At 38.5% G+C, this 230,686-nt stretch carries 209 protein-coding genes and 3 tRNA genes (1 of these 212 cut by a window edge); 72 read left to right on the top strand and 140 right to left on the bottom strand.

From position 1 onward, the window contains the following. The 9 genes from J0M37_10280 to J0M37_10240 form a co-directional block, all read right to left on the bottom strand. Window positions 1-332, bottom strand: partial view of a T9SS type A sorting domain-containing protein gene (locus tag J0M37_10280; GenBank protein MBN8585473.1) — the start only. Its footprint begins 2,527 nt before the window's first position; only the first 332 of its 2,859 coding nucleotides appear in the window; it begins with the start codon at window positions 330-332; the stop codon falls past the left edge of the window. Between the two features lie 11 nt (window positions 333-343). Next, entirely contained in the window at window positions 344-664 is a 321-nt protein-coding gene (locus J0M37_10275) for a hypothetical protein (GenBank protein ID MBN8585472.1), read from the bottom strand. A gap of 558 nt (window positions 665-1,222) precedes the next feature. Further along, complete coding sequence (locus J0M37_10270) at window positions 1,223-2,515, bottom strand: GWxTD domain-containing protein (protein MBN8585471.1); 1,293 nt, start codon at window positions 2,513-2,515, stop codon at window positions 1,223-1,225. 209 nt (window positions 2,516-2,724) lie between these two features. Next, window positions 2,725-3,837, bottom strand: a complete 1,113-nt coding sequence (ychF, locus tag J0M37_10265) for a redox-regulated ATPase YchF (protein ID MBN8585470.1) — start codon at window positions 3,835-3,837, stop codon at window positions 2,725-2,727. 224 nt (window positions 3,838-4,061) lie between these two features. After that, window positions 4,062-4,718 (bottom strand): hypothetical protein, encoded by a 657-nt coding sequence (locus J0M37_10260; protein ID MBN8585469.1) that lies wholly within the window; start codon window positions 4,716-4,718, stop codon window positions 4,062-4,064. 245 nt (window positions 4,719-4,963) lie between these two features. After that, window positions 4,964-7,012 carry an ATP-dependent zinc metalloprotease FtsH gene (gene ftsH / locus J0M37_10255; protein MBN8585468.1) on the bottom strand — a complete coding sequence of 683 codons (2,049 nt, stop codon included), beginning with the start codon at window positions 7,010-7,012 and terminating at the stop codon, window positions 4,964-4,966. A 125-nt stretch (window positions 7,013-7,137) separates the two neighbouring features. After that, window positions 7,138-7,731, bottom strand: a complete 594-nt coding sequence (hpt, locus tag J0M37_10250) for a hypoxanthine phosphoribosyltransferase (GenBank protein MBN8585467.1) — start codon at window positions 7,729-7,731, stop codon at window positions 7,138-7,140. A gap of 201 nt (window positions 7,732-7,932) precedes the next feature. Further along, window positions 7,933-8,133 (bottom strand): 30S ribosomal protein S21, encoded by a 201-nt coding sequence (gene rpsU, locus J0M37_10245; GenBank protein ID MBN8585466.1) that lies wholly within the window; start codon window positions 8,131-8,133, stop codon window positions 7,933-7,935. A 597-nt stretch (window positions 8,134-8,730) separates the two neighbouring features. After that, the gene (locus J0M37_10240; GenBank protein ID MBN8585465.1) at window positions 8,731-10,140 is read right to left on the bottom strand and encodes a hypothetical protein; all 1,410 of its coding nucleotides are present in this window, start codon (window positions 10,138-10,140) and stop codon (window positions 8,731-8,733) included. Window positions 10,141-11,381: 1,241 nt separating this feature from the next. Between J0M37_10240 and J0M37_10235 the strand changes: the two genes are divergently transcribed. From J0M37_10235 to J0M37_10220, 4 genes are all read left to right on the top strand, one after another. Continuing rightward, a complete protein-coding gene (locus J0M37_10235; GenBank protein MBN8585464.1) occupies window positions 11,382-13,130 on the top strand; it encodes a peptidylprolyl isomerase in 1,749 nt (582 codons plus the stop codon). 106 nt (window positions 13,131-13,236) lie between these two features. Further along, window positions 13,237-14,517, top strand: a complete 1,281-nt coding sequence (locus J0M37_10230; protein MBN8585463.1) for a peptidylprolyl isomerase — start codon at window positions 13,237-13,239, stop codon at window positions 14,515-14,517. 71 nt (window positions 14,518-14,588) lie between these two features. Next, window positions 14,589-16,688: a hypothetical protein gene (locus J0M37_10225; GenBank protein MBN8585462.1), complete on the top strand. Its 2,100-nt coding sequence runs from the start codon at window positions 14,589-14,591 to the stop codon at window positions 16,686-16,688. 164 nt (window positions 16,689-16,852) lie between these two features. Continuing rightward, the gene (locus tag J0M37_10220) at window positions 16,853-17,209 is read left to right on the top strand and encodes a ferredoxin family protein (protein MBN8585461.1); all 357 of its coding nucleotides are present in this window, start codon (window positions 16,853-16,855) and stop codon (window positions 17,207-17,209) included. A gap of 66 nt (window positions 17,210-17,275) precedes the next feature. On the opposite strand, the gene J0M37_10215 is transcribed toward J0M37_10220, so the two are convergent. The 11 genes from J0M37_10215 to J0M37_10165 all read right to left on the bottom strand — a co-directional run bounded on the left by J0M37_10215 (window position 17,276) and on the right by J0M37_10165 (window position 30,423). After that, entirely contained in the window at window positions 17,276-18,457 is a 1,182-nt protein-coding gene (locus tag J0M37_10215; protein ID MBN8585460.1) for an acetylornithine/succinylornithine family transaminase, read from the bottom strand. Between the two features lie 10 nt (window positions 18,458-18,467). Further along, complete coding sequence (locus J0M37_10210; GenBank protein MBN8585459.1) at window positions 18,468-19,070, bottom strand: dephospho-CoA kinase; 603 nt, start codon at window positions 19,068-19,070, stop codon at window positions 18,468-18,470. A 5-nt stretch (window positions 19,071-19,075) separates the two neighbouring features. After that, window positions 19,076-20,644 (bottom strand): ribonuclease Y, encoded by a 1,569-nt coding sequence (rny, locus tag J0M37_10205; protein ID MBN8585458.1) that lies wholly within the window; start codon window positions 20,642-20,644, stop codon window positions 19,076-19,078. Between the two features lie 402 nt (window positions 20,645-21,046). Then, a complete protein-coding gene (locus J0M37_10200; GenBank protein MBN8585457.1) occupies window positions 21,047-21,346 on the bottom strand; it encodes a cell division protein ZapA in 300 nt (99 codons plus the stop codon). A 117-nt stretch (window positions 21,347-21,463) separates the two neighbouring features. Continuing rightward, the gene (locus tag J0M37_10195) at window positions 21,464-21,823 is read right to left on the bottom strand and encodes a hypothetical protein (protein ID MBN8585456.1); all 360 of its coding nucleotides are present in this window, start codon (window positions 21,821-21,823) and stop codon (window positions 21,464-21,466) included. Between the two features lie 41 nt (window positions 21,824-21,864). Further along, window positions 21,865-22,215, bottom strand: coding sequence for a hypothetical protein (locus J0M37_10190; GenBank protein ID MBN8585455.1), 351 nt, complete (start codon window positions 22,213-22,215; stop codon window positions 21,865-21,867). Next, window positions 22,197-24,260, bottom strand: coding sequence for a phenylalanine--tRNA ligase subunit beta (locus J0M37_10185; protein MBN8585454.1), 2,064 nt, complete (start codon window positions 24,258-24,260; stop codon window positions 22,197-22,199). Before J0M37_10185 ends, J0M37_10190 begins: the two co-directional genes overlap by 19 nt. 133 nt (window positions 24,261-24,393) lie before the next feature. After that, a complete protein-coding gene (locus tag J0M37_10180; GenBank protein ID MBN8585453.1) occupies window positions 24,394-24,867 on the bottom strand; it encodes a DUF2569 domain-containing protein in 474 nt (157 codons plus the stop codon). A 145-nt stretch (window positions 24,868-25,012) separates the two neighbouring features. Further along, a complete protein-coding gene (locus tag J0M37_10175; GenBank protein MBN8585452.1) occupies window positions 25,013-26,278 on the bottom strand; it encodes a T9SS type A sorting domain-containing protein in 1,266 nt (421 codons plus the stop codon). A 542-nt stretch (window positions 26,279-26,820) separates the two neighbouring features. Next, window positions 26,821-29,799, bottom strand: a complete 2,979-nt coding sequence (locus tag J0M37_10170; protein ID MBN8585451.1) for a choice-of-anchor D domain-containing protein — start codon at window positions 29,797-29,799, stop codon at window positions 26,821-26,823. A 150-nt stretch (window positions 29,800-29,949) separates the two neighbouring features. Beyond that, entirely contained in the window at window positions 29,950-30,423 is a 474-nt protein-coding gene (locus tag J0M37_10165; GenBank protein ID MBN8585450.1) for a hypothetical protein, read from the bottom strand. Between the two features lie 121 nt (window positions 30,424-30,544). Here J0M37_10165 and mnmA point away from each other — a divergent pair, with 121 nt between their 5' ends. From mnmA to J0M37_10145, 4 genes are all read left to right on the top strand, one after another. After that, window positions 30,545-31,645, top strand: coding sequence for a tRNA 2-thiouridine(34) synthase MnmA (gene mnmA, locus J0M37_10160; protein MBN8585449.1), 1,101 nt, complete (start codon window positions 30,545-30,547; stop codon window positions 31,643-31,645). Window positions 31,646-31,675: 30 nt separating this feature from the next. Then, the gene (pta, locus tag J0M37_10155; protein ID MBN8585448.1) at window positions 31,676-32,641 is read left to right on the top strand and encodes a phosphate acetyltransferase; all 966 of its coding nucleotides are present in this window, start codon (window positions 31,676-31,678) and stop codon (window positions 32,639-32,641) included. Between the two features lie 128 nt (window positions 32,642-32,769). Further along, the gene (locus J0M37_10150; protein ID MBN8585447.1) at window positions 32,770-33,222 is read left to right on the top strand and encodes a GNAT family N-acetyltransferase; all 453 of its coding nucleotides are present in this window, start codon (window positions 32,770-32,772) and stop codon (window positions 33,220-33,222) included. 53 nt (window positions 33,223-33,275) lie between these two features. Further along, on the top strand, window positions 33,276-34,235 hold the full coding sequence (locus tag J0M37_10145; GenBank protein ID MBN8585446.1) for a J domain-containing protein: 960 nt from the start codon (window positions 33,276-33,278) through the stop codon (window positions 34,233-34,235). A gap of 369 nt (window positions 34,236-34,604) precedes the next feature. On the opposite strand, the gene J0M37_10140 is transcribed toward J0M37_10145, so the two are convergent. The 5 genes from J0M37_10140 to J0M37_10120 form a co-directional block, all read right to left on the bottom strand. Beyond that, window positions 34,605-35,336, bottom strand: coding sequence for a hypothetical protein (locus J0M37_10140; GenBank protein ID MBN8585445.1), 732 nt, complete (start codon window positions 35,334-35,336; stop codon window positions 34,605-34,607). A gap of 12 nt (window positions 35,337-35,348) precedes the next feature. Further along, complete coding sequence (locus tag J0M37_10135) at window positions 35,349-36,203, bottom strand: hypothetical protein (protein ID MBN8585444.1); 855 nt, start codon at window positions 36,201-36,203, stop codon at window positions 35,349-35,351. Window positions 36,204-36,374: 171 nt separating this feature from the next. After that, window positions 36,375-36,782, bottom strand: coding sequence for a hypothetical protein (locus tag J0M37_10130; protein ID MBN8585443.1), 408 nt, complete (start codon window positions 36,780-36,782; stop codon window positions 36,375-36,377). A gap of 303 nt (window positions 36,783-37,085) precedes the next feature. Then, window positions 37,086-37,445 (bottom strand): GIY-YIG nuclease family protein, encoded by a 360-nt coding sequence (locus J0M37_10125; GenBank protein ID MBN8585442.1) that lies wholly within the window; start codon window positions 37,443-37,445, stop codon window positions 37,086-37,088. 223 nt (window positions 37,446-37,668) lie between these two features. Then, entirely contained in the window at window positions 37,669-39,090 is a 1,422-nt protein-coding gene (locus J0M37_10120) for an amino acid permease (GenBank protein ID MBN8585441.1), read from the bottom strand. Between the two features lie 264 nt (window positions 39,091-39,354). Between J0M37_10120 and J0M37_10115 the strand changes: the two genes are divergently transcribed. The 9 genes from J0M37_10115 to J0M37_10075 all read left to right on the top strand — a co-directional run bounded on the left by J0M37_10115 (window position 39,355) and on the right by J0M37_10075 (window position 45,979). Continuing rightward, window positions 39,355-40,362 (top strand): SPFH domain-containing protein, encoded by a 1,008-nt coding sequence (locus tag J0M37_10115; protein MBN8585440.1) that lies wholly within the window; start codon window positions 39,355-39,357, stop codon window positions 40,360-40,362. Between the two features lie 225 nt (window positions 40,363-40,587). After that, on the top strand, window positions 40,588-41,388 hold the full coding sequence (locus J0M37_10110) for a hypothetical protein (protein MBN8585439.1): 801 nt from the start codon (window positions 40,588-40,590) through the stop codon (window positions 41,386-41,388). 43 nt (window positions 41,389-41,431) lie between these two features. Continuing rightward, on the top strand, window positions 41,432-42,517 hold the full coding sequence (locus J0M37_10105) for a phage holin family protein (GenBank protein ID MBN8585438.1): 1,086 nt from the start codon (window positions 41,432-41,434) through the stop codon (window positions 42,515-42,517). A 179-nt stretch (window positions 42,518-42,696) separates the two neighbouring features. After that, a complete protein-coding gene (locus tag J0M37_10100; protein MBN8585437.1) occupies window positions 42,697-43,305 on the top strand; it encodes a hypothetical protein in 609 nt (202 codons plus the stop codon). A 333-nt stretch (window positions 43,306-43,638) separates the two neighbouring features. Continuing rightward, window positions 43,639-44,043, top strand: coding sequence for a hypothetical protein (locus tag J0M37_10095; protein ID MBN8585436.1), 405 nt, complete (start codon window positions 43,639-43,641; stop codon window positions 44,041-44,043). A 70-nt stretch (window positions 44,044-44,113) separates the two neighbouring features. Continuing rightward, window positions 44,114-44,455, top strand: coding sequence for a type II toxin-antitoxin system RelE/ParE family toxin (locus tag J0M37_10090; GenBank protein MBN8585435.1), 342 nt, complete (start codon window positions 44,114-44,116; stop codon window positions 44,453-44,455). Continuing rightward, window positions 44,439-44,741: a helix-turn-helix transcriptional regulator gene (locus J0M37_10085; protein MBN8585434.1), complete on the top strand. Its 303-nt coding sequence runs from the start codon at window positions 44,439-44,441 to the stop codon at window positions 44,739-44,741. Before J0M37_10090 ends, J0M37_10085 begins: the two co-directional genes overlap by 17 nt. Before the next feature lie 20 nt (window positions 44,742-44,761). After that, on the top strand, window positions 44,762-45,358 hold the full coding sequence (locus J0M37_10080; GenBank protein ID MBN8585433.1) for a DUF1211 domain-containing protein: 597 nt from the start codon (window positions 44,762-44,764) through the stop codon (window positions 45,356-45,358). Between the two features lie 72 nt (window positions 45,359-45,430). Beyond that, window positions 45,431-45,979, top strand: coding sequence for a rhodanese-like domain-containing protein (locus tag J0M37_10075; GenBank protein ID MBN8585432.1), 549 nt, complete (start codon window positions 45,431-45,433; stop codon window positions 45,977-45,979). Between the two features lie 173 nt (window positions 45,980-46,152). Here J0M37_10075 and J0M37_10070 read toward each other — a convergent pair whose 3' ends face one another. From J0M37_10070 to J0M37_09995, 16 genes are all read right to left on the bottom strand, one after another. Next, window positions 46,153-46,533 (bottom strand): protease inhibitor I42 family protein, encoded by a 381-nt coding sequence (locus J0M37_10070; GenBank protein ID MBN8585431.1) that lies wholly within the window; start codon window positions 46,531-46,533, stop codon window positions 46,153-46,155. 44 nt (window positions 46,534-46,577) lie between these two features. Continuing rightward, complete coding sequence (locus J0M37_10065) at window positions 46,578-47,399, bottom strand: succinylglutamate desuccinylase/aspartoacylase family protein (GenBank protein MBN8585430.1); 822 nt, start codon at window positions 47,397-47,399, stop codon at window positions 46,578-46,580. A gap of 4 nt (window positions 47,400-47,403) precedes the next feature. Further along, entirely contained in the window at window positions 47,404-47,775 is a 372-nt protein-coding gene (locus tag J0M37_10060) for a hypothetical protein (protein ID MBN8585429.1), read from the bottom strand. Between the two features lie 14 nt (window positions 47,776-47,789). Then, window positions 47,790-48,149, bottom strand: a complete 360-nt coding sequence (locus J0M37_10055) for a hypothetical protein (GenBank protein ID MBN8585428.1) — start codon at window positions 48,147-48,149, stop codon at window positions 47,790-47,792. A 92-nt stretch (window positions 48,150-48,241) separates the two neighbouring features. After that, window positions 48,242-49,996, bottom strand: a complete 1,755-nt coding sequence (gene ggt / locus J0M37_10050) for a gamma-glutamyltransferase (protein MBN8585427.1) — start codon at window positions 49,994-49,996, stop codon at window positions 48,242-48,244. A gap of 66 nt (window positions 49,997-50,062) precedes the next feature. Beyond that, window positions 50,063-50,977, bottom strand: coding sequence for an MCE family protein (locus J0M37_10045; protein MBN8585426.1), 915 nt, complete (start codon window positions 50,975-50,977; stop codon window positions 50,063-50,065). A gap of 17 nt (window positions 50,978-50,994) precedes the next feature. Then, entirely contained in the window at window positions 50,995-51,480 is a 486-nt protein-coding gene (gene greA, locus J0M37_10040; GenBank protein MBN8585425.1) for a transcription elongation factor GreA, read from the bottom strand. Between the two features lie 6 nt (window positions 51,481-51,486). Further along, window positions 51,487-52,743 carry a bifunctional 3,4-dihydroxy-2-butanone-4-phosphate synthase/GTP cyclohydrolase II gene (locus J0M37_10035; protein ID MBN8585424.1) on the bottom strand — a complete coding sequence of 419 codons (1,257 nt, stop codon included), beginning with the start codon at window positions 52,741-52,743 and terminating at the stop codon, window positions 51,487-51,489. A 66-nt stretch (window positions 52,744-52,809) separates the two neighbouring features. After that, complete coding sequence (yajC, locus tag J0M37_10030) at window positions 52,810-53,118, bottom strand: preprotein translocase subunit YajC (GenBank protein ID MBN8585423.1); 309 nt, start codon at window positions 53,116-53,118, stop codon at window positions 52,810-52,812. A 58-nt stretch (window positions 53,119-53,176) separates the two neighbouring features. Further along, a complete protein-coding gene (gene tgt / locus J0M37_10025) occupies window positions 53,177-54,313 on the bottom strand; it encodes a tRNA guanosine(34) transglycosylase Tgt (GenBank protein MBN8585422.1) in 1,137 nt (378 codons plus the stop codon). Window positions 54,314-54,380: 67 nt separating this feature from the next. Then, window positions 54,381-54,752, bottom strand: a complete 372-nt coding sequence (locus J0M37_10020; GenBank protein MBN8585421.1) for a VOC family protein — start codon at window positions 54,750-54,752, stop codon at window positions 54,381-54,383. Further along, on the bottom strand, window positions 54,753-55,103 hold the full coding sequence (locus J0M37_10015; GenBank protein ID MBN8585420.1) for a VanZ family protein: 351 nt from the start codon (window positions 55,101-55,103) through the stop codon (window positions 54,753-54,755). Window positions 55,104-55,360: 257 nt separating this feature from the next. Further along, window positions 55,361-56,950, bottom strand: a complete 1,590-nt coding sequence (locus J0M37_10010) for an NAD(P)H-hydrate dehydratase (protein ID MBN8585419.1) — start codon at window positions 56,948-56,950, stop codon at window positions 55,361-55,363. 13 nt (window positions 56,951-56,963) lie between these two features. Then, the gene (locus J0M37_10005; GenBank protein MBN8585418.1) at window positions 56,964-57,617 is read right to left on the bottom strand and encodes a ribulose-phosphate 3-epimerase; all 654 of its coding nucleotides are present in this window, start codon (window positions 57,615-57,617) and stop codon (window positions 56,964-56,966) included. 24 nt (window positions 57,618-57,641) lie between these two features. Then, window positions 57,642-58,646 (bottom strand): PASTA domain-containing protein, encoded by a 1,005-nt coding sequence (locus J0M37_10000; protein MBN8585417.1) that lies wholly within the window; start codon window positions 58,644-58,646, stop codon window positions 57,642-57,644. Window positions 58,647-58,658: 12 nt separating this feature from the next. Continuing rightward, window positions 58,659-61,037 carry a GAF domain-containing protein gene (locus J0M37_09995; protein ID MBN8585416.1) on the bottom strand — a complete coding sequence of 793 codons (2,379 nt, stop codon included), beginning with the start codon at window positions 61,035-61,037 and terminating at the stop codon, window positions 58,659-58,661. 448 nt (window positions 61,038-61,485) lie between these two features. Between J0M37_09995 and J0M37_09990 the strand changes: the two genes are divergently transcribed. The 4 genes from J0M37_09990 to J0M37_09975 all read left to right on the top strand — a co-directional run bounded on the left by J0M37_09990 (window position 61,486) and on the right by J0M37_09975 (window position 64,387). Beyond that, window positions 61,486-61,959, top strand: coding sequence for a nucleoside deaminase (locus J0M37_09990; protein ID MBN8585415.1), 474 nt, complete (start codon window positions 61,486-61,488; stop codon window positions 61,957-61,959). 252 nt (window positions 61,960-62,211) lie between these two features. Then, window positions 62,212-62,931, top strand: a complete 720-nt coding sequence (locus J0M37_09985; protein ID MBN8585414.1) for a T9SS type A sorting domain-containing protein — start codon at window positions 62,212-62,214, stop codon at window positions 62,929-62,931. A 227-nt stretch (window positions 62,932-63,158) separates the two neighbouring features. Then, window positions 63,159-63,662 (top strand): NADH-quinone oxidoreductase subunit NuoI, encoded by a 504-nt coding sequence (gene nuoI / locus J0M37_09980; GenBank protein MBN8585413.1) that lies wholly within the window; start codon window positions 63,159-63,161, stop codon window positions 63,660-63,662. Next, window positions 63,659-64,387: a T9SS type A sorting domain-containing protein gene (locus tag J0M37_09975; GenBank protein ID MBN8585412.1), complete on the top strand. Its 729-nt coding sequence runs from the start codon at window positions 63,659-63,661 to the stop codon at window positions 64,385-64,387. Before nuoI ends, J0M37_09975 begins: the two co-directional genes overlap by 4 nt. Before the next feature lie 22 nt (window positions 64,388-64,409). On the opposite strand, the gene J0M37_09970 is transcribed toward J0M37_09975, so the two are convergent. The 28 genes from J0M37_09970 to J0M37_09835 form a co-directional block, all read right to left on the bottom strand. Next, window positions 64,410-64,592: a hypothetical protein gene (locus J0M37_09970; GenBank protein ID MBN8585411.1), complete on the bottom strand. Its 183-nt coding sequence runs from the start codon at window positions 64,590-64,592 to the stop codon at window positions 64,410-64,412. Window positions 64,593-64,669: 77 nt separating this feature from the next. Beyond that, entirely contained in the window at window positions 64,670-65,830 is a 1,161-nt protein-coding gene (locus J0M37_09965) for a trypsin-like peptidase domain-containing protein (GenBank protein ID MBN8585410.1), read from the bottom strand. A gap of 223 nt (window positions 65,831-66,053) precedes the next feature. After that, window positions 66,054-67,049, bottom strand: coding sequence for a transketolase family protein (locus tag J0M37_09960; GenBank protein MBN8585409.1), 996 nt, complete (start codon window positions 67,047-67,049; stop codon window positions 66,054-66,056). Between the two features lie 6 nt (window positions 67,050-67,055). Then, the gene (locus tag J0M37_09955) at window positions 67,056-67,532 is read right to left on the bottom strand and encodes a protease complex subunit PrcB family protein (GenBank protein ID MBN8585408.1); all 477 of its coding nucleotides are present in this window, start codon (window positions 67,530-67,532) and stop codon (window positions 67,056-67,058) included. Between the two features lie 12 nt (window positions 67,533-67,544). After that, entirely contained in the window at window positions 67,545-68,435 is an 891-nt protein-coding gene (locus J0M37_09950; protein ID MBN8585407.1) for a transketolase, read from the bottom strand. A gap of 27 nt (window positions 68,436-68,462) precedes the next feature. Continuing rightward, entirely contained in the window at window positions 68,463-69,089 is a 627-nt protein-coding gene (locus J0M37_09945; protein ID MBN8585406.1) for a glycerol-3-phosphate acyltransferase, read from the bottom strand. Window position 69,090: 1 nt separating this feature from the next. Beyond that, on the bottom strand, window positions 69,091-70,110 hold the full coding sequence (pheS, locus tag J0M37_09940) for a phenylalanine--tRNA ligase subunit alpha (protein MBN8585405.1): 1,020 nt from the start codon (window positions 70,108-70,110) through the stop codon (window positions 69,091-69,093). Window positions 70,111-70,224: 114 nt separating this feature from the next. Continuing rightward, complete coding sequence (gene rplT / locus J0M37_09935) at window positions 70,225-70,572, bottom strand: 50S ribosomal protein L20 (protein ID MBN8585404.1); 348 nt, start codon at window positions 70,570-70,572, stop codon at window positions 70,225-70,227. Between the two features lie 45 nt (window positions 70,573-70,617). Then, the gene (gene rpmI, locus J0M37_09930) at window positions 70,618-70,812 is read right to left on the bottom strand and encodes a 50S ribosomal protein L35 (GenBank protein MBN8585403.1); all 195 of its coding nucleotides are present in this window, start codon (window positions 70,810-70,812) and stop codon (window positions 70,618-70,620) included. A gap of 46 nt (window positions 70,813-70,858) precedes the next feature. Beyond that, window positions 70,859-71,455, bottom strand: a complete 597-nt coding sequence (gene infC / locus J0M37_09925) for a translation initiation factor IF-3 (protein MBN8585402.1) — start codon at window positions 71,453-71,455, stop codon at window positions 70,859-70,861. 33 nt (window positions 71,456-71,488) lie between these two features. After that, on the bottom strand, window positions 71,489-73,459 hold the full coding sequence (gene thrS, locus J0M37_09920) for a threonine--tRNA ligase (protein MBN8585401.1): 1,971 nt from the start codon (window positions 73,457-73,459) through the stop codon (window positions 71,489-71,491). 149 nt (window positions 73,460-73,608) lie between these two features. Next, window positions 73,609-74,784: a hypothetical protein gene (locus J0M37_09915; protein ID MBN8585400.1), complete on the bottom strand. Its 1,176-nt coding sequence runs from the start codon at window positions 74,782-74,784 to the stop codon at window positions 73,609-73,611. Window positions 74,785-74,935: 151 nt separating this feature from the next. After that, a tRNA-Val gene (locus J0M37_09910) sits at window positions 74,936-75,009 on the bottom strand. 349 nt (window positions 75,010-75,358) lie between these two features. After that, on the bottom strand, window positions 75,359-76,654 hold the full coding sequence (locus J0M37_09905; GenBank protein ID MBN8585399.1) for an adenylosuccinate lyase: 1,296 nt from the start codon (window positions 76,652-76,654) through the stop codon (window positions 75,359-75,361). 228 nt (window positions 76,655-76,882) lie between these two features. Further along, a complete protein-coding gene (locus J0M37_09900; GenBank protein MBN8585398.1) occupies window positions 76,883-77,392 on the bottom strand; it encodes a hypothetical protein in 510 nt (169 codons plus the stop codon). Window positions 77,393-77,441: 49 nt separating this feature from the next. Beyond that, window positions 77,442-77,528: transfer RNA gene (locus J0M37_09895), tRNA-Ser, on the bottom strand. An 88-nt stretch (window positions 77,529-77,616) separates the two neighbouring features. Beyond that, window positions 77,617-79,083, bottom strand: a complete 1,467-nt coding sequence (locus J0M37_09890; GenBank protein MBN8585397.1) for an oligosaccharide flippase family protein — start codon at window positions 79,081-79,083, stop codon at window positions 77,617-77,619. Between the two features lie 91 nt (window positions 79,084-79,174). After that, window positions 79,175-80,287, bottom strand: a complete 1,113-nt coding sequence (locus J0M37_09885) for a glycosyltransferase (GenBank protein MBN8585396.1) — start codon at window positions 80,285-80,287, stop codon at window positions 79,175-79,177. A 104-nt stretch (window positions 80,288-80,391) separates the two neighbouring features. Further along, complete coding sequence (gene asnB / locus J0M37_09880) at window positions 80,392-82,218, bottom strand: asparagine synthase (glutamine-hydrolyzing) (GenBank protein MBN8585395.1); 1,827 nt, start codon at window positions 82,216-82,218, stop codon at window positions 80,392-80,394. Next, window positions 82,218-83,180: a hypothetical protein gene (locus tag J0M37_09875; protein ID MBN8585394.1), complete on the bottom strand. Its 963-nt coding sequence runs from the start codon at window positions 83,178-83,180 to the stop codon at window positions 82,218-82,220. Before J0M37_09875 ends, asnB begins: the two co-directional genes overlap by 1 nt. A gap of 16 nt (window positions 83,181-83,196) precedes the next feature. Beyond that, window positions 83,197-84,165, bottom strand: a complete 969-nt coding sequence (locus J0M37_09870) for a peptidoglycan bridge formation glycyltransferase FemA/FemB family protein (GenBank protein MBN8585393.1) — start codon at window positions 84,163-84,165, stop codon at window positions 83,197-83,199. Window positions 84,166-84,190: 25 nt separating this feature from the next. Next, a complete protein-coding gene (locus J0M37_09865) occupies window positions 84,191-85,096 on the bottom strand; it encodes a PorV/PorQ family protein (protein ID MBN8585392.1) in 906 nt (301 codons plus the stop codon). A 36-nt stretch (window positions 85,097-85,132) separates the two neighbouring features. Beyond that, window positions 85,133-86,107, bottom strand: coding sequence for a hypothetical protein (locus J0M37_09860; protein ID MBN8585391.1), 975 nt, complete (start codon window positions 86,105-86,107; stop codon window positions 85,133-85,135). A gap of 3 nt (window positions 86,108-86,110) precedes the next feature. Next, the gene (locus J0M37_09855) at window positions 86,111-86,497 is read right to left on the bottom strand and encodes a hypothetical protein (GenBank protein ID MBN8585390.1); all 387 of its coding nucleotides are present in this window, start codon (window positions 86,495-86,497) and stop codon (window positions 86,111-86,113) included. Between the two features lie 19 nt (window positions 86,498-86,516). Next, entirely contained in the window at window positions 86,517-87,200 is a 684-nt protein-coding gene (locus tag J0M37_09850) for a hypothetical protein (GenBank protein ID MBN8585389.1), read from the bottom strand. Window positions 87,201-87,278: 78 nt separating this feature from the next. Beyond that, on the bottom strand, window positions 87,279-88,928 hold the full coding sequence (locus J0M37_09845) for a hypothetical protein (GenBank protein ID MBN8585388.1): 1,650 nt from the start codon (window positions 88,926-88,928) through the stop codon (window positions 87,279-87,281). 10 nt (window positions 88,929-88,938) lie between these two features. After that, complete coding sequence (locus J0M37_09840; GenBank protein ID MBN8585387.1) at window positions 88,939-89,745, bottom strand: hypothetical protein; 807 nt, start codon at window positions 89,743-89,745, stop codon at window positions 88,939-88,941. Between the two features lie 178 nt (window positions 89,746-89,923). Further along, window positions 89,924-90,670 (bottom strand): DUF481 domain-containing protein, encoded by a 747-nt coding sequence (locus J0M37_09835; GenBank protein MBN8585386.1) that lies wholly within the window; start codon window positions 90,668-90,670, stop codon window positions 89,924-89,926. A gap of 359 nt (window positions 90,671-91,029) precedes the next feature. Here J0M37_09835 and J0M37_09830 point away from each other — a divergent pair, with 359 nt between their 5' ends. From J0M37_09830 to J0M37_09800, 7 genes are all read left to right on the top strand, one after another. Further along, window positions 91,030-92,826 carry a long-chain fatty acid--CoA ligase gene (locus J0M37_09830; protein ID MBN8585385.1) on the top strand — a complete coding sequence of 599 codons (1,797 nt, stop codon included), beginning with the start codon at window positions 91,030-91,032 and terminating at the stop codon, window positions 92,824-92,826. Window positions 92,827-93,131: 305 nt separating this feature from the next. Then, window positions 93,132-94,139 carry a T9SS type A sorting domain-containing protein gene (locus J0M37_09825; protein MBN8585384.1) on the top strand — a complete coding sequence of 336 codons (1,008 nt, stop codon included), beginning with the start codon at window positions 93,132-93,134 and terminating at the stop codon, window positions 94,137-94,139. Window positions 94,140-94,147: 8 nt separating this feature from the next. After that, window positions 94,148-94,921: a DUF695 domain-containing protein gene (locus J0M37_09820; protein MBN8585383.1), complete on the top strand. Its 774-nt coding sequence runs from the start codon at window positions 94,148-94,150 to the stop codon at window positions 94,919-94,921. Continuing rightward, window positions 94,918-95,505, top strand: coding sequence for a hypothetical protein (locus tag J0M37_09815; GenBank protein ID MBN8585382.1), 588 nt, complete (start codon window positions 94,918-94,920; stop codon window positions 95,503-95,505). Before J0M37_09820 ends, J0M37_09815 begins: the two co-directional genes overlap by 4 nt. Window positions 95,506-95,618: 113 nt before the next feature. Further along, window positions 95,619-95,987 carry an NADH-quinone oxidoreductase subunit A gene (gene ndhC, locus J0M37_09810; protein MBN8585381.1) on the top strand — a complete coding sequence of 123 codons (369 nt, stop codon included), beginning with the start codon at window positions 95,619-95,621 and terminating at the stop codon, window positions 95,985-95,987. A 13-nt stretch (window positions 95,988-96,000) separates the two neighbouring features. Next, on the top strand, window positions 96,001-96,510 hold the full coding sequence (locus tag J0M37_09805; protein MBN8585380.1) for an NADH-quinone oxidoreductase subunit B: 510 nt from the start codon (window positions 96,001-96,003) through the stop codon (window positions 96,508-96,510). A gap of 127 nt (window positions 96,511-96,637) precedes the next feature. Next, the gene (locus J0M37_09800) at window positions 96,638-97,282 is read left to right on the top strand and encodes an NAD(P)H-binding protein (GenBank protein ID MBN8585379.1); all 645 of its coding nucleotides are present in this window, start codon (window positions 96,638-96,640) and stop codon (window positions 97,280-97,282) included. 44 nt (window positions 97,283-97,326) lie between these two features. Here the strand turns inward: J0M37_09800 and J0M37_09795 are convergent, their stop codons facing one another. From J0M37_09795 to J0M37_09770, 6 genes are all read right to left on the bottom strand, one after another. Continuing rightward, complete coding sequence (locus tag J0M37_09795; GenBank protein MBN8585378.1) at window positions 97,327-97,875, bottom strand: DUF4199 domain-containing protein; 549 nt, start codon at window positions 97,873-97,875, stop codon at window positions 97,327-97,329. A 110-nt stretch (window positions 97,876-97,985) separates the two neighbouring features. Beyond that, window positions 97,986-98,465 carry a DNA-binding response regulator gene (locus J0M37_09790; GenBank protein MBN8585377.1) on the bottom strand — a complete coding sequence of 160 codons (480 nt, stop codon included), beginning with the start codon at window positions 98,463-98,465 and terminating at the stop codon, window positions 97,986-97,988. A 49-nt stretch (window positions 98,466-98,514) separates the two neighbouring features. Further along, the gene (locus J0M37_09785) at window positions 98,515-98,985 is read right to left on the bottom strand and encodes an NUDIX domain-containing protein (GenBank protein ID MBN8585376.1); all 471 of its coding nucleotides are present in this window, start codon (window positions 98,983-98,985) and stop codon (window positions 98,515-98,517) included. Next, window positions 98,982-99,305 carry a hypothetical protein gene (locus tag J0M37_09780; protein ID MBN8585375.1) on the bottom strand — a complete coding sequence of 108 codons (324 nt, stop codon included), beginning with the start codon at window positions 99,303-99,305 and terminating at the stop codon, window positions 98,982-98,984. The genes J0M37_09785 and J0M37_09780 overlap by 4 nt, the downstream gene beginning before the upstream one ends. 3 nt (window positions 99,306-99,308) lie before the next feature. Then, on the bottom strand, window positions 99,309-100,787 hold the full coding sequence (locus J0M37_09775) for an ABC transporter permease subunit (GenBank protein MBN8585374.1): 1,479 nt from the start codon (window positions 100,785-100,787) through the stop codon (window positions 99,309-99,311). Further along, on the bottom strand, window positions 100,784-101,512 hold the full coding sequence (locus tag J0M37_09770) for an ATP-binding cassette domain-containing protein (protein MBN8585373.1): 729 nt from the start codon (window positions 101,510-101,512) through the stop codon (window positions 100,784-100,786). Before J0M37_09770 ends, J0M37_09775 begins: the two co-directional genes overlap by 4 nt. Window positions 101,513-101,739: 227 nt before the next feature. Between J0M37_09770 and egtB the strand changes: the two genes are divergently transcribed. Next, on the top strand, window positions 101,740-103,032 hold the full coding sequence (gene egtB / locus J0M37_09765; protein ID MBN8585372.1) for an ergothioneine biosynthesis protein EgtB: 1,293 nt from the start codon (window positions 101,740-101,742) through the stop codon (window positions 103,030-103,032). Between the two features lie 60 nt (window positions 103,033-103,092). On the opposite strand, the gene egtD is transcribed toward egtB, so the two are convergent. From egtD to J0M37_09740, 5 genes are all read right to left on the bottom strand, one after another. After that, window positions 103,093-104,091: an L-histidine N(alpha)-methyltransferase gene (egtD, locus tag J0M37_09760; GenBank protein ID MBN8585371.1), complete on the bottom strand. Its 999-nt coding sequence runs from the start codon at window positions 104,089-104,091 to the stop codon at window positions 103,093-103,095. Window positions 104,092-104,188: 97 nt separating this feature from the next. Further along, window positions 104,189-104,896, bottom strand: coding sequence for a DUF2071 domain-containing protein (locus tag J0M37_09755; GenBank protein MBN8585370.1), 708 nt, complete (start codon window positions 104,894-104,896; stop codon window positions 104,189-104,191). A 31-nt stretch (window positions 104,897-104,927) separates the two neighbouring features. Continuing rightward, window positions 104,928-105,605 (bottom strand): phosphatase PAP2 family protein, encoded by a 678-nt coding sequence (locus J0M37_09750; protein MBN8585369.1) that lies wholly within the window; start codon window positions 105,603-105,605, stop codon window positions 104,928-104,930. 264 nt (window positions 105,606-105,869) lie between these two features. Continuing rightward, complete coding sequence (locus J0M37_09745) at window positions 105,870-106,613, bottom strand: hypothetical protein (protein ID MBN8585368.1); 744 nt, start codon at window positions 106,611-106,613, stop codon at window positions 105,870-105,872. A 21-nt stretch (window positions 106,614-106,634) separates the two neighbouring features. Next, complete coding sequence (locus J0M37_09740; GenBank protein ID MBN8585367.1) at window positions 106,635-107,168, bottom strand: NUDIX hydrolase; 534 nt, start codon at window positions 107,166-107,168, stop codon at window positions 106,635-106,637. Window positions 107,169-107,248: 80 nt separating this feature from the next. On the opposite strand from J0M37_09740, the gene J0M37_09735 reads away from it, so the two are divergent. Continuing rightward, a complete protein-coding gene (locus tag J0M37_09735) occupies window positions 107,249-107,926 on the top strand; it encodes a sterol desaturase family protein (GenBank protein MBN8585366.1) in 678 nt (225 codons plus the stop codon). 54 nt (window positions 107,927-107,980) lie between these two features. Here J0M37_09735 and J0M37_09730 read toward each other — a convergent pair whose 3' ends face one another. The 7 genes from J0M37_09730 to J0M37_09700 form a co-directional block, all read right to left on the bottom strand. Then, on the bottom strand, window positions 107,981-108,334 hold the full coding sequence (locus J0M37_09730; GenBank protein MBN8585365.1) for a DUF1622 domain-containing protein: 354 nt from the start codon (window positions 108,332-108,334) through the stop codon (window positions 107,981-107,983). A gap of 119 nt (window positions 108,335-108,453) precedes the next feature. Beyond that, window positions 108,454-110,340: a T9SS type A sorting domain-containing protein gene (locus J0M37_09725; protein ID MBN8585364.1), complete on the bottom strand. Its 1,887-nt coding sequence runs from the start codon at window positions 110,338-110,340 to the stop codon at window positions 108,454-108,456. A gap of 88 nt (window positions 110,341-110,428) precedes the next feature. Continuing rightward, window positions 110,429-110,851 carry a YjbQ family protein gene (locus J0M37_09720; GenBank protein MBN8585363.1) on the bottom strand — a complete coding sequence of 141 codons (423 nt, stop codon included), beginning with the start codon at window positions 110,849-110,851 and terminating at the stop codon, window positions 110,429-110,431. Continuing rightward, on the bottom strand, window positions 110,848-111,003 hold the full coding sequence (locus J0M37_09715) for a hypothetical protein (protein MBN8585362.1): 156 nt from the start codon (window positions 111,001-111,003) through the stop codon (window positions 110,848-110,850). Before J0M37_09715 ends, J0M37_09720 begins: the two co-directional genes overlap by 4 nt. 99 nt (window positions 111,004-111,102) lie before the next feature. Further along, the gene (locus J0M37_09710) at window positions 111,103-111,630 is read right to left on the bottom strand and encodes a hypothetical protein (GenBank protein ID MBN8585361.1); all 528 of its coding nucleotides are present in this window, start codon (window positions 111,628-111,630) and stop codon (window positions 111,103-111,105) included. Window positions 111,631-111,679: 49 nt separating this feature from the next. Next, window positions 111,680-112,123, bottom strand: a complete 444-nt coding sequence (locus tag J0M37_09705) for a DUF3592 domain-containing protein (GenBank protein MBN8585360.1) — start codon at window positions 112,121-112,123, stop codon at window positions 111,680-111,682. Next, window positions 112,120-112,551, bottom strand: coding sequence for a DUF1801 domain-containing protein (locus tag J0M37_09700; GenBank protein ID MBN8585359.1), 432 nt, complete (start codon window positions 112,549-112,551; stop codon window positions 112,120-112,122). Before J0M37_09700 ends, J0M37_09705 begins: the two co-directional genes overlap by 4 nt. Before the next feature lie 163 nt (window positions 112,552-112,714). On the opposite strand from J0M37_09700, the gene J0M37_09695 reads away from it, so the two are divergent. After that, a complete protein-coding gene (locus J0M37_09695; GenBank protein MBN8585358.1) occupies window positions 112,715-114,037 on the top strand; it encodes a serine hydrolase in 1,323 nt (440 codons plus the stop codon). A 42-nt stretch (window positions 114,038-114,079) separates the two neighbouring features. Here J0M37_09695 and J0M37_09690 read toward each other — a convergent pair whose 3' ends face one another. The 4 genes from J0M37_09690 to acs form a co-directional block, all read right to left on the bottom strand. Then, window positions 114,080-114,607 (bottom strand): PH domain-containing protein, encoded by a 528-nt coding sequence (locus J0M37_09690; protein ID MBN8585357.1) that lies wholly within the window; start codon window positions 114,605-114,607, stop codon window positions 114,080-114,082. Between the two features lie 34 nt (window positions 114,608-114,641). Next, window positions 114,642-114,914 (bottom strand): hypothetical protein, encoded by a 273-nt coding sequence (locus tag J0M37_09685; protein MBN8585356.1) that lies wholly within the window; start codon window positions 114,912-114,914, stop codon window positions 114,642-114,644. A gap of 108 nt (window positions 114,915-115,022) precedes the next feature. Further along, on the bottom strand, window positions 115,023-115,424 hold the full coding sequence (locus J0M37_09680; protein ID MBN8585355.1) for a hypothetical protein: 402 nt from the start codon (window positions 115,422-115,424) through the stop codon (window positions 115,023-115,025). 236 nt (window positions 115,425-115,660) lie between these two features. Further along, window positions 115,661-117,610 (bottom strand): acetate--CoA ligase, encoded by a 1,950-nt coding sequence (acs, locus tag J0M37_09675; GenBank protein MBN8585354.1) that lies wholly within the window; start codon window positions 117,608-117,610, stop codon window positions 115,661-115,663. 303 nt (window positions 117,611-117,913) lie between these two features. Between acs and J0M37_09670 the strand changes: the two genes are divergently transcribed. The 4 genes from J0M37_09670 (at window position 117,914) to J0M37_09655 (ending at window position 122,367) form a co-directional block, all read left to right on the top strand. Then, on the top strand, window positions 117,914-120,052 hold the full coding sequence (locus tag J0M37_09670) for a BatA domain-containing protein (GenBank protein ID MBN8585353.1): 2,139 nt from the start codon (window positions 117,914-117,916) through the stop codon (window positions 120,050-120,052). A 99-nt stretch (window positions 120,053-120,151) separates the two neighbouring features. Beyond that, window positions 120,152-121,021, top strand: a complete 870-nt coding sequence (locus J0M37_09665) for a hypothetical protein (GenBank protein MBN8585352.1) — start codon at window positions 120,152-120,154, stop codon at window positions 121,019-121,021. A gap of 13 nt (window positions 121,022-121,034) precedes the next feature. Continuing rightward, the gene (sppA, locus tag J0M37_09660; GenBank protein MBN8585351.1) at window positions 121,035-122,006 is read left to right on the top strand and encodes a signal peptide peptidase SppA; all 972 of its coding nucleotides are present in this window, start codon (window positions 121,035-121,037) and stop codon (window positions 122,004-122,006) included. Window positions 122,007-122,064: 58 nt separating this feature from the next. Then, complete coding sequence (locus J0M37_09655) at window positions 122,065-122,367, top strand: integration host factor subunit beta (protein MBN8585350.1); 303 nt, start codon at window positions 122,065-122,067, stop codon at window positions 122,365-122,367. A gap of 428 nt (window positions 122,368-122,795) precedes the next feature. Here the strand turns inward: J0M37_09655 and guaB are convergent, their stop codons facing one another. The 3 genes from guaB to J0M37_09640 form a co-directional block, all read right to left on the bottom strand. After that, window positions 122,796-124,265, bottom strand: coding sequence for an IMP dehydrogenase (gene guaB, locus J0M37_09650; GenBank protein MBN8585349.1), 1,470 nt, complete (start codon window positions 124,263-124,265; stop codon window positions 122,796-122,798). A 158-nt stretch (window positions 124,266-124,423) separates the two neighbouring features. After that, on the bottom strand, window positions 124,424-127,522 hold the full coding sequence (locus tag J0M37_09645; protein ID MBN8585348.1) for an efflux RND transporter permease subunit: 3,099 nt from the start codon (window positions 127,520-127,522) through the stop codon (window positions 124,424-124,426). 3 nt (window positions 127,523-127,525) lie between these two features. Further along, entirely contained in the window at window positions 127,526-128,596 is a 1,071-nt protein-coding gene (locus tag J0M37_09640) for an efflux RND transporter periplasmic adaptor subunit (protein ID MBN8585347.1), read from the bottom strand. Between the two features lie 205 nt (window positions 128,597-128,801). Here J0M37_09640 and fabG point away from each other — a divergent pair, with 205 nt between their 5' ends. Beyond that, a complete protein-coding gene (gene fabG / locus J0M37_09635) occupies window positions 128,802-129,533 on the top strand; it encodes a 3-oxoacyl-ACP reductase FabG (protein ID MBN8585346.1) in 732 nt (243 codons plus the stop codon). A 179-nt stretch (window positions 129,534-129,712) separates the two neighbouring features. Here fabG and J0M37_09630 read toward each other — a convergent pair whose 3' ends face one another. Then, complete coding sequence (locus J0M37_09630) at window positions 129,713-131,041, bottom strand: T9SS type A sorting domain-containing protein (GenBank protein MBN8585345.1); 1,329 nt, start codon at window positions 131,039-131,041, stop codon at window positions 129,713-129,715. A 148-nt stretch (window positions 131,042-131,189) separates the two neighbouring features. Between J0M37_09630 and J0M37_09625 the strand changes: the two genes are divergently transcribed. After that, complete coding sequence (locus tag J0M37_09625; GenBank protein ID MBN8585344.1) at window positions 131,190-131,639, top strand: YhcH/YjgK/YiaL family protein; 450 nt, start codon at window positions 131,190-131,192, stop codon at window positions 131,637-131,639. Between the two features lie 76 nt (window positions 131,640-131,715). Here the strand turns inward: J0M37_09625 and J0M37_09620 are convergent, their stop codons facing one another. The 8 genes from J0M37_09620 to J0M37_09585 form a co-directional block, all read right to left on the bottom strand. Beyond that, window positions 131,716-133,458 (bottom strand): multicopper oxidase domain-containing protein, encoded by a 1,743-nt coding sequence (locus J0M37_09620; GenBank protein MBN8585343.1) that lies wholly within the window; start codon window positions 133,456-133,458, stop codon window positions 131,716-131,718. A 351-nt stretch (window positions 133,459-133,809) separates the two neighbouring features. Next, on the bottom strand, window positions 133,810-135,324 hold the full coding sequence (locus tag J0M37_09615) for a potassium/proton antiporter (protein ID MBN8585342.1): 1,515 nt from the start codon (window positions 135,322-135,324) through the stop codon (window positions 133,810-133,812). A gap of 290 nt (window positions 135,325-135,614) precedes the next feature. Beyond that, window positions 135,615-138,692: a preprotein translocase subunit SecA gene (gene secA, locus J0M37_09610; protein ID MBN8585341.1), complete on the bottom strand. Its 3,078-nt coding sequence runs from the start codon at window positions 138,690-138,692 to the stop codon at window positions 135,615-135,617. 158 nt (window positions 138,693-138,850) lie between these two features. Continuing rightward, window positions 138,851-139,402, bottom strand: a complete 552-nt coding sequence (locus J0M37_09605; protein MBN8585340.1) for a thioredoxin family protein — start codon at window positions 139,400-139,402, stop codon at window positions 138,851-138,853. A 54-nt stretch (window positions 139,403-139,456) separates the two neighbouring features. Next, window positions 139,457-140,065, bottom strand: coding sequence for an HAD family phosphatase (locus tag J0M37_09600; protein MBN8585339.1), 609 nt, complete (start codon window positions 140,063-140,065; stop codon window positions 139,457-139,459). A gap of 26 nt (window positions 140,066-140,091) precedes the next feature. Next, the gene (locus J0M37_09595) at window positions 140,092-140,592 is read right to left on the bottom strand and encodes a methylated-DNA--[protein]-cysteine S-methyltransferase (GenBank protein MBN8585338.1); all 501 of its coding nucleotides are present in this window, start codon (window positions 140,590-140,592) and stop codon (window positions 140,092-140,094) included. A gap of 144 nt (window positions 140,593-140,736) precedes the next feature. Further along, window positions 140,737-141,534, bottom strand: coding sequence for a T9SS type A sorting domain-containing protein (locus J0M37_09590; GenBank protein MBN8585337.1), 798 nt, complete (start codon window positions 141,532-141,534; stop codon window positions 140,737-140,739). Window positions 141,535-142,662: 1,128 nt separating this feature from the next. Beyond that, window positions 142,663-144,300: a T9SS type A sorting domain-containing protein gene (locus tag J0M37_09585; protein MBN8585336.1), complete on the bottom strand. Its 1,638-nt coding sequence runs from the start codon at window positions 144,298-144,300 to the stop codon at window positions 142,663-142,665. Between the two features lie 191 nt (window positions 144,301-144,491). On the opposite strand from J0M37_09585, the gene J0M37_09580 reads away from it, so the two are divergent. The 3 genes from J0M37_09580 (at window position 144,492) to J0M37_09570 (ending at window position 147,663) form a co-directional block, all read left to right on the top strand. Then, window positions 144,492-146,255 carry a glycoside hydrolase family 3 C-terminal domain-containing protein gene (locus J0M37_09580; protein MBN8585335.1) on the top strand — a complete coding sequence of 588 codons (1,764 nt, stop codon included), beginning with the start codon at window positions 144,492-144,494 and terminating at the stop codon, window positions 146,253-146,255. 92 nt (window positions 146,256-146,347) lie between these two features. Continuing rightward, the gene (locus J0M37_09575) at window positions 146,348-147,019 is read left to right on the top strand and encodes a hypothetical protein (protein ID MBN8585334.1); all 672 of its coding nucleotides are present in this window, start codon (window positions 146,348-146,350) and stop codon (window positions 147,017-147,019) included. Between the two features lie 68 nt (window positions 147,020-147,087). Further along, complete coding sequence (locus J0M37_09570) at window positions 147,088-147,663, top strand: DUF1579 domain-containing protein (GenBank protein MBN8585333.1); 576 nt, start codon at window positions 147,088-147,090, stop codon at window positions 147,661-147,663. A 52-nt stretch (window positions 147,664-147,715) separates the two neighbouring features. On the opposite strand, the gene J0M37_09565 is transcribed toward J0M37_09570, so the two are convergent. After that, window positions 147,716-148,813 carry a PAS domain-containing protein gene (locus J0M37_09565; protein MBN8585332.1) on the bottom strand — a complete coding sequence of 366 codons (1,098 nt, stop codon included), beginning with the start codon at window positions 148,811-148,813 and terminating at the stop codon, window positions 147,716-147,718. 176 nt (window positions 148,814-148,989) lie between these two features. Between J0M37_09565 and J0M37_09560 the strand changes: the two genes are divergently transcribed. The 11 genes from J0M37_09560 (at window position 148,990) to J0M37_09510 (ending at window position 160,592) form a co-directional block, all read left to right on the top strand. Beyond that, window positions 148,990-150,234: a beta-lactamase family protein gene (locus J0M37_09560; protein MBN8585331.1), complete on the top strand. Its 1,245-nt coding sequence runs from the start codon at window positions 148,990-148,992 to the stop codon at window positions 150,232-150,234. 47 nt (window positions 150,235-150,281) lie between these two features. Next, window positions 150,282-151,835 (top strand): L-glutamate gamma-semialdehyde dehydrogenase, encoded by a 1,554-nt coding sequence (gene pruA, locus J0M37_09555; protein ID MBN8585330.1) that lies wholly within the window; start codon window positions 150,282-150,284, stop codon window positions 151,833-151,835. A 6-nt stretch (window positions 151,836-151,841) separates the two neighbouring features. Further along, window positions 151,842-153,041, top strand: a complete 1,200-nt coding sequence (gene lhgO / locus J0M37_09550; protein ID MBN8585329.1) for an L-2-hydroxyglutarate oxidase — start codon at window positions 151,842-151,844, stop codon at window positions 153,039-153,041. A gap of 4 nt (window positions 153,042-153,045) precedes the next feature. Further along, complete coding sequence (locus J0M37_09545; protein ID MBN8585328.1) at window positions 153,046-153,300, top strand: hypothetical protein; 255 nt, start codon at window positions 153,046-153,048, stop codon at window positions 153,298-153,300. 16 nt (window positions 153,301-153,316) lie between these two features. Further along, window positions 153,317-153,595: a hypothetical protein gene (locus tag J0M37_09540; protein MBN8585327.1), complete on the top strand. Its 279-nt coding sequence runs from the start codon at window positions 153,317-153,319 to the stop codon at window positions 153,593-153,595. Window positions 153,596-153,635: 40 nt separating this feature from the next. Continuing rightward, window positions 153,636-154,850, top strand: a complete 1,215-nt coding sequence (sucC, locus tag J0M37_09535) for an ADP-forming succinate--CoA ligase subunit beta (GenBank protein MBN8585326.1) — start codon at window positions 153,636-153,638, stop codon at window positions 154,848-154,850. A gap of 122 nt (window positions 154,851-154,972) precedes the next feature. Next, entirely contained in the window at window positions 154,973-156,433 is a 1,461-nt protein-coding gene (gatB, locus tag J0M37_09530) for an Asp-tRNA(Asn)/Glu-tRNA(Gln) amidotransferase subunit GatB (GenBank protein ID MBN8585325.1), read from the top strand. Between the two features lie 37 nt (window positions 156,434-156,470). Further along, window positions 156,471-157,250 carry a triose-phosphate isomerase gene (locus tag J0M37_09525; GenBank protein ID MBN8585324.1) on the top strand — a complete coding sequence of 260 codons (780 nt, stop codon included), beginning with the start codon at window positions 156,471-156,473 and terminating at the stop codon, window positions 157,248-157,250. 33 nt (window positions 157,251-157,283) lie between these two features. Next, the gene (locus J0M37_09520) at window positions 157,284-158,462 is read left to right on the top strand and encodes an acetyl-CoA C-acetyltransferase (protein ID MBN8585323.1); all 1,179 of its coding nucleotides are present in this window, start codon (window positions 157,284-157,286) and stop codon (window positions 158,460-158,462) included. Window positions 158,463-158,567: 105 nt separating this feature from the next. Next, window positions 158,568-159,425 (top strand): 3-hydroxybutyryl-CoA dehydrogenase, encoded by an 858-nt coding sequence (locus tag J0M37_09515; protein ID MBN8585322.1) that lies wholly within the window; start codon window positions 158,568-158,570, stop codon window positions 159,423-159,425. A 24-nt stretch (window positions 159,426-159,449) separates the two neighbouring features. Beyond that, on the top strand, window positions 159,450-160,592 hold the full coding sequence (locus J0M37_09510) for an acyl-CoA dehydrogenase (protein ID MBN8585321.1): 1,143 nt from the start codon (window positions 159,450-159,452) through the stop codon (window positions 160,590-160,592). 78 nt (window positions 160,593-160,670) lie between these two features. On the opposite strand, the gene J0M37_09505 is transcribed toward J0M37_09510, so the two are convergent. From J0M37_09505 to J0M37_09470, 8 genes are all read right to left on the bottom strand, one after another. After that, the gene (locus J0M37_09505; protein ID MBN8585320.1) at window positions 160,671-162,110 is read right to left on the bottom strand and encodes a T9SS type A sorting domain-containing protein; all 1,440 of its coding nucleotides are present in this window, start codon (window positions 162,108-162,110) and stop codon (window positions 160,671-160,673) included. 170 nt (window positions 162,111-162,280) lie between these two features. Then, window positions 162,281-163,123 (bottom strand): hypothetical protein, encoded by an 843-nt coding sequence (locus J0M37_09500; protein ID MBN8585319.1) that lies wholly within the window; start codon window positions 163,121-163,123, stop codon window positions 162,281-162,283. Between the two features lie 56 nt (window positions 163,124-163,179). Continuing rightward, the gene (gene hslU, locus J0M37_09495) at window positions 163,180-164,721 is read right to left on the bottom strand and encodes an ATP-dependent protease ATPase subunit HslU (protein MBN8585318.1); all 1,542 of its coding nucleotides are present in this window, start codon (window positions 164,719-164,721) and stop codon (window positions 163,180-163,182) included. Window positions 164,722-164,779: 58 nt separating this feature from the next. After that, window positions 164,780-165,316, bottom strand: a complete 537-nt coding sequence (gene hslV, locus J0M37_09490; protein MBN8585317.1) for an ATP-dependent protease subunit HslV — start codon at window positions 165,314-165,316, stop codon at window positions 164,780-164,782. Between the two features lie 104 nt (window positions 165,317-165,420). After that, entirely contained in the window at window positions 165,421-166,812 is a 1,392-nt protein-coding gene (rpoN, locus tag J0M37_09485; GenBank protein ID MBN8585316.1) for an RNA polymerase factor sigma-54, read from the bottom strand. 10 nt (window positions 166,813-166,822) lie between these two features. Then, window positions 166,823-167,965, bottom strand: coding sequence for a DNA-processing protein DprA (dprA, locus tag J0M37_09480; GenBank protein MBN8585315.1), 1,143 nt, complete (start codon window positions 167,963-167,965; stop codon window positions 166,823-166,825). Window positions 167,966-168,026: 61 nt separating this feature from the next. Then, entirely contained in the window at window positions 168,027-169,112 is a 1,086-nt protein-coding gene (locus J0M37_09475) for an ABC transporter permease (GenBank protein ID MBN8585314.1), read from the bottom strand. A 405-nt stretch (window positions 169,113-169,517) separates the two neighbouring features. Next, the gene (locus J0M37_09470) at window positions 169,518-170,291 is read right to left on the bottom strand and encodes an alpha/beta hydrolase (GenBank protein ID MBN8585313.1); all 774 of its coding nucleotides are present in this window, start codon (window positions 170,289-170,291) and stop codon (window positions 169,518-169,520) included. 161 nt (window positions 170,292-170,452) lie between these two features. Here J0M37_09470 and J0M37_09465 point away from each other — a divergent pair, with 161 nt between their 5' ends. The 4 genes from J0M37_09465 to J0M37_09450 all read left to right on the top strand — a co-directional run bounded on the left by J0M37_09465 (window position 170,453) and on the right by J0M37_09450 (window position 175,170). Then, window positions 170,453-171,115: an SOS response-associated peptidase family protein gene (locus J0M37_09465; protein MBN8585312.1), complete on the top strand. Its 663-nt coding sequence runs from the start codon at window positions 170,453-170,455 to the stop codon at window positions 171,113-171,115. A 97-nt stretch (window positions 171,116-171,212) separates the two neighbouring features. Continuing rightward, window positions 171,213-172,082, top strand: coding sequence for a glucose-1-phosphate thymidylyltransferase RfbA (rfbA, locus tag J0M37_09460; GenBank protein MBN8585311.1), 870 nt, complete (start codon window positions 171,213-171,215; stop codon window positions 172,080-172,082). A gap of 13 nt (window positions 172,083-172,095) precedes the next feature. Then, complete coding sequence (rfbC, locus tag J0M37_09455; protein MBN8585310.1) at window positions 172,096-172,644, top strand: dTDP-4-dehydrorhamnose 3,5-epimerase; 549 nt, start codon at window positions 172,096-172,098, stop codon at window positions 172,642-172,644. Window positions 172,645-172,692: 48 nt separating this feature from the next. Next, window positions 172,693-175,170 carry a glycogen/starch/alpha-glucan phosphorylase gene (locus J0M37_09450; GenBank protein MBN8585309.1) on the top strand — a complete coding sequence of 826 codons (2,478 nt, stop codon included), beginning with the start codon at window positions 172,693-172,695 and terminating at the stop codon, window positions 175,168-175,170. Between the two features lie 11 nt (window positions 175,171-175,181). On the opposite strand, the gene J0M37_09445 is transcribed toward J0M37_09450, so the two are convergent. Both J0M37_09445 and J0M37_09440 read right to left on the bottom strand, forming a co-directional pair. Then, window positions 175,182-175,343 carry a hypothetical protein gene (locus J0M37_09445; protein ID MBN8585308.1) on the bottom strand — a complete coding sequence of 54 codons (162 nt, stop codon included), beginning with the start codon at window positions 175,341-175,343 and terminating at the stop codon, window positions 175,182-175,184. 79 nt (window positions 175,344-175,422) lie between these two features. Beyond that, complete coding sequence (locus J0M37_09440) at window positions 175,423-175,755, bottom strand: 4Fe-4S dicluster domain-containing protein (protein MBN8585307.1); 333 nt, start codon at window positions 175,753-175,755, stop codon at window positions 175,423-175,425. Between the two features lie 240 nt (window positions 175,756-175,995). On the opposite strand from J0M37_09440, the gene gnd reads away from it, so the two are divergent. From gnd to pgl, 3 genes are read left to right on the top strand one after another with little or no spacing between them, the layout of a single operon-like run. Beyond that, window positions 175,996-176,895: a decarboxylating 6-phosphogluconate dehydrogenase gene (gene gnd, locus J0M37_09435; GenBank protein MBN8585306.1), complete on the top strand. Its 900-nt coding sequence runs from the start codon at window positions 175,996-175,998 to the stop codon at window positions 176,893-176,895. Window positions 176,896-176,908: 13 nt separating this feature from the next. Continuing rightward, window positions 176,909-178,429, top strand: a complete 1,521-nt coding sequence (zwf, locus tag J0M37_09430) for a glucose-6-phosphate dehydrogenase (GenBank protein MBN8585305.1) — start codon at window positions 176,909-176,911, stop codon at window positions 178,427-178,429. Between the two features lie 16 nt (window positions 178,430-178,445). Then, entirely contained in the window at window positions 178,446-179,189 is a 744-nt protein-coding gene (gene pgl / locus J0M37_09425) for a 6-phosphogluconolactonase (protein ID MBN8585304.1), read from the top strand. A 41-nt stretch (window positions 179,190-179,230) separates the two neighbouring features. Here the strand turns inward: pgl and J0M37_09420 are convergent. Continuing rightward, a tRNA-Arg gene (locus tag J0M37_09420) sits at window positions 179,231-179,304 on the bottom strand. A gap of 142 nt (window positions 179,305-179,446) precedes the next feature. On the opposite strand from J0M37_09420, the gene J0M37_09415 reads away from it, so the two are divergent. Then, a complete protein-coding gene (locus J0M37_09415; GenBank protein MBN8585303.1) occupies window positions 179,447-179,911 on the top strand; it encodes a hypothetical protein in 465 nt (154 codons plus the stop codon). Between the two features lie 108 nt (window positions 179,912-180,019). Here J0M37_09415 and J0M37_09410 read toward each other — a convergent pair whose 3' ends face one another. The 6 genes from J0M37_09410 to J0M37_09385 form a co-directional block, all read right to left on the bottom strand. Then, complete coding sequence (locus J0M37_09410; GenBank protein ID MBN8585302.1) at window positions 180,020-180,580, bottom strand: hypothetical protein; 561 nt, start codon at window positions 180,578-180,580, stop codon at window positions 180,020-180,022. 30 nt (window positions 180,581-180,610) lie between these two features. Next, window positions 180,611-181,753: an acyl-CoA dehydrogenase family protein gene (locus J0M37_09405; GenBank protein ID MBN8585301.1), complete on the bottom strand. Its 1,143-nt coding sequence runs from the start codon at window positions 181,751-181,753 to the stop codon at window positions 180,611-180,613. Window positions 181,754-181,797: 44 nt separating this feature from the next. Beyond that, the gene (locus tag J0M37_09400) at window positions 181,798-182,619 is read right to left on the bottom strand and encodes an SDR family oxidoreductase (protein ID MBN8585300.1); all 822 of its coding nucleotides are present in this window, start codon (window positions 182,617-182,619) and stop codon (window positions 181,798-181,800) included. Window positions 182,620-182,754: 135 nt separating this feature from the next. After that, on the bottom strand, window positions 182,755-184,575 hold the full coding sequence (locus J0M37_09395; GenBank protein ID MBN8585299.1) for a T9SS type A sorting domain-containing protein: 1,821 nt from the start codon (window positions 184,573-184,575) through the stop codon (window positions 182,755-182,757). A 156-nt stretch (window positions 184,576-184,731) separates the two neighbouring features. After that, window positions 184,732-185,445: a nucleotidyltransferase family protein gene (locus tag J0M37_09390; GenBank protein MBN8585298.1), complete on the bottom strand. Its 714-nt coding sequence runs from the start codon at window positions 185,443-185,445 to the stop codon at window positions 184,732-184,734. Beyond that, window positions 185,442-186,944, bottom strand: a complete 1,503-nt coding sequence (locus J0M37_09385; GenBank protein MBN8585297.1) for a hypothetical protein — start codon at window positions 186,942-186,944, stop codon at window positions 185,442-185,444. Before J0M37_09385 ends, J0M37_09390 begins: the two co-directional genes overlap by 4 nt. 151 nt (window positions 186,945-187,095) lie before the next feature. On the opposite strand from J0M37_09385, the gene J0M37_09380 reads away from it, so the two are divergent. Together J0M37_09380 and J0M37_09375 are read left to right on the top strand one after the other, a co-directional pair. Further along, entirely contained in the window at window positions 187,096-188,349 is a 1,254-nt protein-coding gene (locus J0M37_09380; GenBank protein ID MBN8585296.1) for an MFS transporter, read from the top strand. 40 nt (window positions 188,350-188,389) lie between these two features. Beyond that, window positions 188,390-189,109: a M23 family metallopeptidase gene (locus J0M37_09375; GenBank protein MBN8585295.1), complete on the top strand. Its 720-nt coding sequence runs from the start codon at window positions 188,390-188,392 to the stop codon at window positions 189,107-189,109. Window positions 189,110-189,196: 87 nt separating this feature from the next. Here J0M37_09375 and J0M37_09370 read toward each other — a convergent pair whose 3' ends face one another. From J0M37_09370 to J0M37_09290, 17 genes are all read right to left on the bottom strand, one after another. Further along, the gene (locus tag J0M37_09370; protein MBN8585294.1) at window positions 189,197-190,459 is read right to left on the bottom strand and encodes a GAF domain-containing protein; all 1,263 of its coding nucleotides are present in this window, start codon (window positions 190,457-190,459) and stop codon (window positions 189,197-189,199) included. Between the two features lie 211 nt (window positions 190,460-190,670). Beyond that, complete coding sequence (locus tag J0M37_09365) at window positions 190,671-192,071, bottom strand: bifunctional UDP-3-O-[3-hydroxymyristoyl] N-acetylglucosamine deacetylase/3-hydroxyacyl-ACP dehydratase (protein ID MBN8585293.1); 1,401 nt, start codon at window positions 192,069-192,071, stop codon at window positions 190,671-190,673. A gap of 1,270 nt (window positions 192,072-193,341) precedes the next feature. Further along, window positions 193,342-193,647: a hypothetical protein gene (locus J0M37_09360; GenBank protein ID MBN8585292.1), complete on the bottom strand. Its 306-nt coding sequence runs from the start codon at window positions 193,645-193,647 to the stop codon at window positions 193,342-193,344. Window positions 193,648-194,477: 830 nt separating this feature from the next. Further along, entirely contained in the window at window positions 194,478-195,485 is a 1,008-nt protein-coding gene (lpxD, locus tag J0M37_09355) for a UDP-3-O-(3-hydroxymyristoyl)glucosamine N-acyltransferase (GenBank protein MBN8585291.1), read from the bottom strand. A 155-nt stretch (window positions 195,486-195,640) separates the two neighbouring features. Continuing rightward, on the bottom strand, window positions 195,641-196,156 hold the full coding sequence (locus J0M37_09350) for an OmpH family outer membrane protein (GenBank protein MBN8585290.1): 516 nt from the start codon (window positions 196,154-196,156) through the stop codon (window positions 195,641-195,643). Between the two features lie 463 nt (window positions 196,157-196,619). Then, window positions 196,620-197,165 (bottom strand): OmpH family outer membrane protein, encoded by a 546-nt coding sequence (locus J0M37_09345; protein ID MBN8585289.1) that lies wholly within the window; start codon window positions 197,163-197,165, stop codon window positions 196,620-196,622. Between the two features lie 97 nt (window positions 197,166-197,262). Then, window positions 197,263-199,620 carry an outer membrane protein assembly factor BamA gene (gene bamA, locus J0M37_09340; GenBank protein ID MBN8585288.1) on the bottom strand — a complete coding sequence of 786 codons (2,358 nt, stop codon included), beginning with the start codon at window positions 199,618-199,620 and terminating at the stop codon, window positions 197,263-197,265. Beyond that, on the bottom strand, window positions 199,620-200,408 hold the full coding sequence (locus J0M37_09335; GenBank protein MBN8585287.1) for an isoprenyl transferase: 789 nt from the start codon (window positions 200,406-200,408) through the stop codon (window positions 199,620-199,622). Before J0M37_09335 ends, bamA begins: the two co-directional genes overlap by 1 nt. A gap of 823 nt (window positions 200,409-201,231) precedes the next feature. Beyond that, complete coding sequence (locus J0M37_09330) at window positions 201,232-203,490, bottom strand: TonB-dependent receptor (GenBank protein ID MBN8585286.1); 2,259 nt, start codon at window positions 203,488-203,490, stop codon at window positions 201,232-201,234. Beyond that, entirely contained in the window at window positions 203,491-204,339 is an 849-nt protein-coding gene (locus J0M37_09325; protein ID MBN8585285.1) for a hypothetical protein, read from the bottom strand. 627 nt (window positions 204,340-204,966) lie between these two features. Beyond that, window positions 204,967-206,241, bottom strand: coding sequence for a T9SS type A sorting domain-containing protein (locus J0M37_09320; GenBank protein MBN8585284.1), 1,275 nt, complete (start codon window positions 206,239-206,241; stop codon window positions 204,967-204,969). A gap of 5 nt (window positions 206,242-206,246) precedes the next feature. Further along, window positions 206,247-207,482 (bottom strand): T9SS type A sorting domain-containing protein, encoded by a 1,236-nt coding sequence (locus J0M37_09315; GenBank protein MBN8585283.1) that lies wholly within the window; start codon window positions 207,480-207,482, stop codon window positions 206,247-206,249. A 97-nt stretch (window positions 207,483-207,579) separates the two neighbouring features. Then, the gene (locus tag J0M37_09310; protein MBN8585282.1) at window positions 207,580-208,068 is read right to left on the bottom strand and encodes a YHS domain-containing protein; all 489 of its coding nucleotides are present in this window, start codon (window positions 208,066-208,068) and stop codon (window positions 207,580-207,582) included. Between the two features lie 68 nt (window positions 208,069-208,136). After that, window positions 208,137-208,541, bottom strand: coding sequence for a hypothetical protein (locus J0M37_09305; protein MBN8585281.1), 405 nt, complete (start codon window positions 208,539-208,541; stop codon window positions 208,137-208,139). Between the two features lie 563 nt (window positions 208,542-209,104). Beyond that, window positions 209,105-209,566 carry an IS200/IS605 family transposase gene (gene tnpA / locus J0M37_09300; GenBank protein MBN8585280.1) on the bottom strand — a complete coding sequence of 154 codons (462 nt, stop codon included), beginning with the start codon at window positions 209,564-209,566 and terminating at the stop codon, window positions 209,105-209,107. A gap of 151 nt (window positions 209,567-209,717) precedes the next feature. Next, window positions 209,718-210,962 carry a T9SS type A sorting domain-containing protein gene (locus J0M37_09295; GenBank protein MBN8585279.1) on the bottom strand — a complete coding sequence of 415 codons (1,245 nt, stop codon included), beginning with the start codon at window positions 210,960-210,962 and terminating at the stop codon, window positions 209,718-209,720. Between the two features lie 70 nt (window positions 210,963-211,032). Further along, entirely contained in the window at window positions 211,033-211,506 is a 474-nt protein-coding gene (locus J0M37_09290) for a hypothetical protein (GenBank protein MBN8585278.1), read from the bottom strand. 140 nt (window positions 211,507-211,646) lie between these two features. Between J0M37_09290 and J0M37_09285 the strand changes: the two genes are divergently transcribed. The 7 genes from J0M37_09285 to J0M37_09255 all read left to right on the top strand — a co-directional run bounded on the left by J0M37_09285 (window position 211,647) and on the right by J0M37_09255 (window position 222,718). Continuing rightward, window positions 211,647-212,174, top strand: coding sequence for a hypothetical protein (locus tag J0M37_09285; protein MBN8585277.1), 528 nt, complete (start codon window positions 211,647-211,649; stop codon window positions 212,172-212,174). Window positions 212,175-212,382: 208 nt separating this feature from the next. Then, the gene (locus J0M37_09280; protein MBN8585276.1) at window positions 212,383-212,721 is read left to right on the top strand and encodes a hypothetical protein; all 339 of its coding nucleotides are present in this window, start codon (window positions 212,383-212,385) and stop codon (window positions 212,719-212,721) included. A gap of 301 nt (window positions 212,722-213,022) precedes the next feature. Further along, window positions 213,023-215,173 carry a TonB-dependent receptor gene (locus J0M37_09275; GenBank protein MBN8585275.1) on the top strand — a complete coding sequence of 717 codons (2,151 nt, stop codon included), beginning with the start codon at window positions 213,023-213,025 and terminating at the stop codon, window positions 215,171-215,173. Window positions 215,174-215,269: 96 nt separating this feature from the next. Further along, the gene (locus J0M37_09270; protein ID MBN8585274.1) at window positions 215,270-215,863 is read left to right on the top strand and encodes a PepSY domain-containing protein; all 594 of its coding nucleotides are present in this window, start codon (window positions 215,270-215,272) and stop codon (window positions 215,861-215,863) included. Between the two features lie 73 nt (window positions 215,864-215,936). Then, entirely contained in the window at window positions 215,937-217,559 is a 1,623-nt protein-coding gene (locus J0M37_09265) for a T9SS type A sorting domain-containing protein (protein MBN8585273.1), read from the top strand. Between the two features lie 519 nt (window positions 217,560-218,078). Beyond that, a complete protein-coding gene (locus J0M37_09260; GenBank protein MBN8585272.1) occupies window positions 218,079-219,524 on the top strand; it encodes a T9SS type A sorting domain-containing protein in 1,446 nt (481 codons plus the stop codon). Window positions 219,525-219,778: 254 nt separating this feature from the next. Continuing rightward, complete coding sequence (locus J0M37_09255; protein ID MBN8585271.1) at window positions 219,779-222,718, top strand: T9SS type A sorting domain-containing protein; 2,940 nt, start codon at window positions 219,779-219,781, stop codon at window positions 222,716-222,718. 401 nt (window positions 222,719-223,119) lie between these two features. Here J0M37_09255 and J0M37_09250 read toward each other — a convergent pair whose 3' ends face one another. Both J0M37_09250 and J0M37_09245 read right to left on the bottom strand, forming a co-directional pair. Then, window positions 223,120-224,424: a T9SS type A sorting domain-containing protein gene (locus J0M37_09250; GenBank protein ID MBN8585270.1), complete on the bottom strand. Its 1,305-nt coding sequence runs from the start codon at window positions 224,422-224,424 to the stop codon at window positions 223,120-223,122. A 19-nt stretch (window positions 224,425-224,443) separates the two neighbouring features. Beyond that, window positions 224,444-225,736, bottom strand: a complete 1,293-nt coding sequence (locus tag J0M37_09245; GenBank protein ID MBN8585269.1) for a T9SS type A sorting domain-containing protein — start codon at window positions 225,734-225,736, stop codon at window positions 224,444-224,446. A 414-nt stretch (window positions 225,737-226,150) separates the two neighbouring features. Between J0M37_09245 and J0M37_09240 the strand changes: the two genes are divergently transcribed. The 4 genes from J0M37_09240 to J0M37_09225 all read left to right on the top strand — a co-directional run. After that, a complete protein-coding gene (locus J0M37_09240; GenBank protein ID MBN8585268.1) occupies window positions 226,151-227,506 on the top strand; it encodes an aminotransferase class V-fold PLP-dependent enzyme in 1,356 nt (451 codons plus the stop codon). A 342-nt stretch (window positions 227,507-227,848) separates the two neighbouring features. Continuing rightward, window positions 227,849-229,306 carry a T9SS type A sorting domain-containing protein gene (locus J0M37_09235; protein ID MBN8585267.1) on the top strand — a complete coding sequence of 486 codons (1,458 nt, stop codon included), beginning with the start codon at window positions 227,849-227,851 and terminating at the stop codon, window positions 229,304-229,306. A gap of 17 nt (window positions 229,307-229,323) precedes the next feature. Further along, entirely contained in the window at window positions 229,324-229,941 is a 618-nt protein-coding gene (locus J0M37_09230; GenBank protein MBN8585266.1) for a hypothetical protein, read from the top strand. Window positions 229,942-230,025: 84 nt separating this feature from the next. Then, window positions 230,026-230,686 (top strand): hypothetical protein (locus J0M37_09225; GenBank protein ID MBN8585265.1); only part of this gene is annotated, 661 nt, incomplete at its 3' end.

Genomic DNA, 230,686 nt, shown 5'->3' with positions numbered 1-230,686 from the left:
TTTGGATTGTCTGGAGTACGTACTTTCCAAAAATGTGTACTAGACGCTACATTCCAACAAGTATAATTATAAATTAGGTCTTCATCATCTTCTCTGTAAGCACCTGCTAGAATTCGCCCTTTATCATACATATACCAAGGTCCATTATTTCCATTATCAATCATCCATGTTTTCATTTCAAAATAATCAATTACTGGGTAACTCACTTTTAATAAATTCCATGCTTCCTTAACAACATGTTTGTGTGCATCTTGGACATGATCAAACTGTGTAAATAAATTTGGGGTGTAAGTTAAAATGAAAGTAATAAGTAAAGTTTTTAAGAGATTCATTATTCCTCCTTTTAATTTGTTAAAAATTGAAAACCTGCTGTTATCAAAGTATTGCGAAAGCCGCCAAACGGATATCGTAAACTGAACGATATTCCAAAATATTCAGTTGTTGAATACATGTAGTTCAATGCAACGAAGCCGGATAAACCCCCTCCAATACCGCCGGAACCGGACGAATTCCACACGCCAAATACTGCTGAATGTAATGCTAAACTGCTATGCTTTGTCTTCAAGAATTTATATCTCAAACCTGCTGAAGAATAAGAAGTATTAGTTTTTAATTTACTTTCAAAGAACTGGCCGTACTCTATCAATAAAAATAGCTTCTTCAATGATAAATTAATACTGAAGTTCCCGATCACTCCTGATGTCATAATTTTCTGTTTCAGATCATAGTTCAGAGCAAAAGCAATCCCAAATCCAAACGGAAAATTCCGTAGGTTGTTCTCTGAATTTGTATAATGTGATTTAAGTTTTAATACAATACTTGATTTATTATTTGTAAGGGTATTAATATTATTAGTTACTTGGCAAAAGGTTTCTACTGCATTTAAGGTAGAAATGGTTAGTAATATAACAGCAAAATAATTTAGGGTTTTAAGGTTCAAGTTTCTATAAAGTTTTCATAACGTTTAGGTAATTTAAACAAAGATAACATAGTATTTTTGTTTTGTCAATAGTTAAGAATAGTTTGCATTAAAAAATCAGAAATATTTTATAATTTAAGTATAATTATTAATCATGGTTTCCAAATTATTATGTACTTTGTGACGTTTCGACAATACTGCAGTAGTAAACAGTAACTTACAAATATGTGAAATCAAATGTAAATTAACAAACAAAAAGCCGCATTAAATGCGGCTTTTAATTTTATATAAATAATTTTTTAGTTACCTGTAATTTTCATACCTGAAAGTATCCCAAATCGGCGAGACCAGCCTGTAGTCACCAAACCCCGTATTATCCACAAATACAAACTGCTTGTTATCCTGGTAGTATTCCCATATCTCGTACGGTTTGGAATCCATATCATACGGATGTCTTTCTATATTATTAGGCTCACCGAATATCACATAAACCATTCCCATATCAGTTCTCCACCCCTGCGTATAAACATTCCCGAAGAATTTATTTGCAGCCGTTATCCTTCTGTAGTATTCCTGCATTACTTCATTACGCTTGGTGTTGGGGCTGGGATCCTTCTTCTTCCAGAAATCAAGGAATCTTTTTTGCTTTTCAACATCTGTTTTGCCGTCGCGGATAAAATCCATTTCATCGCCTTTTGCAATATACTGAAGCTGCTCAACAAGTATATCTATATCCTTCATCGGCAGCGGAAAGTCAAGGCTCAGGTTCTCAAACCATGAATCAGTTGTAGAGTTGTAATTATTGCTGGCTGCGGTTATTTCAATTGTATATTTCCCGTAACCGAATTCCGCTGTTGGCACAGCCATAAATACCTGGTTCTGGAAAGATATTCCGCTGGTTACATCAAGCACTTCCTTTTTATTGTAAACTTCCTTCTTTTCCGGGTCAAGTATCCTGCAGTTCAGTTCTATTTTTTCATCATCGTTATTTTTATAAACATAATAGAACAGGTAAAATGTATCAATTGCGGCAACGTTTCTGCCGACATCAGGTGTTATTATCTTTTTACCGTCATTTGAAGAAAGCCTGGATACTATCATAACATCACTAATGCTAAGCGGCGGTGTTGAATAATCTTCAACCGTAACTTCCCGCTTTTTTTCGGTCTTGTTCTTTGTGCTCTGCTCATAAACAGAAACGAACACTTCATAATCACCCGGCGGAAGGAACATATTGCGGGTTAATATCTGCGCATTTTGTGAAAGGTACTCCTGTCCTGTTTCCTGTGTGCTTACTTCTTCTTTGGAAACATTGTTGTAAATAACATTACCGGCTTTATCTTTAACATCTATATTCAGGTCAAACTTCGAAATATATGTATTCTTGATTGTTTTGGATTTTTTGAATTCCATGTTCTTAAGCGGAATTTCAACGTATATATCCACGCGTGAACGCGTACCTTCGGTGGAATAAAAATTCAGTATATCCAGGTTAAACAGCTCAGGCTTCGGATGAAATTCCTGTGAAGCTGCAGGACTTATGAATAAACTGAGAAAGAGGGCTATCTGCAGTATTATAGTATATAATATTCTCATTTTGGTATGATTTTATGAGATTTTTTGAATTTTTCTTAAATTAATATAATTAAAGTGAAAATTCAAATGAAAAACCGGAAATTATTAATTCTAACATTACAAACAAAATTTCCGTTTTGCGGGTTCTGTTAGTTTGACTATTTTAAACACAAGCTGTGACAACAAAAAAGGCGCATAAAAATGCGCCCTTTTATTAACTCCTTTAAGCATTACACATTAAACCTGAAGTACACAACGTCACCATCTTTCACTTCGTATTCCTTGCCTTCAACACGCATAAGACCTTTTTCCTTAACTGCATGCTCGCTGCCAAGCTTTACAAGGTCGTCATAGCTCATAATTTCAGCGCGTATGAAACCGTGCTCAAAATCTGTGTGAATAATACCCGCCGCCTGCGGCGCCTTTGTGCCCTGCACAAAGGTCCATGCATGTACTTCCTTTTCGCCTGCTGTGAAAAATGTTTTAAGTCCCAGTAAATGATATGCTGTATGTATCAGCTTATCAAGTCCTGCTTCTTCAATACCAAGCTCTTTTAAGAACTCAGTCTTCTCATCAGGCTCAAGCTGTGATATTTCAGATTCAATACCTACCGAAAGAACTATAGCTTCTTCACCTTCCTTTTGCGCTATTTCCTGTACTATCTTAGAGTACTCATTGCCTCCTATATTTTTATCATCAACGTTGGCAACATACAGCACATGTTTATCGGTTAACAGGTTCAGCTCATGCAGATGTTTGTAGTCATCAGGCGAATGCGTTTTTTTGTATTCATTGATGTAATACTTTGCAAGCCTGCCTGATTCAAGATGTTTTTTCAGCTCAATGTAGCTTGCATATTCATCCTTTATCTTCTTATCGCCGGTCTTAAGCCCTTTTTCAGTCTTCTGTATCTTTGCCTCAATTGTTTCAATATCCTTTAAGATAAGCTCTGTCTCTATTATCTCAATATCAGCCTTAGGGTCAACCTTGTTGTTAACGTGAATGACATTTTCATTTTCGAAGCAGCGCACAATGTGAACAATTGCGTCAACTTCACGGATGTGCGAAAGGAATTTGTTGCCAAGCCCCTCGCCTTTTGATGCGCCTGCAACGAGTCCCGCTATATCAACGAACTCAATTACCGTTTTTACAATTTTTTTGGAGTTGTACAGCTTTACCAGCTCATCAACACGCTTATCAGGTACGGTTACAACACCGATGTTAGGTTCTATTGTGCAGAACGGATAATTGGCAGCTTCTGCCTGCTGGGATGAAGTTAAGCAATTGAACAGGGTTGATTTACCTACGTTCGGTAATCCTACGATACCGCATTTTAAGCCCATTAGTTTCCTTTATTTGGTTTCTTTTATACTTGGTGGAAACCGTTAAAACGGTTTCAAAATAACTTGAATCAATTTGTCCCACGACTAAAGTCGTGGGCTAAATGAAATCTTTGTTTCAACAAAAATTAATCCAACATAGCCCACGGATTTATCCGTGGGTTAAAGATATTGATCTTTTTCAAAAACCGTTTTAACGGTTTAAAATTGAAAATCTATTTTGTAAATTAAAACACTATCCCCGGATAAAAAATAACATACAGCAGGTACATTACACTGCAGCATGTCACGGGGATTGTAAAATTATCATCAACCGGCAGGCTAAGACCGTCTGCCACTGTTGTTACAATTACTGCAATAAGTACAATTGTATATTCAGTAACCGTATAAAAATATTTCGGCGCAAGGAACATTATAAACAGCCCAACAACAAAAAATGTAATTGTACCAACGTATGACCTGTTAGGTGCATACTGTTTCTTCCCGAAAAGCCTGCCTGCCAGAGCAGAGGTGCTGTCAGCGAATGAAAGCATCAGCAGACCCGTTACAGCAATCAGCTTCGGGAATAGTATTATGCAGAATATCGCGGCAAATATCACCCACGATGCGCCGTTTATGCGGAAGCGGTTCCTGTCATACTCATGCTCGCGGAGCATATGTTTAAAATTCTTCAGGTAAAGGTCATAAATAAAATTGCTTTTATATTTTACCAGCTCAACAATAAACATTAACACAAGCAGTATAGCAAGCACCAGCAGCACGATCTCTTTTTCAATGAACAAATAGCCAATAGATATCGATGCTGAAGAGTAATGTATCAGCTTGCGGTATATTTCGCCGTGAAACGGCGTTGTGGAATTTGTATTTATGTATTCTTTCTGCAATCTATAAAATTAAACATTAGTGCCGTTAATTTTTCATATTTTATTACGGTTGAAAGTTAAGCCAAATTCTAAAATGTTCTCTCCCCTCTCCCTTTGGGAGAGGGGTTAGGGGGTGAGGGTCATTTATGAATTCCCGATTTAAACTAGTACACTATTTGCATGTGAATCTCTCAATCCCAAAAATAAAGCCTGCCTGTAATTAAATTGCCAGGCAGGCATTTTGTAAAAATTATTTAATTGTAATTTTAATCTTTTTTATCTGTTGATTTATCATCATCAGCTTTGATCTCAGATCCGGTATTTTCAGTTTTACCGTTCACACCGTTCAGTGCGGCCGTATCGCCGTTCACCTTTATCTTCTCATACGGCGGCAGCGCTTCACCGCGCATGATCTTATCAATTTCCTCATTATCAAGTATTTCACGCTCCAATAATGCCAAGGAAAGTTTATGCAGCATATCAACATTATCACTCAGAATTTTTTCAGCTCTTTCCATTTGCGTCTTAATGATCTTCATAACTTCTTCATCAATAGTAATTGCGGTATGTTCACTATAATCCCTGTGCTGCGCAATTTCTCTACCTAAAAATATTTCCTCTTCCTTTTTACCATAGTTTACCGGTCCTAACTTATCACTCATTCCCCAGTCACAAACCATCATTCTGGCTAACTTACTGGCTCGTTCAATATCGTTACTCGCGCCTGTAGTAAGCTGATTAAAAATTATCTTTTCGGCTGCCCTGCCGCCGAACATCATAGCGATTCTGCCTTCAATATACTCTCTTGAATGAGTATGCTTTTCATCAATAGGAAGATATGCTGTAACACCCAAAGCTCTTCCTCTCGGAATAATTGTTACTTTATGTATTGGGTCGGTTCCGGGGATCATTTTAGCTACAAGTACATGTCCTATCTCATGATAAGCCGTAGTCTTTTTCTCATCTTCAGATATCAGCATGCTTTTTCTTTCAAGCCCCATCAGAACTTTATCTTTGGCTTCTTCAAAATCAGCCATGGTCACAACATTCTGGTTCTTGCGTGCAGCAAGTAGTGCAGCTTCATTTACTAGATTTGCTATATCCGCTCCGGATAGCCCAGGTGTGCCTCTTGCAAGAATATCCAGCTTAACACCTTTATCAAGAGGAATATTTCTTGCGTGAACTTTAAATATTCCTTCACGGCCTTTTACATCGGGTCTGTCAACAACAACCTGTCTGTCAAACCTGCCGGGCCTTAAAAGAGCCGGGTCAAGTACATCAGGCCTGTTTGTTGCGGCTATAATTATTACACCCGCATTCTGTTCAAAGCCATCCATTTCAACAAGTAACTGGTTCAAGGTCTGCTCACGTTCATCATGTCCGCCGCCGAGACCCGCACCGCGGTGCCTGCCGACAGCATCAATTTCATCAATAAAAATTATACACGGCGCGTTCTTCTTGCCTTTTTCAAAAAGGTCACGTACTCTTGATGCCCCAACACCAACGAACATCTCAACAAAATCAGCTCCTGAAATACTGAAAAACGGCACGCCGGCTTCGCCTGCAACTGCTCTTGCAAGGAGTGTCTTGCCTGTTCCCGGAGGTCCAAGCAGTAAAACGCCTCTTGGAATCTTGCCGCCAAGCCTCTGGAACTTTGAAGGCTCTCTTAAAAACTCAATAATTTCTTCAAGCTCATACTTTGCTTCATCAGCGCCGGCAACATCTTTAAATGTAACGCGAAGCTGATTTTCGGTTAGCATCTTGGCTTTGGATTTACCGAAGGAGAATATTCCCTTGGTTCCGCCGCCCTGCCCCTGCATCCTGCGCATTATAATAATCCAGAATACGATAATAAGTATCCACGGCAATGCGCCTATCAATGGACCTATCCAGCTTGTATCTTCCTTTTCTATGCGGAATGCTATCTGCTTATCGTTCCATGTTTTGATAACTGCGTCATCAATATTGGTGTATGGCAAAAGCACTGTGAACTTATCTGCTGATACCTGGCGGCTGCCAACATTCAAAGGCTCAGCCTGTTTTAATACGCCGTGAAATGTGAATGTGTTATCAAGCTTTTTTACGACAGCTTCTTTTATCTTGTCTTCGGCAAGGAGCTTCTGGTACTGGTCAAAGCCTATTTCTACTTCTCCGCCATCACCTGATTTTGACCATATCATAATCAGGAAAAAGCCGAAAAGTATCGCGCTCCACCCAAGAACCACTTTAAATACCCTGTTCCAGTTGAACTCTTCGTTCCGCCTTTTTTTAGGAGGCTTCTGGTTTGAACCGTTATTTGAAAAATCTTCTGACATCTATTATTTTTTCTTTAAACTAAATTTTTGTTAATCTGTTGATCTGTTAATCTTAAATCAAGCTAATCCTTTAATCATGGTAATCAAGGTTATCATGGTAATCAAGGTTATCATGGTAATCAAGGTTATGAATCTAATATACATATCTCTTTCAAATTCCTGTACTTCTGCGCGTAATCGAGTCCGTAGCCAACTACAAATTTATTTTCAATTTCAAATCCCGTGTATTTTATTTCAAATGATAAGTTGCTCAGGCCTTTTTTTATCAGCAGGGCGCAGAACTCGAGTGAATTCGGGTTGTGCGAAAGCACAAGGTCGCGAATATATTTTATCGAAAGTCCCGAATCAATGATATCTTCAACGATTATTATATCCCTTCCTTCTATCTGGCAGTTAAGGTCTTTAAGCAGCTTAACTTCACCTGAAGATATTTTGCTGTCGCCGTAGCTTGAAAGCTTCAGGAAGTCAATTTCAACATCAAGTGTTACTTCCCTTACAAGATCGCTGATAAAAATAAAAGAACCGTTAAGCACACCAATGAACACAGGGATCCTGCCTTGATAATCACTGCTTATTTTTCCGGCAAGCTCTTTTAAACGCTTCTGTATCTCTTCAGACGAAATGAACGGCTTTAAATTGCCTGCTGATGTACTTTCTGAAGTTTGGGAATTGTTTTGTGAACTGTTTGCCTCCCCTGTACTTTTTTGCTGTAATTTCAAATGTTAGAACAACAATTAATGATTAGCAGTTTCAAAAGTGAAGATAATAAAAACCCGTCTTTTTGCTGTTATCTTTCATGATAGCAGTTGTTGGTGTTTTCACCAACAACAATTTTCAGCCGGATAACCTAAAACTATAATAAAAAACCCATCCTTTATTGCTGTTATGGATGGGAAAATCTATTAGCTTTAAAACCGGTATTAAGCCGCAGTTTCTTCCGCCAGAGTTCTTTTATTTCTTCTTATTGCTTTAGCCTTTTTCATGCGTTTTTTTATTGAAGGCTTTACAAAAAAGCCTCTTTTACGTACTTCTTTTAAAACGCCGGCTTTTTCATACTTCTTTTTGAATCTTTTTAAGACTTTATCTATAGATTCGTTTTCCTGAAGTGTTACTTTGATCAAATTTTTTTCACCCCTTTATTATGGATTTTAGCTTACAAATATAACAATTTTAAAATTTAAAATCTATATAAGCGCTAATATGTAATTTTTGATCAAAGAATGATTTAAACGCAAAAGCCTAACCACTAATTTCGCGAATTTAGCGAATTTCACGAATTTCATTATTTTCACGCCTGCCATAATGTGCGAGGCACGGAAAGGATTAAATTGATTCAAGCCCTGAAAGCCTATGGACTGGCTTAGACAGTGGCTCGACTACAAAAAGCAAAACCTGCCAGGTCTTCAAAATAAACCGTAGCCGAACCCTTTTAGGGTTTGTAATTATGATTAACATAAAATTAATAACGAGCCCTGAAAGCCTATGGACTGGCTTTGATAGTGGCTCGACTATAAAAAATAGATGTCGCCTTAGAGGAGTCGAAGGGCTGAAATCCATGTGCTTCGACTCCGCTCAGCACGACAAGATTTTGGGAAAGAGAGTAGTGCCACAAAAGCAAAACCTGCCGGGTCTCCAAGAGCCTGCAGGGTTATAAACGATTCTAAACTTCATTTTCAGGAAAATGCTTTTGGCAATTTCGCAGATCCGCCCTGGCGGGATCATTTTATCAAAACCATCTTCTTGGTTTCAAAGTATCCTCGTCCTGAGCCTGTCGAAGGACTTGCTTCAAGGCTATAAAAATAAAGCCCGCTCGCCAAATTACTTCCGTCAAACATCATCTCATAACTTCCGGCTTGTTTGTATTCGCTAACACTGAATACCTCTCTGCAAAGCAGATCATATATCTTTATTGATATAAACACACCCCGTCCTTCGGACACCCCTCTCCAGAGGGGAATATCATAACGTATAGTTGTAGTAGGATTGAAAGGATTTGGATAGTTTTGGTGAAGTTGAAACTTTTTGGGGATTTCAGTTCCAGTATGCTGTATTCCAATAGGATCTGCTTTGGTAGTCTTTAAAACATAAAGAAATTGCGCATCCAGTTCAAGTGGCGGGAAATTAAAAGCGTCTCCACTGACAATATAGGAACTATCATTGCATAAGTCTACAGATGATCCTGAAATTTCAAGTGTATCTAGCGGGTAGGTTTTTTCCCAAACTTTATTGCCTAAAGGGTCTATTGCCAATAAAAACGCTTCAGTGGATTTAACTCCTGTAATGACATAAGTGTTATTATATTCTACCCTAACAGCACAATCCGATGACCTCAAATTAAAATATGTATTTGTATCGCCATAAATTTTTGACCATTGTAAATTTCCGGAACTATCTGTTTTTGTGTAATACAACTTAATGTACTGATTGTTGTACCAAATTGTGCCAATTATTAAGAAACCATAATCCGGCGTTTGAAAAACGGAATTACTGTGATCATTAAATGTACTTCCATATGATTTAGACCATAAAGTATCTCCATTAATGTTTGTTCTAACCAATAGTTGCTGTACATTATTGATTATCGTAATTCCACCTGCTAGTATGAAACCTCCATCGGCAACTTGTTTTAGATGATAAATTGTACTTTGAGTATTTCCCGGTCTAATTATTTTTGACCACAATTTATTTCCATTAGTATCAATTTTTACCATATATCCTGATCTTACAGTGGGGCTGCCGGTTTCACATTTACCAACTGCAATGATTTTCATATCATTCGTTTCAATCAAGTGATAGAAATACAAGCTATATCCGGTTTCTGGTATATTCTTCATCCAGATTATGCTGCCATCTGGCCTCAATTTTACAACCAATCGGTTGTCTCCCACTGCAACAAAATCACCAGTTGAAGTTTCAATTACAGAAGTCATCCCTATAGTTGCAGGTAAATATCTTACCCACAGAGTATCACCTGTATTATTTAATTTTGCCACGAAACCCCAGTACCCGCTTCCCCCTCTTCTCCCGGCAATTACGTAATTTCCATCACTCGTTTGTTTAATGGAATTTCCTGTTGTCCAATTAGAATAGAGATCAGTCTTCTGCCAAACTACTTCTTGACCTAACACAATTTGGCTAAAAAAGATTAACACCACAGCTAAGCTAATTGCTTTTGGCTTTAATAATATAGTTCGTTTTTCAGTTTTATTGTTCATTATACTAAAAATCGATTTGTATCAGTTTGGCCGGTTTCATTTTTGCACTGTAAGCTCAAAGGATTCGGGTTTTATTAACAATTATCTGATTTAAATTAATATATAATATCGCATTATTCAAGCGTAAAATTGATTTGATCCGAACTAAAAATTACCATTACCCTTGCATTTGCCATACGCATATATTATATTACAATATATGCATTTTGCATATAATGAACCAATCCCTTTAATCATGAAATACTTAAATAATTGCGCATCCTTAGGCAGAGAAAATCTACCGGTAAACCGAATTATTAGAAACCCTAAAAATTACACAGAACCGAAGCATTCTAACTTTCCAGCGAATAGATATAAATACCCCATCGGCTGGAATAACGCCAAATCCGTTACGGATTTGGCATTCTAATCGGTCAATCATTCATTTTTATCCAATTTCTGGAATTCTAATCGTTCAATTTTCTTAATGCAGAAAGGCTAACCTGGAATGATTAATAGCCCTAACACCAAGCTCCGTAGGAGCGAAATGTTTGTAGATTGGTAAAACCCGATTGTTGAGCTCCGTAGGAGCGATATGTTTGTAGATTGGTAAAACCCGATTGTTGAGCTCCGTAGGAGCGATATGTTTGTAGAATGGAATAAACCCCAATGATGAGCTCCGTAGGAGCGAAATGTTTAAAATTACATAACAAGCTATGGTAAATAAACAAATTCAACAACAGTTTTCAAAACAAATTATTCCCAAAATGAATTATTCATAATGAGAAAATCTAAAGCCTTGAAATTTCAACACAGTTGCAAAATGAATATTCATAATGAAACTTGTTTCAAAATGAATAAATTCATTTTGAGAAAGTTTCACTTTCAAATAATAAGCTGTTTTCGCCAAAACTGCTCCCAAAACCCGTAAAAAAAAATTTTATTTTTTCATTGTGAGAAAATTCAAATTCAGAAACCATTATAAAAATTAACTGTTTAACTATTTAACCATCCAATAATTCCATAGAATTACCATTTAATCAAACAAACTATAAACTATAAATTATCAGCTGTAAACTAACATAAACTGCCTTGAAACTCTTGTTAATAATAGCTAAAATTGAGATTAAATCTAACGAAAATCAATAAAAAATATATCATATTTAATGAATAAAATGAATAAATTCAAAATGTACGGAATTCTATTAGTAATTGCCATGCTGGCTTTTTCAGCTTCTAACTGCAATAAAGCCAACAAAACCCTTGTTGATATAGGCGATGATAAAATAACACTGGGTGAGTTCGAAAAACAATACCTCAAAACTGTCGGGAATATCGATACTGCCAGGAACAAATCGATCGATGAAAAAAAGCAGTTCCTTAATCTTTACATAAACTTCCGCCTGAAGGTAAAAGATGCCCGCGAACGCGGATTGCTTAACAACCCCGATATTCAGAAGGATGTAGAAGAATATAAAAGGAACTTTGCCCCTACATACCTTGTGGATAAGGAAATAGTTAAAGAAAAAGTTGAAGACCTGTACGAAAAAAGGAAAGATGAAGTAAGGGCTTCGCATATCCTCATCAACCTGCCTGAAAACGCCTCACCGCAGGATTCAATTATGGCATACCAGAGAGCTGATTCTGTTATAGCAAGGCTTGAAAAAGGCGAAGATTTCGGAACAGTTGCAGAAATGTACTCGATGGACCGCACTGTTAAATCAAACCGCGGCGATCTTTATTACTTCACCGCCGGTATGACAGTACCTGAATTTGAAGACGCTGTTTACGCCTTAAAGGTCGGTGATATATCCAAAAAACCGGTAAGAACAATGTTCGGGCTGCATATTATAAAGCTGACTGACCGCAAGCCGAGAATTGAATCAGTTAAGATATCACACATACTTATCCAGGATAAACGCGACAGCATTGGTAATGTTATTGATTCAGTTGGCACTTACCAGAGAGCGCTTGATGTTTACAACAAAGCTAAAGGCGGCGAGAGCTTTGAATCACTGGTGCAGCAGTTCTCAGAAGATGCAGGCTCAAAAGTGCAGAACGGTGATCTTGGCAATGTTGAAAGAAGAAGGCTTGCGCAGCCGCTTGATTCAACAGCATTTACAATGTCAGTTAACGATGTTGCGGGTCCGATAAGAACACCATACGGATGGCATATTGTTAAAAAATTCGCAGAGAAAAAAGTCGGCTCGCTTGAAAAGGAATTTGAGACAATTAAGAACGAATTCAAAAAATCCAAAGCTTATAAAGATGAATACGCAAAATTTGTTGAAACATTAAAGGGAAAATTCAGTTATAAAATAGAAGCGGGTGGCCTGAACTTCCTGAAATCGAAGTTTGATTCCGTTAAAAGCGTATCAGACTATAACATGGATAGCCTCTTCACTGCAGGCGATAAGGAAATGGTAATTGCTTCATATGACGGCGGACAGGTAAAGATCATAGACCTGATAAACCACCTGAACGTAAACCGTGATTTCGCAAGAATGCCGCTGAATGACCAGACACTGCAGGCAATGATAAATTCAGCCAGCGAGAGTCCGCTGCTTAACAAAAAAGCTAAGGACTCAAACATAGAAAAAGATGATGAGTTCATAGCCAACATTACAGATTATGAGAACGGACTGCTCGTTTTCAGGGTTGACCAGGATGAGCTGTGGAGCAAGGTTAAGATAAACGACGGCGATATCACAACATTCTATGAAACCAATAAGACAAAGTATGTAAAAACAGATTCAACCGGCAAACAGGTGCCAAAATCAATTGAAGAAGCTAAACCTGAAATTTCTAACGAGCTTCAGCAGTTAAAGTATAAGGATTCAGAAAAAGCTTACCTGGATGCCCTGAGGCAGAAATACCCGGTAACAATTCATGATGATATACTTGCAGAAGCATACAAAGATTAATGGTTGCAGGTTGCAGGTTTCAAGTTGCAGGTTACAGGTAACAGGTAACAGGTTGCAGGTTGCAGGTTAAAGTTTAAATTAATTATTAAAGACTTAAAACTAAATATTGAATAAAATAAAAATAATACTGGCAGCTCTCTTCCTTATGTTATCGTTCAACACCTTTTCACAGGGTGAAGGCGATAAGATCATTGCAATTGTAGGCAATGATGTTGTTCTGCAGAGTGATCTTAACTTTTCGCTTTACAGCTATATGCAGCAGAACAATATTCAGCAGATATCAAACGAGCTTGTTCAGCAGGTTTTCCAGAACCTGGTATCAGAAAAGCTGATGCTAGCAAAGGCTGAGCAGGATAGCATATTTGTTTCAGCCGATGAAGTGAACAAGCAGGTTGAAGGCAGAATAAGGGATATGGTCACACAGTTCGGCTCTGAAAAGAACGTGGAAGATGCTTACGGGCTTACTATCCCTAAGATAAAGAACCTGCTTAAGGACCAGACAGAAAAGAACATGAAATTGACCCGCGTTAAGCAGGCAAAGTTCGGCTACGGCATAACGGTCACAAAGCCTGAGGTCACCAAGTTCTACAATGATTACAAAGACTCCCTGCCAATGGTACCCGAAACTTATGAGCTTGCGCAGATAATAAGGATACCCAAGGTAACCGAAGATGCCAAGTTCATGGCAAAGGAAAAGATAGAAAAGCTCTTAGACAGCGTTAAGCTGGGAATGGATTTTTCTGAGCTTGCAAAAAAATATTCTGATGATTCGCTTTCCGCGCTTCAGGGCGGAGCTTTGGGTAAATCCAAAAAAGGCTCGTTCGTAAAAGAGTTCGAAGATGCCGCATTCCTGTTAAAGCCCGGTGAAACATCAGGCATAGTTGAAACTGAGTTCGGATATCATATCATAAAGCTGAATGATAAATCAGGTGATTTCATCACCGCGCAGCATATACTGGTAAAATTCCCCAGGCTGGAAGCGGCTGATTTCACAGAAATAAATTTCTTAAAAGACCTGCGCGATAAGATAAACTCCGGGCAGATTACGTTTACCAAAGCCGCCGCTGAATATTCACAGGATCCCAAAGTAACTACAGACAGCGGTTATATAGGCAAGCTTAGCGTGAATAATTTAGACCAGCTTGAAGTTGCTGCGCTTACACCGCTTGCTATCGGGGAAATATCTGATCCTGTAAAAGTTGGTGATGAAAGATATTACGGCTATTATATGTATAAGGTTATGAACAAGTTCCCCGAGCATGCCGCTACGCTTGAAAGCGACTACATGCTGCTTGAGCAGTATGCCCAGAAGTACAAAGAGCAGAAGCTGCTTGGCGAGTGGCTTGAGGAGCTCAAGAAAACGATTTACCTCGAAATAAAACTGTGATTTTAATGCGGCAGTATTTTTTAAAATGCTGCCGCTTAATTTACTTAACTGCTTAACTTACTTAACACTAAATGCCGGGATTCACTTCAAGTTACTCTCCCCTGTTCCTAGTCCTCTTTGCTGTGATTGCCCTGGCAGTTTCATATTACTTTTACCGTAACACCGCTTTAGAAAAAAACAAAAAGACCCTTTTGATAATACTTAAAAGTACTGCAATATTTATTTTACTTGCGCTCTTTATAGAGCCCGTGCTTTCTTATTTAACAGGGAATGTTAATAACAGGAAGGATATCGTGCTGATAGATGCTACAAGAAGCAATGATTATTCCGGCAAAGATCAGCAGGTGATAAATATCTTAAAGGAAACCGGTATCTTCAGCGGCGGAAGCAGTGTATTTACATTCAGTAACGGCATCAAAGAAGTGAAGGATCCCGATTCAGTTCATTTCAGCGGGTATAGCACAGATCTCAGTGCATCCCTTAGAGCTATAGAAGAAAGCTTCCCCGACGGTTCTTATAATTCCGTCACAATAATTTCAGACGGGATATTTAATGAAGGCTCCGGTCCGCTTTATGAAGCCAGAAAGTTCTCAGCACCGTTCATAACAATACCGGTGGGAGATACCGTAACCAAAAAAGATATTACAGTAAAAAGTGTTGTACGCAATGAAAAAGCCTTTACAGGCACTGCCGTTAAGATAAGGGTTTACATTGCAGTTAATAAGGCAGGTACAGGCAGCACGGTTGTGAAGCTGCTCCGCGAAGGCAGTGAAGTAAGGTCACAAATGCTTAACTATGACGCTGCACGAAGCAGCTATGAGCTTGAATTTGATATCACAGAAAGCGCAGCCGGCAAGATAAAATATTCAGTTGCCGCAGAAAATATACCCGATGAGCTGACCTATAAGAATAACCGTTCAGATTTTTACATAACGTTTTTGGATAACAAGGTTAACATACTGGTATTATCAGGGGGACCCGGTTATGATAATGAATTCACTGGCTCGGTTTTAAAACGTATCGGCAACTATAATATCACTTATAAGACACAAAAATCTGCAGGTGAGTTTTACGAGGGTCCGGTTGACCCGCGTTCATTCGGCGAACTCTCAGCCTTGTTCCTGCTGAATTTCCCGGTAAGTGTAACAAGCCCTGCGCTGGTGAGTGATATATCATCTGCTGTTAAGCAGTATAACATACCCGTTGTTTTCTTTGCGGGCAAAAACACCGATTACCAGAAGCTGAGTGCGCTTGATGAGCAGATCCCGTTTTCGCTCACCCGTGTTAACCAGGGCGAAAGCTTATTCAGGCTTTTGCCTGTTTCATCAGCAGAAAATAATCTCACAAAAATTCCTTCTCTTGGCTCAACCCCCGAGATATTTAAAAATACGGGCGGCATAATGCCAAAGCCCGGTTCAGTCACGCTTGCAACCGATAAGGCATCAGGTGAACCGGTAATAATTAACAGGATAAACGGCAACACGCGCTCAACAGCGTTCTTAGGTTACGGGCTTTGGCGCTGGAAGCTGAACCCATCTTCGAATGCAGAAAAAACCCTTGAGGCAATGCTGCTTGAGCTGATAAATATTACTTTGGATAAGGAAAAAAGAACAAGGTTTAAAATATATCCTTCAAAAGATATTTTTGATTACACTGAACATGTAAAAATATTTGCTGAAGTGTATGATGAAAATTATATATTAACCCGCAACGCAAAGGTAACAGGAAGAATCCTCCGCGAAGACGGTTCAAATGCAGGTGAGCTTAAGTTCACACAGGAGGAAAATAAATTTTCAGCGGTTGTGCCTGCGCTGCCTTACGGTAATTATACCATCGAAGGTGACGCCGAATACAGCGGCAGCTACCTCGCAAGGGATGTGAACCGTTTTACAAGCGATACGGTAAATACTGAATACATCGATACAAAAAGCAACCCTGAGCTGCTGCGGGAGCTTGCCTCCCTAACAGGCGGCAGTTTGCTTGAGCCCGGGAATTTAAGCGGGTACAGCGATCTGCTGAAACAATACAAAGAGCAGCCGCGCAGCAACTATGAAACTGCCGCCGGAAAATATCTCCGGTTTGACCTGTGGGGAAATAAATATTACCTCATACTTGTTATCCTGCTCTTTTCAATCGAATGGGTTCTTAGAAAAAGAAATAATATTCCCTGATTTTCCGGGAATATGATACGGGTTATATTTTTAAGTATGATTTATTGATTTAAGTCATAAATTCATGTGGATAAATATCATATACCATAAAAGTCCACTTTTTAATTTAACGATTCTTTTTATATTTGTGTAAGAAGTTTTTTAATTTAAGGAGATAATAAACTATGCCTTGGGTAATTACAAAATTATGTCTTGACTGCAAAGATACAGAATGTGCAGAAGTCTGCCCGGTAGATTGTATTTATGAGCTGCAGGCTGATGACGATAACTTTTCAAAGAACATGCTTTACATTCACCCTGCCGAATGTATCGATTGCGCTGCATGCGAACCCGCTTGTCCCTGGCAGGCTATTTATGAAGACTCACAGGTTCCCGCTTTATTCAAAGATGATATTGAGCTTAACGCAAAGGTATTTGAAGTTCATCCTCCGGATGACTTTACAACTGAACCAACACCCATCAGGAAGAATCCGACACCTGAAGATATTGCTCAGAATAAAGCTAAATGGGGTTTCGCATAAATTTGGGAATGTAATAACAAAAAAAGCCGCCTGTTTGAGCAGGCGGCTTTTAATTTTTCAGAATACTTAAAAATCTTTCAGAACCTTTTCAAAATTATCACAGAACAGATCAATTTCTATTTCACCTATTATGTATGGAGGGAGCAGCCTTATGACATTTTCATTCGTACAGTTCACAAGCACGTTATGTTTCATTAATTCATTAACAACCTTTTCACCGGGGAAGTACAATTCCGCGCCTGTCATTAATCCCATACCGCGGATATCTTTAATCTTACCGGGATATTTATTTTTTATTGTATTCAGCTTATTCAAAAGAAGCTCACCCATGGTTTTATTGCTCTGCATTAATCCGCCCTCAAGCTCTTCCATTACCACGAGTCCGGATGCTGCAGCAACAGGGTTGCCGCCAAATGTTGAGCCGTGTTCACCGTATGTAAATACTTCTGCTACTCGCCTGTTTCCTGCAATTGCGCCAAGCGGCAGCCCGCCGCCGATGCCTTTTGCCATTATTATAATATCTGCATCAAGCCCGAATTGTGTGAAGGCGTTAAATGTACCGGTTCTGCCAACACCTGATTGTATCTCATCGGCGGCAATGAGGAACCTGTATCTTTCCTTAAGCTCATTCAGCTTATTTATGAATTCCGGTTGTGCGGGATTTACACCGCCTTCGCCCTGCAGGCATTCAATGAATACTGCCGCCGTATTCTCATCAATTCCGCTCTCAAGCTCAGATACCGAATTATACTCAAGATGCTTTACACCCGGCAGCAGCGGCAGGAATTGCTCGCGGTATTTTTTGCGGGCGGTTAGCGAAAGCGCTCCCATTGTTCTGCCGTGGAATGAGCCGGTGAATGAAACCAGCGTGGTTTTATCTTGGCCCAGGAAATACTTGCGCACAAGTTTTATGGCAGCTTCCGCTGCCTCGGTGCCGCTGTTGCAGAAGAATACTTTTTCGGCACCTGAGAGTTGTTTTATCTTCTCTGCAAGCGCTATTTGTTTTTCCTGGTAAAATAAGTTTGAAATATGAATATATTTATCGACCTGTTCTTTAATAGCATTGTTCATTTTTTTATGGCCGTAGCCCAACACATTCACGGCAAGGCCGCCGAACATATCCAGTATCTTTTCACCGGAAGAAGAGTAAAGGTAACACCCTTCTCCCCTTTCAATAACAATGCCAAGCCGCTTATAGGTATGGAAAAAATCTTTTTCTTCCTGTTTGCTCAGGTCGTTGATATTCATATTTAAATAATTACAGTAACTTTATTATCCTGTTAAATGCTTTTATTTTTTTCTTCAGCTCTGCTGCGGTGGAGTTATTCTTGATCACAAAATCTGCCCTTTTAAGCTTTTCGCGTTCATCAAGCTGCAGCTTCATCAGCTTCAGCACATCACGGCGTTTTACGTCGTCCCGGTTGATGATACGTTTGATCCTTGTTTCTTTATCAGCATAGATAAGAACGACATAATTCATCCTTTTATAGCTGCCTGATTCAAACATAATTGCAGCTTCAAAAAAAATGATCCTGTCCTTTATAGCGGCAACTATCCTGTCCATTTCCCGGAATACAAAAGGGTGAACTATAGAGTTCACCCTTTTAATATTTTTCTTATTTGAAAAAATTGCTTTCCTGGCGTTTATACGGTTTAATGTACCATCACTGTTAAGGATACTTTTCCCGAATTCTCCGGCAAGTTTTTTCAAGAGAGCTTTATTTGATGCATAAAGCTCTTTAGCTATTTTATCAGCATAAATTACTTTATAACCTAGTTCTTCAAGGTACCTGCAGGCAAGGCTTTTGCCTGAACCTATACCGCCTGTGATACCTATCTTTAGCCTGCTCTTTTGGGGCATACTTTTTATTTTGCGTACGCAACGGAACGCCGTTCACGGATCACAGTTACTTTGATCTGTCCGGGGTATTCCATTTCTTCCTGTATCCTTGTAGCAATATCAACTGAAAGCTGGTCTGCCAGAGCATCGCTTACCTTATCGTGCTCAACTATTACCCTTACTTCCCTGCCGGCCTGGATAGCGTAGGTTCTGCCAACACCTTCAAAAGATTTTGCGACTTCTTCCAGCTTCTGCAGGCGTTTTACATACCCTTCAACCGATTCGCGCCTTGCGCCGGGGCGTGCCCCGCTGATGGCATCGCATGCCTGAACAATAACTGCTATCGGTGTTTCCATTTCCATATCTTCATGATGAGCGCCAATAGCATTACATACAACCGGGTGCTCTTTATACTTCTTGGCAAGCTCATATCCAAGTATGGCGTGCGGTCCTTCAACTTCGCGGTCAATCACTTTGCCGATATCATGCAGCAATCCCGCGCGTTTAGCCATTACCGGGTCTAAGCCAAGCTCAACAGCCATAATGCCGCATAAATGCGCTACTTCAATGCTGTGCTGCAGCAGGTTCTGACCGTAGCTTGTGCGGTATTTCATTCTGCCTACATACCTTATCATTTCAGGATGCAGACCGTGTAAGCCGCATTCAATTATGGAATTCTCGCCGACACGGATAATTTCCTCTTCAAGCTCTTTACGGACCTTTTCAACTACTTCCTCAATCCTTGTAGGATGAATACGGCCGTCAGCAATCAAACGCTCCATGGAGATCTTGGCAACTTCACGCCTGAACGGATCGAAGCCTGAAATTGTTATTGCTTCCGGTGTATCATCAACAATAATATCCACGCCCGTAGCCGCTTCAAATGCACGGACATTTCTGCCTTCCTTGCCGATGATCCTTCCTTTGAGCTCATCGCTCTGGATATTCAGCACACTTACCGTGGTTTCAACTGAATGATCAGCAGCGCTCCGCTGAATAGCCTGTACAATCAGGTTACGCGCAAGCTTTTTGGCTTCGAGCTTCATTTCATCGCGGATCTCTTTCAGCCTGGTTGCAGTCTGCATTTTAGTTTCTTCGATGAGATTATTCATCAAAATGGTCTTGGCTTCTTCAGCGGTAAGACCAGAAATATTCTCAAGCCTGTTGTTCTGTTCCTGTATCAGGCTTTCAAGCTTTGTTTCTTTATCATTTAAGGAATTGATCTTGTTATTGAAGTCATTTTCGAGCTTATTTATCGATTTTTCCTTTTTGGCATATTCATCGATCCTTTTGCTGATAACTTCTTCTTTATCCTGAAGCTGTTTTTCGAATGATTTAAGCTTGTTCTTTTTGGACTGGTAGTCAGCATCAAATTCCTGTTTCTTTTTGTACCATTCGTCCCTTACTTCCAGCAGCTTTTCTTTTTTGATATTTAAAGCTGCCTTTTCGCCATCGGCGATAATACGTTTTGACTGTTCCTCTGCGCTGTTTATCTTGCCTTTTGTTACCTTGTTCTGCATGAACCATCCAAGATAAAATGTCGCCGCACAGAGTATGACGATCAATGGCACTAATACATAAATTTCCTGAAGCATATTTTATTTCTCCGTAATTCTAACATATGATTTTGGGTTGAAACGATTTAAAACAGTTAATTGAGTACTTTTTTATAAATAAAAAACCGCACGCGAACTAAAACCATAGCGAAAGAGTTATAGATCCCTCTTTCAACACAGTGGGTGAGTGCCGAAATGTCTTTTAACTTCCACTGATCACTTAAAACTGAACTCTTACAAGAGTTCCTGCGATCTCAAAGTAAACTCTGAGTGAGGCCTGTAATTGACATTGTAATCGAGCGTTCTCCCCAATTAAATAGTGTTGGATCTATTTAATTTTTGGCTACGGCCGGTCGGTGCGGTAATTTTATATTAAACTTCCTTATCCTGTATTTAAAGAACGGTAAATCCTGAATAAATCTATTTTATAGCTGCTATATATCAGGTGTTGCTGTCTATATAATCATTTATTTCTTTAACCTGAGAGTTCAGATTTCCGATCAATGATTTATAATTCTGGTCAAGAACAAAGCTTGAGTTCTTTTCCCTGTAATAATTTTCTGCTATATTTAATGCAGAAACTATAGCCACTGTAAAATCAGACTGGTTTGGAATATCATTTTGTACTTTATGCATTAATGTATCTACATACTGCGCACTTTTTTCGAGCAGCTCAACATCATCACCCTTAAGTGTGTAATGATTGTTGAATATTTTGATCCTGATATCCTTTGAGTCCATACGATTTATTGAAGTTTATTGTTTTACCTTTTGTAAATCCCGACCTTGTGATACAAAACAACTAATAAATTTTAACCTGTTTAAACAAAAAATGGCTGCTCTTTTAAATAAATTAAGCTAAAAGTTATTATTTGTTTTCTGTTCGAGATGAGTATCTAGCCTGACCATAAGTTCACGAATCCTTGATTTTAACTGAGCTTTATCTTCACCTGAAACTTTATTTTTTCTTTCTTCCAGAATTTTATTCTTTAAATCTGTAATTTCCTTATCTTTAGCTAAAAGCTCACTATTCCTGTTAGAAACCTCAATCTCTGCATCGCTTAATGCATGCTCAAGTTCTTTAACCTTTTCTTTGAGTAATTTGTTCTCATCTTTTGAAATATTGAATTTTTCAACCAATACTTTCACTTTTGAGAACATTTTCTCAAGCTCATTTTTTAAACCGGAATCGTTTACTTTTAGTATTGAATTATCCATAATCGGATATTATTTAACTTTCGGGCTAATCCCCTAAATTCTTATTTTCTTAATTCTGCCTTGATCTTTTTGGCAAGCTCAGCAACAATTTTATCCTGAAGCTTATTGACCTCTTCGTTTGTCAAAGTTCTGTCGCCTGCCCTGTATTCAAGGCTGTACGTATAACTCTTTTTTGAACCCTCATTTTTAGGTTCATAGATATCATATAATGATACATTCTTTAATAACTTACCTGTATTTACCGAAAGTATTGTATCCATTATATCACCCTGTTTTATACTGCTATCTGCAAGTATGCACAGGTCACGCAAAACAGGCGGAAAATTAGAGAACGGTTCAAAAACAGTTTTATGATTTAAAGTTTTGCTTAAACTTAATATGGTATCTGACATATTATCACAGGTCTTTCTATTCCAATTGAATTTAAGAATTTACCGGAGAAGCTAATGATCTTACAAACAACATTGTTCCGGCTTTTGTATTCTATGGAATAATCCATCAAAGCATTTTGGGCATTATAATCATATTTTTTGATATTTTCAACGCTTAATTTTTCAAACAATCCTTCAGCCTCATTCACCATATCCAAAATGCTGAAATTTCGCTGTTTTTGGTCAAATGTCTTAAAGTCATATTCCCCTGCCATAACAAGCAAAATATTCTTTGTTTCTTTAATTTCCCCTTTTTCATTCAAGCTGAATGAATTTCCGGTTTCGAACAATTTGAGTGAATTATTTGAATTTTCAAAGTTAAGCTTTATAACTTCAAATAAACCTGAATATAATTCGCTACGCAATACATTCATTTTATCGCTTGAAGGATTCATCAGCTTAACATAATTCTCACTTAATAGCTTCTGAAAATTTTCTTCAACCAGTGTATTTGAAATTATTTCCTTAAATCCCCTGCCGATAATATATTTTCTGACTTCACGAAGCATATCATATTCTTTCCCCGAAAATTCACGGGTATCATAATATAAGGATGAATGATCAGAGATCTCAATTTTATCATAGCCATCAAGTCTTATAACCTCTTCTATAAGATCAATTTCGCGGGTTAGATCTTCTCTTCTAGATTGAGGTATTTCAAATTCATAACCGCTATTTTTACCGGTTAAATTTGATATACCGATACTTCCCAGCAGCTCAATTGTTCTTTCGGGTGAATATTCAGTCCCGGCAATTCGGTTCAGATGTGAAAGCCTTAAAGGAACTTTAAGTTTTTCAAGCTTATTTGGGTAGTTATCAATAAAACCGCTGACTATTTTTCCGCCTGCGATTTCAGCAATTAATTCAGCAGCGCGTTTGCATGCCCATTCGGTGCGTTCAATATCTACACCACGCTCAAACCTGTAAGATGAATCAGACTGCAAACCCAGGAATTTGGATGACAGGCGAGTTAATACAGGATCAAAATATGCGCTTTCAATAAATACATTTGTTGTGGAATTATTTATTTCTGAATTTTCGCCTCCCATAATACCTGCAAGGGCAACGGGTTTTTCACCGTCACAAATCATAAGTACATCTTCACGCAAACGACGTTCTTTGCTGTCAAGCGTTTTAAATTTTTTATCGCTGCCCGCTGAACGAACAGTAATTTTGCTGCCTGCGATCGTATTATAATCAAAAGCGTGCAGCGGCTGCCCGCATTCCATCATTACATAATTTGTAATATCTACAATATTGTTAATGGGTCTGAGCCCAACAGCAGTTAACGCATTTTTTAGCCAGTCAGGTGATTCCTTTACAGAAATACCTTCAACCATTGCACCGCAGTATCTTAAGCAGCCTTTGGTATTTTCAATATTAACTGAAATTTTATTATTTATTTCGCTGCCCTCAAAATCATTTTTCAGCACGGGTTCCTTCAGCTTATTGCCGGTCAAAGCGCCAAGCTCTCTTGCTATCCCAATGTGTGAAAGCAGGTCTCCCCTGTTGGGAGTTATACCTATTTCAAGAACAACATCGTTTTGTTTCAGATACTCTGCAAATGGTGTGCCTACCGGTAAATTTGTATCTAGGACCATAATTCCGGAATGATCATCGCCAAGCTCAAGCTCTTTAGCTGAACATATCATTCCTTCTGATACTTCACCGCGCAGCTTCGCTTTTTTAATTTCAAAACCGCCGGCTGGAACAATAGCCCCAACCAGTGCAACGCATACAGTCTGCCCTGCATCTACGTTCGGCGCGCCGCATACAATATTCAGAATCTCTCCAGTGCCGGCATCTACTTTACAAACACTTAATTTATCTGCATTTGGATGCTTGGAACGTTCTAAAACCTTTCCAATGACAAATTTATCAAGCTTTTTCTGCTGATCTTCAACACTTTCTACTTCAATTCCCAGATCGGTTAATCCTTTAACCAGATCATCGACTGAAAGAGAAATATCAATATAATTTCGTAACCAATTCAGTGAAATTTTCATAATTTGCCCTTAAAGGGCTCCTTTTTAAACAAATATAATTAACAGCGATTTAAGTATAAAGGAATGAATTCGTGCGGTTTTGCGGGCAAAACTCATCGGATGATTTTAATTCAACCGATGAGTATTAACAAAATTAAAATATAAACGTTTGCTTAACCCTTTCAGAACGTTTCAGATACACAATAATTGCCACTGCAATAACCACACTGAATCCAAGCTTCTGCAGCATCAGTGCCGGATTATTTGACAGGTGTCCGAATATAATGTAGGATATGGCTTCAATTATCACTTCGGCAATAAGATAAATTGTAAGTATAAGCGGAAACCTGTTATTTCTTTTATAGAAGAAATAGAAAACTACAAAACATAAAAACGCGAAAACCAAACTCGCAGCAAGCTCAAAATAAATAAAAATATTAAGCAGTGAAGCATCTTCTGCAGGTTTTTGTTTTATGAGCTGGTCTTTTTCACCAAGCAGCTTGTAATACATCTGCAGGTTGCCAACCCAGCTGATAGCATTAACTATAATGAATACCTGGATGGCTATCAGCCATCCGCCAAGCGTACGGGTATTGATCTCTTTTTTTACTTTATTTCCATTTTCCATTTACAAAGATAAATAAATGAAAAACAAAAAAGGCATCTTAATTTTAAGATGCCTTTTTGAACATTACCCTAATAAATTGCTTTTCTTTGGAGTGCATTGACTGAGTCAATGCATGCATCAACATAGTTGATGCACTCCAGGAAAATCACTTCACTAAAATCATTTTCTTTGTTTCAACTACATCACCTGAAATTAGCTTATAGTAATATGTACCGCTTGCCATATCGGCTGCACTGAAGCTGATTTTATATTCACCTGCTTTGAGATTATCGTTGAGTAATGAATTAACTTCCCTGCCAAGGGCATCGTAAACTGCAAGCTTTACAAATGCATTTTTGGGAATTGAAAATTCAATTACAGTATTAGGGTTAAACGGGTTAGGATAATTCTGTTTAAGCTCAAATTCAGCCGGGATAGTATTAGAAACAGGTTCTATGCCTGTAACTAAAGTGCCTTTTGAAATTCCACCGTTAGATCTTACGCCATAATAGATCAAATTGTTAACCCTGTTTTTGCCAATATGCCTGTAAGTGCCAGCCGGCGCTGTATAGCTTGTTGTCCATGATAACCCGTTATTGGTAGTCATATAAATTTCAGCAGCCTGCCTTGTTACGACCCATTGGAGTCCGAACCCTGTAATACCGGAAAGATTAGCTGTTCCGGGCAATGCAGCAGGCGGTGAAACCCAGTTAGTACCGCCATTGGTTGTTATCAGAACCGCTGTTCCGCCTGTCATACCGAATAATGCATTATTGAACCAAATTGCATATGAATTAAGCTGGGTTGTAGTTGACTGAGTTTGCCAGCTTGTTAAAGTCAAAGTTTTATAAACCCTGGTATTATTTGTACCGAACCATAGCCCTGCTGTAACATCGAAGAAAAATGAGTTATTCCACCCTGCTTCACTGCCTGCCTGCGGCAGGTAGAATGTAGCTGAATCCCATGTAACACCGCCGGTTGTAGTACCCCACATAGACCACCTTCCGCCAACAGGATCACCAACCATATACCCGGCGAAGCTGTTGCCAAATTGCACGGAATTTATAAATCCGCCTGTTTCGGTAAATACCTGTGTCCAATTGGTTCCACCGTTTGTTGTGCGGAAAAGAAATGAGGAGCTGCCGGAGCCGCCGACTATAGCAGTAACGGAATCAATAGCATAAATTGTGTGGAGATCCAGTGTACCCGGGATAGGCGCAGCGTTTACGCTGACCCAGTTAGCGCCGCCGTTTGTGGTGCGAAGCACCCTGCCGGCGTAGCCGCATACCCAGGCATGATTATCATTTACAATTGATACTGAAGTTAACTGTGTTGTAACGCCGCTGTTTTGTTCAACCCAGCTGATTGGCTGTGAATTGATAGTTATTGCAAATATAAAAATTGAAATGATTGATGTAAGTAATAATTTCATATTTTCCCCCTGAAATTATTTAATATTTGTGAAGTTAAGTTCAACAATATATTTTCATATATAAGATTTAGCAATACAGGTTTAAGGTGATACGGAGATGGGCTTAGGGATACTGTAAATGATAAATAATAACTTTAAAATTATGTCGCACTGATCGGAGTCGAAGAGCGCATCAGCTGATAATTACTATGTAAAAGTGAATGTATATCGAAAATCTATTTTCATTAGCGATAATGATAAAAACAAGTCCAGCACCAACGAGGGCTTTTCAAAAGCGCTTAGACTCCGCTCAGCGTGACAAATACCTTGTATCCAAAATACTATCAAAGCCAGTCCAGCGGCTTTCACGGTTTTATTTTAATTTACGTTAAATCTTAAACGAGCCCTGAAAGGGCTCGACTACGAAAATAGCTGCAGCAAATTTAAGGACTGAAAGGTGTTATAGATTGTCATAAAAAAAGACGCCCCGAAGGACGTCTTTTAAAATCATACTATAACTGAGCTTCGACTCCGCTCAGCACGACAATATTTGATCACTACCTTTACTTTATCACTATCATCTTCTTCACACTTACAAAATCATCTGATGTGAGGCGGTAGAAATAGACACCGCTGGAGTAAGGCATTGCATTCCACGATGCATTATAAGTTCCCGCATCCATTTTGCCATTCACAAGTATATCAACTTCCCTGCCAAGCATATCATATACTGCTATTTTAATATTAGCTGTCCTTGGAACTTCGAACTTAATGTTCGTTTCAGGGTTAAACGGATTCGGATAGTTCTGGTATAACGCAAATTTTTCAGGAATGTTGGTGTTCAGATTAGTTATGCCGATAACTTCACCGGGTCCGCCGTTGAAACATTTTATCCTGCCATCGCGGCAGACTGAAACAAATTCATTCCACTGGTTGCCATCAACGCTGTTAAGCGCTGCGACCCTATCAGCCCTGTAGGTGAGCGATGAACCGAACTCATAGCTGAAAAGTATAGAACCGGTTTTACCATTGAGCACAAATACTTTTCCGGGAGCCTGGGTTGAATACAGTACTTCAGCAACTGTATCGCTTGTAATATCACCAAGGATGCCGGCATCCCTGATATACGATGCGCCGAACGACTGTGTCCACATCTGCTGCCCTGTTTTGGAATCGATACGGAACGCAGTCTGCGGACCGGAGCAGGTGATATCTTTAAAACCGTTGAGGTCCAGGTCATCAAGCAATTCAACAGTACCGTTATTGCCTGAGCCCATGTTAACTGTCCACAGCTCTGAACCTGAACTGCCTGATAAAGCAACTACTGTTCCGTTAAAGCCGTACAGGCTGACTATATCACTGTTACCGTCTGCATTAATATCAGCAACTTCCCTCATGCTCCATACAGCATTCAGCGAACCGGGTATCGGATAGTTCCACGCATTGCCGCCTGTGCTGTTAAGCCCGATAATTCCATAGGGTCCCCCGTTATTTGTAAATGCAATAGCGCCGCCGATAGTTGTTGTTACAACATCATATGTGAACTCAGAGTTTACAATATTAGTCCATAAAACCTGGCCGTTAAGCGCATTCAGGCAAATTGCGGAGTGTCTGCCCGGGTTAGTTGAGCCTTCACCGCTTGCAGAAATTAAAATATCTTTTCTGCCGTCGCCGTTAAAATCACGGTCAATTCTTAGTCCCATTATATCGCCATCATAATTCGTATTTGGTCCTGCATATTCCCAAATAACCCTTCCCGTTCCGCCGCTCAGCACATAAACTTCCTCATTACCGCCGCCGCAGCCAATAACAACTTCTTTGATGCCATCTCCGTTCAAGTCATCCATTATCTGCATAGCGTCTTCCCAGTCAACTGAACCGGTATTATTTGTGCCGAAGCATGAATTGAATTTCCATAAAGTATCGGCAGTTCCGTAGGAATTTCCGTTGTAGCAGATAGTCCAGTAGTTTTCTGTTGCGCATATCATATCAGCAACGCCATCACCGTTCACATCAGGTATCTGCTTCAGTGATTTTGGCTGTACATCATCAGCGGTTGTTAGCGGGTTATCAGGTATCACGCTTTCCCAAACAATATCACCAAGTACCGGGGGAACGTCTATACCGGTTCCGGCAAGAATTATTTTTGCCGAAGAATTATTCACAGCATTTGTCTGGAATATTGCCGAATCACTGAAAGAACCGGGAGCATTCGGATTGAACCAAATCCTGAACGTTTTTGTTCTTTGTGTATCAATTGTAATAGGAAACCTTGCATTGGTTGTATCAAACCTGTAGCGTGACGTTGAAAAATTGCACCCTGTAATTGTAAGCGGGGCTGAGCCCTGGTTTGTAATGTTGAATGTAAATCCGGTGAGAGAATTAACACGCTTAGAGTTAAAATTAAAATTTGATGAAGAAATACCAATGTATGCGCCGTTAAAAACTCCTTTACCAAAGAGGTTTACTGATTTGGTAGGATTTGCAAGATCATTGCTTTGGATATTAAGTACACCGCTTAGGGTATCGTAAACAAGCGGGGTAAACCCGAGTGAATAATTCTTAGAACTGCCCGGTTGAATAGTATCAGGCACAATATTTGGTGAAATTGAAAATCTTGGATTTGTGAAATTGAATGCGCTTATTATCAGCTTGCCAGTACCTGTATTCAAAATAGTCAGCGGCTGGTTTCCGGTTGAGCCAACAAGCACGTTACCGAAGTTAACCGAGGTTACATTGGTTGAAATTGAAGGACTGCCCTGGCCGTTCAAAAGGTATTTATAAAGTGTGCGGTACTGAGAAACATTGTTGCCAACCCTGTATGCCATCAGCCACAGGTTTGAGCCATCCCAAAACAAGCCGCGCGGGTCACAGTCACCATCCGGATCAGGTGCTGCAAATGAAAAAATTGTATCACCAACAGCTTTGCGGTAAGCGTAAATACGCTCAGCATCGCTTTGGAAATTATCAGTAACATAAAGTATAGTATCACCTTTTACCGTAATACCCTGTACCTGTTTACCGCGAAGCGGAATTGAATCAACAATAGTTTTTGTACCGAGATCGAACTTATAAGCATATGCGAACGGGTATGAAGCAAAATCAGGATAATAAATTGCAGCCCATAAATGATTAGGACCATCCATTGCGATACCGCCAATACCAATAGTAGTATTACCGTATAACGAAGTTATACGAATGGTATCAACCGGACTGCCGGCTGAATTAACTTTGATTATCCTTGAGTTTGTTCCGGATGCATTACGCGCTATCCAGTAACCCGAGCCATCGTAGGCAAGTCCGTTATTGAAGCTGAAGGGAGTTGTTAAGCTATCCCTTATAATACCGGTTTTGGAAATTGTATAAATTTTACCGTTGCTGCTTGAGCCTATTCTTAAAGTATCGTTGATCTGTGTAATACCCCAGAAGCCGTTATAAACAGTTGTACCGGCAAAATTATATGTTGAAACCAGTGTTTGCGAAGAGATTCCTGCAGAGAAAAATATCAAGAGTATGACGAAATATGAAAATTTGAGTTTCATTTTTACGCTCCGTTTTTATGAGTAGAATAAGCAATTATCCGAATTATTAAATTAAAATTAAATGCAAAATTGACTTGTCAATTAACACAAACAAAAAGCCCCGCAAGTGTTAACTTACGGGGCTTTATATCTTTCAATTGATAAAAGATCTTAGTTTTCGCCTTCTTTTTTAGGTTCTTTCCTGATCTCTTTTGAAGGAGCTATCTTTTCGATATTCACTTCGTTGTTACCGCTGTTTTCAGGATCATTTGATCTTTTGTAGTTCCTGTACTCAACATTGCTGCTGTTGGTCTTAGGAGCGGTATATTTTCTTTTGTAGCTTTTTTTCTTCTTTGAAGAATATTTTTTCTTTTTATTATATTTTTTCTTCTTAGAATACTTCTTTTTTCCGGTGTACTTTTTCTTCTTAGAGTACTTCTTTTTTCCTCCGGAATACTTCTTTTTTGAGCCTTTCTTTTTCTTTAAAGATTTTTTCTTTTTGGAAAATTTCTTTTTGGGCTTTTTCTTCTTTGTTAATTCGGTATTAGCAGTTTGCTTGCTTTCTGCAGAAAAACCAACAACAGGCAGGCTGGCGATACCAAATATGAATACCATTGCCCATACGAGAAATGATCTTTTGGTCATTTATTACCCCCCTTTCGAGTAATTTAAATTAGTAAATCAATGCAAATATAAAGGATTTTAAACCAATAACAACCCAATTTTTCATCTTTTATAGTTAGTAAATTATAGGTATTTTGCATAAATGACTGAAAATTCACAAAAAACGGTACTTGTGGCAATGAGCGGCGGGGTTGATTCATCCGTTGCAGCCTGGCTGCTTAAAGAAGAGGGCTATAAATTAATAGGGGTAACCATGAAAACCTGGGGATTTGATGATATCCCGGAGAAGGATTCAGGCTGCTGCTCGCTTGAGACAATTTACAGCGCACGCAACGTTGCTAACCAGCTTGGTTTTCCGCATTACACCATGGATTTTACAGGCAGGTTCAATGATGTAGTAATTTCTAATTTCATTGATGAGTATTTAAAGGGTCATACCCCCAACCCATGTGTGTTATGCAATAAAGAAATTAAATGGGGCGCGCTGCTTGAAAAAGCAGTTGAGCTTGGAGCGGATTATATCGCTACGGGTCACTACGCACAGCTTGGGAAAAGTAATGAAACCGGCAGGTATTTTATTAGCAGGTCCGCTGATATGAGCAAAGACCAGTCCTACGCCTTATGGCAGGTTTCACAATACGCACTTGGCAGAACACTGTTTCCGCTTGGGGGATATCAAAAAACAAAGATACGCGAAATTGCAAAAGAGCTTGGGATGAAATCAGCGGATATTCCCGACTCACAGGAAATATGCTTTGTACCCAACGATGACTACAGGCAGCTGATACAGATAAGAAAGCCTGAGCTGAAACATGCAATCGAAGGCGGTGATATTATTTATCACAATAAAAAAATTGGCAAGCATAAGGGCTATATTAACTATACTATCGGCCAGAGGCGCGGACTTGAAGTATCACTGGGCAAGCCGGTTTATGTTTCTAAAATTGATGCTGATAATAATGTAATTTATGTTGATGATGAAGCAGGTATATACAACAGGGTATTTATTTGCAGTGATATTAACCTGCAGAAGTATGCTGCGCTGAACAATCCAATTAAAGCGGTTGTAAAGATAAGGTATAAAGATAAAGGCTCTGCGGCAGTAATTGAGCAGTTAAATGATAATGAAATTAAAGTTATATTTGATGAGCCTAAAAAAGCAATTACACCTGGCCAGTCAGCGGTATTTTATGACGGCGATGACCTGATTGGCGGCGGGATCATACAGACAATTTGCAATTAACAATGAACAATTAGCAATTACGAATTTATATTGGATATATTCAAAAAATTAGAAGCAACGGCGAAGCGCAAGAAGAAAACTATTATTCTGCCTGAATCATATGATCCCAGGGTGATAGAGGCGGCTAAAGTGATCCTGAAGAAAAAGCTTGCGAAGATAATTTTTATTTATACAGGTAAAAATATTAAGCTGCCAGAGCAGGACGGGCTTGATATTATCGATCTTGGATTTTCTGAACAATTTATTGATGAATATGCAGCCATGCGGAGGAAAAAAGACCCCGGATTCAAAACGGATACAGCGCGGGTTTCAATGACAGATCCGCTGACATTTGCCTGTATGCTGCTAAAGAACAATTACGCAGATTCAGTTGTAGCCGGGAGTGTTTACTCTACAGGCAATGTGTTAAGAAGCGCTATTCAGACAATTGGATTAAGCAAAGGTAATAAAACTGTTTCATCATTTTTCTTAATGAACTTTCCGAAAAGCAGCAGGTTTTACGGCAAAGCTTTAGCTTACGGCGATTGCGGGGTTCTCCCCAATCCAACAGCGGAGCAGCTGAGTGATATTGCGATTCAAACTTCCATGAATTTTAAGAAGCTGACCGGAATTAAGCCAAGGACAGCATTTCTGAGCTTTTCGACAAAAGGCAGTGCAAAGGATTCATCAACGGAAAAAGTATTAAAAGCATTGCACATCACCCGAAAAAAAATGCCGGGATTAATTTGTGATGGTGAAATGCAGTTCGATACTGCATTCTTGCCGGAAGTAGCAAAAAGAAAAGACCCGAAGGGTAAATTAAAGGGAGCTGCCAATGTATTTATATTCCCTGACCTGAATGCTGGGAATATTGCGTATAAAATAACCGAACGAATCGGCGGTGCAATTGCGACGGGACCGATAGTTCAGGGTCTGGCAAAACCTGTAATGGATCTAAGCCGTGGCTGCAGCGCAGCGGATATTGTTAATATGTGTATAATAGCTGCAATGAACTGAATGCAGCAAATTCAGATTTTCAAAAAAAAATATTTTTTCTGTTATATTTTAACAAATCAAAGTTTAATAATATAAAATTAATTTCAATAATAGATACCCGCTTTCGCGGGTATTACTGAAAAAATCAAATGAAGATAATACAGGCTACACTTGCAGAACTTGAACAGGCGGCAAAACTATTTAATGACTACCGCGTATTTTACGACCAGGAACCGGATATTGACGGCGCGCTGAAGTTCATAAATGATAGAATGAAAAATAACGAGTCCGTAATTTACCTGGCGCTTGATGAAAATAATGAAGCAATGGGATTTGTTCAGCTCTACCCTCTTTTCACATCGGTGGGTATGAAAAGAATGTGGCTGCTGAACGATCTATATGTAGATATTATACACAGGAAAAAAGGCGTAGCTGAAAAGCTTATAGAAAAAAGCAAGGAGCTTGTCCGTGAAACCGGGGCAACGGGTATGGCGCTTGAAACACAGAATGAAAACCATCCTGCAAAAGCATTATATAAAAAAACAGGCTGGTTCATAGATGATATGCACAGTTATTTTTACTGGCGCTCAGATAAAATCTGAAAAGCTGAAATTTAAGGAACTATACAGATTAAAATTAGAATTATAAATTTGGTATGGATTATAAAGATTATTATAAAGTATTAGGAGTTTCAAAATCAGCTTCACAGGATGAGATAAAAAAAGCGTTCCGCAAGCTTGCAATGAAATATCACCCTGATAAAAATCCGGGCGATAAAGCCGCTGAGGCAAAATTCAAAGAAGTCAACGAAGCGAATGAGGTGATTGGCGATCCTGAAAAACGTAAAAAATACGATGAGCTTGGCTCAAACTGGAAAGCATACCAGCAGGGCGGCGGCGGTGGCGGCGGTTTTGACTGGGGTAAATACCAGCAGCAATACGGAGGCAATGGCGGCCAGACTTACAGCACGAATTTCGGTGATTTTTCAAGTGCTTTTGGCGGCGGAGGTGGCGGTTTCAGTGATTTCTTCGAGGCATTTTTTGGCGGAGCAGGCTCCGGGTTTACCGGCTCTAAGCAGCGCGGCGGAAGAAAGCAGCAGCTTAAGGGCGAAGATATGCAGGCTGAGCTGCCCATTACACTTGAAGATGCTTACAACGGTGCAGAAAAATTGTTTGAGCTTGGCGGCCAGACAATAAAGCTGAAGATAAAAAAAGGCGCGTATGACGGCCAAACGCTCAAGCTTGCAGGCAAAGGATACCCCGGCCATAATAACGGTCCGAACGGTGACCTGCTGCTTACATTAAAACTTGAAAAACATGCGTTATATAACCGGATAGATGATGACCTGTATATGGACCTGCCGGTAGATATTTATACCGCAGTGTTAGGCGGCAAGCTTGATGTAACTACACTAAAAGGTAAGATAAAAATTACTATTCCCCCTGAAACATCAAATGGTAAAACTCTGAGGCTGGGCGGTTTGGGTATGCCAAAGTACGGCAAAGATTCACAGCATGGCGACCTGTTTGTTAAGATAGACCTGCAGACCCCGAAAGACCTGACACAGGAAGAAAAGAAATTGTTTGAGCAATTAAGGGATTTGAGGAAGAAATAGGATCAATTGTTAATTTAAGGGGGCTGTTGCCCCCTTTTTTTGTTGTGGTTATTTTTACTCCAGAATTATTTGCTCTGGAGGTGATGTAAAGTAATTGATACACTTACACGCTTCGACTTCGCTCAGCGCGACAAATATCTTGAAGTTGATGCCATTTCAGCTTTGTTTGGAGATATACAATTTAACCACGAGCCCTGAAAGGGCTCGACTACAAATATACTTTGGGATTTTTAACTTCGTAGTCGAAGCCTTTCAGGCTTCGTTTGAAATTTAACGATTTATCACGAGCCCTGAAAGGGCTCGGCAACATCGAATTATTTATTTAGACGTCCCGGCGGGACGTCTCTACAAAAGCAATTTAGAATTCGTTCAATAATGTTTGGACATTGCGTGTTTGATGCGTTTGATCTTTTGCGGGTAAATCCCGTTATCAAAAAGGTAAACATCATCGTAAGCACTTAAGACGCCTACAATCCCTCCTATTAATCCGGCAGGAACAGAACATACTAATCCGAATATAATACCTGCACCTATACCGCTATAATTTTCTGTCCCTTTGTCAATAAATAATGCCAGAGGAATAAACACACTCAAAAAACCAATACCCGAGCCGATCAGATAACCTCTTCCAAATGGAGCCGGTGGTTTAAAAACGATCTTCCGAATTCCGGCAATATTTATTATCTTTGATTGATCACCTTTGATGACCTTAAGTGTTGAATCAGTATCAACAATAAGCTGTACATTATTGTATACTTTCTTATTATGGAAATATAAAATACATTCAGCAGTTGTATCAATCTTTTCTTCAACAACAGGTATGCGGTTATGATCAAGGGTATCAATTTCTTCAATATCTGAGAGCTCAAACTCCGGGTTCATGACGAACTTAATATCCTTTACCGGAATTGAAAGAATTATTACATCTGTTTTGAATTTTACAGTATCGCTTCCCCGCTCAGTAATTGTTCCTTCTGCCTGGTAGCCGTTATATAAAACTACTTTGCAATTTCTTCCTTCACGAAGTGTATCGGAAGTTTGAGCTTGAATAATTACCGGCATCAGCAGGAACAGCACCGTAAAAATAACAGCATTTTTCATATGGCAGCTCCTTTAAAAGAAAGTGTAAGTTAAACCGCCTCTTATGGGGAAGTTGCCGCCTCCGAAGAACCAGAAAAAGCCCTCGTATGCTGTCATGTTATACTGAATTTCTGTAAATATGCCGAGCCTGTTATTAATCTTGAATCTAAGCCCACCGCCTATTGTCATGCTGAAATTGGTATAATTGTAGCCGTTCCGGGTCTGTGTTGTGTAGGTTGAATCATAATAGTTATAATAGGTATATTTATAATCACCCTCATTAATATGCATTAACCCTACACCAGCAATTCCATAAACACTGAAATTAGTGCGGGTATTAAAATCTCCAAAAATTATTTGGGCATAGGCGTTATAAAAATCAATATCCTGTTTAGAATTTTCCGGCGGTGAGGTATAATAGTAATAATAGTCATACATAGTTCTGTTGAAGCGGCTGTAGCTGATATCAATGCGAATAGCTTTATTTTCACTGAAAGGATATAATCCGGTTACCTGGAACGAATACCCCGGCTTATTTTCATCGTTGTAGCTGTTGTAATAATTACCGCCACCGCGCAATAGAATACCTCCGCCCAGGGTGAACATTGCAGCCATTAGCCTTGGCACTGTGCTTTTTGATACACTGAAGATATCTTCATGACGGATGCGGACAGTGCCTTCATCGGTTGACATGTAAACGTAAACGGAATCCTGTTTTGTTACCTTACCGATGATTTCTTTATCGGTATACAGTGTTATGCGGTATTTGCCGCCTGTGATAATTGAATCCATTACAACTTCTTCCTGTGAGAAAGATACGGATGTGAAAGCGGTACTTAAGATAAAAAGTGCTGCAAGGAGGATGGAAGATAAATTATTTATATTCATAAAATGAGTATTAATTTACCTGATATTAGGTTACCCAAATATAACTTGTATTTATTGTGAAATAAACGGGAAAGGGTATCTTGTGAAAAATTAATTGTTAAGCGGTTACTCAATAAGCGGTGAAAATAATAGTTCCGCTAAATATACATTATTAGTAAGGAATTATCGAATTTAAGCGGTTTTTACATCTTTTGGAGCGTCAGGTCTGCTGTTTACAGTAAATATAACTGCGTGGTACAAAACCACGATAAACGGAATAGAAATGAACATCCAGTGTCCCGCGAATTTAAATAAATATGTGAACAAAACTGCAAGAGCAATTATTGATAACACAGCGTAGAGCAGAATATTCTTTTTAGCGTAAGCTAATACCAAAATTAGCACTGCAATTATTCCCGATGCCATAAATGAAATAACGAACACCCACAGAAAGCTGTCAAAAAAACTGTCAATGTTTTCTGATACTCCTTCAATTTTGATAAAGAACGAAAGCACAAACTTTAACGCCAGTATATAGACCGGTATCTGGAGGTAGATGAGGATTTTTCGTAATAAATTCAGGCGATTAGATGAATTCATAATTAGTTAATAAATTGGAACACGGACGACACTGATGAAGCGGATCTGCACGGATTTAAACTGATAAATCAAGCGATCTCATTTTCTGTTTCTTCGCATTTGTCATGCCCGCGCATGCGGACATCCAGACGATAAATAAAAAAAATAGATCCTGGAAATGAAAAAATCCCATAAGTAGATGAAGCATTTCTTTCTACAAGATAATTCTGTTTCATAGCTACTGGCAATATACTTAAATCTAACTCTGGATACCCGCATTCGCGGGTATGACGAGCGGGACACAATAAAAACCAGAAGCTGCTGTCACTTATTCAGTTTTTTACTGTAAATCTCTTTCAAAAGATCAAAGTCAGCAGAATCACTAAATTCTTTCCCGCCTATTTCAAAATATAAATCTTTCCAACCTGGATTCGATTTTTCAATCAATTGTAACTTCCAGTCACGATTCCATTTTTTTATTTGTTTTTCTCTATTTATTGCTGTATATGCATCATCCGTAGTTTCAAAATAAACCAGTTTGTTAAGATCATATATATGAGAAAAACCCTTGTTGAATTTATGCTTATGAATATATATCCTTAACAGCAGATCATTGGTCATTCCGGTATACAAAGTCCCGTTTCTTTTATTGGTAATGATATATATGTAATAGGTTTTTTGCACCAAATATTAATGTAATCCTATCATGCCTGCGCAGGCGGGCATCCAGACGATAAATTATGAAGAATAATAGATCCGGGAAATGAAAAAAACCTATATGTAGCTGAAGCATTTCTTTCTACAAGATTATTTTGTTTCATAACTACTGGCAGTTTACAAAAATCTACCTCTGGATACCCGCATTCGCGGGTATGACAAGCGGTGAAGTAATGATTCAATTCGACGTCTATTCTTTTCCCTCGCTTTTCTGCTTTCTGAAATAATAATACAGTGGTATACCTATTGCAACAAGCAGCATGCCGAACACAGCATTGCGGACATTGTACCAGATGCTGAATCCGACAAAGAACGCTGAAAATAGCACAAAGAAAGCCGGCAGTACCGGGTAACCGAAAGCTTTGTAAGGACGCTCCGCATTTGGCATCTTTTTGCGCAGCACAAACACGCCGTATGCGCCCATTCCGTAGAATATCCATGAAACAAATATAAGCATATCGGTCAACTGGTCGAATGTACCCGTCATAGTGATCAAGCTGGCCCAAATTCCCTGTATAATTATTGAAGTACCCGGGGTTTTATATTTATGATGCACGTCTTCAAGCTTCTTAAAGAACAGGCCATCTTTAGCCATTGCGTAATATACTCTGGCACTTACCAGTATTGTGCCGTTTGTGGTACCAAATGTAGAAATCAGAACGGCAATTGCCACAAACGCGCCGCCCCACTCCCCCACTGAGCGTTTCATAACATCAGCGGCAAGGAAGGATGAATCCTTCATCACATCAGCCGGCAGAACGTAGAAATACGCCAGATTTACAAGCAGGTAAACAAGAATTACAAAAGACATACCGAATATCATAGCTTTGGGAATGTTGCGCTGAGCGTCTTTTACTTCACCTCCAAGGTATGTGATGTTATTCCACCCGTCATAAGCCCAAAAAGCTCCGCTGAGTGCGAGAACGATACCCCCAAGCAGACTGCCTGATGGAAACTGGAAGGCTGAATTTACAAAGGGCGAAAAGTTCGCAACTGAACCCGCGCCTGCCGTTAATGCCAGCACAACAATGAATGCTATGGCAACATTTTTCAGTACAGTAAAAACATTCTGCACAATGCCGCCGAAGGCAACACCGAAGAAATTCACAGTTGAAAGGAACATTATAAGAGCGATGGTAAGCATCTTTAATCCAATATCCTTAAGCGGGTAAAGATCAAGTATTACCTGCTCACCCCATTTGAGTGAGAATCCCCATGCTTCCCATTCCGGGGAGAGGTGGGGTGTTGGGAAAAAGTATTCAAAATATCCGCTGAATACATATGCAATTGAGGCTATAGAGCCGGTCTGTATTACTGCAAATATTGCCCAGCCATAAAGATAGGCGGTAAAGTTACCGTACATTTCACGGAAGTACACATACTGTCCCCCGGCTCGCGGCAGGATGCCTGCAACTTCAGCGTTGGTTAAGGCCCCGATGAGACTGATAATACCTGCGATCAGCCAAATTGCCAGAATAATTCCCGGCGCGCCCAGCTCCCCGGACATCGATGCGGATTTCTTGAAAATTCCCGAGCCGATCATAGAGCCAATTACGATAGTAACGGCAGTAAACAAGCCGAGTTTTCTGACTAAAGAATGCTTTTGTTCCATTTTAGTGCAATTATTTTAACCCTGCAAAATACAAATGTTTAATTTTAATAGCAATTTTGATATATTCCCACAAAGAATTAAGTAATAATTTGCAATTTCTGATCGAATGGCTGTATAAACCTGAAACAAAAGGCTAAATTTTTCCTGAAACAAATTGTAAAATCGGCGGTTGGATAATTGTATTTAAATAAGCAAATGATTAATTTTACAAAAATAAATTAATAGAAAAAGAATAAATTAAACAATATAGAAGGAAACAACAAAATGGGTAATGCATTAGAAATAATCCAGTTTTTTGATGAATCAGGCAAAGAGCTTGTTCACCGTGAACCGCAAGCAGGTTCAACAGATATTAAAATGGGTGCGCAGCTTATTGTGCAGGATTCCCAGACAGCGGTATTTTACAAAGACGGAAAAGCGCTTGATGTTTTCGGCGCAGGCCGCCACACATTAACAACGGCAAATATCCCGTTCTTAACAAAGCTGCTTTCACTGCCTTTCGGGTTTAACTCACCGTTCCAGGCACAGGTGTATTATGTATCAATGAAGAAGTTCATTGATCTTAAATGGGGAACCAAATCACCTATTAACTTCCGTGATACTGAATTATCATTCGTACAGTTAAGGGCTTCGGGTAAATTCTCTATGAGAGTTAAAGATCCCCAGCTTTTTATTAACGAAATAGTTGGTACACAGGGTAAATATACCACCAATGAAATTGAAGACTACTTAAGGGATTCAATTGTATCAAGGCTGAACACTGTACTTGGCAAGAACCTGAAAACAGTATTTGACCTTGGGCAGTACTACCCGCAGATAGAAACAGGCATAAAAGCTGAAGTTACAGATTTCTTCAATTCAATGGGTATAGAGCTTACCGATCTTATTATAGTCGGAATAGTTCCGCCGGATGAAGTACAGGAAAAGATCAACGAAAGAAGCTCAATGGGCGCGATCGGAAACCTGGACAACTATATGAAGTTCAAAACAGCTATGGCTATGGAAAAAGCTGCTGAGAATGAAGGTTCAGGCGGAGCAGCAGGCATTGGTGTAGGTCTTGGCGCCGGTATGACAATGGCTAATATGATGATGGGTTCTATGAATCAGCAGCAGCCGCAAAACCAGCAGCAGCAGCAGAACAATCCACCTGTTCAGCAGTCACAGGATGACGTGCTTGCAACCATAGAAAAGCTTGCAAAGCTGAAGGATGCAGGTGCACTGACACAGGAAGAATTTGACGCTAAGAAAAAAGACCTGCTTTCAAAATTATAAAATATGAATTCTGAGTCCCGCTGAAAACGAAGTTTGAGGCGGGGCGAAGGATCTCATAGCATTGAAAATCATCTATTCTGAATTAGTGCTTTCACTTAGGGGCTGAAGCCCCGGATATTTTTTGGTACTTTTAACCACGACCTGAAGTTCGTGGTAATTAAGATTTTTTATTAATGTTTTAAGTTAATAGCGAAGAGACTCTTCGCTTGAACTCAGAGTTGAAAAATGCAAATAAAATGTACACAATGCGGGGCTGATGTTACTGTACAACAGGATGAAACTTTTATAGAATGTCCGTTTTGTGCATCGGCTTTATTCTTAGATAAAAGAAAAGTAGTTTTCCATTACCTTATCCATTCAAACTTCAAACCAAACGAGGCAGAAGGCAATTTAAAACGCTGGATGTCAGGTAACCATACCGTAAAAGATCTTGACCAGAAGGCGCAGATAGTTAAAAGCGAGTTTTATTACTTCCCTGTCTGGTATTTTAAGACCAAGGACGGCTCAGGCGATAAGATTTTCCTTCAGCCTGCTGCAAGCACATCAGTATCTGAAATTAAAAAGCTTCAGATCCCTGCCGGTGCTTTGAAGTTCTATGATAAAAACGTACACAATGCCCATGAAATAGTTAAGCCTGATGTGCTTTATGATTCAGCACAGGCATGGCTGCAGGGTTCAGGCGTAAGCCTTGATATAGTAAAGGAAGCTGCGCTGGTACATATACCATTCTACCAGTTCTATTATAATTTCGGCGGGCAAAGCTATACGGCGCTTGTTGAAGCTTCTTCAGGGCAGGTGTATTCCAACATTTACCCGGCAAAAAGCGAAGCTCCGTTCAGGATACTCTTCGGCTTAAGTATAGCAGCATTTGTCATAACCAGCATTATATGTTATGTGCTGGGTTTTGTGCTGAATGACAGCATGGAAGAAGCATTACTTACTGCAGAATTCTTTAAGATCTTTGCATTCGGGCTTGTATCGGTACCATTGATAGTAATGGCATACGTGATAGCGAAGAAAGTATAAACTAATAAACAATTAGCAATTAACAATTTTCAATTAATAAAAATTGGCTGAAAAAGTATTAAAAGGAATAACGTGTCCCGCCTGTGCAGGCGAGCTTGATCTGAGAGAAGGGGTAAAAACCTTTAACTGCAAGTATTGCGGCACACTGCTTTTAACAAAAGGAGTGGACGGCGTTGTAAAATATTACGTTCCCCGTAAAGTACAGCGTAATATAGCTATACAGAATATGTTCAACTGGCTTGGAAAAGGGCTTGCAAAAGCGCGCGGGTTAAAGAACCAGGCTAAGCTTGATGATGCATTCCTTGTTTACATTCCCTACTGGCGTGTAAGGGCTGATGTTATCGGCTGGGTATTCGGCAAAGAACGCCGCACACAAACAGTAAACGGAAGAACAACCACATATTACGTTGATGTTGAGCGTAAAATTCAGAAGCCGTTTGACAGGACTTTTGCGGCATGCGATGTTGCTGAGCTTGGCGTGCGCAAGGTAAACCTTGCAGGCGATGAAATGCGTCCTATAAATTTTGAGGAGCTTCAGTCAGAAGGAATGCTCTTCAATATTATTTCATCAGAACGTGAAGTTACCGATATTGCAAAGGAACAGTTCGTAAGCGAAGCTGTGAATTCAGTTAAAGTTGACCAGATAACATTTCAGCATAACGATCTTGTAAGGCCGAATGTTTCGATAGTATACTACCCTCTTTGGGTTGTGAGGTATATTTTCAAGGGCAGAACTTACCAGGTAGTTGTTGACGGTGAAGACGGCACGATCTGTTACGGTAAAGCGCCGGGCAATAATCTATACCGCGCAGTTGCGGGAATTTTCGGAACAGCAGTGGGTTCATACCTTGTTACTTTCTTCGGTATTTTCGGGATAGTAGGTGATAGTGACAGCGCAGAAGCTGCGCTGGTGGTTTACGCATTTTCGCTGATATTCGGTATAATTATTATGATGTGGGGATATAAGAAGTTCAGGTATGGCGGTGAAATTGAAGAAGGTACGGGTATTGTTGCTCCGCCAAAGAAAGGCTTCTTTGGCAGCAAAAGCACCAATACGGTAAAAAGTATGGCTTCAGGCATTAATGCTGTTGATGTAGCAAGCATTGCTTCGAGCTTTTTGAGGAGATAGCTTCAAACCCTGAGCGATATGACTTACTTCGCGAACGCGAAGGAAGTTAGCGAAGGGTCTTATCAATTTTAAACGATATTTTAAATAGTAATAAATAATAATTGTGGGTCTCCGAATGGGATCCTTCTTGCCTACACTAAAGTTTCGGCAGGCAAGCGCACTTTTCAGGATTGAATATCATGGAAGATTTTAAATTAATAGCTGTAAAATGCAAATCATGTGACAGCGGTTTAACCGTCGAAATGAATGACAGCATTGTGTATTGCTCAAGCTGCGGAAACGGCTGGGAAATAATTAATGATGAGCTGGTTCCGATAGAAGTGAACTTTGCCGCTCCCCTTGTTAAAGGAGATGGCGAAATGGTTTACAAAGGGTTCTGGCTTGTTGACGCATTTGTTAAGATACATTCACGTGACTCATCCGGCGGATGGATATCGAACCTTTTCGGCGGCGGAAATAAAACAGAAGGCGACGTAAAGTTCTACGTACCCGCATTCTGGATGCCGATAGAATCCGCTAAGGAAATAGGCGTAAATTATACATTAAAGAACGCGGTTCCTTCACCGCAGAAGTATAATGTAAAGCTTACAGGCTTCAATTTTTCAAAGGAAGACGCGAAAAAAATAGCGGAGTTCCTATTCCTTTCAATAGAAGCAGAGAAAAGCGATACAGTAAGGAATATCAATTACGATATTAACGTAAAAAGCTACCAGGTACTTGGCGTACCGTTCTACAAACAGCCTAACGGCAGGCTGAAAGATGCTGTTTTAGGGATTGAGGTGGCTTAGGGAGAGAATAGTCTACGGTTTAAAAATTCAATTTTTCCGTAATGTTATCAAATATCCTGTTATACGTTTTAGCCACTTATTCTACAACTGTTTTTATTTTATCCAGGAAACCTGACACAATTTCTTTTTCCGTTATTTGTTATACTTATTATGTAACATTATTATTCTTTTCAGTATTATTCGTATTAATTTGTATAACTATTTATCCCTATTTACAAAACATCTACAAACAATATCCCTACAAATACTTTAAAATTGCTGTTATAATTTTATTCTCAATTCATTCTTTAAGTTATTCTTTTTTTGCACTATCAAATTTACTACTAAACTAAGATGGACAAAAACTCCTTTATTTATAAAATAATATCAATTCCTACATTTTTATTTTTAATTTATATTGTTGTATTTATTACAAGGCTAATGCTTGGTGAAGGATATAATATTTTTGCACCTTACGCTGATACTAAAATGGCTACTGAGTATTCACCCGATAAATTTGACTCGGTTAAGCAAGGAATGCATATGACAGAAGTACAAAGAATTATTGGTAAACCCTTGTCTGACGAATATGATACATATACTTTATCAACAAAACATAACTATACAAGTGACGGAAAGCTGTTATTTAAATCAAATAGTTTTTGGATTCCAACAGATCTGGCTTGGTACTATTCTGAAGTATATTACAATAAAGATAGTGTAGTTATCAATATTCTGAAAGGCTGGAGATTTGATTAGCATTTTGGGTTCATTTTATCGATAATTTTTGAGTTGCACTATAGTGCAACTTTGATTATATTTACAATTGATGAATGATAAGATCAGAACTATTTATTTTTATAAGAGCTATTTTACTGATTTTTTAAGTAAACAAAGCAATAAAGTAAAAGATAAGATAATTTGGACACTTAAGCTAATTGAATCACAAAGATCTATTCCGGAAGAATATTTTAAGCACCTTACAAATACTGATGGATTGTATGAAATTAGAGTAAAGCAAAGCAGCAACATATACCGCATATTTTGTTTTTTTGACAAAGGTAACTTAATTATTGTAACAAGCGGTTTTCAGAAGAAAACGCAAAAAACTCCGAAATCAGAAATTGAAAAAGCATTAAAGATAAAAAAAGAATATGAAACAGAAAAATAAACTAAAATCACTGGACCAGCATATAGAAGAACAATACGGCAAAAGAGGGACAGCAAAACGTGACAAATTTGAGAAGAGTTATGAATCCTTTCGGCTTGGAATTATACTGCAGCAAGCAAGACTTAAAAAAGGTTTGACCCAGGGCGAGCTTGCCGATAAAATAGGAACAACAAAATCATATATTTCAAAAATTGAAAACGATGTTAAAGAAGTTAGGATTTCAACTCTAATGAAAATTGTCGAAAAGGGCTTAGGCGGGAAACTGAATCTTTCAGTTTCGTTATAACAACAGCCAAACAACCACATATGACTAAAAACAGATTAGAAGCATTCAGTGACGGTGTACTTGCGATAATTATCACAATTATGGTACTTGAGCTTAAGGTACCTCATGGTACAACATTAAACGATCTTGCGCCGATCTATCCATACTTTTTAAGTTATGTACTCAGCTTTATTTATATCGGGATATACTGGAATAACCACCATCATATGCTTCATACTGTTAAGCATGTATCAGGCGGTATTTTGTGGGCAAACATGCACCTGTTATTCTGGCTCAGCCTGGTTCCGTTCACAACAGGCTGGATGGCAGAGAACCATTTTGCCCCGTTAACATTGACATTATATGGTATTGACCTGTTAATGGCTGCGATAGCTTATTTTATACTTCAAAGCATGATACTGAAGCTTCACGGAAACGAATCATTGCTTAAAAAAGCTATTGGCAATGATATCAAAGGCAAAGCGTCACCGATCCTGTATATTGCAGGAATAATCCTTTCTTTTTTTGATATAAGCCAGTGGGCTGCGGGGGGATTATATGTACTTGTCGCGCTGATATGGCTAATTCCCGATAAAAGGATAGAAAAGACAATTTACGGCATCAAAGAAAAGTCATAATTTTTAATATACAGGGAACAAAACACCTTTAAGCTCACTATAACCCTTAATATCAATTAAATTCCCCAAAAAATGAGAAAAATCAATTTAATCTTAGTTTTATTAGCGCTGTACACTTTCACAGCTTGCGCACAGGAAAAATCACCTTTTGTAAGCTTTGACGATTACGAAAAATTGATGGCTGATGTCAAAGAGCACAGAATGGAAAGGCTTTTATCTGTAGAAGATTTTGTAAAAATGTCAGAACAGGAAAATGTGATAATACTGGATGCGAGATCAAACACTATGTATAACAGCAAACATGTTAATGGAGCAGTTAATCTTAATTTTTCAGATTTTACACAGGAAACACTGGTGGAGATAATTCCTTCTTTTGATACCAAGATCCTGATATATTGTAATAATAATTTTTCTGACGATGAAAAGTATTTCCCGACCAAGATGTCAATTCCGGTTAATTTCGATATAAAAGGCGGCGGAGATAAGGGAATTACTTTAGCACTGAATATACCAACATATCTAAATCTTTATGGATATGGGTATAAGAATGTTTATGAGCTGAATGAAATTTTAAGTGTGAGCGACCCAAGGATTAAGTTTGAAGGAACATCTGTTAAGTAAAGTACTATTGTTTCCCAAACTGGAGTTTGGGAAACATAGTTATCAAAGAATTGCGAAACATATATTAGTCCAGTTAGTAAAAGTATCACATAGATTTTCGTCTGGATGCCCGCCTTCGCGGGCATGACAGCTTAGATGCTTCCCAAACTATTGTTTGGGAAGCATTTTTTTTATTACTTTATTGAAACGTTAAATGTTACTGTTTTAGCAGGAGCGTCTTTTTCCCATGACCTTGCGTAATAGAATAAAAGCTTAACTGAACCGGGAGCGACTGCCTTTAAATGCCATACTTCAGCTCCGCCCTGCCCAGTTGTTGAGCCTTCGGGCAGATCATAATCCATGCCCGCAATTACAACCTGCGCGTTATCGCTTACCATACCTACTGACCATGAATAGCCTGTTGACTGATTTGATTCAAGTGAAATTGTGAAGTTTTCACCAACTGATGCTGCGATCTCAGAATTGGTTTCGGTGTAAGTTTTTTCCTGTGAGTAGGAAATAACCGCGGCAAGCAAAAGTACTAATGCTGCTGCTGAGTTTATTATTTTTTTCATGCTGTTTAAATTAAATTATTGAATTACCCCAAGTCAATGTAATATTACTGAAAAGCTGTTAAATGAGCTGGAAAGCTGAATTCCAGCCCTATCTCCTCCATAAACTGCAGTGCAGCTATAAGCTGCAGCTTAACGCGGGCATCTATATCGAAGCCGCGGTATGTTTCAACAGTATATGATTTAATATTGAACTTTGAAACAAAATTATCGAGCGAGCTGTGATCGCGGTATGAATAATAATGGGTATGGAATTGGTAATCACCTTCCGGGATGCGTTTATTCATATTATCAACTGATCTTACCAAAAGTTCTTCGAACGGCTGCAGGCATGATATTACGATCTGGCCATAAGCTTTTTCCGGGTCAGTTAACGCTTTAGGTGACCATTTGGTCCTTGCCTCATGCAGATTTATAATAAGATCAGGCTTCACTGAATCTACCATCCACATGAACTCATATGCCAGCCTGTACTCAAAAAGCTCGGCGGTAATATCACCCGGAAATGCATGGTTAAAATCAAAATTAACCTGTCTTGTATTCTGCTGGCAAGCTTTAATATTTGTACGCGGAATGACAATAAGCGTGCCTGAATAAAGATTGAGATATTTTACTATGGAATCACACGCCATATAAGAAGCAATTTCATCTCCGTGAATTCCGCCATCGAGCATCATTACGGGTCCGGATTTTTTGCCTTTGAAGATAAAAAATGGTGTTTCGTATTCATCATTTAAGCCAAAGTAATCCTGCCTTATATAAGTATATTGCCCCGGTACATTATTGGAAGAAGTATCGCTGAATGCGAAAACATTTCCGCACCAGGTAATAATAATTAAAGCTGATAATATTATTTTTTTATAGTTCACTAAATTAATACACTGTAATGTTAACAGTTCTTGTTTTCTTGGCAAGAAAATCCCCTTTTTTTACATAATTCAATGTAATAATTGTTTTACCCTTTTTCAATCCTTTAAATTTGATAAGAAGGGTATCAGCGGATGAATTATTTTCACCCGAAAGCTTTTCCCTGCTCTCATATTTAGCAATTGTTGGATCGCTGTTAGCAGATATATTCCAGTCATACCCGGCTTTTGTATCCGCAGGCATTTTTACAACGGAATACTCACCAACCCCCATAGAAATATTTTCACCTTTGTAATTTTCAATTTCCTTTAATCCGGAACATGACAATATAAATACGGCAGTTGCGATAATAAGATGTAATAAAAATATTTTCTTCATACCCGTTGATAATTTCAATATACTTTTATTGTAATAGTTTTTGTTTTTTTAGGAACCATATCACCCTGTTTGATATACTGTAAGGTCACAGTAGTTTTCCCTTTTTTGAGTCCTTTGAATTTTATTTTCTGAACAGACAAATCAGTGTTTTTTTCACCATAATCAAATTCTTTACCTTCGTATTTCACAATAGAAGGGTCAATTATAGTTGAAACGACCCATTCATAACCCTGGTAAGTATCTGCAGCTATTTCATATTCCTCGGTATCTCCTTTATCAATAAAAAGAAAATCGCTGCTTAAAACAATCCCCGGAAATATTAAAGCAAGGAATAATACAACAAAAAACACTTTCAATTTAATAATTTTCGTCATAATACAGATTAATTTACAATTAAAACAATTTCTGAAAATTCCAATATTTGTTAACAGGTAATATATTACAGCACGCCGGTTTGGAATACATATTAATATCCAATAGCAGCGCCGTATCCGCGGCGGTCACTGTGACCGTAATATGTTTTATTTTTCCAGTCAATTAGAATACCTTCCACTCTGCCGTAATCAGGGATCTGTTTTACCTGGTGCCCTTTTTCTGTAAGCTTAGCCATTACTTCATCATCAATTGCGCCTGCTTCATACTGCAGGTATTCAGGCTGCCACTGGTGATGAAAGCGCGGCCTGTCAATTGCGGAATCAAGCGACATCTTAAAATCGATAATATTTACGATTGAAGTAAAAACTGATGTAATTATGCGGCCGCCGCCGGGTGAGCCGATAACCAAAAAAGGATTACCATCCTTTAAAATGATTGTTGGGGTCATTGAGCTCAGCATACGTTTACCCGGCACAATTGCATTTGCTTCATTGCCAATCAGCCCGAACATATTAGGCTCACCCGGCTTTGAAGCGAAATCATCCATTTCATCATTAAGTAAAAATCCTGCACCATCTACTACAACACCTGAGCCATATGTATTGTTCAGAGTAGTTGTTACACTAACCATATTGCCGTCTTTATCAATTACGCTGTAATGTGTTGTCTGGTCTGATTCCTTTACAAACACACCCGGTTTTATTTCATTCGCCGGTGTTGAGTTATCACCGATATCATTTCTGCGCTCTTTGGCATATTCTTTTTTTATAAGCTCATTAACAGGGACCTTCCAGAAATCAGGGTCGCCAAGATGCTCGCTTCTATCGGCATATACCCTTTTCATGCTTTCAATAACAGTATGGTAATAATTTGATTGTTCTTTGATACCGTAATAAACATCATTTCTGTTTGGTATAGATTCTTTTTCTATCATATTCAACAGCTGAATTAACGCAATACCGCCGCTGCTTGGCGGAGCCATTGAATAAACGTCATAGCCTTTATAATTTGTATGAACCGGCTCTCTTTCAACCGGCTGGTAGGCAAGCAGGTCACCGGCTGTAATGATTCCACCGCCACGCTGCATTTCAGCCACAATTAGCTCAGCGGTAATGCCTGAGTAAAACCCATCCCTGCCGTGAATACTTATAAGCTTTAAAGTATTGGCAAGATCTTTTTGTATAAAAAGCTCGCCGGCAGAAAAATTGAGTCCACCTTTTGTAAACACTTTTTTTGAAGACGGGAATTTACTGAAAAGATCATAGTTTGAGTTAAGAGATTCAGCAAGGCGGTCTTCCATTTCGAATCCGTCTTCGGCAAGCATTATTGAGGGAGCAAGAACATCTTCACGCTTCATAGAGCCGTATTTTTCAAGTGCATAAAGCATTCCTGCAACTGCACCGGGCACTCCCGCTGAAAGATGCCCGACCTGGCTTTTTTCAGGCAGGAAGTTCCCTTTATCATCAAGGAACATATTGCGGGTTGAGCCGGCAGGTGCTTTTTCGCGGTAGTCAATAGTGGTGATCTTATCTTTGGTTTTAATGACCATGAATCCCCCGCCGCCGATATTGCCTGCCTGCGGGTAAGTTACAGTCAAAGCAAAGCCCATTGCAACGGCAGCATCAACTGCATTACCGCCGTTTTTGAGTATATCAATTCCAACCTGCGAAGCATATTTACTCGCAGAAACCACCATACCGCTGGTGCCTGTTACATCAGAGCGGTAATTAATATCAGTAATTTTCTTTTGTGATCCGTTTAAAGGGTTATTGAACTGGGATGCATAATACAGGAATAATACTATCAGCGCTGTTGTAACAAGAATACCCAGGTTTTTTCTCACCATGTATTGCAGAAATAAGTTGAGTTAGTTACAAAGATATTAAAAAAAAATATTAATCAGTTAATACGATCAGAATAGTTTTAATCTTATGCCGTCTTTTTCTATCTTTTTTACAAGCTTATTGATATTAAGCAGAGCCTTATTGATATTATCGTACATTTCATCTTCGGTAAGCAGCTTGCCTACAGTTGAATTGGAATCATTCGCACCAAGGACAAGATTATTTAGATTAATTGTAAGTGAATCAAGTCTTGCCGTTAAGACCCTGACATCCTGCATGGTTTCTTTGATCTCAGGCTTGGTATCGGTAACGGTATTATCAACATTTGTGGCAATATTGTTCAGCTTAACTGTAAGCGAGTTTATGCTGTTCCTTGTATCTGCAAGCATCAGATTAAGATTACGTGAAGCCAGGTTAAAATTGCTTGCCGCGCCTTTAATATTTGATTTCAGTCCGTCATCGCCAACGATGGAATTTATGTTATCAACTGTAACTGTCATTTTGGTCATTGCAGTATCAAGCTTTCGGGTAATCAGCTTTACATCTTCACCTACTTCATTCATAGTGCCTATTAAGCCCACTATATCGTTAGTCTTAGCTCCAACAAGAGGTTTCGTGATATCTGCAACCTCTTTGGATACACCGGGTTTTATATAGATCTGTTTGCCGCTCATAAGCTCTATCATAGCCACTGAAACATCATAATCTTTCCTTAAAGTAACTTCTTTGGATAAAGAAAAATCGACTTTTACAGAATCACCCGGAGCAAGCTCAATTTTTGTGATCTTGCCTTTGGTAACGCCGTTCACGCTGACAGGATCACCTTCCTTTAAGCCGTTAACATCTGAGAAGTAAACAACAAGCTCATTTGTTTCGAGTCCGAATTTAAGATCTTTTAAAAAAGCTATTCCCCATAATAAAATTATCAGGGAAAGCACAATAGTAATACCGACTTTTAAAAGAGTTCTTTTATCTTTATCCATTTTGAATGATTCTTATGTTACTTAGTAAAATCCACAATTTTATATTTCAATTTTCCGGCCGGGACAATAATTTCCACTTCTTCATTTTTCTTTTTTCCAAGCAGAGATTTGCCAATGGGAGAAGTAACAGATATCTTATCCTGTTCAAGATCAGCTTCTTCGGGGGAAACAAGCTTGTAAGTGAATTCCTCCTTTGTTTTAAGGTCTTTCAGCTTTACGTTATGGAGAATATAAATTTTATCATTAGGAAGCTCATCAGCTGAGATGATCTTTACCCTTGAGAGCATTTCTTCGAATTTTGCAATACGCATTTCGAGCTGCTCCTGCTGATGCTTCGCAGCATCGTACTCGGCATTTTCGCTCAGATCGCCGTGAGCTCTTGCTTCGGCAATTTTTTCGGCGATATCTTTTCTTCCCCTAAGCTTGAGATCGTTAAGCTCGGTTTCAAGCTCATGCAGCCTGTCTTTGGTTAAGTATACAAATCCTTTGTTGTTTGAATCCATAATAATTTAATTCTCCTGATTTTTGTTGATTAACAGTAGATGTCCCAGTTTATCTCTTTTGGTTTTTAAATATTTTTCGTTTACTGAATTAGCAGGTATTTCAATGGGAATGCGCTTTACGATCTCAAGACCGTACCCTTTTAATCCAACTACCTTTTTGGGGTTATTTGTTAACAAAATCATTTTTTTAACTCCAAGGTTCCGCAATATCTGCGCACCTATTCCGTAATCACGCAGGTCAGCTTTAAACCCCAGCGCTTCATTGGCTTCAACGGTATCTTTGCCTTCATCCTGAAGCTTGTATGCTTTAAGCTTGTTAGCAAGTCCAATGCCCCTTCCTTCCTGCCTCATGTAAAGAACAATGCCGTTCTTTTCATGTTCAATTATCTTCAGCGATTTTATCAGCTGGTCCTGGCAATCACACCTTAATGAACCAAGCAGATCGCCGGTCAAACATTCCGAATGCACACGAACAAGTATCGGCTTATTCGGGTCAATTTCACCTTTAACAAGCGCAAGATGCTCCTTGTTATCTATCAGGTTTTTGAACATATGCAGCCTGAAAGCCCCGTGTTTAGTGGGAAGGTTAACATCAACGATCTTTTCGATCAATACTTCGCGTTCAAGCCTGTAGTTGATAAGATCTTTAATGGTAATTATTTTCAGCTTAAGCTTTTTGGCAAGCTCAAAAAGCTGGGGCACTCTTGCCATTTCGCCGTCTTTTTTAATAATCTCACAGAGCACTCCCGCCGGGTAATGTCCTGCAAGCTTAGCCAGATCTACAGCTGCTTCAGTATGTCCGGCGCGCCTTAAAACACCTCCCGGAAAAGCCCGCAGCGGAAAAACATGTCCCGGTCTGCCAAGGTCTTCGGGCTTTGTTTTTTTATTTACAAGCGCAAGTATGGTTTTGTTCCTGTCTGATGCTGAAATTCCTGTTGATGTGCCGTGAACATAATCAACACTTACTGTAAATGCGGTTTCATGCAGCGCAGTATTATGCGCAGTCATCATATCAAGCTTAAGCTCTTTAAGCCTTTCATCTTCAACCGGCACGCATATAACGCCGCTAGTATATTTTATAAGGAAATTAACAAGCTCAGGTGTTGATTTTTCAGCGGAGTAAATAAGGTCTCCCTCATTTTCCCTGTCCTCATCATCAACAACAATAACGCACTTGCCTTTTTTAAAATCGGCAATGGCTGATTCAATAGTGCTGAACTTAAATTTGCCGCTGCCTTGAGTTTTTACTTTCTCGAGTTTCATAAATAAAATGTGGCGATCATTTAAAACGCCACAATTGCTTTCCTCAAAATTAAGGATGATTTAAAATTATTTTTTACCCTGGTCGGTTAAGCCAACAATAGTTCCAATAGCGGCTTTATCCATTTTAACCTTTACGTTATCGGCAATTTTCACCAGTACTGAATCATCTTCAACGCCTTCAACGGTTCCGTGGATACCGCCTGAAGTAATGATCTTATCACCTTTTTTAACACCTTCAAGAAGCTTTGCTCTTTCTTTCTGGCGTTTTTGCTGCGGCCTTAGGATCAGGAAATAAAACACCGCTATTATCAGAATAAACGGCAGTAATGAACTAACAAGGCTGGCAATGCCATCCTGCTGAGCCTGTAATATTATAAATAAATATGTCAACTTAATATACCTTCCTTAACTTTACTGAATTATTAAACTATTTTTAAACTGATTTAATTCCTGAATTATATTTTTCAAGAAAACTTTTTTTGAATTCCAAAAATCCATTTTTCAAGATAGCTTCTCTTGCACGCTCAACAAGGCTTAAATAAAACCTTAAATTATGAATTGTAGCAAGCTGCGCTGCCAGCATTTCATCACACATGAAAAGGTGCCTTAAGTATGCGGGAGTAAAGTTTTCTGATGTATAACTGGATACTTCTTCATCAATTGAGCTGAAATTGAATTTATTATCCAGGTTACGAAGCCTTAACTTACCCCGTGAAGTGAAAACTGTCGCATTCCTGGCATTACGGGTAGGCATGACACAATCAAACATATCAACACCGCGCTCAATTGCATTCAGCAGGTCTTCAGGTGTGCCAACACCCATCAGGTACCGCGGCTTATCCGGAGGCATGAACTGTTCTGTATATTCAACAACATCGTACATTACAGAATTTTCTTCACCAACGGCTAAACCACCGATTGCATAGCCTTCAAAATCAATTTCAGCAAGCTCTGATGCAGAGCGTTTGCGTAGCTCATTATAAACTGAACCCTGTATTATCCCGAACTGGAACTGTTCGTTTCCGTAAAGCGGTGATGTTTTCAGGAACTCTTCCCTGCTCCTTTTGGCCCATGCAGAGGTAAGCTTAACTGAGCTTTCAACTTTGGAGTATTCAGCCGGGTTTTCCAGGCATTCATCAAGCACCATCATTATATCAGAGCCAATTTCACGCTGGATGTTCACAACTTTTTCGGGGGTGAACATGTGCGAGCTTCCGTCAAGGTGCGATTTGAATTCAGCGCCTTCATCTGATATTTTCCTTAAGGCTGATAAACTAAAAACCTGAAACCCGCCGCTATCTGTAAGTATCGGCTTGTTCCAGTTCATAAATTTATGCAGTCCCCCGGCTTTATTTAAAACATGGGTTCCGGGCCTTAAATAAAGATGGTAGGTATTACCAAGGATAATTTTAGCTCCTATTTCCTCAAGCTCGCGCTGCTCAATAGCTTTAACGGTTGCCTGTGTGCCAACGGGCATAAAAATAGGAGTCTGAAAAGAACCGTGAGAAGTGGTAATTTCCGAAACTCTTGCTTTACAATTACTATCCTGAGAAAGAACTTTAAAGAACATTTCTAAATGTCCCCATATTTACAAAAATACTCAATTTTGTTAAGATAATCAATTTAATTCGAAAATTTTAAACAGGTTCAGTTATATATTCAGCCAAAAAAAACACATTTCCGTCAAAATCTTCATATTCGAGAAATTTATGAAAATTCGGGATATCAATTACATCTCCAAATGGTAATATTCCCTTTAATTTTAGCTCATTTGCGGCATTTTCCAGGTTTTCAACCCTGAAGATCAGAGATACACCGGTTTTTGGGTCATCATTAGATTCCTGCTTTTCATACCCGGCAAAAAACGAAAGTCTGACTCCACCGGCTTTGACTGCAAAAAAATTTCCGGAATCTTCAAGCAATTCAAGCCCGAGTTTATTCAGATAAAAATCTTTCGCAGAATCGATAGATGTAACCCTTATAACAGCATGCTGCAGTTTAATTTCCATTTATTTTATCCTTTGGAATAATTTAAAACGTTTTGAAAGAAAATATTTTATAACCAGAAGCATTATGATGATACCCGCAATATCTGCTATCCAATCCTGAACTTCTGAAGAACGGTTAGGAACGAAATACTGGTGTATTTCATCAGATGCGCCGTAAATAATGCAAACTATACCGCTCCACAAATAAGGCGAGCCTGCAAAAGCTGAATCGGGGTTCAGATTAATAAATGAAATATATGCCAGTGCAGCCAGAAAACCAAATACTCCGGCATGAACTACTTTATCAAAGCTGATGAGCTCTACTTTTGGAAGTTCAACAGCCGGAAAGCTGGATTGAATGAATATTATCAAAGCCCATAAAATAAACGGGAAGTGATATTTAAGAAATTTTTTCAGATTCGTAGTTTTGAATTAATACATCAAACGGGGCTAAAGCCCCTTATTTTTCACTTCTATATCAACCACGACTTAAAGGTCGTGGCTAATCATTTTATTAATATTTTTTCACATTACCTCATTCCCATACTCCTGTTTGGGAATGTTGTTGTTTTATTGATGAGATTGATTCGCTTCGCTAGCAAAATTTTATCTCTCTCTCCTTGCAAATGTTAACTCAGTATCCCGGTAATTACATCTGGAATGAACTCGATCAGATCCTGCTGTGAAGCTGATTGTTTATTGCCGTATTTATTGTAATATCTCTCAGCAAGCATTCCGTGTATATAATTTCCGCAAACCATTGCTGAAAAAACATTACCAGTTTGAGCAAGTATTGATACTATTATTCCTGAAAGCACGTCACCTGAACCTGCTGAGCCAAGCTGTTCATTTCCGGAATTATTTATATATATTTTCCCATCAGGAGAGCAGCTGATTGATGTTTCTGATTTAAGAACAACATTAACATTATATTTTTTTGCGAACTCAGAAGTTATCTCAAACCTGTTAGCTGTTATCTCTTCTGTTGTTCTTCCTGAGAGCTTTGCGAATTCACCAATGTGTGGAGTTAAAATTATTTCTGCGGAGCTTTTCCTGCGGTTAAGTATTTCAATATTTCCTGCAAGCAGGTTCAGAGCATCAGCATCAATTACAAGCGGAGACTTAACATTTTCAATTACATCAAACAGAAAATTTTCTGTTTCCTTATTTAAAGAGAGACCCGGGCCGATCAAAACAGCATCAGCTTTTGATAATTGTTTTTGCAGCCCGGCATATGAATCACCTGCAATTGAACCATCAGGTGTTTCATCAAGCTCTGTTTTGATAACTTCTGAAAGCTTCCGGCTGAAATGCGCGCTAACTGAACGCGGAAATGCAGCAAGAACAGCACCTGCGCCGCTTTTTAATGCAGCAAGCGAGCTCATAATTATAGCGCCTGAAAGACCTTTTGAACCGCCTATCACAAGCGCTTTACCGTTGGAATATTTATATGATGTTTTTTTCCGCTTAGGGAATAATCCCTTCACATCATTTTCTTCAACAAGGAATTTACCGTATATGTTGGCTCTTTCAAAGCAATCATTTGTAATGCCTATGGGCACTACATAAAGCTGACCGGAATTTTCCCTGCCGCTGCCAAAGAGCAGGTTTGTTTTAATTGCTCCCATAGTAACCGTATAGCAAGAGTCAATTATTGTACCAGTGTGATATTCCATGCCAAGCCCGCTTGGCACATCAACTGAAACAACATCAAGCTTCAGATTTTTACGTTTAGATAAATTAATATTTTCGATAACATCTTTATATAGTCCTCTTACTTCACCTTTGATACCGCTGCCAAGAAGCGCATCAATAATTAACGCTTTGCCTTTGATATTCTTTAGCCTTTTAAAAAGGACATCTGATTCACCGGCAGAAACATTATAAATGCTGCAAAGTGATGAATTCATTTTCAAAAGAATTTCATAGTTAACAAGCGCATCACCTTTTAGCTCACCCGGCAAAGATAAATTGTAAATTTCGACCGGTATTGAATTGATAAGAAAATTACGGGCAATAACAAAGCCATCACCGGCATTATTGCCTTTGCCGCATACTGCGATAATTGTTCTTTCATCAAGATCAGGATATAAGGAAGAAATGACATCAAATGTATTCTTCCCGGCATTTTCCATTAAAATTAAAGAGGGAATTCCCTCTTTTTCTATAATGGTTCTTTCCGCTTCCCTGATTTCAGTGAAAGTAAAAGCGGGTCTCATAAAATTTTAATTATTAGTTTATTAATTTTTTCATTTCAGCAATTGTCGCGGCAGGACTTGGTGAACCAAACACCGCATTACCTGCTACAAAAACATTTACACCTGCATCACTGAGCATTTTTATATTACCTGTTCCAATGCCGCCATCCATTTCAATAAATGTATTTGAGCCTGTTTCTTTTATCATGGCTGCAAGCTTTTTTGCCTTGGCAGTTGAAGTTTCAATGAATTTTTGTCCGCCAAAGCCGGGGTTTACTGACATTATGAGAATAAAATCAGTGTAAGGCAAAATTTCTTCCAGAACATCAACGGGTGTAGCGGGATTCACAACAACGCCGGCTTTTGCGCCAGCATCTTTTATCTGGTTTACAAGCCTGTTCAGGTGAGTGGATGCTTCATAGTGAACGCTTATCCAGTCAGCTCCCGCTTTTGCGAACTCATTAACATATTTTTCAGGCTCGCTTATCATTAAATGCACATCCAACGGCAGGCTGGTGAGCTTGCGGATATCGGCGACCATTTTGGGACCGAAAGTAATATTGGGCACAAAGTGCCCGTCCATAACATCAAGATGCAGGAGGTCGGCTCCTGCATCGGTTATCATTTTTACCTGAGAATCAATTTGCGAAAAATCCGCTGAAAGTACTGATGGTGCAATAAGTTTCATATTATTCGTGGTGAAACGGATTATCTAAAAATTAGTACCGCCGTCATTCTTTTTATTACCGTCTTTTTTATCCTTGTCATTTTTTGGCTGAGGAGTAGTTTTCTTCTCATCCTTTTTATCTGTAGGCTTAGTCTTTACATCGCCTTTTTTATCTTTATCGGTCGGTTTTGATTTTACGTCTTCTTTTTTCTTATCATCTTTTTTCCTGTCATCTTTTTTCACATCATCTTTGAATTCACCGTCATCAGGTTTAATTTCCTCTTCTTTTTCCTTTATACCGTCTTCTTCGCCTTCAATAACAATCTTCTTTTTATTTTCACGGTTCACAAATACGTCAATCTTCTGGTTTTCCTTTGCCATTGTATTGGCTTTGGGATACTGGTCTATGACAGAATTCAGCGGAACATTTGTAGATGGCTGGTAATTTATCTTTCCGATAGTAAGCTTATTCACAGCAAGAAGCTTTTTGGCTTCTTCTATATTCTTACCGGTAAGATCCGGCACTTTAATATCCCCGGCATCCATTCCCGTTGAAACGATAACACCGATCATAGTGCCTTTTTTAACTTTTGAGCCGGCATTTTCTATCTGCCCGAGCACAATACCAGAAGGATACTGAGCCGAAGGCTTGTATTCAACTTCCTGCGCTTCCAGGTTACGCTGGTTAAGCATGAACTTTGCTTCGCGCAGCGTTCTTCCTACAAGATTCGGAACATCGTATAGCTGTTCACCGCCGCTAATGATAAGGTAAATTCTTCTTCCATCCTTTACGGTTTGGTCAGCCGGCGGATTCTGGTCAACCACTGTCCCAATGGGTTTAGTAGGATCGTATCGAATATCGCCCTGGAGTCCTTCAAGCCCTGCTTCATCAAGCTGTTTTTTGGCTTCTTCAAATGAAAGCCCAACAACGGAAGGTACTTTAACCAGAGTATCATGCCTTACATACCATGGCATAACAATAAAATTCATAAGAAGAATAGCTACGAACAATCCCGCAATACCAATTAATAATTTTTTCCAGAATTTCATTTAACTAAAATCCTAAGCCTTTATAAATTCATTTAATTCATTATTAAACTCTATATCGCTTTTAAGGACAGAATCGAACACTTTTGAATCAAGATCAACAGCAACCCTTAAAGCTCTTAATCCATATACTCCCTGCAGGTCTTCAAGTTCCAGGTTTTCGACTTCTTTTTTCAGGAAGCCCTTTGCCTGCAGATATTCAATATACTGCAAATATTCATTTGCTTCCGCCTGCTGCGAGTAAACAATGGCAATTTTACCGGGCTGTGTAAGGCGCTCTTCCCTTCCCCTGATCTCAGCCTTATCAATGCGCTTTTTCATTATTTCATAATGAACGTTATAAGTGCCGTCAACATCAAACTTTTTCTGGTCATGGTGAAACCTGATTGCAAGCGGAGTATTCTGCACCAGGACAAGATGCGCAAGCTCAAGCTGAATCTTAAGCATTGGCTTTACTTTTTCTGCCATAGCGGCAACGCGGCACATCAAAATGAACTGCCATAACCTGAGGTTCTTTAAATAAACCGGGTGGAAATCTTCTTTTTCAGAAATTGAATCACCTATATACATTGTATATTCCACACCGTCTGTTTTGTATTTTTCAAAATAGTGCGGAAATATCGTCTGAGCATATAATTCTTCAGCATCAACAATTGCAGCTACATTTTCATTCAGTGTTTTAACGCTTTGGTCATATTCTTTGCGTTTCCTGTAAACAAGCCCCAGGTCCGGATCAATTGCTTCTTTGTAATTTTTAATAGCTTCCTGTGTATCATAGCTCAGATCTGCAATACTCAGGAAAAGAGGCTCAATTTCATTTTTAAGGAAGGCAGCTACTGCAGCTTCATCGCCTGTCTGCAGGCCGTCTTCGAGCATATAAATATGCTTATCAATTTTATAAATGATATGCTCAAACTCAGGCATTAATTTTACAGCTGAAGCCGCTGATATGATATCTTTAGCAAGCCTTAAGTTATCACGGAGATCTTTTTGTATCGCCCTGTTGCGTGTATTGGATGAATTCCTGATATCGGAAAGCGCATAAAGCGGGTACACATCACGGAAGACAATTTCTTCCATATTGGCAAATTCATCTGTGTTCTCTTTTTCAAGCAGGTTCATAGCCGCCTTGCGGAAACGCCATTCAACAGCGGGATGAACTGCCGTACACTTTTCTTTTATGATTGCCTGAATGCGGTTTTCCATATCTTCAAGGCTGCGCTTAAGCGCAAGCGAGAAAAGCGGAAGAATTTCTATAAGCTTTAAAGCGTTAATTGAATTCAGTGCGCCTGCTTTGGATGAGCCAAGCTCAATAACGCCGATGGTTTTACCTTCAAATACCAGCGGCGCAACCATCAGATTGCTTACACCCATTGTGCGTATTTCTTTTTCGACCTTTGTGCAGTTTGGCAGGATGTTCAGGTCATATATTATCTGCGGTTCGCCTGTGTTTACAGCTTTTTCGTAAATTGAATCATCATAATCTGTGCATTTTTGGGCGCATGTTTCACTCAGCAGAAAGCTTTCGCCTATCTTGGTTCCGCTGCGCATGATAGTTGTTTTATCATCAGTGAAAGAGGCGATGCCAAGCTTAAGATCAGGATTGCGGAACATTGTCCTGATGCGCGTTTCAAGCACTGAAAATCCGTTGGTTGAAGTTAAAATATTCTTATCAAGCAGATCAAATTTTAATTTTGAAAGCGCTTCCTGGTCAGTTACTTCGAACATATTTACAACAAGGAAACCTTTGAACTCAATATTATCAGGCGGAATTATCTCATTCCACAGCTGAATATTGAACATATTTTCAGAAAGCAGTGTTACCTGTTCTTTGGTAATTTCCGGAAGCGGCCCGTTAATATTAACATCAATAAAACGGTCATCCAGGTTCATCTTGAAATATCTTTCAAGACCGGTATCTTTATCGGTAATTGTTCTGATAAGGGGCACTACAATGGTCATATCGATATTATATACCCGCTTCAGAACTGAAGCATAAACCGTAATGATCTTGCCGATATCAAAATATTCCTGCGAAACATTGAGGTTATGGGTAAAATTTCCGTTTTCATCAACAAAAAGCTCTTTAAATCTAGGGGTTGCATAGATTGAAGTGCTTAAAAGCGGTAAGCTTATTGAGCTCAGGTTCGTATTCCAGTAAGCCGGTGAAATTATAGCCGAAAATAAGGCATCAACCAGCTTTTCATGTTTTTTGAACACGGAATAATCGATAATAACACCGTTTAACTCAGGAATCTGCTCAATATCATGAACGAGCCTTTTGGCAAATTCAGTACCAACACATTCTTCAGTGCTTTGGGCTGATTTTTTCCAGAAATCAATGAGTTTTTCCAGAGAAAATAATGTTTTAAACGGAAATGGTATATTATTCATATATGTATAGACGCTGTAAATATACGGTATATTGTATAATTATATGACATAAAAATACGGTATGTAGTTTCAGGGAAAACATTTTTGGTCATTCCCGCGAAAGCGGGAATCTAGTGTGTGATTTTGGATTTATGATTGTACTGTGATATGATTCCTTCAATTTGAAAATTTCGTGATTCACAGATATTGGATTTAGAAAAATTCACGTCTGGATACCCGCCTGCGCGGGTATGACAAGCTTTGAATTATGTTACTTCTCTTCTGTGTCTTTTGAGTCATGATAAATCTTATTGTCATTCCCGCGAAAGCGGGAATCTAGTGTGTGAATTTCGATTTATAGTAGAACTTTGAGTTTATCCCGCGCTTGCTAGCGGGACGGGTATGACATACAGTGTAACTGAATGTTTAATCATTTCTTTGTATTTTTGTATAGTAATCATAACAATTTATGACAAGAGACGAAAAATTCATGCAGATGGCAATTGATAAATGCCGCGAAGGTGTTGATGCCGGCCAGACCCCTTTTGCAGCCTGCATTGTTAAAGGTAATGAGGTGATAGCCTGCGACCATAACATTGTATGGGCAAGCACAGATATTACAGCGCACGGAGAAATTCACGCAATACGTAATGCCTGTAAGCATATTGGTAATATTGATCTGAGCGGCTGCACGATATATTCAACTTGCGAGCCGTGTCCAATGTGTTTCACCGCTATTCACTGGGCGCGGATAGATAGAATTTTCTACGGGGCAGATATTGCAGATGCTGAGCGGTTTGGTTTTAACGAGCTGAAAGTTTCAAACCACATGCTGAAGGAAATGGGATTGAGTAATGTTGAAATTATTGGTGACTTTATGAAGAAAGAATGTGTTGAAGTATTTGAATATTGGGCTCAAACGAAGAATAAACGGGTTTATTAGCTGGTTGTTGGTGACAACACCAACAACGGGGATTCTATGTTGAGATAATTGGTGATTTTATGAAAAAAGAATGTGTCGAAGTGTTTGAATATTGGGCAAAAATGAAGGATAAGCGGGTATATTGACCCGTTTTTATTCAAAATTTTCATTAATTAAGCAAAAATAGTGTTTTACGTTAACCAAAATAGCCTGTAAATTAAGTTGATTTTGGCTTAGAATTCATATAAATTTGTTAAAATTATCAATCAAAAAATGAAAAAATTCTTTTTAACGCTTTTAGTTTTTGCAGCAGCATCATTCAACTTATTTGCCCAGAACCCGGGCTTTACCAGAACTGATCCTGAGTGGGTTCCTTTTCATGAAGATTCAGTTGAAGCGAAATCACATGCTACAATCAATAATCCATACGGCACAACCGAATCATTCAGAGTCATAATGACAGCTTCCAACATTCCCGGGACATGGGAAGGTGTAGGAATTTGTGATATAAATTTATGCTACGGAACAGGTGTAGATACAGCAATTGCAGACTATCCCCCGGGAAATTCAACCATATACATCTATTATTCCAAGTTACCGGGAAATTCCGGAGCAGGTACTTCAACATGGAGAGTTGAAAGAGTTTCAAATCCTTCTCAGCGCAGCAGTGATGTAACTTTTGGAGTAACATCATTCCCGATAGGAATTACAAATATCAGCAGTGTAGCTAAGGAATTCAGCTTATCACAGAACTACCCGAATCCTTTCAACCCGAACACTAAGATAAACTTCTCAATTCCCAAGAGTGATTATGTTTCACTCAGAGTTTATGATATGCTCGGCAGAGAAGTAGCAGTGCTGGTTAACGGTCAGTTATTTGCAGGTGAATACCAGGCAGATTTCAGCGCAAAAGGACTTTCAAGCGGTATGTATTATTACAGCTTAAGATCAGGCGATTATGTAGATGTAAAGAAGATGGTGCTCGTTAAATAGACCTTGATTTGCATGATTAACATGATTGGCTTGATTTAGTTTATAGTATTCCCCTCTTGAGAGGTGTGACTCGCTGAGCCGGGGTGTGTAAGAAACATCACAATTGGAACAGATTGCAGAATATTTTGTTTTAAATAACAGGATTAAAAAATTATAAAGATATAGTAAAGATCGAAAATTGAGATTCCCGCCTTCGCCCTAAAGGGGTTAACAGGGAATAGAAAATTATGGCAGATATACAACAGGTTAGAAGCAAAGATTTAACAGTATTGGAAAAAACATATCTTCCGCAAATAGTTGGCGGGCTTTGGCTGACATTTAAAAATATGTTCAAGCCTAAGGTCACAAGACAGTACCCGGAAGAAAAATGGACTCCGCCAACAGCTTTCCGCGGCAGACCGGTGCTTGTAAAAGCAGAGAACGGCATTGAAAGATGCGTTGCATGCGGATTATGCTCAAGGGTATGCCCCGCTTTGGCAATTGAAGTACAGGCAAACGAAGTACCGACTTTAGAGAAGGAAAGATACCCTGAGAAATTCGAAATAAATATGCTTCGCTGCATATTCTGCGGATTCTGCGAGGAAGTTTGCCCCGAAGAAGCTATTGTTATGAGTGATGAATACGTTCTTTCATTCACTTCACAGGAAGAAGCAATATTCGGCAAAGATAAGCTTCTTATGAGCGAACGCCGCTTAAAGAAGAGATTAGAATTTTTACATGATAATGTATGAGTAAAAGCTTACTAATTTCAGCTCTCTTAATATTATTATTCAACGGCACTAAAACACTTTCAGGTGATAATAATTTATTTTTGCCTGAAGGCGATGAAACAACAACAGAAGTAACAGATTCCACAGACGCGCTTACAGTATTTTCTGCGAAGATAAAAGATAAAACTGTTTATATTAACTGGCGCGTACTTAATCCGAAAAGCATTTCATATTATGAAGTGTACAGGCTTGATCCAAAGAAAAAGGATTATAAAAAAGTAAGCGATGACAGGATATCAAAGGATGATTACTTTGAAAAAGCTGCTAATGAGCAAAACGGTATTGTTTATATGTATGACTATGAAGATGAACCGGAAAGAGACGGAGTTTATTTTTACAAGCTTAAAGGATTTGGAACAAACGGGCAGGTAATATTTGAAGCTGATGAGCTTAAAATTGGTATCACAGGTATAAAGAACTTTAAGGTTGAGCAGAACACACCAAACCCGTTCAATCCGACTACAAATATTTCATACGAGCTTTTTGACGCTTCATATGTAAAACTTAAGGTATTTGATCTGATTGGCAAGGAAATTGCCACACTTGTTGATGCCAGCCAGCAGAAAGGCACTTATACAGTTACATTTGACGCTTCGAAGTATGCGAATCTGACAAGCGGTATTTATTTCTATAAGCTTGAAACTGAGAGGTATTCAGAAGTTAAGAAGATGATATTGACTAAGTAAGAGTTAATGTTATACCGGATTTTTAAAGGCAGGTTATTGACCTGCCTTTTTTATTGTTTATTATAAGATTTAAATGGTTTCCTGAAAAGGGTATTTTTGATTTCAGGAGGAACATACCACCCCTCGATAAATTTCCTGCCGGAAATTTATCTCTTCCCCTCCTAAAAACAGGAGGGGAGCATTTGCTGAATGAAAAATACATCATAACACACCCCGCTTCGCATGCGCTCAGCACCCCTCTCAAGAGGGGAATATGTATTATAAAAGCAAACTAATAACAGGTTATTTTACTTTCAGTTCGAATTCTTTTTCGATCTCATCGCCTTTGCGGAGAATTTTAAGCTTAATTTTATCGCCGATGTTCATATCGAGGATGAGGCCCCAGAAATCAGCATCGCTTGCAATTTTTTCACCGTTCACCGAAAGGATTATATCTTCAGGCAGGATGCCTTCTTTGGCAGCAGCGCTGCCCTGCTCAATATTTACAACAATTGCACCCTGAACATTATTGAGCTTAAAGTATTGAGCAATGTTCTTATCAACTGTTTGCAGCCTTAGGCCAATATCATAATTACGTTCTATCTTACCGTCTTTTTTGATCTTATCAACAATAGCTTTTACTTTATTCATAGGTATGGCAAAACCAAGACCGATATTGCCGCCGGCCATTGAGTTACCTGTATATATCAGCGTATTCATACCGATAACTTCGCCTATGCTGTTTACCAGCGGTCCCCCGCTGTTACCTGAATTAATAGCGGCATCGGTCTGTATCATATTGCGGTAAAACCTGTTCTCACCGGAATTAAGCTTCATTCCCATAGCGCTTACTACACCGACTGTTACAGTAGGCTTCTGGTTCACTTCGAATAGTCCAAACGGATTCCCGAGTGCTACAACCCACTCGCCAATGATCACATCATCACTGTTGCCAAGCTTAATAAAAGGCAGGCCTGTTCGGTTGATCTTAAGTACTGCAATATCACTGTAGGAATCTTTGCCGATAATTTCAGCATCAAGATGTTCTCCGTTTGTCATGGATACAACAACTTTTGTCGCATTGCCAACAACATGGTCATTGGTGATTATATAACCATCATCAGAGATAAGAAAACCGGAGCCGAGTCCCTGAACTTCCTGCTTATAGGAGCGATCGCCGAAAAACTGCCTGAAAAACGGGTCATCGGCAAAAGGGTCACGGTATTCACGCACTTCGGTTACGCTTATACCTACAACTGCTTTTGAAACATCGCTAACAGTACGTGTGATAGCATTTTCGCGGGAATCGGTAATGTTCTGTATCACACGTTCCCTTGAAATGTTTTCACCTGCTTTAAGCTCGGTAGCTTCGCTACGTTTGAATACAAAGTGCCCGAAAATAAAGCCTGATGCAAGTACGGCAACAAATGCCAGGGAGAAAATCAAAAATTTCGATCTGTTCATAATAATAAGATATGTAAACTTAAAATATTATTAAAAAAAAATTTATTGTAAGATTGCCGATAGATTTCCCTTCGACAGGCTCAGGGTGAGATGATTACCTGCATCCCGAGCATATTCTGCTTTAAATAATAAAACCGTTTAAGAGCCATAAAAATTCTAAAAATTTTTACCTGTATTTATAACAGTTACAGCATCTTAAACGGTTCTTATAGAAACCGATGAATTATTTTTTTCTTTTTATGGCTCTTTTTACAGCTTCTACTATGTGACGGTTTGAAATGCCGTATTTTTCATAAAGCTCTGCTGCTTTGCCAGACTCACCAAAGGTATCACTTGCGCCTATGAATTCAACCGGCGCAGGGTATTCCTGCGCGAGAACTTCGGCAACAGCTCCGCCGAGTCCCCCGATCTTCTGGTGGTCTTCACAGGTAACAATGCATCCGGTATCCTTAGCAGCTTTGATTATAGCATCACGGTCAATCGGCTTAATTGTATGCATATTAATAAGCCTGCATGATATCTTTTCTGCTGCCAAAGCTTCCAGTGCCATCATACTTTCCCATACCATTAATCCGCTTGCAATTATTGTACAGTCACTGCCTTCATAAAGCGTATCAGCTTTACCGAATGTGAACGGAGCTTTGGGGTTTGTGTAGTTGGGAGAATTATCCCTGTAAAACCTAATATAAAACGGCTTATCTGATTTTGAACATTCAATTATTGCCCTGTATGTCTGGTTATAATCAACAGGTGTAACCACAGTCATATGCGGAAGTATTCTCATTATGCCAACATCTTCGAGTGACTGGTGCGTAGCACCGTCGGGTCCGACAGTAAAACCGCAGTGTGATGCGCAGATCTTAACATTCATTTCACTGTAAGCAATTGACTGTCTTATCTGGTCAAACGGTCTGCCTGTTGCAAATTCACCATAAGTTGAAGCGAACGGAATTTTTCCGACTAGCGCGAGTCCGGCGGCGGTACCCATCATATCCTGTTCAGCAATTCCCACAGAAAAGAACCTGTCCGGGTAAGCATCACGGAACATATCAGTTCTTACTGAGCCGCTTACATCACCGCCCAATACAACTACATCAGGGTTTGTTTTACCCAGGTCAACCAATGCATCGCCAAAACCGCGGCGGGTCTCTTTAAGCTCAGGATTTTTAAGGTCTAAATTTTCAATTAAATAATTTTCGAATTTATGTATGTAGTTCATAATTTTTTATTGACAGTCTTTTACGATTTGTTTGGTTTTAAAAAGCGGTTTTTTATCAGTTTTAGGTATCTTAACAAGAGTGAACGGTCTTGTAAGTGCCTGGGTGGTCATACAATTTGGACCCGGTGTTGATTCAATTATATTAATATGAATATTCTTTGAACTTTCATTAATGCTATCAATACTTACCATATAACCGCCGTTGCTTCTTTCACCAATAAAAACCGCAACAACGCTGTTTTTATTGAAATCAACAACCGGTATTCTTGGCATCTGATCGAGATTTTTATAAACTTCGCTCATTAATGACTGGTACTGATCGTTCGTGGTGATAAGCATTTCACGCTTATCTTCAACAGCTGAATAGGTACCATCAAGTACAATTTCCAGAGGCAGCTTTGTATTATCACTTCCGGAGTTTGAACAACCTGAGATGATAAATGCAGCTATTAATACCGGTAAAATCAAAAAAATTGTTTTCATGATATTTTCCGTTTATTTTCCATTATAATAATCAACAAAATCACCGAATTTTGTTGCAGGAAGCTCACCTAAAGCAATCTTGCCCTGTTCATCATTTGGCGGAACGCCGTGCCATTTATAGTTATCTTCCATGAATGAAACTCCCCTGCCCATTTTAGTATAAGCAATGATGCATGAAGGCTTGCCTTTCACTTTTTTTACGGCATCAATGGTATCGAGTATTTCCTTCATATTATGCCCGTCAATTTCAAACACTTCAAATCCAAACGCCTTCCATTTATCAGCCACAGGCTCAAGCTTCAGCACATTTTCAGTGCGGTTATCTATCTGGCAATGGTTACGGTCAACAATAACGGTCAGGTTATCGGTTTTATGATGGTCTGCAGTCATAGCAGCTTCCCATATCTGTCCTTCGCCAAGCTCACCATCGCCGCAAATGCAGTAAACATGGTTTGGCTTATTGGAAAGCTTTAAGCCAAGTGCAGCCCCAACAGCGATTGAAAGACCCTGTCCAAGAGCTCCTGATGCAATTTCAACGCCCGGCACACCGTGAGTTTTAAGCGGAGCAGGGTGACCCTGCAGCCTTCCGTTCACTTTTCTTAGTGTTGTCAATTCATCTATCGGGAAAAAGCCTCTTCTTGAAAGTGTTGAATACCATACCGGCGCAACATGACCAATTGAAAGAAAAACATAGTCTCTTTCATCATTGTACGGATCTTCAGGCAGCAGACTAAGCTTATTGAAATACAGCGCAGAAAAAATATCTGCAAGCCCCAGCGGACCGCCGGAATGGCCTGACTTGGAAATAAGAAGCATATTAATGATATCTCTTCTTATTTGTCTTGCCATTTCATTCAGATCATCAACATCGGTAAAAACAGGGTTCTTTAAGTTTGGAAACATATTGAATGTTTTATATAGTTAAATGAATTAATTTTTTTCTTTTTTAAATACTTCAGTGTGGCGTGAAAGGATAATAACTGTAATTATAATTGAATATACCGTAAAATAGTTCAGTGAAAAACCGGCAGCCCCGCTGTTAACTACAAATGCAGGCACCAGGTTTATTATCAGTACATAAACAGGAAGAGAAAACGTTGCTATTGTATTTGCTATCAGCACTTTTCTTTTGATAAGAAAAACTACAAGCCAAACAATACACCATCCCAGGAAAATGAAATAGTTAACGATCAGAAATATTCCTGCTCCGGTTGCCAGTCCCCTGCCGCCTTTGAACTTTAGCCAGACCGGGTAGTTATGTCCAAGTATTAACGATGCAGCCCCAAGCATAACTGACTGGTAGGTGAACGGAAATACGAACATCATAAGGTAAACCGGTAAAACACCTTTTAAAATATCAATTATCAGAACTGCAATGCCTATTGATTTTGACTTTGATACAGTAAAAGAGTTCAGTGTACCAACATTTCCTGAGCCTTCTTTTGTGAGGTCTTTATTTGATTTTAACTTGACCAGTATATAAGCTGTAGGAAATGAACCGATAATATAACAAAGAACAAAAATAACCAGGTTATTTACAGAAAATAGACTTTCCACTTTAGAACTGGTCGAGAAATCTTACATCATTCTGGTAAAGAATGCGTATATCTTTAATTCCGTATTTCATCATAGTAAGGCGCTCCATACCCATACCGAATGCATATCCTGTGTATTCTTCCGGGTCTATATTTACAGCTTTAAAAACATTGGGGTCTACCATACCGCAGCCGCCGACCTCGAGCCAGCCGGTATCCTTACAGGTTTTGCAGCCTTTGCCTTCGCAGATAAAACATGAAATATCTATCTGCCCGGAGGGCTCTGTAAACGGGAAAAAGCTGGGGATAAAACGAATTTTGGTATTTTCACCATAGAACTTTTTGAAGAAGTAAGCAAGAACACTTTTCAGGTCTTTCATGCTTACATTTTTATCAACAAACAGCCCTTCAAGCTGGTGGAACATGAAATAATTTTTATAAGTAACAGTTTCATTCCTGTAAACTTTCCCCGGGCTTATGATCCTAAGCGGTGGTTTATTCTGAAGCATTATTCTTATCTGCACGGGTGATGTATGTGTGCGCAGAACATACTTCTTTTCTTTATCGGTTGGGTGCTGCACGTAAAATGTATCCTGCATATCCCTTGCCGGGTGGTGAGCAGGTGTATTCAAAGCGTCGAAGTTATAGAACTCTTCTTCAAGCTCAGGTCCATCAGTTACTTTAAATCCTATCTCACGGAATATCTTTACCATTTCCGCAAGTGTCTGTGAAATGAGATGCTCCCTGCCGATGCTGTATGAAGCTGCAGGCAGAGTAAGATCTATATTTTCTTTTTTAGAGCCTGAATCTTCAAGCTGTACTTTAAAAGTGTTGTACTTATTTTCAGCAAGTTTTTTAACTTCATTCAGCTTTTTGCCAACAGCAGGTTTTTCTTCACGGCTTACATTTTTCAGCTCTTCAAACAGGCTTGTTAAAAGTCCGTTGCGTGAAATGAACTTAAGACGGTAGCTTTCAAGCTCATCAGCATTACTGATAGAAAATGAATTTATTTCCTGCTCTATTTCAGAAAGATTTGTCAGCATAATTGGCTCAACAATAAAACATTATGAATTCAGTTATATGAACGGGATCCGTATTTACGGGAAATACCGGTACCCTGGATTTGATTCTTTGCTGTTTACAAAAATGATCTAAGATCAGCTCATAGCAAATTTAACAACCTCTGAAAACGCTGCCGGGTTATCATAAGCAAGCTGAGCAAGAACTTTCCTGTTGATATCGATATTCTTTTTATTAAGAGCGCCGATAAGCTTTGAATATGTTGTATTATTATCCCTTGCTGCAGCATTTATCCTTACTGTCCAGATATTACGCATAACCCTTTTTTTAAGCTTTCTGCCTGAGTATGCATGCTGACCAGCTTTTTCTACGCTGTGTTTTGCAACTGTTGTTACTTTACTTCTTCTTCCCCAGTAGCCTTTCGCTTTGGCAAGCATTCTTTTGCGTCTTTTCCTTGAAGCTACTGCATTTACTGAACGCGGCATATAATTATATCTCCTGTGTTATATTATTTTTTTATTTAATGTTAATTAAGCAAGAAGCATTCTTCTTACACGTTTTGCATCAGCCTCTGAAACCAGGGCATCATGTCTTAGCTGCCTGATCCTCTTTGCGGATTTTTTGGTAAGTATGTGTCTTTTTAATGAATGTTTTCTTTTTACTTTTCCGGTAGCAGTAACCTTAAATGATTTTGCTGCACCGCGGTTTGATTTCATTTTTGGCATTTAAATACCTTGCTTTCTGTAATTATTTATTTGCTTTATTTATTATTTATTTTACTGTTTCTTCAGCCGCAGGTAATTCGGCTGGCTTGCCCTTTTCAAGGCTCTTTTTATATTCATCTATCTTTTTCTTATCAGGAATAAGCATAACGGTCAAATAACGGCCTTCCATTTTTGGCGGCTGTTCAATTTTGCCAACTACGGTAAGCTTCTCCAGTATTTCATCCATAAGCTTTCTGCCGATATCCTGGTGAACCATCATTCTTCCGATAAAAATAATGGTTGCTTTAACCTTGTGGCCCTGAACGAGGAATTCCACAAGATGGCGGCATTTGAACTCCATATCATGTGTATCAGTATTAGGATGAAAACGTATTTCTTTAAGCTGGGTTGAGCTTTTGCTCTTTTTCTGCTCTTTTTCCTTTTTCTGCTTTTCGTAGTTGTATTTGCCAAAATCACCTATTTTACATACTGGCGGTTTGGCATTTGGTGATACTTCGATCAGGTCAAGATCTTTCGATCTTGCCATCTTAAGGGCTTCCTGAGTAGTTTTGATCCCGGCCTGGTCGCCGTTCTCATCAATAACCCTTACTTCGGGAACACGGATCTGTTCATTGATGCGTGTCTTTATCTTTTTTTCCTTGATAAAATTACTCCTTTAATTATTAATGGAAAATTTTTATAAATTTATTTTTTTGGAATCTCTTTCTTCTATGAGCTCACCAATAAATGCATCAAGCTCAAACTTGCCAAGATCACCTTTTTTATGTGCGCGAACGGTAATATTACCCGCCTGCATTTCCTTATCGCCAAGCACTATCATATACGGGACCTTTTTAGTTTCCCAGTCGCGTATTTTATAGCCAACTTTTTCGCTTCTGTCATCAAGCTCTGTTCTGAACTTTGCAGCTTTTAATTTAGCATTAATTTCCTTAGCATACTCTAACTGGTTGTCAGTAATCGGGACAACTGCCGCCTGTACAGGCGCCAGCCATAGCGGGAAATTACCCGCATAATGCTCAATTAATACTCCCACAAATCTTTCCATAGAGCCGAAAGGAGCCCTGTGAATAACAACCGGTCTGTGTTTTGCTCCGTCACTTCCTATGTAATTCATGTCGAACCTTTCCGGCTGAACGTAATCAACCTGAACTGTTCCAAGCTGCCACTTTCTGTTAAGCGCATCTTTAACAATAAAATCGATCTTGGGTCCGTAGAAAGTTGCTTCGCCGATACCAACGGTACAAACAAGCTTCATTCTTTCAGCTGCTTCAGAAACATCTTTCTGCGCTTTTTCCCATAACTCATCATTGCCGCCGTATTTATCCTTATTTTCCGGGTCACGAAATGAAAGCCTTGCCTGAATATCATTCAATCCGAGTGACCTTGAAACATATTGTGTCAGATCGATAACATCACAAAGCTCATCCATTAACTGGTCCTGCCGGCAGAAAATATGCGAATCATCCTGTGTAAATCCCCTGACCCTTAATAAACCGTTGAGCTCACCGGATTGTTCAAACCTGTATACAGTACCGAATTCAGCCAGCTTTACGGGAAGCTCCCTGTAGCTGTGCGGCTTATGGTTATATATCTGGAAATGGTGCGGACAGTTCATAGGTTTCAGAAGATACTGTTCTTTTTTCCCGGTTTCATCTGTAAAATCAATTGGCGGATACTGGGAATCCTTATAATACGGATAGTGCCCGGAGGTTTTATACATTTCTATATTTCCAATATGCGGAGTGTAAACAACCTGGTAACCTCTTCTAACCTGTTCATTTTTAAGAAAAGCTTCGAGTTCCTGTCTAACCAGCGCACCTTTAGGCAGCCATATAGGCAGCCCGCCGCCAACGTTTGGAGAAAGCATAAATAATTCAAGCTCTGCACCAAGTTTTCTGTGGTCACGTTTTTTGGCTTCTTCAAGGAAATTAAGGTAATCATCAAGCTCTTTCTTTTTGGGGAAAGAAATACCGTATATTCTCTGAAGCTGCTGACGGTCTGAATCACCGCGCCAGTATGAACCCGAAACACTTAAGAGCTTAACATTTTTAAGCTTTGCAGTTGTGGGCATATGGGGACCGCGGCATAGATCTGTAAATCCACCCTGGTGATACAAAGAAACATACTCTTCGTTCTTAGCGATATCTTCGAGTATTTCTACTTTATAAGGATCGATGCGTTTTGACTTAAAATAAGCAATAGCATCTTCACGCTTTAACTCTTCGCGCTGAGTAAAAAGATCACGTTTGGCGATCTCGAGCATCTTATCTTCGATCTTCTTCAGGTCTTCTTCTGTGAACTTGTGTTCGGAGTCAACATCATAATAGAATCCGTTTTCAATAGGCGGTCCAACCCCGAACTTTGCGCCGGGGAAAAGCTCTTCGATAGCCTGAGCCATTATATGGCTCGTGGTATGCCAATAGACTTTCCTGCCTTCATCATCACCAAATTTGTAGAACTTTACTGAAGAATCTTCGTTTATTGGCTTAACAAGATCAACTAATTTCCCGTTAACTTCGGCAACAAGTACATCTTCTGCAAGTCCTTTGCTTATTGACTTCGCAATATCAAGCGATGAAGTTCCTTTTGGGAATTCTTTCGAATTCCCGTCAGGAAAAGTAATTTTAATATTTTCGTTATTGCTCAATTGTATTTAAAACTATTTTTTAAAACCGTTAAAACGGTTTATACATTTTAATTTGCTTCATTATCCCTGACTAATGTCATGAGCAGCAATTCTATTGTAACTTTACTAACTGCGAATGAGACTCTTCGTTTCACTCAGGGTTTGATAAATTATTTTAACTGGTAATACCTTCTGATAATATCTATTTCTTTCTGGATAGCGCCTCTGCCTACTGATGAATGTATAAAATCATCATAGATATACTGATTATCCAGATTATAATCATCATTTTTTATATTCACTTCCATATATGTTAACGCTTCACGTTCATCAGATTTCATAAACTCAGTTGTTGAAGATGCTGTATCTGATTTTGCCCTGATATCAGCTTTGAGGAAGTTCATAAGATACGAAACCTGCTTTATAACCTGTTCATTAAGATAAACACCGGTTTTTCTGCCCATAACCATATCTTCGCTGATAATTTCGTTACATCTTGCGATGAGACCTTCGCGTTTATTTTCATCGATCTTTGACATATTTATAATGTCATTGAACAATGCTTTAACTTTATTAAAATATGATTCATTCTGAACTATCTTAACATCATACAGCTTAGTTACAGTAAAATTCCACTGGTCTGTTGTTTTGCTTGAAAGCTTTGATTCAACTTTTTTCTGTCCCTGCAGAAGTATGTTGGTTCCGATTGATTTATCGGGGTTCTCAGGCACTGCGTAACTGACCTCTGTAGGATTACCGAGATAAAAAATTCCTGCTCTTGTTGATACATTCCTTTGTAGAACTTCTGCGCTTGTTAAAAGGCTTGTATTGGCCTTGTTGATATCTGTTGAAGTTGCTAGATATTTATTGGCAAGCTCCATAGCGCCGTACATTGATGAGCTGCAGTATACATAAGAAGTGCTCATCTGGTTCATCATTGCTTCATCGCCGGCGCTCAGGTTCGAGTAGCCTTCCATTTTAATTGTTATCTGTCCCCCGTTATTGGGTATATTGAACAGTGCCGGGATAAGTATTATGTTATTTTTCTTTGCTGTGAAAGAAACTGCCCAGTAATCATCATTGAAATTCTTCATGTTGTTGTAAAGCAGGTCATCTTTGTAGAAGAATTTGATTATCTTTTCGGGTCCGATTGTTATAGTTACGACTACCAAAAAATTATGCTCTTTGAACTCATCATCATTGGTATTAAGCACCAGATCATTAAAAGTAATTGTAAAAGGATCGTAGATACTTATAATATCCTTAGGAGAATAAATCTGTGAAAACAGGGTTGATGAAAACATAAACAAAAAAACTAAAACCGCTGATTTGATAATTTTATTCATTTTAATTTTATTAAATTATTAATTATCCCCAATACTTTTTTTGATACAAACTAAATAACTTGTTAGCTATATACCCATTTTAACGGGACGAGAAATGCTGTGTTACAGATTTGGATTAACCGTAAATTTTGTATTATTGAAATATCGCTTGTGGGCGATACTGGATTCGAACCGGTGACCTCCACGATGTCAACGTGGCGCTCTAACCAACTGAGCTAACCGCCCTGTACAAATTACAATTAACAATGATCAATTATCAACAAAAACTTGATAATCAGCTTACATTTATATTAAATTGGATATTTTGGTATAACTAAAATTATGCGAAAACTTCAAAAACTATCCTGACTTTGAAAATGAAACGAAACTGAAGCATTCAGTCCGGAACGGATTTAGCAGCCAGGCGGGCTAAAATAGTTCATTATTAGACTACAAATTTAATGAAAAAATGGGAGAATTTCAAGGAAAGGGAAAGTAAAGAACAATTTGGCAAGAACGAAGTAACGAAGCAATCTCAACTTAAAAACTGCTTTAGAATGAGATTGCTTCGCTTCGCTCGCAAAATATCTCTTGTTTACTTAATTCCTGTGTTTTTGAAAATATAATCTATATTTTTAAATACCTTTTTGGGGTCAAAAATATCTTCAATTTGAGCTTTTTTGACTTTTTTAGCTATCAGCTTGTCATTTTCAAGCAGGTCGCGGAACTCCTCGCCTGTTTTCCATGACCACATGGCATTATCCTGAACGGCTTTGTAAGCCTGCTCGCGGGTTAAACCCGCTTCAACCAGCTTTAACAAAGCCCGCTGAGAGTATATAAGTCCGTGAGTACGGTTGAGGTTCTTAGCTATATTTTCTTTGTTAACAACCAGCCCGTCTATCACTTCGATCATTTTCACAAGCATGTAATAAAGCAGCATAGTGCTGTCGGGGATAATCATTCGCTCAACGCTTGAGTGTGATATATCACGCTCATGCCAAAGGTTCACATTTTCCATGGCAGCAATGGAATTGCTGCGGATAACTCTAGCCAGCCCGGCAATTCGCTCGCATATAACCGGATTCTTCTTATGCGGCATTGCTGAAGAGCCTTTCTGTCCTTTTGTGAACGGTTCTTCAAGCTCCAGCACTTCAGTTTTCTGCTGGTGGCGAATCTCTGTGGAAAATTTTTCAAGTGATGATGCTATTATTGCAAGTGTTGCCATATAATCAGCATGTATATCACGCTGGATTATTTGCGTTGCAGCATTAGCCGGCTTTAAGCCAAGCTTTCTGCATACGTAGCGCTCAACAAACGGATTCAGATGTTCATACGTACCTACCGCTCCTGATATTTTACCAACAGATACAGTTTTAACAGCGGTCTTTAATCTTGTAATATCTCGGTTAACTTCATCATACCACAGTGCGAATTTAAGTCCAAGCGTAACCGCTTCGGCGTGCACGCCGTGGGTTCTGCCAACCATCGGAAGGTATTTATATTTTTTGGCTTTGGAAGCAAGCACTGCCTTCAGCTTTACAAGCTGTTTCAGAATAAGCTCACCGGCTTCCTTCATCTGCACTGAAAGTGCAGTATCGAGCACGTCTGAGCTTGTCATACCGTAATGAATAAAACGGGATTCCGGCCCAACAAAGCTGCCTACATTAGTAAGGAAAGCAATTACATCATGCTTAACAACAGCTTCAATTTCATTTATTTTTTTTACGTTGAATTTAGCTTTGGAGCGGATCTTTTTTAAAGCAGATGCCGGTACTATACCCAGCTTATTATTTGCTTCAGATGCGAAAATCTCTATTTTAAGCCAGATGGAAAATTTGTTCTCTTCAGACCAGATTTTTCCAATTTCGGGGAGAGTATATCTTTCTATCATTTACAAATTTAAATATTTAATTAAAATAATTATAGTCACATAGCAGGTTATTTTTCAGTATAAATTCCAACATAGGGGAAACGGGCTCAACTCAACTGATGACTTGAAATCATCCGATGTGATTGAAATACAAAATGAGATCCTTCACTACGTTCAGGATAATAAAAAAGCCCCGGCTAACAATCCGGGGCGACGTGAAAACAGGCTTTAAGTGGGGAAAGAATATGTTTAATTGCCTGCGTTTTCAAACTCGATTGGAAATACTTCCTTTTCATCCTGAACCAGTTTTTCTTCATCTATCCTGTAGCCTGTAAAATACCAGTTATTATCATCGCGGTTGGTAACGTAACATTTGCCTTCTTTTACAAGGAAGGAAACTTCCAGAGAAATTTCGTAATATTTGTAGTTTTGCTTTTTAACAAGCTTGTAAGTTTTATTCGCAATATTTTCGAAGAAATATACATCAACTGTATTTTTAGGAGTTTTCTTGGTATCCCTGATTGCGATAACAAGGTCATTTTCACCATCAAAGGAAAAATCACCGTTGGCGTAGCCGGTTACCTTAATTTTTAAAGGGAGCATATAGCTCAGCTCATCAAGCTGCTGCTCGTTAATGGATTCAGACATCATTCCCATAAAGTCTTCAAAGTCCATTTCATCCTGGGCTGATAAGCGGGTATTTGAAATAAAGAAGAGACCGAAAATGAGGGCAAGCAGAATTATTTTTGAATGTTTCATTGTGCTATAATTAAAATTTTAAGAACTTCTTTTTTTTAACGATAATCTGCGGAGAGGGTGGGATTCGAACCCACGGTAGCGTTGCCGCTACACCGGTTTTCGAGACCGACCGATTCAACCACTCTCGCACCTCTCCATAAACAGAAATACCCTTAAAGTAATGGAGAAGCTCTTCAAATATAATTATATTTATTAGTGTTGTCAAGAGCCAAACACTTAAAGTGCTACTTTAACTGTTTTTTAACACTGAATGTCTTTATGAGGTTTATTGATTGTTTGCCTAAAAGAACACTGTAAAGTATTAAAATACTTATAATTTCAATTAAAACTATGTAAATATAGCTTATTTTGAAGAAATGGGGTATGTAAATATTAATAACATAAAGTAAAAGAGTTATAGTTGCAGCTTTAAAAATAAAGCCCCATTCATAATTGATCCTGTAAATTTTCTGTGAAAAAATATACAGCACAATAAACATAATAAAATACGAAAGCATTGTTGCTATTGCGGCACCTGTGATTGAATATCGCGGAATAAGAATAAAGTTCAAAGCTATATTGCTGATACATCCCGCACCTGAGGAAATGATAAGGTATTTTATTTTATTCCGGAAAAATGAAGCTACATTCAGGTTCAGGTACAGTCCTGAAAATAAATAAGCAAGCAGTATGTAGGGAATAATTACAAGCCCGCTCCAGTATTTATCATTAAGAAGCGTATACCCGGCGATATTAATTTTTACAAGGTCATCAGCAAGAAGAGAGAATAAAAGGAATACAACAAGTCCTCCATAGCAGAAATATGTGAATACTTTAGAAAATACTTCCTTGTTACCTTCTTCACCTTTCATGTTCATAAAGAAGGGGGTCCATGCCACTTTAAAGCCGGTAATGACCAGGTTCATAACGATACCAATGCGGTAACTTGCTGAATATATTCCGACTTCCGCAGAGCCTTTAAAATATTCAAGAATGAACCTGTCAATAAGATCAATTGAAATAAGAAATATACCGTAATAAAGAAACAGATGAGCATTCTTTAAAAGATCTTTAACGGTATCAGAACTTACAGTAAAGTTAAAATACTTTAATGAAGGGATAAGGGATATAATGAATAAAAATGTGTATGATACAAGATAGGAATAAAATATTGCTTCAATCCCCTGTTTATATACTACAATCAGAATTAAATTCACAGCAACATTAAGCACAACTGCAAGTGAATTAAGAAATGAATAAAGCTTGGAGCGTTGTATGCTGTTGATAAGTATCATCGGGAAGCGGTAAAGGGAATCTGCAACCAGTATAAATGCCAGCAGGCGAATCAGATAACCGTTGGAAGTGCTGCCTGTTATTTTAGAAGCTATAAAATCTGAAAGAAAATAAATGATAACACTGAATAACACTGAGGTAGAAAATATCAGTATTAATGTTGAACTGTATATTTTCTTTTTTAAACTGTCATCTTTGGCTTCCAGGAAAAGCTTCTGGAACGCCGTTTCCATTCCATACAAATAAAACACTGAAACAAAGAACCAGAATGAATATACAAGTGAAAATATTCCATATTCAGCCGGGGGAAAATACAGTGTATAGATAGGAAGGAGCAAGAAAGGGAGCAGGCGGTTGAACACGCTCCCGATAGTATAGATTATTGTATCTGAAAATATTTTATGTATTTGGGATGGCAATAAGACCTGTTTTAAATTGGGGCTAAAGCCCCTAATTATATTTCGTTTCACTTCACGACCTAAAGGTCGAGGCTATTCAAAACAATAACAATCAAATAATTCCGGCTTTTTGGTAATACTCAGTGAGTTTGCTGAATACTGAGCTATATGAATGATACTTATCGACCCATTTTCTTGATTCAGCCCGTTTAGTTTTGCGAAGCTCTTCGTTATCTATCAATTCGAGCAACCGTTCTGCAAGTGTATCTTTATTGGCTACAATAAACGGATTTTCAGGCAGCCAAGTATCCATTCCGCAATTCATATCGGTAATTGTCGGGAGTCCCATAGAAAGCGTCTCCAGTGAGTTTATTCCGTAACCGGTCCCTCCCCTGTTGCCAATCTGGTCAATAGCAATATGGCAGGTTTGTTTGATCTTAAGCAATTCTTCACGGGGCGTATTTTCAACCAGCAGAAATTCAATATCACGTGATTTCTGCACAATCTCAACTGCGGCAGAAATTTCTGCAGTTCCCTTAACAGTACGCTGCGTTGGTGAATGTATGACCCTTATCTTTTGCGAAGCTGACTCATTGTAAATATCATCAGGAATATAATCTATTGCGGAATTATCGAACGGGAAGAACAGGAAATTTATATCCGGGTGGCGTAAAGTGTGGTCATATTCAAATGTAAGGTTCAGGTCGCTTATCTCATCCATATCCCTTACAATGCCGCGGGTTCTAAGGTCATCGCCAAAATAGCAGTTTACGATCTTTTTACCCTTCATTTTAAAAGCTTTGGCAAGCTGTGAATCACTGAAAAAATCTATACCGCCATCAAAATGGATTATATCAAAAGTATCAGCTTTAATTTCATCAAGTGCTTTCAGAAATTTAGGCTTATTTCGGTTCTCGCGCAGCTTCATATAGGCTTTTTCAGCGGAATTCTTAGGCTCAAAATAAGGTAGGTGTGTCCACATATCAGCGCTGTTTTTTTTGATCTTTGTCTGCATGTTAGCCTGTTTGAACTCCCGCCATTTCATGGCTACTTTGCTTCTGGGAAGCGGAAGATTCAGGCAAACATCTTCAGGGAAGTCATACGGAATCTTGTAAAAGGTAAGCAGCCGGGCTGGCATTCCGAACATGCTCTGCATCTTTGTTACATTGAACGGCACGCCGGCAGTATTTTCAGGCGCGATATGAAGGACTGTTTTGTTACTCAAATTTATTCATTTACTTAAAAATAAATATAGTTAAACTGCAAAGGATTTAAAACGAAGAAAAACAATCATTAATAAAGACTGAAATTAAAAATATACTACATAAATTAATGAAGGTCAAATACCTTCATCCATTTTTCAAGGGCAAAAGCGCGGTAAAGAACCTTATCGTTAAAATTACCGGATCTTATTATGTTCAGCACTTTTTCTCTATCTATATACTTCCCGCTTCTGAGATCATTGGTAAATGTATCTTCAAGGTAACCTGAAATTTCTTTCAGCCATTTTTTCTGCGGAACTGAAAAGGCAAGCTTGCCTTTTCGCATCCTGATATCCTCAGGTATTTTCCCTTTTAGTGATTCCCTCAGTGCATACTTGGTCCACCCTTTATGAATAAGCTTATCAAGCGGTATGCTGAAAATATATTCAACCAGACGGTGATCAAGGAAAGGGATCCTTGCTTCAACTGAAAATGCCATGGAGTTCCTGTCCTCGTACCTTAAGAGCGAGGGCAGAGAGATATTCCAAAGGTTGGAAAGCCTGTTCTGTTCAAGGCCAGATGCTGCTATCATTTGATTGAACAGGTCACGGCGGTTATGAGCGGTGATAAAATCACTTTTAACGAACGCTGAACTGTTTTTCATTACATGGCGGTAGCGGACTGAACCGGTATTGAAATAGATTAAATTCTGCGTGAATTTATTGTAGCCTAGATTGGAAGTATTGACACCTTTTACATATTCAGAGATGAACTTGAAGGGATTCAGCATGCTGCGTTTTAAGTGGAACGGGAAAAATGAAAAATAGCCAAGAAGAATTTCATCGCTTCCCTGGCCATCAAGCACTACTTTTATGCCCGCTTCATGGATCTTTTTAAAAACGCTCCACTGTGCAAATACCGTTGCGCCTGTATAAGGCTCATCCTGGTGGTATGTTAATTTATCAATATCATTCCGGAAACCCTGAACATCGGGGAAAAGGTAATACTTCGTGGAATTAGTCTGTTTAATAACTTCTTCAACATAAGGCCGTTCATCAATTAACGGGTCATCATAACATGCGGTGAAGGTTTTTTGTATTTCAGGCTTGCCTTCATTATGCAGAATTTCATGCATAATGCATACTATTGCCGAAGAATCGAGTCCACCGCTTAAGCAGCTTCCAACTTCAACATCGCTGCGCAGGCGCAGCCTGACGGAATCATAAAGCAGGTCGTACAGATCGCCGTACAGGTTCTTTTCATCAGTAATATAATTCACCTCAGGCAGGTTATACCATCTTGAAAGCTTAAATTCATTGTTCTTAATCGTGAATTTATGTCCCGCCTGAACCTTCGTAATATTTTTGAAGAAAGTATTTTCGGTGTGGTCAATAAAATGGAAGACAAGGTAATCGTAAATAGTTTCGTCGTTAACTGTTTTATCAACACCGCAGCTTAAGATCTGTTTGATCTCTGAACCGAAGATAAGCTTCTTAGCATCTTTGTAAAAATACAGCGGTTTTATGCCGTACCTGTCCCTTGAGCAGAAAAGGGTTTTTTCCTGTTTATCCCATATTGCAAAGGCCCACATGCCGTTCAGGCGGTGGAGGCAATCCTCGCCCCACTCCTTATAAGCATTCAGTACAACTTCTGTATCAGAGCCGGTTTTAAATTTATATCCTTTATTGAGCAGCTCATTGCGCAGTTCAACATAATTAAATATTTCACCGTTATAAACAATTACATACCGGTTCTCGGTATCATAAATGGGCATATTGGCAATTTCGCGCAGGTCAATAATAGCAAGGCGTGTGCTCCCTATCCCGACATTGTTTTCAATGTAAACACCGTCGCCATCGGGTCCGCGGTGGTGAATTACCCTGTTCATTTCACGAAGCTCTGCTTCGTTTACCGGCGCACCGTTAAAATTAAAAATTCCTGAAATTCCGCACATTAAGTATTAAGCTGCTCTTCCTTTTTATTATTTATTGTACCCGGAAAAATTGTCATAAGCGCAAGCGGTATGAGTATTGTAAAAATAGTTAAAGCTTTATCTATTTCACGAAGCCTTGCGATAAAGAAAAATGCGCCGAAATAAAAAAGCGGCAGCACTATCACGGCGCTGTTGCGTAAAAATTCAGGCTTCGATTTAAATCCTTTAAATACAAAGTATATCAGCGGTGCTATCATTATGAACCAGAGAACAATCCAGTCCTTATGAGCAATATTAAACGCCGCATCTTTAGTAAAGTACCAGTTCACATCACCTGAAGCGGCAGAGCCGCCGCGGATAAAATAAACAACAGCGTACCCGGCGATAAAAGTTACAGTTAAAATTATACTGTTTATCCATACTTTGCCTCGTTTAAGCTCAGAAAGACTGGCGAAGAAATAAAAAGCAATAAGAAGTATAAGCTGCAACTCGTTAAAGGCTGCAATAAATAACAGCGGGTAAAGCCATTTTGTTTTACCTTTGTTAATAAAATAAAAGCCAAGCGCCATTATTCCTGCTGTTGTCATATCACCCAGAATGTCGTAACCCGTCAGTGAGAGCGGCACAAGTACTGCAAAAAGCAAAAGTGCTATCACTGTCCCCGTATCATCAAACCACAGCCTGAAGAATTTCATCAGGCAGAAGAACATAAATGCGAAAACAATTATATTCTGCAAAGTATAAGCAGCCAGGAATGCAGGTTTTTGAGGTATCACGCTTTCAAGAGCGGAATACCAAACCTGAGTTACAAACGGATTAAGAAGACGGTATTTGTAAGGATACTCAATAGTATTATTTATGATAGTTGTATGGCGTGTAAGCTTAAGCTCATAATTGGGAGCGTCAGTTCTGACGGTTTGATAGTAACCCAGTATTACAGCGATGAAAAAAACCAGGAACAGAATTTTTTTATTTTCAATCACTCAGGTATTCTACTGATTAATATTTTAGATCGAGATAAAATGAATCTCTTAACAAACCGCGCGCTCCGAATGATTCTTTGAACTTTCCAAGACCCCAGTTGGGATCCATATTTACAGTAAACAGTCCGAAATCGAGAAATTCAAGCCCCCTGCTAATTGCATCCTTCATAATTGTGTAAAAGAGCAGGTTCACTGCCCTGTACTGCTGGTACTCCTGGTTATGGCTGATGTAAAAAACCAGGACTGTTTTTTCGTTGCAGTAAAAATTTATCACACCGGCAATCATTTTATTCTTAAGATATGCACCGAAGAGCTGTATCTTCTGCGGAAAAAGCTCTTTTAACAGGTAAAGCTCATCCAGTGTATGCGCAGGCTGCACGTTGTGCCGCATTGCGAGATTACTTTTTAAAATATTGTAATACTCTTCAAAGTCATTTGACTTCTTGATAACAACACCCATCTTTTCAGCTTTGCGCACTGAAGTGCGTGATTCAGGCTTGATAAGCTTCATCACATTTTCTTCAGTTTCATTAAGGGTAATTACGCTTGTAACTTCACGCTTAAGATAATTGAATCCGTTCTTAACAAAAGCGAAATCGAGGTACTGGTTATACCTTGACTGGTAGCAAACCGGAACATTTGTGACAACTATCTTTTCAAATTTTTCACTGAGAGAATAATCGATAAGGCTTTGAGTCAGATCAAAAGAATGCTTGATGCTTAAGCTTTCATTATGAACAAATCCGCCATAGCTGGCACCCATGTGAGACCAAAGCGTCCTTGTGCCATCACGGGTGATATCTGCAGCGGGTAATACTGCTATTAGCTTCTTATCATCAAAAAACAATAATGAATTATCTTTGAATTTATCGGGTGAATGGTAAGAAAGGAATCTGCGTGTATGAAAAATTGTTCCGTTAGAAGAACCTGCAACGAGGTCTTCCCATTTATCGAGATATTTTTTTTCGTATTGAACTACTTCCACCGGCTGCCCCCATTAAAAATAAGTATCAGAAATTTGTGCCCAATGTTATTGTATGGCTAGAGCCAAGCGAATACTTGTATGGAACAAATGCATAATCAAGCGCGAAAGCTTTATATTTTAAGCCAATACCTGCGGCTATTGATTTATTTTCGTAGCCTGACTGGTAACCAACTCTTAAGGCGAGAAAATCCTTATAAAGCAGCTCAGCGCCGGTATTGGCGTGGAACTTGCCGCCATCAAGAACCTTGTAGCCATCAGCAGCAACTATAAGCCTTGAGCTTATTCCCAGCAGATCAAAATAATACGAGCCGCCGAATCTAATTGCAGAAGGAAGCTTTGTTGATTCATTCCTTAATTCGCTCATTGAGCCTAAATTTGTAATAGCTGCGCCTAATGTAAATTTATCTTTGGCGTAAAGCCCGCCAAGATCAAGCGCAATACCGGAAGCGTTATCTACATAAATTTTTTCAAATAAAAATTTACCCGTAAGACCCACAGATAAATTTTCATTAACCTTATAGCCAAGTGAAAGTCCGAATGCAAAATTCTGCGCTGTGAACTCGCCTATTGAAGCGCCTGGAATTTCACGAACCTGTATATTATCAACGGAAGTATTGTTAAGACTGAAACCAAGGGCTAATTTACTGAACTTGATCTTTCCTGCAAGGAATTCAGTGCGTACTCCAAGGACCTGCTCGTTATGCATAAAAACCATATTGACCTTAGAACCGTTAAACAAAGCAGCGGGATTATAATGAGTCGCAGAAGCATCAAATGAATTGCCAACTACTGCTTCGCCCATTGCAATAGAACGTGAAGTTATGCCGAGCTTTAAAAATGCAAGCCCGGTGTTACCTGCACCGTCATTCTGCGCATTACTTACTGAAACAACTGCCAGAAGTATTACTATATATTTAATTAATGATCTCAAAAATATTCCGTTCTTAAAATTTTACAAAAATAAGCATTATTTAAACTTAATAACAGCCGTAATTGTCTGGAATGGATTGTTGGTGAAAGGCTCCAGCACAAATGAATAATCTATTCCTACTATGTAGCTGTTAAATGCTTTCTGATAACCTATACCTGCTGATGGCCTTGAACCGCCGAATTTATCTTCTGCGCTTAGATCAAGCCTGTCTAAGCCAGCGCGGAACTTTATATCTTTTATCGGGCTTATTTCAGCGCCAATCCTGATAATATTTGACTTTTTATTGCTGGTTTCATAATCAAGCGCTACAAGCCCGAAATTATTGGGCAGCAGGTATGAAATACCAAGAGTATAAAGCTTCGGGAATTTTTCTTTGGTCTGATTGCCGTTTTGGCCATACAGATCTATTGTATTCCATTCATACTGCGAATTAATATCTTTTATTGTAACACCAACATTTATTTTTTCGTTCACTTTATATAAACCGCCAACATCAAAACCGAATGAAGTCGCTGAAACGCCTTCATAAAGCTTGGAATAATACAGCTTGAAGCCAACACCCAGCGAGATCTTATCAGATACTCTGATTGACGGCGCAAAAAGGAACTGGTTATCACTGGTGGAAAGCTCGCCGAGTGAAAATCCGTCGATATCCCTTCCGTCAATTTTTCCGACCCCTGAATTTATCCATGAAAAAGTAATACCTGCTCCGCCTTCAGTCTGTTTGGGAAGCTTGAAGTTTTTAGTGTAGCTCACAAAGTTCAGGCTTCTATCGAGTGAAAGGAATGAATAGCTTAAGTTAATAAGATGTTCATTCTGGAAAGGTGATGATGCCGGGTTATACAGTCCGTTAAGATCACCTGATGTAACTGACGTCATTGCATTACCCATTGATATACCCCTGGCGCTGAACCCCATGCGTGTGAACGCTCCGGGAAGTCCGCCAAGCTGGGCATAAGACTGGATTGTGAGGGCTGCTATTATAATTACCGCTTTAAGAAATATTTTCATGTGCTATTTTTTTACTATAACAATTTCATTTTTATTGAGACGCTTGTTGAGTGATTCTGACTTTGACATTTCAATCTGGTATTTTTTACCGTCAAATTCAAAATCCGAAGGTGCAATATCACCTGTTCCGGCTGACCAGCTGATCGTTTTTGATTCCTTGTCATTTGAAATTTTAAAATCAAAAAATCTGAAAGTTATTGAACTTCCATTTGGGAATTCTTTCTTTTCTGTTCTTTCCCCGGTAAACTCCAATGTGAAGTCAGGGAAATTAAGCTTTTCACCCTGTGCATAGGTTACAACAGTACCGTAATTTATATCCCCGCTTTTTGCTGAGCAGAAAAAGCTTAAAAAACTCAAGAGGAATATCATTGTTATATTTATTGTTTTCAAAATTTTATTTCAATTATTGTTACAATTTTAGAACTGGTGAAACACTAAGCTTAATGGAAGTTTCCGAAAGCCCCTTCCTGAAAATTGAGACTTTTGAGCCAAAGGTAAATTCAGTTGTTACACCAACTGGGCCAAAATCCCAATAAATTCCAACTCCCGCAAGCGGACCTGCAGCAAACCTGTTATATGAATCACTTATAAATATATGCCCGTCTTCGTATTCATCTATAAACCTGTTATTAACAGGCTGCATTGTAAATGTAATACCGGCGGTAAAGTAAACAGGGTCTTCAGTTCTGTCATTATTTACAAAAATAACGCTCCTTAGTGTCATTTCATGTGAACTGAACTCTGAGAACACGTAACTGTACAGATTTTCAGGCGGATTCATTTTCATTCCCCTTACCTGTTTATCGGCATACCCAATATCATCTATAAATTCATACATTACTTCGAAACTAATTTTATTGGTGTACCTGTACCCGATACCTCCATAAAAATTATTATACCAGTCTTCGGTGTAAAAACTTCTTTTTTCCCTGCTGCCGGAACCTTTAGGTATATATCCTGTATGAACATGAAAAGAACGCTGGTATCCGCCTTTTAAATATACCCGGTCATCCGGTTTTATATCAGATGATTGAGAAAATATAATACTGTTTACAAAGAACAATAAAACAAATGCCAAGCCAAAGGTTTTCATAGCTACTCCTATTTAGGTTTTAGAATAAGCTGTATTACTTCCCTTAGTTACCCTCCGGTTTAAATTAATTAAAATATTCTACTGCATTACAAGGATCTTGCCCCAAACAGTTTCATCTTTATCAATCTGTATGCGGTAGAAATAAACTCCGTTAGAAACCTGTGTTCCGTCATCACGCTTGCCGTCCCATGTTGCCCAGATCACATCAGGTGATGTACGCTGCGCGTTCTGTATTACAGTACGTATCGGGAACATAGCAAAATCAAATATTTTAATTGTAATATTAGCCGATGTCTTCCCTGTTTTGTAATATATCCTGCACACTTCATCATCAGGCGAGAACGGGTTTGGCGCTGCGTATGATTCATTGGTTGCCGCTATATTCTGATATGCGCGAAAAATTTTCCATTTGCCTACCCATGGACTTGTAAGTGTATCAGTAGTTCGCGCAAGCCCGTCACCAGAGCCTACCCAAACTGAATCACCCTGTGAATCCACGGCATAGAAGAGGTCCGTTCTTATCTGATCACGGATAAATTCATCGTAAATGATTGATGGCCTTGACCAGCTGAAATTTGGCGGAGTGAAATAACTGCGCCATATACCGTTATCAGTTGCGCCGTAAACAATTGAATCCTTGAAGCCTACATTATGCGTGAACGCTCCATCAAGTGTATTACCCCATGTTAACCCGCCGTTTGCTGAAAAACTGAAAGCTGAAAATTCACCGCCTTTGGTTGGATTTGTTGAGCCCCAAATGATAGTATTATTACCGTATTTTTGGACATTCAGCCCGACTACAAAATCACCTGAAACACCCGGACCGGAGCCGGTGCTGTCAAAATTGTATTTCTTCCAGCTTATTCCCCAGTCAGTTGATTTATTTATTCCGTTTGCTGTTCCCACATAAATTGTAGAATCATTTTCAGCAGTTACCGAAAATCCTTTGTGATTGTTATTTCCCTGGGGAGGGTCACGGGGATTCAGCTGAAAATTATAGGGTCCCCCGGTTGGTGTTATAGTATTAAAAGCATCCGGCGGCAGAACAACACGCTGCCAAGTCGCTCCAAAATCAGTTGATTTACGCGTTCCCCCAGCCCATGAAGTTATCCAGAACACAAGTGAATCAGATGAGTTATTCTTTTTAGTTATTGCTATATCATATGAAAGGTTGAACTCTTCAACCACTACAGGCAAAGCCTGTATATTACTAATGCCGTACTGAATAAGAGTATCGCTCAAAGCATCGATCGGCTGCAGGTATGATGCCCAGGTAACGCCGTAATCACTTGATACTTTTATACCTGTTCCGGTTGGAACATATTCTTCTCCAATCAATTGTGAGTAAGCTGTTGAAACAACAACCCAGTTCTTATATACCGCAATACCTGATACATCATCTTCACCGAATGGCTCAGTGCCGTAATAATTCTGAAATGAAATTCCGCGATTAGTTGTGCGGGATATTCCCTTGCCGGTACCAAACCAGATTGTATCGCCTGCATCATTGCTGACAACAATAATATCAGAAATAAAATTGGAAATTATAGTTTGCGAAGAAACAGGGGAAGAAGAGAACCTGCCGATCAGGTTGTTTCCCTTTTTATAATTTTCATTTGGCTTTAAGGTTTTATAAATATCGTTCGATATTTTAAAATTCTCAGGCAGCATTTGCGCAAAACTTAAATTAAATGATGCCAGTAATAATATTAAAAGGAGTTTTTTCATTTTCAGGATTTTAATAAACATAAATTGAGTCAGTTAAGATGTTGCTTGTATCACCGGAATTATCAACTGCTTTGATGAAATATCTGAAATACCCAAGCTGTGTTGTAGAACCGAAAAATTTACGGGTGAATTTGCTGTCACCTGCAGTCGTATCACCGGAAGTTGCATTAAATGGCGGCAATATACAGCAGCTGCCGTCATCAAAAAGGTCTCTACGAGTTAAAGAGGAGCCGTCAGGAGCAAACCCTGTATAAAATACACTGGCAATATCACATTCACCATTGGGGTCTAATGCTTTAACTTCAAAAATAAAAAAAGTACCTTCACCGGACTGGATGCTATCCGGGGTAACCAGCAGGTTTGAAATTACCGGGGGCTGATTAGGTATCCTTACAACCTGAAGCTGGTTTTGTATAGGATTGCTTGTTAAACCAGCATTACTGGTCGCAAGGAATTCAATTTTATGAAAACCAACCTGCCGGCAAGTAAAAATATAATTCAAAATACCGGTATATTTTCCGTCACCTGCTGCCGTATCAGGGAAAACACCGTTATCCTGCAGGTTTATAGTTGCAAGTACATTATTGCCAAGGTCATAGAATTTTACTTCAACTTTTTCAACCGGGTCAATTGATTCAACAGTAGCTCCGGCAATAATTCCCAAAGTATCTGAATTAAATACCTGCGGAGTATAATATGTTGAAGTTATTGAAGGAAAATGAAGTATCGGGTCTATAACGCTGCTGTCTTCTTTTTCGCAGGAATACATAAAAATTCCAAGAAAAAGGGGAATTAAGAAATATTTTATTTTACGCAAGCTTCGAGATTGTTAGTTTAGAAACGATATGTAGAAATTTCGATAGGCTAAATTTAGGTTGTTATTGTGTGATATTCAATGAATTTTGAAATATTAATAACAAATATAATGTATATTTTAAAAAATGCAAGTAAGAAATAGAAATATATAATTTTCCGTCGAAGGAAAAATAATCTATCTAAAACTCAAAAACTATGCCATTACTTAAATAGTAAGTTGTTTTAGGTACTCCCGGGAAGGGCCTGGTATCGAACCTGTAATTAAACCCTGTTTTGAATTTCAGGTTATCTGTAAGCTTTATCAGCAGGTCTGTTTGGGAAAGTATCCTGTAATCCTGAAGTTCTTTCATATTAGGCTGGTAGTATGTTGTATTTTTAAGTTCAAATCTATTAAGCTCAAATGTTAACGATAGATAATTACTGGTCCGGTGATTGCGCTCTATAATGGATTTATCAACTGATTCCTGGTATTCATACATATAAAGCGCAGCGGCATATGCGCGGAAAATATCGGATTCAATGATCTTAAAACGGGGACCTGTTCCGGCAAGCACCCTTTGCCCTACTTCAAGGGCTTTGTTATACTGGTATTGCACGAACACTTCCCACCTGAGCAGCTCTTTTGTCACCTTGCGGTTATATCTTATATGCGCGAAACCTGCATTGATGAACTGGGTTCCTGCACCTTTAATTATTCTTGCTTCATTGAGGAAAAGCCATAGATCGTTTTTGCCTTTATACTGCATATGCAGCAATGCCCCGAAATCGTAAATTTCATCAACAGCTTTTGAAAGCTGAAAGCTGCCTTCGGCAGAGCCGGTCCACCCTGTAGTATCGGTCCTCATTCTGCGTGATTCGATATTCACAACCTGGGAATATAAATTTACCGCTGAAAATAAAATTACAGTTATTAGTATTGTTTTCAATTCTGCCTCCTGAATAATTAATGAGCGCAATTTAGCGGTCTGTGGTAATATTTACAATAAATAAAGTATCGTTTTAAGCGGAAAAAAATTGTTGATTGTTGCCGGAAATGTTAACACACCCCTTCCGCAAATGCACCTGCGGTGCAATTGCTCCCTCCCCTCTCAAGAGGGGAATTAAAATTAAAATTTGCGAGCGAAGAATTGATCTGTCTTTGGCCTGGGGGTAATATAATTTTAATATTATAAGACTGCTTCGTCGCTTACGCTCCTCGCAGAATATAATTCATTACGCTCCGTTTAGAAATGAATAATATCTCATACATTTTATTAGTAATTTTGGAATCAATTAAAGCTGATTAATGGAAATTGGATATAAAAATTTTACGGAGTTTTTTACTGAAGTATGCAAAAGATACGGCAACGAAGGAGCAATTTACTGGAAAGACCCGAATGAAAATAAAAGCGAATATAAAAATATTTCAGGAAGTAAATTAAAAGAGCTGGTTTACCTTCTTGCCAAAGCTATTGCTCCGTACGGACTCAAGCACGGGGATAAGGCAGCAATTATTTCCGAATCAAGGTTTGAGTGGGCTATTGCTGATTTTGCATGTATTGCCTCGGGAGTTGTAACTGTGCCGGTATATCCAACAATGACCTCAGAGCAGATAAGGTTCATACTCAACCATTCTGAAAGCAGGCTGTGTTTTGTTTCTACCAAGCTGATGGCTGATAAAGTTGCAGCCGTTTTTAATGAGCTGCCTCACCTGAAAAAAATAATCACATTTAATAAAACTGACCATGCATCAGAAAATATCATAAGCTTCGAGGAGCTTATTTACGGCGAGCTTCTGGAAGAAAGAACAGCTTACAGCGATAAGCTGGCTGACGGATATTTTTCCAGCTGCGCAGGTGAACAGTCCGCAGATGATCTGCTAACGATCATTTATACATCGGGAACCACAGGTGTACCTAAAGGTGTATGCCTTACCCACAGGAATGTTCTGGCGAACGTAAAACAATGCACAGATTCCTTCCCTGTGGAGACTTCAGACAGATTCCTTTCTTTTCTGCCGCTTGCGCATACTTATGAAAGAACAGGCGGGTATTATGTACCGCTTTCAAAAGGCGCAAAGATATATTATGCAAAGAATATCGATACGCTGGCTGCGCAAATGGCTGAAGTAAAACCTACAATAGTGCTGGCTGTGCCGATGCTGTTCACAAGGATTCAAGGCAGGCTCAGCAAATCAATTGAACAGATGCCATTTATCAAACGGACAATTACCAAAAGGGCTTTAAAGCTTGGAATAAAATACAGGCAGGATAAACAAAATGCTTTATGGAAGCTGGCAGATAAAAAAGTATTTTCTGTTATCAGGCAGCGTACCGGCGGAGCCATTAAATTTTTTATTTCCGGGGGTTCAGCTTTAAGCAAAGAAACTGCCGAGTTCTTTGATTCCATAGGTATATTGATCCTTCAGGGATACGGTATGACAGAAGCTTCGCCTGTAATCTCTGTGAACAGGCTTGATAATAACACATTCGGCACTGTGGGTCCACCGCTTGAAAACGTAACAGTAAAAATAGCCGAAGACGGCGAGATACTGGTTCAGGGTGATAATGTTATGCAGGGTTATTTTAAAAATGAAAAAGATACTGTGGATATGATAATCAACGGCTGGCTGCACACCGGCGATATAGGAACAATGGAAAATGGAGTATTGAAAATAACCGACAGGAAAAAAACACTTATAAAAACCGCAGGCGGTAAATATATTTCGTTAACACACATTGAAGAGAACCTTGAGCGAAGTGAATATATCAGCCAGGTGATATCGTTCGCTTCTGATCACAGGGATTTTGTAACTGCGCTCATAGTGCCTGATTTTGATATGCTGGAATCAATTGCCAAAAAACTCGGAATTAATTTCAGCAGAATTTCAGAGCTGACAGATAATGACGTTATCCATAATTTTTTTGAATCAGAAATTGATGTGCTCCAAAAACATATTGCAAAATATGAAAGAGTCCGCAAGTTCGCTTTGCTTCATGAAGCGTTTACCATAGAAAGCGGAGAGCTTACGCCAACACTTAAGCTAAAGCGAAAAGTAATTGAAGAAAAGCATAAAATACTGATCGACAGTTTTTACAAATAACCTGAAAAATTAAAAACATCCACAAAGCTTAGATCATGCTATTTTTATAAAATTTTTAAGCAAATCTGTAATACTTATCAGTTTGATTCAAAAACAATAAATAAATCTTTTCCTTTCATAAAAAAATTTAAAATCTAAAAAAATGTTTCCTAGTTTATATTACTGATATTTATACACTTAACATTTATTTTTATTCCAATAATCCTTATTTACCTGATTTTAACACCATAAATCCAGTTAATCATTCTTTGTTTAGCCTTAACGGCATTAAGTATTTTTGTTGAAATAATTAAATAATTATGAATATGAAATTACTTATTGTTATAATCTTTGCTTCAGTTCATACTTTACTTGCTCAGTCAGTTAATGTTACATTTCAGCAGGGAGTTAACGGTTACACCGGCTGTAAGTCCGTTGATATTTCAGACCTGAATTTAATAAGCGGAAATAACGGGACAACATTTGCAGACGGAAATAATGACTGGTGTATAGGCAAGCTGCACGGAAGGCCGGGATTTGGATATGACATCTCTCCCCTGCTGCGTTTTGATAACCTTAATATTCCTGCAGGTGCAGTAGTTACTGCAGCAAGTTTAACACTCACACATGTGATGTGGGAAGTGCCAAGCTCGAGGGTAATCGGGAGATATTTAAAAGTTGACTGGACCGGTACGGTTATTGATACAGTTGGAGGAGTAGGTAATGCTCCTGTGGGTTGGGAGCGTCGAATGCCCGGAACTCCATGGGGCTCACCCGGAGCTACAGGTGAAGGAACCGATTTTATAACGGGAAAATTATTTTATTCACCGCCCGATGGCAGTATAATGCCTTCAAACGGAGAGGTTACTTACAACATTCCGCTTGACCTGCAGGTAATACAGGGCTGGGTGAATGATCCTCAAAGCAATCACGGGTTTATCTTCCAGGTTGATGCGCCAAATGTTCATATTTATTTCAGGCAGCCGCAGAGACCTGATATACCAAAAAGACCAAAGCTTTCAATCACATACACAATGCCTACCGGGATACACTCTCAAACTGAAATACCGGCGGAATATTACCTGGAACAGAACTATCCCAATCCGTTTAACCCGGTAACCGTAATAAATTACGGAATGCCAAAGGAAGGCAATGTGACTTTAGCGGTATATGATGTATTAGGAAATGAAACTGAGGTATTATTCAGCGGAATTAAAAAACAGGGTAACCACTCAATAACATTTAACGCAGAAAATTATTCTACAGGAATATATTTCCTTCGGCTTAGAGCAGAAGGATTCAGCAGAACAATTAAGATGACAGTTATAAAATAAATAAAATTATGAAAACAGAATATCAGCCCAACTGGGATTTTTATTTCACGGAGCTCGACGGCTCCCCTGCATCAATGTACCTGGACCTTGGATTGAATAAGATAGCCCCGATCAAAGAAAAAAATTACCTGCTTACTGTAATAATTACAATGAATGACCCGCAGGAAAACGGCTATTCATCAAAAGAAGAATCTGAAATACTATTCAGCATTGAGGATAAGATTACTGAAGCAGTGACCGAGCCTTATGGCGCAGTATTTGCGGGCAGGGAAACCTGTGACGGGGCACGGATATTTTACTACTATGCTGCTAACAATAAGGATATTAAAAAAACTGTGAGATCAGTTATGAAGAATTTTGCAGATTATGAATATGAAACTTACTTTGAAGAGGACAGCAAGTGGGACCAGTATTTCAAGCACCTCTACCCTGCTAATTTCGAGATGCAGGCTATTCTGAACAGGAGGGTTGTTGAGAATTTAAAGTCACACGGAGATAAACTAACTGAGCCGCGCGATGTAGATCAGTATATCTACTTTAAAAAAGAGAACAGGAAAAATGAATTCTTAAAGGAAGCAATAAAACTGGACTACAGGGTTACATCAGACCGAACAGATAATAATGATAAGGAATATCCGCTGAGTGTCAGGCTGACAAAAAAGCTTCCTGTAACTTATCATGATGTGCTTGATTATACAGCAGAGCTTTATGACCTGGCAGAACAGTATGACGGACTTTATGACGGCTGGGAAACAAAAATAATTACAGAAAAATCCAAATGAGCAAACAGCAAAAATTTCCATTCATATTTTTAAACCATGGAAAGCCCATTGATATTTATTCTTTCCAGGGTGAAAAATATTTTGTATTCGGCTTTAAAGAAAATATTACCTCAGAAACTGCGGCAATTGTTGAAAGTATGGTTCCTGAAGTGCTCTCAGGCAGTGTACTTCGCGCAGGAAGCCTGCTTATGCTTTACAATATTTCTGATGAAGATGATATCACAGGATATTACCTGGTTAAAAGAGGCAGTAATTTTAAAGATGAGTTTGATGATAAATTGTTCATGAACCTGTACACAGATCTGGCAAATAATATAGAAAGCTGGGCTGTAAAAGCTAACAATGAATGGCCGGTTGATTTTTTCATAGGGCACAGCAGGATCAAAGGCAGTAAATGGGATAAATACAGTGAAGAACATTTAGAATATGTGATTAAAAAATTAATTAGTGAGGCAGAGCAAAATTCACCTCAAAAGAACAAAATAATCAACCAGGCTTTACATTTAATTATTGAAAGCAAAAATAAGCTTATATCCGCTAATCTGAAGAAACAAATGAAAATGATAATCGATAAAACCGAATAATACATATCATATTGATAAATAGACAAAGAACGCCAATAAATTGGCGTTCTTTTTTGTTACCGGATACTTTTTATGGTTTGAATAATACTATTTAATTGCTATTTTTGCATATTATGTTAGAAAGTTACATACCAATATTGTTAATGATGGGCGGAGCGGTTGCTTTTGCCATCATAAATGTTATAGTTTCAAAAATATTAGGACCCAAGAAGCCAAATGCCGAAAAGCTTTCGACTTACGAAAGCGGCGTTGAGCCTTATGGAACTGCGCACTCTAAATTTTCTGTTAAATATTATATGGCAGCAATGCTGTTCATTTTGTTTGATATTGAAATAGTGTTCATGTATCCATGGGCAGTTACATTCAAAAGCTTTGAAGGTGCAATGTTAACCTATGCGCTTGTTGAAATGATGGTATTTATTGTACTGCTGCTGATAGGATACTTTTATATGCTGCGCAAAGGCGCTTTAAAATGGAATTAATTAAAAAGTAAGTATGTCTGATATCAATTCAAGTTTACAGAACGAAGGATTTTTTACAACAAAGCTCAGTGATATAATAGGCTGGGCGCGCAAGAATGCCGTATGGCCGATGCCAATGGGTATAAGCTGCTGCGCCATTGAAATGATGGCTTTTGCCGCATCAAGGTATGATGCTTCAAGGTTTGGCAGTGAAGTATTCCGTTTTTCACCAAGGCAATCAGATTTAATGATAGTAGCCGGAACTGTAACATATAAAATGGCATGGGTTGTAAGAAAAATTTGGGACCAGATGCCTGAACCTAAATACTGTATAGCGATGGGCGCTTGCACATCTTCAGGAGGTATGTACAGAAGCTATTCCGTTGTACAGGGTATAGACCAGTTCCTTCCTGTGGATGTTTATGTAGCTGGCTGTCCCCCAAGACCCGATGCTTTAATACAGGGTTTAATGCAGGTACAGGATAAAATAGGCAAAACACATCATAAGCTGTTTGACCAGTCAGTTAAAGAAATGATGAGTTAATAAAAATTTGGAATTAAATTGTTTTTAACCCGGCTAATGGCCGGGTTTTTTGTTTCCCGGAAATTCCCGCTGTCTTTCAGATTAAATACAAAATATATAAAATATAAAATTTTAGTTATATTAATGTATGAATAAGAATATCTTCATTACAGGAGGGACAGGCTATATTGGCTCGAGGCTTATACCTTTATTGAAATTAAAAGGATTTAGTATAACTGCTTTAACGAGAAAAAGCTCAACTAAGAAAATACCGGACGGATGCAATATTGTTTATGGGGATGCGCTGAATAGCGATACATTTAAAGATAATGTGAAAGGTTGTGATACATTTATACAATTGATCGGTGTTGCTCATCCGGGCCCGGGCAAAGAAAAAGAATTCAATGAAATTGATCTTGTTTCGGTTAAAGAATCAGTACTAGCAGCAAGATCAGCGGGTGTAAAACAATTTATCTATCTAAGTGTAGCTGAACCTGCGCCTGTAATGAAGGGATATATTTCAGTTAGAAAAACAGGTGAAAAGATAATTTCTGGATCAGGAATGAATGCGGTTTTTATAAAACCATTGTATGTACTGGGTCCGGGGCATTACTGGCCATATTTGATATTGCCACTGTATTGGCTGTTTATGATCATTCCCGGTTTTTCCAAAACCGCAAAGAACCTGTACCCTGTTAAATTGAGCAATGTGCTGAATGCAATTCTGCATTACGCAGAAAATCCTTCAGAAGGCTGCCTGAGTATTTCCACTAAAGAGCTGAAAAAATTTTAAATCACCAAGTATAATACAGTATGAAGTATTTTAGTCTGAATTTGTTATTTTAATTCAGGCTCAGGCTTTTTTCTTCGTAGAATCAACGAGCTGATAAGCGTAATTAATATCCCTACCGGTAAAATCTCAGCGTAAGTATACATAGCAAAGAAAAATATATTATTCTTGTAGTTGTAATTTGTTGTTTCGATTTTTTTGATACCCTCATCCAGAGCAGCTCCTGTAATTCCGCTTTCCTTTAATTCTTTTATCTGCATAGCGGAGTATTTATCAATAAAATCAGGAAGAAAGAAATGGAATTCAACACCCCATGTAATAACATACAAAGTAGAAGCGATGAAACTGATCATAAAGCCAAGCAAAAATGCTTTGCTGAATGATATAGTACCGCCATTTTTTTTATCCCTGAAATTCTTTATGCCTACAAAAATAAATGAAAATGCCACAGCCATAGCGCTAAAGCCAATCACCATGCTGCTGAGTCCCCCATCAGCATCACCTGCTGAGCAGGATACAATTGCCATGGAAATTCCCATAAAAGTACTGATTATAACCCCGGAAATAAGACCAAAAACCAAACTATTTCTTTTCATAAAATTTTCCTGATTTTTTTCTCACAAAAGTAATATCCTTCAGCAAATTTCCGTTCATACTTTAGTATGATTTTGGCAGGGATAAAGAATTTTTATTCATTTGGATAGCATTAATATATGATTTTTAATCTTTTAGCTTTTTCAACAGCCTGAGTTCTTCTTTTGACATCAAGCTTTAAAAATATATTGGATGAATGGGTTTTAACAGTATTAAGGCTTATAAATAACTTGTCAGCAATTTCTTCGTTGCTTAAGCCCTTAGCCATTAAATTTAATACTTCAAGCTCCCGTTTGCTTATTCCCAGGTTTTGAATTTCCTTTTCATTAATTTCAATATTTTCCGGGTTTTCAATGTAGATTTCCTTTTCAATGATATGGGTTTCTACCCTGGGTTTTACAAGCTTTAAAGCAAGCCAAACCCCTAAGACTGTAAAAACAATTGCTATAGCTCCGATAAAAAAATCCAGCCGGTAATTATAAACAATAAAATTAGCTTCCAGAATTTTTAGCAATAATAATACCAATGCCATGGAAATACCATAGATCAGAAATTCTTTATATTTGGTACCGGGTCTTGATGCGGTTTTCATATTTAAATACTTTCAATCTTGTGAAACAATTTATGCATGTATATAATGGTTAATTAACATCCCCAAGATAAATTGCATTTTTAATGTTATTAAAATTTTTCAGGTGATCTATCAGAGCTTTTGGATACAATCTGTAATTATCAAGTATTTCCAGGGATAACCATTCTACTCCAAGCTGTCCATTATCAGGTTCACTGCCGTTTTTGGGGCTGCCATTGGTGATCTCAGCTTCAAACATTATTTCCAGTTGGTGTACTTTTCTTTGGGCATGCTCCGGGAATTCATGATTTGCTCCAATATAATCCCTGATAAAAAGCAGCCTTTTTATTTTAACTCCAACAGAAATTTCTTCATGACACTCTCTTATTAATGCCTGTTCCAAACTTTCACTGTGATTTTGTCCACCGCCGGGAATTGTGTAAAAGAATCCGTTCTCATCTTCCTTTTTCGCAGTAAGCAATTTATTATCTTTGATAATTATCGCTTTAGCGGATACTCTTATATCTTCACTTTCTATCATTGCTGTGAGTTTGTATTTCTTTGTTTAAAGAAAAAATATAACAGGAATGCGCCTATAAGTCCTATCCACAGGTACCTGTACTCCGTTTCCATGTTTTTATCCCCTATCAGGAAGAATAATGGACCTATCACAATTACAAGCAGTATTGGAATACCCAGGAACATAGTAATTGTAAAGAGCGAACTTTTTGTCTGCCTGTCATCGGTATCGCGCATTTTTTTTGTCATAAACCTGAAGAACCACAGAATAAAAACAGTAGCAACAAACCAGGCAGCTATATAAAGCGGGTAATTATGTTCAAGTATTTCGATTCCTGACATTTTTTACTTTGATGTTTTTTGTTTTAAATGTTTAGGTATTAATATCTGTTCCAGAATTTCAAACATAAATTCGACAACAATAGCAAGTAAAGCCGCAGGTATTGCGCCTTTTAAGATAAGGGTAGTATCATTTAAAGCCAAACCGGTTACAATGAACTCACCAAGACCGCCTGCGCCGATAAAAGCAGCAAGAGTAGCTGTTCCGATATTTATTACTGCTGCGGTTTTAATTCCCGCAAATATCGAAGGCATTGCCATTGGTATTTCTACATAATGCAATCTTTGCCAGGTTGTCATCCCCATTCCTGCTGCCACTTTTTTTATAACCGGGTCAACGGAATAAATGCCTGATGTTGTATTACGAAGAATTGGCAATAGAGCGTATAAGAACAAAGCCGCTACTGCCGGAACAATACCAATGCCAAAAAGCGGGATCATAACAGCAAGCAGCGCTATAGAGGGAATTGTCTGCAAGAGTCCCGTTACATATAGCACGGGCCGTGCAGCAGAGGGCATTGCAGAGAGCAAAACACCCAGCGGCAGAGCAATTAAAACAGCAAGCAAAAGAGAAATGAACGTTATTTGCAGGTGTCTAAGGGTTTTTTGCAGAATTTCATCAGCAGATGACTGCTGCTTAAATTCCGCACCTGAGCCTCTCAAATTTCTTTCGGTTAAAAATTCATTTGCGGTTTCACCGAAGCTTTTATTTTCATAAAGTACCTTTGAGTTCATTGCCTGCATCAGGCTGTCATTAATTGTTCCCGCAAGAACACTTAAAAGTTCTTTGGCTTTGTTATCCATTGCCTGCCGCATGAAAGGGACACCCATATATGTAGGGAAAAAATTTTTATCATCTTTTAAAATTACCAGTTCATATTTATTTATTTCACCATCTGTTGAATAAACATCAGTAAGCTCGATTTTTCCTTCATTCAGTGACTGGTATGCAAGCCCGTGGTCAATACCCGTAGGTTTAATGCCAAGATTGTAAACATCTGCAAGGTACTCCCAGCCGTCCTTTCTTTTAATGAACTCATAGCTCATAGCGGCTTTTATATGCTGGTGAGGTCTCAGGTCTGAAATATTCACAAGGTTATATTTTTCTGCGGTATTTTTTTTAACTGCAAATGCGTAAGTATTATTGAATCCAAGGCTGCCTGATATTTCAAGTCCGTGCTCTTTTTTTAATGTTTCATTAAGCTCAAATACTGAAGGCTTATCTGCCAGCTTCAGGATGGCTTCACTAATTGTACCGGTATATTCAGGATAAACATCTATCTGGTTATTTTTGAGTGATTCAAAACAAACAAGCGTACCGCCAAGATTGAACTTTCTTTCCACTTTATATCCGTGTGATTCCAGCAGCTGGGATATTATCTCTCCCAGGATGTATGATTCATTAAAATGCTTTGAACCAACCCTTATAGTTTGCGATGAAACTGAAGTTACCAGTAAAAATATTATAATTAGTAATGATCTCATAGGGAACGGGTATCCATATAATCTTTAATTGATATACTTGCGGGATTGTTAAGCACTTCTTTTTTCGTGCCGTATTGTTTTATTTCGCCGTTTTGCATGAACATAATATTATCGGCAAGCTTAACAGCCTCATTAAGGTCATGGGTAACAATAACTATTGTCCTTGGCTCAGCCTTCTGCATATCAAGCAGCTCATTGTGAATTTCATTTTTAGTTTCAGGATCAAGCGCTGCAAACGCCTCATCAAGAAGAAATATTGGCGGCTCAAGTAGCATTGCCCGGCAAATTCCAGCTCTTTGCTGCTCGCCGCCTGAAAGCTGGTACGGATATTTGGTTTTGAAGCTTGGCGGAAGGTTCACAATGCTCATCAATGTATCGATCCTGCGTTCTATATCATGTTTGGATACATTTGTTATCTTTCCCAATATTGCAATGTTATTGTAGATTGTCATGTGAGGGAAAAGTCCTGTACCCTGAACTGAATAACCTATCTTTAGGCGTGTTTTGTTGATCTGTGAATAATCAAGCCGTGAGCCGAAAACTGTCACATATCCGGAAGAGGGCTTTATCAGACCGTTTATTATCTGAAGCAGTGTTGATTTTCCGCTGCCGCTTTTACCAATTACGGCGGTAATTTTAAGATCTTCGATCTCGAAAGTAAGATCTTTTACAGCTGCAGTACCCCCGTAATAGTGTGAAACATTTTCAAATTTAATGAGGCTCAATAAATTATCTTTAGTTAATCAGAACTTTTAATAAATAATATTTATTTAATTAATAACTAACACACATAACAAAAATGAATTTTAAATTCCTGCAATTACAGGTATATTTAAATTAATTCCCGTAAAACTACTAATAAAAGATTTAAATGGAAAATCAAAACAGCGTTCTGAATTTAAATGATATAGAAAACTCCTTAAGCGGAGTTGATAACGATAAAATATTTTCGATGTTTCGCAAGGTGCGCAGGATGACAATTGAGCTTTGTGAGCCGCTTGAAATTGAAGATTATGTTGTGCAGACAGAAAGCTTTATGAGTCCACCGCGATGGCACCTTGGTCATGTTACATGGTTTTATGACCAGCTATTAAAAAAGTATTTCAGGGATTATAAACCGTATGAGAAAGATTTTTCCTATTACTTAAATTCATATTACCAGGCATTCGGCAAGCCATTCAACAAAAGCAGGCGCGGAACGATTTCTCGCCCTACTGTTAAGGATACAATTGCTTACTGGAATTATATAAACCGTGAGGTTTCACGATTTTTTGAATCAGCCGAAATAAAGCTTAAAGTACTGAAGGATTTCATGTTAGCTTTTAATCATGAATGGCAGCACCAGGAGCTGCTGGTTTATGACCTTCAGCATCTTTTGCAGGAACAATACGTACCAAAGACCATTAAAAATGTACCGCAGCAAAACGGTGTAACACAAAAAAAAGAAATGATTAAAATTCCGGGAGGCATTTATGAATTGGGTTTTGATATACTGAAATGGAAAGACCAGTTTGCATATGATATTGAAATGCCGCAGCATAAGGTGTACCTGAATGACTACCTGATAGATAACACTGCTGTAACAAACGAAGACTATATGAACTTCATAAATGACGGCGGGTATAAGAATTTTAAGTTCTGGCTTGATGAAGGCTGGCACTGGATTAATAACAATAATATCGAAGCACCGTTATACTGGGAGCGTGATGATAACGGAAGCTGGTTTAAATGTGATTTTAAAGGTAAAAGATACATTGAAAACTTCCCGAATGAGCCTGTTACGAATATCAGCTATTTTGAGGCTGATGCTTATGCGCGCTGGGCTGGTAAAAGGCTACCTACTGAAGCTGAATGGGAAAAAGCCGCGAGCTGGGATGAGGAGAAAGGCATTAAAAGGCTTTATCCATGGGGTGATGAATCACCTGATGAGTTCAGATGTAATTTGCTGGAATCAAGAATTTGGGCTCCGGCGGATGTTTTTGCATATGAAAAAGGAAAGAGCTTTTACGGTTGCTATGGTATGATTGGAGAAACATGGGAGTGGACAGGATCGGAGTTTGTGGCTTACCCGGGATTCAGATCAGGGTTTGCTGAATATAATGACAAATGGTTCACTAACCAGAAAGTATTGCGCGGGGGTTCATTCGGCACCCCAAAAGACTCAACCCGTAATACATACCGTAATTTTTTTAAAACACATGAAAGATGGCTTATCAGCGGTTTCAGGTGTGCAAAGGATAGGTAAAACAATTAGCAATGAACAATTGGCAATATACAATGAACAATTAACAATTATCAATTTGAATCATCTTGCCATCAAACAAAGCTCAAAATAGTTGTTTTTATCTTTCCATGATTTTTTGATTTTTAATCCCGCTGAAGAAGCAAGGTCGTTTATCATTTCATCTGTGAATTTGTAAGAATTTTCGGTGTGAATAGTTTCATTCCTTTTAATTAAAATGTTCCCAGAACCATTTAAGCTGAAAGACTGGTCACATTTAGATATTAAGTGCATTTCGATCCTGCTTTTTGCCTGATTAAAAAACGCTGTGTGTTCAAAATTATTAATATCAATATCAGAGCCAAACTCCCAGTTTATTCTTCTTAAAAGATTAAGATTAAATTCCGCCGTAACACCTTCTTTATCGTTATAAGCAGCATTAAGGATATCTTCATCTTTTACAAGGTCAAAACCTATAAGTAATGTATCACCACTGCCCATACAGGCAGATATTTTACCGAGGAAGTCACCGGCATGTTTCAGGTCAAAATTTCCTATGCTGGAGCCGAGAAAAACGATCATTTTAGGCTGCGAAAATTTTTCTGAAACTATTTCCAATGCCTGTTCGTACTCACCTATAATTCCGGTTACACAAAGCCCTTCAAAATCCTTTAGCAGCTCATTTCCGCTGCTGATCAGAATCTCAGAAACATCAATTGGCACATAAGTTACTGGGTCACCGTTTTTAATGAAAGAATTCAGTATATATCGTGTTTTAACTGAGCTTCCGCTTCCAAGCTCAACAATAAGGTTTTTACCTGCATTTAAACACTCTATTTCACCGGCAAATTTTTTTAGTATGGAAGCTTCTGTACGGGTTACGTAATATTCTTTAGTTTCACAAATCTTTTCAAACAACTCTGAGCCTTTATCATCATAAAAATATTTTGGCGGTATCGATTTCGGCTTTGAAAGCAGTCCGGAAATAATATCATCGCTGAATACAGCGCGAGAACCATTTTCACTGGCAATTATAAGATCAAATCTCTCATTAATATTTTTTCTTTTTAAGCCGGATAGCATATTCTATTATGATGAATATTATTTTTTGCAATATAACAATTTAATATAAAATCCGCTTTCTGAATATTGCTGAGAAAAATGCCTGCCTAGCCTTATTTTATTGCATCAATTGCCCTTCAAAAACCTTAACAGCGGAACCTTCGGCAAAAGTGATATTATAAGGCTGTTTACCATTAAGAACAGACCATTTTTTACCGTAAATAGCCTCGAAATCAAAATCATGATGAAATTTAATTACGGGGTATATATTCCAGAACGGATGCTCTACTCTGTATATTAATGGCAAACCATCCTTCGAGGTTCCGAAACCCCATTCATGTTCTTTAAAAAAATGCTCAATTGAATCTTCAACAGGCATGTATGGTTTATTTTCCGCTTCAGCGCTTATTTCATAAAATTTTCCCTGCAGCTTTATTTTATGGTTAAGCAGTATCTTTCCGTTTTTCTGCACTTCACTTGACATTGTTATGGCTTTATAATTTTCATTATAAAGCGTGTTTGCTATCAAAGGAATAATTGTTCTTGGGACAAATTCCCTGACAAATACAACGCCCCTTTTTTCACTGTTCTTAACATATATACGCAGGTTTATTTCCGGGAAATTTACATGGAAAGGCACTTTAATACCTTTAATTTTGGTTTCCAGAAAGTCAAATGCTACAAGGCTGACAAAAGCCTTGCCGTTAATTGTATCAGGCTCCAGTCCGGGTGGAATATGTTCAGCAATAAGCTCCGGTTCAACTTCATATGTTATCAGAATAAGGTCCTGCCATCTTGCGCGTAAAAATAATTTTGGTTCGTTCATTCTGTTAAAAAATATATATAATTATTAATAATTAAAAATCAGATTCAGGCTCTTTATGTATTGCCACCAGTACCCGGCTTATCAGGTAAGCTGAAATTGCACCGCTAAGCACATCACTGAACCAGTGCTGGTTATGATAGATCCTGCTGAAACATGTTATGACTGCAAGCAGGTAATAAAAAGATTTCAGGTAATAATTATTTGTTGTTGAAGCTAAAATAGTTGAAAGAGCGAATGAAACTGCAGCATGACCTGATATATATGAGAACATATCATTGTTAGACCAGTTCCATCCGTAAAATGCGAAATCACCTTTGTTGGTATACGGGCGGAACCTGCCAAAGGCCGATTTAAAGATCAAAGTGATAAGCCCTGAAAATATGTATGCTTCAAGTATAAGTATCCCGGTTTCGCGCAGCTTATATTTCTGGAAGATAAGCCCTGTAATATATAGCCCTATAAATAAGTAAAGTGTAGGCAATCCGTTGCCGTACCACCTGCCGAATTCAAAAGCAGCATCGGCAATATTGTTATTGATTCCCGTAATGATATCTTTTACTGCAGGATCAAGATAAAATGCTGAAACTATGGCGAATAATGCTGAAAGTGTTATCTGCCAGTGCATAAATATACGCCTGAAGGTCATAGGATAAACCTTGACAAATGCTGTGCCTATATGTTTCAGATCACCTTTTAAAAGCTGCTTCATCCTGAAATTTTATTTAATCTGCAATTATATAAATTATTAAGGGATATTTGAATGTATTAATAAATCAATTGAATAATTTCAATTTAAATTCATAATTAATACTATTAAAAAAGGTGAACTTTCATTCACCTTTTAGTTTTTTTCCATAATTAGTTTGAGATATCACAGCTGCTATATAGAGTGTAACAAGAAAAAATTTAACATTTACTTTCAAGAAAATTACGAAGTAATTTTCGAAGTCCCGCTGTAAGCGGGATCACTTACTCAGCCTGCCCATATCAAGCCATCAACATTCTGCTGAAAATCCTTGAGCCTGCACCAGCCCTGTTTACCATCTGATGTTTTAAAAAGGAACCAGTCACATGAAAAATCATCGTCTGTACCGTCTTCATATTTGCAAACCGGCGTAATATCTGCTTTAATAATTGTGAGCTTGGTCTTTGGCGCTAAAGTAACTGCAGTTTCTGAGTTATCATCCCTTTTTACAAGGAGCCTGAACGGTGTTTTTACTTCACATTCCTGGTTAACATCATAAAACTCATCATTGATCCTGGTCAATGTTTTATTCTTTGTATCAAAGTCATATCTTATCTTTGCAGTCCAGAAACCCATCCAGGCATGCTCGGTAATTTCGCTGTTACCTGTAACTTCGATTCCAAAATTTGAAGGCAGGTGCCCGCATGGCACTATCTTACCGTTTATGAACTGGAAAAAGTACATATCGCTCTGGTCACTGTTACCGTAACCTTTCACAATTACTTCCTTCAGGTTATCATTGCGGTTCATATCAATAACTTCCACTGCATAATCATATGAATCCATGAACTGATGTGAAATAGTCTGGTCATTAATCTTCAGTGTAAATTCATGAGTCCTTTCATCGTAACTGCATATAATTTTTTCATCTTCCCTGTCAAAGTTAATATCCAGTGTAAAAGCTGTATCCCTGACCTGTGAATTTAAATTAAATGCGAAAAACAAAAGAAGCAGTGTGAATATTATTTTCATTCTGTATATTTTTAGTTTATTTTATAATTTATTTTTTACCAGTGCCCAGCTAGCAAGCGTCATACCGTCATAAATTTCATTGGAACCTATCATTTTTTCAATTTCTTCCGGTGTAAATTCAAATATCTCAAATTCCTCAGAATCATCTTTTTTATACGCAGAACTTGGTTTTAAGTTCCGCGCAATATACACTTTACAAATTTCATTTGTAACCCCGTTGTAGGGGTTGAACATACCGGCATAAGTTAAATCCCCGGAAAAGCCGGTTTCTTCAACCAATTCCTTCTTAGCCTGGTTATCATGGTCATTTTCTGCCTTTACTCCCCCTCCGGGGAATTCGAGACTGAACCTGTCATTTAAATACCTGTATTGTTTTACAAGCATAATTTTGCCGGTATCAGTAACAGGAATAATGAAAACTGAGCCGAAAGTAAAAGCATAATGATATTTTCCGGGGCTGCCATCAGGCAGTGTATAGTCATCAATTTTATAGCTCCACCAGTCATTTGTATAAATTACCTCTGTCTTCAGCTTTTTCCACCGTTTTAATTCCATAAAAATTACCCTGTTAAATTGTTATTTATTGAAAATACCTTAATATTTTAGTAAATTTGTAATTAAACTATTCAAATAAAATGGCAAAGTCAAAGTACGTATCCAACAAGAACGAAACAATACCCCTGTTCAAAAATTCATTCCTGGAGTATTTTTCGCACATCCATCCAGTTACGCCGGTTGTAGTTTACGTTCCGGTGCTGCTTATCTGCGCATACTTCGGCTTTCAAAGAGTACCGGTTTTAAACGGAATTCTCGCTTATCTTGGCGGTATTCTGTTATGGACACTTATAGAATATATAATTCACCGGTGGGTTTTCCATTATGAACCAAAAACAGTAACAGGAAAAAAGATACATTTTCTTGTTCACGGTATTCACCATGATTACCCCAGAGATGCAACCAGGCTTGTAATGCCGCTGCTTGTCAGCGTTCCGCTTGCCACATTTTTCTTTTATCTTTTTATGGCTGCATTCGGTAATTATTACCTGATAATATTTTCGGGATTCGTACTCGGTTATGTGAGCTATGATTCAATTCATTACGCTACACATCATATAAACTTAAAAGGCAGGTTCGGCGGATTTTTAAGATCATATCACCTTCGCCATCACTACGAAGATGAGCATACAGCTTACGGTGTATCTACACCACTGTGGGATTACGTTTTCCGTACAATTCCAAGCTATATGTTAGACCTGAAAAAAGTACCGGATATTGAGCTTGATAAAGATGACGATAACAAAGCAAAGGCTTAAACAAAAGATTGTTAATAATTATATAAAGAGGCTTTTTACAGATAGCCTCTTTTTTTATTCTTCTTTTACATTATCACTTTTTTTGATATCATCAATTTCTCTGGTAAGAAAGTAACTAAGCAATATCCTTATAATCACTATACCTCCCAGCTCGATCAATTCTTCAACTTCAGGTTTTAAAATAGTTTCGATTATATCGGCAGCTATGAGAAATTGAAGTCCCAATAGTATATAATTACCGAAATCTATTCGTATTTTGCTTAAGGCTTTAAATGTGAACTTACCATTTATCCTGCCGAATTCATTTTTTATAAATCCCAGGATCGCAAGCAAAGCGCCGTACAGCATAACAGCAAAGCTTACAGTTTCAACTGCCTGGGCTATCATATAGAAAAAATCTTCCATCATAGTATTATATTTTTACAAAGTTAAATAAAAATCAGTTAATTACATATAAATAAAAAAGGACTGCCAAACATATCAGTCCTTTATACTACATGAAATGATTTAAAGCAAAACCAAACAGCTTATTTCAGTAAAACCATTTTTTTGATATCGGTATAACCGGCAGTTATGCTGCCTTCTGCTGCTGCATCAAACCGGCAGAAATAAATACCACTGGCAAATGATGAGCCGTCGAATTTCAGTTCATAACTACCCGGAGTAAAATCAGAATCTGCAAGTACTTTAACCTCTTTCCCGCTTATATCATAAACAATGATCTTAACGTAAGCATTTGAAGGGATCGAGAAAGAAATATTAGTTTCCGGATTAAATGGATTGGGGTAATTCTGCAAAAGGCGGTATTCTCCCGGTATAAATTCATTTATACTGTTTATTCCGATCGGAACACCTGAACAGCCTGCTGATGATATCATATTATGCGGTCCATCTTCTGAATTAAGCATCAAACAGCTGTCACCGTTTTGATATCTGAACAGCGGTTTTGGAGTAATAACTTCTGAACCTGAATAATAATTCATTTTATATATATGAGAAGTTTGTCCTGATGAATTCATTGCTATATAATGGATACTGTCTTCAGAAGCATTGGTCATAAATGAAATATAATGAGTGTTCCCGTTCCTGACTGCAGTTATTTCAGGGGCAAAGTTTGGATTGACCAGGCTTCCCAGCACCGGTGAATCTGAATATAGAGCTTCAAAATTTCCGAAGTTTGCTGATGAGATCCATTTAACATTCCAATTGGAATTATTTAATTCACGGAAAATGCAAACAATACTTCCGTTACTGTTTCCGTTTGACGAAAGCCTTGCGTGAGTTTTAATGCTGTTAGGATTTGAGCCGCCGATATTTCCCCCTGCTCCCGCTGAAGATACGGGCGGATTGCCCAGAATATCACTTTTGGCAAAAAATAATTTTGTGCTATCCTGCACGCCGCAAAACGAGACAATAAGTGAATCTTCGCCAGAATTATTAAAATACGCTATATCAGTATATGTTGTCCTTGATACCGTGCCTGAATTTTCATACCAGTAGAACTTGGGAGCTAAAAATGAGAATGCAGGGTTGTTAATTAAATAAGGGCTTAATATCCTTGCAAATTTCTGAGAATTGATCCTGTTTCCGTTTGAATCTGTTGAATCAAACGAGCAAGCTATGTATATAAACGGTGTAGCCGCATATTGTGAATTATCTGTTGTTAGCCTGATATTATAATAGCTTTTTAATGAATCACTAACGGGCCACTCTAGCATATTGTAAAAAGTACCGTTAATAGAAGGAACCTGAATTACAAATGCACCAACCGCTTTTCTTCCTGATATTCTTTTGAATCCGAACGCAACCCACAGATATTTTTGGCCGGTATTATTTTCAACCAGTTCCATATCAATATCATTTGGAGTTACAAAATCCCCTGGCCTGATATTTCCTGATATATATTCTGACCAGCTTTGGCCGTTATTTACTGAATAATACACCCTGAAAGTATCAGGACTTGTACTATCAGCTGAATAGAACACAACTGACCATAATTTCCCAGCAGTAGAACCGCGCTGTTCAATTGCACCGGCAATACCCTTAATATTCCTGCTGCTGTTTGTATATATACGGGCATTTTGAATATCATCAGTGAAACCGACGAATGAAGGCATATTGAAATTTACCAGCCGGTCGTTATAATTTCCGTTGAAAATACTGCCTGACTCAGTTTTCCCCGTACCATTAATTTCTTCGAGCTTTTTATTCAATTCAATAATTCTCGGTAAATTTTCAAATTTGTCCTGCTTTTTCAGCTCCATTATTTCCTTTTCAATTTTGAGCTGCATATCAGTTTTTTTAAAATTATGACGTGTAAGATCTTTTAGCCCGGTATCTTGTGAAACCGACATACCTGAAAATAACATAAAAATGAAAAAAATTATAATAATTTCGTAAAATTTGTGATTCATAGTAATTTTTCTCCATTAATTAAATTTTACGAAGGGCGTATTATAAGCTAATATATAATCACTTATATTAATAAGTAAAAAAATTGGACTACTCTCCAATAATTGTAATTACAAGTTTACGGCTGCCTCCGCTATTGCGGTGTTCACATAAGTAGATGCCCTGCCAGGTGCCAAGGTTTAATTTACCGTTGGTAACAGGAATGCTGAGTGATGAACCAATAATTGAAGTTTTGATATGAGAGGTCATATCATCGGGACCCTCGAATGTATGTTCATAATGATCTGCATCTTCAGGTACCATGAGATTGAAATGGGTTTCCATATCAGTTCTTACGCTTGGGTCAGCGTTTTCATTGATACTTAAAGATGCGGAGGTATGCTTAATGAAGATATTTGCAATACCCAGCTTAACATTTTTCAGCTCTGGGATGTGCTGCAAAACTTCATCTGTAATAATATGAAAACCGCGCGGGCGGGGTTTTAGTGAAAATTCCTTCTGGTAAACGCTCATTCCCTGCCGTTTTGATTCATTTTATTTTCTTCTTCAAGCTTTTCCTTCTTTTTCTGTTTTTCATCATCATATGAAGTTTTGATAATAAAGAACATATACGCCGCAAACATGAGCGTTCCGATTACCGCAAATATTATTATTGCTCTATCCATTTTTTTGATTGTGAAATTAAAATTCTTTGCCGGCAGTCTGAACCGGCATGCATGCAAAAATAAACACTAAAAATTGATTTAAAACCTCTAAAATTAATGTTACCTTTTTTGCCGGTATTTTTTGAACACTTTTAAAAGCGCGTTATACTTCTGTTTATCATTCATACCCGGGAATTCGTAATCTTCATAATTACTGCTTAAAGCTCCGAAAATTCCTCCAATAAGGGCAAAAGGTATAGCAGTAACAAAACCGCCCATTACAGCCTGGTTTATGTGGAAATCAGGCGGATGGTTGAAATCAAAATATCCCCATGCAAAAAATCCAAGCACAAATCCAACAGAACCAACAATACCTGCTACATTCCAGAAATTTGAGCCAGTGCGGAACTGAACTTGTTTTACATCAGCGAGTTTAACTTTGTATTTATATTTATTTGTATCAGGCAGAAGCATAGAAGGGGTCAGAATAAATTTATTGAGACTGTTATCAAAATCATATGTTACGATTTTTCCCTTTTCTACCTGTTTAATTCTCATCTCAGGCAATCCGAAAGTTACAGAAGAATCAGTTTGTGAAAATAAAGGATGGATCGAAAGAAGCATAATGAGCAAGGTCAGTTTTTTCATTTTTATGCCGGTTTAGTTAATAGGATAATTATGTAAATCTATTAATAGATCATTTACCAATTGGTACAAATATCATAACAATAATAATAATTAAAAGAATTCCTGAAAATAACATTCCAAGTCCGCCGATTAGCCATGCTATGAAAAAAAATTTCCATTTTTTTCCGCCCCTTCGTGCTTTTAAGGGATTTTCAGGGTTATATAAAACTATCACTTCATCACCAACTTTAAAATCAGGCCTGTTGCTCGACCAATTTTCTGTAAATTCATGGATTCTTCCCATAGTATCAGAAAATTGAATTTTAGGTGAATACATACTGCCGCCGCCATCAGCCTGACCTTTATAAACACCTTCTACAACAGTGCCGCGTGTTTCAACTGCGGAATTCAAAAACCTTTTGGTTCGAATGTAGGAGATGATCCCTATTAAAAGCATAGTTAATGAAATAAACCCGTTGACTCCCAATACGAGATATAATTCGTTTTGTGTCATGCCCTGTGCGGGAATAATTTATAGCTCTTAATATATTTTACTGATACTTTTATAAGTTCTTCAAGTATTTTCAGATCAATATCAGAAAGTCTTTTTACATACAGACAGGCTTTGCCCATTTTATATTTGCCCAGTTTTTTAAAAAGCTCAGGTGACTTATCTTTACCTGCAAGCAGATAAATTGAAAATGCCGCTTTGCGCGGAGAAAATCCGGTTATACACATTTCACCACCATGTCCGCTTTCATACCTGTATTCATATTTTCCGAATCCTATTATCGTTGGTCCCCACATTTTCGGCTCTTCCTTCGTTATCTTTTTCATCATGTTAATAAGTACATAACTATCTTTCCGTTTCTGTTCATCTTCAACTGAATCAATGAATTTCTTTACGCTTACTTTTGTAGCTTTGGTTTTTATTTCAGCCATAAAATAAATAGCGAGATAGTGAATAGTGAAATAGTGAATTTGCGAAACAGAATCAAAACTAAAATAAGATTATTTCTGTAAAATAGGAATGACAATTAATTATTTTTGCAACTTTTTACTCCTATAATGTATCTATTTGATATAACCAATATAACAACCAAAAATGAAATTAAATTATTTATTAAAAATCCTCTTTTTTACCGTTTTTACAGCCAGTACTATTGCGGATGATTTCACAGATAAACTGGATAAGATCATAAATGAATACAACGCCCTCGGTTTGTTTTCAGGAAACGTTCTGGTAGCAAAAGATGGCAATGTGATATCAGAAAAACAATATGGTTTTGCTGACTGGGAAAAGAAAATTCCTGTTACACCTGAAACATTGTTCAGAATAGGCTCGCTTAACAAGATGTTCACACATACATTAATAAAACAGCTTGAGCAGGAAAATAAATTAAAGCTCGATGATCCGCTGAGCAGGTATCTTGATATTTACCCCGGGGAAACCGGAGATAAGATCACAATAAAAATGCTAATCGAAATGAAAGCCGGCCTGGGAGATTATTTAAATAATCCTGAGTTCAACCAAAACAGAGCCAGGTTTAAAACTGTAAATGATTTCCTTGAAATAATAAAGAACGAACCGCTGCTTTTTGAACCGGGCACTCAGCAGGAATACTCAAATTCAGGGTATGTTGTGCTTGGCGGGATCATAGAAAAAGTAACGGGCAAAAGCTATACAGAAAATCTGAAAGAACGGCTGCTGCTGCCTTTAGATTTGGAAAATACCCATTATTTAATTCTCGGGGAAACTGTACCTAATATGGCTGCAGGAACAAGAATAACATTTTCAGGCGAAAAGGTTAATTCACCGTTTATGGAGCAGCCTTCGCCTGCAGGAGGTATGTTTTCTAATGCACGCGACCTGCTTAAGCTTGACCAATACCTGAGGCAAACAGGCTATTTAAGCCAGGCGATCCGTGCCGGAGGTACACCTGTATGGAATAGCGTATTTGCTCAAATGAAGGATGGATATACTGTAATTATTAATTCAAATTTCGGGCAGGTTGCTGATGAAATAATTATGAGATTTGAAGATGCCGTAAACGGAAGGGAATACCCGAAACCTGATATTACCCTTGAAATGAAAATGTATGACATCCTTAAAAATGGCGGTATAACAAAGCTTGAAAGCCAGCTACAAACCCTGCTTGAATCTTACGGAATGCTATACAATGACCGCCATCTGAATTTTTTTGGATATGAGCTTATGAATGATAATAAGCTTGATGATGCAATTGAAGTATTTAAGCTGAATACCAGACTGTTTCCGGGGGAGCCGAATGTATGGGATTCATTGGGTGAAGCTTATATGAACAAGGGTGAAAATGAAAAGGCAATCGAAAACTACAAAAAAGTACTGGAGCTTGCTCCAAATAATCCGAATGCAAAAAAGATGCTTGAGAAGCTGGGAAACAAGTAAACAGTAAAACAGCATTGGCAGTAAAAATGTAAATTACAGTGTTCACTTTATAAAATTGGCTTCAATTCTCTCCAGAGTTGAAGCTATTTTCTCCAGCAGAATTATCTGCGGATCGTTTTCATTGGCAGCGGTAAGCTTCATTTTAACAGCTTCGCGCTGCTGCAGCACCCGGCTGCGGAAATCATGCGCACCTATAATGCCCACAAGCTTCATCTGGTTGCCTGAGTGCTCGCCCTGCCCTGCTGTTTCAACTTTCAGCATTGCCAGGTTAAAGTGGCGCAATACGGGCCCTTCATAAAATGTCAGGTCCTGGATATTTTCAAGCGGAATGGTTTTATCAACTGTGAATAATATTCCCATTCTGAACCTTAGATGCTTTTCGGTCAGCACGCAATATAGCTTTTCATAAAAATGGCGGCTGTACCACTGACCAACTCCGCATAGCCATATTATGGCTAAAGGAATCCCAACAACTGTAACAAACATTATCCCGAAAATATACAGAAGTATGTACGTTTTTACAATCGGGTTAAATTCAGCTTTAATTAATATTGGTTCGTTTTCTTTCATATGTTTTTAATATCCACTGGTGCGGGACGCTTTTTTAATTGTAGTTATCAAGATAATTAAGATACATGGGGTAATGATCTTCGATCCACTTCCTGAAATAAATTTCATCAGGAACTGCTATTTTACTTCCCGAAGTTATTTCTTCAATCTCTATTTCATGTTTCCTGCTGCATGCTAATTGGTAAATTACAAAAAACTGTCTCGCACCGGAATCATGAAATATCTTTTTATCATTATAATAATCCAGCGGGTAAAGTGCGTCAAAGTATTTTCCGTTAAGCAGTATATTGTATTTTGGTGTAAGCATTTTATTTCATTTTTATTCAGTCCCCTCACCATGAAATGGCGAGTGGAATGTGGTCCATTCAGCCACCCTCCCACTGCAAGGGGGAGTTGCCTCTATAACTCTTTGAATTTAAGTATAAAGTTGTCCGATTTCACTCTCCGGAATAATTACAACTTCTATATCAAACTTCATGCAAATTGGATTTAGAATTTCGTCATCCTTTCCACAAATTAATACTTTTTTTATACTTTTGGGAAAATACCTTTTTAACAATTCTGCTGAAAAAAAGGCTTGCCCCATCAAATACATTCCAAGCCTGCTTTGTTTTGTTTGAATACAAATTACATCTTTATCTCTTATGTCATAAAAATTGCTGTCATGCAGCTTTGTAGATTCACCTAATACAATAACGCCATCAATTAATCTTGTTCCGTTATTAACACCTTTACGAATAACGCAAAATTCTTCAATTAATAGTCCACCTACAGATTCCCAATACTTACGCGTACGCCATGTTTCATGTCTACTCATAAATTATTTGTTTAGGGCTAAAGCCCATATTTTTTCCCAACTATCCCACGGTCTAAAGACCGTGGCTATTATTATTTAAATCCGATAAAACCTCCGTTGTTGGTGTTGCCTGATTAGACTCTAAGATCATCAACAACAAATGAATCTAATCAGTGTTAATCCGTTCCATCAGTGTAATCTGTGTTCTGTTTTTGCTTCTAATTCGTAATTCTTAATTCCTAATTCGTAATTTTAAATCACTCTTCATCTGTTCTCAGCTTTTCCAGCACTGAAAAATCCTCGAGGGTGGTGGTATCGCCGCTTACTGAGCCCTGGGTTGCAATTTCGCGGAGCAGGCGGCGCATTATTTTGCCGCTGCGTGTTTTTGGCAGCGCTTCTGTGAAGCGTATCTCATCCGGGCGGGCCAGCGCTCCTATTTGTTTGGTTACCCATTGTTTCAGCTCTGCATTCAGTTCCTCGCTGGGTTTATATCTGCCTTCCAGTGTAACGAAAGCTGATATAGCCGAACCCTTCATGTCATCAGGCTTGCCAACAACGGCGGCTTCTGCCACCTTGGGGTGTGATACAAGGGCTGATTCAACTTCCGCTGTGCCAATCCTGTGGCCGCTCACATTTATCACATCATCTACCCTGCCCATTATCCAGAAATAACCGTCTTTATCCCGCCTTGCGCCGTCTCCCGTAAAATAAAGCCCGGGAAACTCCGACCAGTACTGCTTTTTATAACGCTCATCATCACCCCATATAGTGCGCAGCATTCCCGGCCAGGGATGTTTAATTACATAATACCCGCCTTCGTTTGCTTTGCAAACCTTGCCCTCTTTTGAAATAACCTCAGGCATTATACCAAAGAACGGCAGAGTCGCAGTACCCGGTTTTGTTGGTGTTGCGCCGGGCAACGGACTCACCATAATTGCCCCAGTTTCTGTCTGCCACCATGTATCAACTATCGGGCACCTGCCCTTGCCAATCACTTTGTGATACCACATCCATGCTTCGGGGTTGATGGGCTCGCCGACAGTGCCAAGCAATCTAAGGGAATCAAGCTTATGCTTCAGCGGCCACTCCTCGCCCCATTTTATAAATGCGCGGATAGCAGTAGGAGCAGTGTAAAAAATGTTCACTTTATACTTATCGATAATTTCCCAGAACCTGTCAGGATTCGGGGTATTAGGCGCGCCTTCATACATCAGTGTAGTTGCGCCGTTAAGCAAAGGACCGTAAACCACATATGAGTGGCCTGTTACCCAGCCGGCATCGGCGGTGCACCAGTAAATATCTTCCGGCTTCAGGTCAAATACATACTTGCTTGTCAAATAAGTTTGCGTTGCATACCCCCCTGTTGTGTGCAGGATGCCTTTAGGCTTTCCGGTAGTGCCGCTGGTGTATAAAATATAAAGCGGATGCTCGCTGTCAAGCGGTTCTGCGGGACACTCATCATCAACACCCATCATGAGCTCACTGTACCAGTGGTCACGCCCCAAATGGAAATCAATATGATGGCCGGTACGGTTCACAACAATTACATTTTCAATAGTCGGACACCCGGGCAATGCTTCATCTACATTAGCCTTAAGGTTTACAATTTCACCGCGGCGGTAGCCGCCATCGGCTGTAATGACCATCTTAGCCTGCGCGTCGTTTATGCGGTCAATTAAAGCTGAGGCTGAAAATCCGCCAAACACAATTGAATGCACCGCGCCAATCCTTGTGCATGCCAGCATTGCCACAGCAATTTCAGGAACCATAGGCATATATATGCATATGCGGTCACCTTTTTGAATTCCCATTTTCTTAAGTACGTTGGCAAATTTGCATACCTGGCGGTGAAGCTCCTGGTAGGTCCATGTAGCGGTATCTCCGTTCTCGCCTTCCCATATTATCGCTGCTTTGGTTCTTTTCCAGCTATCAAGGTGTCTATCCAGACAGTTGTAGCTCATGTTTATTTTTCCGCCAACGAACCATTTTGAGTGCGGCGCTTTCCACTGTAATACGGTTTTCCATTTTTTGAACCAGTGCAGCTCTGCTGCTGCTTTCGCCCAGAATTTCTGTGGAGATTTTACTGATTCATTATACATTTTTTTATACTGCGCCATTGACTTAATGTGCGCCTTTTTGGAAAACTCCGGGTTAGGTTTGAAAACGCGTTTTTCTGTTTCTAAAGATGTGAATTTTGACTGGTCCATATTACTTATATATTTATGATTTTTAATTTTTTAGATCAGGAAAAGCAAAATAATTTTATTTTGTTTAAGTTGCAATTTATATAGATAAAGTGAGGTTAATATTACAAAGAATAATGTCACTTTACATGCATCATCTCCATTGGAGAGTTTTGATTTGGGTGATTTAAAGTTCGATTGCGGTTGTACCATTAGCTGGGATATCGTCCCACTTCAAAGGGGGAATTAAAAGCCGCAGTTTACATCACGGAACAAGGATAAATTTATCAAGTTTAATAAAAAGAATAAATATTTAGCTTTGCAAATATGACATTTTTAAATCCGTTATTATTATGGGGATTAGCTGCTGTATCAATACCGATATTGATACACATTTTCAATCTTAAGAGGACAAAAAAAATCGAATTTTCCACTTTGATGTTCTTAAAAGAAATACAACAATCCAAATACAAAAAGATAAAGCTCAAACAGCTTCTCATCCTGTTATCCAGGATAGCATTCATTATATTCCTTGTAATGATGTTCGCAAAGCCTTTTGATAAAGGATTTCTGGGCTCACCGGGTGAAAAAACAAAAAGCTCTGTTCTGATAATATTTGATGATTCCTTCAGCATGCAGTCACGTGATAAGAACGGAAATGACCTTGAGAACGGGAAGAAAAAAATAGCGGAAATTCTTGATGCTATCAGCGCGGATGATGAGGTATTCTTTACAACAGTATCAGGGATCAGCTCATCGGGTTCAACTGTACCGTATAAAGATCTTTCAAAAATTAAAGATACACTGGTAAATTTAAAAACATCAGAAGTAACCAGGGATTTACCCGAGGTATTGTACTACGCTGAAGGAATATTAAGCTCCGCAACACATACGCATAAAGAAGTTTACCTGGTTACTGACGGGCAGTCAAGCTTCCTGAAATATGATGTTGTCTATTCTGACGGGCTAAAAAGCCGCGGGAATATGAATTTTACTGTAGTATTAACAGGCAGCAGGAATGCAAATAATATTTCGATGGATACGGTAAACATAGTTTCCAAGATCTACGAAAAGGCAAGGCCTGTAAAGATAAAAGTAAAGCTTAATAATCACAACAATTTTAATTCCGTTAACAAAAGCGTAATTATCACTTTTGGAAGTCACAAAGAAGAAAAAGTTTTGGATGTACCGGCGAACACTTCAGTTGAAACTGAATTTATAATAAAACCAGAGACTGCCGGATTTTCTTCAGGCAGCATTGAGCTTGTTCAAAACGATATTGCAGATGACGAAATATCAGGCGATAACAGGCAGTACTTTTCATTCTACATTCCCGAAAAAGTAAATTTACTTATCGCCACCGGTACACCAATAGATGCTGAATACATAAAAGCTGTGCTGAATACCTCAGAGGCAATATCCCAGGCAACTGATATCACAACTCTATATAACATTAAAGAAATTAATGCATCTGATATAACCGGCGAAAACCTGAAAGCATTTAACAGTATCATAATCATCAACAAGCCATCGTTCACTGAAAAAGAAGCTGTAATACTGAAGGAATATATTGATGGAGGCGGCGGGGCTGTTATATATCCCGGGGCATCCACAGATATATCCAATTACAACAATACTATTATGAAAGAGCTTGACCTTCCTTATATCGGCGGAAAGTATTACGCAGAAACCCCGGCAAAGTTCGAAAAAATTGATTACAGCCACCCGGTTTTTGAAGGCATATTCAGGCTTGAAGCGGATAAAAATAATACCAGTATTGAATCACCTGAGATTCTAAGCGGATTCAGCCTTTCAGGCGGCAGAAATGCCGTATCAATAGTTACACTTACAAACGGTACAAATTTTATGGAAGAATATTCCAAAGGAAAAGGCAAGCTGATAATGTTTGCTTCATCACCTGATATGGCATCAAGTAACTTCCCGGTAAAGAACTTATTTTCACCTGTCACAATAAGAAGCATTTTATATACATCAAATCTTAATGGCATTAAATCCGCAACAGCGGGCAGTGATTATTTTGCGGAAATTCCGGCTGCGGGTAACTCCATTGATACTGTTTTGGTAACACCTCCGGTTGAAAGCCAAAATTCCGCAAAAATAGTATTACCCGGTGAAAATAAGCTCGTAAATTTTGGCAATGAATTTAAGAACACCGGTATATACAGAATTTCATCAGCCGGAAGTTCAGATGATATGCTGAGGGTACCTGTGAACTTCGATATATCAGAAACAAGAACAGGCAGAATGAATTCCGGGGAAATTGAGACTTTATTTAAAGATACTTACGGGATTAATGCGAACGTAATTTCAAACGAAGATGTGTTAACTGCATCAGTAATTGACCTTAGAACGGGTAAAGACCTTTGGCAGTATTTTTTGGCGCTTGCAGTTATATTCCTGATAATTGAGTATTTACTTTCAAGATCACTTTTAAGAAATAAATGATTTATTAACTTTTTAATAAGTTTTTTTTTAAGTATATTTAAGTCCTTAAAAATAAGGCGATTACAAGAAAATTATAAAAATAACAGGAGAATCAACCAAATGAGGTCCGTAAAAGTTTTATCGGTATTTTTGTTATTATTTGCAGTTGTATTTTATTTTGGAGGATGTTCAACAGCAGAACAAACAACTGCCAAGTTAGCATATAACCAGGGTGATTATAAAAAAGCAGAAGAAGAATTTACAAAAGAAACCAACAATAACCCTACAAATGAAGAAGCATGGTTTTATCTTGCAATGTCACGCGCACAGCTTGGAAAAGCTGCTGGCGTAAAAGATGCTATGGATAAATACAGGGGTATCGGCAAGAACTCATTTAGAACAGAGCTTACCGAAGCCTGGGGAACGATGTATGACAGAGGTTACAAACAGTACGAAGACGGCGAAAAGATTGCTAAAACAGGAAATGACAAGGATGCAGTAAATAAATTCACAGAAGCGCTTAATAATTTCGAAATTGCCCTGGCATTGTTGCCCGATAGCGCATTCGTAAAAGATAACATCGCAGCATTAAACGGCAGGATAAACACGATCCTTGTAAAACCCACCATCGATAAAGGCGTAGAGCTTGAAAAGAACGGTGATTTTGCAGGCGCAATCAGTGAATATAATAACGGCTTAAGCAAAGTAACAAAAGGCTCAGGAGCATACGAAGTAATTATATATAACATTTCACTTGCAAACCTGAAATGGGGCGAGAAGCTGAGAGAAACAAATCCTGATGATCCTTCATACAAAGATAAATATAAAGCTGCTTTACCGTTTCTCGAAGAGCTTACCTCTTCCAAGGATGCTGATAACAAGCTGAACGCATATGAGCTTTTGATCCAGGTTTACGCTAACTTAGGTGAAAATGATAAAGCGCAGGATGCTATCAAAATGCGTGACCAGCTTAAGAACGAAAAGAAATAATTTTATATTATAGATGCAGCAGGATCCCCAAATAACAAATACAAATATTCAGAACAGGCCAGTAGTACAGCCAAAAAAGGATAACTCAGGCAGATGGTTCTGGGGTATATTTTTAAGCCTGATGTTTTTGGGAATGATAATTGTTGCTGTGAGCTTTTTTGCATTCGCTTCCGCCATTAAACGTGACGGAGGCGAATACGTTTCCGGCGGTTCAGGCGATAAGATAGCGATCGTTGAAATTAATGATGTTATCGTATCATCTGAAAAGACCGTTGAGCAGATCAAACGCTTCAGGGAAGATAAATCGATAAAGGCGATAATTCTTCGTGTAAATACACCCGGCGGCGGCGTAGCCGCTTCGCAGGAAATTTACGAAGAAGTAAAAAGAACACGTGAGAGCGGCAAGATAATTGTAGTATCAATGGGTTCTATTGCCGCATCAGGCGGCTATTATATTGCCGTCGGTTCAAGCCTGATAATTGCAAATCCGGGGACACTAACCGGAAGTATCGGGGTTATTGCGCAGTTTATCAGCATAAAAGATCTTGCTGAGAAGCTCGGCATAAACCAGACAACAATTAAAAGCGGAAGCCTGAAGGATGCAGGCAGTCCGTTTAAAACCATGAGCGATTCAGATAAGGCTTATTTCCAGGATGTTGTTGATAACAGCTTTTCACAGTTTCTGGATGTTGTTGCAAAAGAACGCAAAATGGATAAACAGGTACTCCTTCAGTATGCTAACGGAAGGGTATTTACTGGACTGCAGGCAAAGGATTACGGGCTTATCGATTCACTGGGTACTTTTGAAGATGCCATAAGGATAACAGGAAAAATGGCAGGGATTGAAGGTGAACCGAGAATTGTGAGAGAAAAGAAAAAATTCTCTTTCTTCGAAGAAATGTTAGGCTCAAAAATAGAAGATGTGACAGATATAAAAGGCAAGCTGTTTGATGAGCCGATCCTGCAGTATAAGTTTCAGCCTTAAAGTTTATTTTTGAGTTTAATACAGAAAAACTATAAGTTAAATCAATTCATTTTAATTTATGACCAGAGCAGATATAGCGAATAAAATTGCTAACGCAACAGGATTAAGCAAAGTTGAAACGGAAACCGTTGTTGAAGGTTTCATTTTATGCGTTATTGACGCGCTGAAGGAACAGGAAAGCATTGAAATAAGGGGTTTTGGTACCTTTAAAGTTAAAGAGCGCAAGCCGAGGATAGCAAGGAACCCGAAAACCGGGGCTAAAGTAGAGCTGGGCAGAAGGTTCGTGCCGATGTTCAAAGTATCAAAAGAATTTAAAAAGGCTGTTAACGATTCACTGCTTGAGAAGTATAATGAAAAGTAGTAAGAAGCAGGCAAAGATCAAAAAGCAGAAGGCAATCCCGCCAAGCAGAAACGCGGGACTGCAAAAAGCGCAGAAAGTAAAAGTAAACAATTAATATAAAGTAAAAATTTAATAATAATCATAAAGCAAGGAGCAATTAATGCCGAGCGGTAAAAAGAGAAAACGCCATAAAATGGCTACTCACAAGAGGAAAAAAAGACTGAGAAAGAACAGACATAAAAAGAAAGTAAGGTAGTTTTTTATAGTTACTTGAATCAGTTTATATTAGGGCAGAGAGTTTTTTCCTCTGCCCTTTTTGTTTTCGGAAAAAACCGAAAAAAAATAAATTTACCACTCATCCTTCTGGAACAGGATTTCACCGAAAATTTTTTATATAAAAAAAGCCCAAATGCATTTGGCATTTGGGCTTTGACATTTGTTATTTTGCTTTATCTTCTTACCTGGTAATTCGGCGCTTCCTTGGTAACAATAACATCATGCGGGTGAGACTCCTTAAGTCCTGCATTTGTTATTTCAATGAACTTAGCGTTTTTCTGAAGCTCAGCAATTGTACCGCAGCCGCAGTAACCCATGGCGGCTCTTAAGCCGCCTACCATCTGGTAGATCACATCGCTCAGCGGTCCTTTATAAGGCACCCTGCCTTCTATACCTTCGGGTACCAGCTTGCTTAATTCTGATTCCGGGTCCTGGAAATACCTGTCACCGCTGCCGGCTTTCATTGCTTCAAGCGACCCCATTCCGCGGTACATTTTAAATACACGTCCTTCGTATAGTACTTTCTCGCCGGGTGATTCCTCGGTTCCTGCAAGAAGTCCGCCCACCATGATACAATCAGCACCTGCAGCGATAGCTTTGGGTATATCACCTGTTTGTTTAATTCCTCCATCGGAAATAATCGGTATCTTATATTTCGCGGCTGCTGAAACAGCATTAAATACTGCTGTTATCTGCGGCATTCCCACACCTGCAACAACCCTTGTTGTGCAAATAGAGCCTGCGCCAATTCCCACCTTCACGGCATCAACTCCTGCTTTTATCAGGTCAAGAGTACCTTCAGCGGTTGCAACATTGCCTGCGATAACATCTATATCAAATTTCTTTTTTATCTCCTTAACAACGTTCAGTACACCCTGTGAGTGACCGTGTGCTGTATCAACAACAACCACATCAACGCTGGCTTTAACAAGAGCCGCAACTCTATCAAGTGTATCAGCTGCAATACCAACAGCTGCGCCGCAGATAAGCCTGCCGTGCGAATCCTTGGCAGCAAACGGATGTTTTTTGCGTTTGATGATATCTTTAAATGTTATGAGACCTTTTATCTTGCCGTTCTTATCAACAACAGGCAGCTTTTCAACCTTATGTTTCTGCAGAATTCTTTCTGCCTGCTCAAGTGTTGTTCCCACAGGCGCTGTGACAAGGTTTTCCTTTGTCATCAGCTCAGATACTTTTGTGTTCTGATTGGGTTCGAACCTAAGATCGCGGTTTGTTAAGACCCCGATAAGCTCATTGTTGTCATTTATGATAGGGAAACCTGAAATTTTATAACGTTCCATTAATCTGTTGGCGTCGCCAACTGTCTGATCAACCTTCAGTGTGATCGGGTCCAAGATCATACCGCTTTCACTTCTTTTTACCCTGTCAACTTCAGATGCCTGTTTTTCGATTGACATATTCTTATGCAGAATACCTATACCTCCTTCGCGCGCCATAGCAATGGCAAGCTCGGATTCAGTAACAGTATCCATAGCAGCGGATAAAATCGGTGTATTTAAAGTGATGTTTTTAGTTAATCTAGCGGAAATATTTACGTCCCTGGGTAAGACCTTTGATTTTGCGGGAACGAGCAAAATATCATCAAAGGTAATTGCTTTTTCGATAATTTTTGTGTGTGCCATAGCAAATATAGCAAAAAAATGTTTGAATTAAAAACCCACAGATTTAGTCATAATTGATCAATAAAATTTTCATACAAATTAACGGCTAATTCTGTAAGTTCATTCATTGAAATGAACAATTTGAAGAAAAGAACACATTCTGATTGTGGATGGATTTATTAAGATGGTTTTTGGGCTGGAAGAGTTTGAACTTCCAAGTTATCGTTTTCATTATACTTTTTCAAATCAGGATTTGCTGCTTTATGACGTGAAAAATATGAATATATTGCCGGTACAATAAAAAGTGTTAGAAAAGTTGAAAATATCAAACCACCTACAATAGCTACTCCAAGCGATACACGGCTTCCGGCTCCAATGCCAATTGCTATAGGCAGCGCGCCAAGCGCTGATGCAATACTTGTCATCATGATTGGTCTGAACCTCTGCACTGCCGCTTCATCAACAGCTTCAAGTATTCCAAGACCTTCTTCTTTTTTCTGGTTTGCAAATTCAACAATAAGTATAGCATTCTTTGTCACAAGCCCTATAAGCATAATTATTCCAATTTGGCTGAAGATATTAAGCGTCATACCGAAAACCCACAGCGAAAGCAACGCGCCAAAGAGCGCAAGAGGCACTGTAAGAAGAATTATAAACGGGTCGATGAAGCTTTCAAACTGGGCTGCAAGAACAAGATAAATAATTATCAGCGCAAATACGAAAGTAAAAAGTAAACTCGAGGAGCTGTCTTCAAAATCCTTCGATTGCCCTGCAAGTGCAGTGTTAAAATCTTCAGGTAAAACTTCGGCAGCAACGCGGCGCATTGCGGCGATACCATCTCCTAAAGTGTATCCGGGAGTTAACCCTGCAGTAATTGTAGTCGCTGAATACCTGTTATATCTGAATCTTGTTGTAGGCGCTGCCTGCTCTGTCAATGTAACAAGGTTATCAAGCTGGATAAGCTCGCCGTTCTTATTGCGTACATAAAGATATTTCAGGTCATACGGATTATCGCGTTTATCCCTTGTTACCTGTCCGAGTACCTGGTACTGCTTGCCTTCTTTAATGAAATAACCGAATCTCTGGCTGCCGAAGGCTATCTGCAGTGTTGAAGCTACATCATTGAATGATACACCAAGATCAGATGCTTTCTGCCTGTCAATTGAAAGATTAATCTCAGGCTTATTGATCTTCAGGTTTGCATCAACAAACTGCAGCTCAGGCTGTTTTTTGGCTTCTTCCAGAAATTTTGGCAGTATTTCAAAGAACCTGTCAAATTCAGGAGCCTGAAGAACAAATTGGACAGGCTGCCCTCCGAATCTGGATCCAATTGTAGGAGGCTGAGACGGGAACCCACGAATTCCTGTAATAGAATTTATTTCTTTAGTTAGTTTATCATAAATCTGTTGTTGAGAACGTTCACGTTGATCCGGTGGCAGAAGATAAAGGTTCATAAATCCGTTATTAGACTGGCCTCCGGCTCCGGTAAATGTAATCGGTGTTTGTACTTCCGGAGTGACTGAAAGAACTACATCGGTGAGCTCATCCATATATTTCTGCATATATTCAAAAGTTGCTCCCTCCGGAGCTGATGCCTGGATTCTTAAATTTGAACGGTCTTCCAGGGGAGCCAGCTCACTTTTAAGCGAGGATCCAGTATAGTATATCAGAACTCCGATAGCTGCAACAATTACAAATGCCAGCCACCTTACCTTCATAAAACCAATCAGCATTTTCCTGTAGGTCTCGATCATTTTAACAAAAAATGGTTCTGTAGCATTATAGAACCTGTTATGTTTAGCGTGAGCTTTAAGCAGCCTTGAGCTCATCATAGGCGTCAGAGTTAACGCTACAAATGCTGAGACCAAGACAGATCCTGCAATAACTATTGCAAATTCCTTGAACAGCTTTCCCGTGGTTCCTTCAATGAACATTATTGGTAAAAATACCGCAACAAGCGCAATTGTAATAGAAATTACCGCAAAATAAATTTCCTTTGAGCCTTTGTAAGCTGCTTCAATGGGATTCATCCCCTCTTCTATTTTTGAATATATATTTTCAAGTACTACAATTGCATCGTCCACTACCAGGCCGATTGCGAGGATCATGCCTACAAGCGTTAATACGTTTATTGAGTACCCCATTACATACATAATGAAGAATGCTGAAATTATTGAAGTCGGAATAGCCACAATAGGTATAATTGTTGAGCGCCAGTCACGTAAAAACAGGAAAATAATCAGGATCACCAGTCCGAAAGCGATAAAAATAGTTTCTTCTACTTCACTGATTGTAGTTCTAATATATTCAGAAAAATCAAAACCGACTTCAATATTATAGTCAGATGGTATCTCTTTTTTTAGCTGTTCGAATCTTCTTTTGAACTCATCTGAAATCTCAATTGCATTACCCCCTGGCTGCATTGTTACAGCAACACCTACACCCAGAAGCCCAGCGCGTTTTAAGGACTGTCTTTCGTTTTCAGGGCCAAGTACAGCGTAACCGATATCCCTGAATCTAATAACAGTTCCGTTGTTTTCTCTTACTATCAGGTCATTGAATTCTTCAGCATTTTTTAGACGTCCCAATGTTCTTATTGTCAGCTCTGTATTATCACCTTCAATTCTTCCTGAAGGAAGCTCGACATTTTCTTTTTCCAGGGCTGTTCTTACATCAATTGGAGTTAGCTTATAAGCAGCAAGTTTTTCAGGATCAAGCCACATCCGCATTGCGTAACGGCGTTCACCAAATATCCTCACATAACTTACCCCCGGTATAGTTTGAACCCTTTCTTTTATTACATTTGTTGCAAAAGCATTCACGTCAAGTATATCTTTTGTATTGCTTTGTACATACATAAATATAATCGGGGTATCATCTGCATCAGATTTCTGCACTACGGGGGGATCAACATCGCGGGGAAGGTTGTTAAGAGCTCTTGAAACCCTGTCACGCACATCATTTGAAGCATCTTCTAGGTTTCTTGCAAGTGAAAATTCGATAGTGATCTGGCTTTGCCCTTCCCTGCTTTGGGATGTTAAGCTTTTAATACCATCGATGCCGTTTAATGATTCTTCAAGCGGTTCGGTTATCTGGGTCTCTATTACTTCTGAGTTTGCGCCGGGGTAATTTGTTGTTACGGTCACAATGGGAGGGTCAACACTCGGGTATTCGCGCACTTCAAGAAATGTGAACGCAACTATCCCGAAAATTATGATAATAAGCGAAAATACTATCGAAAGAACGGGTCTGCGAATTGAAGTTGCACTCAGGCTCATAGGCTAATTAACTTTCTCAACTTTCACAGGTGAATTATCCCTGAGCCTTAAAATGTTCGTAGTAACAATTGTATCACCTGCTTTTAGCTGGTCAGATCTTATTTCGATTAACGTTTCTGTCCTTGCGCCTATATCAACATCCAATAACTTAGCTGTGCCGTCTTTTACAACGTAAACACTCTGTCCTTTTAATTTTGGTATAAGCGCTTCTGTCGGAATCATAATTGCATCTTTATTTTCACTAATCAGAAAAGTAACATTTGCAAATGTACCTGGCATAAGCTTTTTCCCGGGGTTGTTTGTAACTGCTCTCAGAACAAGCGAGCGCGTATTATTTTCTACCTTCGGCTCATAAGCATAAACTTCAGCTTCAAACTCGCCGTCAAGCCCGTCCACTTTGAACTTTATTTTCTGGCCTTTCTGAAAAAGATAAATGTAGCGTTCGGGAATTGAAAAATCTATTTTAACCTTGCTCACATCCTGCATGGTAGTTAAGACAGTTTGAGGAGTGACATAAGCTCCGCTGCTTACATTGCGTAAACCTATAATACCTGAAAATGGAGCCCTTACATATGTTTTGGTAATATCGATCCTTGTTATTGAAATTTCTGCTCTTATCTGCTCAAGGGTAGCTTCCATAATATCATATTCTTCCTGGGAAGTAAGGCCTTTTTCTATCAGCTGTTTTTCGCGCTCAAGCTTTGTTACAGCAAGCCTTTCATCTATTTGCTGCCTGCGCAGTTTTGCAGTAAGATCATCGGAATCAAGCCTGAACAAAGTTGAACCCTTGCCAACGTAAGTGCCTTCCTTAAAATAAATACCCCTTATTTTTCTTGAAATCTCACTTCTGATCTCAGCTTCTTCATTGGCAAGAATATTGCCAATAGCTTTTATATCATTATCAAGAATCTCAGGCTTTAGAACAAAACCATCCACACTTATCTGCTGATTTTGCTGGTTTGGTCCTTTTTTCTGATCTGGTTTATCAGTATTTGCTGTAAATTTCGGGACGAATATAAAACCAAGAATGACTAAAATTACAACCGGTACAGAAATTAATAATATTTTTTTCAAATGGGATTGAGAATATTTATCAAAAATACGCAATTTTAGCTACTAATGAAATGGGTAATTGGTTAACTATCAATAAATAATGGCAATTACAGCTAACAAGTTCCTTTTGTTACAAATTTTTACATAATAAAAGCACTGTAAACAATGTATTTTTTAATAATAATTAAAGTTGTAACTTGAGAGTTAATATTACAGACCACTAATAATGAAATTACATAACAGAACCGCTGTAATAACCGGCGGCGCAAGCGGCATAGGACTTGAAACAGCAAAATTGTTCATTTCAGAAGGAGCAAATGTTGTTATTGCCGATACAAACGAAGCAGCAGGAAAAGAAGCTGCTGAATCACTTGGCGAAAATTGCAGGTTTATTAAAACCGATGTTTCAGATAAATCATCAGCATACTTTTGTATCAATGATACTTTAAAGAAATTCGGCAGTTTGGATGTACTAATCAATAATGCAGGTATAACAAGCGATGCATCGCTTGTGAAAATGTCATCAGAACAATTTGAGAAAGTAATTGATATTAATCTGAAAGGCGTTTTTTTTATGACGAAGTATGCTGCGGCACATATGGCTGAAAAAAAATACGGCAGGATAATAAATACATCATCTATAGTGGGTTTATATGGAAATTTCGGGCAGACAAATTATGCCGCATCAAAAAGCGGCGTTATTGGTATGACAAAAACCTGGGCCAGGGAGCTTGGCAGAAATGGCATTACAGTTAATGCAGTTGCGCCGGGATTCATAGATACAGGAATGCTAAATACCGTACCTGAAAAAATTCTGGATAACATCAAACAGCGCACTCCATTAGGCAGACTTGGTTCACCTAATGATATTGCAAAGGCGTACCTGTTCTTAGCATCAGATGATGCGGCGTTTATTACAGGAATTACATTAAGCGTTGATGGCGGATTAGTTTGGTGAAAAAGAATATTTAGTCCAGGAAGTCATACAGCTTCTGAAGTCTTATCATATATACGGTATAGTTTAAAACATGATAAAACTTCAAAAGTCTTTATGACTTTTGAAGTTAAAGATGAGCAGCTTCCGTGCAATAGCTTGCAAGTACTTTCTCCCGCAATTACCCGAATTATTGATCTTGCCTACTTTATCATCAACATCTTGATAGTTGACGAAAATTCACCTGAGGTCAGCTTCGCAAAATAAGTTCCGCTTGGTTTATTTTCTGCATTCCATAGCATTGTATAAGTTCCCCGTTTAAGCTCACCTGAAAATATTTTTTCTGCTTCCCTTCCCATGATATCATATATAATCAGTGAAGTAAAAACATTTTCTGAATTGCCCGCAGCAACTGAAAACTTAATTTTTGTAACGGGATTAAACGGATTAGGATAGTTTTGATCAAGTGTAAATCCATTTGGTAAATTATTACCTGTAGAAACTATACCTGTTATGCCGGTCATAGTGTCCGTTAGAATATTTACAGTATTAGAGTTACCGCCGGTTCTGTTTGTTGTGCCTGCAGCGCTGATAAATTTCCAGATATTCCCTATATTAACACAGGCAGCGCCGTGATCGGTTTTGGGAGCCAGCAATGAAGGCTGAGGAGTCCATGTATTTGCGCCGGGTGAATAAACATAACATTGGCTTGTTACAGTTGTTACCTGGTAGCCTCCGCTTACTATTATTCCTTTATTACCCCATGATGCGCCGTATATTGAGTTTCTTACTCCGCCGGGATATACTGCACCTGTTGAATCCCATGTGATCACGCTTCTGTTGCTCTGGCTTATCACACCACGGTAAACTGTGTTGGTTGCTGAAGGATTTGTCCAGTTTGGGCCTCCGCAAACATATACAAGGGTATCACCCGCCGCAGCCAGCACACCGCCGCATCTGGGAGAAGGCATGTTGGTTGCTGCACGCCACGAGTTGGCAAAAACATTATACACATACACATCATTATAAACAGTGCCTGAGGGGTATCCCCAGCCGCCTGCGCAGTAAATCAGTGAATCCTGGTATGCGGTTACTGAATGAAATACTCTTCCAAAAGGCATATTTTCTCCATCTGACCAGGTGTTTGATACCAGATTGAATATTTTTACACGCGGTGTACATTCATTTAAAGCAAGCGTATATGTCCCGCCGAAGCTGTATAGTTTTTTACCTGCCACAGCAGCTGCGCTTATCCAGTAATTACCGTCAGGAAAATTAGTAACAGCGCTCCATGAATCCGCAAGCACGTTATACCTGTAAACAGTATTGGTTATAACATTGCCATCCTGTAAACCGCCTAGAATATATATCCATGCTGAATCATTGAATGAATAACCTGCTGAGCCGGGATACCTGACCCCGTTAGTTATAGGAGAACCTGATGTCATTAATGGAATATAAGGCGAATAGTTTTGAGCAAAAATATTAATTGAAAATACGTATAAAATAACCAGTATGTAAATTTTTTTCATATTTTTTAGCTGTTAATTAATTTAATTTAAATAAAATCAAGCAGAAATAATACACTAATCTGTTATACTCCATCTGTTTTTAGACAAAATAGCAGGTTAAGTAAATTGATTTATTTATTTACATTGAAAATTATAAAATACAATAAACATGGTATTAGATAAACTGGAGAACGCGGCCAGGTATTTTTCATTGGGCAAAGGTTTTGCAAAGGGCTTTAAGTATTTAATTGAAAACGACCTTACATCACATGAAGATGGCAGATATGATGTAGATGGAGATAACGTATTTGTTCTTTTAAGCAGCTATAAGACAAAATCTCCAACAGAAAAAATGCCGGAAGCTCACAGAAAGTATGCTGATATTCAGTATTTAATCTACGGAAAAGAAAATATTGGTTATGCTCATCTGAACGGACAAAAAATTATAAAACCTTACAGCGAAGAAAAGGACATTATTTTTTATGATGAAGTATCATTCTATTTCACTCTTGCCGCAGGCAGTTTTGCAGTATTTTTTCCGGGTGACCTGCATATGCCAGGCATTATTAGCGGTGAGCCAGAAGAAGTAAAAAAAGTTGTTGTAAAAGTTAAGTTATAAATATGTTTTGCATAATGAAAAATAAAAAAGACGTCCTCAACAGACGTCTTTTTTGTAATTAAAAATTACTTCAGTTTTATTTAGCAAGTATAAGCTTTATAGTTTTGGTAAAGCTGCCTGCAGTAAATCTTGCAAAGTAAGTACCGCTTGGCATAAAACCTGGTTTCCACTCTGCTTCATATTTTCCCGGTGATATTCTGCCTTTAAATAATTCCGCTACCTGCCTGCCGCGAATATCGAAGATTTTCAGCGAAGCATCTTCAGATACTCTTTCTGCTACATCGAATTTGATCTTAGTTGCCGGATTGAACGGGTTCGGATAGTTCTGATGAAGCTCAAAGCTTTTAGGCACTTCAGTGCCGATCTGCTGAATTCCGATAGGATCGATAATTTCAAAGTTCAGCATCATTCCGTCATCTTCATGCTCTAGGTTATGGCAGTGGAAAAGATAAAGCCCTTTATAGTCAGTGAATTTAACCAATACTTCAACAGTTTCACCCGGACTCAGGTTAACAGTATCCTTCCATCCTTTATCCGATGGCGGCAGATTTGTGTTGTTATTTCTTGAAAGCACCTGCCATTGTGCTTCATGTGTATGCATCGGATGATAATCTGCAGTTTGATTTATAATCCTCCATTTTTCAAGAGAGTTGAGCCTTGTCTGCCAGTCAATGCGGTTGATATCAAATGTCAGCCCGTTTATCTTATGCATAGGGTGCGAACCGCTCATAGTTAAAGTAAAAGTTCTTGTCTGAGCCACATCTGCTGGATTGTAGTATGTAATAGGATTAAAAGCGCCGGGTATTACTCCGCCGGAAGTATTATTATTCACTACATCAAACCTGATAATATCCAGGGCTATGCCCTGTTTGTACGGTAATGTGCCGCCAAATGAATAAGCCAGCGACCTTAAAGTTACATTTGAGCCAATTGTATTACCTGAAAAATCAACCAGGATCTCAACACGTTCACCGGGCGCAAGATTGAACTCAGTTGCCTGAACAGGAGCATCCTTAAGTCCGCCATCGGTAGCTATAATATGGAAAGACCTGCTATCGGAAAATGCAATTTTATAAACACGGGCGTTTGAACCGTTGAGCAGCCTGAACCTGTATAACGTTCTGCTGACCTCGAAGTAAGCGTCCGGTGTTCCGTTTACTAATACAGTATTTCCAAGCATTCCCCATGTTTGTTCAGGTGAGCCGGGATTGTATGTAAAATTTGGTATATCGGCTGTTCTTCTATCCTGGATGCAAAGCGGAACATCATAAATACCGGAAGGAAGATTAAAATTTTCAGCCGGGTCACGCACTATAAAAAATCCGGCGAAGCCCCTGTAAACCTGCTTTGCAGTTAACATATCGGCGTGAGCATGATAAAAATACGTACCACCCCTGTTAGTTACAGGAAAAGTATATGTAAATGATGAGCCCGGGTTTATGGGGTTTCTTGGATGACCATCCATATTAGCAGGAGTGCTGACGCCATGCCAATGGGTGGTAATTACTTCATTCAGATTATTTATAACGTTGGCTGTAAAGGTCTGTCCTTTATCAATTACAACGCTTGGACCGGGATATGAGCTGTTAATTGTTATGATCTGTGTATCCTGTCCCGGCCATACCTGTTCGGTCGTTTCAGCCAGAACCATATTGCCGCCGTTGGTAAATACAGGCGGAAACCTTAGCGGATTCCCCGTGCCTGATATTTCTGTTAAAACAGCATTTTTCTTTTCATTTGCAAACATTTGCAAAGGTTTTGGTACCGTTAAAAGCGCTCCGGCTGCAAGCGTTTTTAAGATCATGTCTCTTCTTTTCATATATATCCCGTAAAAATTTTATTATTATGCAAAGTTAGGGATTTTTGTTGATAGTTAAAATGGTTAGAAATATTTTGCACTTTATCATTATATAACCACTTATATATACCGCAAATGAAAATTTTAGCTAACCTCCCCTGGATCCTTCGCTGCGCTCAGGATGACATGGCTTATTTTTTTTTGTGATTCAGAGGAGCGAAGCGACGAAGTCACGAATTGCTTTTCTCCATATAGAAAATCAACTTAAGTTATTCTTTATCATTAAATAACATCAAAGATTTATCTCATATGAAAATTATTGCTAACCTCCCCTGGATCCTTCGCTGCGCTCAGGATGACAAAAATCAATTATTATATCTTCTTTATATTAAGAGTTCTTTTAGCGGGATCGGTAACCTTATCGGTACTTTTTAGCTTTGTAAAGATATTTTTTACAGCTTCAATATTTCCTTTATTAACCAATACCAGGATCGTATCTCCTTCTTCCAGTATAGAGCCGCCGCTTGGCACGACGTAGTCATTATCGCGGTAAATTACTGTTATGAGACTCTCAGGAGGAAGCCTTAGCTCTGCAAGTGATCTGCCAGCAACTGCGGAGTTCTGCGGGATAATAAGGTCCAGCAGATCATTATTTGTTTTCTCAGAATCTGTCATTTCTATGGGAATGTGTGCCGCACGTTCATTTTCACCTTTTACGCCAAATAACTTAGCAGTCAGCGGTATTGACCATCCCTGAACAAGCGCTGAGGTAATTGTAATAAAGAATATCAGGTTAAAAATATACGGTCCAATTTCCAGTCCGGCAGTAAGCGGAAAAGTAGCAAGAATGACCGGTACTGCACCTCTTAATCCAACCCAGCTAATAAAAAACTTTTCGTTTAGCCTGAATTTGGAGAACATCATTGAAATAAAAACTCCGACCGGACGGGCAAAAAATATCAGCACTGCAGAAAGTATCAGGCCGGGTCCGATAACTGCATATAACTGCGATGGATAAACAAGCAGTCCCAGGGTTAAGAACATTACAATCTGCCCAAGCAGAGCAAGGCCGTCAAAAAACCTGATAAGTGATCTTTTCTGAATGAACTCGCTGTTGCCTAAAATTACAGCCGCTATATATACAGCAAGTATTCCGCTTGCGCCAACAGAAGCTGCTGCTGCATAAACAAATATAGCCGATGCTATGGCAAAGACAGGGTACAGGCTTGGATAAGAGAATTTAAATTTGTTGAAAGAAACTGAAAGAAGCTTTCCGGCCCCGAAACCCATTGCAGCGCCAAGAATAAGCTGCTGGAAAAGGAAAAGTACAATCTTAAATCCTGATACATCATCTGTCTGGATATACTGTATCAGTATAATTGTCAGCATTATTGCAGCCGGGTCATTGCTGCCTGACTCAAGCTCAAGCAGCGGCTTGATCCTGCCCTTCAGCCTGGTACCTTTTGCGCGCAAAACTGAAAATACAGCGGCAGCATCAGTTGAAGAGATAATTGCTCCTATTAAAAAGCTTTCTGCAAGCGGAAGCTCAAAAAAATAATGAACAAATAATCCCAATGCTCCCGTAGTTAACACAACACCTAAGGTGGAAAGCGTAAAAGCAGTCCACATGACAGGTTTAACTTCCCGCCATTTGGTTTCAAGTCCGCCTGAAAATAATATAAATATCAGGGCTACTATGCCAACATACTGCGCAATGTATACATTATCAAAATGTATCTTCCCCGGCCCGTCAGAGCCTGCAAGCATTCCCACAACCAAAAATAAAATAAGCGCCGGAAGACCGAGGTTTTCAGATATTTTGGTTAAAGTAATGCTTATCAGTATAAGCACTGAAAGAACCAGTAATATGTATTCAAATGGCAGCATAAAGAGAATTTAACTGTAAGTATGGAAAGATTAAATGTAAATCAAATGTGTTTATCTTTTATCTCAACTCAATTTTGTGTGAATAGTAATGAGAAATGTTTTACAGCTCATATCTTGTCATGCTGAACTTGGTTCAGCATCTGTTCACATACACATGAATGGGTTATAACGATATACATATGAGTATGTGAGTAGACCCTGAAACAAGTTCAGGGTGACAGGATTAATGAGTAATCAAAAAGACGTTCAAAATGAACGCCTTTAAGATGTCAAAATTATTCCAAACTAAACTATGCTTCTTTGCCGTGGCAATTTTTGTATTTTTTGCCGCTGCCGCAAGGACAAGGATCGTTTCTGCCGGTTTTGGGTCCGACTTTAATAGGGATCTTTTTAGTATCATTAGGCTGCCCCTGCATATTATCTGACTGCTCGGGTGTCATTTTCAACCCTACACCATCTGCACTCTGTTTAATGGTTGTCATTCTTTGCGGCATACGCTGCTTTTGTACCGGGGCTTCAACTTTCTGTTCCTGTGTAGTGAACTTGAACACAAAGTTGATCACATCCTTGCTGATATCTTCGAGCATCTGAACAAAAAGTCCGAAGCCGTCTTTTTTGTATTCAATCAGCGGATCCTTCTGGCCGTATGCGCGGAAATTGATACCTTCCTTGAGGTCATCCATTTCACGCAGGTGCTCTTTCCATTTATCATCAATTACTGTAAGCATCGCAAAACGTTCAATCTGCGCAATCAAGTCAACGCCGTATTTTTCTTCTTTGCGTGAATAGTTCTCATGCACAAGCTTCATGATATAGTCTTCAAGCCCTTTTTCGCCAAGCCTCTGGAATTCATCAGGCGTAATATCCATAAGTACTGTGAATGTCCTTTGCACCTCATCTCTCAGCCCGTTGTAATCGCCTTCAGGATAATATTTCTGTACGGTTTTTTCAACGTATGAGCCCGCCATATCAAAGATCTCATCTTTGATACGCTCACCCATCAGCGCCTGGCGGCGCCTGTCATAAATAACTTCGCGCTGCTGGTTCATAACGTTATCATACTCAAGCAGTCTTTTACGGATACCGAAATTATTTTCTTCAACTTTTTTCTGCGCGCGCTCAACAGAGCTTGTTATCATTGAGTGCTCAATAGCTTCGCCTTCTTCAATACCAAGCTTTTCCATAACCCTTGAAATTCTTTCACTGCCAAAGAGCCTCATCAGGTCATCTTCGAGTGAAAGGAAAAATTTGGATGAACCGGGGTCACCCTGTCTTCCTGCTCGTCCGCGAAGCTGTCTATCAATACGCCTTGCTTCATGGCGTTCTGTACCAATTATGTGCAATCCGCCAAGATCGGCAACACCGGGACCAAGCTTAATATCTGTTCCGCGGCCTGCCATATTTGTTGCAATTGTTACTGCACTTTTTAAGCCTGCATTCTGCACAATCTGCGCTTCGCGCTGGTGCTGTTTTGCATTTAATACTTCATGCGCAACCTGTTTGCGTTTCAGCATTCTGGAAAGTGTTTCTGATACTTCAACTGATGTTGTACCTACGAGAACGGGTCTGCCGATCTTTTTCATCTCTTCAATTTCAGCTATGACCGCATTATACTTTTCACGCTTGGTTTTATACACAACATCGTTCATATCGTCGCGTATGCAGTCGCGGTTTGTGGGTATTACAACAACATCAAGCTTGTAGATATCCAAAAACTCACCAGCTTCAGTTTCAGCAGTACCTGTCATACCTGCAAGCTTTTTGTATAGCCTGAAGTAATTCTGCAAAGTGATAGTAGCCAGGGTTTGCGTATCTTTTTCTACGTGTACACCTTCCTTGGCTTCAATTGCCTGGTGCAGACCCTCGGAATATCTTCTGCCCGGCAGTACACGTCCTGTAAATTCATCAACGATCATGATCTTGTTATCCTGGATAACATACTCAACATCATTTTCGTAGAGTGAATATGCTCTAAGTAGCTGCTGAACTGTGTGGATCCTGTCGCTGCGGAGCGAATACAATTCGCCTAATGCATCCTTTTTAGCTATCTTATCGGTTTCACTTAAAGTATCGTCATTTTCTATCTGCGCTATTTCTGTTCCCATATCAGGCAGCACAAAGAAATCCTTATCTTCATTACCTGAAGTTAAAAATTCACGTCCTTTTTCGGTGAGATCAATTGAATGCGCTTTTTCATCAATTGCAAAGTACATCACGTCATCAATTTCCGGCATACGCTTTGCGTTATCACGCAGGAATTCTATTTCAGTTTGCTGCATCAGGGTCTTGTTTGATGGCTCTGAAAACAGCTTAAGCAGCTTTTTATTTTTAGGGAAACCGCGGTGTGCTCTTAATAAAGCAACACCTGCAGCATGTACTTCATCTTTTGATGCGGCATCGCCTTTATTAATGATAGTTTCAGCTTCACCCACAAATTTTGCAATTAAGCTCTTCTGTGCGTCAACAAGGCGTTTAACCCTCGGGTTCATTTCATCGAACTTATGCTCGCTCATTTCCACAGCGCCTGAAATGATAAGCGGTGTTCTTGCTTCATCAATCAAAACGGAGTCAACTTCATCCACAATAGCGAAGTTATGGCCGCGCTGCACCATGAACTTTTTATCTACCACCATATTATCACGCAGGTAGTCAAACCCGAACTCATTATTGGTACCGTAAACAATATCACATGCATATGCTTCGCGGCGTTTATCGTTATCCATATCGTTGAGTATAACGCCAACAGTTAAGCCGTGGAACTTGAATATTTCACCCATCCATTCACTATCACGTTTTGCGAGGTAATCGTTAACGGTAATGATGTGAACTCCCTTGCCCGGCAGGGCGTTAAGGAATTGGGGCAATGTACCTACGAGGGTTTTACCTTCGCCCGTAGCCATCTCAGCTATTTTACCCTGGTGCAGAACCATACCGCCGATAAGCTGTACGTCGAAGGGAATCATATCCCACTGCACTCTTTGGCCTGCAGCAGTCCACTCCTTACCGCTAAGCCTGCGGCATGTATCTTTAACAACTGCGAATGCCTGAGGCAATATTTCATTTAGGGTATCTTCAATTATATCATCCCGTTCATTTTCGGTTTTTTCGAGCTCGTCATAAATTTCCTTGCGCTCATCATGAGATATATCATTTGTGAGCTTTGAGCGAAGCTCAACGATTTTATCTTCGTGCTCCTGTGTGTTTTTGCGGATAAGCTCTTTGAATTCCGCAGTTTTAGCCCGAAGCTCATCATCTGTCAATGAAGTCAGCTCTTTATAATGCTCGTTGATCTCATCAACAATGGGAAGAAGTTCTTTTACGTCCTTTTCATGTTTAGACGGGAATATTTTCTTTAAGAAGTTGAACATATTTTATTATCCTTCATTGCTTCCCAAACTGGAGTTTGGGAAGCAGGTGTTATATATTATACTCTTTTATATTACACACATATACTTACTTGCAATCTCATTCCCAAACTCCAGTTTGGGAATGTTTTATAAAATTTTTTTGATACCCTTCACTTCGCTCAGGATTTACGCCACTTAATACTGCAGCCCATTGAGGGCACCATCTCAAAATCTATTTCTTTGCCTGCCAGGAGGAGCTCAACAGCGCGTTCAAGATCTTTGTTCTTAACAGCAGATTCATCCTTCCAGTTATCATCAATCCTGCCCCTGTACCTTAACACCCTTGCTTTATCATACAGGTAAATATCCGGCGTGCATACAGCATCATATGCCAGCGCAGTTGTTTGAGATTCATCATGGAGATACGGGAATACAAATCCCTGCTCAGCAGCCCTTTTTTTCATTTCTTCAAATGAATCTTCAGGATAAACCGAAGCATCATTGGAATTAATACATAATAAGACGAATGATCTGCCGGAATATTTTTTTGCAATACTATTTATCCTGCCTTCAACAGCTTTAACATACGGGCAGTGATTGCAGCTGAAAATAATACAAAGCACATCTTTATCATCAAAATCATTTAAAGAATAAACTTTCCCGTCAGTTGCGGGAAGTGAAAAAGCATGCGCTTTTGAGCCGATATGTAATTCATTTGGTGAAACTGGCATCTTGTTTTAAATTAGCTATTAGTAATGAACAAAATATAATGTATGATTCTAATGTTATATTAAACTTTTTTCGAAATCTTTTTCAAACTTAGCGTGATCATTTTTATCATAACAAATGGTTTTGATCCCGTGTCTTTGGGCAGCTTCGCAATTCTCAGGCAGGTCATCGATAAACAGTGATTCCCCGGCCGCTATGCCTAAATGATCTAAGGTTTTAGTATAAATTATATCATCCGGCTTAAGTGAATTAAGCTCGTAACTTAGCGCAAACTTTTCAAGCAGGTTAACATAGTCATACTGCTTTTTAATGAACTCAAAATGAAGCGGGCTGGTATTAGAAAGCAGGTAGAGCCTGTAATTGCCTTCATCTTTCAGCCTTTTTACGAGGGAGCTCATTGGCTTTATTTCGCTGAACATATCATTAAACGCATCGGCATATTCATTACGTTCCATTTTCAGTTTCAGTCCGTTAAGACATTTTGTAATGAATTCATCTGTTGAAATATCGCCTGATTCATACCCAAGAAGGCGGTAGTTGCCGCCTTTGAAAAAATCCATATACACTTCATCTGAAACACCGTGACTTTTCAGCTTATTTATAAACCGTTCATACTCAACATTAACCAGCACATTTCCCAGATCAAAAATAATATTGCGTATCAAAACGTTAAGCGATGTCTCTTTCTATTTCAGGCATTTTCTTTTTCTATCTCAAGCATTTTTCTTTTCATCTCAATTCCGCCGCCAAAACCGCCTATTGAACCATTTTTAGAAATTACCCTGTGACATGGAATTATTATAGGTACAGGATTCACAGCACATCCTGTTGCTGCAGCCCTGATAGCTTTTTTGTTTCCGGCAAGCTTTGCCAGCTCAGAATAAGAAACAGTTTCACCATAATTTGTTCCTGCAAGTGCCTGCCAAACCGCAAGACGGTATGAAGAACCTTTGAGATAAATTTTCATATCAAAATTTTTACGTTTGCCGGCAAAGTAATCTTTTATCTGCGCTGTTTCATATCCCAGCTCAGCGGGCTTTTTTACAGGCTTCTCACCCAAATAAGCAATTATCTTTTTGATAAACTGCTTTTCATTGTCATTGAGATCAATATAACATACTCCGTTTTCATTTTTTGCAATAAAAAAGGAGCGTTTTAGCTGAGAAACGTAAAATTTTGAATAAAATATCATTTTTTTGGTGATAAAACTTACAAATTTACAAAAAAAATAAGATAAGTATTAGATACAAATTAGCTCCCAAATATTAAGCATTATAGAATAAAAAAAGCCGCCCCTGTATAACAGAGGCGGCTTAATAAAACTTTTTCTATTATACTATTTTGTCAGTATCATTTTCTTGGTGACCTGGTAACCCTCTGCAGCAATGCTGTAGAAATAAATTCCGCTTGAAAATCTTACAGCATCCCATTTAACCATATACTCACCCGCTTTAAGCTGTTCATTTACTAAGTTAGCAACTTCTCTTCCCATTACATCAAATACTTTGATGTTCACAAATGATGATTTGGGAATATCAAATCTTATAGATGTTACCGGGTTGAACGGGTTCGGGTAGTTCTGCATAAGCCCGAACTTTGAAGGTATGTTGGTTGATATCGGGTCAATTGCCATTATCTTGGAATATCTTAATGTATAATATGCAATTCCGGTACCTGAAAAGTTTGCAGAGCCTGTTATATAAATTCTGTCACTATCCTGGACCGCTATACCAGAGGCATAATCATTACCGCTGGATGAGCTGTTCTCTCTTTTTTCCCAGTTCATCGAGCCGCCGCTGTTGTAAGATATAGTTAAATAATCATATCCTGTACCTGCAGCAAAGCTTGAGCCTGTTACATATACAAAGCCTGATATATTATCAACAGTAATGAAAAACGGGAAATCACTGCCTGAATTCGAGGTTCTTTGCAGCCACTGCTGGCTTAAATTCGAATTATATTTTATAGTAGCGTAGTCATACCCTGTTGAAACAGCAGCGCTGTAGCCTGTAACGTAAACGTTATTGCTGTTATCAATTGCCATTGCAGTAAGCTGGTCTGTGCTTCCAAGCGGTCCGTTATAAGAAGCGGCTGCAAGGCTATCGCCAGTTGATGCATTGTATTTAATTGTCATGTAATCCTGCACAGCGCCTGTACGGAAGCTGTAACCGCCAACATAAATATTTGCGCCGGAATTTTCAATTACCAGCGCCAAAGCATTATCTTCTGAATTTTGTGTTCCGTTATATCTTTTAGCCCATGCAACAGTTCCGTTTGAATTTATTTTCATTGTCAGAAAATTTTCAGTTCCAGCTGAGCCTGATTTACCGGTGACATACGCATTTCCAGAAGCATCAAGCTTGATTGCCTGAGCCTGGTCAAACGTAGTTGAAAGCGGACCGGTATAGATACTCGGCCAGCCTGATACTATGTTGCCTGCTGCATCATATTTTATTGTTGTATATTTTTGACCGTTACCGCTTCCTACATCACTTCTGCCTGTTACATATACTTCACCGGCAGCGTTGACTGCAATTGCAAAACCATAATCTCCGCCGTTACCTGCTCCGTTATATTTTCTTACCCAAAGCCTGTTGCCGGTTGCTGCATCGTATTTGATAGTTAAAATATCCCTGTTCGGATCAATTGACCATCCGGTTACGTAAACCGCATTATTATCACAGGTCATAGCACTTACTTTTTCTTCAAGGTTAGAAGCGCCATTATATCTGTTTACCCAAAGAGTATCTCCTGTTTCTGGGTTATACCTTATTGTAACTATATCTGCGCCGGTGCCTGTACCAAGTCCCCAGCCGGTAATAAAAACATTACCTGCCTGGTTTATACATACTCCTACCGCTGAATCCTGCAAGTTAGAAGGTCCGTTATAAACTTTTGCCCATATTGTATTTGGTTGAGAAAATAAATCATGGGAATAAAAGGTTATACAGGATATTGCAGTAAATAATAAGAATAGATAAGTCTTCTTCATAATTGTTACGTATTTATTAATTACAAATTTAATTAATGCAAATTACTTGTTATACGGTATCCTTACAATACCGTAATGCAGTGAGCAAATAAATTAATCATTGTAAAAAAATGAACATATTCTGTAAATATATTTTTAATATATAAAATAAAATGCTGAATAACAATATAACTTTGAATTTACAATAATTAGTTATACAAATATACTAACAAAAAAGCCGGGCAAATAATTACCCGGCGATTAAGTTTTTGTTTATTTTTTAATTTGATCCTATTTTACCAGGATCATTTTTTTAGTATCCGTAAATTTATCTGTTACAAGCCTGTAGAAATATATACCGCTTGTGAGGCCTGCTGAATTAAATCTGTATTCATAAACAGCCGGTGAAAGAGTACCAAGGAAATCATTGCTTACTTCCCTGCCGATAGCATCAAAGACCTTTAATGTAACATTTTGCTGTTCAGGAATTGAAAATTTTATATTTGTTTCCGGATTGAACGGGTTTGGATAATTTTGCGATAGTGAAAACATATCAGGAATTTCAGTGTTCACAGTCTGAATGCCGACAAGATCACCGTATTTCAGTGTTGCGTAATCGTAATCAGTACCTGCACCGAAGCTTCTTCCAGTAACATAAGCATTGCCTGAATTATCAGCTACAACTGAAGAGCTGTAATCATTGCTGTTCCCGGTTCCGTTATATGACATTACCCACTGCTGCGCACCTGCAGGTGAATATTTAATTGTTGCGTAATCATCCGAGCCTGTGCCTTTGCTGCTTCCGCTGATATAAACGTTCATAGCATTATCAACAAATATAGAACGAGATACGTCAACTGAATTATTCGGGCCGTCATAAAATGCCACCCACTGCAGATTTCCTGAAGCATCATATTTTATTGTTCCGTAGTTTGAATCAAGCCTAGTTCCGAAAAGCTGTGTTGTTAAACCGGTCAGATAAATATTGTTTGAACCATCAACAGTAATTGCAGTTGCAAGATCGGTAGAATTTGAAGTTCCGTTATACTGTTTTTCCCATACCAGTGTGCCTGCTGAATTATATTTCAATGTAAGGAAGTTCTGTCTTTGACCCGAACCCATATCTGTATATCCGCCTGCAAGAATATCACCGGCACCGTCAACAATAACTCCAACAACAGCATCACCGCCGTTACCTGCACCATTATATCTTTTAATCCACTGTTCTGCACCGCTGCTGTTATACTTGATCAGCACTATATCCTGGCCTGTACCTGAACCTATACTGCAGCCTCCTGTATATACATTCCCTGAAGCATCTATATCTAGAGATGCTGCATAATCTTCATTGTTTCCGGGACCGTTATAAACCATTGCCCAGGCTTGTGTGCCGTCCGGATTATATTTAAGTGTCACAATATCCAAACCGCTTGTAAGCCCGGTGGTTTTACCGCTGACATAAATACTGCCGTCATCACCAAGGTGAATACTTTTACCTTCATCGAGGCTGTTGCCTGCGCCGTTGAACCTTGCAGTCCATTGCTGAACGCCGGCTGAATTGTATTTTATAGTTACAATATCAGATCCGGTTGTGCCGTAGTCAACTCTGCCTGTTACAAAAACATTTCCGGAAACATCTATAGTTAATGCATTTGAATAATCACCGCCATTTATGGGTCCGTTATATGAAGCTTCCCATAAAACCGTACCGGAAGAATTATATTTTATTGTTTTATAATCCTTGCCTGTCCCGGCTCCGGTACTGTAACCGGTTACAATAATAAAACCTGCCTGATCATATGCAATTGCGTAAGACCAGTCCAATGAATTACCGCCGCCATTATAGCGCGCAGCCCATTCCTGCCCAATTGCAGAGATCTGTGTAACATATACCAGGATAGTTACAATTGTGAGTGTAAGTTTATTCATCTTTCCCCCTATCCGTGATTACGGAATTTAATTGATGAAATTAAAGAATTGATTACCCTTAAAATAGTTAACTCATTTAGCTATGTCAATAGATATTTCAGTTACCTAATATAGCTATATTACTAGAAGTTTATTTGATTTTATTTCAATTTTTGATAAATAATGCTTAAATTTGTAGAAATAGCATTTTAATGAAAAATTTAAAATACCTGATAATGAAAATCTCAGCTATATTAATAATACTTGCACTGGTTACTTTTTCCATAATTACATTTAATAAACCGGAAAAGATTGAGGGCAGAAATTTTCAAAATGAAATCACCAAAGATTTTTACAGCCAGCCCGTAAGCGAGCTGGTAAAAAAGAAACTTGCTGAAATGACATTAAGGGAAAAAATCGCGCAGATGGTGGTAGCAAATGCCGTTCCTGAAAATTTCCAGGAAGGTTCTGCCGAGCTGAAAAAGTTCAAAAAATTATGCGAAGAGACAAAGGTTGGCGGTTTTATATTTTTCAAAGGCAGCTCATCAGATTACGCAAGGCTATCAAATATTCTGCAGTCATACTCTGATGTTCCCCTTTTAATTGGCTCTGATTTTGAACGCGGCACCAGGATGCGTGTAACTGACGGAGCTTTATTTCCCAATAACATGGCAATAGGCGCAGCTGATAATTATGATCTGGCATATAAAATGGGACTCGAAATTGCCCGTGAAACAAGGCTGCTTGGAATTCACCAGAATTATTCGCCTGTATGCGATGTAAACAACAATCCGAACAACCCTATAATTAATGTCCGTTCATTTGGAGAAGACCCGCAGCTTGTATCAAGAATGTCTGAAGCAATGATAAAGGGTCTTCAGGATGGCAAAGTAATTGCAACAGCAAAACATTTCCCGGGACACGGTGATACGGATATAGATTCACATAATGACCTACCCCAGCTCAATTTTACTATGGATAGAATGAATTCTATTGAGCTTGTTCCCTTCAAAAATGCTATTGATAAAGGAGTTATGTCTGTTATGATAGCTCATCTTGCTTTCCCGGAGCTTGAAGCAACACCGAATATTCCCGCTTCACTTTCATATTCAATTGTCCAGGGGTTGCTGATAGATAAAATGGGGTTCAAAGGCCTGGTTGTAACAGATGCACTGAACATGAAAGGAATCACAAAATATTTTTCCGTTTCACAAGTAGCCGTAATGTGCGTAAATGCCGGTATTGATCTTATCTTAATGCCTCTTGATGAAGTTAAAACCGTAAATGCAATTGAAGCTGCGGTACTCAGCGGTGAGATATCCGAAGAGCGTATTAACCGCTCTGCCGAAAAAATATTAAAAGCAAAAGAATGGCTTGGACTTTTTAACAACAGGAAGGTTCAGGAATCTGATGTATACAAATCAGTTAATAATATCGAGGCTAATGAGCTGGCTCAGCAAATAGCAGATGCTTCAATAACACTTGTAAAAGATAACAATAATATTCTGCCATATAAAAATCCCTCATCAGGAAAAACAGCAATTGTTATTATAAGCGAAGGCGGCACTTCGGATAATACCGGCTACCTGCAGCAGTCTGCAGGAGAATATTTTAGCAATTATACATTATTCGATTCGCAAAGCTCCCCCGAAGAAATTTCGGGATATGATAATATTGTTGTGGCGGTTTATGCCAAAGTAAGATACGGCACAGGTAAGATCTCAATTTCACAGGGAAATATTGAACTTATAAACAGGCTTAACAGCCTCAGCAAAAATGTTTCTGTTGTTTCGCTTGGCAACCCGTACCTGCTTAAGGAATTCCCTGAAGCATCAGCATATATCTGTGCTTATGGTGACTCTGATTTTTCAATTAAAGCGGCACTGCGCGCTTTGACAGGACAAATAAAATTCAAAGGAAAGCTGCCTGTAACTATAACTGAAGATCATAAATACGGAACTTCAATAATTAAATAAACAGCTGTAAAGCCGATTATTTAAACAATTTTTTATTATTGATAAATAGATTATATTTGTAAACCACAAACAATACAGGAAGGAAATACATAATGAATAACAGGTTCAAATTAATGTCTGTCTTAACAGCATTCATTTTTGCCGTTTCAATTTACCTGGTAGGCTGCGTTAACTATGACCAGAAAACCACATTAAAAGAAGACGGTTCAGGTTCAATGAAGGTACATTACTGGAGCAGCATGAAGAATTTTTCAATGGGCACAACTCTCGGAAAATTCGAGTTTGATGAAGCAAAAGCTAAAGATAAATACAAAAGTTCAAATTCAGATGTAACAAGCATTAAAGTTGAAGATAAGCTTGATGACTCAACAAAACACGTATACATCGATCTCACATTTAAGGATATAAACAAGCTGAGCGATGCAAAAGGATTTGAAAGCGCAAAAGTAACCTGGAAAGAGCATAAAGACGGTATGGAGCTTAAATACATACTTCTTCAGGATACATCAGCTGCTAAACAGATGAGCGCAAGCGACTACAAAGTAACTTATGAATTCACAATGCCTTCAGAAGTTGTTTCAACAAACGGAACAAAAGACGGGCAGACTGTAAAATATTCATACACACTCGCTGATCTTGGCAAAGATATTGAAATGACCACTGTAGTTAAAAAAGACGGCGGTAAATTATGCGGAATTATCGGCATGGCAATGGGCACAATGCTTATTGGCTTTGCTTACTACACACAGAAAAGAAAAAAATAAATTTTTCAATTAACTCAAAATCCCGTTCAAAAGACGGGATTTTTTTATAAACTTAATTTTTAACAGCTATGAAGAAATCAATATTTATTTTAATTGCTCTTTTTACTGTGATAGTTTTTACCGGTTCATCCAGCGCGCAGGATGACAATATGAAAAAATGGATGGATTATATGACACCGGGCGAAATGCAGAAAATGCTTTCAAAAGGTGTAGGCACATGGACAATGAAAACCTCATGGTGGATGGCACCCGGAGCAGAAGCTATGGTCTCAGAAGCTACAGCTGTTTCTGAAATGATACTCGGCGGCAGGTACCTGCAGTCGAAAGTTTCAGGCTCAATGATGGGCATGCCTTTTGACGGCATTTCAATAGAAGGCTATGATAATGCAGCAAAACTTTTCGTCAATTCATGGATAGATAATATGGGTACCGGTATGATGTTTATGACAGGAAAGTGGGATGAAACAGCCAAGCAGATCAATTACTCAGGTAAAATGGTTGACCCTTTATCAGGTAACTGGGTAGATGTAAGGCAGGTTGTTACATATAATGCAGATGGTACTGTAAAAATGGAAATGTACGGACCGGCAGCTGACGGCAAAGAATATAAAACAATGGAAATTATTAATACAAAAAAGAATTAAATTTCTTTTAATTGGATCTTTCAGGCTCCCTGACTCATAAAGGGAGCTTTTTTTATTGCTTAAACAATAAAGTAAATTCTGCTCCATCTTTATTTTTGAACTCAACGCTTCCATCTATCTGTTTGGCAAATGTTTTAACTATCATTAACCCGATACTGCCTGATTTTTCTGAATACCCGTCAGGATAACCTTTACCATTATCTGATATAGTAAGGCGGTAATTTTTTTCACTTTCCTCTGTAAATTCAATTTTCATGCAGGCTTTTTCAAAATCATCAAATGCATATTTAAGGGAATTGCTTACAATTTCATTTATTATCAGCATAACGGGAATTGCTTTATCAATCGAAAGATGGATATCATGGCAGTTATAAATGAACTTAACAAGCCTTGTATTACAATTGTACAGGTTCACCAGCCCGATAACGATCTCTTTTATTATCTCGTTAACATCAACAAGCTTAAGATTATTTGTTCGGTAAAGCCTTTCATGAATTTTAGATATAGATACAATTCTTGATCTCGATTCATCAAGCGCTTTTTTAGCTTCATCATCCCTGGTTTTAACCGATTGCAGATTTAACAGGCTTGAAATAACCTGGAAATTATTTTTAACTCTGTGGTGAATTTCCTTAAGAAGCAGCTCTTTTTCCATGATAAGCTGTTCTTTATCAGCTAATGCTTTTTTAAGCTCTTCTGAAGCTGTTTTTTTATCATGAATATCTTCATCAATTTCTATAACGATATTGCTGTTAGGGTCTGCCCCTTTTACGATATAAGTGTTGTACCACCTATAATCCGGGTTCATACGGTTCTTCATCCTGATCTCTTTATGAAACACTATTCCATTTTCAATTTCAGATTTAAGCATTGTAGTATTTTCAACTGAAAAATCGAAATCATCGGGATGCACTGTGTAGTAACCTTCACTTTCAACCAAAACATTAAGCTCATCCAAGTCACCTGGTGAAAGCCCGAGAGATTTATAAAATGCAGGGTTCGCATATATTACTTTTCCGCTTTCCCAAATTGAAATATTTGTCGGAATTGAATCGATAAGGTTTTGCAGCAATCCGTTCATAGAGCCGGTTTGCAGGTCATGAATCAGTATTTTTGAAATATTTTCAGTAAAGGCAGGATTATTTATCATTTGTTAATAATTTTGTTGAAAAATCAGTCACCGGGGTTAAATATATATATGCTTGAAACAATTATATATAACCATTTAAAGTGAATTTACAAATCCTTTAAAAATCATTAATTATGCCGTATTTCATTGAGGTTTATTTGGTTAATAGGTATATTTGTAAATAATTAAAATTTCAAATGAATAGGCAAAAACAACAATTATTTCCCCTTTTTCAAAGGATATTTGTCTCTTTTTGCCGGATATTTGTAATACTTTTATTTGTTGTTCTTTCTAATTCAATATATAGGATTTCTGCCGGTCAAACTTACACAGATTTTTCTGCTGTTGACCAATTAATTGAAGATGGTATCAGGTCTAATGCTTTTCCCTCTGCGGTACTTGTTGTGGGAAATTCCAAAGGCATTATTTACCAAAATGCTTACGGCAGGCTGACTTACGGCGAAGATTCGCCAATTACTACATTAAAAACCATTTATGACCTTGCTTCTGTTACAAAAGTAATAGCAACAACTGCAGCCGTAATGTATCTTTATGACCAGGGTAAACTTGATCTCAATGCCCCGGTAGTTCAGTATATTCCGGAATTCGGAACAAATGGTAAGAACGATATTACAGTTTATAATCTGCTCGTGCATAATTCAGGCTTAACTGCATGGACTCCTTTTTACCAGGATCCAAATATGGATTCACCTCAGAAAGTTAAGGATGCCATTTACAACTGTTCCAAAGAATATGAAACTGGCACGAGGACTTTATACAGCGACTACAATGCATTTCTTCTTGGTGAAATTGTTGAACGCATCAGCGGAACAAAGCTTGATATTTTCTGCAAAGAAAATATTTTCAGCAGGCTTAATATGACAGATACATACTTCCTCGTTCCGATGAGTGAAGATTACAGGATTGCACCGACTGAGCTTGATACATACTGGCGCAATCAGCTGCTTGTTGGCTATGTACATGATGAGCTTGCTGCGATCCTTGAAGGTGTATCAGGTAATGCAGGACTTTTTTCCACCGGACCTGACCTGTTCAAATTCATGCAGATGATGCTTAATAATGGCAGGTTTACAGATGAACGCAGAATGTCACCGCAGCCGCTGCAGGATACAATGTTCACTGCATCTGCAGTTGAGCTGTTTACTGCCAAAGCAACGGGACTTGGTTACGCTAACACACGCGCTTTGGGATGGGAAACCAAACCTGAGCCGACAAAATACCCGCCTGCATGCGGCAACAGGTTTTCATCTAACTGTTTTGGCCATACAGGCTATACCGGCACTTCGGTTTGGTGTGACAGGGAAAAAGACCTGATTGTAATATTTCTTACAAACAGGGTTTACCCGAACCGTTCAAGTGAAGAAGTCAGAAGTATCAGGCCAAAGCTGCATGATGAAATCTGCAAAATTTTAGGATATTAAAATTTTTTCACAAATAATATAAATCATTTTAAAGTATATAAAATAACATGAAAGCTTTTAAGAACGAACCGTTTACAGATTTTACAAATTCCAAAAATGCAGCAAAATTCCGCGCAGCTTTGGAAAAAGTCCGCAATGAATTAAGCTATGAATACCCGCTTGTAATAGGCGGAGAAAAAATCGTAACAGAAGATAAAATTACATCTATCAACCCTTCAAACACCAATGAGATAATCGGAAGAGTATCAAAAGCAACCCCGGAAATGGCTGACCGCGCTATAGAAACCGCTTACGCTAAATTCGATGAATGGAAAAGGGTCCCGGCTAAAAAACGCGCTGATTATTTATTTAAAGCTGCCAAGCTGATGCGTAAGCGCAAATTTGAATTTGCTGCCTGGATGGTATATGAAGTAGGCAAGAACTGGGCTGAGGCTGACGGTGATGTAGCTGAAGCAATAGATTTTATGGAATTCTACGGCAGGGAAATGCTGAGGTATGAAAAAAGCATTAAGCTTGTTAAAATAAAAGGTGAAGAAAATAACCAGAAATATATTCCTCTCGGGGTTGGCGTAGTGATTCCGCCATGGAATTTCCCGCTGGCAATATTGGTTGGCATGACAACAGCAGCTTTTGTAACAGGGAATACAGTTGTACTAAAGCCTTCCAGCGATTCACCCGTAATAGCCTGGAAGTTCATGGAGCTTCTTGAAGAAATAAAGCTTCCGGCAGGCGTTGTTAATTTCCTTCCCGGCTCAGGCGGTTTAATCGGCGATATGCTTGTTGAGCACCCGCTTACACGATTTGTATCATTTACAGGCTCACGTGAAGTAGGCCTGCACATCAACCAGCTCGCAGCAAAAGCGCAGCCCGGACAGAAATGGATCAAACGTGTTACTGCTGAAATGGGCGGAAAGGATTCGATTGTTGTTGATAGCGAATTAAGATCAATTGATGATGCTGCTGCGGGAGTAATTGCATCAGCTTTCGGATTCCAGGGCCAGAAATGTTCAGCATGTTCAAGAGTTATAGTTCACGAAAAGATCTACGATAAGTTCATAGACCTGTTAGTTGATAAAGCTTCCACAATTAAAGTCGGACCCGCAGAGGATAACCCGGGTATGGCTGCAGTTATAAATAAAAAATCAGAAGACAGCATATTAAACTATATCCAAAAGGCAGTAAGTGAAGGCGGCAGAATAGTATTCGGAGGAGCAAAAGCAAATGAAGCCGGATATTTTATACAGCCTACTATTATTGCAGATGTAAAGCCTAACGATACAATTGCACAGGAAGAGATATTCGGACCGGTACTTGCAGTTATAAAGGCAAGTGATTTTGAAGAAGGCATAAAGATTGCAAACAATACTGAATACGGCTTAACCGGGGCAGCTTATTCAAAGGATAAAAAGAAAATTAAAAAAGCTGCTGAAGAGATCTTTGTTGGTAACCTGTATCTCAACAGGAAATGCACTGGTGCGCTGGTAGGTGTTCATCCGTTCGGCGGTTATAATATGAGCGGAACATGCTCTAAAGCCGGCGGATTTGATTACCTGCTGCTTTTCATGCAGACAAAGGTCATAGCTGAAAAGATCTTTAAATAATACGGTTTGTCTGGATATGATGTAATAATAGCCGGTGCCGGTATTGTCGGACTTGCAGCTGCATTGAAAGTCCTTGAAGAAACACCCGGGACTAAGGTACTGGTTCTTGAAAAAGAAGCAGAAGCCGCAAAACATCAGACCGGCAATAACAGCGGAGTTATACACTCCGGAATATATTACAAGCCCGGCAGCCTGAAAGCGCTTAACTGCATCAACGGCTACAAAATGCTGCTTGATTTCTGCGATAAACATAATATCTATTATGATATCTGCGGAAAGGTTATTGTTGCTGTTGATGAAAACGAGCTTGCAGCGCTTAATAATATTTATGAACGCGGTATAGCCAACGGACTCAGTAAAATCAGGTTCCTTGATAAAAATGAGCTTAAAGAAATTGAGCCGCATGCTGCCGGGATCAAAGCTATACACGTTCCGTATACAGGCATAATTGATTATAAGGCTGTTTCTAAAAAATACGCTGAATTAATTTTAAGCTCCGGCGGTGAGATCAGGTTTCATCAGAAAGTTAAAAATGTAATATCGGAATCAGGTCAAGTTAAGATCGAAACCGGTAACAGTTCATTCAGCACAAAAATATTTGTAAATTGCTGCGGCCTGCAGTCTGACGAAGTTGCTGCGCTCAGTGAATCAGGCATTGATACAAGGATTATCCCTTTCAGGGGTGAGTATTATAAGCTTAGACCTGAAAAAAGATACCTGGTAAAGAATCTGATCTACCCTGTTCCAGATCCGGCATTCCCCTTTTTGGGTGTGCATTTTACGAGGATGACAGGCGGGGATGTTGAAGCGGGTCCGAATGCAGTTCTTTCCTTCAGAAAGGAAGGTTACACAAGAACTTCATTCAGCTTTAAAGATAGCTTCAGGACATTCACATGGAAAGGATTTTATACAATTGCATCGAAGTATTTCAAAACCGGTTTGGGTGAGTTCAAAAGGTCATACAGCAAAAAAGCCTTTGTCAAGGCTTTACAGAAACTGATGCCTGAAATTACCGGTAATGATCTGATACCCGGCGGTGCCGGGGTGAGAGCCCAGGCAATCAGCAGGGATGGAAGGCTGATAGATGATTTTCTTATTCTCGAAAAGGAAAACATCATAAATGTTTTAAATGCCCCCTCGCCTGCTGCAACATCAAGCCTTTCAATAGGCAAAACCATAGCTGGAATTATTAAATCAAAATTATAGTATTATGAAAATTATTAAATATCTGTCCGCATTACTGGTTTTAGGACTTGTATTGAACTGCAGCAGGATAACCGAAAAAGTTGAAGAAAAAGTTAATGAGAAGGTGAACGAAAAGATAGATGAGAACCTTAAAAAAATAGATTCGTCCATTGACAGAAAATCACTGGACTCTCTGATGAAAAGGCTTGACACACTTAAATCAAAAGCTGATTCATTGATGCAGGAAGAAACTGACAAGCAGTCAAAAAAATCAAAATAACCTGTAAAATAATTAATTGAAAATTACAATTTTATTTCTTGCCCTTGCTGTATCCGGATGCGGAATGTTCGGAAAGAAAAAGTTTGAAGATACTGATACATATAAAGAAATGATTCGGATACAGGAAGAAACAGATAAAAAGCTTGATTCCATCAGAAGAGAAAACTTTAAGCAGCTCAACGATACAGTAAATAACAGCTTCAAGAAAAAGCTTGATTCACTTAAGCGAAGCACAGATTCACTTGAAAAAGAGCTCGAAAAGAGCATACAGAACCTGAAGAACAGCAAAAAATAAAAAATTTTATAATATTAATAAACTATAAATAAATTTTAAAATGAAATTACACGAATACCAGGCAAAACAGATCTTGTTAAAATACGGAGTTCCCGTACAAAACGGTATCCCGATAAAAGAAATATCTGAGTTTGATGCTGCAATAAGCACTCTGCAGTCTCACGGTATAAACCAGTATGTGGTAAAATCACAGATACATGCAGGCGGAAGAGGAAAAGGTAAAGTTTACAACCCAAATAACCGCGACGAGCTTATCATGGATGGCGGCGTGAAGTTCACAACCGATGCCGCTAAAGCAAAGGAATACGCCGAAAAAATACTTGGCAACCTGCTGGTAACACACCAGACCGGTGAAGAAGGTAAAATTGTTCAGACCCTTTTTATTACAGAAGGTCTGGATTACACTCATGAGTTCTATATTGGTATTCTGCTTGATAGATCAGTTGGTAAAAATGTAATTATGGCATCAACAGAAGGCGGAGTAGAAATTGAAAAAGTAGCAGAAGAAACCCCGGAGAAGATCATTAAAGAATGGATTGACCCAAATATAGGCTTACAGCCTTTCCAGATAAGAAGGCTAGCTTTCGGGCTTGGTTTGGAAGGCGAAGTATTCAAGAATTTTGTTCCGTTCATAAAGACACTTTACAAGGCATATGAAGAAAGCGACGCTTCGCTTATTGAAGTAAATCCAATGGCTATTTTGAACGATAAAAAGATAGTTGCACTGGATGCTAAAATGACTCTTGATGATAACGCGATGTTCAGGCATAAAGATTATCCTGAGCTTAGAGATACCAATGAAGAAGACCCGCTTGAAGTTGAAGCTTCAAAATACAGCCTGAACTATGTAAAGCTTGACGGCAATGTTGGATGTATGGTAAACGGCGCGGGACTTGCAATGGCAACAATGGATATCATTAAGCTTGCAGGCGGCGAGCCGGCAAACTTTCTTGATGTTGGCGGCGGAGCTTCAAAAGAAACCGTTGAGAACGGTTTCAGGATTATTCTTTCTGACCCCAATGTTAAAGCTATACTTGTGAATATATTCGGCGGTATTGTTAGGTGCGACCGTGTAGCAGGCGGTATCATAGAAGCGGCTAAAAACATCAACATTCAGGTACCGGTAGTAGTAAGGCTTGCCGGAACAAACGCAGATATCGCGAAAAAGATGCTCGATGAATCAGGACTTGCAATAATAGCCGCTGATGGCTTTAAAGATGCTGCTGAGAAGATAACTCAGGTTCTTAACAAATAACAAAGAGCAAATATTAAAAATCAAAAAGCTGCTTTAATACTTAGTTATCGTTATTGTCACTACCTTTAGGTCGTGGTTAATTTAAAACTATATAACAGGGGCTTTAGCCCTGAGAAAAATTATTGGATTCACACTACTCAAAATACGAAGCGGTTATAGGGCTTGAAGTTCACGCACAGCTTAAAACAAAAAGCAAAGCTTTTTGTTCATGCTCAACTGAATTCAACGCTCCACCGAATACCAACATTTGCCCTGTTTGTCTCGGGCATCCCGGGACTTTACCTGTTCTCAACAGGAATCTGGTAGAATTTATTTTAAAGCTGGGGACTGCAACAAAATGCAGCATAAGAGAGCGCTCTATTTTCGCAAGAAAAAATTATTTTTACCCTGATCTCCCGAAAGGATATCAAATATCACAGTTCGATCAGCCAATATGCGAACACGGCAAAGTTACAATTGGCGAAAAAACTATCGGCATAACGCGAATTCACATGGAAGAAGATGCAGGTAAATCCATACACGATCTCTCTTCTGATGAATCACTGGTTGATCTAAACCGCTGCGGCGTTCCGCTAATAGAAATAGTAAGCGAACCTGATATGCGCAGCTCCAAGGAAGCTTATGATTACCTCACAATGCTTAAGCAGCTTGTTATATATCTTGATATTTGCGACGGCAATATGGAAGAAGGCAGCTTAAGGTGTGACGCCAATGTATCCGTCAGGCTTAAGGGCGCTGAAAAATTCGGCACAAAGTGTGAAGTTAAAAATCTAAACTCATTCCGTAATGTTGCTGATGCGCTTGATTATGAAATTAAGCGCCAGGCAGAACTGATTGAAAACGGCGGCACTGTTATACACCAGACAATGACATTCGATGCAAAGGCTAAAGCAACTATCCCTATGCGTTCAAAGGAAGAAGCACATGATTACCGCTACTTCCCGGAACCGGATCTTGTTACAGTATATGTAGATGAAGAATGGAAAAATAGAATAAGCAGTAATTTACCGGAGCTGCCTCATGTTAAATCAGCTAGATTTATCAATGAATATATGCTCCCTCAATACGATGCAGAGGTGTTAACACAAAACAGGGAGCTTGCTGGATATTTTGAAGATATCTGCAGTTCTACAGATAAAAAAAGCTACAAAACTGCAAGTAACTGGGTTATGACAGAAGTAATGCGGGTGCTTAATGAAAATAAAATCAGCATTAATGAATATATAATACACCCTTCAAATTTAGCAAAATTGATTAATTTGATTGCAGATGGAAAGATTTCTAACAATATTGCAAAAGAAGTTTACGCAGAAATGCTGAAAACTTCAGGCAGAGATGACGCGAACCAGGACCCGGAAAAGATCGTAACTGATAAAAATCTTATGCAGGTAACTGATAGTAATGAAATAGAAGCGATCATAATAAAGATACTGACCGATAGCCCGAAAGAAGTAGAGCGTTATAAAGCCGGTGAGACAAAGCTTCTTGGGTTATTTGTTGGTAAAGTAATGAAAGAATCAAAGGGTAAGGCTAACCCCAAAACTGTAAATGAACTTATAATAAAGAATTTAAGCAATAACTGATACGGCTAACAAACCGTAGGCGAACGGAGTATAACTTATGTCACAAAAGAAGCTAATAGTTGCGAACTGGAAAATGAACAAAGGGCTCGTGCAATCTCAGCAGTTTGCTGATGAGCTGAAACAATATACCGAAAAACACAAATCAATTGACGCTGAAGTGGTTTTATGCCCGCCTTTCACATCACTTGACGCAGTTAACAAAAAACTCAGCGGAACAAACATTAAGCTTGGCGCGCAGAATATGCATTTCGAAACAATCGGCGCTTACACCGGTGAAATTTCTGCAGGCATGCTTAAATCATGCGGATGTGAATACGTTATCTTAGGCCATTCAGAACGCAGGCAGTATTTCCACGAAACCAACACTATCATAAATAAAAAAGTGCTGAAAGCACTTGATGAAGGCTTGAAACCTATTGTTTGCCTGGGTGAAAATCTGCAGGAACATGAAGATAAGCTCACTGAATCTGTGATTGAAGAGCAGCTTACAGCCTGCCTTACTCATGTTAGCGAAGAAGGCATTGTAAATGTAACTATAGCATATGAACCTGTTTGGGCTATAGGCACAGGCAAAAATGCAACTGCCCACCAGGTGGAAACAGCGCATAATTTCCTGAGGAAGAAGCTGAAAAAAATGTACAATGAGGATATTTCGAAGAATACCAGGATTATTTACGGCGGCAGTGTGACCCCCGATAATGCTAAGGAGCTGTTTGCTTCACAGACAGTGAACGGTGGCTTAATTGGAGGGGCTTCGCTGGAAGCTGAAAAATTCATCAAGATAATAAATTCAGCAAGCTCAAACATCAATAAATAAAAAATAAATTTAACAATATAAAGCAACGGTAAAATGAAGGAAGTAGTAATAGTATCAGCAGCGCGGACAGCGGTTGGAGCATTCAATGGAAGCTTAAGCGGTTTTTCAGCTCCCCAGCTTGGCGCATTTGCAATTAAAGAAGCAGTAAAAAGAGCGGGCATTAAACCCGAAGAAATAGATGAAGTATTGATGGGTAACGTTCTGCAGGGCGGCCTTGGACAGGCGCCTGCAAGGCAGGCATCACTTGGTGCGGGAATACCTGATTCTGTTTCTGCAACAACAATAAATAAAGTGTGCGGTTCCGGCTTAAAATCTGTGATGCTGGGCGAGCAGGCTATCAAAGCCGGCGATGCAGAAATTGTTGTTGCTGGGGGTATGGAATCCATGACCAATGCTCCGTACATATTAAAAAAAGCGCGCAATGGTTACAGGATGGGTAATGGCGAGATCTTTGACCTGATGATACACGATGGGCTTTGGGATCCCTACGGCAATAAACATATGGGAATGCTTGGAGAGCTTTGCGCGGCAGAACATAAAGTATCACGTGAAATGCAGGATGAATTCGCAAAGGGCTCATATGAAAAAGCGCTCGATGCCATAAAGAACGGGTATTTTAAAGATGCTATTGTACCAGTTGAGATGAAGGACAGGAAAGGAAATGTCACCTTATTTGATACAGATGAAGACCCTGGGAAAGTGAACTTTGAAAAAGCTTTCTCGCTGAAGCCTGTATTCGCAAAAGAAGGTACTATCACAGCTTTTAATGCATCAAATATAAATGATGGAGCAGGCGCTGTTGTATTGATGTCAAAAGAGCATGCTGAGAGCTCAGGTTCAAAACCAATGGCAAGAATAGTTGCCCAGGCAACCCATTCACACGCGCCGGACTGGTTCACAACAGCTCCGGGATACGTGATAGATAAGGTTTGCAAAAAAGCCGGCTTAACTAAGGACGATATTGACCTGTTTGAGATCAACGAAGCGTTCGCTGTTGTAAGCTGCGCAGTTAACCAGATAGCCGGAATTGACCCCGCAAAGGTTAATGTAACCGGCGGCGCAATAGCAATAGGACACCCTATCGGCGCATCAGGAGCAAGACTGCTTATTACATTGCTGTACAACCTGCACAGGCTCAATAAGCGTTACGGCCTTGTTACACTTTGCAATGGCGGCGGCGAAGCTACTGCAATTATAATAGAAAAGATCTAAGGTTAATATTTATGTCATGCTGAACTCGTTTCAGCATCTATTGCATATTTAATACAGACCCTGAAACGAGTTCAGGTGATCAAATTTTCGGAGATCAAATTCATAATGAATATTCAAAACATTTCAGTCATAGGTTCAGGAACAATGGGCAATGGAATTGCCCATGTATTTGCATTGTACGGTTACAAGGTAACTTTAATTGATATCAAGCAGGAATTTCTTGAAAGATCAATCAAAACCATCACAGGAAACCTTGAGCGCCAGCTAAAAAAAGAAGCCATTACGAAAGAAAAAATGGATTCCGCCTTAGCTAATATTAAAACTTCAACAAACCTGGTTGACGCCAAAGATTCCGAGCTGGTTATAGAAGCAGCCACTGAAAATTTCGAGATCAAAAAAAATATTTTCAGGACCCTGGATGAAAGCTGCAAGCCTGAAGCAATACTTGCAAGCAATACATCATCAATTTCAATTACTGAAATTGCTGCTATAACAAAGCGCGCTGATAAGGTGATCGGCATGCATTTTATGAATCCCGTTCCGGTAATGAAGCTGATAGAAGTTATCCGCGGACTTGCCACCAGTGATGAAACTTACAGCATAATTAAAGAGCTTTCAGAAAAAATAGATAAGGTTCCGGTAGAAGTGAACGATTACCCGGGATTTGTTTCTAACCGTGTACTGCTGCCTATGCTGAATGAAGCCATGTATTGTGTAATGGAAGGCGTAGCAACACCTGAAGCTATTGATAATGTAATGAAGCTAGGCATGGCTCATCCAATGGGTCCGTTAACACTAGCTGATTTCATCGGGCTTGATGTCTGCCTTTCGATAATGGAAGTACTGCACAACGGTCTGGGTGATTCAAAATACCGCCCATGTCCCCTGCTGAAGAAAATGGTGGCAGCCGGTTATTTAGGCAGAAAATCAGGCAAAGGTTTTTATGATTATTCAAAAAAATAAAAATTCAACTAAATAAAAAATAAAATGGATTTTAACTTTACAGAAGAGCAAATTGCGATCAGGGATACAGCAAGAGATTTTGCTCAAAACGAAATTGCTCCATCAGCTATAGAACGTGATATTAAGGCGGAATTTCCGTTTGATATAGTAAAAAAGCTTGGTGAATTCGGGTTTATGGGTATGATGGTACCCCCGGAATGGGGCGGCGCAGGATTTGACGCAGTAAGCTACGTTCTCGCCATGGAAGAAATATCCAAAGTGGATGCATCAGTAGGAGTAATAATGTCAGTGAATAACTCACTTGTCTGTTACGGAATAAATCACTGGGGAACCGATGAGCAGAAGGAACGCTTTTTAAAGCCGCTGGCATCCGGTCAAAAATTAGGCTGCTTCTGTTTAAGCGAGCCTGAAGCAGGCAGTGATGCTACCCAGCAAAAGACTGAAGCTGTAAAAGACGGCGATCATTATATCCTTAACGGGATCAAGAACTGGATAACCAACGGCAAGAATGCTGATACATATTTTGTTATGGCAATGACAGATAAGGAAAAGGGACACAAGGGTATTTCAACTTTCCTTGTAGATAAAGGTACTGAAGGCCTTGAAACCGGCATTAAGGAAGATAAGCTTGGCATCAGGAGCAGTGATACTTGCACTGTAAGCTTTAATAACTGCCGGGTTCATAAAGATCAGCTCTTAGGCTCAGAAGGTCTGGGATTCAAGATAGCTATGGAAACGCTAAACGGCGGCAGAATAGGAATAGCGTCACAGGCACTTGGTATAGCGCAGGCATCACTGGAAGCATCTGTGAGATATGCAAAAACCAGGAAGGCATTCGGCAATCCGATTGCAAATCTGCAGGCTATACAGTTTAAAATTGCGGATATGGCTACCAATGTAGAAGCAGCTAGGAATATTGTACTTGAAGCTGCCTGGCTGAAAGATCAGAATATGCCTTACGCAAAAGAAGCAGCTATGGGTAAGCTGCTTGCAAGCAAGGTTGCAGTAAACAATGCTCTTGAAGCGATACAGGTTCACGGCGGCTATGGTTACGTTAGAGAGTACCAGGTAGAAAGATACTTAAGGGATGCAAAGATCACTGAAATATACGAAGGGACCTCAGAGATCCAGAAAGTGGTTATTTCCAGGGCAATGCTGAAAGATTAAATTTCAATTTTTTTTTGTAACAATAAAAAAGACAGGACTGAAACAGCCTGTCTTTTTTAATTTGTGATTACATTTTAACTATTTAAGGAGGATCATTTTTTTAGTTAAAGTATATTTACTTGTCTTTAAGATATAGAAATAAATGCCTGAATTGTATCTTTCAGCATCCCATTTGGCACTGTATGAACCCGGTGAAATATCGCCTTCGGCAAGTGTTTCAACTTCCCTGCCCAATGCATCATAAACTTTTAATGTAAGGAAAGTTCTTTCCGAAATATCAAATTTAATATTTGTTTTCGGGTTGAACGGGTTAGGATAATTCTGATACAGGCTGTACTTTGTTGGAATTTCTTCGTTGATCTTGATTATGCCGATATATGTGATACCGTGGGGACCCGGACCTGATGGCGGTACTGTATGACATACCATACAGTCATTAATAGCGCCTGCATGTCCCTGCAGCCTGATGCTCTGTAGATTATCATTTGGCTGGGTTGTTGGATAAATCGCATGCGGACTCCCGTGGCAGGATGAACATAACAGCCCTCCGTGCCCTTTTGACTCCCTGTATAATTTATTAGGCTCTTCAGCGTAATTGCTGCCGTGGCAACCGGAACTTCCGCATTTTGGCTCATCAAGCCAGGGTCTTCTGCCTGTTTCAATTGTATTGGCAATGGTTGACATAGTTCCGTGGCAATCCTGGCATGTCATATTGCCGGATCTCATCACATCCCTGAAACATTGAGTATTGGGTCCGGGATGGCATTTATAACATGTATTAATGCTGTTTACCGGCTGAATGAATTTATGCTTATCATGAATTCTGAAGGAAAATGGTTTCGCCTCAGGGTCGCCAACTGTTCCCAATGCATTTGATGCATGGCATCTTGCGCAAAGCTCCGGGGAGTTCTGCCTGAAACCCGGAACATTTTCATGGTTATCTTTTATGGACTGCTCGCTTGTATGACAGCCGCTTTGAAAGCAGCCTATTTCATTGCTTACAGGTATCACATTATCTGTAAATGCGACAGTATTACCGTTCAGCTTGGCATTTAAGTGAAATGTCTGGAACGGCCTTTCATTAACCAGGTCAGCATCTGCAAACGGTGTGTTTGGAATTCCAAGCACCTTGAAATAATTTGTGGAAACATCCATCGTTCCGGTTAATCCTTTACCTGTCAGCCCGATATTATCAGGCAGCGGGTTTGGCAAGCCGAACAGTACCTGAGCATAGCTCCAGAAGTTGGTCTTGCCGATGGAATAAGTATTTCCCGGAATGGAATACTCCAGTGTAAAGCCAGATGTAACAATTTGCGGAGACAAACCCTGCTGTTTTTTTATCACCTGCGCAAACACATTATTGTATGGCGGCAGCACAGCCATTTTAGAAAAGTCCCGGTTAGAACAATGCATTCCAAGGTCATTCCACCCAAGAACAATATATTCCTGTGAAATTAATCCGGGCAAAAGGATAAAAAACAGTAAAAATGATGATATGAATCTCAATTTTCCAAACATATATACTCCTTTTGAATTTGGTTAAAAAATTGAGCTTTCGGGAGGTTGAATACAAATATACAAAATAAGGCAGGGGCATTCCTATGACATTTGTCGCTATTGGCAACTAATATCAATAAACATAAAAAAAGCAGCTGTTTAAGCTGCTTTTTTTTAAAAGTAATTGTTTATTACAGGCTGAAGTAAAATCTTAAAGTTATATCTACACTGTTCATATCTTTCGCGAACTTTGTAGCAAATGGTTTTGTCTGGTCCTGTTTTAAAGGAATAAAGTTGTAACTAAGCTCACCACCGAATCCGAACTGACCGCCGGTACCGGTAAACCCTGAAATTACCCTGAACAAAGGCGCCCATTGGCTGGTTGATAACCCGTTCTGGCCGGGTTCACTATAATAATAAAATGTATTTGGTGAATTATTATAAGTCACATCATTTTCTTCTCTTACCCAAACCGCACCTGCACCACCGCCAATGAAAAACAGCCTTGCAAAGCTTTTTTGTTTGAACAGCGGGAAGAACCTAACATTAATAGCCAATGGCAGTGCTATAATTCCGTTTGTGCTCGTATGCGCGTAATTATAAGAAGTGCCGTTAATTACCATTGGTGATGATAATGCATAATCTACCTGTTTATTATTGCTTGTAAATAGTATGGTTGGAGAAAATTCGAGAGTAACTGCCTGGGCTATTGAAAATCCAAAAAACAGATTTATGTTAGTTAAAAATGTTCCGTTCCTGGTATCCAGAATCGGGAAAGCTGAGCTCATATAAGAATTTGTAAAAATCATAAATGAATACCCTGCCCCGAAATACGAAGAGACGGTTTTTCTTTTTTTAAGCTGGTAACTCTCTTTATACTCCTTATTCAGATCAAGTTTTTTGTGTTCAGGAACAAATTCCTTATTTTTCAGCAAGCTTTTATTTTCAGAAAGCTTTAGCTCAGGTGAAAATTGCGCAAAAAGGTTACCTGATAAAAAAGCAAGAATAAGCAGTAATTTTACGGAAAATCTCATTATGTTTTCTCCTTTTTGAATTCTTATTAAACCAACAATACAAAGATAATAATTAATTACAGAATATACCTGCTTAAGTCTCTGTTCTTAACAATATCCTTAAGCTTTTCATTTACCAGATCTTTATCTACAACTATCTTCTTTTCAGCATTTTTATCCGGTGTATTGTATAATATCTCTTCAAGAACAGTTGAAAGAATAGTATGCAGCCTTCTTGCACCGATATTTTCGACCTGTTCATTTACTTCTGCAGCAATTTTAGCCACTTCAAATATTCCGTCCTCTTCAAATACCAGCTCAACACCTTCTGATCTCAGGAGCGCTTCGTATTGCTTAAGTAATGCATTCTGCGGCTGGGTTAAAATCTTAACGAAGTCTTCTTCAGTTAAGCTGTTAAGCTCAACTCTTATGGGGAATCTACCCTGAAGCTCCGGGATAAGGTCACTTGGTTTTGCCACATGAAAAGCTCCGCTTGCAATGAAAAGGACATGGTCTGTTTTAACTGAGCCGTATTTAGTAGTTACACTTGAACCTTCAACAATAGGCAGAAGGTCACGCTGAACACCTTCCCGTGAAACATCGGGTCCCTGCCCTTTTCCCTGAGGTCCGGCAATCTTATCTATTTCATCAATAAATACTATTCCATATTCCTGAACCCTTGTAATTGCCTCTTTAATCACTGAATCCATATCAATAAGCTTATGAGCCTCTTCCTGCACAAGCACTACACGCGCTTCTTTAACTGTCATCTTGCGTTTTTTCATCTTCTTTGGCATTACACTGCTGAAAAGATCCTGCAGGTTTACACCAAGGTCATCAAGCCCGATCGGACCCATTACCTGCATCATAGGCATACCATCACCGCTTATATCAATTTCTATAACTCTTTCATCAAGCTCACCTTTTTGCAGCTTTTCACGGAATTTTTCGCGTGTTTTGAAATTATCTTCTTTATCTTCTTCCCCAACGGGCGCAGTTGATGTGGCTGTAAATCCCAGCGTAGCCTGGGCTGCTGAGGCATCATCATGTTTTTTCTTTACCGGAGGTATAAGAATATCAAGCAGCCTTTCTTCTGCAAGATATTCCGCTTTCTTCTGAACCTCTATGCTCTTTTCTGATTTAACCATTGTTACACCAAGATCAGTAAGCTCACGCACTATTGATTCAACATCCCTGCCAACATAACCAACTTCAGTGAATTTTGAAGCTTCTACTTTTATGAACGGTGCGTTCGAAAGCTTTGCAAGCCTGCGCGCAATTTCAGTTTTACCTACACCGGTGGGTCCTATTAGAATGATATTATTAGGCATAATTTCTTCACGAAGGCCGTCTGATATCTGTTTTCTTCTCCACCTGTTTCTAAGTGCAATTGCAACCGATTTTTTAGCATTATTCTGCCCTATTATATATTTATCAAGCTCGCCAACTATTTGAGAAGGAGTTAATTCTTTCAGAAGCAGATTCTCTTCATGCTTTTGCTCTTTTTTTGCTCTTGGTTTTTTTTCGGTTTTCCCGTTCACAGGTTTTGCTGTGTTTTTTTCTTCTTCGGGTAATAAATTATCTTCTGATATTATTTTATCTTCCGTATTTTCTGACATGTTTATAAATTGTTCTTTCTAAGAAATTTTAAATTTAAAAAGGGTTATGATTCTGATTTTAAAGTTCTTCAATAGTCACACTGTGGTTCGTATATATGCAAATATCGGCAGCTGTATTAAGTGCTTCTTTAACAATTTCAACTGAAGGCAGGTCTGAATATTTAACAAGCATTCTTGCAGCTGCAGTAGCAAAGCTGCCGCCTGAGCCGATGGCTACAATTCCGTCATCAGGTTCAATAACATCGCCGTTACCGGAAATAATGAATGCATGCTTGCTATCCATAACAGCCAGTAATGCTTCAAGCCTGCGCAAATACCTGTCTGTCCGCCAGTCCTTTGCTAGCTCAACTGCGGCTCTTGGCAGGTTGCCTTTATACTGCTCCAGCTTGGCTTCAAACTTTTCAAATAGGGTTAATGCATCAGCAGTTGAGCCGGCAAATCCGGCCAGCACCTTATTATTATAAATTTTGCGGACTTTTTTCGTGTTATGCTTTAATACTGTATTTGAAACTGTTACCTGTCCGTCACTGCCCATTGCTGCTTTGCCGTCTTTGATCAATCCAACAACTGTAGTGCTTAATATTTTATTCTTCAATTATGCTCCTTATTTCTGTAAAAATCCTGTGTTCTGTAATTATAAAAACATATATTTATTTAAAAAATTCCGGTGAACCCTGCTAATATTCACAGATATTATTATTAGTTCAATATGATTTTTCTTCTTAAAGTAGCTTTCGGTATTTTCATATTTTCCCTGTATTTAGCAACTGTTCTTCTAGCCAGATTAAACCCTTCATTATTCATTAATTCAGCTATTTTTTCATCGCTTAGCGGTTTAGATTTATCTTCTTTTTCAACCAATTCCCTTATTTTATCCATATATATCCTGTTTGAAACATCTTCACCGCTCTCGGTTTTCATTGCTGCAGAAAAAAAGTATTTCAGATCAAAAATTCCGAAATCTGTTTGAACATATTTGCCGCGCACTACTCTGCTAACGGTTGAAATATCCATATTGATATCTTCTGCGATATCTTTTTCAAACATTGGCTTTAAATTTTCGCCGTGTGAAGTGAAAAATTCCATTTGCCTGTTCACAATTGCATTCATGATCTTAAGCATGGTTTCTCTTCTTGATTCAATAGCATTAATGAACCAACGCGCTGATTCAACCTTATTTTTAAGAAAATCCCTGGTATCCTTGCCTGTCGATTTATCTTTAAGCATTTCCATGTATTTCTTGCTGATCTTTATCCCCGGTTTAGAGCTTCCGGTTAGCTCTACAATTAAATTTCCGTCCACTTCCCTTACAATAAAATCAGGAATAATATAATCTGCAGCTGTATCCTGTTTGCCCGGTGCGGGATTCAGCCTGTGGATAATTTCAAAAAGCTCGTTAATTTTTTCAAGGTTTACATTCAGCAGCTTGGCAAGCTTTTCAAAATGCTTCAGCTTAAATTCTTCAAAATGCTCATTTATCATTTTGAGACACAATTCCCGGTCATTATCATCTAAGCCGTTTGAGAGATCTTTTAATTGTATAGAAAGGCATTCCTGCAGATTTCTTGCTGCTATCCCGGGCGGGTCAAGATTCTGTACAATATTCAGAACGTGCTCTATTTCAGCAATGTCTGTTTCAGCTGAATACTTTTCTGCAATATCTTCCTTTATTTCTTCCAGTGAAATTCTCAAATAACCGTCATCTTCCAGGTTGCCAAGAATCTCTTCAGCTATGATAAGTTCTCCGCTGCTTAATCCCATTCTGTAAACCTGCTCAAGAGGTGTTTCCTTCTGCTTGCCCTGTTTATTTAACAGGTAATCGGTTCTTTCTTCATCAGTTCCTGAAAAGCTGCTGTTGTAGCTGCTTCGCTCAGGATATGAATTCCAGCTTTCGGTTTCGTAACTATCTTCAGGCAAAGTTTCTGCTTTATCATCTGAATCGATTCCGTCTTCGAGTACGGGATTATCTTCAAGCTGTTTTTTAATTTCCTGCTCAAGCGCAATAGTAGGTATAGCAAGCAGAAGCTGCGCCTGTATTGCCTGCGGTGAAAGTTTTTGCTGTAATACCTGTCCCTGTGAATTTTTTAACATTTTTCCTTATTTAGCTCAGCTTAAATCGTTTTCCCGGAAGCTGCTCCACAATACCTTTGAATTCCATATTAAGCAATGTGACCAATGAATCTGATATATTCAATCCCGATTTCTCTGATATAAGATCAATATGAATTGGCTCCAGATTCATCAAAAATGTGTCATAAACCAGCTTTTCATTGCCGTTTAGCTCCGGTACTTCGTTTACAGATATTGAATTACCATTTACGCTGTTAAGTTTCAAGCCAACCAGCTTATTGGATATCTCGACTAAAATGTCATCAAGATTTTCAACCAGCTTAGCCTGTCCATTTTTTATCAAAGCATTTGTGCCATGGCTTACTTTAGAAGTAATATAGCCCGGTACTGCGAACACCTCTCTCGATTGGTCCAGAGCGGTACGCGCTGTTATCAACGCGCCTCCATCAATATCACTTTCAATAACAATTGTTCCAAATGAAAGGCCGCTTATTATCCTGTTTCGCTTGGGGAAGTTCACTGCATCAGGAAATGCTGATATTTCGTATTCGGATATCAACAATCCTTTTTCCAGCATTTCATCATACAAAGCTTTATTTTCCGGTGGATAGATCATATCTACACCGCAGCCAAAAACCGCTGCAGTAATTGCTGAAGCATTTTTATTTTTCAGTACAGCTTTATGAGCGTAAGTATCCACTCCTCTGGCAAAACCGCTTACAACAGCAATTCCTGCTGAGGAAAGCTCTTCAGCAAATTTTTCAGCCATTTTTTTCCCGTAATCAGTTGGTTTCCTGGTGCCAACAATACCAATTGAATTGATGAGCTTATCAGGTGATTGTTTGCCGCGCAGGTAAAGCAAAACCGGCGGATCGTAAATTCTTTTTAACAGATCAGGATATTCCGGACTTGAAAGCGGTAAAATGCTGATGTTCAGCTTATCGGCTTTTGAAATATATTCATCAAACGTATCATCAAACTGCTTAAAGCCTGAATAAGAATTAAGAATAAGCATTGCTGTTTTATCACTTATATTCTCAATTTCGGCTAGCTCCGATGGCGCAGCATTAAACACATTTTCTGCGCTGCCGAACTTATCTATCAGCCTTTTGGTGCGGATTGCGCCAAGTCCTTCAATTTGAGTTAAGAATAATAAGTGTTTTAATTCATTCATCTGTTAAAAAAGAAAAATATGTGCTGATAATTTGTATTCAGGGTTTAAAGCCGGAAAAATTTTATCTTCTCATCTTAGGATCAAATGCATCCCTTAAACCGTCACCTATCAGGTTGACAGCAAAAACTGTGATCATTATTGCAAGTGAAGGATAAAGAGCCAGTCCGTAGTTTGTTCCTGCAACAATATATTTATACCCGTCGAAAACCATCTGCCCCCAGCTGGCTGTTGGCGGCTGAACTCCGAGACCAAGGAAGCTTAAGCTTGCTTCAAAAATTATTGATGTTGCCAATCCCGCAGTACCCGTTACTATGATCGGTCCAATAGTATTAGGCAGAATATGCCTGAAAATTATCCTGGTAGGCCTGTAGCCCAGTGCGCGTGTTGCTTCTACGTATTCAGTTTCACGCAGAGAAAAAAACTGTCCGCGTACGATCCTGGCAATATCAACCCAACCTGTTAATCCGATCGCAACAAAAGACTGCCAAAAACCTTTACCAAGCACAACAGATAATGCAATAATAAATAATATCGAAGGGAAAGACCAGACTACATTTATAAACCACATTATTACAGCATCGGTTTTACCGCGGAAATAACCTGCCAGCGCTCCGAGGAAAACACCAATAAAAATTGCAATACTTTCGGAAATTACACCAACTGATAAACTGATCCTGCTTCCGTAGATAAGCCTGCTTAAAATATCCCTGCCGTATCTATCAGTACCAAGCAGATATTCCGGTTCAATATGCCAGTCTTTTTCAGTTCCTTCAATTAACTCATTTTTAGCTATTGATCTTTCAGATCCGGTATAATCTGAATAAAAAACTGAATCATTAGTAACATTTTTGATGTTTTTTATAGGGATAAAATCAGTACCATCCAGCGCTTTTTTTACAAGAACATTTCCTTTAAAGCCGGAAGGTTTTGTGGCATATTCAAGTGTCTGATCATTAGGGTCAAATGGAGCTAAAATTCCTGCTGAAATCGCCACTAATATCAAAAAAATCAGGGTAAATAAACCCGCCATTGCAAGCTTATTTCTTTTAAATCTTATCCAGGAATAATACCATAAGCTATGAGAAGCCCTTTGTTTTTCGGCTTCAGAAAACTTATCTTTATCTTTAAAAAATTCATTTTCCTGCATAATTTTGCTAAATATACCGAAATTTCATTAGATATTCAAAACAAATCGCTGAAATTGGAAAAAAAATTGAAGGGTTGAAATTATTTTAGTTCACACTGTGTTATTATAATTGGCAGGCTGCAGGTTCGTTTCACCAAAAGAAACAAATCGCTGTGTACCTAAACTGCCTCCTGGTATACAGCACGCGAAGTCTGGCTTCTTGCAGATTTCCTCCTGTATTGTTTTCTCCTTTAGAAACCCGCAGTTTGCCGATTTTTTTCATGCTGAACCCGGAAGTAATTTATTGCTTCCGGGTTTTTTATTGCTGCCCAATCCTGAACGGGAATCCTACTTTAGAATGCGAAGTACGAAAAGGAAGGATCAATTGCCAAATTAAATGTATACTTGATTACAATTTGCTATTTGTTATTTGTTATTTGCATTAAGGTATTTGCCTGCCCAGGCGGCAATAATTTCACCCACATAAGATGCATCCTCTTTTTTAAGCATTAAATGATCAATATCATCAAGTGAAACTATACTCTTTGGCTCATTAGCCCGTTTATATAAAGTATATGCATTACTTATATCTGAATAAGTATCAACTGTTGAATGCAATACGAGGTATGGCAGGTGAATTCCTTTTTGCAGCTCTGCTGCGTTATAGCTTTCAATATCCTTAAAGAACTGCGGCTTAAAGTTGAATTTGACTCCTCCTATTTCAGTTTCAGCAACACCCATTTTTATACAGCGGTCTTTTGTTCTCTTAAGCTTAACAGCAAGATTTGCCGGCTCTTCAGGTGATGCGATTGTAACAAGCGCTTTAGCTGATCCTATTTGATTCGTGGCAAATAATACAGCAGCTCCGCCAAGTGAATGACCAATTAGCAATTCAGGATATGAATAATTTTTACCTAAAAATTCTGCAGCTGAGTATAGATCATCAATTTGGGTAGTAAAATTGCTGTCCGGAAATCTGCCTTCACTTTCGCCAATCCCTGTCATATCAAACCTTAAGACTGCTATACCGTGTTTTGTCAGTATTTTATTGATATTTGATATTGCTTTAAGCTCCATTGAACACGTAAAACAATGAGCAAAAACTGCAAAATGTTTAATATGTTCATTAAACGGCATATCAATTTTCCCTGCAAGATTGAATCCGCGGGTGTTTTTAAATTGTACATCTACTGTTTTCATATATTATAAAAATATGCAATAGAATTTTTAATTTAAGTGCATTTGGCAGGTATGAAAAAATGATTTTTTGGATCAAAGTTGTTAAAAATTCTGTAATTCCGCTACTCACTTTTACATTAGTGAATATTTATTTATTTTAGCATCAAGTAAAAGAAAAAGTTATGTGTACAAATTACGACCGGTATATTACAGATAAAGAAATCAAAAAAAAGATGAAATCTCTAAAATATCCCGTTAAGAACGATGATGATTTTACAGATGAAGATTACGAAAACCTGAAGCAAAAAGATATTAGGTTAACATCTGATATACTTTCTGTTGCGATGAAGGAAAACACTCCTGTATTTACAATAATGAAGTGGTCAATAAATTGGAATCCAAAAATGCCAATTTATAACAGCCGCATAGAAACTATCCGCGAGCAGGCTCGCTGGAAAAGTATCTTTACTAAATCACGCTGCCTTATTCCTGCAACAGCATTTTATGAATACAGGCCGTTTGAAAACGATCCACCGGAAATAACAAAGTTAAAAAAAGATAACAAGATCAAACGCAAAACCAAGTTCAGTATTTCAGTAAAGGATGCAGATTTCTTTTTTATAGGCGGAATTTATGTATGGAACAAAGATATGAACTACTGCAGCATGATAACCACACCTCCGCATAAAGATCTGAAAAAGATCCCGCATCACCGGTGTCCCTACATATTACTTCCTGAAGAAGCTATGGAGTTTATTGAAGGAGACCCTTCTTACTTACTTGATAATGTAGATACCCTTGATAGTTCCAAAAAACTTGAAATTCAGCAGGTTTCTGAGTTTTAATATCATAAACTGCATGATTTTATTTCATTGTAATAATTAATTACAAAAATTATCTTACGTATTAAAATTAAATAAATTACAGAATTCAGAGTCCACAATGAAGGGAATTATTCTAGCAGGCGGTGCAGGTTCAAGGATGTACCCCATAAGCCAGCTATACAGTAAACAATTGACCTTAATATATGATAAACCACTAATTTACTATCCTCTTTCAATTTTAATGCTTGGTGGGATAAAAGATATATTAATAATATCTAATGAAGAAACCATACCGTTTTATAAAAAATTATTCAGTGATGGTAAACACCTGGGGTTAAATATAGAATATACCCTGCAATCCGCCCCAAATGGAATTGCAGAGTCTTTCATTCTGGGTGATAAATTCATTGGAAATGACAGTGTTACGTTGATACTTGGGGATAATATTTTCTACGGTAAGCTGGATTTCTTTCACAGAGCGCTTGAAAGAAAAAGCGGAGCAACTGTTTTTGGCTACAGGGTAACTGACCCTGAGAGATACGGAATAGTAGAATTTGATGAAAATGGCAAAGCTATTTCAATTGAAGAAAAACCGGCTAAGCCAAAATCGGATTTTGCAGTCCCCGGCTTATATGTTTATGATAATAAAGTAGTGGAAATTTCCAAAAATCTAAAACCCTCTCCCCGCGGTGAACTTGAAATTACTGATGTAAATGTAGAATACATGAATCGCGGTGAGCTTAATGTAGAAAAGATAAGCCGCGGAGTAGCATGGCTGGATACCGGAACACCTGAATCACTTCTGCAGGCATCTAACTTTTTCGGGGCAATCGAAGACCGCCAGGGTTTAAAAGTTGCATGTTTAGAAGAAATATCTCTGCATATGGGATTTGTAAATCTTGAACAGTTTGAAAAAGCTGTATCATCTATGCCCAAATGTGCATACAGAGAGTATCTGAATAAAATACTACATGATAAAAAAAAGTGAACAAGAATAAGCAATGGATATCCAGGAAACTAAGTTAAACGGCGTTTTGATCTTTACCCCTAAAGTATTTGGGGATGAACGCGGGTACTTTTTTGAATCATACAGAGAAAAGATCTTTGCCGAAAATGGTATCAATGTAAAATTCGTACAGGATAATATTTCGCATTCGAAAAAAAATACTGTACGCGGGCTGCATTACCAGGTTGGCGAATTTGCCCAGGGTAAATTATGTCAAGTGGTTTATGGCAGGGTACTTGATGTAGCAGTTGATATTAGGTTTGGATCACCAACTTTCGGGAAATATGTAGCAACAGTCCTTTCTTCTGAAAATCACGAACAATTATGGATACCGCCGGGATTTGCCCACGGTTTTTCTGTTCTTTCAGAAACGGCAACATTTCATTATAAATGTACCAATTATTACGATAAAGCCAGTGAACGGGCAATTCTTTTCAGTGATAAAACTTTAAATATAGACTGGAATGTGACAGAACCGCTTGTTTCACAAAAAGATCTGGAAGCTCCGATGTTTAATAACAGTTCACAAGATTTTGTCTTCTGAGCTTAATCATTTCCTTCCCTTAAAAATTTTTCCAACAATTATTCTAAAATGAAAAACAATACTAACTCAATATTTTTCACAGATGGCGCTAAAGTAAAACAAAGCTCTCTTGTGACCCAGTTTGCCGAACGTTTGGAATTTGATCTTGTAAAAGACAGAACTACTGTTACTGATCACGATATACTTGAAGCTATTTCAATGGCTATCAGGGATAGGCTTACAAGAAATTGGCTTAAAACTCAGCATGAATACAATGAAAACAATGTAAAAAAAGTACATTACCTTTCGCTGGAATTTCTGATGGGCAGTTTGCTGGGCAATTCTTTGATCAATCTTGGGCTGTATGAAGAAACCCGAAAGCTGCTTGAAAGTTTTGGATACGATCTTGATAAAATTATGCGTGAAGAACCTGATATGGGTCTGGGTAACGGAGGTTTAGGCAGGCTTGCAGCATGTTACATGGAATCACTTGCAACCCTGGAATTGCCTGCTTATGGCTACGGGATTTTATACGAATACGGAATATTTGAACAGGATATAGAAAACGGCTACCAGATTGAAAAGCCGGATCACTGGTTACGATACGGCAACCCGTGGAAAGTAGTAAGGCCGGAATTCACTTACACGGTAAAGTTCAACGGCTCTGTTTCAACATATTTTGATGAAACCGGCAGGACAAGATATAACTGGGTAAACACAGATGACGTTCTTGCAATTGCAAATGATGTGCCGGTACCCGGCTACCAGAATCGTACTGTAAACACTTTGAGGCTGTGGCAGGCGAAATCAACCGATGAATTCAACCTGAACAATTTCAACCAGGGCAATTATCTTTCAGCAGTAGAAAATAAAAACCTCTCGGAAACAATTTCAAAAGTATTATATCCAAACGATTCTATACCGCAGGGCAAAATATTAAGGCTGCGCCAGCAGTATTTTTTTGTATCAGCGACTCTGCAGGATATTATTTATAATTTTAAGCTTAATAATACTGATTTTAAGCTCCTGCCGGAAAAAGCTGCTATTCAGCTTAACGATACCCATCCGGCAATTGCTATCCCGGACCTTATGAGGATACTGATGGATGATGAGGGTCTGGAATGGAACGATGCATGGGATATAACACAAAAAGTCTTCGCATATACAAATCATACTATTGTTCCCGAAGCGCTTGAAGAATGGTCAGAAAGCCTGTTACATACTCTTCTGCCGCGCCATATGCAGATAATAACAGAAATTAACCGCAGGTTTACCGCTGAAGTTAAGGAAAAATATTCCACCGATGATTCAGTTACAGGAAAAATGGCTATCATTCGCGAAAGTTCATCAGGCAACAGCGTTAAAATGGCGAATCTGGCAATTATAGGCAGCCATTCAACAAACGGTGTAGCGGAACTGCATACAGATATTCTGAAAAAATATATTTTCACAGACCTGAACAATTACCAGCCCGGTAAATTCAACAATAAAACAAACGGTATATCAATACGCCGTTTCCTTTTACAGGCTAATCCTGAACTTAGCGAACTGATAACTTCAAGGATCGGAAGTAATTGGGTAACAGATCTTGCTGAGCTTAGAAAAATCGAAGCATTTACAGAAGATGAAATGTTCAGGAAAAAATGGCGGGAAATAAAACATAATAACAAGTTAAGGTTAATTGATTTTATCAGCAGAAATCATGACGTAAAAATAAACCCGGATTCTATATTTGATTCACACGTTAAACGTTTTCATGAATATAAAAGGCAGCTGCTGAATATTCTGCATGTAATTTCACTTTATAACAGGATAAAAACGAACCCCTCTGAGTTCTATGTTCCACGAACAGTTATTTTCGGCGGCAAAGCCGCGCCAAGTTATTTTATGGCAAAGCTGATCATAAAGCTGATTAATTCTGTTGCTGAGCATGTAAACAACGATCCTGCTATTGGCGATAAATTAAAAATTCTTTTTATCAAAAATTACGGTGTTACACTTGCTGAAAGGATTATCCCCGCAAGTGACCTTTCAGAACAGATTTCAACTGCTGGATTTGAAGCATCCGGAACAGGCAATATGAAATTTGCTTTAAACGGCGCATTAACAATAGGCACACTTGATGGTGCTAATGTTGAGATAAAAAACGAAGTTGGCGATGATAATATTTTTATCTTCGGGTTAACGGCTGATGAAATAATGGATGCCAGGAAGGCCGGTTATACACCTATAAAATTCTACGAAACGAACCCGGAGCTTAAGCTTATTGTTGATATGCTTAAAACCAACTATTTCAATAAATCAGAACCGGGTATTTTTGATCCAATAGTTAACGAGCTGCTTTACCGCGATTATTATTTTGTTATGGAAGATTTTGAAGCGTATTCAACAGCTCAGAAAAGAGTTGAGCTTGCGTATATGAATTCTGATATGTGGACTAAAATGTCAATAATAAATTCAGCACGGATGGAAAAGTTCTCAAGTGACAGGGCTATAAAGGAATATTCAGAAAATATTTGGGATATTATTAAAATGAAAGTATCTTAAGCATTTTTTAATTATGTAAACCTGCTGAATATATCATTTTGTGATTCTTTATGATTATGCTGACTGAACAGATGCTTAACGTGCAGGTCTTCCTTGAGTTTATTGAACTTATCTTCACTGAAATTCACTTCATCAAATAATATTGAAAGTATATTTTTTGTGTTCTTGTGCATAACTGCCTTTACATGATAGTTTTTACCCTGGTGCTGTAAACCGGAGGACAAATGGCTGTTATAACTATGAGTGTCCATATTACATCCACCCCGGCATCGTTTCAAGGTATTCTTTCTTTGCATACAGATGCTCTTCACTTTCCCAGTGTTCCCTATCGCTAACAACTGCATTTTTGGTGCAGCCTGTCTTGCAGATCGGGACAGGATATTTTCCGACGCATTCCGTGCATTTATCAGGAACAACATAATAATGGACTTTTGACCAGAAGTCATCATGCACAAGCTCTTCATCGCAGAAAATAAAGTAGCGGTTATGAATTTTCCGCCAGTTTACTCCTCCCGGATAAATAGCATTGTAGGGACAAAGGATTTCACAAATACCGCAGTTTTCACAGTTAGAGTTGATCTTCATTGGCATGGAATTATCCCCCTTTCTGAAAATTAAGTCTGTTTTAAGCCTGAAATAAATTGAATATTCAAATATAAAACGGAACCTTACTGATTTTTATGATTTTTATCAATTTTCGTGTTGATAAATATCTGAAAATTAAAAATAGCTTTTTAAAGTAACAGTTTTTAATATGCTTCTGTGACTTTTATGGTTAATAATGTTATTTTATATTATATGTTAATATATTAAGGAGTAAAATTAATGAAAATTGGATTTGTCGGACTCGGAAAAATGGGCGCAAACATGGTTGAACGCCTGTTACAGCACGGACATGAAGTTGTTGTTTACAATTTAACTAAGCCCGAAATTGATGCGGCTGTAAATAAGGGAGCAATTGGCTCATCCTCACTTTCAGAATTGACCGGCTTGCTGCCTGAGAAAAAAGTGATATGGCTTATGGTTCCATCAGGTAAACCGGTCGATGAAAGCATAAACAGCCTCTCACATCTGCTTAAGAGCGGTGATATTATCATCGATGGTGGAAATTCATACTGGAAACAGACACGCGCACGTGGAGTGGATCTTGCGAAGCTTGGTATAAATTTTATTGATTGCGGGACCAGCGGCGGCGTATGGGGATTAAAAAACGGATACAGCCTTATGAGCGGAGGTAATAAAGAAGCTGTAGAGTACGTTTACCCATTGTTTAAAGCTTTAGCTCCTGAAGGCGGCTATACTTATTGCGGTAAAAGCGGTGCCGGGCATTATGTTAAAATGATTCATAACGGAATAGAATACGGAATGATGCAGGCTTACGCAGAAGGATTTGAAATACTAAAGACATCACAATTTAATATTGATGTGGAAAAAGTATCAAGCGGCTGGATGCACGGCAGTGTAATTCAGTCATGGCTGCTTGAGCTTGCCGTGAAAGCGTTCAAAGAAGACCCGGGCCTTGATTCCATTAAAGGTTATGTTGAAGATTCAGGCGAAGGCAGGTGGACCATTGAAGCGGCAATTGAACAGAACGTTCCTGCCCATGTTATCACATCATCACTTTATACAAGGTTTGAGTCAAGGCAGCAGGATTCCTTTGCAATGAAGGTTTTAGCCGCTTTAAGGAACCAGTTCGGCGGTCATAAAGTAATTAAAGAAAAATAAACAGTAAATAAATTTGGAAAAACCTGATAATTGTGTGATCATAATCTTCGGTGCATCCGGAGACCTGACAAAAAGAAAGCTGATTCCTGCAATATTCGAGCTGTTTAAAAATAATGAACTGCCTGAAAAATTCGCAGTCCTAGGTACTGCCGGCTCCTCTCTAACTGATGAAGATTTCAGGGTATCAATGTCAGAAGCTATCCGGGCTGCTGATAAAAAAGCCGGTGAAAAAACAATTAATGAATTTATTTCCAGGCTTAGCTATTTTTCAATGGATTTCAAGGACAGCAGCTCATATAATGAGCTTTCAGTAAAAATTAATAACCTGGGTCATGCCTGCGGTAAAAGCAGGAATTACATTTTTTACCTGGCTACATTACCGGCATTGTTTCCTGATATTTCAGTAAACCTTGGAAAAGCAGGGCTGAATAAAAATGATGGCGGGTACTCGAGGATCATAGTAGAAAAACCATTCGGGTATGACCTGAATTCTGCCATAGAGCTGAACAGGATAATGCATGAAAACTTTGATGAAAGCCAGATATACCGAATTGACCATTACCTGGGAAAAGAAACAGTTCAGAATATAATGGTCACCAGGTTCTCCAACGGGATATTCGAACCCATCTGGAACCGCAACTACATTCATCATATCGAAGTAACATCAGCTGAGAACATGGGAATAGAGAACCGCGGAGGTTATTATGAATCTTCAGGTGCATTAAGGGATATGGTACAAAGCCACCTTTTAAGGCTGGTAACACTTATAGCAATGGAACCTCCTTCATCATTCGATCCTGATGCGGTAAGGAATGAACAGCTCAAGGTGCTACAGTCACTTCGCAGGCTTAAGCCCGAAGAAATTGAAAAAAGTGTTATCCGCGGCCAATATACAGCATCAAAAATAAACGGAAAAGAGATCAAAGGCTACAGGGATGAAAAAAATGTCGCGCCCGATTCAAGGACAGAAACATATGCGGCAATTAAGTTTTATATTGATAACTGGCGATGGGGGGGAGTACCTTTTTATATCCGCACAGGGAAACATATGCCGACGCGTGTTACTGAAGCTGTAATTCACTTCAGGAAAACACCGCATTACCTTTTTAAAGAAGGAAAAGAAGCCGGTGATAACCAGCTTATTCTCAGGATACAGCCTGATGAAGGGATTTTGCTTAAGATAGGGATGAAAGAACCTGGTTCCGGGTTCAAAGTTCACAGTGTGAATATGGATTTTCACTATAAAGATATTACAAATGTTCATATTGCAGAAGCATACGAAAGGCTGATATATGACTGTATGACAGGCGATACTACATTATTTCTGAGAGCTGATGCTGTTGAAGAAGCCTGGCGGTTTGTTGAACCCATTCAAAAAGCATGGGCAAATGATGAAAATGTAAAAATATATGGATATCCGGCAGGAACATGGGGGCCTAATGTTGCAGACCAGCTAATTGAAGGCGGCGAAAAGATCACATGGAGATATCCATGCAAAAATCTTGCTGATGACGGTGTATATTGTGAATTATAACAATTTGAATTAAGGAATGAACACAAAAGAACTGGAAAGAGATAACGTTAAAATATTCGAAACACCTGAATCCCTGGCTAAAGGATTTGCCGAAATCTTTGCTGATAAAATTAGTGAGCTGCTTAAAGAAAAATCTGAACTGAACATAGCACTATCAGGGGGCAACACCCCGGTTGAATTCTATAAGTTATTGGCATCTGATTATAAAGATAAAATAGATTGGAACAGGCTAAATTTTTACTGGGTTGATGAAAGATGTGTAGAGCCAGGCTCACCGGAGAGCAATTTCGGGAATGCGTATAATACCCTGTTCAGAAATATTAATATTTCGCCGGCAAGGCTTCACAGAATAAAAGGGGAAGCTGATCCTGTAAAGGAAGCTCAAAGATATTCTGAAATAGTGAAGTATAATGTTCCGGCTTTTGGCTCTCTCCCCTCTTTTGATATAATTCTCCTTGGCTTAGGAGATGACGGGCATACTGCTTCAATTTTTCCTGATCAAATAAGTTTATTTACATCAGAAAAATTATACGATACTGCGATACACCCTAAAACCGGGAATAAACGAATTTCCATGACAGGCAATTTAATAAACAATGCGAAATTTATTTATGTTTTGGTAAGCGGTATTGAGAAAAAGAATGTCATAAATGTAATTATGAATGGCGGCGAAACTGCTGATAAATATCCTGCGAATTATGTAAAACCTGTTTTTGGGAAGTTGTTTTGGGTAGTGGATAAATCTGCTGTAGATTTTTAAATAAAGCAAACCCCGCAGATACACGGGGATTGTTGTTTTTGTACACCCGTAGGGAGTCGAACCCCAAACCTTCTGATCCGTAGTCAGATGCTCTATCCAGTTGAGCTACGGGTGCATTTCAAGGAAAAAACAGTAATTTTCCATTATTTATACAAATTTACCTAAATTTTATGAGTTATTCAATTGAATTAAATTGGATAAAATCAGATTAAAATTTTGTTATATAAAGTGCTGTAAAAATAAAAAATATTATAAAAATGAAGCATTTTTATCAAATTTTATATGGAGTATCCGGTTTATTGCTTATGATAGTCATTTTAGGCGGTTCAATAACTAAACCGGTGTTTAATAATTATTCAGTTAGGACGCTTGAAACTGCCGGAGTTAAAAAAGCATCCATGGATTCAATTGACAGCAGAATTGATGACATGCTTTATAATGTAAAAAAAGTGCAATTACAGATAGAAAAAATTAAAAATATATTTTCAAGTGATCAAATTGATGAGAGTAAATATCAAAAAACAAAAAGCGAAGTTTTTGTAAAGAATATTTATAATCCATTAAACGAATTATTGATTGTATTTTACAGGATCGGGTTTTTCTTTATTAGTTTGATATTATTTCTTACTGCTGTAATATTTCAATTGGTAAACAGGAGTGTTGATCTGAGGCGAAGAATAGAAAAGCTGGAAACATTATTGCCAAATAATATTAACGGTTAACAATGCACCTAGAAGGCAGCAGATAGATCAGTTACATCCATTAAAAAGAGACCCGGTAATCGGGTCTCTTTTTAAAAATACTTTTACTGCTTGAAGGATAATTTAATATTACTTATCTTGTTTCTTTTTCCATATATCAAGCATACTCTCATTCTTTTTATCATTCTGAGCGACAGTTGTTTTAAACTCAAACTGTTTATTATCACCATCCCAGAAGATAACCGGCATATTTTCACCGCCAAATGTTCCGTTTGAATTAAAATAATTTTCACTGCCTCCAAACAGGCTGCCGCCGCCGAGTGAGTATGTCCACACCTTCTGATTATAATTAAAGAACTTCAGGGTTGTAATATCATCAAAATCAAATGTGATCTCTCCGCAAAGCTGATTATCTTCTTCAAACAGTCTTTTCTTTACATTTTTTACACCCTGCATTTCATCTTCCGGTTTACTGCCGTTGAGATAATTAGTCATCAGGTCCTCATATTCAGCCTCAACAGTCGAAGCAGAATCCATAGTATGCATAATATTTATATATTTTATCTTACCGCTGCCTGATTTGCCGTCTTTAAGCTTAAATGAATATTCCTTTGTTTCAACCGTAAGACAGCCTATAAGGCTTACTGTTAACATAAAGAAAAAAATATAGAAGACAGATTTTTTTATCATATTTTGTATTAGTTATTAATTTTCCGGAATCTAGAGTACACCATTATGTTTGAGAACATCACGTGCAATTATACCTTTTTGAATTTCATTAGTTCCTTCAAAAATTTTATTTATTCTGGAATCCCTGTAGAACCTTTCAATAGGATAATCCCTGGAATAGCCCATACCGCCATGTATCTGCACAGCATAATCAACTACTTTATCCAGGCCTTCAGAGCAAAATAGCTTAACCATTGCGGAATGCATACTGATATTCTTTTTTAGGTCATAATCAACTGCTGTCCTGTATATCAAAGATTCCATTGCGTAAATTGTTGTAGCCATTTCAGCTAGCATGAACTGAATAGCCTGGAAATGGCTTATAGGATGATCAAACTGTACACGTTCTTTTGCGTAACGGGCAGACATTTCCAGCATTTCCTTGGCAGCACCAAGCGTAGCTGCACCAAGACCCAGTCTGCCGGCATCCAGAGTTTTCATCGCAATTAAAAACCCCCGGCCTTCTGTACCTATCATATTTTCTTTGGGAACTCTAACATTATCAAAAGTAATGGCATTTGTAGTGCTTCCTCTTATACCCATTTTCTTTTCCGGAGGTCCGGCAGAAAATCCAGGCATACTGGTCTCTACAACAAATGCGGTTACACCTTTCGGAGTTCTTGCAAAAACCGAAATAATATCTGCTATTCCTCCGTTTGTGATCCACATTTTATCGCCGTTAATAACCCAATGGTCGCCATCTAGTGAAGCTGTAGTTTTTACGTTAAAAGAATCTGAGCCAGCCTGAACTTCGGTTAAGCAAAAAGCGCCAATTTTTTCACCTTTAGCCAGTGGTACAACATATTTTTGTTTTAATTCTTCAGTACCGCCAATCAAAATTGCATTAGTACCTATTGATTGATGTGCACCGATAAATGTAGCAGTTGAAAGACATGCACGGGATATTTCTTCCTGCATAATACAATAGCCTACTTCACCAAATCCCCCTCCGCCATATTGTTCCGGAATAGACGCTCCAAGAAGTCCTAATTCACCAAGTTTTTTAATAATTTCAGGTGGAATTTTTTCATTTTCATCAATTTTTTGAGCTATAGGTTTAAGCTCATTTACAGCAAAATCACGAACCATTTCACGGAGCATAATCTGCTCCTCAGTAAATCCAAATTCGAACATAACCTGTATAATTTAGATATTTATATAAAAGTAAACAAAAATCGTTATTTTATATGATGTGCTACTTTTTCACCCGTGAAGTTGATTATATCTTCTGCTCCATCAACTCCAATCATGTTACCGGATATCCATCCTGCTTCTTCAGAACACAGCATTAAAATAGCTTTGGCAACATCTTCAGGGTGTGTTAATCTGCCCTGCGGATTTTTAAGCTTTGTAGCTTCTATCATATTTTTAGCACCGGGTATTTTTTGCAGTGCCGGGGTATCGGTTACTCCCGCCATTATAGAATTAGCTGTAATTTTCATTGGAGCCAGTTCATATGCAAGCTGTCTTGTATGCGCTTCCAGGGCAGCTTTAGCTGCTGAAACAGCGCCATAAAACGGAATAACTGAGTGCGAACCTGCGCTTGTTAAACTGAAAATTCTTCCATGTTCTGCAAGCAGGTTGCGGAAAATTAATCCCTGGGTCCAGTAAACAAGTGAGTGAGCCATAACATCAAGTGTCATTTCCATCTGAGCCTGAGAAATACAGTTTGTCTGTGTTTTGGCAATAAATGGTTTTAGTGTGCCGAAAGCAAGTGAATGTACAAGAACTTTTATACTTCCTTTTTCATGCCCTTTTAATCTCTCAGTAATTTCATCTAAAACTTCATTTCGTTTAATGGCATCTGCAGCATTAATATTAAAAAAAACAGCATGCTGTTTAGTGTGTTCAATTTTTCTCATCAGGCTTTTTACATCGGGTAAGGTTATAGCCCTGTCAAGGTGAACACCGAATATATTATAACCGTGCTTCGCAAGTTCAAGAGAAACAGCACCGCCAAACCCGCTGGATGCGCCTAAAACTAAAGCCCATGGTTTCATAGATTTATGTAATTTTCTTTTAAATTATTGAATAAATATACCTGTAATTGTTAAGTATTTCAATTCAAATTTTCCGTTTTTCCCATTAAAAAAGCCCCCGCATTTCTGCGGAGGCTTGTATTATACTGAACTTGATTACTTAACTAGCATCATTTTCTTTGTATCTGTGAAATCAGCTGTAACAAGCTTATAGAAATATATTCCGCTTGAAAGATTTGAAGCGTCAAAATCAGCGGTATATGAACCTGCATTCAGGTTTTCATTCAGCATTGTTGCAACTTCTCTGCCCATTACATCAAATACAACAAGCTTTACATAACCTGATTTAGGAAGGTTAAACTTGATGTTTGTAACAGGGTTGAACGGGTTAGGATAGTTCTGTGATAATGAGAAATTATCAGGAATTGTTGTTCCGTTCTGGTTGATACCTGTTATTAAACCTTCCTGATTAGCATAAATATTCGTAGGTCCTAAGCCTGCATAAGAAAATGCACATAAGCTGGTTGTAGATATTGGAGAATAAACAATACATGTTGGTGAAACTGAAGTTGAAGCTGAGTTACTGTTTCTTTTGTAAACAGTAGCACCAAGGCTTCCAATTCTTCCGCCAACTCTTAAGTTGAGTGAGTCACCGTCACTTGAGATCCAAATACCGTTAAAAGGCTCATTACCATTTGGATTAGAAGAACACCATGTAAATGATTTATTATTACCATTACCTGAACCGCCTAATGTAAAGTCAACATCCCATGAACCACCGCCATTAACAGTCGGGCAATAATAGGAAATTCCGTTCCTGGTTACTGTAAACAAAGCTGAATCGCATGACCTGTTCTGCTTTACTGTTAATGCAGGTTTTTCGTATTTAACATTTGCTCCCCCTGAAGTAACGAAATAAGTATTGTTTGAAGCAGTAGGTGTCCAGGGAGTTCTGATTATCCTTATTTCATAATTTGTTGATGAAAATCTTCTTTCAACTGCAATCCAAACTGAATCATTTGACGAACTGGATCCGGGTCTTAATTCTGCGCTTGGATAAAAATCATCCCATCCTGAAGAGAATGTAACACCTGTCCATGTTGCGCCCCAGTCAACACTTCTGTAATATCTGAATGCATTTGTTGTAGATAAAGCATTATTTGATTCTGTGCACATAACGCCAACCCATGTAGCAGATGAATAAAATGCTCCGTCACTTACTGCAGACGCAAATGAATATTCCTGGCCGGATGGCGGAGCAGCTATCTGAGCTGAATACCAGCCATTACCGTCTCTTCTAAAGCTTGCAAAATTCATTGTTGCATCATCATTGTTTGTTGTATTGCTTCTTGTGTAGAAAACAAAAACTCTTGTTGAGTCACCAATTGAATTGTTTCTACTTTCAACCAACAGACTTACAGTACCATAGTATGCTGATGCTGATGTAACACCATTAACGTATGTCCAGGTAGCGCCTCCATTTGATGATCTGTAAACATCAATTCTTCCATTTGTACCTGATACTGCTGCTCTATTTAAAGCAATGTACATATTACCGTCTTCACCCATTTTCATATCGATCTGACGGAAATACGGGTCACCAAATCTGATATTTCCAGAATGAACAGTTGCATCAGATGTATACCAGTCAGGATTATACGGAGCTGGCACTTCTGTTACGCGCCTGTCATCTGTAACGTTAAATTTTGATTCAAATTTATTTTGAGCTGGAATTTTGCTGTCCATTTCCTGTCTGATCCTGTTAATTTCCATAACATTTCCTGAAACCTGTGCAGCTTTCAGCTGATCATCAAGTGATGATGGATAGAATGCATCGCTTTCATTATACTGACCGCGCTGCTGTTCTATAGCTGTTGGTGTGTTTGTGCTCGGTGTGGATCCGATGTTATCCTGAGCTGATAAAACACCGGTAAACATAATTGCAGTCAAAACTGCAAACAGTTTGAATAGTTTCATTTTGTTCTCCTTTTAATTTTTGATTCCCCCAATTGTTACAAATATATACTAAAACCCGATTTTATGCAAATAAACCTGCCCTAAATTTCACGGAAAAATTTAAACGAATGTTTTTATACTTGTAAGTGTTATATAATTAATATTGTTGCGGTTATTTTAAAGATTTTCGGGTATTCCCAGGTCTTTCCAATTTTTATCAGAGATATCAAAAACTTTTATTTTTTCATTATTCGTCAATAATTTCATATATAGTGGTATGATATCAAATCTATTACTTTCGGATTTTAAATATTTGAAAATTTTAGAACTTACAACATGGATTCCGCAAAAAGCTTTTTTTGAAAATGTGATATTATGCTTTTCAGAAGCATAGATTTTATCTATTCCATCTTCTGTTCTGCCGATAAGGCGGTTTTGTTCATCACATAGAAGGTATCTAGATGTTTTCCGTTTCTGAACACATAATGAGGCAATAGATTTAGTTTGTAAATGAAACGAGCTTAATTCATTCAAATCTGCATCACAATCTACATCTGTATTATACACATAAAAATTTTCATTTTTTTCAAGAAATTTTTCAGCATTTTTCAGAGCACCGCCTGTACCGAGTATATTTTCTTCATGAATCAAAGTGATTTTTTCACTTCCTATTCTATCAGAAAAGTACTTTTCCATCTTATCGGCAAAATGATGAGTATTGATATAAAAATCAGTTACGCCAAATTTTTTTAAAACAGAAATTACATTTTCTATCATTGGTGTACCTTTATAAGGGACAAGAGCTTTAGGTAAAGTATCAGTAAATGGTTTTAAACGGGTACCAAAGCCCGCTGCAAGTATAAATGCTGCTGTTATTTTTTCATTAATCATTTCTTTTTATTGAATTCAGGCTTAAGTCTGAATACTACATCATCGCATTTATATTTATCTTCAGGTGCATTGAATTTTTCATATTTTTCGGAAATATCTGCATCAGTAAATCCGGCATAACCAATAATATATTCCGGATTCAAAGATAAAACATAATCAATATCAAATTTTTTATGACCAGCCTGCAGCCTTTTTGAATTAGTTTTAGCTATATAATCATTATTCAAACCCCACATATCTATAGTGTATAATTCAGAGTAGTATGGTATTTTTCCAGCCGGTCCAACAGCTATTACAGTATTAGGATCGACATTCATTTTAAGCCACTTTCCGAACATTGACCACTGCATTTCATACCTGGCGTTATTATCTTTAATAATGAGCTGTTTATATTCCAAAAGACTTAAGGTAGATAAAAATAAAGCTATTGCCAGTACTGCTGAGGTGACTTTTGCTATTTTAATACTTTTTATTTCACTTTTATAATATTCACTGATCTTATTTAATACATTAAGGAAACCAATTACACTGAGTATATAAAGCATTGGAATTATAGGTACGAAGAACCTGTTTGCTATCATCCAGTCCCCACCAACAGCCACAATATATATGATATAGATAAGGACAAAACTTACCAGGTATGATTGCCTGAGATCAGTAAATGCTTTTTTAAATGGAATGAAAAGAATAAATAAAAATATATAAATTCTCGTACCAACACATAAAGCCAGGTATTTTGTCCCCAAAACAAGATTCATTTTAAAATCAGTAACACCTTTTGCATAAAATGTGTTGGGTATCAATTGTCCGTAGAAGAGATATTTGAAGCCATAATAGCCAATACAAAATAATGCATATGCAGCAACGATAGTAAAAAATACTTTACTAAAATTATTTATTCGTTTTCTGAAAAGGAACATATGAGCAAGTGTTACGACAATGATCATATTTCCTTCGGGTCTGCTGAGTGTACACAGCATCAGCAGAACTATCAGATAGAACAGGTATTTTTTGCCGTCATTAATCCTGAAATAATTATAAGTGATACCCAAAATAAATAATGTATATAACGGAAACTCCATACCGCCGATTGCCCAAAATGCTATCGAATCATCCAGTGCCATAAATAAAGCCGGCAAAAGCACAAGGTATTTAAGGTATTTTGTCAAATTTCCGTTAAACATTTTGGCAATCAATGATACCATTAAGATATTCACCATTGAAATTAACAGTCCAAGGGTACTGGAAAAAATAGATACATCAACAGATTTTATCTGGGTAAAAGGGGCAGTAATTATTGTCCATAAAAAATTAGTATAACCTTCTACATACTCACCCTGATTATAGACTAAACCTTTTCCTTCCATCAGGTTCTTACCGTACCTGTAAGAAATATAGGCATCATCTACATTCTGGAACAGAAAGCTCCAGCTGAGGAAAAAGCAATACAACATGAAAAATAGCAGGATAAATACGAAATATTTTCTCTGTTTGGACAAATAATCTATATTTTATTTATTTAATTACAAATTTATAGCAAAGTTAATAAAAAAGTATGCAAAATTTAAACATTTAAAACCATTTTAGGAATTATTATTTTTGTAAATAAGTTATAAATAATGATGATATTAGCAAAGAACAGGATATAAGTTGGAAGTAAGCTGGCGTAAAAATCTTTACATTATCTGGTCAGCGCAGTTACTTGCAATGATAGGTATGAGCATGGTAATACCTTTTCTTCCCTTATTCGTAAAAGATCTTGGAGTTACAGAAATATCAGAAGTTAAGCGCTGGAGCGGTCTTGTCGTTTCTGGAGTATTCATCACTGCAGTAATTGCCACACCTGTTTGGGGATGGCTTGGCGACCGAGTCGGTAAAAAGAAAATGGTGCTTCGCGCCATTTTCGGTCTAGCTGTATCGCAATTACTTATTGGTTTTTCCCAGGATGTAACCCAGCTTTTTATATTCAGAATGGTACAGGGAGCTCTCAGCGGCTTTATAGCCGCAGCGCTTGCGCTGGTATCTTCCAACACTCCAAAGGAAAAATCAGGATACGCGATCGGCTTTCTGGCAAGCTCAACTGCCGCCGGTAACCTATTGGGACCCTTCATAGGCGGAATGATGGCAGATGCTTTCGGCTACAGGAATGTGTTCTTTATAACATCCATTATGTGTGCTGTAAGCGGAGTTCTTGTATTTGCCTTTGTAAAGGAAATAAATACTTCAAGAAATAAAGAAAGCGCAATCTGGGATAATTATAAATTTGTTTTCAGCAACACCAGGCTTAAATACGCTTTATTGCTTCTTATTATATCAGCTGCAGCAATTTCTATGATACAGCCTTTATTCGCTTTGTTCATAGAAAACCGCGTTGGAACTACCCCATACCTCGCTACAATAACAGGCTCGATATTCGGTGTTGTTGGATTATTCCAGGTTATCTCATCTTCCTTCTGGGGTAAACTGAATGACAGGCGCGAAATACGAAGGAACCTTCTCTGGGCGCTAATTGGAGCAGGTGCCGGATACGCACTGCATGTTGTTACAACCGGAATTTGGGAGTTAGTCCCGATTCGCGCTCTGCTCGGTCTATGTATAGGCGGAGTTATGCCTTCACTATTTTCCTTCATTAACAAATGTATACCTGATAAGAAAAAAGGAGGCGTAATGGGAATCGCATCCAGCTTTACTATGCTTGGTAACTTACTTGGACCTTTATCAAGTGGTTTTATAGCTTCGGTAACAAGTATTGACTTTATGTTCATTTTAAGCGGTGTTATACTTGCAGCAAGCAGCATTCTTGCCTACTTTAAGCTTACAGATAAGCCAAAAGATAAGGTCAAAATATCAGAAAAAGATAAATCAACAATTACTGAAGAAATCGCAGCGGGCGTTTTGGATTAAGTTTGAGAAAGAACGATAATTAATCAATAAATTCATCAGCATGAAAATAATAATACTATTTGTTTTTGCACTTTTTGCCATTGAAACATTCACATTTTCACAAAGCGTGTTTGAACGATGGCACAAAACCGACCAGCTTATCCGTGACCGGAAAATTGATGAAGATGCTGCTATGGATTCCATTATGCTGTATGTAAAGCTGGGCAAAAAGGAATTCAAAACATACGGAATTCCGGGCACAAAGCGAAGCGACTGGGTTTTCCCGATGAAGGATTTTACGTGGTATTCCTACCGCACTGGCGGTAAAGATTACAAAGATGAGTTCTTCAGCTACTTCCAGGGGGGTGAGTTTAAAGGCCATCCTGCTCATGATATTTTCATTATTGATAAAGATACCAACAGTATCGAAGATTCCACAGGCAGGCATGTGCCTGCTGTTGCAATGGTAACGGGAATTGTTCTTTCCACTTATTCCACCTGGTTCAGGGCTGATTACCTGCGCAGCGGGAATTATATAAAGCTGTTCGATCCCGAAAGCGAAGCAATTTTCTATTACTCTCACCTTGACAGTGTTTTTGTGAAGCCCGGCGACCTTGTAAAAGCCGGTGATGAAATTGGATATATAGGGCGCACTGGCAGAAAAGCTATCTACGGGAAAACGCATATACATATTGCTTATTATAAAATTGAAGACGGTGACCCGATACCTGAGGATATCATTAACGATCTTTACAGCTCTCAGGCAAGGATGATGAAATAGTTCATTATTTTTTCGCAAGGTTGTTGGGTTAAATTACAGAGCAGGTTATAAATAACCTGCTCTTTTCATTTCAATAGTTTGGATAATTTAAAACCGTATCTCAACTTTAGTTCCGGTTTTCCTGTTGATCTCAAAAGTGCCGCCAAGATTTTTTACATACATTCCAACCAGCACCATACTGAAAGTATGGGGCCTGCCTTTTGGAGAAATTACCCCGATGCCGTTATCACGAACAGAAAGGTAATACTTCCCTTCCTTGTCTTCATGCATATCAATTGTGATATTACCTTTCTTTTTATTCGGGAAGGAATGCAGCAATGAATTGCTCAGCAATTCATTAATTATCATAGCGCAGGTTATGGCTTTATCTACTGGCAGGTAAATATGCTTAACATTCACATATGTAGATACACGGGAGAGGCTGATATCGAAGGATGAATAGAGAAACGGAATGAGCGTATACAGGAATCCTTCGAGATCGATATCGTTTACATTTTCTGCTGAGTAAAGCTTATCCTGTACCATTGCCAGTACCTGTGCGCGCGAGCGCGCAATTTTAAAATATTCAAGATGAACCGGGTCTTTTACATAATCTGCCTGGAACTGAAGCAGTGAAGATATAATCTTCATATTTTCCTTCACCCTGTGCGAAGCTTCATATGCCAGAAGCTCACGCTCTTTTGAAAGCTTTTCAAGCGAGCTTTCAAGCTTTACTTTTTCTTTCGCATCTGAAGTTACTTCAGTGTACAGAATAGCGTTCTTGTTCGCAATAGCCGCCTGGTTAACCATTGTTTCTATCCACGGACGGTTATCTTCTCCGAACTCATTTTTATTCTTGCTCATCAGAGTGATAAAACCAAGTATCTTGCCGTTAAGCTTGATAGGTACTATCATAGCTGTTTCTATGACATACTCCTTACCCATATCCTTTTCCGAGAGATTTCCCTCATTGGTAATATGGTATTTAACACTGGATTGCGCAAGACGCTTCTGGTAATCATTGATTATAACTGTATCATTTTTGCGTATAGCTTCGCTTAGGATTCCTTTGCCTTCAGGCGCAAGCGGAATTTCGGGAATGCTTGAAACATCAATGTGTTTTTCCTCCAGCACGCTGCGCAGGTAGATATATTTTATCTTTCGCTCTTTATCATCAAAGCGGGCAACAAACATATCCTGCATATCAACAATGTTCCTTAGTACATCAAAAAGCTTGTCATATAATTCATTGATATCAAGGGTTGAAGAAAAAAACCTGGATGTTTCGTAGAGAAGCCGAAGCTCCTTATTCTTAAGGTTAAGGACTTCAATTAGATTTTGGAGTGATTCGCGTTCACGGATGTTCTGCATAATACTAGTCCCCCGATTAGTTCTGCAAATATAAATATATCTTTTCAGAATATAATAACGTGATTGTGTTATAAATTCCCGTTACTCATTAAAAAATTAAGTATAAAAAAATTAACCGGTAAACATTGCCGAAAGTTTCGGCAAATCATAAGAGATTGTTTCATATGAGATTTTTTTAATTAGTGAATTCAGTTAATACTAACTTCTTATATCATTCATCGACAATTGCGCACATAAGCTCAGCTTCGGCGGCAAGCTCGCCATTGATACTGTTTTTATATGCCTTGGCTTTCAGCTTGAAAATATTCCGCTTGCGGTCAGTTACTTCTACATCAAAAAAGAGCTGGTCACCGGGTATCACCTGCTTACGGAACTTCGCCTTATCGATGGAAGTGAAGTAAGCGAGCTTGCCTTCATAGCTATCAAAGAAGTTAAGTATCAGAAGTCCGCCGGTCTGTGCCATTGCTTCTATAATAAGTACACCGGGCATTACCGGTTTTTGCGGAAAGTGGCCCTGGAAGAAAGGTTCGTTAATAGTTACATTTTTTACACCAACAATTCGCTTACCAATATCTATATCAACTACCTTATCAACAAGCAAAAACGGGTAACGATGCGGCAGCATCTTCTTGATAGCGTTAATATCAAATATAACATCGCTTGAAGTTTTTGCCTGGTACTTCATTTTAAGCTTATTCTGCTTGTAAAGATTTCGGAGCATCTTTACAAACTCGATATTATGCTTATGACCCGGGCGGGCAGCCATAATATGCCCTTTTATAGGAGCACCTATGAGCGCCATATCACCAATCAGGTCAAGCAGTTTGTGGCGAGCCGGTTCATTACTGAAACGAAGCTGTGTGTTGTTCAGGATACCATTTTGCCCCAGCACTACACTTTCATTTATGCCCAGCTTGTTCATCAGACCGGTAAGCTGGTCTGGCGATAACTCGCGGTCAACAATAACAACAGCGTTTTCGAATTTGCCGCCCTGTATCAGGCCCTGCTCATACAGATTTTCAACTTCATGCAGGAAACAGAATGTGCGTGATGGAGCGAATTCAGTTGGGAATTCACTCATATTGAACATGCTTGTGTATTGTGAGCCAAGTGCGGGATTGCGGTAATCTATCATTACTGTTACTTTAAAATCATCAAGTGGAAAGGCAACGATATCTACAGTTCCGTCAGGCGCACGGTAGTGAAGTGTATTTTCAATGACAAGGTAATCCTTTGGCTGGCTCTGCTCTGTGAATCCCGCAGAAATAAGCAGGTCAATGAACGGCTTTGCGCTGCCATCTATAACAGGCGGTTCATTGGTATCAAGCTCAACTATCAGGTTATCAATTTCAGCACCCATAATTGCCGCTAAAACGTGTTCTGTAGTTTTAACTTCAGCATCACCGACTGCAATAGTGGTTCCGCGTGAGATATCGGTAACGTGATCGATATCAGCCGGTATTTCGGGTGAATCAGGCAGATCGATCCTTTTGAAACGAATGCCGTAATCTTCAGGGGCGGGTACAAAGCGCATGTTTGAGTTATTTCCGGTATGCAGTCCGATACCTGATATTGAGACAGCTTTTGAAATAGTTCTTTGTTTTGTCAGCATATTGTTTTAATAATCCACGAAAATACAGATTTTTATGTAAAGATTTAAGCCTTTGTATTACCCCTGCTGCCAGTGTTAATACTTATTGATTTCCCTGAAAAATTTATTAGAAAATTTAGCTCTTGTCTCATTTGTCTCATAAATTAACTTAATATTATTTTTTTCTGCATATTGTTTGATTGCGGTATGAAACTGTAATGTTTCTCACCAATGGTGGTTTTTGAGTATAAATGAGACATTTGAGACACGAACTGGCAAAAATCCAAGGTACCTATTAAATACCGATAATTTTTAAGCAAAAAAAGCATAATATGTTTTTTTCATTATAAGAAGGGTAAATTTTACTGTATATATGCGTATTGCATATATGGTAAATATAATATATGCGCATGATATATGTCAAGGGGGAAAAATGGGCAGATTGATAGAGAGTAACATTAAACATTATTTTTTGTCATGCTGAACTCGTTTCAGCATCTCCACTCCTACTCAATAATTTATAGGTTTGGCAGAAGACCCTGAAAACTTAATAATAAGTCAGGCAAGTTCAGGGTGACTATATTTTTTAATGCCATCGTTGGCAGGATTTTTTGTAAAGCGAAACGCCGTTTCGCTTACTCGAATCAGCGATTCGAGCTACAAAAATTGGTCGCAATGCAGCAAAGCATTATAGTTATTGCCGCTGCAAAATTTCCGATCGATGACGGTTATTAATGTCACCAGTACCGGTTTTGAATATTATTATTGAATCAAAGGCTACAATTATAGCACCACTTCGAGGTTATGCGTAACCGAATGGGGTGAAATGTATATAATCCCGTTTTTAAAAGAATGTATCCCCGAAGGGTGGAATTTTGTAGATCTTAGATTTCCTTAGATAAAAGAACCCTGAAAGGGTGACATTATGAAACTTAGAAACAAAACAAAAAATCGCCACAAAGGCACGAAGAGACAAAGGTACACAAAGAGGTTTTTTTATTGCTCATAATTAATCCGGTTAGGATAACAGACAAGCTCTGACTGTTATGAAATGTGCATTTGTGGTTGGTGACGCTGCGATGAAACTGCAATTACAGTCAAGCATCAATAACTGGGATGGTGGGTTGCTTTTGATTTTAAAGCGGAACCCCCATCGATGTTCATAGCTAATTCCGGTTTTAAGATCAATTATCGTTTTTTTATATCTACAGGGATACTCCCCCCTTCTTAGAAGCGAAGGGAAGATAAAATCTAATTATTGGCGAAGCAATTCAGTTTGGGAATCTTTGAATCACATACTGCTTTTAATTTCCGAAATAGAGCGCTCCATATCCTGCTGGCTCTGGAAGTGACGGCTGATTGCAATTGTTCTGCCATCGGGTGAGCGGAGGCTGAAGAACCAGATGCCACCTGATGTTGAGCTGCGTTCATAACTTGCTTCATTTGCCGCTGCGCGGCGTATATCGCTTTGGCAGGTGATGTTATCAGATTCTGCCCTGCAGCCCGTACACTGAAGCAGAGTACTTCCGTTCTCATCATGCATTTTAATGTAGAACATTCCGTCAGGTCCGTTGTACTTTGTGAATTTGATCTGCATAGTTTTATATATGTTTAATTACCCCTTTTTAAACAAAAAGGAGTCTCCTCCCTGCAGGAATGCAGAAAGTGAGACCCCCTATTGGTCAATACAAACATATATTAATATATCAATCAATGCAATAACTATTTTGGTGGTAGTTTTTTGACAGGTGCAGGATTATTGCTTTAACCCTTCGACAACATGCCATAAGCAGGCAAGAGCTCAGGATGAAGAACCTACGATCGAGTTTATATGCCCTTCGACTCCGCTCAGGGCGACAAAAACATCGATAGAGTTTATATTGCAAAATTTTTTGTGAGACTCAGGATGACAATCATCTTCATATTCTGCGAGGAGTGTAACGACGAAGCAGTCTCATTAATAGAATGCATACAAAATTGATGAGATTGCTTCACTTCGCTCGCAAAATTTATATTTTTCTAGTGACCCCCTCCTGCTCCCCCTGTCAGGGGGAGAGTGACTAAATTAGCCCTTCGCTGGCAAAATTTATATTTTGCTTCTCCAGCAGACGCGGCTTGCTCGCTTAGTGTTATTAATTCATCAAAAGCAGACGTTCCAGCGGAACGTCTCTACAAAAGTAAAACCTTTATTAAAAGCTGATGTTCTATCAAGCTATTGTCTACACAAGGTGTGACGTTTATACAACAATTTTCGTCTGGATCCTTCGCTGCGCTCAGGATGACAAAGCTATTTTTTTTTATTCCCTTCGATTTCTTAATATTTTTTTGCGGGACTCAGAGAGACAAAATTGCGCGGTAATATGGGGCCGGTGAAATGTTTATTTGTGACCCCCTCCTGCTCCCCCTCATAGGGGGAGGGATATAATATCATTTTTTTTTATTGAGGTTTCGGATGGCTGCTTCCTGGCGAAGCTCTGCGCGCATTGGCTGGGAGCGATAGCCGGAATACATTCCGGGTTCCGTTATGGATTTTGAAACATTGGTTGCCGCAGTGAGGATCACATTATCACAAACAGTGATATGGCCCACGATTCCCACCTTACCGCCAATCATGCAGTTCCTGCCTATCTTTGTTGAACCGGCAATGCCTGTTTGCGCAGCAATGACTGTATTTTCACCGATCTCGACATTATGGGCTATCTGGATCATGTTATCAAGCTTAACACCTTTGCGGATAATTGTTTCTCCCATAGTGGCTCTATCAATAGAACAATTAGAGCCAATTTCAACATCTTCTTCAATTACAACAATCCCCTTTTGCGGAATTTTCTGAAAAGTTCCGTCAGGATTTTTAGCCTGTCCGAATCCGTCAGAACCGATCACTGTGCCGGAATGGATTATAACCCGTGCACCGATCTTTGTTCCCTGGTAAACTGTAACATTGGGGTATATCAGCACATCATCTGCAATTTCAGCACCTGCAAGAATTACAGTGTTCGGGAGGATTGAAACACGCGCGCCTATTTTAACTTTTTCGCCGATAAAACAATTTGCGCCAATTCTGACTTCCTCTGAAGAAATTTCAGCAGTCTCGCTGATAACAGCATTTTCATCAATGCCTATCTTCTGAAGCTCTGTTTGGGGAGACATTATATCAAGCAGGGTTAAAAAAGAGAGGTACGGGTCATCGACCCTTATGAGCGGAACTTTCCTGTCATCAAGCCTCTGGTAAAGAGCATCGTTAAATCTTTTGGAAACAATTACACAGCCTGCTGATGTGCCAGAAAAATATTTTTCATATACAGGGTTAGCAATGAATGTAATTTCGTTTTCACCTGCAGTTTCAATTTTGCCGATCCCGGTAATTTCTTTATCGCCAAGCTCAGTTACGGTAAGCTCACCTGCTATCAGCTCTGCTATTTCGTGAAGTTTCATTTTGTAAAATAATATTTTTAAGACCTCCTTTAAATCCCCTACTTGATAAGGAGAGGCCTTAAAGGCAAAAGCGTTTATTAAAATAATTTTAAATTAATTTTAATAAAATTCAAATAAAAAAAAGACGGCATTAAGCCGTCTTTATATCAAATTTTTTATTGCGATTCAAGCTTCTTTATGACCTTTTGTGTCAGGTCATAACGGTCATTCATATACAGCAGCATAAGCTGAGTTGAGCGGTCAATTATAAAATCGTACCCGCCTTCTTTTGCAACATCCTGGATAGCTTTAAATACCCTGTCCTGAACCGGCTTCATTAGCTCCTGCTGTTTCTGGAAGTACTCCCCGCTCTCGCCGAATTTATTCTGTTTAAAATCAGCAAGCTTCTGTTCCTGCAATTTGATCTCTTCTTCCTTCTGGGTTTTGATCTTTTCCGTCAGGATAAGCTTTTTCTTTTCATAGTCATCTTTCATAATAATAAGACTGTCATTAATTGCCTGCATTTCGATCTTCCATTTCTGGACAAGGTTATCCAGGTTTGTCTGCGCATCACGCGCATCCTGCAGAGTTTCGAGTATTACTTTAGAATCAACATAGCCTATTTTTTGCTGGCTAATTGCAGTGCCGGCAAGAAAAATAAGAGAAAAAATTACGGCAAATGATAGTTTCATCGCTTTAGTATTTGGTTTTAATAGTAAATGCTTGAATTAAAGCGTATAGTTTTATGAAATATGACTTAATTTGATTTGAAATTCAATACTTTTTGTTAATTTGATGCTTTGATTTTAGTTTGTGTGACAATTTTTTGCTTTTTTGCTTCGACTCCGCTCAGCACGACAAGATTTTTTGCTTTTGTGATTCGACTTTGATCTTTAAAAAATCTCCTTATTCAGGGGGAATGCCCTTTATGACGATGAGGTTTTTAACTCAGATTTCAGATTTACGTCTGGATCCTTCGTCGCTGCCGCTCCTCAGGATGACAGAGCTAATTGGTTTATTTTATTTGGTAGATATTATTCTTTTAACCCTCACCCCCAGTCCCCTCTCCCAAAGGGAGAGGGGGAATTACCCTTAATTTTTGGGTGTTTACTCCCCTCTCCTTATTAAGGAGAGGGGTTTGGGGGTGAGGTATTCTTACTTCAGTTTATCTAAAACTTTGAATGTTATATCTATTTCTTTATCGCCGTAAATGAGTGCATCGCTGGCTTTATCAAGCACCATATTATACTTTAATTCTTTAGCAAGATTTTCAATAGCTTTGGTGATCTTTTCTTTTACGGGTTTAAAGAGCTCAAGCTGAACGTCGTATAAATTTTTCTGAACGTTCTGTTTATAGATGGAAAGGTCCTGGTCGAGAGCCTGAACTTCTTCCTGCATCATTCCTAGCTCGCCTTCAAGAGCTTTTATCTGGTCAGCATTCAGCTTTCCTGCTTCTATCTGTTTCTGCGCATCTTCATATTTAGCTTTAAAAGCATCAGCTTTTGCTTTGATATCATTTTCTTTTACTGTGATAGTATCAACATACTGCTTCTGAAGCTCTTCGAGCTTCTTTTTTACATCCTGCGCTTCGGGCAGCTGAGCAATAATCACTTCGCTGTCAACAAAGGCAATCTTTACCTGGCTTGATGCTGATGCTGCCACAACAGCGATCATAAATAATGCTATTAAAATGTTTTTCAATTGTTTCTCCTTAAATATATATGTTAAATTTATTTTTCTTTTAAAAAAATGTACTGTCCGGCAGTTTTACTGCATGGCAGTTATGCTGCCTTGTAACTTAGAATCCCCTGCCGAACTGGAAGTGGAAGAGCCATGATGGGTCTTCATTATCAACTATCTTCCTGTCAAAGCCGTAGCCAAGATCAAAACCGATTATACCGACTGCGGGCAGCATAAGCCTTGCGCCAAATCCCACAGAACGCTTGAGATCAAAAATATCTGCTGCCTTGAACGATGACCACAGGTTGCCCGCTTCTGCGAATACCATTAAAAAGATCGGGATAGGATCCTGTGAAAGCGAATATCTGAGCTCAACACCGTATTTCATAAGAAAACGGCCGCCAACAGGTGAACGTACTGAATTTACGGGTCCGACTGTCCTGTCATCATATCCGCGAAGTGCAACTGTATTGTATGAAAGTCCGCTGCCGCCCATAAAGAAAAGCTCATTTGGCGGAACGTAGTTATCGCTTGAAAGGCTTGATATGCTTTCAATATCAAACAGTGAAGCAAGAACAAGCTTTCCGGAGTTATCGAGGCTCTTATAAGCTTCGCTTTTGAAGCCAAGCTTATAGAAATTTGTAGTACCTATTATATTCGCACCTGCTACTTCCGCAGAAAGCGAGATCTTTGAGCCGACAGACGGGAATATCGGACTATTGGTAGAATTCCTTGAAATAACCTGCCCTATACTAATCTGTGTCCTTAAGCCTGTTTCATAAATACCAGCACCGTTAATAACGTTTGTACGCTGGAACTTCAGGAACCAATCACCGCGGAAATAATCATCGGGGAAGCGGAAACGCCTACCGACATTAAGCGAAGCCCCGGTTTCCTGTATTTCGTAAGTATAGTTCTGTTTTGTATCGTATAGATCTATACCTGCAGAGGTTGGCGTATTGAACAGCCAGGGTTCCGTGAAACCAATACGGAAAGTACGGTAAGTACCTTCGGTACCGAAATCCCATTGCAGTGAAAGTATCTGACCGGCGCCGCCCGAAAACGGATCGAGAATATCGAAGTTATTGAATGTTAATCCAAGGCTGCCTGAAAAACCGAATGTTTGGCTGTAGCCAACAGAAGCGTTAAGCTGGTCAGATGAGCGTTCTTCAACCAGGTAAACCAGGTCAACAGTACTGTCATTTCTCTGAACAAAATCATAATTAAGCGCTTCAGGGTTGAAGTAATTCAGCTGTGAAAGCTGCTGCATACTTCTTATCATTGCAGTTTTGTTGAAGTACTGCCCGGGCAGTGTGAAAAGCTCTCTGCGGATAACTTTATCCTGGGTTTTGGAATTACCTGAAAACTCCACGAGGCCAATCCTGTACTGGCGGTTCTCGCTGATATTAATTTTTACATCAACATAATTGTTCTCTCTTACAGTTTCATCAACATCAGCGCTGAAGCCAAGGTATCCGTTATCGAGATACAATGAAGCAATATCAGACTGGCTTTCGTTGCCGCGAAGGTTCTGGTTGAATTTCATGTAGTTGTACACATCGCCGCGTTTCATATCAAGGCGTTCATACAAAGTGGAATCCTTGTAAACAGTATTACCGTCAAATGTGATGTTTCCCATTTTGTATTTCGGGCCTTCAGTCACTTTTATGGTAATATCAACATCTTCTTTATTGTTTTTGTAATCAAGCTTATCTTCAACAATTGTAGCATCTTTATAACCGTTCTGCCTGTAATAGTCGATAATAAATTCCTTATCTTTTTCATAATCAGCGCGGTTGAAGCGTGCTTTATCCCAGAACTTCCACCAAACGCGTTCGGAGGTTTCTTCCATCGCGCCGCGGAGATCGCCGGATGATACTTTGCTGTTGCCTGTAAAGCGGATATTGCGTACACTTATTTTAGAGCCTTCGTTTATCTTAACGCGAAGCTGCGCTTCGTTGTATGAGTTCACGAACTGGTCAACCTGCACAGTAGCAAGCGGGTAACCTTCGGTTTCATACAGCTTGGTGATGTTGTATTCTATATCTTTAATAGTCTGGGGTGTTATAACCTGCCCGGTTTCGAGGGGAATTTTATCTTTGAGGTCGTTATCGCTGAACTCATCATTTCCTGAAAATTTTATATTATCCAGCTTGGGAAGCTCTTTAACCTTAATGACAAGATATGCTCCATCGCCTACTTTTTTATCGACAAGGATCTCGACATCACTGAAAAGCTTCATGTTCCACAGGTTCATAATAGCAGCCTGCGTAGCTTCTGAGGGGATCATAATTTCATCACCCACTTTTAAACCGCTGTTGGATACGATTATCCTGGAATCATAAAATTTATTTCCGTCTGCGTTGATGGAAAGTATTTTATATGTTCTGGGACCTTCATCCTGGCTGAGGATGCTGAATTGAAGTGTGAATATGAGGGCAAAAAATAAAAAAAGAACTTTCTTTATATCTCTCATTAAGCTTTTTTCTTTGTTTGAATTTGTTTAGTAGTCATTCCGAACCTGCGCTCCCTGTTCTGGTATTCGCGTATAGCATCATAAAGCTGCTGCCTTCTGAATTCAGGCCAGAATGTTTTATCGAAATAGAATTCAGTATAAGCAGATTCCCATAGCAAAAAGTTACTTATTCTGTAATCGCCGCCTGTCCTTATAAGCAGGTCAGGATCGGGTATATCATTAGTTACAAGGTATGAAGAAAATGTTTTTTCGTCAATATCAGCTTTACTTAGTTTGCCTGATTTAACATCTGCAGTGATGTTTTTTACAGCATTTAAAATATCCCACCGGCCGCTGTAGCTTAAAGCTAAAACCAAAGTCATGGTCTTATTGTTCCTTGTTTTTTCAATAGCCTCGTTAAGCTCATTTAATACCTGTGGAGGCATAGATGACATATCGCCAATAGCCATAAGCCGCACATTATTTTCATGGAGCTTATCGGTTTCACTGCGAAGCGAGCGGATAAGGAGCTTCATTAATATAGCTACCTCGGTTTTGGGCCTGCGCCAGTTTTCAGTTGAAAATGTATATAAAGTCAAGTATTTAACGCCGATCTGTCCGCATGATTCTACAATATCACGTACTGAATGCACTCCCTGGCGGTGGCCGAAAGTTCGGGGCTGTTTTTTATCCTGAGCCCAGCGCCCGTTGCCATCCATAATTATAGCAATATGCTGCGGAATTTCACCGCGCTCTTTAAGCTGGTCCTGAACTTTTTTATCTGAACCGGTTGGTTCGTTAAAAGCCATTATAAATGATTAAATCCGGCTGAAAAGCCGTGCAATTTTCTGTTAGTAAACCAATAATTTAGCGTATAAACTGCAAAAATACAATTGAATAATTTATCTTGGCGGATTGGGGCTGCGGGTTAAAGGTAGCGGGTTGCGGATTGGTGTCCACGTTACAAATTGCAGGTTACAAGTTGCAGGTTACGAGTTTAAGTATTCGCGGAGTCTCACCGAAGGAGGACTCTGCGGGGACTTAAATAATTTATTCAGACCTCCACATGCAGTGGCAGTCCTTCGGCCTAAATCCCCTCCTTGTGAAGGAGGGTACTTAAAAACATCATCTCCCCCTTAACAAGGAGGAGTGGGCTTCAGCCCGAGGGGGGTCGTTTTGAAGGCAAACGGTTTGAAACCCCCCTCCAGCTCCCACGTGTCTTCGACAGTTCTACGACCTTACAGGGGGAGAGTGATTTCCTTTTAAGTCTTCGGGGAGTCTTTAAAAACGACCCCACACTACACTCCCTTAGAAACAAGTCTTTCAGCCCAAAGGGGTGCGTGAGACACTAGATTTAGTTTTTGTCATCCTGAACGAACGAAGTGAGTGAAGGATCCAGACGAAGATTTTAAATCGCCATAGTTGGTGTTTTATTTCTTAGAGATTCTTGGAATGTGTCTATTGAGGGTATTTTTTCTGATGGACGTCTGGATCCTTCGCTGCGCTCAGGATGACAAAATTAATTTATATATAAGATGAAGGTTGAAGTCCAGTGGATTATTTCTTTAAGACATATTGTTATGTGATAATTAAGCATGTTTTGCAGATGGACGTCTGGATCCTTCGCTGCGCTCAGGATGAAAAAAATAACTTATAGGTTAAGCGGAGATTGAAGCCGGGTTCAGGCAGGATGGATTTTATGCGGGATAGATGGTTACGGTAAATCCGGTTAGTTAAATTTTCCGCATTTAAAGAAATACTGTGCGTAAGCTTACCGCTTTGCAAGGTGTATTGCCCGAATGCCCCGAATATTATATAACCTGCAGTCCGTTCTTCAAAGTCATCAAGCCTTTGCTGGCTTGATGCATATTCAGAGCTTACGCCGAATGAAAAATTTCCTGTGTTGTAATTTAATTCGCTCTCCCCTTTCATTGGCGGAATCTGCGGCAGCGGTGTTGAAGTATTTTTGATCTGGCCGTAGGTGTAACAGAGCGATGAAGTAAACTCAAATTTCTTGCTGAGCTTAAGCTCAAGCTGTGCTTCGAATCCCGCGAGCAATGCATTTACACCTGTTGTTTGATAAACGGGAAGCAGTGTAGCAACATTTATCTTTCCTGTATTCCGGGGGATAATGTAGCCGTTAATATCATTATAAAAAGCTGTTAGCATTGCGTATTTTGTTTCATCCTTATAATAAATGAAAAGTTCTGTACCAAGCGCTGTTTCAGGCTCCAGTGCAGGATTGCCGATCTCATATGAATAAGCCGCAAGATGCGGACCATCGGAATACAACTCTTCAATTGTTGGCACACGGGAGGAGCGGCTGATGCTTACACCTGAATTAAGATATTTCGAAAAGCTGTAAATCCCCGAAAACGATACAGCGAAAGTATTAAATCTGCGTGCAAAAACTGAATCAAGATTGGCAAGCTGCGTCACCTGCTTAGGATCGATGTTGTTCCTGTCATATCTTGCGGCAAGCTCTATGCTTAATTTTTCAGAAGCGCGGAGCTCTTCGCTTAAATAAATTGCGGCATTAAAAGACTTAGTAGGCGGCGAAAAAACGAAGCCGCCGATATTGAAATCACGGTGATCAATTGATGCACCAAAGGTGCCGCGGGTGAATAACCCGGTTTTATTATGAATAAAGTTCAGGTAACCGTTATAGTTCAATATCCTGAACTCTGCGCCGATAATATCGGCGCGTTCATATTCAGTATGTTTGTAATATGTACGGGCAAGATCAAGATCAATATGATCGAGAAATTTTGATTCAACTTTATAATGAAGCTTAAAGCTGTACTGCCTTTTCAGCATTGAAATATCGACTCCGTTGGGATGCGCTCCGACAAAACCGCCTGGAATGCCGTAATCTGTCTGATATTCGCGGATTGAAATACCTGTGAATCCCCACGGTTTTACAAAGCTTATTCCCCCGGCAAGATTAATGGTTTTAATATCGGAATTTTTCAGTTTGCCTTCGAGAGTTTTAAGATCGCCTGTCCTTCTGTAACTACCTTCAAATCTTGCAGCGAAGCTTTTATAAGGCAGCTCCATTACACCTGAGCCTAAGTAACCGGAGTTTGATGTTTCACCGAATCCGCCCATCTTAAGATGAATTTGCGAGGGCACAAAGTGCGGTATTTCATACCTGATAACATTTATAACCCCGCCAATTGCAGAAGGTGTTTTCATCAGTATCTTGGGTCCGCGCTGAACTTCAATTCGTTCAATTGTGAACGGTTCAACAGTTACTGAGTGATCAGGTGAAGTTGCTGAAAGGTCAACGGTTTTTATGCCGTCTTCGGTGACCATGACTCTATCCCCGCTTAACCCCCTGTAAACAGGACGAGATGGTGCGGGTCCCATAGAGCGAATTGAAATTCCGGTTTGATTTTTAAGCGTAAGCGCAAGAGTTTGGCCAAGATCCCTCATAAGTTCTTTTTCTTTAAGCACTGCAGAAAGCTCCAGCAGGTTATCGTATTTTGAGCGCGGGTGGTCATCGGTAACTGTTATTACTTCAGTAGAAAATCCGAGCGGGAACATACGGAAATAAAATATATTGCCGCTGCCGGGTGAGATATTGATCTCAGTAGAAATGGTTTTAAATCCAGCAAGTGAAAGCTCGATTGAATAATTACCCGGTGATGAAACACTCAGGCTGAATTCACCTGAAGTATTTGTAAAAACGCTGCCGCTGATATTTTTCAGCTTTACCAGAACGTTGGAAAGCGGTTCATTATCTTCAGCATCAGTAATAAAACCATTTACAAGCAATGAATCACCAGCCTGTAAAATAGCATTTGCACCAAATAAATCAGATGCAGCAAAAAACATCATACCCCCTGCTGCCAGCAGCAGGAGGTATTTATGTAAAAGCCTTACATGCATTTAGTTTACCCTTACAGGAATATTTCTTGTTCCGTAAACCAGGTTTGCATCCCTGAAAAGCCTTATAGAGATTAGTGTATTTCCTGCAGCAATACCTTCTATCTTAAACGAGAACTCACCGGGCTTATTGGTAAAGTTTGCTATACCGGTTGGATTTGCATTGGCAGATAGTGTATAAGAATCACATGGCTGAAAGCGTTCACCATCTTTATCAAGCCAGTATATTTTTAGCCTGTTTGTTGATGAGCCTGCGTTTATAACTAGGGTATCACCTGTCTGAATTCCGGCAGAATCACGGGCAATTATAATATTGGATATTGTATCTATGATAACAAAGCCGGCAGGAGCAGGTATTTCACACGGGTCAACTTTAACGGGAACAAATGGGATGGTAAAATCAGAGTGCCCCTGATGCAGAATTTTGACCTGCATTGAAGTTGTATCAGTTGAAAGTGAAAGCCCTTTGAGATGAAATGCCCAGTCATTCGGGTTATCCATTACGGTTTCAATTACAGAGGCATCGCGTATAGTAAAGCCAAGAGTATGGCTGCCATCTGAGGGAGGAGTAATAACATTTCTGTTCTCATCCCAGAAAAAAACTTCCCAATGAGCTGATAGTATATTATAGGGAGCTTTAAGTGTATCACCTGCCCTTACAACTGCATTAAAAACTGAAAGCAGTGTATCAGATGTGCTGCCTTCCGACAAAATGAAGAGTCCTGCAGGTTCAAAATGTTCGCTTTGGGGAGTAGTAACATTATCTTCACCGCAGCCATTGATAATTAAAGCGGGTACAAATATAATAGAAAACAAAACCAATAAAGCAAATTGCTTTTTGATAAAGCGCATAGTAATACCTCTTATGAATAATTTTAGTTATTAAACATGAAAATACGGGGTAATACTATGCAGCGGGAGGTGCGCGTGATTTTAGATCCTGTAATGAATAATTATGATTTATCGGAGTGGAGAATAAACGGATAGTAAATTCAGCTTCAAATACCGGGGTGAATGGGCGGATGCATTCAACAACAACCTGATGAAGTGAATTATTAAAAATACATGCTTCGCATTTTGATTGCTTTGGGGTGCTTTCACAATGCTCATGGTGATGGAGGAATTCCGCCCCATTTATTGCAAAAAATGCAAAAATGAGAAGAATTGAAGCAGAGTATTTGCGGAATTTATTCAATGTGCTGCAATATTAATAAAGAATGAATTTTGTAACAAGTCAATTTATGCAATGGTTAGAACGGATGTTTGTGGCAGATAGTTTCTTTAAATGTTAACGGTATGATTAGAGGGTGGAAAAAAGAAAAAGGGACTTTTGAAGTCTGTTATTCAAGAATTGTGAAAAATTGTAGTCATGTATTGCTCAAGTTATCTTTGCAATTTGTTGCCTGGATCCTTCGCTGCGCTCAGGATGACAGAACTCACCCAAAGAAAAGGAAACAAGATGAACCGTAATTGTCTGAATTATTTTATCAATATCATTTTATTTGTCTGAGTGAATTCACCTGAGCTTAACCTGTAAAAATACACACCGCCCGAGTAGTTTGATGCATCCCAGTTGACAGAATATGTACCGGGAGTGAGGGATTGATTGACGAGAGTTGCGATTTTCTGACCAAGTGAGTTATATATATTTAACCCCACCCCCAGCCCCTCCCCAAAGGAGAGGGGAGTTTGAGGTATGCTGAATTTTATAATTGTAGATGGATTAAATGGGTTAGGGTAATTTTGTTGAAGTGAAAAATGTTTTGGTATTTCGCTGCTAATCTGGTTAACGGATATTACTCCTCCCGTTGTAGTTCTTATAAATGTACCTCGCGTTCCGCAGGCAAAGCCCAGTGTATCATTAAGGAAAAAAACAGATTCAACGGTAAAAATTCCGGGTAATGAATGATAGATCCAGTTTCCTCCGGCATTTGTGGTTTTATATATACCCGTTCCTCCGGCAGCATACCCTGTATTAACTGAGGGAAAATGGACTGACAGGATCTCATTAAACAGATCGCCTTTAAAAGCAAGTGACCAACTGTTTCCGCTATCTGTTGTTTTAAGAATTGAGCCGTAAAAATCGGTATCAGAGCCTGAAATATAACCGGTTGCCCCATTTACAAAAAACACTGACTCCCCTTTTATATTATTACTTTGACTGCTCCACACAGAACCGTTAGTAGTTTTGAAAATTTTAGTATTATTAATTCCGTATTCAACGGCGAAGCCGTTTTGTGATGAAGTAAACCAAACAGAGCGCATACCAAATCCGGATGACGAATGCTGGAGTACCCAGTCTAATCCCCCGTTTGTTGTACCATAAATATTACTCTGAGATGTTGCATAGTTTGCGCTCCATCCTGTAAGTTCATTTATAAAGAAAATTTCACTTACTGAGCCAAGCAAATTACCACCGGGAACAAGTACCCAGTTTATCCCGGCATTAGTGGTTTTATGAAGCCTGCCGCCGGCTGCAAAGCCGGTTTGAGAATTCAGAAAAAAAATATCCGCAACACCGGAGTTTGAAGGTTCGTAATTATTGAACCAATTTACTCCGCCATTAGTTGTTTTGAGGATCCTTGACCCGGGCGGTGTAAATGTCCATTTTTCAACCATAAAACCGATTTGCGCATTTACGAATACAACATCAACAAGATCATTTTGCGGATTTAGTTGAGTAACAATCCACCCTGACTGAGCGAAGCATTGGCTGCAAATAAACACATAAGCTATAAAAAAGTATTTTCGCATATATTTTACTTTATTAAAACCATTTTATTTGTTTGAGTAAAACCACCTGAGCTTAACCTGTAAAAATACATACCGCTTGGGAAGTTTGAAGCATCCCAAGTTGCAGAATATGTACCAGGAGTGAGCTGTTGGTTAACCAGGGTTGCGATTTCGCTTCCGGAAATATTGTAAACCTTTAAAGATACGACCCTGCGGGTAGTCTCTACAGACGGAATGCTGAAATTTATTGTTGTTGAAGGGTTGAAGGGGTTTGGATAGTTTTGAGAAAGGGAAAAAATTACTGGAATATCAGATGTAATCGATTGAACAAGTGTTACTCCACCATTTGTAGTTTTTATTATCACACCGCCATCACCGCATATATAGGCATTGAGTTCATCTATAATATCGGCAGACCTGAAGATAGTATTTAATCCGGTTTGTGACTGATGCCAAACTAACCCTGAATCGATGGTTTTAAGTACATATCCCTGGTGGCCGGCAGCAAAACCGAATGCACCTGCCATATCAATGCTGTTAAGCGCTGATGGAAATATCTGCGTTGTCCAGTTAACGCCGCTGTTAACTGAACGGGATATTCCGCCTGTTCCATCCCAAACATTGGAAACACAAAGTACGTTATTTGAATTTAAAAAGATCACATCCCGCAGATTGCCTTCATTGCTGTTGAGATAAAATGTCGAGTAGCTCCAGTTCACTCCCCCGTTCGTGGTTCTTGCGACGAGCGGCTGAAAAATGGCATTCACGCCGCATGCAATTGCAATTGATGCGGAAAGTGAATTTATACCGTAATAATTCGTTGAGAAAAATCCGCCGGATGCGACCACCCAGTTTAACCCGCCGTTTGTTGTATATAGCAAAGTTCCTTCTGAGCCAGAGCAGAAATTCCCGCTGACCGAAAGAAGGTTATCAGTTACGTTACTTTGCGCAGTAAGCCAGCTACTGCCGCCAGTGGAGGTATAGATAATTTTGCCGTTATTGGCGCAGGCATAACCAGTTTGCGGTGTAAGGAAATAAACGGAATTAATATTTTCAGAAATTCCGGTGACCTGTGAAACCCAGTTCAGTCCCCCGTTAGTGGTTTTGAGCATAGTGCCGGAAGCACCGCTTACATACCCGGTACTGATATTGATGAAAAAAACCGACTTAAGATCAGCAGAAGTATTTGAGCCAAGCTGAATCCATTGAGAGTGTAAAACGGAGCAAACTGCCAGGAATAAAACGGCAATTATTCTATTCATTGTTATGTTTTATTTCCTGTAATTTACTAAAATATTTCTGAAAATAAAAAATCCCGCTGATTAGAACGGGATTCATAATTTAAAAAGATATATTTTATTAATTCTTCGGACCGTTTTTATATTTATCCGGGTCGCTTTCGAATTTCTTTACGCATGATTTGCAGCAAAGGTAATACTTGGTGCCTTCATGCATTACAAATACATCTTTAACAACTGCCTCACCCATAACCGGGCATGTCATTTCTTCTTTGATGTAATTCATAGGTTCTTTCTTGAATTTAGCAACGCACCCTTCGCAGCAGAAAGTATAATCTTTACCATAATAGCTTACTTTAACTCCCTGGCCTTCGCCGATAGCTTCACCTGAAACCGGGCATGTCATGCCTGAAGAAACTGTGGAATCACCGCCGGCATTGCCGTGTTTATCGCAGCACTGGCCATCTTTATTTTCATTTGATGACTTCATATCGCCGCAATGGCTTGAAGATTTATCTTTGCAGCATTCTTTTTCCTGGCTGTAAGTATTTGAAACAGTAAGAGCAAATAATACAACAAATATTGATGCTAAAAATAATTTGGTTTTCATTTTTTATATTCTGATTAATTTAGATATTCGGTTATTTCAAAAAAAGTTGCGCTTGAAATAAATATTATCTAAATCCGTATGGCTAGATTAGTGAGATAAGTATCGGTTTGATATTTTTGCGGGGGTGAATAAAATATAATTTTGTTGCTGTGAATAACATTCAATATTTCCGCATTTGAAGCTGAAGTGTTCAGCAGAACTTTTTGGTTTGAGAACTGTCCTGAATTCTTGAGATCGTTATAAAGATCAGCCGCAGGCGGAGCCTGTTTTACAGAGCAGCCGCAATGTGATGTAATACGTTCATTAAGAGTGATCTTCAGATTTTTAGCGCAGCATTTTTTAACAGTGTGGGTAACATGGCAGCATTCATCGCTTGTATTAAGTGCTGAACAATGAACAAAAGATGAAAAATTAAGTGTAAAAACGGAAAATGCCGTTAACACAGAAAGAATTAATTTTGTAATATTTTTCAATAATTTACCCATACTTATACAACAAATATAACGATTTTATATGTTTAAAGTTCCGTAAAAAGTGCAGTGTTTTATTCTTTATAATGTCACCCCTTCGGGGTTCGGGTTTTAAGTTATTTAGATTATTACAATAATTTCACCGCTTCGCGGTTATGGTAAAATGATATTTTATTACAATAATCCCACTGCTTCGCGGTTATGGTAAAATGATATTTTATTACTATAATCCCACTGCTTCGCGGTTATGGTAAAATGATATTTTATTACTATAATCCCACTGCTTCGCGGTTATGGTAAAATGATATTTTATTACAATAATTTCACTGCTTCGCGGTTATGGTAAAATGATATTTTATTACAATAATCCCACTGCTTCGTGGTTATGGTAAAATGATAATTTATGTATTACAATAATGCCACCGCTTCGCGGTTTTTAAAAGCAAAAGTACAAAGAATTAATAAAATCAAAAATTTCTCTAATTGATAAAATTAATCCCGAAGGGATGTAATGATTGTAGCTTTGATTATAAAATTTATTTACAACCCCGAAGGGGTGACACTATTCATTCATACCATTCAAATAAATATTTTTTATCGTATTCAACTTCGAACTTTTTCAGTAAATCTGTATATTCTTCCTTAAATGATTTTTTCTTATGATGTTTTTCCTGGTTCAGAATATAATTATATACTTTTTCAATTTGAGACCTTGAATATGTGAAAGCACCATACCCCGCCTGCCAATTAAACTTACCATTAACCATATGATTATCATTTATGAAGTTTGATGAGTTATTTTTCATTTCACGTACAAGATCTGAAATCGCCAATACCGGTTTTAATCCTACGAATGCATGGATATGATCCGCCATTCCGTTTACTATAATTGATTTACACCCTTTCCCTGATATAATTCCGGATAAATAACGATTAATTTCTTCCTTATGTTCTTTTGAAATAAGATTTTGTCTGCCCTGTACAGAGAAAACAATTTGGACATAAAGCTGTGTATAAGTTCCTGCCATATTTAATTTATATAATATCACCCCTTCGGGGTTTTGATTTATAGTGTATTGTTAATTACAATAATATCACCGCTTCGCGGTTTGGTTTATGGACGATTGATTATGACAATAATTATATAACCGCTTTGAAATTAAAAAAGATAATCTAAAATTATTTAATCAAAACCATTTTGTTTGTTGCTGTAAACTCTCCCGAAGTAAGTCTGTATAAATACACACCGCTTGGATGGTTTGTAGCATTCCAGTTGGCAGAATATGTACCCGGGGCGAGTTGTTGGTTAACGAGAGTTGCGACTTTCCGGCCGAGTAAATCATACACAGAAAGGAATGTATGTACCACAGATGAAGTGGCTGGAATATTAAAACGAATAGTTGTTGATGGGTTGAAAGGGTTGGGGTAGTTCTGGAATAAATGAAAATATTTCGGAATTTCACCAGTTATATTTGTAATACCAACAAAAGCTCCTCCTCCATCAGTTGTTTTCAGAATTAATCCATTTCCCCCTACTGCAAAACCTGTGTTATTATTTAGCATGTACAAACCACTTAAAACAATTGAGACCCCACTGACTTGCAAATTCCAAGTTAATCCTCCGTTGAGTGTTTTTTTAATTGTCCCACTGCTACCTATTACATAACCTGTATCTGTTGAAGTTAAATTTATCATGTAAATTGTTCCAACAAATCCTGAATTTTGCTGAGACCAGTTAAAACCGGAATTAGTTGTTTTCAAAATTAATCCGTTAGCTCCTGCTACATAACCAGTATTTGAATTCAGAAAATCAATTGTATAAAACTGTTCACCTTGAATAGTTCTGACAATTTGCCAATTAGTACCTGAATTTGTTGATTTATAAATAGTCCCAGAGTCACTTGCAAGGAACCCTTCATTTTGTGTAACAAATTCAACGGACTCCAAATCAAACTGAGAATTTGTATTTAAAGCTAACCAATTAATCCCGGCATTTGTAGTTTTAATTAATTTTCCGTTATAACCAGATGAATAGCCTGTTGAAGTGTTGATAAAACTAAAACATCTAAATGCGGCAGTTGAATCAGTATAACTCAATACCCAGTTTAGTCCGCTATCGGTTGTTTTCAAAATCTGGCCATAATTACTTGATACAAAACCAACACTTGAAGAAATAAAATATATTGCTTCAAAAGATGAAATTGCCGGAAAATTTTGGATTGTCCAATTAATTCCGGAATTCGTAGTTTTTAAAATAACTGAAGGAAAACCGCCACAGGCAAAACCGGTGTTTAAATCAACAAAATGAGTATTGTACAATAAACTGTTAATTCCAGTATATTGCTGGACCCAGCCAGATTGAGTGAATACATGATTATTTAAATTAAATGAAAATATCAAAAGGAATATAGTAATTAGTCTCATTTTTCATTTAGGAAATTTTTAAATTTATGGCTTTAGTAAACATTATAACTTCACCCCATTGGGGTTGAATTTAATTTGCATAAAAATAGACTGCTTTACCATTGGTGCCGTCATTAATTTCACCATAGAAGGTTTCATCCATTTTCACTTCCTGCTTATCAATCGTAAGATACCTTGCAGTAATTTCCACTTTGTTATCTTCATAAATGCGGAGCTTAACATAGTTGTTAAGATAGCCTCCGAAACCTTTAAGATATATCATAACTGTTTCAGAGGTTGAAATAAAAGCTATATTCTTGCCTATGACACCGGCCGCAAAATATTCATACGGCATGATATCCATACCGCCAACAGCATCGGGGGCTTTGAGCGTATCACCTTCTGAAACAAGCAAACAATCCTTATAATGAATTACAGCATTTACCCTGTAACCTGATTTAAGCGCATCAAAGATCTGGATAAAATTTGTTAATTGTTTGGGTTCAGCATTTACAGCAGAAATAAAGATCAGCGATAAAACTAATAATTTAGAGAAATTTTGCATATAATTTCAGAATTTAATGAGAGAATGTTTCTAAATTGCAATAAGATTTCAGTAAATGCAAGTGAACAAACTATTTGATTTAACGGGAGGAAATAGTATTTTTGTTCAATTGAAAATTAATAAATTAAAATAATAATATTATGGCAGACTTAAACCAGCAGCTTGACGCTGTAAAATCAAAAGAGAATTTTTTAGAAAAGATAACCAGGATAATACCGGGATATGACGGTTATGTAAACAGGGATAATTCCCGTGAACTTGATACAATATTAAGGAATACCCTGGCGCAGAGGCTTGATGCAAACCAGGTAAAGCTGAAAAATGTGACGATCAACCTTTCACAACGCGGCAAGCTGTTCGAATCAGATGGTATTGATAAACTCGATAAAAAGCTGCAACTTTGCACGGGCAAGTTCAAAGCAGCCGCCAGAGGCTACAGCGGAGCATTTGATGTTGTAAAGGTAAAAGAAGATAAGCTAAACCAGCTATACCAGTTTGATGCCGGCCTGCTTAACAACGTGGATGTAATTTCAGCAGCATGCACTGATATGGAGAACAATTCAAAAGCCAATGTTGATATAAAGGCAGATATGGAAAAGACCAGCCTGCTTTTAGATGAGCTTGTAAAAATGTTTGACCAGCGCGAGCAGATATTGAATACTGTATAAAGCTACAATTTAAATTCAAACTTTTAAAGGTATTGCATTATAACGGCAATACCTTTTTTTATGTATAAATTCCATTACTACCGCATATCAATAAAAATATTAGTCAAAATCATTAGAAATCGATAATATAATATCATTTTATATACAGAATAAATTTATTATAATATCAGAAGTAAGTATTTATATTTCCAAAATTTTAAGATTAAATTTGTTCAGAGCAGCAGGAAATATTGCAAGGAAGATCAAATCTACTCCGCTATTTCGTGAAAATTCAAAGATAGTGGACAATATTCTGATCTTACTATTTGTGTCATTTTTTGTGGTCGGAGCTGATCTTACCAAGGAAATGGCGAAGGGCGAATTCATCTTCTTTGCCTGCATACTTACAGAAACCCAGACAATTGATTTTAACGAGATCATTGATTCATTAAAAATTGATCCGCCGGTTATCGGCTTGATCTGTATTTTAAACTTTATTCCTCCAAAGAGTGACGTCTCGGAAATATACCGCGGAAGAGCTCCACCGGCTAAACCCTCATTTTCATAATTTCACAGCTTAAAATTGCTTCAGGTTATCTGAATAAAATCGTTCTTTTTTAAAGGGCGCTTGAATACATTGTTATGATCTGCATCCTCCGTTTGGTCATAATGATTCAGTGTGCTTTTTATAGCGGTTATTTTATAAGATTGCCTGCAGCAAAGATTTTAGCTATATTTCATTTGTGATAAGAAGAAGGCAGGTATTGACCGATTTTCGCCGGTAAAGGCGTTATGGATATTATCTCACCCTGCCTTCAGAATATTTATTTATAGAATGAAAAAAATAAAAATTAATACAGGAGCATATAATGTTCATAAATTATAGGTTTCTTGTTCTGCTATGCCTGTTAGGAATTTATACATCAACGTTGTATTCACAGGATGACCCTGTTGATTCACTTGAATACAAAACAGATGAGATAATTATAACCGGAACAAGAGTAGAGCAAAAAATCATAGATATACCATACCCGGTTATGAGAATAAACCAGACAAACTGGATAACCAGCAGGAAGGTTGGCGTTCAGGATATACTTCAAACTATCCCAGGTTTATTTCTACAACCAAGATATGGAAATCACGACACCAGAATAACTATCCGCGGATACGGCAGCCGTTCAAATACAGGTATCAGAGGCGTAAGGATACTGCTTGACGGGATCCCGGAATCAGAACCTGACGGACAGACCAGGATAGAGGCTATTGATTTCGATGCAATAGGAAGGATCGAGCTGGTAAGGGGTTATTCATCATCATTGTATACAAACGCACCCGGTGGTGTAATAAACTTTCTTACTGATAAATACTTCCCGGTTTCATTTTTCCAGCTTAACAATGAATTCGGCTCATATGATCTCCGCAAGAACGGGTTCAAGATGGGAATAAATTCAAAAAACTCAAGATTCATGTCCTCGTACAGCTACCAGAACTATGCAGGTTACAGGCAGCACAGCCAGGAATACCAGCACAGGCTGAACAGTCTGTTCGAGGCAGATTTCGCACCGAACTCAAAACTTTCTGTTTACGGTTATTACGTCAACGGACTTATAAAGCTGCCGGGAGCTTTAACGCTTGAGCAGTATAATACAAATGATACCGCTGCCAATATAAGATCCCTTAATCGTGACGAGAAAAGATATTCCAGGAAAGGCAGAGTTGGAGTTACACTACTTACAAGCCTTGAAAAAGGTAACATGAAACATACCTTTGAAGCCACCGGTTACGGAACTATCAAAATATTTGACAGGGTCGCAAGAACATACCGGCTTTTCACCAGAAACGGTATCGGGGGTTCATTCAGGTATGTTAACAAATACACATTTGGCGGCAAGCTTAAATCCAATCAGCGGACAAATGAATTCACAATCGGAACTGACCTGTTCTACCAGGATGGACCGATACGCGAATTCACTAACGCCGGCGGAGTTAAAGGAGATGACCTAATTGGTGTATCAAATGAAGTGATTGCAAATGTTGGAGCTTACGCTTTAGACCAGTTTGAGCTCATTCCGCAAAAGCTATCATTGCTTGTAAGCGGCAGGTATGACAGGGTTATTTACGATTTCCAGGATGAGCTTGCGGGCTTCCGTGATACGACTAGGATCTTCGCAGAGTTCACACCAAAGGCAGCACTGAACTTTAAGCTGACACCGCATATTGCGCTGTACACATCATTTGGCTTAGGGTTCGATTCCCCTGCCGGAAATGAGCTGGATAACTATGTATATTCATCTGATAACGGACAGCATACCATTAACCCTGACCTTAAGCCTCAGAAATCAACCAGCTTTGAGGCAGGTATAAAGGGAGAAATAGCTAGCTTTAAGAAGAAATATTTCAAGAACACATTTTTTGAACTATCATTCTACAACACAAAGATAGAAGATGTAATCGTTCCATTTGTTGTTGACGGCGATGTTTATTTCAGGAATGCGGCTGTATCAAAAAGAACAGGTATTGAAGTAGGAGTAAATTCAGAGGTAGTAAAAGGGCTGACATTAAAAGGCGCATTTACATACCAGGATTTCAAATACGATAAATACGAAGCCGGAACAATAGATTCAACCGGTACATTAACTAACGTAGATTACAGTGGGAACTTCGAACCTTCGAACCCGAAGATGTTTCTTTCAGGCGATATAATGTACCAGCATACTTTCGCAAAAAAATATACTGTGTATGTTAAATCGAACTTCCAGCATGTAGGTGAAATGTTCGTTAATGACGCAAATGTTGACAGTCTGAAAACTGCATCATATTCACTTATCAATGCACAGATCGGCTTTGATCTGAACTTTGATAAATTCAGGCTTGTAGCATACGGCGGTTTGAATAATATTGCCGATAAAAAGTACGTAGCATTTATCAATATCAATTCAGATGCAAACAAAGATTATTACGAGTCAGGTCCGGGGAGAAACTTCTTTGGCGGCTTGACACTGGCATATATGTTCAGGTAGTAATCATATTTACATTATCACATAAGGCAGGGTCTTTTGAGCTGAAAAAAAAATCAGCGGGAAAATCAGCCCTGCCTTTATAATAAATTCGATTTTATAATAATGCAGGATATTTCCAAGAGGAAACAACAGGCATCAATATTAAGGCTTTTCAGGAAGGTTCACAGGACAACAGGCGCGCTGCTTTTTATATTCTTTTTCTTAACTGCATTAACAGGTTTAACTTTAGGCTGGAAAAAGAACAGCGGAGGTTATATTCTGCCGGAATCTTACAAAGGGAGCTCAACTGACGTTAAGAACTGGATCAGCTTTGACAGTCTGCATACAATTGCGTGCAAAATTGCAAAAGATTCTATTTCGCCAGCACTTTCTACAGAGCTTGAAAGAATTGACGCACGACCTGATAAGGGAATGGTAAAATTTGTATTCATTGAAGGCTATTGGGGAATTCAGCTTGATGCGGCAACCGGAAAGCTGCTGCATATTGAGCGCAGGCGCTCTGATTTCATAGAAAATATTCATGACGGCTCATTATTGGATTATTTTTTTGAGACCAAAAATGAAATATTTAAGCTTATCTATACAACTATTATGGGTTTATCGTTGTTACTATTCACAATAACGGGATTCTGGCTTTGGTTCGGTCCCAAAAGGATGAGAAGAAAATCTCATGCAGTAATATCTAACTGATCTTGTTTTAGTATTTTTATAAAAATGCATAATGGCTAAATTTACAATAATGATTTGCAGAAGGGAAAATTTCATGAAAATATTATCATTTCCGCTCAACATAACAACAATAATTTTTGTGTTCTCATTCAGCCTTTTTTTTGCTGAAGAAAAAACAAGCTCTCAATGGACGAATTTCCAGATATTTCCTTCGGCATTTAACCAGATAGAGCCTACAATTTCAAGGCACCAGTCTAACCCCCAGATACTTTTTGCCAGCGCATATACAATCAACCTGAATTCAAGAAGTGAAGGCACGTATTTTTCAACCAACGGCGGTTTGAACTGGTTCGGAAGCGATGTTTGCTCCGGTATTCCTGTTCAAAATCACGGAGGTGACCCCGGTACTATAATAGATAAAAATGGTATTTATATATTGACACATTTAGGCAATATCCAATCCGGAATGTTTGCGAACACTTCAACAAATTTAGGCGCGAACTGGTCTGCCAATATAACAATACAATCAAATGTCGATGTTGATAAAGGCTCCCCGGGAACTGACGACGCGCCGGCAAGTCCCTTTTACGGCAGAAGCTATCTTGCGTGGACTTATTTTGTTTCACCTTTCAGGATAGTAATGTCATACACAACTAACAGCGGTTCAAACTGGTCATCAATAATAAATGTTAATAATGGTTTTAGTGGCAACCGTTCATACGGTCCCGCAATTGGTGTAAATTCCCAGGGCACATTATTCATAACATGGGCATCATCAATACCCAACTCCCCTTTCACAGAAGATTACATTGGAATATCACGCTCAACTAATGGTGGAGTGAGCTATACTGTAAATGAAAACGCAATAGATATCAATGGTATCAGGACTTCAACACTTTCACCGTGGACAATCAGAGCGAACAGCTTCCCGGTAATTGATATAGATAAATCAGGCGGCAGCCGCAACGGCTGGATATATATCGCAACAACAAGTAAAAATCTTGCGCCGGCCGGCAATGACCCTGATATTGTTATGTTCCGCTCAACAGATGACGGCAACTCATGGAGCAGCGGTGTACGCGTTAACCAGGACCCTATAAATAACGGGCGCAACCAGTTCTTTCCAGCAGTAAGAGTTGATGAGAACGGCGGGCTTAATATTATATATTATGACAGCAGAAATTCCGCGGACTCCGTGGATGTATATCTTTCAAGATCAGATAACGGCGGAAATACATGGACAGATTATAAAGTTACCACACAAAGATTCAGACCCAGCCCTGTTTCAGGCGCAGGCGGGGGAAATATGGGTGATAACCTGGGGCTTACATCGGGCAACGGCAAGCTTTATCCAGTGTGGATGAGCAATCAGCCGGATGCGGTGTTCAGGATATGGAGCGCGATAATTGATTATACTACAATTGGCGTAGAACAGATTGGCACCGAAGTACCGAAGAATTTCAGTTTAGAGCAGAACTATCCAAATCCGTTTAACCCCGAAACAAAGATATATTTTAATGTGCTGCGCGGAGGATTTACAACGCTTAAGATATATAATTCCGCTGGAGCATTGGTTAAAACACTGGCTGAGCAGGACCTGAAGCCGGGAAAATATTCCGCTAAGTGGAATGCGGCGAATGAACCAAGCGGAGTTTATTTTTATACTCTTGAGACTGCGGGATTTAAGGAAAGCAAGAAGATGATATTGGTGAAGTAGCAAAGAGTGAATTTCAGAAAGTTTCTAAAAACCTGCCAGGTCTTAAAGACCTTGCAGGTTTTCGCTTTTTGCAGCCGAGCCACTCTCAAAATCAGGCCTTAGGTTTTAAGGGCTCGTTTAGATTTTACTTTAACTTATACGAACCCTGCTCCAGCGGAGTCCCGTTGGAAAAGGGTTCGGTTACGGTTTCATTTATCATTAAAACCTGGCAGGTTTTTTATGACCTAAATCATTGTATTGCCTTATTTGCTGTATGATATTTGCAATGTAACTATTATTACCAATAGAATTTTATGCGATACCCGAGCCTTGATGAATATAATTCCGAAATTAATTTACCGGTATTTGTTTTGTTTGCCAAAATAGCTTAAATTGATTAATAATTTACAATTTTACGCTTGACTATAGTTTGATTTTATATTAATTTGAAATATATAATTATATATAAAACCCGAATCCTTTGAGTTTACTGTGAAAACGGGAAACAAGCCAAACTGATACAAACCGAATTATTAAAATATGCTTAAAAAAACTAAAAAATCAACAAAATTTATAAATGCTAAAGCATTTTACTTTGCTGTGATGTTAATTGTTATTGGGTGCAGCACAAGTTTTGGACAGAGTATAACATGGCAGAAAGCAATTATTGCACCAGGAATACAATATTTTCATTCAGTAATACAAACCCCGGATAACGGTTATATTGCAGTTGGCAGAGATCGAGAAAGTTTTATAAATGATTACATGTATATTGTTAGATTTAATGAGAATGGTGATACATTATGGTCAAGAAAATTAGACCGTGATGAAGCTACGAGCGTAATAAAAACAAATGATAATAATTATGCATTATCTGGAGTAAATGGAAGTTTTGTAAAATTTGATATAAATGGTAATATACTAATTATTGGTAATTTTTATGATGAAAACCTAAGAATAAATAAAATATTACAGGTAAATGACGGTAGCTATTTTATGTGCGGACAATATTTCCCAGGGAATTTTTATCCATATTTATCCAAATATAATTCAGATGGAACTAAAATTTGGGATTCAGTTTATTCAAGCTCATTTTATTTGGGAGGTTATGCTGATATGATTTTTTCAGATGGTTACTTAATTTTAACTGGTGATTATTTTCCTTCTGGTTCGCAACCAACAGAGATTTTCCTTGTTAAGTTAAATCTTACTGGTAACCAATTGTGGTTTACAAGTGTCCCAGGATTTTTTTATCCAAACGTTAGGAGTCTAACAGAAATTAAAAGTGGTAGTTTTTTTGTTGGAGGAAATTATAATGATCTTGATGCCTTTTTAGCAAAATTTTCAAATGATGGTTCATTTTTATGGCTTAAAGGATATGATACAACTTTTTCAAGTACAAATTATAGTATTGCACCAACTTTCGATGGTGGAGTATTAACTTGCGGTTTTAACGATTCAATTTCTAACCATCCAATTAGGGTAAGAAAAATTGACAGTAATGGGGTTGATATATGGAAAAAAATGTATGGATTCTTTGGCAATACAAATTCGGCTTGGAATATTAAGCAGACTACAGATAGTGGAGCAATTATTGTAGGTAGAACAGATATTCAACAGGATGATGGATATATATTAAAGCTTGATAAAAATGGTGAGTACAATCCGATTGGCATTAATATAATTTCAACGGAAATAACTTCAAAATTTAGTTTATATCAAAATTACCCAAATCCATTTAATGCAAAAACAACTATTACTTTCGAAATTCTAAACTCCTCAAATGTCCAATTAAGGATTTTTGATATCTTAGGTAATGAAATAAATACGTTGTTGAACACTACCTTAAATCCAGCAAAATATACTGTGAACTTTGATGGTAATAGTTATTCTTCTGGCATATATGTTTATCAACTTACTGTAAATTCTCTCACCAATAAATCAATTTTATATTCAAAATCAAATAAATTAATCTTATTAAAATAATGAAAACAATAACCAGTTTAGTTTTAATATGTATATTACATATACATTTATTATATTCTCAATATGATGACTCGACTGATGTTGAAGAATATGTAGAAATTTTCGTAAGTAATTTCTCAAGTGTTCCAATATATGCTCAATTTTTTCCGGTAAGTGCAGTATTTAATGGTAAAATTCTAGGTAATCATTATCCGAGATTGTCTTTTTTAGATCAACGAACTTCTGCAATACCAAGGAGATCTGGCGGACCTAATTTGAAATATCTAGTTGGATTGGACGGTTATGCTTTAAATAATAGAGGACCATATGAAGGCTATTATCAAATACCCGTAGGTGGAAATATGCTTTTGGATGAAAATTCCTCAGGTTCAAATAGTGCTGATGCTGAATTTGGATATGGTATTTGGAAATTAGCTTTGTACTACGTTGTTGATGAAGTGTTTTACCTTATTAATTCAAATCCAATAATTTTAGATTATAGAGATATGAATTATTCATATGGCGGTGCAAATTCCATGGCAGTAGATTTAGACATAAACATTTATAATACTACGGGTTTAAATGCAATTAAATACAGATGGTTTGGTGGCCCTGGTTACACTTGTGATGAAATTAGTTTATTTGATCCAAATTTACCAATACTTGAGCAAAATATTATCAAGTGTTATAAACAATATCATAAATATATAAATGGTAACTTGTTAGTGCCAGAAGTTACACCTAATATAGGAATACATGGCATTTCTAAAAGCGACGAACTACTTTATCCTATTGATGGGACAAATTCTTCGATCGTCCCATCTCCATATACTATTCCATACCAAGAAAATCCAGGTAAATTATACAGTCCTCTTTATATTAATTTTAATCATCATGCAAAGATAAAATGCGGGAAAATATTTTCAGTAGAAAACGGGTCCTACTTATTATTGTATAGCACTAATAATGGTTTTAATTATGCACAGTTTACTGTTGGTGATAATCCTACTTCAAACTGTAATGCAGTTTTTATTAACCAGACAGGAGGTTATATCTATCTTTTACGAAACACGCAATTTTTTGTTGAAAATGGATCGCAATTATATCTGGAGAAAAACAGCCATATTTCAATGAACAACTTTGGTGCTGCAGTAAGAATAAAAACAGGTAGCACTTATTGTAATAAAGGCGCATTTATAAGCGGTGGAAAAATAATTATAGACAGAGGTGTAACGTATTGCATACCAGACCCGCCCTCCAGGATAAGTAATTATTTACAGGATAGCGCAAATGTAATACTTGAAACAGGTGCAGAATTCGTTATCCCAGATAGCACGACCTATATTTTCGAAGGGAATGAAACTGCATTGATTTGTAATGACAGTTCCACAATCAAATTCGGAAAAGGATCGAAACTTATTTTTGAAGATGGCGCAAGAATTAATGCAAATGGCTGTAAGTTTACAAGTTATGATTCAACTGATACCTGGGACGGCATCTATCTTTCCGATGACGCAAACGATACATTAATAAACTGCGTTATACAGAATGCTTATAACGGAATAAATATTACTCAGCCAACATCAATCGGCTTAACGGAATATTCAACCGTAATAAATAACTGTACATTCAAAAACACTACAAGCACAAAATTACTTAACCAGGTTTATATCGATGGCGCTGATGATATTTTGATAAAAGACTGCTCAACTGAATCAGGTATCTCATCAGGATTTGCTTCATGTATAGTAATGCAATACTGCCCTTCAGGCAGCGTTGTAATTACTGATAATAGTTTCAGCAATTGCGATATCGGCATTACAGCAATACAATCCTCTCCATATATTGCCAGAAATACAATAACAGGCTTAACAGGTTCGGGTACTGGACTGTATCTGGATAACTCCAACGGCACAATTGAATACAATATTGTAAATAACTTCGAAAAATCAGTTGAATGCAGTTATTCTTCGCCATATTTACTGAAAAATACATTTAACAATGCATCAGATATGATAGTTCAGCTTTATTCGGCCTCTGTACCTGTTATGAGACCCGTAAATTCCGGCACAGTAACAAGATGGCTTGGCGGAAATAATATTTTAGCAGGTATGCCCGTTTCAGGCGCAATGGTATTGGAAAAAGAAAGTTACCCGATGATGGATTCAGGCTATAACTTAATAAGCGTAAACGGGTATAATTATATATCAGGCGAATTAGACGGTGATCTTGAAGCAACAATGAATTATTGGTTCGATAGTCCTCCTGTAACAGCATATTTTGATGTATCAGGCGGAGAAGTGATATATGACCCGTTATTCAATGGCACAAGTCTGCCAAATATGGATTATTTTGAGCTTAATTCTATAGGATTTGGAATGTATGACAGTGTATTTGTAATAGATAACGGTGATAATCCGTTTGCAGGTTCATTATTCATGCAGGCATATTCAAATGAAATGTCAGGTAATTATTCAACTGCAATTTCAAAGTACAAAGATGTAGTTTCAGAATATAAAACATCAACCTTCGCAACAGTTTCACTTGCGAGGATATTCAACTGCCTGGAAAAGAATAACGGCAGTGTAACAGATTACAATAATATCCAGAGCTATTATGCAAATATCAAAAGTGATACCAATAATACAAAGGAGTCCAGGGAAATATCCGAAGACTTTGTCATTAAGAGCAAGGTAAGGCAAGGTAATATCATGGAAGCGGTAAGCGACTATGACAATATTTACCAGAACAATCAGAATACACACAAAGGCACTCACGCCCTTTTAAACAAATTATGTTTGTTAAAGTATGGGTCTGGGGGTGATAATCCGAACAGTGGTTCAACTACAGAAAGCAAAATCAATGTATTATCGCTTATCAGTGGCAAAACGTTAAACCAGAACATCAGCAGCAATACAAAAAATACACCAAGGTCGTTTAAACTGCATCAGAATTACCCAAATCCGTTTAATCCAACAACAACTATACGTTATGAAATTCCCCTCTTGAGAGGGGTGTCCGAAGGACGGGGTGTGTTTATTACAATCAAGATATATGATCTTCTAGGCAGAGAGGTATTCAGTGTTAACGAATACAAACAAGCGGGGAGTTATGAAATGGAGTTTGACGGAAGTGATTTGGCGAGCGGGTTGTATATATATCAAATTAATTCAGGTGTTTTTTCAGATTCGAAGAAGATGGTTCTAATTAAATAGCGAGTTGAATTCCGATTTATCGGAATGGAAATTTCTTAAACCTGCCAGGTCTTAAAGACCTTGCAGGTTTTCGCTTTTTGCAGCCGAGCCACTCTCAAAGCCTGACCTTAGGTTTTTAGGGTCGTAAAGGATTTATCGTTTGATCGAGATCGAACCCTTAAGGGGTCGGCTACTGCAGGATAGTTAAACAATTAAACATTCCCTAACCGGAGTTTGTTTTACCCCTACGGGGGGAATGAGAGAGAGAGAGAGAGAGAGATCGGTGTTTAAGAATGAGGAGAAAGAGTTGGTTTATAAAATCCCCAATGCAGATTTACCTTGGGGTTCGATTTTGTAAAGATCGTGGAGAGATGTAATACTGAAGCTCTTAATCCCCCTTTTCAAGGGGGACTTTGTTCTGGTTATTTAACAATAACCATTTTTTTGGATTCGGTATAGTCTCCTGCTTTGAGCTTGTAGATGTACACACCTGAAGCAAGTCCGGGATTTACGAACCTGAAATGATTAGTACCAGCCGGACGGTAACCTTCTACAAATACTTTAACCCGCCTGCCGGTTATATCATATATAGTAATATTAACAAAATCACCTTTGGCAAGATAGTATGAAATGTTTGTAGATGGGTTAAATGGATTGGGGTAGTTCTGCCCCAATGATGAGCTTTGGGGAACAATACTATTGCCCGGGGTAATTCCGATAACGGCAGTGTTATATTTTAATATGGCTCCGTAGGAGCCGAAAGCAAATCCTAATGTAGGTGAAAGGAATTTAGCCGCGTAAACGGCAGTGGAATCCGGTGCGGGAATGCTTATCCATGGTACGTTCTGATTGCATGAATCAAGGTGCACTGCCCATGCCTGCGCAAACGAGAGCGGCATCCATACTTCCTTTTCTGTTCTGAAGGCGAGATCGCGTGCAACGCCGAAGAGTCCTGTATTCAAATATCGCCATGACGCAGTATTATTGTAGGTGGTTGTAGTAATTGCACCGAACTCAAAATCACCCCCGCATGCTACGATTTTATCTGCATTAATATGCTGAACGTCAAAAAGCGGCTCAGGAGTTAAACAGAAAGTGCTCCAGTTCACACCTGCATTTGTGGTACGCCATACAATACCCACAATATCATACTTGCCGCCGGCAAGGTACCCGGTATTTGCATTAATAAAATTTATCCGGTTCTTCGGGAAGCCGTATAGAAGAGGGCAGCCGGCTGTATCTATGACACATTCAGTCCAGTTACTTCCTCCATTTGTTGTCCGGTACACTTTCCCGCTGAAACCTGTGGCATAGCCGGAAAGTGAATCAGTGTAATAAATATTGGTAACAACGTAATTGGAATCAGGGAATCTGGATTGTGACCAGTTAAGCCCGCCGTTAGTGGTTGTAAGTACAATAGAGCCAATGAAAAGGTAATCGTTTGCAAGCGCCCAGCCAAGCCTTCGGTTGAGGAAAAAAATATCATCAATATTGTAATTTAAAACGCCGGAATTCTGAAGCTGCCATGTGCTGCCGCTGTTGGTTGTATGAACAATAGTGCCTGAATCGCCTGCCGCCCACCCGTAAACTGAATCAGGAAAGATACATTTGGTGAGAATTCTTTCGGTTGGTGAGTTAACATGAAGCCAGTAATCCTGCGCATTTGTGTTAACAGCAGAAAAAAACAGGGTAAATATAAATAATATTATGACAGGAATTATTTTCATTAAGATAAAGACAGGATTTTTATTTGACGAGAAGCATTTTAACTGATTTTTCAGTTTTCCCTGCAGTTATTCTGCAGAAATAAATTCCGCTGGGAAATTTTGAAGCATTCCATGTAATACTGTGGTATCCTGCAGGCTGAAAATAATCCATGAGAACTTCAATTGACTCACCAAGAATATTGAATACTTCAGCTTTTACAACTGTTGAATAATTTAATGTATAATTTATTCTCGTTTCGGGATTAAATGGATTGGGGTAATTCTGCTCAACAGTAAAAGATTCAGGAATATATTGATTATTATTACCTGATATTCCGATTATGGCAGTATTGTATTTATATATCCTTCCTGAATCAGCAATTGACCACCCCATTGTTGGGGAAACAAAAAATGTATAGTTTATTCCCCCGCTGCCCGGATAAGACACTTCACGCCAGTTAACTGCATTAAAACCTGAATCAGTATTAACAGCAAAAATATCTATATAGTCAAGGGGAACCCAGAATTCATTCGGGGTTCTCATACCGAGAGATTGTCCCCTTCCCAAAAGCTGTGTTACGGGATCGTATTTCCATTCAACCCCGCCATTGGTAGAGTATACATTGCTCAGGCCATACTCAAAATCTCCCCCTGTTGCGAAAATGATATTCTGATTTATAGCCTTTATTTCATAAAGCGGTTCAGAAGCGACACAATAAGTTTTCCAGTTTAGCCCACCATCGGTTGTACGCCAGGTCATGCCCTGTATATCAATTTGACCGCCGCATGCAAAGCCGGTAAGATCATTTATGAAATAAATATCATTTTTTGGAAACAGATAAAGTGTGGGGCAATATGCAGTATCAATAAAAGTATTGAACCAGTTGATACCGCCGTTGGTTGATTTAAGTATGTAGCCGCTGTAACCGGTAAGGTAACCTGTTGTTAAATTCCTGAAATAGATCTGGTTGAACACAACTGTGGTATCTTCGAATCTGGAAAAATTCCAGTTCGTTCCTCCGTTGGTAGTTCTAAGTATAATTGTGCCATCATAAAAAAATCCATTGGCAATAACCCACCCTGTATTCTGGTTGATGAAAAAAATATCATCAATTGTTTCAGTTGTTCCAGAATTCTGCAAAAACCAGTTATTGCCTGAATTTGTGGTTCTGAGTATTGTACCTGAATCACCCGCCAGCCAGCCGTTAAGTGTATCGGTGAAAAATCCTTTTTTGAGCTTCTGGTTTGTCGGCGAGCTTACCGGCAGCCAGTATTGCTGTGCGAATACTGATATACTGCCAAAAATCAATAATATTAGTATGTATTTTTTCATTCCGGTTAAATAAAATATAACATAATTAAAAAATTAAGGTTAGGCAATAATAGTTTCCGAATAAATTGATAATTTACTAAGTCATAGCACATGCTCTTTTGATGGGTATACTGTTTGACCCCCTCTCTACGAAATAAAGACTTGATCAATGATTCTTCGAATCTTTGATTCGTAGAAAGAGTCGTAAACCTGCTCCCTTTTGGTATGGGCGAGGGTGATTTGGTGTTTCGGGCAAACAGTAAAGGTTGACCTCACCCCCTGCCCCTCTCCTGAGAGGAGAGGGGAGAATTTTTGAAAGATCATAGTATCTGAACCTGCAGTTGATTTTTCTTTGTTTTCATTGCAATAGAATATGGTTATTAGTAATTTTGAAATAATTCAAGTTAAATAATTGTTTTCCACCTCCATCCAAAAATGCTAGATATCAAATATATCAGGGAAGAATTTCCGATAACAAAAAAATGTTTCCAGGTTTACGGAAGCACAGAGCCGAAAAATCTGATCTATCTTGATCACGGCGCATCAACTCACCCCTGCAGTACAGTATTAAATAAATATATCGATTTCATAAAGAACTACTACTCAAATGTTCACCGCGGCAAACATTATTTAAGCATGATAGCCACGGAGCTGTTCGAAAGAGTTTATGATACAATATTCAGATTTATAAATGCCAGCAAACCTGATAACGCGATAGTGCTTACTGCCAATACAACAAGCGCGCTTGATATGACTGCATGGCTGATGAAGGACCATGAAGGAATAACGCTGGTTTCGCTGATGGAGCATCACAGCAATGACCTGCCGCACAGGCACAGGGGCGAGACACTGCACTTCGGTGTAAATAAAGACGGCTCACTAGACCTGAATGACCTTGAGACAAAATTAAAAAACAATAAAGTTAAACTTGTAGCTGTAACGGGAGCATCTAACGTTACGGGATATATAAACGATATACATAAAATTGCGGAGCTTGCGCATAAACACGGAGCGCGGATACTTGTAGACGCGGCGCAGCTTCTTGCACACAGGAAGATAGACGTAAAACCGAATGACGATCCGCAGCATATAGATTTTCTTGCGGCGGCGGGACATAAAGCATACGCGCCGTTCGGGTCAGCGTTTTTATTCGGTCCGCGTGATGTGCTTGACAGGGTTCAGCCATACACACCGGGCGGCGGAACTGTGCTGTTTGTCAGCGAGCATGATTACATTTACGCAAGCTCACCTGACAGGCATCAGGGCGGGACTCCCAACATAGCCGGCGCGATAGCGCTTGCGGAATCGCTTAACTTTTTAACTGCTGCAGGACTTGATAACGTAAGGCAGCATGAAGTTGAACTTACGGAGTATGCGCTGAAAAGATTAAAGGAAGTGCCGGAGATAAATATTTTAGGTGATATTCCCGCAAATAAAAGACTTGGGGTGATTACATTTAATATAGGCGAGCTTAGTAACGGGCTTGTAGCTGATATTTTGAACCACGAAGCGGCAATTGCAACCAGGAACGGTAGGTTCTGCGCGCACCCCTATCTTAGCTTTTTGCTGGGGAGAGATGATTCCGAACAAATTATAGCACGGCTGCGCAGCGGTGAGAAGTTTGATATTGGCGGAGCGGTGAGGATATCGTTTGGCATTTTTAACACGGAAAGTGAAGTTGATGATGTGGTTGAAAATCTGAAGATGATAGCTAACCGGAAATGGAAAGCAAAGTATGATGATGATTCCGCTTACTTTGACTGCAAGGGCGTGCAGCTGAGCGCATCGTAGTGTGTTTTTATTAGATAGGTAAACAGGCTTTTTTATGACTCAAATCATTGTTCTGCCTTAATAGCTGCATTATATTTGTAATGAAACTATAATTACCTATAGAAATTTATTAGATACCCGAGCCTTGATGAATATAATCCCGAAATTAATTTACCGGTGTTTGTTTTGTTTGGTATATACAGCTTAAATTGATTAATAATTTACAATTTTACGCTTGAATATAGCTTGATTTTATATTAATTTGAAATATATAATTATACTATAAAACCCGAATCCTGCACGTTTACCGTTAAAACGGGAAACAGACCAAACTGATACAAACCGATTAAAATTTTAAGAAAAATGAGAAGAAAACCTGAAAAACTTATAGAATTTCTAAATGCTAACGCATTTTATGTTGCTTTGGTGTTATATTTTTTTAGCCAGATTACGTTTGGACAAGAAGTAGTTTGGCAAAAGACAGAATTATACTCTAATTGGACAACAGGAAATTCCATTAAGCAAACGAGTGATGGAAATTACGTTATTGCAGGAAGAAGAGGCGGAAGCGGTTACTTGGGCTTCGTGGCAAAATTAAACAACTTGGGTGATACTTTATGGGTTAGATACTTACCAGCAACTATTGGAATGACATCAGTAATTGAAACTTCATCCGGTGATTTTGTTGCAGTGGGAGACAACCGATTGGTTGTTAAATTGAGTCCATTGGGAAGCATTATCTGGATGAAGAACATTCCTGAAACTGGATATAGTCTGTATTTCTATCACTTGATAGAAACTGTTGATATGAAAATTGTGGCAGTTGGTAAATGCGAAACGGGTAGTCCTACTATAAGGTCAGGCTACATGGTAAAAATTGATACTAATGGCAATAAATTGTGGTCGAAAATAATTAGGCCAGGAAATACGCAAAGCACCCTTCAAAATGTCAAACAATTGCACGATGGTGGATATATTCTTTCAGGCGGAATAACAATAATCAATAACGTACAACAACTTTTGATTAGAACAAATATTAATGGAGATACTTTATGGACGAAGAACTATGGTAGTTCATTTAATGAATCTGGAAATATTGTATTTCAGACATCAAATTATGATTACTTAATTATTGGAACGATTTGGTATAATAATCAGCATATCAAGTTGTATTACACAAAAACAGACAGTTCGGGAACTTTGGAATGGTCAAGAATTTATGGAGATACAAATACATATTTTAATTTGCGATCTTCGGACTGTGCTGTTAAGGTTGATTATAATAATACGTATGTCATTACAGGAGTTAAATCCACTGAAGCATTTTTATTGGCAATAGACCCTTATGGCAATAAAATATGGGAGAAAACCTATCCGATGGATACACTTGAAATTTCCGGATCATCCGTCGACTTATGTAATGACAGTTCTTATGTTGTCTGCGGAGATGCTTTTAATTTCCCCCCGCTTGATCTGGATGCGCAATTTCTTTATGTTTTAAAAACTACTAAAGCAGATCCAATAGGAATATATTATAATGAAATTGAAACCCCTGTAAAGTACAGACTACATCAAAATTTTCCCAATCCCTTTAATCCTAAAACTATTATTAAATATGAAGTACCTAAATCGACATACATTACTATTAAAATCTTTGATTCTTTAGGAAAGGAGGTAGGGATATTAGTCGACAGGCAACATCAAGCTGGTATATACAGTGTATTGCTTAACGCTTCAAATTATGCTTCTGGTATCTATTTTGTACAGTTTACAGATAACAAAACATTTTCTAAATCAAACAAAATTGTTTTAATAAAATAAACAGGAGAATTCCTTGAATGAAAACTTTAATATATGCTGTTTTATTTTTAGTGACAAATGTAAGTACTTTATTCGCTCAGCAAACGCCTAGAGCAGAGATTTTCATTATGAATAGAGATGTTACAAAAGATATCTTTGTAAAGGTCATTCCCGTTGGGTTTGTTTTTAACATGAAACCATTAGAAGCTGTAGAAGATTATGATAATTTATCAGGTTTTGTGAGGGACTATAGGTATTCTGCTGAAGCTGATTACGATATTACAAATCTTGTAGACAATCATATTTTTGCCGGTAATAAGCGTCTATTGAAGAGTAATAACGGTAGTGAGAACGATCGTTTACGAGGTTTCTTTTTATCTTGGGATGTTTCAAGTCATGACCTATGTGATAGTTTATTTGGAATTGGCAAGTATAGAATTGAGTGTTGGGATGTAGACCCTGATTCTGATCAACTGATAGAACTTATAGACTATATTAATATGGATTACAGTGATTGGGATTTACCTAATTACCAACACAATGATGTATGGATAAGGTTTAACTCGGATCATAATATTACTTTTCAGTTTATTAATGGTAATGTGATAAGTATCGCTCATTCGGATGTTAATCGAAATCTAAAAATATATCAATAGGTCGGCACTGTCAATCCTTTAACTTATTCTTTTTCAAAAACTCCCAACAAAGGTAATTTTAAAACTACCAACGAAAGAAATAATTTGTACTTAAACTTTCCAATAAATGCTACAGATTTTGGTTTCCCTCAGCACAATGATTATAAAAGTCTGTTTTTGAATTTAAGTGTCGCATCAGGTCATAATGCGTTCATTAAGCAAAATGAAACGATGTACATAGAAAACGGAGCAAAGTTTATAGTTTCTGATAATGCTGTACTTACATTCCAGCCGAACAGCACTTTGTTCATTAAAAATGGTGGAAAATTTTGTAACTATGGTAAAGTTAATGGGAATGTAAACATTATTTATGAACGACGTGGTGTAGCGAATTCCTGTTCACCTGCAAACTCACCATTTTTTGGAGGAAATGTTACAATCGAAGACAGCGCAATCGTTGAATTTCCTGACAGTACGACAATAGTTTTTGATAGTACTGCGGTCTTTACAATGATGCCGCATTCAGAACTTAGAATGGGAAAACATTCAAAAATAATTTTTCAGAACGGTTCAAGAATAAATTGTAATAATGCTAAGATTACCTCACTTGACTCGACTGAAACCTGGGATGGCATTTATCTATCTGATGACGCAAATGATACATTAATTAACTGCGTAATACAGAATGCTTATAACGGAGTAAATATAACTCAGCCAACTTCAATCGGCTTAACGGAATATTCAACCGTAATAAATAACTGTACTT

The sequence above is a fragment of the Ignavibacteria bacterium genome, assembly GCA_017303675.1.
Taxonomy (GTDB): Bacteria; Bacteroidota; Ignavibacteria; order Tepidaquicellales; family OLB5; genus OLB5.
The sequence above is the reverse complement of the archived record's forward strand: the minus strand, read 5'-3'. Positions and strand labels throughout refer to the sequence as shown.

Excerpts from the sequence above, each read along its gene's own strand:
- J0M37_10270 (MBN8585471.1), bottom strand. The coding sequence starts at position 2,515 with ATGAGAATATTATATACTATAATACTGCAGATAGCCCTCTTTCTCAGT.
- ychF (MBN8585470.1), bottom strand. The coding sequence starts at position 3,837 with ATGGGCTTAAAATGCGGTATCGTAGGATTACCGAACGTAGGTAAATCA.
- ftsH (MBN8585468.1), bottom strand. The coding sequence starts at position 7,012 with ATGTCAGAAGATTTTTCAAATAACGGTTCAAACCAGAAGCCTCCTAAA.
- J0M37_10235 (MBN8585464.1), top strand. The coding sequence starts at position 11,382 with ATGAATAAATTCAAAATGTACGGAATTCTATTAGTAATTGCCATGCTG.
- J0M37_10225 (MBN8585462.1), top strand. The coding sequence starts at position 14,589 with ATGCCGGGATTCACTTCAAGTTACTCTCCCCTGTTCCTAGTCCTCTTT.
- J0M37_10220 (MBN8585461.1), top strand. The coding sequence starts at position 16,853 with ATGCCTTGGGTAATTACAAAATTATGTCTTGACTGCAAAGATACAGAA.
- J0M37_10215 (MBN8585460.1), bottom strand. The coding sequence starts at position 18,457 with ATGAATATCAACGACCTGAGCAAACAGGAAGAAAAAGATTTTTTCCAT.
- J0M37_10210 (MBN8585459.1), bottom strand. The coding sequence starts at position 19,070 with ATGCCCCAAAAGAGCAGGCTAAAGATAGGTATCACAGGCGGTATAGGT.
- rny (MBN8585458.1), bottom strand. The coding sequence starts at position 20,644 with ATGCTTCAGGAAATTTATGTATTAGTGCCATTGATCGTCATACTCTGT.
- J0M37_10200 (MBN8585457.1), bottom strand. The coding sequence starts at position 21,346 with ATGGACTCAAAGGATATCAGGATCAAAATATTCAACAATCATTACACA.
- J0M37_10195 (MBN8585456.1), bottom strand. The coding sequence starts at position 21,823 with ATGGATAATTCAATACTAAAAGTAAACGATTCCGGTTTAAAAAATGAG.
- J0M37_10190 (MBN8585455.1), bottom strand. The coding sequence starts at position 22,215 with ATGTCAGATACCATATTAAGTTTAAGCAAAACTTTAAATCATAAAACT.
- J0M37_10185 (MBN8585454.1), bottom strand. The coding sequence starts at position 24,260 with ATGAAAATTTCACTGAATTGGTTACGAAATTATATTGATATTTCTCTT.
- J0M37_10180 (MBN8585453.1), bottom strand. The coding sequence starts at position 24,867 with ATGGAAAATGGAAATAAAGTAAAAAAAGAGATCAATACCCGTACGCTT.
- J0M37_10175 (MBN8585452.1), bottom strand. The coding sequence starts at position 26,278 with ATGAAATTATTACTTACATCAATCATTTCAATTTTTATATTTGCAATA.
- J0M37_10170 (MBN8585451.1), bottom strand. The coding sequence starts at position 29,799 with ATGAAACTCAAATTTTCATATTTCGTCATACTCTTGATATTTTTCTCT.
- J0M37_10165 (MBN8585450.1), bottom strand. The coding sequence starts at position 30,423 with ATGACCAAAAGATCATTTCTCGTATGGGCAATGGTATTCATATTTGGT.
- mnmA (MBN8585449.1), top strand. The coding sequence starts at position 30,545 with ATGACTGAAAATTCACAAAAAACGGTACTTGTGGCAATGAGCGGCGGG.
- J0M37_10150 (MBN8585447.1), top strand. The coding sequence starts at position 32,770 with ATGAAGATAATACAGGCTACACTTGCAGAACTTGAACAGGCGGCAAAA.
- J0M37_10145 (MBN8585446.1), top strand. The coding sequence starts at position 33,276 with ATGGATTATAAAGATTATTATAAAGTATTAGGAGTTTCAAAATCAGCT.
- J0M37_10140 (MBN8585445.1), bottom strand. The coding sequence starts at position 35,336 with ATGAAAAATGCTGTTATTTTTACGGTGCTGTTCCTGCTGATGCCGGTA.
- J0M37_10135 (MBN8585444.1), bottom strand. The coding sequence starts at position 36,203 with ATGAATATAAATAATTTATCTTCCATCCTCCTTGCAGCACTTTTTATC.
- J0M37_10130 (MBN8585443.1), bottom strand. The coding sequence starts at position 36,782 with ATGAATTCATCTAATCGCCTGAATTTATTACGAAAAATCCTCATCTAC.
- J0M37_10120 (MBN8585441.1), bottom strand. The coding sequence starts at position 39,090 with ATGGAACAAAAGCATTCTTTAGTCAGAAAACTCGGCTTGTTTACTGCC.
- J0M37_10115 (MBN8585440.1), top strand. The coding sequence starts at position 39,355 with ATGGGTAATGCATTAGAAATAATCCAGTTTTTTGATGAATCAGGCAAA.
- J0M37_10110 (MBN8585439.1), top strand. The coding sequence starts at position 40,588 with ATGCAAATAAAATGTACACAATGCGGGGCTGATGTTACTGTACAACAG.
- J0M37_10100 (MBN8585437.1), top strand. The coding sequence starts at position 42,697 with ATGGAAGATTTTAAATTAATAGCTGTAAAATGCAAATCATGTGACAGC.
- J0M37_10095 (MBN8585436.1), top strand. The coding sequence starts at position 43,639 with ATGGACAAAAACTCCTTTATTTATAAAATAATATCAATTCCTACATTT.
- J0M37_10090 (MBN8585435.1), top strand. The coding sequence starts at position 44,114 with ATGAATGATAAGATCAGAACTATTTATTTTTATAAGAGCTATTTTACT.
- J0M37_10085 (MBN8585434.1), top strand. The coding sequence starts at position 44,439 with ATGAAACAGAAAAATAAACTAAAATCACTGGACCAGCATATAGAAGAA.
- J0M37_10080 (MBN8585433.1), top strand. The coding sequence starts at position 44,762 with ATGACTAAAAACAGATTAGAAGCATTCAGTGACGGTGTACTTGCGATA.
- J0M37_10075 (MBN8585432.1), top strand. The coding sequence starts at position 45,431 with ATGAGAAAAATCAATTTAATCTTAGTTTTATTAGCGCTGTACACTTTC.
- J0M37_10070 (MBN8585431.1), bottom strand. The coding sequence starts at position 46,533 with ATGAAAAAAATAATAAACTCAGCAGCAGCATTAGTACTTTTGCTTGCC.
- J0M37_10060 (MBN8585429.1), bottom strand. The coding sequence starts at position 47,775 with ATGAAGAAAATATTTTTATTACATCTTATTATCGCAACTGCCGTATTT.
- J0M37_10055 (MBN8585428.1), bottom strand. The coding sequence starts at position 48,149 with ATGACGAAAATTATTAAATTGAAAGTGTTTTTTGTTGTATTATTCCTT.
- ggt (MBN8585427.1), bottom strand. The coding sequence starts at position 49,996 with ATGGTGAGAAAAAACCTGGGTATTCTTGTTACAACAGCGCTGATAGTA.
- J0M37_10045 (MBN8585426.1), bottom strand. The coding sequence starts at position 50,977 with ATGGATAAAGATAAAAGAACTCTTTTAAAAGTCGGTATTACTATTGTG.
- greA (MBN8585425.1), bottom strand. The coding sequence starts at position 51,480 with ATGGATTCAAACAACAAAGGATTTGTATACTTAACCAAAGACAGGCTG.
- J0M37_10035 (MBN8585424.1), bottom strand. The coding sequence starts at position 52,743 with ATGAAACTCGAGAAAGTAAAAACTCAAGGCAGCGGCAAATTTAAGTTC.
- tgt (MBN8585422.1), bottom strand. The coding sequence starts at position 54,313 with ATGTTCTTTAAAGTTCTTTCTCAGGATAGTAATTGTAAAGCAAGAGTT.
- J0M37_10020 (MBN8585421.1), bottom strand. The coding sequence starts at position 54,752 with ATGGAAATTAAACTGCAGCATGCTGTTATAAGGGTTACATCTATCGAT.
- J0M37_10010 (MBN8585419.1), bottom strand. The coding sequence starts at position 56,950 with ATGAGACCCGCTTTTACTTTCACTGAAATCAGGGAAGCGGAAAGAACC.
- J0M37_10005 (MBN8585418.1), bottom strand. The coding sequence starts at position 57,617 with ATGAAACTTATTGCACCATCAGTACTTTCAGCGGATTTTTCGCAAATT.
- J0M37_10000 (MBN8585417.1), bottom strand. The coding sequence starts at position 58,646 with ATGAAATTCTGGAAAAAATTATTAATTGGTATTGCGGGATTGTTCGTA.
- J0M37_09995 (MBN8585416.1), bottom strand. The coding sequence starts at position 61,037 with ATGAATAATATACCATTTCCGTTTAAAACATTATTTTCTCTGGAAAAA.
- J0M37_09990 (MBN8585415.1), top strand. The coding sequence starts at position 61,486 with ATGACAAGAGACGAAAAATTCATGCAGATGGCAATTGATAAATGCCGC.
- J0M37_09985 (MBN8585414.1), top strand. The coding sequence starts at position 62,212 with ATGAAAAAATTCTTTTTAACGCTTTTAGTTTTTGCAGCAGCATCATTC.
- nuoI (MBN8585413.1), top strand. The coding sequence starts at position 63,159 with ATGGCAGATATACAACAGGTTAGAAGCAAAGATTTAACAGTATTGGAA.
- J0M37_09975 (MBN8585412.1), top strand. The coding sequence starts at position 63,659 with ATGAGTAAAAGCTTACTAATTTCAGCTCTCTTAATATTATTATTCAAC.
- J0M37_09970 (MBN8585411.1), bottom strand. The coding sequence starts at position 64,592 with ATGATGTATTTTTCATTCAGCAAATGCTCCCCTCCTGTTTTTAGGAGG.
- J0M37_09965 (MBN8585410.1), bottom strand. The coding sequence starts at position 65,830 with ATGAACAGATCGAAATTTTTGATTTTCTCCCTGGCATTTGTTGCCGTA.
- J0M37_09960 (MBN8585409.1), bottom strand. The coding sequence starts at position 67,049 with ATGAACTACATACATAAATTCGAAAATTATTTAATTGAAAATTTAGAC.
- J0M37_09955 (MBN8585408.1), bottom strand. The coding sequence starts at position 67,532 with ATGAAAACAATTTTTTTGATTTTACCGGTATTAATAGCTGCATTTATC.
- J0M37_09950 (MBN8585407.1), bottom strand. The coding sequence starts at position 68,435 with ATGTTTCCAAACTTAAAGAACCCTGTTTTTACCGATGTTGATGATCTG.
- pheS (MBN8585405.1), bottom strand. The coding sequence starts at position 70,110 with ATGCTGACAAATCTTTCTGAAATAGAGCAGGAAATAAATTCATTTTCT.
- rplT (MBN8585404.1), bottom strand. The coding sequence starts at position 70,572 with ATGCCGCGTTCAGTAAATGCAGTAGCTTCAAGGAAAAGACGCAAAAGA.
- rpmI (MBN8585403.1), bottom strand. The coding sequence starts at position 70,812 with ATGCCAAAAATGAAATCAAACCGCGGTGCAGCAAAATCATTTAAGGTT.
- J0M37_09915 (MBN8585400.1), bottom strand. The coding sequence starts at position 74,784 with ATGAATAAAATTATCAAATCAGCGGTTTTAGTTTTTTTGTTTATGTTT.
- J0M37_09905 (MBN8585399.1), bottom strand. The coding sequence starts at position 76,654 with ATGATAGAAAGATATACTCTCCCCGAAATTGGAAAAATCTGGTCTGAA.
- J0M37_09900 (MBN8585398.1), bottom strand. The coding sequence starts at position 77,392 with ATGAAACATTCAAAAATAATTCTGCTTGCCCTCATTTTCGGTCTCTTC.
- asnB (MBN8585395.1), bottom strand. The coding sequence starts at position 82,218 with ATGTGCGGAATTTCAGGAATTTTTAATTTTAACGGTGCGCCGGTAAAC.
- J0M37_09860 (MBN8585391.1), bottom strand. The coding sequence starts at position 86,107 with ATGAAAATATTTCTTAAAGCGGTAATTATAATAGCAGCCCTCACAATC.
- J0M37_09850 (MBN8585389.1), bottom strand. The coding sequence starts at position 87,200 with ATGAAAACCTTTGGCTTGGCATTTGTTTTATTGTTCTTTGTAAACAGT.
- J0M37_09845 (MBN8585388.1), bottom strand. The coding sequence starts at position 88,928 with ATGAAAAAACTCCTTTTAATATTATTACTGGCATCATTTAATTTAAGT.
- J0M37_09830 (MBN8585385.1), top strand. The coding sequence starts at position 91,030 with ATGGAAATTGGATATAAAAATTTTACGGAGTTTTTTACTGAAGTATGC.
- J0M37_09825 (MBN8585384.1), top strand. The coding sequence starts at position 93,132 with ATGAAATTACTTATTGTTATAATCTTTGCTTCAGTTCATACTTTACTT.
- J0M37_09820 (MBN8585383.1), top strand. The coding sequence starts at position 94,148 with ATGAAAACAGAATATCAGCCCAACTGGGATTTTTATTTCACGGAGCTC.
- J0M37_09815 (MBN8585382.1), top strand. The coding sequence starts at position 94,918 with ATGAGCAAACAGCAAAAATTTCCATTCATATTTTTAAACCATGGAAAG.
- ndhC (MBN8585381.1), top strand. The coding sequence starts at position 95,619 with ATGTTAGAAAGTTACATACCAATATTGTTAATGATGGGCGGAGCGGTT.
- J0M37_09805 (MBN8585380.1), top strand. The coding sequence starts at position 96,001 with ATGTCTGATATCAATTCAAGTTTACAGAACGAAGGATTTTTTACAACA.
- J0M37_09800 (MBN8585379.1), top strand. The coding sequence starts at position 96,638 with ATGAATAAGAATATCTTCATTACAGGAGGGACAGGCTATATTGGCTCG.
- J0M37_09795 (MBN8585378.1), bottom strand. The coding sequence starts at position 97,875 with ATGAAAAGAAATAGTTTGGTTTTTGGTCTTATTTCCGGGGTTATAATC.
- J0M37_09790 (MBN8585377.1), bottom strand. The coding sequence starts at position 98,465 with ATGAAAACCGCATCAAGACCCGGTACCAAATATAAAGAATTTCTGATC.
- J0M37_09785 (MBN8585376.1), bottom strand. The coding sequence starts at position 98,985 with ATGATAGAAAGTGAAGATATAAGAGTATCCGCTAAAGCGATAATTATC.
- J0M37_09780 (MBN8585375.1), bottom strand. The coding sequence starts at position 99,305 with ATGTCAGGAATCGAAATACTTGAACATAATTACCCGCTTTATATAGCT.
- J0M37_09775 (MBN8585374.1), bottom strand. The coding sequence starts at position 100,787 with ATGAGATCATTACTAATTATAATATTTTTACTGGTAACTTCAGTTTCA.
- egtB (MBN8585372.1), top strand. The coding sequence starts at position 101,740 with ATGTTTCGCAAGGTGCGCAGGATGACAATTGAGCTTTGTGAGCCGCTT.
- egtD (MBN8585371.1), bottom strand. The coding sequence starts at position 104,091 with ATGCTATCCGGCTTAAAAAGAAAAAATATTAATGAGAGATTTGATCTT.
- J0M37_09755 (MBN8585370.1), bottom strand. The coding sequence starts at position 104,896 with ATGAACGAACCAAAATTATTTTTACGCGCAAGATGGCAGGACCTTATT.
- J0M37_09750 (MBN8585369.1), bottom strand. The coding sequence starts at position 105,605 with ATGAAGCAGCTTTTAAAAGGTGATCTGAAACATATAGGCACAGCATTT.
- J0M37_09745 (MBN8585368.1), bottom strand. The coding sequence starts at position 106,613 with ATGAAAATAATATTCACACTGCTTCTTTTGTTTTTCGCATTTAATTTA.
- J0M37_09740 (MBN8585367.1), bottom strand. The coding sequence starts at position 107,168 with ATGGAATTAAAACGGTGGAAAAAGCTGAAGACAGAGGTAATTTATACA.
- J0M37_09735 (MBN8585366.1), top strand. The coding sequence starts at position 107,249 with ATGGCAAAGTCAAAGTACGTATCCAACAAGAACGAAACAATACCCCTG.
- J0M37_09730 (MBN8585365.1), bottom strand. The coding sequence starts at position 108,334 with ATGATGGAAGATTTTTTCTATATGATAGCCCAGGCAGTTGAAACTGTA.
- J0M37_09725 (MBN8585364.1), bottom strand. The coding sequence starts at position 110,340 with ATGAATCACAAATTTTACGAAATTATTATAATTTTTTTCATTTTTATG.
- J0M37_09720 (MBN8585363.1), bottom strand. The coding sequence starts at position 110,851 with ATGAGCGTTTACCAGAAGGAATTTTCACTAAAACCCCGCCCGCGCGGT.
- J0M37_09715 (MBN8585362.1), bottom strand. The coding sequence starts at position 111,003 with ATGGATAGAGCAATAATAATATTTGCGGTAATCGGAACGCTCATGTTT.
- J0M37_09710 (MBN8585361.1), bottom strand. The coding sequence starts at position 111,630 with ATGAAAAAACTGACCTTGCTCATTATGCTTCTTTCGATCCATCCTTTA.
- J0M37_09705 (MBN8585360.1), bottom strand. The coding sequence starts at position 112,123 with ATGACACAAAACGAATTATATCTCGTATTGGGAGTCAACGGGTTTATT.
- J0M37_09700 (MBN8585359.1), bottom strand. The coding sequence starts at position 112,551 with ATGGCTGAAATAAAAACCAAAGCTACAAAAGTAAGCGTAAAGAAATTC.
- J0M37_09695 (MBN8585358.1), top strand. The coding sequence starts at position 112,715 with ATGAAATTAAATTATTTATTAAAAATCCTCTTTTTTACCGTTTTTACA.
- J0M37_09690 (MBN8585357.1), bottom strand. The coding sequence starts at position 114,607 with ATGAAAGAAAACGAACCAATATTAATTAAAGCTGAATTTAACCCGATT.
- J0M37_09685 (MBN8585356.1), bottom strand. The coding sequence starts at position 114,914 with ATGCTTACACCAAAATACAATATACTGCTTAACGGAAAATACTTTGAC.
- J0M37_09680 (MBN8585355.1), bottom strand. The coding sequence starts at position 115,424 with ATGAGTAGACATGAAACATGGCGTACGCGTAAGTATTGGGAATCTGTA.
- acs (MBN8585354.1), bottom strand. The coding sequence starts at position 117,610 with ATGGACCAGTCAAAATTCACATCTTTAGAAACAGAAAAACGCGTTTTC.
- J0M37_09670 (MBN8585353.1), top strand. The coding sequence starts at position 117,914 with ATGACATTTTTAAATCCGTTATTATTATGGGGATTAGCTGCTGTATCA.
- J0M37_09665 (MBN8585352.1), top strand. The coding sequence starts at position 120,152 with ATGAGGTCCGTAAAAGTTTTATCGGTATTTTTGTTATTATTTGCAGTT.
- sppA (MBN8585351.1), top strand. The coding sequence starts at position 121,035 with ATGCAGCAGGATCCCCAAATAACAAATACAAATATTCAGAACAGGCCA.
- J0M37_09655 (MBN8585350.1), top strand. The coding sequence starts at position 122,065 with ATGACCAGAGCAGATATAGCGAATAAAATTGCTAACGCAACAGGATTA.
- guaB (MBN8585349.1), bottom strand. The coding sequence starts at position 124,265 with ATGGCACACACAAAAATTATCGAAAAAGCAATTACCTTTGATGATATT.
- J0M37_09645 (MBN8585348.1), bottom strand. The coding sequence starts at position 127,522 with ATGAGCCTGAGTGCAACTTCAATTCGCAGACCCGTTCTTTCGATAGTA.
- fabG (MBN8585346.1), top strand. The coding sequence starts at position 128,802 with ATGAAATTACATAACAGAACCGCTGTAATAACCGGCGGCGCAAGCGGC.
- J0M37_09630 (MBN8585345.1), bottom strand. The coding sequence starts at position 131,041 with ATGAAAAAAATTTACATACTGGTTATTTTATACGTATTTTCAATTAAT.
- J0M37_09625 (MBN8585344.1), top strand. The coding sequence starts at position 131,190 with ATGGTATTAGATAAACTGGAGAACGCGGCCAGGTATTTTTCATTGGGC.
- J0M37_09620 (MBN8585343.1), bottom strand. The coding sequence starts at position 133,458 with ATGAAAAGAAGAGACATGATCTTAAAAACGCTTGCAGCCGGAGCGCTT.
- J0M37_09615 (MBN8585342.1), bottom strand. The coding sequence starts at position 135,324 with ATGCTGCCATTTGAATACATATTACTGGTTCTTTCAGTGCTTATACTG.
- secA (MBN8585341.1), bottom strand. The coding sequence starts at position 138,692 with ATGTTCAACTTCTTAAAGAAAATATTCCCGTCTAAACATGAAAAGGAC.
- J0M37_09605 (MBN8585340.1), bottom strand. The coding sequence starts at position 139,402 with ATGCCAGTTTCACCAAATGAATTACATATCGGCTCAAAAGCGCATGCT.
- J0M37_09595 (MBN8585338.1), bottom strand. The coding sequence starts at position 140,592 with ATGATATTTTATTCAAAATTTTACGTTTCTCAGCTAAAACGCTCCTTT.
- J0M37_09590 (MBN8585337.1), bottom strand. The coding sequence starts at position 141,534 with ATGACAATTAAATACAATGCATCAACTGGCGATAGCCTTGCAGCCGCT.
- J0M37_09585 (MBN8585336.1), bottom strand. The coding sequence starts at position 144,300 with ATGAATAAACTTACACTCACAATTGTAACTATCCTGGTATATGTTACA.
- J0M37_09580 (MBN8585335.1), top strand. The coding sequence starts at position 144,492 with ATGAAAAATTTAAAATACCTGATAATGAAAATCTCAGCTATATTAATA.
- J0M37_09575 (MBN8585334.1), top strand. The coding sequence starts at position 146,348 with ATGAATAACAGGTTCAAATTAATGTCTGTCTTAACAGCATTCATTTTT.
- J0M37_09570 (MBN8585333.1), top strand. The coding sequence starts at position 147,088 with ATGAAGAAATCAATATTTATTTTAATTGCTCTTTTTACTGTGATAGTT.
- J0M37_09565 (MBN8585332.1), bottom strand. The coding sequence starts at position 148,813 with ATGATAAATAATCCTGCCTTTACTGAAAATATTTCAAAAATACTGATT.
- J0M37_09560 (MBN8585331.1), top strand. The coding sequence starts at position 148,990 with ATGAATAGGCAAAAACAACAATTATTTCCCCTTTTTCAAAGGATATTT.
- pruA (MBN8585330.1), top strand. The coding sequence starts at position 150,282 with ATGAAAGCTTTTAAGAACGAACCGTTTACAGATTTTACAAATTCCAAA.
- J0M37_09545 (MBN8585328.1), top strand. The coding sequence starts at position 153,046 with ATGAAAATTATTAAATATCTGTCCGCATTACTGGTTTTAGGACTTGTA.
- sucC (MBN8585326.1), top strand. The coding sequence starts at position 153,636 with ATGAAATTACACGAATACCAGGCAAAACAGATCTTGTTAAAATACGGA.
- J0M37_09525 (MBN8585324.1), top strand. The coding sequence starts at position 156,471 with ATGTCACAAAAGAAGCTAATAGTTGCGAACTGGAAAATGAACAAAGGG.
- J0M37_09520 (MBN8585323.1), top strand. The coding sequence starts at position 157,284 with ATGAAGGAAGTAGTAATAGTATCAGCAGCGCGGACAGCGGTTGGAGCA.
- J0M37_09515 (MBN8585322.1), top strand. The coding sequence starts at position 158,568 with ATGAATATTCAAAACATTTCAGTCATAGGTTCAGGAACAATGGGCAAT.
- J0M37_09510 (MBN8585321.1), top strand. The coding sequence starts at position 159,450 with ATGGATTTTAACTTTACAGAAGAGCAAATTGCGATCAGGGATACAGCA.
- J0M37_09505 (MBN8585320.1), bottom strand. The coding sequence starts at position 162,110 with ATGTTTGGAAAATTGAGATTCATATCATCATTTTTACTGTTTTTTATC.
- J0M37_09500 (MBN8585319.1), bottom strand. The coding sequence starts at position 163,123 with ATGAGATTTTCCGTAAAATTACTGCTTATTCTTGCTTTTTTATCAGGT.
- hslU (MBN8585318.1), bottom strand. The coding sequence starts at position 164,721 with ATGTCAGAAAATACGGAAGATAAAATAATATCAGAAGATAATTTATTA.
- rpoN (MBN8585316.1), bottom strand. The coding sequence starts at position 166,812 with ATGTTAAAAAATTCACAGGGACAGGTATTACAGCAAAAACTTTCACCG.
- dprA (MBN8585315.1), bottom strand. The coding sequence starts at position 167,965 with ATGAATGAATTAAAACACTTATTATTCTTAACTCAAATTGAAGGACTT.
- J0M37_09475 (MBN8585314.1), bottom strand. The coding sequence starts at position 169,112 with ATGCAGGAAAATGAATTTTTTAAAGATAAAGATAAGTTTTCTGAAGCC.
- J0M37_09470 (MBN8585313.1), bottom strand. The coding sequence starts at position 170,291 with ATGAAAACAGTAGATGTACAATTTAAAAACACCCGCGGATTCAATCTT.
- J0M37_09465 (MBN8585312.1), top strand. The coding sequence starts at position 170,453 with ATGTGTACAAATTACGACCGGTATATTACAGATAAAGAAATCAAAAAA.
- rfbA (MBN8585311.1), top strand. The coding sequence starts at position 171,213 with ATGAAGGGAATTATTCTAGCAGGCGGTGCAGGTTCAAGGATGTACCCC.
- rfbC (MBN8585310.1), top strand. The coding sequence starts at position 172,096 with ATGGATATCCAGGAAACTAAGTTAAACGGCGTTTTGATCTTTACCCCT.
- J0M37_09450 (MBN8585309.1), top strand. The coding sequence starts at position 172,693 with ATGAAAAACAATACTAACTCAATATTTTTCACAGATGGCGCTAAAGTA.
- J0M37_09445 (MBN8585308.1), bottom strand. The coding sequence starts at position 175,343 with ATGCACAAGAACACAAAAAATATACTTTCAATATTATTTGATGAAGTG.
- J0M37_09440 (MBN8585307.1), bottom strand. The coding sequence starts at position 175,755 with ATGAAGATCAACTCTAACTGTGAAAACTGCGGTATTTGTGAAATCCTT.
- gnd (MBN8585306.1), top strand. The coding sequence starts at position 175,996 with ATGAAAATTGGATTTGTCGGACTCGGAAAAATGGGCGCAAACATGGTT.
- pgl (MBN8585304.1), top strand. The coding sequence starts at position 178,446 with ATGAACACAAAAGAACTGGAAAGAGATAACGTTAAAATATTCGAAACA.
- J0M37_09415 (MBN8585303.1), top strand. The coding sequence starts at position 179,447 with ATGAAGCATTTTTATCAAATTTTATATGGAGTATCCGGTTTATTGCTT.
- J0M37_09410 (MBN8585302.1), bottom strand. The coding sequence starts at position 180,580 with ATGATAAAAAAATCTGTCTTCTATATTTTTTTCTTTATGTTAACAGTA.
- J0M37_09405 (MBN8585301.1), bottom strand. The coding sequence starts at position 181,753 with ATGTTCGAATTTGGATTTACTGAGGAGCAGATTATGCTCCGTGAAATG.
- J0M37_09400 (MBN8585300.1), bottom strand. The coding sequence starts at position 182,619 with ATGAAACCATGGGCTTTAGTTTTAGGCGCATCCAGCGGGTTTGGCGGT.
- J0M37_09395 (MBN8585299.1), bottom strand. The coding sequence starts at position 184,575 with ATGAAACTATTCAAACTGTTTGCAGTTTTGACTGCAATTATGTTTACC.
- J0M37_09390 (MBN8585298.1), bottom strand. The coding sequence starts at position 185,445 with ATGATTAATGAAAAAATAACAGCAGCATTTATACTTGCAGCGGGCTTT.
- J0M37_09375 (MBN8585295.1), top strand. The coding sequence starts at position 188,390 with ATGAAAATAATAATACTATTTGTTTTTGCACTTTTTGCCATTGAAACA.
- J0M37_09370 (MBN8585294.1), bottom strand. The coding sequence starts at position 190,459 with ATGCAGAACATCCGTGAACGCGAATCACTCCAAAATCTAATTGAAGTC.
- J0M37_09365 (MBN8585293.1), bottom strand. The coding sequence starts at position 192,071 with ATGCTGACAAAACAAAGAACTATTTCAAAAGCTGTCTCAATATCAGGT.
- J0M37_09360 (MBN8585292.1), bottom strand. The coding sequence starts at position 193,647 with ATGCAGATCAAATTCACAAAGTACAACGGACCTGACGGAATGTTCTAC.
- lpxD (MBN8585291.1), bottom strand. The coding sequence starts at position 195,485 with ATGAAACTTCACGAAATAGCAGAGCTGATAGCAGGTGAGCTTACCGTA.
- J0M37_09350 (MBN8585290.1), bottom strand. The coding sequence starts at position 196,156 with ATGAAACTATCATTTGCCGTAATTTTTTCTCTTATTTTTCTTGCCGGC.
- bamA (MBN8585288.1), bottom strand. The coding sequence starts at position 199,620 with ATGAGAGATATAAAGAAAGTTCTTTTTTTATTTTTTGCCCTCATATTC.
- J0M37_09335 (MBN8585287.1), bottom strand. The coding sequence starts at position 200,408 with ATGGCTTTTAACGAACCAACCGGTTCAGATAAAAAAGTTCAGGACCAG.
- J0M37_09330 (MBN8585286.1), bottom strand. The coding sequence starts at position 203,490 with ATGCATGTAAGGCTTTTACATAAATACCTCCTGCTGCTGGCAGCAGGG.
- J0M37_09325 (MBN8585285.1), bottom strand. The coding sequence starts at position 204,339 with ATGCGCTTTATCAAAAAGCAATTTGCTTTATTGGTTTTGTTTTCTATT.
- J0M37_09320 (MBN8585284.1), bottom strand. The coding sequence starts at position 206,241 with ATGCGAAAATACTTTTTTATAGCTTATGTGTTTATTTGCAGCCAATGC.
- J0M37_09315 (MBN8585283.1), bottom strand. The coding sequence starts at position 207,482 with ATGAATAGAATAATTGCCGTTTTATTCCTGGCAGTTTGCTCCGTTTTA.
- J0M37_09310 (MBN8585282.1), bottom strand. The coding sequence starts at position 208,068 with ATGAAAACCAAATTATTTTTAGCATCAATATTTGTTGTATTATTTGCT.
- tnpA (MBN8585280.1), bottom strand. The coding sequence starts at position 209,566 with ATGGCAGGAACTTATACACAGCTTTATGTCCAAATTGTTTTCTCTGTA.
- J0M37_09295 (MBN8585279.1), bottom strand. The coding sequence starts at position 210,962 with ATGAGACTAATTACTATATTCCTTTTGATATTTTCATTTAATTTAAAT.
- J0M37_09290 (MBN8585278.1), bottom strand. The coding sequence starts at position 211,506 with ATGCAAAATTTCTCTAAATTATTAGTTTTATCGCTGATCTTTATTTCT.
- J0M37_09285 (MBN8585277.1), top strand. The coding sequence starts at position 211,647 with ATGGCAGACTTAAACCAGCAGCTTGACGCTGTAAAATCAAAAGAGAAT.
- J0M37_09275 (MBN8585275.1), top strand. The coding sequence starts at position 213,023 with ATGTTCATAAATTATAGGTTTCTTGTTCTGCTATGCCTGTTAGGAATT.
- J0M37_09265 (MBN8585273.1), top strand. The coding sequence starts at position 215,937 with ATGAAAATATTATCATTTCCGCTCAACATAACAACAATAATTTTTGTG.
- J0M37_09260 (MBN8585272.1), top strand. The coding sequence starts at position 218,079 with ATGCTTAAAAAAACTAAAAAATCAACAAAATTTATAAATGCTAAAGCA.
- J0M37_09250 (MBN8585270.1), bottom strand. The coding sequence starts at position 224,424 with ATGAAAATAATTCCTGTCATAATATTATTTATATTTACCCTGTTTTTT.
- J0M37_09245 (MBN8585269.1), bottom strand. The coding sequence starts at position 225,736 with ATGAAAAAATACATACTAATATTATTGATTTTTGGCAGTATATCAGTA.
- J0M37_09240 (MBN8585268.1), top strand. The coding sequence starts at position 226,151 with ATGCTAGATATCAAATATATCAGGGAAGAATTTCCGATAACAAAAAAA.
- J0M37_09235 (MBN8585267.1), top strand. The coding sequence starts at position 227,849 with ATGAGAAGAAAACCTGAAAAACTTATAGAATTTCTAAATGCTAACGCA.
- J0M37_09230 (MBN8585266.1), top strand. The coding sequence starts at position 229,324 with ATGAAAACTTTAATATATGCTGTTTTATTTTTAGTGACAAATGTAAGT.